Genomic DNA, 206031 nt, shown 5'->3' on the forward strand with positions numbered 1-206031 from the left:
GCCTCGGCGCAGGGCGTTTCGGAAGAACTCGTCCATCGGGCGCTTGCGGATGGGTTCGGCCTCGTCATGCTCTATGCCGGCATCAGTGTCTGGCTGCTCGCCGCTATCAGCTTCACGATCTTCGGCCCGGCGCGAAAGCCTGCCCAAGGTTAGGGCTACGGCCGCAAAGGGAAGGCTATTTCCTTCGCCCCAGCAGGACCATGAGCAGCGGCGCGCCGACGAGAGCGGAAACCAGGCCGGCGGGCAATTGGTAGGGAAAGGCTGCCATTCGCCCCACCCAGTCGGCAAGCACCATCAGGCAGCCGGCGGCGAGTGCCGCGGCGATGAGATGCGGGCCGGCGCGCCGAAATCCGATTTCACGGGCAAGGTGCGGCCCCATCAGCCCGGCAAAACTCAAGGGGCCGATGATGAGCGTCGCCGCCGCCGTCATGGCGGCCGCGAGAATGAACAGCGCGGCCCGTGCCGACGGAACATGGACGCCGAGTTCCCGCGCCGCGCCCGCGCCGAGTGGCAGCAGGGTAAGCCACCGATGCGCCAGAATGGCCATGGTTGCGAAAACCACCGCGCAGACGGCCGCGATCCGGGCGGTGAAACCATCGACGAGATAGGTCGAGCCTCCCATCCAGCGAATGATCATCATGGCGCGCGGGTCGCCGCCGGCCGCCAGCACGCCGATCACCGCGTCGAGCATGGCCGTCAGCACCACGCCGGTCAGAAGAACACGCTCGGGCGTGAAGCCTGACCTGAGGCCGAGCGACAGGATGGCGAAAAGAACCGCGGCAGCGCCGGCGCTCGCAAAACCCAGTTGCAGCATCGGCCCGGAAGCGGTGAAGGCGAAAAGCGCGACGGCCATGCCAAGCGTTGCACCGGCTGAAACGCCAAGCACTTCCGGACTTGCTATCTCGTTGCCGGTCAGGCGCTGGAGAATGGCGCCGGCTGCACCAAGCAGGCTCCCGGCTGCGAAGGCCGCGACGACCCGCGGCCAGCGATAGGGCAGAATTTCGCTCCATTCACCGACAGGCAGCAAACCCCAGCTTCCATCCGGCGCGCGGCCGAAAAGAATGGCGGCCGTTACGCCCGCAACCAGCAGGCCAACGAAAGACAGGACCATGATGGGGGAAAGGCGACGCTGTTTAACGATGCCCGGCAGCGGAGCGGGCAATTCCCTCTGCATGGCTTTCAGGCGGGGCAGCAGAAACAGCACCAGCGGCGCGCCGAACAGGGCCGTCATGGCGCCGGTCGGTATCAGCCCGCCGGTGATATCCGAAAGGCGTTTGACGATTTCATCCGTCAGAAGCAGCAGCCCTGCGCCGATGAGCGGAGACCAGAGGATTTGCTGGGCGATGCGGCGGGCACCCGCAAGCCGCGCTATGGCGGGTGCGACAAGGCCGACGAAACCGATGACGCCGACGGCGCTGGTAACAAGCGCGGCCAAGGAGACCGCGATCGATACCGCAAGAACCCGCAGCCGCACGACGGAAAGCCCGAGCGCTCCGGCGCTGACATCCCCCAGTTCCATCAGCGATAAAGGCCGCATGATCAGCCCGGCAAGCGCGGTCAGGACCAGAATTTTCGGAAAGAGGGTGACGGGAACGGCCCAGCTTTGCAGAGACAGCGACCCCGCACCCCAAATGAACAGGCCGCTCAGATACCGTTCGTTGAGAAGGACGAGAATGGCCGAGGCGGCGGCGCACCAGATGCCGATCATCAGACCGGCGAGGACGAGCGACAGCGGTGAAAATCCGCGTCTTGCGCCGATGGAAAACACCGCAAGGGCGGCCAATGCGCTGCCTGCCATCGCCACCACATCGCGGCTGATGCCTTCCAGAGTGGGAAAGGCGAACATGGTTGCGGCAACGGCAAGATTGGCGCCCGCTGAAATGCCAAGCGTCGAGGGTGAGGCGAGGGGGTTGCGCAAGGCCTGCTGCAACAATGCGCCGGCCAGAGCCAGCGCAGCACCCGCCAGAAGCGCCGTCGCCATGCGCGGCAGGGTGGAATAGAGCAGCATGAGCCGCTCAACATCATATTGCGCACCGTCGCCGCTCAATCGATGCAGATCCGGCCAGATATCGCTGACGGCAAAGATGGCGCCGAGGAGGAAGAGGCTGGCGGCAACACCGGCGGGGGTGAGGAGGCGCAAGAGGACCGGCGGCATCAGGCGTGGCTTTCCAGATGCTCGGTCACCAGGCGGGCAAACCGCATGGCTTCCTGCACCATGCCGAACATCAGCACGCCGGGAAGGGTGGAGACCCGGCCTGCCCGGACGAAGGGCAGATTGCTCCAGAGCGGGCTTTGATCGAGCCGCGAGAGAATGTCGGGCGGTGTCAGCGGTTCGAAGGCGATGAGCCGGGCATCCGCCGAAAGGACGGCCAGCGCCTCCAGCGCAATGGTTTCGAACCCCCAATAATTGGTCTTTCCCGGCCAGGCATTGGCAAGACCGATCTTTTCCATGGCGCCCTGATAAAGACCGGGGCCGCCATAGACCCGCGCATGACGCTCATCCATGAAATTGATGACGGCGACCGGCGGTGGCCGCAATTTTTCAAGCCGGTGGCGGCAATCGGCAAAGCAGGCTTCGGCCCGTGAGAGGAAATCCTCTCCCCGCTGTTCCCTGTTGAGGGCCGCGGCAAGCTTGCGGGTCGCGGCGTAGGACGCCGTCAGGGCGTCGCTCTCCGGTGTATAGATGGGAAATTCCATCACCGGAGCGATCGACTGTAATTTCGGGGTAAGCGAGGCAAGGAAAGGCGTTGACAGGATGATGTCGGGCTTCAGCCTCGCCAGCACTTCGAAATTGATTTCGGCGGTCAAGCCGAGGTCGGCCACGCCTTCCGGCATGGCAGGTTCCACCATCCATGTGTCCCAGTCCGCGCGTGCGGCGATGGCCGCCGGCGCGGTGCCGAGCGCGAGCAGGGTGGAGGCAAGCCCGTAATCGAGCGAGACGATGCCGCCCTTCGGCATCGCCGCTTTCGCCGCGCTCTGCCATGGCAGGGTCAGCGCTGCGGCCATCAGCAGCCGGCGAGTGGGCGAATGGTCAGGCATCATGCGTGTCCCGATTTTGTCCGCAGGGCAGAGGACAGCTTGCGCCGCATCCGCCAATGGTGGGGATCATGTATCGCAGGCAGCAAACGCGTCTGTTGCCCTTAACCACCATGCCGGACATGGGATTGCGGCTGCCATCCGGCCACAGGGCATCGTCGATCACCGCCCGGCAGGCGCGTGCGAGCGCCGGATCGGCCTGCGCCTCGATTTCCCCGATGATCCACGACAGATAGACGGCGGCATTGTTCCACAGCAATTTGGGGGCAAGTTTCGCAGCCCTGGCGATGGAGGGGATGAGTGCCGCGAGATGATCGCGCAAAAGCCCATGCAGATCTTCGGGCGCGGATGCCTTGCCGGCCTGATCGCCGGCATGGGGGATCAGGAATGCGACGGGAAGGGCGTTTTCCGGATCGATAATAACGCTCAGATCGCCGAGGGCCAGAGGCAGGCGGCGGCCGTGAACGAGACGGCAGACGGTGGGCGTGATGGTCAGCAGGCTGAAATAATAAAGTGTCCAGAGCGATGCCGCGGCTCTCGGGTCGGCGTCCGGATGGGCAGCTTTGTGGCGGGTCATCAAGCCGCAAAAAACATCTTCGCAGGCAAGCTGCCGGCAAGGCAGAACCTCCGCACCGCAGGGCGGTGCAAGCAGGAACTTGTCCGTGCAATAGCCGAAAGAGCCGACGGACGCGAAGTCCGGAAGCCCTTCATGCGCCGATTGCCGGCAGGGCGCCATGGTCTTCGCCATGCGCCCCGCCACCGGGTTGCCGCCTGCGGTCGCCACGGCTACCAGCGATATTTCAGGGACGCCGTGATGTTCCTGCCCTGTCCGAGATAGCAATAACCGTCCGTGCAGGCGACATTGCGGTCGTCGGCGATGTTGCGGACGTTGAAGGACGCGACGAGGCCGTCATAATCCTTGTCGAGCGCGCCGAAATCATAGGAAAGAGCGGCGTCGAGATAGATGGCGGCATCGTTCTTCGCGATGTTTTTGGTGCTGGTATAGCTTTCGCCGACATAGCGCAGGCCCGCTCCGGCCGAGAGGCCATGGAGAGGCGTATCTTCCTGGAAGGTATAGTTCGCCCAGAGAGAGGCCACATGGGTCGGCACCGAGGAAGGTGTATTGCCGGCGTCGTCGCCCGCCGTGATTCTGGAATGGGTGTAGCTATAGGCGGCGATCACATCCCAGCCGGCGGCGATATTGGCCTTCGCCTCCAGTTCGAAGCCCTTGTTGGTCACCTCGCCGAGCGAGCGGAATATCAGGCCGGCGGGATCGATCGCCACGGGCTTGTTCTTTTCCGCCAGATGATAGGCGACCGCCGAAAGCATGATGTCTGTTCCGGGCGGCTGATATTTCACGCCCAGTTCGAACTGTTCGCCTTCGGTGGGCTTCAGCGTTTCGCCGGTGGCGGAAAGCTTGGTAACCGGATCGAAGGAGGTGGCATAGCTGAAGAAGGGCGAAACGCCGTTGTCAAAGGCATAGAGTGCGCCTGCCTGAACGGTGAAGGCGTCCTTCTGCACGTCTTCTGTCACAGGCCCCTGCCGGGTCTGGTCCACCCAGGTCTGCCGGCCGCCGAGGGTGAAACGCCATTTGTCCAGCTCCATCTGGTCGAGCGCATAAAGGCCGACCTGCCGCAGATCGGCTTCCGACTGATAGGCGCTGTAGGCGGGTGTGGGTCCGGAGAAACCGTAGCGCGGATTGGCGATATCGAAATCGAAGGCGGAGCCGCCGGATGCATAACCATAGGCGAATGAAGACTTCACATTGCTGTAGTCGAGGCCGGTCAGCAGCGTATGGGAAACGGGGCCGGTGTCGAAGCTCCATTCAAGCTGGTTGTCGGCCTGGAAGGCCTTCATGTCGTCGCGGATCGCCCAGGGATCGCGATGGGCGACGGTGCCGGTCCAGCTCGATACGCTGAGATAACGGCTGCGTAGATCCATATGGGAATAACGCAGATTCTGCCTGAAGGTCAGTGTATCGTTGAATTCGTGCTCGAAATTATAGCCCACCTGCTGCTGGCGGATTTTCTGGTAGTCGTAGTCGGGATCGCTTCCACGCAGTCGCAGGACATTGCCGGCGGGATCGGTCAGCGCTGCGACCGAAGCGTCGGTTTCGGTGGACTGGATGAGCCCGTAAACGGTGAGGCTGGTCTGGTCGGACGGCTTCCAGGTAAAGGACGGCTGAAGGAAATAACGGTCGTCGGCAATATCGAAATTGGTGTCGCCGGCGCGCGCCAGTCCGACCACGCGGTATGACAATGTGCCGTCAGCGTCTATCGTGTCGCCGATATCGAAGGCGGCCTGCTTGCGGGTTTCCGTGCCGTAAAGCGCTTCGACCTCGCGAATGCGCGTGCCGTTTGCGAGCTTCGACGTCTTGTTGACGATGCCGGCGGGCGTGCCTGCGCCATAAAGCACCGAGATCGGGCCACGGACGATTTCCACACGCTCCAGCGAATAGGGATCGGTGCGGAACATGCCGTAGTTCAAATAGGGCTGACGCAGCCCGTCCTTGTAGTCGCCCATGGTGGTGGCGTCGTAACCGCGAATATAGATCTGGTCGAAGCGCGGGTCGAAGCCGGCGGCGGTGCCGGTGGTGACGCCGGCGGAATAGCGCACGGCCTCAATGATGTCCTGCACGCCGCGCTGCTGCATTTCCTTTTTGGTGACGACCGCGACCGAGCGGGGCGTCTCGATGAGCGGGGTATCGAGCTTGGTGGCGCCGGAGCTGTTCTTGGCCGCCACGGTGGCGTTGTCACCGCCGCCCCTGTTGCCCGTCAGTTCGATGGGCTGGAGCAGGGTGGAGCCCGCAACCGGCGCTGCGGCGGCGCCAGGGTTGCTGAGCCGCACGGTGTTGGCGCTGGTGAAAGTGTAGGAAAGGCCGGTTCCGGCAAGCAGGCGCGTGAGGGCATCCTTGCGGCTGAATGCGCCTGTGACACCCGCCGTCCTCACCGTGGCCGGAATTTCGCCGTTGAACACGACATCGACGCCGGTGATGGAGGAATAACGCACCAGCGCGCTCGAGAGCGGCTGCGGCGCGATTGAAAATTGCAGCGCGCTTGCCTGCGCCGCCGTCTGTGCGGCCGCCGGCAGCGGGCCGGTCAGGGTAAGGCCGGCGACGGTGGCGAGAAGCAGGATACGAAATGATCCGATTGCTGAATGACGGTTGCTGAAATGATTTTTACGCTTAGACACGGTAATATACCTTCCCCTGCTCCTGTTGCCGCAATGACGGCCTCAAAACACGAGTACGATTCCGTTTGCGCAAAACCTCGGTCCCCGGACAAAATTTTTTTAATCGCGTGTGCAGGCAATGCCCCTGAAGTGTTTTCGCATTTCCGGACGGAGAACCGCGCGCCGCTTTTCCTTGAAATGCTCTAGCGCTGGCGGATGACCGACAGCCAGGGGGAATAATCGGTGACCGTGACGGGCAGGCCCTCTTCGAGGATTTGCCCGATCTTTTCCCGGCGTCTGACATCGACGATCATCGTGACCGGCTGTTTGCCGAGCGCATCGCCCAGAACGATCATGCGGCCGCGACGCCATTGCTCCAGTCGCGCGACCACCTCTTTGAGGGGCGTCGAGATGAAGACCAGCTTGCCCTGCCGCCACGCAAGCCGCGTTTCGATATCGGTTGCTTCGGGTCGCGAGAGAACACCGTCGCGGTAGGAGATGCTGTAACCGGCCTCGACCGCCTGCCGCGACTGTCTGGCGGCGACCTCGACGGCATGTTCGGCCACCGAAACCGAGACGGAGGAACCCGCGCGACAGACGGAAAAGGCGGTGCCGAGCGCCGTGGTCACCAGTTCTTCCGTAATGACGGAAAATGGCCGGTTCCGATCCGGGGCGACCCGGAAGAACGCCTCACCCGACAGCAGCGTGATTTGCCGCCGCTGTGGGGTGAAATTCACGGAAATGGCGCTCGATGTGGAAAGCTCGACGGTCGAACCGTCGGAAAGTGCGATGCTGCGGGTCTCGCCAATCGCGGTTTCATAGTCACCGGCCGGGCGTGTCGCCTGCCAGGCTGCGGCTCCGACGCCGCCGATCAGCAGAAGTCCCGCTGCGCCGTTTTTCAGCAACCGACGGCGGCCAAGCGGCTGCGCCTGTGCAAGCTGCGGCGCCATGCCGGCGCCGAGCCATATGCGCTCGATATCGGCATAGGCGCGTGCGTGCCGCTCGTCGGCCTCGATCCAGCGACGGAATTCGCTTTCGTCGGCTGCGGTTGCGCCGGGTTCCAGAAAATGCGCAAACCAGCTTGCCGCCGCATGCGCTATTGCCGCTTCGTCACCTTGGGCTGCGGTTTCGCGGCTGGTCGGCGTCTCCGCGGTCGTATCCTTGCCTCCGGTCACCTTCATCTCTCGCCCGGCGGCGTCATGCCGGTCTTCAGCTTTTCAAGAGCGGTGACCATATGGCCGAAAGCGGTTTTCGGCGAAATATGCAGCCGCTGGCCGATTTCCACGAAGGTCAGGCCTTCGATGCGCGAAAGCAGAAACACGTCCCGGCATCGCGGCGGCAGGGCATCGACGAGCATTTGCAGGCGTTCCAGCTCCTGCCGCCCGATCATGCAGGTTTCCTGCGTGGGCGAGGGATCGGCGACGAAAGCAAGATGTTCGATGCCGGTAAAGACCGGGGCGATGCGCTTGCGCCGCTCATGGTCTATGGCAAGGTTTCTGCCGGTGATGATGACATAACCGCAAAGATCGCCCGTGAGGCCAAGCAGTTTCCGCCGCTCCCACAATCGCAGGAACGTGTCCTGCACGAGATCGAAGGTGGTCGCGTGGCAACGCACGCGGTGATAGATCGCCGCGGCAAGCTTGCTCTTCACATTCAAAAACGCGTCCAGAAGATCCGGGCTGTCAATTTGCTGCATGGTCTCTGGATAACACCGGCCATCCGCGCGCAGCAAGACGGCCGAGCTAATAAAGATGATTTTTTTTATCATATTTATTAGCTGTAACTTTCGCACCACGATGCGGCGCGAAAATATGGGCATGGGCGGAGCCTCCCGACCCTTCCCCGCAAGAGTTTCTCCACGATATCCCTAGGCGCTTTCGGTTGCCTTGCTCTCGCGGAAGCGTTTGCCGAGGTCGAAAAAAGACAATTTTATGTGGCTGCGCTTGTCTCTCCCCTCAAGGCTGGAGAAAGGCACTTCGAAACCGAATGTCTTGTCCGGTTCGCCGGAGCGTTCCCGCCAGAAGGCATCGATGTCTGAAACCAACAATTTTTGCCGCCGGGCGCGACGGTAGCGGATGGGGTGTCTGGAATGGGCGACAGCGAAGTAGCTGAGCGCACCCTCGCAGGCGAGACCTTGCAGAACCATCAGCGTTGCTTCCTTGGGGCGAAGTCCCGAGAGATCGCGCGTCACCGACACCATTTGCTCTTTTGCGGCGCGCGGACCCTGCATGCCTCCAACGACAATCGTGTGGCGCTGCGTTTCGCATCCTTCCAGAAAAGTAAATGTCGCCGTCCACAAAACGGCGTTGTCACGGTCGCGCACGAGCCTGACAGCCAAAGCGCCCTCGTGCCGGCCGCCGCAACGATCCGCCAACGCCAGGATGCATCGATATTCATCGTTCCGGCCGCGAACGGTGCCCATGTCCATGGTTTTTCCCGCCCACAGCCCGGCCATGGTGCTCCTGGGAAAATGCCGGTCCGCAATTGCGAAATTGTCCATGAGAAAAGCCAGCCGCCTCTTCCGGGAAACCTTATTGATCAGGAATTTAGAAAGCGGTTTTTGGAGAAGGTCGTCATGCGGAAGCGGTAATTCTCGCTCCGCTGAAAACTCGGCCAGAAACCACCACCACCGAAAGGTGACCAATGGATTGGCTGCAAAACGCATCCAGAAAAGGACTGCCCGCTTCCAGTGGGCACGTCCGGCAAAAGTCGTAATTCTCCGGAGCAGCAAAAAATGAGGTGTTTCCGAAACCGTCTGGACCACCTCATCGGTGACCGGGCGTTTCTCTGCCAGAACGGCAGCATCTTGAATGCGCGACATACATGGGCTTCCGGCAGAACATGAGCGTTCAGCCGGGGCATGCGCCGGAATTGTCGAGATTCTGTCGAGAAACAGCCTGTCTTCCATGAAGACCGGTTTGTTGCCGCAGCGGATTGCCCGCTGAAATCTTTCAGGGCGTTTGCGCGAAGAGAACCGTCACGATGGTTCCGCCGTCCGGTCGTGTCTTTATCTGCAGGTCGCTGTCATGCGCCCGTGCGATTGCGCGGGCAATCGACAGGCCGAGCCCGGTGCCACCGGTTTTGCGCGCGCGTGACGGTTCCGTTCGCCAGAAGAGTTCGATGCCGTGCGCCTCGACGCCAGGGGGAAAGCCCGGCCCCTTATCCTCGATCGTGACGAAGGGCCGCCCATCCTGAAGCCCGGTCGAACAGCGCAGAAACTTGCCGCTCGCCGCATAGCGGCGCACATTGTCCATCAGGATCAGCAGCAGCTGCCGAAGGCGTTGGCGGTCGCCGCAAATGGGTGCGGGTTCCAGCGACATATCGATATCGATGCCGGCCTCATCCATCAGCGGCCGCGCTGCTTCAGCCACGGCCGCGCATTCGGCGGCAAGATCAAGCGGCTGTGTGTCTTTGACGAGGCTGTTGGTTTCCGCCAGGGAAAGTGTGCGCAAATCATCGACAAGACGCGCCAGCCCTTCCACATGGACGATGAGGTGGCGAATGGCTTGCTTGTCGAGGGGAAAGACATCATCCGCGATGCCGTGCAAACGGCCCTGCAGGATCGTAAGCGGGGTGCGCAATTCGTGGGCCACCGCCATCGTGTTGAACTTCAGCCGGCGCTCCATCATCTGAAGCTCCCGCGTCAGGCTCTCGAAACTGTCGACCAGAAATGCGACTTCGGCGATGGGGTTCGCCTTGATCTTTGCGCCTCCGCTGAAGTCGCCGGTCGCCATGCGCCGCGCAGCGTCTGCAAGTTTGCCGAGAGGTGCCGCAATGCGCCGCGAGATGAAGTAACCGAGCAGGCTGCACAGAAGGACACCGAGCAATCCGAAGAGGAATACCGATTTGATAAGCTCGTTATCCGCCTCGTCTTCCAGGCCCGGCAAAACCTCGATAAGGGCCTCAAGCTGGCGCTGATCCGGCATCACACCCCGGTCGATATCCGAGAAGGCCTTGGAGGCATCGGGCGAAAGCTGGGCGATGATGCGCTCTTCAATATTGTCCGCATACCAGGAAACGCCGAAATAAACCAACGCGACGGCAAAGATGAGCATCGTGGTGATCGTGATCGCCGTCATCGTGCGCAGGCGCAGTCGCCAGAGTTTCATGGTTTCTGCTCCCCGGCCAGCCGATAACCGACGCTGCGCACCGAGACCAGATAACCGCAGGCGCCATGATCCGCCAGTTTCTTGCGCAGATTGGCGATGTGCGTGTCGATGGTGCGCGCCAGCGCATCGCTTTCCGGCAGGCAGGCATCCAGAATATCGGCGCGCTGAAAGGCGTGGGTGGGGCGGCGCGTCATATGGGCGAGTATCCTGAACTCGCTCAGCGTCAGGGGCAGAACGGTCCGTCCCCCATCGCCGCAAACGGCCGCGACATAGGCTTCGGTGTCCACTTCGATGGCCCCGAAGCGCAAGACCCCGCCGGCGGCCGGCTGTCGCGTGCGTTTCAGCACGGCATTCACCCGCGCGATCAATTCGTGGGGATTGAAAGGTTTGACGATGTAATCGTCAGCGCCGAGGCGAAGGCCGGTCAGCTTGTCCATATCCTCCGCAAGAGAGGTCACCATGATGACAGGCGTATCCCGTTCCCGCCGGATGCGGTTCAACACCTCGATGCCATCGAACTTCGGCAGGCGAATGTCGAGCAGAACCAGATCCGGTCTCAACATGGAGAAATGCGTCAGCGCTATTTCTCCGTCGCTCGCCCTGACGGTTCTGTATCCTTCGCGAATGAGATAGGCGTCCAGAATCTGAATAATATCGGGGTCGTCTTCGACGATCAGAATAAGCCCTTTGTCCATACTCGATCCGCAAATCTGCTTCTGTAAGCCGTGGTAACACCGGGACGCTAAGCGGATGCGAAACATCGGGCAAGAGCCTCCATCCCCGAATAAACACTATCGGTGCCGCTTTCCTTGCAGTCTTGTCTCTTTCTCCGCAAAGCCTTGACATTTCTGCGGAAGAGAACTGGCCATGCACCAGCCTCTCGCCAGTAAAACCGACCGGAAAAAGCGGAATTGGACCCAGAGGTCGAAATTTCGCGCAGGCGCCATCCATGTCGCCCGTCAGGCTTTTTTACGTGCCTCCGGCAGTTCCTCCCTGCTGGCTCTTCTGGTCGCTCTTGCGATGATGATCGTCTTCACGATCAGGTCGGATATCGATCTTGAGGTGAGCCGGCAATTCTGGACGGACCGTTTCCACCTTGGCGAGGACGAGTTCCTCGTTTCCGTCCGAGATCTGAACCGCATGCTTCCGCCGGTTTTATTGTCCGGGTTGGTGTGCATGCTTGTCCTCATGCCATTTTCGGGCGGCCTGCTCCGGGTTTTTCCACCGCACAAGCTGCTGTTTATCGGCGTCTTTTTTGCTCTGGGACCGGGCGCCTCGGTTCATATATTGAAAAACGCGTTTGGCAGGGCAAGACCGCGCCATCTTGGCGAGTTCGGGGGAGACCTGTTGTTTACACCGGTTCTTTCCCTTGACGGTGGCTGCGCCCGAAATTGCTCTTTTCCTTCCGGTGAAAGCGCTTCCGCAGCCGCTCTTCTCGCCTTCACCATTCTCCTGCCAGAGAAATTTCGCCTGATCGGCATCGCGATACTGGCGCCATTTATCGTGATTGTCTCCCTGAACAGGGTGGCAATGGGCGCTCACTTCCTCTCCGATGTCCTGATTGCTTGGCCCTTGATGCTCGCGGTGTTCCTTCTGCTCCAACGACCGTTCATGAACAACCGACAGGCGATAGACGCCGCCTTCTCTCGCAGGGTCGACGGGACGCGGCCCGCCGCGGAAACAAGGCCATTTGCGGAACAATAAGGCGGAGGGGAATCCCCTCCGCCCAATATCAAAAGGGCAGCGGAAAACCGCTGCCCTTGCTGTTTCTTGCCGAGTGACCGGAGGCCTTATTTCACCTGTGCGACGACCAGCTTGCCGTCGGCGCGTTCGGCGACGAACTCGATATTGGCGCCTTCCTTGAGTTTGGCGAGGATCGCATCGTCCTTGACGCGGAACACCATCGTCATGGCCGGCATGTCGAGGTTCTTCAGTTCTTCATGGATGATGGTGACCTTCTTGGCCGTGGCATCGACCTTCTTTACCGTTCCCTTGGTGAATTCCTCTGCGAATGCGCTGAGGGGAGCGGTGAGCAGGAGTGCTGCTGCAACGGTGATTTTAACGATGGTCTTCATGGTCAGATTCCTTTGTTGCGGGGTTACTTTGCAGAAACTTTGAGATCGCCGCGCATGCCGGCCTCGTAATGCCCGGGTTTCAGGCAGGCGAATTCGAACATGCCGTCATTGGTGAATTTCCAGATGATTTCGCCGCTTTCGCCGGGCGCGAGGCTGATCGCGTTCGGATTGTCGTGCTCCATCTCCGGAGCCTTCTCCATGGCGGCCTTGTGCTCCAGATTGGCCTTCTGTTCGTCGAGAATGAATTCATGGTCCAGTTCGCCGACATTCTTCACGACAAAGCGAACCGTCTTGCCTTTCTTGAAGTCGAACTTGGCGGGGGTGAACAGCATCTTGCCGTCAGGCGTTTCTTTCATCGTCACCTGAATGGTCTGGGTCACCTTGGCCTTGTCGCCCGGTTCGCCGATCGCCATCGCCTCATGGCCGCCGCCGTGGGTGCCCGACGCAAGGGCGGGCGTGGCGAGAGCGGCAAGAAGCAGTGCAATTTTCAGTTTGGTCATTCCATATTTCCTTGATTTTGGTGGGGGTTCTTGTGGGGTTGGGGTCTGCGGGATCAGCCGTGTTTCATCGGTTTCGGCGTGATCTGCGTTTTGGGGTCATTGGTCTTGGTCGTATCCGGCAACTCGCCGGTCCATTCCCAAGCCTGGGTTCCGGGCGGGTTTTCGTACCAGCCGGGATCTGAGTAATCGCCCGCGGAGATGCCTTCGCGGACCTTCACCACGGAGAACATGCCGCCCATCTCGATGGGGCCGTGCGGACCCCAACCCGTCATCATGGGGACGGTATTCTCGGGGATTTCCATTTCCATCGCGCCCATATCGGCCATGCCGGCAGTACCCATCGGCATATATTCCGGCCGCACCTTGCGGATTTTCTCTGCGACGGTCTTCTTGTCGACGCCGATGAAGGTCGGGACGTCATGTCCCATCGCATTCATCGTATGGTGCGACTTGTGGCAATGGATCGCCCAGTCGCCGACATATTTGGCGTCGAATTCATAGGCCCGCATCGCACCCACGGGGATATCGATGCTCACCTCCGGCCAGCGCGCCTCGGGCCGCACCCAGCCACCGTCCGTGCAGGTCACTTCGAAATCGTAACCGTGCATGTGGATCGGATGGTTGGTCATGGTCAGGTTGCCGACGCGCACGCGCACCCGGTCGTCCTTGGAAACCACCAGCGGATCGATGCCCGGAAACACCCGGCTGTTCCATGACCACAGATTGAAGTCGGTCATGGTCATGATCTTCGGCACATAGGAGCCGGGATCGATGTCGAAGGCATTGATGAGGAACACGAAATCGCGGTCCACCGGCATGAAGGCCGGGTCCTTCGGATGGATTACGAAGAAGCCCATCATGCCCATCGCCATCTGCACCATCTCGTCCGAATGCGGGTGGTACATGAAGGTGCCGGATTTCACGAGATCGAACTCGTAGACGAAGGTTTTGCCAACCGGGATATGCGGCTGCGACAACCCGCCGACGCCGTCCATGCCGGACGGCAGGATCATGCCGTGCCAGTGGATCGTCGTATGTTCCGGCAGCATGTTGGTGACGAAAATACGCACCCGGTCGCCTTCGACGGCCTCAATGGTCGGGCCGGGCGACTGGCCGTTATAACCCCAGAGGCGGGCGGTCATGCCCTCCGCCATTTCGCGCTCCACCGGCTCGGCGACAAGGTGGAATTCCTTGACGCCGTTGTTCATCCGGAAGGGCAGGGTCCAGCCGTTGAGGGTGACGACGGGGTTGTAATCCGGGCCGGTGGTGGGCTTGACCGGGGCCTGGGTCGCAGCCGTTTCCATCACTGCCGCTTCCGGCAGGCTGGTGTTGGATGTTTTCGCCCAGGCCGCCGAGGAGACCATTGCGGCGCCGACACCCAGAAAGTTTCTTCTGTTAAACATGGTCGTTTCCTTTCTCAGTGTCCGCCACCGCCGCCGCCAGCGGCGGCAACCTCGGTCTCCGCGCCTGCCGCAGCACCCGTGCCGCCGCCGTAAATGGCGGGAGCGAGGCTGGCCTCGGCGAGCCAGAAGTCACGTTTCGCATTGATGGCGAGCAGGCTTGAGTTGACCTTTTCCCGGCTGTCGGCCAGAAGTTCGAAGGTGTTGGTGATCATGCCGTTATAGGTCAGCAGCGACTGCTCCTCGATTTTGGTGCGCAGCGGCACCACGCTGTTGCGGTAATGCCGGGCGATGTCATAGTTCGAGCGATAGGCCTGATAGGCGGAGCGGGCTTCCGAGCGGACATTGACCGCCTTTTCCGCCAGCAGGTTCGCCGCGCGCATATAGGCGAGTTCGGATTCCCGCATGCGTGCCTGACCGGAATCGAAGATCGGAATGACGAATTCCAGCTCGGCATTGCCGGTGGTCTGCTTGTGGATTTCGCCGTCTTCCAGCTCGCGTTCGGTCTCGAAGCCGGAACGGATTTCGAGATCGGTCACGTATCGGGTGGCTTCGGTGAGCTTGAACGACCGAGCGGTCGCCTCCAGATCGAGCTTTGCCATCTGCAGATCCACGCGGCGCTGCAGCGCTTCGGCCTCGATCATGTCCCGTTTGGTAAGCGCCTTCGGAAGCGGGGGCAGACGGTTGGGAATGGTGTATTCGATATCCGCTCCCCACAGCCCCATCAGCCGGGTCAGTTCCTCCTTGGCAAGACGGGCCTCAAGCCGCGCTCGGGCAATCTGGCCCGTCAACTCGGCGTAAAAGACCTGCTCGCGGGCCTGGCCCTCCTTGTTGAGCGAACCCGCCTCGCCAAGCTTCACGGCAAGTTCCGAGGCGGCATCCGCCGCGGTCTGTGCCTGCGCCAGCTGGCCGACATTTTCCCATGCGGCAACGGCCGTGATCCAGGCGCGACGGGTATCCGCCGCTAATTGCAACGTCTTCAGCGCGGCTGCGAGCTGCGCCTTGCGGAAGCCGGTATCGGCGATCTCGACATTTTTTTTGAGGGTAGCCAGCGCCAGAATATTGGTGACGACGACACCCTCTATCGCCTGATAGGCCCTGAGCCCCGGGGTGCCGATCCCCGTCAGCCCGATGCCGACCCGCGGATTGACCAGCATGGTCGATTGCCATGCGGTGGCGGCGGATTCGCCGAGATCGGCATAGGCTGCCTGAAGGCCCTTGTTGTTCAGGAGCGCAACCTGCACCGCCGTCTCGACATCAAGACTTTTGCCGGCGGCCATCAGCGATTTGACGCGGGCCTGCGTCGCCTGCGCCTCGGCCCGGTTCTGCACCCAGACCGCCTGCTTGCCTGTCGCCTCGGATGTCCTGGCCGAAACATTGGCGAAACCGGCGTCACGCGACGCATATTGGGCGGCCGTGACACAGCCGCCGAGAAGAAACGGCAGGCAAAGGGCGGTCGCGATTTTCGCTCCGAGTTTGAAGGTAAGTATCGTCATGATGCGTCTCCTTTCGGAGCCTGCGCATCGTTCTGGTTACGCCAGGGCTTCGGGTCCACCGGCGCGCGGTGCGTGTAACCTGCGACCGGGGTCTGATAGCGGATGGGGGCCGCGCCGAGCGAAGGGTTTGCCGCGTCGTCATAGGAGGCGGCGTCGTTCATCAGGGATGTGGCTGTGCAGCCGCCCAGAAGCAGGGGCGCCGCAACCACAATGTAAATTGGGTTCATGGGTATTTTCCGAACAGGAGATGCAACGGCGCGACGGCGCTAAAGCCACTCACGCACGGTCATTGCCCAAAGGCGGGCTTTGCCTGTTCAGATATTCGGGGGGCGGTGAAGGAGCGGGGTCTGGCCCAGCGCCTTGCTGTCGTCGAGGAAGGAACGGATGCTGTTGACGACAGGTCTGCCAATGGTGTCGTGGCCGATCAGAACCGCCATACCGAGACAGAAATCGCCGCAGCATTGCGGCTTGACGGGCTTTTTGACGCCGCCGTCCTGTTCGGCCATATCGTTGTGATCGTGACTGTCGGACATCATGGCCGAGCCGCCATGGTCCATCGTCGCGCCGTGATCCATCATGGCGGACTGATCGTGCTGCATTCCACCGGCTTCGGCAGGATGCATTGCGGCATTGACGGTGGAAACACTATAGCCAGCCAGTGATAGTATCATCACCAGTCTAAACAACAGGGCCAGCAATTTCGATGTTCGCAACATCTCACGCATGTTGCGTAGAAAAGCTGTAGTCCTGTGATTTGTCAATGGATATCCCTCATAACCATCGACGAAAGCCGTTATGTCGCATTCACGCGGAGCGAGGCCGGCACGCGCAACGGCAGGGCCTGCAGCCTGCCCGCACCTCACACGAAGTCGATGAAGGCTTCATCGAGAATAAGCAGCTTGCGGGCCTGCATGCGGGCATATTCCTCGTAAAAACCCTGCGAAATCCAGAGTGCGGAACGGCCGCGTCGTCCGCTCCAGCCGATGCCGCCGATCAGTTCGGCCGCCGCTAGCTTGCGGCCGATGTGGATACGCGACAGGGAGAGGGATGTCGCCAGTTGCGTCACGGTTTCCACATCGGTCAGGCGCCTGCCCTGTTCGGCCGGCCTTTCCCAGTCGATGCCGGCGATGAGGCGGTCCATCAGCAGTCCGCCCGCATCGAACCAGTTGAAGATGATGGAAAGCGGGCCGGGGCAGCGCACCTCCGGATGCGACAGAAACGCCTGCGATACGCGGGGGTGGATATGGGGAAGCATGGCCTCCGACCGTTTGATGAAACGTGATGCCCTGAAGCCCTCGTCGAGCAGATCCAGCGCCTGAAAATGCACGTCGTACCATTGGGCGAGCATCGCCAGCGCCGGGGCTGACGGCACGATCCCTTTGCCGGGTCCATTGCCAGGCCGATTGTCGGGCCCATCGCTGGACCGGTCTGCCGGGCGCGTCATTCCGCGTTTCAGCGCCTCCTTGAAGAAGGCATAAGCGACACTATGGCTGGCGAGGCCATGCTGGAGCGCCAGATGGCCGAAATCTTCCCGCGTCAGGGCGGCTTCTCCCCCTCCTGTTTCACGGGCGCTGCATTTCTGAAAATAGAGCGCCAGAAGCGCGTGACACAGAAGCCGGCTCTGGCGCGTCGCAAAAAGCGCGGTCATCTCGGGCGAGCCTTCGTAGAGGGCGATGAAACTTCCCGCCAGCAGACGCAGCGCCGCCGGGAAGGACTCTTTTTGCAGCATCGCCTCTATTTCGCCGGGCGCTGGCCTGCGGCAATCGGCTGTCGCGGCTGGCAACCGGGAGATCGCAAAGTCGAAAAAATTGGTCATGGGCCGCGCTCCGGGATGGGATGATCCAATCGGCCTTACAGGAGCTGAAATGGCGCGTCTTCTCATTGCGCGCAGAGGTGAAATTTTAAGCCGGCGGCATATCCGCAGCGCGGGCGTCGCCGGGCGTCATGCCATAGGTGCCGGCAAATACCCTGTAGAAAGTAGCGAGGCTGTCGAAGCCGCAGCCATAGGCGATCTGCGTGACCGGCAAGGCGGGGAATGCCAGCAGCAACCGTTTCGCCTCCCCGATCCGCATGGAGGAGAGCGTGCGGGAAAACGACAGTTCGGCACCCTCGAAAACCACGTGCAATTGTCGAAGCGAAATGCCCAGTTCCCTCGCGACGGCGGCAGGGGTGAGGTTCTGCCGGGATTTTTTCCGTATCATGATGTCCTGTGCCGCATAACAGAGCCCTGTCCTGAGCGCAGCGCGCACCTCCGGCATGGCGGGCGAAAGCCGCCCGCGCGCCGTCATGGCAAGCCGGGCGATATGGGTGACATCGCGGGCGGGATCGATGAGCCTGCCGGGGTCGGCGTTCAGCGCGTTGAAAAGGGCCCGGAAGGGCAGGGAGAAACTGTTGTTTTCCGCATAACGCGTCGCAAACAGGTCATCGGTGGCCTGACCGAGCATGACCTCGTAATCCACGGGGATTTTCAGCATCCTGTAGTGAAAATCCGCCTCGTTTCCCGGTATCGCATCATAGGGCAAGTCGGAATAGTTGATGGTGATATCGCCGCCGCCAACCGCGTGAACCTGATCTTTGCCGGCATGCAGAAAGCCGGAGCCCTTGACCTGTAGGCCGATGCAGAGGCTGTCGCCGGCAATGCGGGCAATATCGGCTTCGGTGCGGTTCACCCGGTAAGAGGAAGCGCGCATCTCGGTCACCACGGCGCCGGCGACGGCGCGCGCCTGAAACGAACCCTTGAAGCTGTGGCGAAGGTCCCGCGCAAGCTCGATCGTCACACCAAACAGGCTTTTGCCGCGCACTTCGCGCCATTGGTCGAAGCGGTGTTCGGGCAGAAAATCGTCGGTTGCGAAGCGGACTATGGTGTTCGTGGCTTGATCCTCCCCGACGATCCCGGCGGCCTATTTTTCCGTTGCGCGAAATCGAAGATGAACGAGCGGATAGGGTCGCCCCTGTCCGTCGAGGTCGGAGTGTCCCGTCTGTTCGAATCCCAGCCGGCGGTAAAAACCCATGGCCCCGGCGTTCTGTTCGTTGACGTCCGTGGTCAATGCGGGGTGGAGCGCAAGCGCCCGCTGGACCAGAACCTTGCCGATGCCCTGGCCGTGATGGTCCGGATCGATGAAAAGCGCCTCCATATGCCCTTCATGCAGAAACATGAAACCGAGAGGGCGATCAGAAACATCGACCGCCAGCGTGAGCGGCGCCTGCGGCAGAAAAGCTTCGACTTCCTGCCCGATCGCGACGCGATCCGCCGGCAGAAGGAACCCGTGGGTGGCGTCGACTGCTTTGCTCCATATGTCGAGGATGCGGGAAGCGTCGCGGCTCTCGGAGGGACGAAGTGTGATCATGCCTCACCCTTAGCAAGGGCGGACTTTTCACGCCATGGGCCGGCCCGATCTTTTCCGTGAGCACGTGCGTATTCAATGAATTTCAGCGTTTAAAGCCGGCGGTTCCGATCCCCGCATATGCCGCCATCTCTCCTGCCGACAAAATTTTCTCGAAAAAAGTGCTTGCAAAAAGCAGTTCGAAAAAAATAGATAAAAAGAACTTCTATCTATTTATTTTGAGGGAAAGATCGACAGATGGACCAGATCGTCACGCAAATCGACAGAAATCCAGCTCCGATTGCGGGTTTCAGCAACGGCTTGTCGCTCGAAGAAGCCAAAATTATCTATAATTTACCTTTTAACGATTTCCTGTTCCGCGCCCAGCAGGTGCATCGCTGTCATTTCGATCCCAATGCCATCCAGATGAGCCGGCTTTTATCCATCAAGACCGGCGGCTGCCCGGAGGATTGCGGTTATTGCAGCCAGTCCGCCCGCAACCCCACCGGCCTTAAGGCCTCCAAACTCATGGAAGTGGAGCGGGTGCTGGCTGAGGCGCGCAAGGCGAAGGAAGGCGGCGCGACGCGTTATTGCATGGGGGCTGCCTGGCGCAATCCCAAGGAGCGCGACATGGAGGCCGTTGTGGCCATGGTCGAGGGCGTGAAGGCGCTCGGCATGGAAACCTGCATGACGCTCGGCATGTTGACGCCGGAGCAATCCGAACGGCTGGCCGATGCCGGTCTCGACTACTACAACCACAACGTCGACACATCCGAGCGGTTCTATTCGCAGATCATCACCACCCGCACCTTCGAGGACCGGCTGGAAACGCTCGCCAATGTCCGCGATGCCGGCATCAAGGTCTGCGCCGGCGGCATTCTCGGCATGGGGGAAACGGTGGAAGACCGGATCTCGATGCTGGTAACGCTCGCCAACCTGCCGGTGCCGCCGGAAAGCGTGCCGATCAACATGCTGATCCCGATCCCCGGCTCGAAGCTGGCCAAGGCCGATCCCGTCGATCCGATCGATTTCGTCCGCACCATCGCGCTGGCGCGCATCCTCATGCCGCGTTCGCATGTGCGGCTTTCGGCCGGGCGCACGGAGATGAGCGATGAGACGCAGGCGCTCTGTTTCCTGGCCGGCGCCAACTCCATCTTCATCGGCGAGACGCTGCTGACGGCGGATAATCCGGGTGAGGACCACGACACGGCGCTTTTCCGTCGTCTTGGCCTGAAGCCGATGGAACTGCAGTCCACGGAATTGCAGTCTGGGGAGGCGGGAGGGTGCCGGTGAACCGCGCGGCGTTCTCCCCCTATGAGGCGAAGCTTGCCGGCCTGCAGCGCAAATCGCGGCTGCGCGCGCTCGCTCCTCAACAGGGGATCGATTTCACCTCCAATGACTATCTTGGCCTTGCCGATTCACCCCGGCTGAAGGCGGCATTTGCTGACGCCATCGGAAGGGGTGTGCCGGTGGGGGCCGGCGGCTCGCGGCTGCTGCGTGGCAACCACCGCGAACATGAGGCGCTGGAAGCGGAAGCGGCGGCGCTTTTCGGGGCGGAAAAAGCGATCTATTTCGGCAGCGGTTTTGCCGCCAATGTCGCGCTGTTCTCCACATTGCCACTGCGGGAAGACCTTGTCCTTTACGACGCCCTGATCCATGCCAGCGTCCATGACGGCATTGCAGCCGGCAAGGCGAAGGCGATCGCCGTGCCGCATAATCAGGTCGAGGCATTCGAACGGGAAATAATCCGCTGGCGGCAGGAGGGTGGCCGGGGCCGACCATGGATCGCCGTCGAAAGCCTTTATTCTATGGATGGCGACCGTGCCCCCCTTTCGGCCCTGGCTGATCTTGCCGGGCAACACGGAGGCTTCCTTGTCGTCGATGAAGCCCATGCCACCGGTGTTTTCGGCCCCGGTGGGCGCGGTCTTGCCGCGGAGCTGGAAGGCCGGGGCAATGTGGTGGCATTGCACACCTGCGGCAAGGCGCTCGGTCTTTCAGGCGCGCTTTTGAGCCTGCCGGCGGTGCTCGCCGACTACCTCGTCAACCGCGCCCGTGGTTTCATCTATTCGACTGCGCCTTCGCCGCTGATGGCGGCGGCGGTGCGGGAGGCCCTGCGCATCGTCGCCGATGAACCATGGCGACGCCTGCGGCTGGCGGAGCTGGTAAACTTTGCCGGGGAAGAGCTTCGCTCCCGGCTCGGCGTTGCGCCCAGCGGTTCGCAGATCCTGCCGGTGATGATCGGTGACAACGCCCGTTCGCTTCGTATCGCCGCGCATCTGCGGGAGGGCGGTTTCGATGTGCGCGCGATCCGCCCGCCGACGGTGCCGGAGGGCACGGCGCGCCTGCGCATCGCCATCACGCTCAATGTGGATGAGAGCCAGATCGCCGATATGATCGGGCTGCTTGCCCTTTCGCTGGCGGAGGAGCGAAGATGAGCCCTCGTTTTGTCATCTCCGGCACCGATACGGGCATCGGCAAGACGGTTTTTTCCGCAGCGCTGACCCATGCCCTGCAGGCTTGTTACTGGAAACCCGTGCAATCCGGGCTGGAGGAAGAAACAGACAGCGAGACGGTGGAACGGCTGGGTGGCGTGCCGCGCGCGCGCATCCTGCCGGAGGCCTATCGCCTGAAAATGCCGGCTTCGCCGCATCTATCGGCCCGCCTCGAGGATGTAACGATCGACCCCACGCTGCTGCTGCCGCCGCAAACGGATGGACCTCTGGTGATCGAGGGGGCGGGCGGGCTTCTGGTGCCGCTGACGGACACGGTGCTCTTCGCCGATATCTTCGCCCGCTGGCAAATTCCGCTTGTGCTGTGCGCAAGAACGTCTCTCGGCACCATCAACCACACGCTGCTCTCGCTCGAGGCGTTGCGGCATCGCGCCATTCCCGTGCAGGGCGTGGTCTTCATCGGAGACGAGAACCGGGAAAATGAGCGCGTCATCGCCAATATCGGCGCCGTTCGCCCGCTCGGCCGTTTGCCGCGCCTGCCGGAGATGACGGCTGCGGCGTTGCATCGGGCATTTGCCCGACACTTCAATCTCGCTGATTTTCTGGAGGCGCCGGCATGAGCCGTTCCCCTGTCTGGCATCCCTTCACCCAGCATGGGCTGGAACCGCCGATGAGACGCGTCGTATCGGCGGAAGGCGCATTTCTCGTCGATGAGGACGGCAATCGCCTGTTCGACGCCATTTCCTCCTGGTGGGTCATCACCCACGGGCACCGGCATCCCGCGATCATGGCAGCCATCCGCGCCGCGACAGAGGCCTTCGATCAGGTCATTTTCGCCGAGTTCTCCCATGAACCCGCCGAAACGCTGGCGCGCGGGCTGATCGAGCTTGCGCCCGCCGGGCTAAGCCATGTGTTTTATTCCGATAGCGGCTCGACGGCGGTTGAGGTGGCGCTGAAAATGGCGCTGGGATATTTCCACAATTGCGGAGAAAAGCGCGACCGTATCGTGGTGATGGAGCATGGCTATCACGGCGACACTATCGGCACCATGTCGACCGGAGAGCGCGGTGTCTTCAATGCCGCTTACGAACCGCTGCTCTTCGGCGTCGACCGGCTGGCTTTTCCGGAAGCGGGCAGCGAACAGCACACGCTGGACATGTTCGAAAACGTCTGCCGTTCAGGCCGTATCGCCGCCCTGTTGGTCGAGCCGCTGGTGCTCGGGGCGGGCGGCATGAGGACTTACCGCGCGGATGTTCTGGCCGGGATGAAACAGATCGCCGAACGCCATGGCTGCCTCGTCATTGCAGACGAGGTGATGACGGGCTGGGGCAGAACCGGAACCATGTTCGCCTGCGAACAGGCCGGTATTGCCCCGGATATTCTCTGCACCTCCAAGGGCCTGACCGGCGGCTCCTTGCCGCTGGCGGCAACGCTGTGCAGCGCGGAGATTTTCGACGCGCATTTTTCGACGGATCGTCGCAAGACCTTTTTCCATTCCAGTTCCTATACGGCCAATCCGATTGCCTGTGCTGCCGCTGTCGCCAATCTTCAGGTCTGGCGGGATGAGCCCGTGCTTCAACGCATCGGGCAATTGCAACGGGTGCTGCGCGACAATCTCCGGCGATTTGCGGAGGACCGGCGTTTCACCGGCATTCGGCAGGTGGGGACCATCGCGGCGCTCGATCTCGTGGTGCCCGCCGGCGGGTATCTCGCCGAGGTGGGGCCGCGCATGCGGCAATTGTTCCGCGAGCGCGGGTTCGTCATCCGCCCGCTCGGCAATGTGCTTTACCTGATGCCGCCCTATTGTTCGACGGCGGAAGATCTGGCCAGTGCCTTTGACGCCATCGATGAGGTGGCCGGGATCGTCACCGAAACCGCTTCACTAAAATCGCGCGCGCTCGGCATCGCGTGAAAACGGGGTGCGGCCATGTTCAGCCTGTTCCATAACCGTCTCCGAAAGTCCTGACAATGCAGACCCGTTCTTCCCGCATGGCCGGTTTTGGTCACGCCGTTCCGTCACGATGCGTCGACAGTGCCGAGATAGAGACCAGTCTCGGGCTGGAAGCCGGCTGGATCGAGCGGCGCACCGGCATCCGCACGCGCTATTGGGCGCAAGAGGGTGACACTCTGAGCGGCCTTGCGGCGAGAGCCGGCCGCATTGCGCTGGAAGATGCCGAAATCGGCTCCGACGAGATCGCGCTGACGCTGCTTGCGACTTCCACGCCGGATCACCTTCTGCCGCCCTCGGCGCCGCTGCTCGCCCACAGGCTGGGCCTTGCCAGATCCGGCGCGATCGATCTCGCCGGGGCCTGTTCCGGCTTTCTTTATGCGCTCACCCTTGCGGATGGCTTTGTCCGCACTCACGGCCGCGCCGTCCTCGTCGTTGCCGCCAATATATTGAGCCGTCGTATCAATCCGGCGGAAAGGGCAAGCGCGGTCCTGTTCGCCGATGCCGCCGGCGCCGTCGTACTCAAGCCTTCCGGCGAGGCGCAGCGCGGGCTTTTGTCGGCCGATCTCGTTGCGGATGGCGGCGGTTACGATCTGATCCAGATAGCGGCGGGAGGCAGCAGCCAGCCCTTCTCAGCCGATACATCCACTGAGGAGGCGCTGATGACGATGCGTGACGGCCGCGAAGTCTTTTCCCGTGCCGTGACGCTGATGACCGAGACCTCGCAAAGGGTGCTGCATCAAGCCGGAATGACGGCAGCCGATATCGACCGTTTCGTGCCCCATCAGGCCAATGCCCGCATGTTCGACGCCGTCTGCGGCAATCTCGGCATTGACAGGCAAAAGACGGTCCGCACCATAGAAAGCTTCGGCAATTCCTCCGCCGCAACCATTCCGCTTTCGCTCTCCGTCACCAATGCCGAAAGGCCTTTTGCGGAAGGCGAAACCCTGCTTTTGACGGCCGCCGGCGCCGGTATGACGGGTGGAGCGGTGGTTTATCGCGGGTGAACGATGCCGGGCACGGGACGTCGCGATGCCGTGCAATATTCAAAACTCAAGAAGCTGATTTCATTTGGAGAAATTTGGCTGGGGAACCTGGATTCGAACCAAGATCGACGGAGTCAGAGTCCGCTGTTCTACCATTGAACTATTCCCCAAAAGCTTTGAAGCGCGTGGCGCGTTCGCTTTGGTGGGTCGTCATATAGATGATTTATTCCGGGGCGCAAGTCGAAAAAATCGAAAAATGCGTTTTATTCCTGTTTTGCGTTTTGCTCCCCGGCTCAGAGCCGTGCCCGGGTGGAGCGCGGGGTGGAAAGCAAAAGGCTGGTCTCGCTGCCGGTGATGCCGGGCACCAGGCGGATGCGGCGCAGTACCGCGTCGAAATCGCTGAGCGTGGCGGCGTTGAGTTCCACGATCAGGTCCCAGCGGCCGTTGGTGCTGTGGATTTCCGATATTTCCGGAAAACCGCCAAGGGTGCGGATGACGCGGTCCGTCACATGGCCTTCAATCTCGATCATCATGATGCCGCGGATCGCGGCCTCCACCGCATCGGCGCGCAGGATGACGGTGTAACCGATGATGGTGCCGTCGTTCTCCATTCTTTCGATGCGTGAGCGCACCGTGGCGCGCGAGGTTTCCGTCTCGATTGCGAGATCGGAAATGCTGCGCCTGCCATTGTGTCGCAAAAGGGTGATGAGCCGTTCGTCGAGATTATCCATGATGACCAATTCGATAAATAAATTTTACCAGATCGATAGCTTATTTCGATAATATTGCCAATATTTGATGTTCATTTCGCCATATCACTGTGGTGAACTGGGCTTGTTGGCAGGAAAGCGAGGACGGGAATGGAAATCAGGTTGATCGGTGCGCCGCTGCAGATCGGGGCCGGGCAATTGGGATGCGAAATGGGGCCGAGCGCCTATCGCGTCGCGGGGCTTGCTCATGCCCTCGAAGAACTGGGGCATCGCGTTGTCGATACCGGCAATGTGACGCCGGCGACCTTCCGCGAATTTAACCATCCCAATCCCGCCGTGCATCATCTGTCTGAAACCGTGGCCTGGACCGAGGCGCTGACGGAGGCTGCCTATCGTGAAAGCGCGGATGCCGTGCCGATCTTTCTCGGCGGCGACCATGCGATTTCCGCGGGGACGGTCGCCGGCATGGCGCGCCGGGTGGCTGAGACCGGCCGGCCGTTTTTCGTGCTCTGGCTCGATGCCCATACCGATTATCATACGCTTGAGACGACGCGCAGCGGCAATCTGCACGGCACGCCGGTCGCCTATTTCAGTGGGCGAGAGGGATTTGCCGGTTATTTCCCGCCGCTTTCCCATGCGGTTCCGGAAGACAATATCGGCATGATCGGCATCCGCAGTGTGGATCCGGCCGAAAGGGCCGCACTGGAAAAGAGCGGCATCACCGTGCACGACATGCGCTCTATAGACGAGCATGGCGTCGCCGTTCTGCTGCGGGCGTTTCTGGCGCGGGTTCAGGCGGCAAACGGGCTTTTGCATGTCAGTCTCGATGTCGATTTTCTCGAACCGTCCATCGCGCCGGCGGTCGGCACCACGGTTCCGGGCGGTGCGACGTTCCGCGAGGCGCATCTGGTCATGGAAATGCTGCATGATAGCGGGCTGGTCTGCAGCCTCGATCTGGTGGAGCTCAACCCGTTTCTCGACGAGCGCGGCAGAACCGCGACGCTGATGGTGGATCTCGCCGCCAGCCTGATGGGCAAGCGGGTTATGGACCGCCCGACACGGGCCGGCTGAAAGGTGTGATGCGATGACCGTGATACCGAACCTCAATATCGTGCCCTTCGTCAGCGTCGATCACATGATGAAACTCGTGCTGCGCGTGGGTATCGATACGTTCCTGCGCGAGCTTGCCGATGCGGTGGAAGAGGATTTCCGCCGCTGGGAAAGCTTCGACAAGACGCCGCGCATCGCCTCGCATTCGAAGGAAGGCGTGATTGAACTGATGCCGACCAGCGATGGTACGCTTTACGGCTTCAAATATGTCAACGGCCATCCGAAGAACATGAAGGAAGGCCGCCAGACGGTGACGGCTTTCGGCGTGCTTTCCGATGTCGGCAATGGTTATCCGCTGCTTCTGACCGAGATGACCATCCTGACGGCGCTGCGCACCGCGGCCACCTCCGCTGTCGCCGCAAAATATCTCGCCCGCAAGAATTCCCGCTCCATGGCCATCATCGGCAATGGCGCCCAGAGCGAATTCCAGGCGCGCGCCTTCAAGGCGATTCTTGGTATAGACACGCTGCGGCTATTCGATATCGACCCGTCCGCCAGCGAAAAATGCGCCCGCAATCTCGCCGGGCAGGGTTTTGCCATCAAGATCTGTGAGAGCGCACAGGAAGCGGTCGAAGGGGCGGATATCATCACCACCGTCACCGCCGACAAGCAATATGCGACGATCCTGACCGACAACATGGTCGGGCCCGGTATTCACATCAACGCCGTTGGCGGCGATTGCCCCGGCAAGACGGAGTTGCACCGGGACATCCTGTTGCGGTCGGATATTTTCGTCGAATATCCGCCGCAGACGCGCATTGAAGGTGAAATCCAGCAATTGCCGGCGGATTATCCCGTCACCGAGCTTTGGCAGGTCATAACCGGTGAAAAGCAGGGGCGGGCAAGTGAGCGACAGATCACGCTGTTCGACAGCGTCGGCTTCGCGACGGAAGATTTTTCGGCGCTGCGTTACGTGCGCTCGAAGCTGCCATCCACCGGGCTTTATACGGAGCTCGATCTGCTGGCCGATCCGGATGAGCCGCGTGACTTGTTTGGAATGCTGCTGCGGTGTGAGGCGGCTCTCGTCTAGGGTTTTCTGCCTATTTCGTCTCCCGGCGGCTCTTGCGGGCAACCACATGTTCGCGCCAGATGGTGAAGAGGCCGGCGGCAATGACGATCGCCGCACCGATGACCATATTGGACGTCACCACTTCGCCATAGACGGTGACGCCAATGATGGAGACGAGCACCAGCTGATAATAGGAAAAGGGCTGCACGGAGGCCGCATCCGCCAGTTCGAACGCCTTTATCAGGCAATAATGGCCGCTCATGCCGGTGATGCACAGCGCCAGCATCCAGCCCCAATCCTGCGGCTCAATGCTGACCCAATAAAACGGACCGACCAGCGTCAGGGCCGCCGCACCGGCCACGCCGGTGTAGAAGAAGCTTGTCATCGCCGAATCGCTTTTGCTGCCGAGGCGGGTCAGGACGCTGTAGAGCGCCAGCATGAAGGTCGCCACGAAGGTGATCATCAGCCGGTTGTCGAAACCGTCGCCCTCCGGTTTGAGGATGACGAGAACGCCGATGAAGCCGACAAAAATGGCGCTCCAGCGCCGCCAGCCCACATGTTCTCCCAGCAAAGGCATGGACAGCGCCGCAACGATCAGCGGTGCGGAGGCAAGGATGGAATGGCTGTGCGCCAGCCCGACGACGGCGAAGGAGAAGATCGAAATGACGATCTGTACGGCCAGAAGCACACCGCGGCCGATCTGCAGCCAGGGACGGTTGGCCATGACGGCGCCCCGAATGCCGCCCGCCGACCTTGCGGCCATCAAAAGAACGAAGACGGCAAAGGCCCAGTATCGCAGCATGGCGATAAAAACCGGCGGATAGGCGCTGCCCAGATGTTTCGATATGCCATCCTGCGCCGCAAAGATCGTGAAAGCGACAAGCGCATAAAGAAAGCCGGTCCTGGGTGATGGCATGAAAAAACCGCTATCCGACTGCCGCCGGCAAAAGAGTATTCGGGGTGAATGAGGTGGGTAACAGCCATATGTTACGGCCGTACCTTGTCAGACAACCTTATTTTCCGAATAGCTGCCATGCAAGTGTGGAAGCTGCGTTTTCGGCAGGCGGATTGCCGGCTTAGCCTGCGCTACTGTCTGGTTTAGATTTCTCGAAAAGGCGCAAGTCTTTAATTCATGCCAATTGCACCGACGTCATCCTCGGGCCTGTCCCGAGGATCTGCGACTTGCTGGTTGTATTCGACGTGTTTAGATCCTCGGCACAAGGCCGAGGATGACGGCAACATATCTGGTGGGGTTCGTGCCCACATGCGGCGTCGCGCTTAAGGCCTTCAGCCGATCTTCACGGCCGTCTTCGAGGTCGCGGATTTCAGCGCGGCGTCGGCCAGTTTCAGCGCGATCAGACCGTCCTTGATGGAAGGCGACGGCGCGACATTGTTTTCGATGCTGTCGATGAAGGCGGTGATTTCCGCGGCATAGGCCGCCGTGTAACGCGTCATGAAGAAATCATGCAGCGGCGGGCGGGTGTAGCCATCCGCATTGGCGATTTCGATGGAAACCGGACGCTGGTTTTCGGCCGCTGCCGAACCGAGCGAACCGTGCACTTCGATGCGCTGGTCGTAACCATAGGTCGCGCGGCGGGAATTCGAAATGATCGCCTGCCTGCCGCTTTTCGTCGTCAGGATGATGCTGGCGCTGTCGAAATCACCCAGCGCGCCGATTTCCGGATTGACGAGGACGGAACCGGTGGCGAATACGCTTTCCACTTCCTCGCCGAGCAGGAAACGGGCCATATCGAAATCATGAATGGTCATGTCGCGGAAAATGCCGCCGGAGACCTTGATATATTCGGCCGGCGGCGGGCCGGGGTCGCGGCTGGTGATGGTCACCATTTCCACCTTGCCGATGCGGCCATCGTCGATTGCCTTGTGAACGGCCTGGAAATGCGGGTCGAAACGGCGGTTGAAACCGAGCATCACCTTCGCGCCGGTTTCCTCGACCACCTTGGCGCAGGCTTCCGCGCGGGCGACATCGAGATCGACGGGCTTTTCGCAGAAGATCGCCTTGCCGGCGCGGGCGAAACGCTCGATCAGGTCGGCATGGGTGTTGGTCGGGGTGCAGATGATGACGGCGTCGATCGTCTTGTCGGCCAGAACCTCATCGATCGTGCTGACCTTGCACTGCGCCTCGCGGGCGATTGCTTCCGCAGCACCGGCCATGGCGTCCACAACGGCCACCAGCTGCGCACGGCTGTCGGTGGTGATCGCCTTGGCGTGGACCTTGCCGATCCGTCCAGCGCCGAGCAGTGCCAATTTCGTAACCATCTTTCCTCCGGTTTCTCACACCCGTCTCTCACTCCCGGAAAGACAGAATATGAATGCAAGCAATATTTCGATATGGAATATATGTTCCATTTTGCTAGATCGACATCGCAGACGTGTCAAGCGTTTTGACGATGATCCAGACGGCCGAAATCACTCCTTCAGGAAGGTCATGCGGCGCGGATGGCCGGTGTCGTTAAAAGCTCCTAGCGATAATCAATCGGCCGAAGCTGTCAGGGCCGCATTGTGGGGCAGGGCATATACCTCGACCGGGGTTTCGAGGCCGCGCAGCAGCCATGGACCGAGATTTTCCAGCTTTCCCTGATATCCGGCCATGCGCACGAATTCCTCGGAGAAAAGCACATTGCGCCCGGTCTCCTTGGTCAGCGTTTCCAGCCGCGAGGCGATATTGACGGCCGGGCCGATGACGGTGAAATCGAGGCGGGTCTTCGAGCCGATATTGCCATACATGACATCGCCGACATGCACGCCGATGCCGTAACCCAGGGGATCGTGGCCCTTGCGGCAATTGATTTCATTCAGCGCAACGAGGCTCTTCTGCGCGCTGGCGATGGCCTTCAGCAGGTTTTCGCAAGCCTGCGGGTCGCTGAGCGGGAAAATCGCCAGCAGCCCGTCACCCATGAATTTCAGGATTTCGCCGCCGAATTCCTCGATGGGATCGCACATGGCGTCGAAATAACCGTTCAGAAGCTCGATGACATCGTCACGCGGCCAAAGGTCGGAAATATGGGTGAAATTGCGCAGGTCGCAGATCAGGATCGCCGCACCCACCGTCATGCCGCTGCCGCGCGTAGTAGCGCCATTGAGGATTTTTTCGCCGGCATGCGGCCCCACATAGGTCTCCAGAAGGGTGCGCGTCATGCGGTTTTTCAGGCGTATTTCGCTGACGAGCGCGAGCGCCGGAAGCAGGTTTTTCAAGGCGAGGATTTCGCTGTCGGAAAAACCGCCGGGCCGGTCGCTGGAGAAGGTGGCGACATGGCGCTTGCCGAAAGTGTGCTCGATCGGCCAGGCGCAATAATCCGTCAGCCCCTCGGCCCGCAGGTCTTCGTAGATCGTATAGCCGGGCTCATCGATGTCCTCTCCGTTCAGCCGGTGGCGGACTTCGGTGGCGCCCTGATGAATGTCGTTGATGGGGCTGTTCAGATATTCGGGCGTATTTTCAGACCCATAGCCGTAGGTGGCGATCTCGGCGGTGGACAGGCCGGCTTTCCACAGAATGCGCGCGCCAAGCCATTGCGGATGGCGAATGCGGAAAGCGAGCACGCCCCGGGCGACGGAAATTCCGCTCGCCCGCAGCCTGTTGCAGAGCTCGACGAATATCTCGTCGATAAAGCGTTCGTCCTTGGTGCCGGTGATCAGCCAGTCGAGAATTTCCGTCTTTTCCGCTGGCCACAATTCATCCAATGCTGAAGAAACCCGTTCTTCGGTGTCGAGACTTAGTGTCATGGCAGGATTCCGGAGGTTGTTGCTGCTCTCGCACAAGCGGGGCACATGTTGCACTCGGCCGAACATGGTCGCTCGTGAACCCCATGTGGTGCCGGATAACGAAAATGTTAAGAGAGGGGCGCGGAAAATGTTCCGGAAGGGACTGGCGGCATCGGGTCACGCGCGCCGCCCGGATGTTCCCTGGAACATCGTCCCCGGCGGCGCTGAGATTTTTGATGATCGCTAAGGTGGATCAGATAACGGTTTCGACAGGAATATGAAGGGCTGCGGCAACGCGTCTGATGCGCAGCGGATCGCTGTCCGTGCCGTCTTCGAGCGCGCGTATTTCGCTGGTGGTCAGGCCGCAGGTCACGGCAAGCTGTTCGACCGTATATCCGGCGAGATTGCGCGCGGTGAGAACCTTTTTGGCAAAAGGAGCATCGGTTTCGTGATCGGAATCGGGTTGTGAGATTGAAATTGTCATTATTGCATCTCCCTCAGAATGGACACTTAAATGCGGGCGGCAAAAAAAAGTTGCCGGGGCCGAATGCGACCGCGTTGCCGGAGAAGAAAATCGGTGCTGCAACGCAGCGAGGAACATAGCGGCTTCATCGACCTACGCAATAGTTAAATTTTGTTAAGATTCGTGATCGCTGCATTTCTGCGGCACGTCTTTGCCGGAAAAAGGCCGAGATACCGCCGTTTTTTCGGGACTCTTGCGAGGGGCGGGGGCGGCTTTCGCTACAGCATGCCCCAGGCGCGAAACCGGCCGCGACCCGTCACTTCCCGCAATTCCAGCTGGTTGGCGAGCCCGATCGCGCCCTGCGGCGTGGTGCCAAGTTCCTTGACGATCATCGCCGCCGAAACCACCGGTCGGGAGACGACAAGCTCCACGAGTTCCGGCAGGCGCGAGGAGGAACGCCGGCCGGCCAGCTTGCGCATCATGCGTTCTCGCGCATGGGTCAGCCGGTCATGTTCCTTCATGCCGGCTTGCGCCGCTTCGTAAAAGCTGTCGAGAAGTGCGAGAACGCGCTGCGTCTGGTTTCGGGCGTGCCGGCGCTCCCGCGGGACCGCGCGGAGACCGGCGCTGAGGGCCGGCAGGTGATCGGGCGTGACGGCGCCGTCGCGCAGAAAGGCGGAGGCCAGAAGTCGACCGAGCCAGGGGCTGCGTTGCAGCACCTCGATCATGTTCCAGGCGTCGAGCAGGATGGCGGTGCGAAGAATCGCCGGCAGTTCCTCCGTCCGCGCATGGACGTCCCACCATTCTTTCAGCCGCTCATCCTCGTCCCAGTCGGGTTCGTTGATGATCGCATGGCTTTCCTCCCTGTGCATTGGCGGAAGCGCGCTGCCGGTGGTGATCGCATCGAGCGTTGCGGCGCTTCGCGCCAGAAGCGCGTCCAGCTCGAAAAAAGCGCCATCCAGCGATGTTTCCTCCTCCTCAGCGTCGGTGTCTTCATCGCGGGAGTGATCGAGCGCTTGTCTGGGAGGCGCTGGCTCTTCGGCAAGTGCCGCCCTGCCGCGTAGCCTTGAAAGGCCCGGCGCGGTAAAGGCCCAGCCGGGAGCATTGGAAAAGATCAGCCGTCTCGAGCGGAGAATCCGGTGCGCCGCCGTCATTTCATGGGTTGGTGCGCGCACATCCATATGCGCGTCATGCAGCACCAGATCTTCCATGTGAACGAGTTCGCCATCCACCCACATGGAGGAAATCGCATCGGTGAAATCCTGTCTTTCGATGAAGCCGTGTTTCATCGGTGATCGGTCGATCCGCTCGTCCAGCCGCGCCAGCGCCTCGCCGGCACGGGCGGCGGCAATGAGGAGCTTTTCGATCTGGATGTCCGATATATCGTAAATCATTGATATTTTTTAGTTTGAGCGCGGGCGGCTTACAAGGCGGATCACAGTCGGGCGGTTTTACTTTTGAGGTTTCCACCCGAAAATCTGCTGAAAAAAGGGTGGCGGAAGGCCGGGAATCGGGAGGGCTTAAGCCGCCATGGCTGGTTTTTCGGCAATATCGCGGTGCGGTATAAACTTGCGCACTGCAACATGACGGGTATATACCCCCACCGAGAGCGACAAATTATCACACCTTCCGTTCGCCCTTCCATCTCCAGACGAAGATGAATTGGAGTTTACCCGTGAATATTATGGCAAATGGTCCCGCCACCGCGCCGGACCAGAAAACCCGTTTGAAATCCATTATCGGCGGATCGGCGGGCAACCTCGTCGAATGGTACGATTGGTATGTCTATTCGGCCTTCACCCTTTATTTCGCGCCGGTGTTTTTCCCTTCCGGAAACCAGACCGCCGAACTTTTGAGCGCGGCCGCCGTTTTCGCCGTCGGATTTCTGATGCGGCCCATCGGGGCCTGGTTCATGGGCACCTATGCCGACCGCAAGGGCCGCAAGGCCGGTCTCACCTTGTCCGTCACGCTGATGTGTCTCGGTTCGCTGCTGATCGCGATTACGCCCGGCCATGAGGCGATCGGCATCGCCGCGCCGGCCATTCTGGTTTTCGCAAGGCTTCTGCAGGGCATCAGCGTCGGCGGTGAATATGGTGCCAGCGCAACCTATCTCAGCGAAATGGCCGGCAAGAACCGCCGTGGTTTCTTCTCCAGCTTCCAGTATGTGACGCTCATTTCCGGTCAGCTTCTGGCGCTGGCGGTGCTTCTGGTGCTGCAGCGGGTTCTGACGCCGGAACAGCTCGGCTCCTGGGGCTGGCGCATTCCCTTCTTCATTGGCGGCCTTCTGGCGATTGCGGTGTTTTATATCCGCCGCGGCCTTGTCGAGACGCAGTCCTTCGAAAACGCCAAGACCGGCGCTGCCGACAAGCCGAAGTCCAGCGGATGGGCGCTGTTCAAGCACTATCCAAGGGAAGCGCTGATGGTTATGGCGCTCACCTCCGGCGGCACGCTCGCCTTTTATGCCTATACGACCTATCTGCAGAAATTCCTCGTCAACACCTCCGGCTTCAGCAAGGAAAGCGCCACGGAAATCACCACGGCGGCGCTCTTCGTCTTCATGCTGTGCCAGCCGATTGCGGGTGCGCTGTCCGACAGGATCGGCCGCAAGCCGCTGATGGTCGGCTTCGGCATTCTCGGAACGCTGTTCACCTATGCGATCTTCAGCACGCTTGCGACGACGACCGATCCCATCATGGCTTTCGCCCTCGTGCTAGTCGGCCTGTTGATCGTTACCGGCTATACTTCCATCAATGCGGTGGTGAAGGCGGAAATGTTCCCCGCCCATATCCGCGCGCTTGGCGTGGCTCTGCCCTATGCGCTGGCGAACACCATATTCGGCGGAACGGCGGAATTCGTGGCTCTGAAATTCAAGCAGATCGGCCACGAAAATTGGTTCTTCTGGTATGTGACGATCATGATCGCCCTGTCGCTGGTGGTTTATGTGAAGATGCGCGATACGCGCGATCACAGCCATATCCACGAGGATTGAGCGACCCCCATCCATACCGGAAAAAGCCCCGTCCTTCCGACGGGGCTTTTTCTTTTCGGCATTCAGGCGGTTTCGGCGGGAAGGACGATGCGGGCCTCAAAACCGTCCTGCCGGCCCGGTGCCGGAGAGGAAAGCACCAGCTCTCCGCCGGCCTGCTCCACCAGGCTCTTGACGATGGCAAGGCCAAGCCCGGTTCCGTCCGCCGTGGTCTGGCCCCTGGTAAAACGCGTCGTCAGCTTGGGTAGAAGCGCCGCGTCGATTGTCGCCCCGGAATTGACGATGCGGATCGTGCCGTCCGCTTCGGCGACGACCTGCACCGGGCTTTCCGCCGGGCTGTGGATCAGCGCGTTTTCGAGGAGGTTACGGACGACGATGCCGAAGGCATCCGCGCCGATCCTGCAGGAGAGGCCGCCTTCACAGCGATTGGTGAAGCGGATGCGGGATGAACCGATGGCCGTTCTCATCATGTCATCGATAACCAGTTCGAGAACGGGGATGAGATCGTTTGCCGTGTCGGTGACCCCGATCCTCGCTTCCGCGCGCGACATCTGAAGCAGTTTTTCGGCCAGGTGGGCGAGATGCTGCAGGGATTTTTCGATGTTTTCCACGCGCGGTGCAAGTTCCGGCGGAATGTCGGCATGCAGCCGCTGCGCCTGCGCCAGCGCGCCGGCAATCGGCGTGCGCAATTCATGGGCGCTGTTGGCGGTGAATTCCCGTTCCGCCTCGATTGCCGATCGCAATCGTCCGAGCAGCAGATTGACCGAACGGGCAATGGGATGGAGTTCGCCCGGAAAGGGTTGCGTCGGCAGCGGCGCGAGATTGCCGCCGTCCTTTTTGCCGATGTCGTCGCGCAGGGTCTGTATCGGTCGCAGCGTTCTGCGCACCACGACAATGACGGCGAAAATGCTGGCGGGAATGAGGATGAGAACGGGAAGCAGCAGCGCGGTGCCCGCCTCTTCGATCGCCTCGCGGCGATTGGCGAAGGCATCGGCGACCTGCAGGAAATAATTGCCGTCCGGTGTCGCAACCGTAAAGATGCGCTGGGTCGCGGTTTCGGAAAAGCCGGGTTCGAGCGAGACCTCGAAAGGCTCCGTCGAACTGTCATGCGAATGCAGCACCACCTGTCCTTCCCGGTCGCGCACCTGATAAGTCAGATATTCCGCCCGTTCCGACGTCTGGTTGAGCTTTTGCGCGGCAGGCGCGGTATTGTTTTCCCTGAGGTCGTCCACCAGCAGCGGCAGCAGTCTTTCGGCGGTTTCCTCAACGCCGGCGTCGAAAATTTCGGCGAATTCGTCCTGCATCACCATGACGCCCAGCCCGCAGGCGAGAAGCCAGGATATGGCGACAACGCTGGTCAGCGCCGTCACGAGCTTGCGGGTCATGCTGGTCGGTCTGGCCATTTCTGCCTGCTTGTAATTCTGCCTATCGGATGGTGTAGCCGACGCCGCGCACGGTTTCGACGCGGTCATGGCCGATTTTCTTGCGCAGCCGGCTGATATAGACCTCGACCGTGTTGCTTTCTATTTCCGCGCCGAATTCATAAAGCGTGTCGTGCAATTGCGCTTTCGAGACGACCGCGCCGGGATGTTCGACGAGTTTTTCTAGCACGGCCCATTCCCGGGCGCTCAGCGTCTGCGCCGTTCCATCGACCGTGATATTGCGCGCCACCTGGTTGATCTCGATGCCGGGCAGGCGGATGACGGGAGCGGAACGCCCCTCGTAACGGCGCGAGACCGCCAGCATACGGGCCGAAAGCTCGTTGAGATCGAAGGGTTTGACGAGATAATCGTCTGCACCGGCGTTCAGCCCGGCAATCCGGTCGGAGACCTGGTCATGAGCCGTCAGAATGATCACCGGCGTTGCATCGTCGCGCTGGCGCAGGCTTTGCAGAAGGGTGATGCCCTCGCCATCCGGCAGGCGCATGTCGAGCAGGATGAGGCCGTAACCCATCGTCAGCGTCGCCGCCATGGCGTCGCCGAGCGTCTTGAACCAGTCGACAGCATGACCCGCCGCTGCGACATGGTCCCGCAGCGCTTCGCCCAGCACATGATCGTCTTCAACAAGCAGAACCCGCAAGACAGCTCCCTCTATCGCTTCGTCCTGCGTATCTCTTTCTCCGGATAAGCGTCAAGCACGGTGTTTCAGCTGTTCTGGCGCTGGGTGCAGCCGCCGAACACATCGAGCGAGGGATCGTAGACCGAAGTGGAGACATTCATCATGCCAAGGATGCTGTGGAAATAATTGTCGTGCGAGCGCCCGCCCTCTGCCGCGGTTTTTGCGAGGCAGGCTTTGTTGAGCCCCATGGATTTCGCAAAGTCGTCGTCGAACCAGACGAGAAACGGCACATGGGTCTGCTGGTCGGGCGCCAGCAGATAGGGCGCGCCATGCAGGTAGACGCCGTTCTCGCCAAGCGACTCACCGTGGTCCGACGCATAGATCATGCCCGTCGCCAGCCTGTCGGAACGGGCCTTCAGCTTGTCGATCACGGTGGAGAGGAAATGGTCGGTATAAAGAAGCGTGTTGTCGTAGGAGTTGACGATCTCCGCGTCGGAGCAGTTGCCAAGCTCGGCCGTGCGGCAATCCGGGGTGAATTTACGGAATTCGTCGGTATAGCGCAGATAATAAGTCGGCCCGTGGCTGCCCATCTGGTGCAGCACGATGACACTGTCCCTGGTGACGTTGTTGAGCCAGGAGTCGAGCTTGTCGAAGAAGATATCGTCGCGGCATTCCCCGCCGGTGCAGAAGCGGCTGTCATTGGTGGAGGGCAGGTCGAAATAGGGGATGCGGTCGGCCACGTTCTTGCTGCCGGTATTGTTGTCCAGCCATGTCGCACTGACCCCGGCATGGACAAGAACATCCATGACGTTTTCATTGGCGAGCGCCTTTTTGTGGCTATATTGCGAACGCGGGAACTTCGAGAACATGCAGGGAATGGAAATCGCCGTCGCGGTGCCGCAGCTGGTCGTGTTCGGAAAATAGATCACGCCGCGTTTTGTAAGTTCGGGATTGGTATCGCGCCCATAGCCGTTCAGGGAAAAGTTCGCGGCCCGCGCCGTCTCGCCCGCCACGATGACGGTGATGCGGGGTTTGCGGACGCCGCCCAATGAAGGCAGAATTTTCGCATCCCCGCCGACCGGGCTGACCTGAATATCGACTTCCTTCCCCGCCAGCGTGAAATAATGAATGGCCGACATGATCGGCGACAATGGATTGACGCTTTTGACGATATCCTTGTGCTGGCGCACGGCGGTGGTGAAGGTCTTGGAATTGGCGAAGCTGATGATGCCGGCGATGGAAAGACAGATCACGATGCTGATCGTGTTCCACAAAAGCTTGTCGAGGATCGGGCGGTGGCGCACACGTACGGCGACGATGAGGAGGGACGGCACCAGTCCGTAAATCGCCATGTGCCAGAGAAAGCCAGGCGTGATCAGATTGCCGGCTTCCGCCTGTGTCGTCTCCATGGCGTTGCGGATCATGTCGCTGTCGATGACAATGCCGTAGCGATCCATGAACCAGGAAGCGGCCGCCGCCGCGAAGACCAGGAAGATCAAAAACGGCTTGATGAGATATTTGGCGGAAAAAATGATGATGAGGGCGCCGAGAAAGGCGGCCATGGCGGCATAAAGCGCGACGATGGCGACCGGATAGGCGGAAAGATAGGTGTGAACCTTCGACCAGAATGTCCGGTTCGTGAAAAACAGCAGATAGGCCGCCGTCAGCAGGCTGAGCGGCACGCTGCCGATTTCCGGACGATATGTTACTGTTCCCGTCGCTTTCGCGGTAAAAAGAGCCACTGTCAGATCCACCAGATTTCCAATAGGCCGGCGGCAACGGAGACGGGGCGAAAACGCCGCCGTCCAGGTTGCCGCATGGGCCGATCAATGGCGGATGCGTCATTTTGCTGACATCAACCTGAAAGCTTGTCATGAAAGTGTCACACTCCGTCGTGGCCGCTCGGTGGTGGTGTTTGAGATTGTCGAGACAATAGAGCCCTTAGTTGAGGCCCACGATGCCTGTGGCGGTGGTGCGCGTTGCCAATATGCGCGTGGCCCTGACCGGCAGCAGGCTGCCTGCGGGCAGGTTCTGGAAGGTCACCGTCGCCCCGGAAAGCAGGGTCAGGCAGAGATGGCCGCCATTGCCCACATAGATGGCGCGGGTGGGGGAAGGAAGCGGGCTCGTATCGTCCGGAACGACATCGAAAGCGTGGGATGCCGGGGATTCGAGGCCGGCGGCGTGGTGTTCGTAAGTCTCAGCCATTGCTGTCTCCCGTAAATTAAAATCTGCCGCGATTATGGGGTGCGCTGCGGCCACGGGGAAAAGCGGGGACAGGAAATATCCGGACAGAATTTCGGCCTCGTGTTCGGCCGGCCCGCAAGAGCGTCATTCTTTTCGCAATCCCATACGGTTACGCCGCCCCCCGCCTGTTGCCGCCGATGCGGCGTAAACGGGTGATGACGGATTTTTCGTCCACGGGATCGACAGGCGGGCGGGTGCTGCCGCTTCAATTGCGCATATGGAGAATGAAGGCCCTGACGGCGGGAGAGGCTTCCGTTTTCCGGTGGGCGATGGCGAGGTCCGAGGTCGTGGAACTGGCGGCAAGCGGCACGTAGCGCACGCCGGGCAGCCTCAGGCAATTAAGCGAGCGCGGCACCAGCGCGACGCCAAGGCCGATGGCCACCATGCTGGCAATCGTGGTGTAGTCCCTGCCTTCCGGGGTGATCGCCGGCTGGAACCCGGCTTCATTACAGGCCTCTATCGTATTGTAGTGAAAGCCGACATCCGGCGGCTGTCGCGGGGTAATGAAGGTCTCACCGGCAAGGTTTTTCAGATCGACCTGCAGCGCAAAGGCCAGGGGATGGTTTTCAGGAAGTGCGGCCATCAGCGGTTCGCGCAGTACCACATGGGTTGTCACACCTTCCGGAACAGGCGCGGGCGGGCGGATGAAGGCGAAGTCCAGATTGCCGTCGGCAATCTTGGCCAGTTGCAGCCGCATCTCCATTTCGATCAATTGCAGCTCCACATCGGGATGGGAAGCGCGGAAACTGGCGATGGACCGGATCATCAGGCCGGAATAGGCGGCCGAGGCGACATAACCGATGGAAATGCGCCCGGTTTCGCCGCGGTCGACGCGTTTGAGCGCCGCAAGCGTCGCCTCGGCATTGGCGAGGATTTTCCGGGCATCCTCGTAGAGAAGCTGGCCGGGCGTGGTCAGCTTCACCGAGCGGCGCGTGCGGTCGAGAAGCGGCATGCCGACAATCTGTTCGAGCGCCATGATCTGCTGGCTCAAGCCCGGCTGGGCAATGCCGAGGCGGGCGGCGGCGCGCTCGAAATTGCGCTCATCCACCAGCGTGGTGAAATAGCGCAGGTGGCGCAATTCGAATGTTTCTGCCCGGCTTGCCGGTTTCCTGCCCATCGTCACGGCCTTTCCGGCAGATTTGAATAATTCCAAGCTATTATCGCTGTGAGTTTTCATAATCAATAGTTCTGAAAAAAACCGGCTGCGCTTATTGGATCGCAATCCGTCCCTTGCGTAATAAGATGACTTAAATTCTCCAGAAAAATGCCGCCTTATGGTGGCGCGGGTGATGAAGGGTCTTGGGGTGCAGGGAAAAACCAAACACATTTCCATTCTGGCTGGCGGTTGCGCCGTCGTCGCTTATGTGGCCTTTTTGGCCCCGGCTTCCGCCTTTGCGCAGGAGGCCGGTACGACGGTGCTGCAGACCATCACCGTGGAGGGCGCCAAAAATCAGGATCCCAAGGCGCCCGTGAAGGGCTATGTGGCGAAAACCAGCGCCAGCGCCACCAAGACGGGGCGATCCCTGATCGAGACGCCGCAATCCGTATCCGTCATCACCAAGGACCAGATGGATGCTCAGAACGTTCGCAATCTCAGCGAGGCGCTGAATTATGTTCCGGGTGTCGTCGCGCAGCCGTTTGGGGCGGATCCGCGTTTCGATGCGCCGCGCATTCGCGGGTTCCAGGGAAACCAGTTGCAGTTCCTGAACGGCCTGCGGCTGATGCGTACCGCCGGTGCGCCCTCCTATGAGGTTTACGGTCTGGAGCGCGTGGAAGTCATTCGCGGGCCTGCTTCCGTTCTTTTCGGCCAGGGCAATCCCGGCGGCCTCATCAATCTCATCAGCAAGCGGCCGACCTTCGAACGGTTCGGCGAAGTCGGTGTGCAGATCGGCAGCTTCGACTATTACCAGTCGATGTTCGATATTGGCGGCCCGGTGGCGGATAGCGACAGTTTCGCCTATCGCCTGACAGGCCTTGCGCGCAACGCCCATGCCCAGACGGACAACTTGCAGAACGACCGTTATTTCATCGCACCGGCGCTGACCTGGCAACCGGACGAGGATACGAAGCTGACGGTTCTTGCCTCCTATCAGCACGACAATCCGAGTTCGCCCTCCGGCTTGCCACCGGCGCTGACCTATCTCAGACCCGGCAATATGCTGGACCGCAGCTTTTATGTCGGCGATCCGTCCTTCGATACGTCGAGCCGCAAATTCACCAATATTGGTTATGAATTCGAGCACCGTTTCGACGAGACCTTCACCTTCCGGCAGAATGCGCGTTATTCCAATTTCGACTGGTCCTACCGCGCGCTCGGCATGTCTTCGACCAATAGTGGCATGATCGGCAATCTCATCCGCCGCAATGCGACGTTTCAGGACGAGCTGCTGAACACTTTCAACATCGACAACAGCCTGCAGGCGGAGTTCTCCACGGGGCCGATCGACCACACCCTGCTTGTCGGGCTGGACTACCGTTATTTCGACAATAACGTCAAAACCGAATTCTGGGCCGCGACGCCGCTCAATCCCGTCAATCCGGTCTATGGCGGGCCGATCAGCCTCACCTCGCGCACACTTTATGCCGATGTGAAGACGGATATTTCCCAGATCGGCCTTTATGCGCAGGACGAGATGGCTTTCGAGAACTGGCGCGTCACCGCCGGCCTGCGGCAGGACTGGGCAAGCACCAGCGGCACGACCTTCAACGGCACCACCTACCGCTCGCTCGACAAGGACGATCACAAGCTGACCGGCCGCGTCGGCGTCAGCTATCTGTTCGATGGCGGCATCGCGCCCTATGTCAGCTACGCGACCTCCTTCGAGCCGGTGCCGCAGCCGGCTGTCGGCGATGCACCGAAACCGACCACCGGCGAACAATGGGAAGCGGGCGTCAAATACCAGCCCGAGGGTTTCGACGGTTTCTTCTCCGCCGCGGTCTACGATCTGACACAGAAAAACGTCACGACGACGGTGGGCGGCGTGACGCAGCAGATTGACGAGGCGCATGTGAAAGGCCTCGAGCTTGAAGGCGTCGCAAGCCTTGCCGACGGGCTCGACCTGCGCGCGGCCTATACCTACATGGACAGCGAGGTCTCCGGCCGTGTGAACAACGGCGAGGAGCTGGACAGCACGCCCCGGCACGCCGCAAGCCTCTGGCTGGATTACACTTTCCCGGAAGATACCGCCCTTGAGGGTTTCGGCATCGGCGGCGGTGTGCGTTATGTCGGAAAACGCTATGGCGATGCCGCCAATACCTTCGAGATGAAGGGCCTCGCCCTGCTCGATCTCGGCGTGCATTACGAGAAAAACGGCTACCGCGCCTCGCTTCTGGTGCAAAACTTGACTGATAAAGAATATATTTCTAGTTGCTCCACTTTCGGATGCTATTACGGTGACGGAAGAACGGTTATGGGCAAGCTGACCTATCGTTGGTGACGCCATATCAAAGTGAAGCAGCAGGGGCATGACGCGCAAGGATCGATGGATGTCCCCCCTTTGGGGGCGGCGGGAATTTTTAGGCCTGCTCGCTGCTTCGGCTCTTGCTGGCAAGGCGCGCGCGGCGGTCACGCCACGCCTTGCCGCCATCGACTGGGCCATGCTGGAAACCGCCGTTGCGCTCGGCGTCATGCCGGTGGCGGCGACCGAGCTCATCCAGTTCCGGGTGGATGCGGTCGAGCCGGAAATCCCTGCAACCGTCGCCGATCTCGGCCTGCGCGGTGCGCCGAATTTCGAGCTTCTGCAACTGACCCGGCCCGATCTCATTCTGATTTCGCCCTTCTACACCCGCTATACCGGCAGGCTGGAAGCGATCGCCCCGGTCTTCTCGCTGCCCTTTTACGTGAAGGGCGAACCGCCTTTCGCAAAGGCGCTGGCGGCGGTCTCCGCCCTTGGTGACAAGCTCGGCAGGGCAGACGAGGCGCGCAGGGTGCTGGGCGAAACGGAAGCGGCGCTGCAAGCCATGCGGACCCGCCTTGCCGGTTTTGCGGCGCGGCCGACCTATGTGATCAATATCGGCGACGCCCGGCATTTTCGCGCTTTCGGTGCGGACAGCATGTTCGGGGATGTTCTTGCCCGGCTGGGGCTCGCCAATGCCTGGGTGGATCGTTCGCAATTCACCTTCGCGGCCCCGGTGCCGCTTGAAAACCTCGCCGCTTCGCCCGATGCGCGCATCGTCATCGTCTCCGATATTCCGGTCGAGGCGCGGGAAACCTTGCGCAGCAGCGCCATATGGCGCGCGCTGCCTGCCGTGCGGGAAAACCGGGTGGTCACGCTCGGCAATGTCGGTCCCTATGGCGGCATCACCGCCGGCATGCGCTTTGCGCGGCTTCTGGCCGAAGCGCTCTCGGCGCAGGGAGAAGCCCTGTGACGGCGCGGCCTCTCCAGCTTTTCTTCGGGCTGCTGTTCGTTCTGGCCTGCGGGCTTTCCCTGCATGCCGGGCTGTTGCCGCTGCCTTTCGGTGCATGGCCCGGCCTGCCGTTCGATGCCGCCACCATGTCGATGGATCAGGTGATTTTCGCCTTCAGCCTGATGCCGCGCGTGGCGGTCGCCATTCTGGCGGGGGCGATGCTCGGCCTGTCGGGCGCGTTGTTCCAGCAATTGCTGCGCAATTCGATTGCCGACCCTTCGACGCTCGGCATCTCGGCCGGCGCGCAACTGGCCATTGTCATCGCCACGCTGTTCTTTCCCTCGGTGCTGGATGGCAACCGCGCTTTTGTTGCGCTCGTTGGCGCTGCCGGTGCGGCCGGCATCGTGTTTCTTCTCGGCTGGCGACGCTCCTTCGAGCCGGTGACCATGGTGGTGTCGGGGCTGTTGGTGGGCATCACCGCCGCGTCCGTTTCCGCCGCGCTGACCTTGGCGCAGGGCGAATATCTGATGTCGCTGGTCGTCTGGAACGGCGGCTCACTCAGCCAGCAGGACTGGTCGAACGCCTTGTCTCTCGCGTTTCAGCTTGTTGCCGGGCTCGTTCTGACCGGCCTGCTGATTAAGCCGCTGACGGTCCTCGGTCTCGGCGATGCCGGTGCGCGATCGCTCGGCGTCTCGCTGTTTTCGATCAGGCTGGCGGTCGCCGCCGTCGCGGTCATGCTGGCCGCCTTCGTTGCTTCGGCGGTCGGCCTCGTCAGCTTCATCGGCCTTGCAGCACCTGCGCTCACCCGGGCGCTCGGTGTGCGGCGTTCGTCTTCGGTGCTCCTGGTTTCCCCGCTTCTGGGCGGTCTGCTGCTGTGGTTCTGCGACGGTCTCGTGCAGCTTCTGGCAAGCACGACCGCCGAAGTTTTTCCGACCGGCGCGGTAACGGCCCTGATCGGCGGCCCGTTGCTTTTGTGGCTGCTGCCGAAAATCCGGCCGACCGATGTGCATCGCGGTGAAGGCGTCGAGCTGGCGACAAGACGCCGGCTTACGGCCCTGCTGCCGGTACTGGCCGTCATGGCGGGGCTGGTTTTTGCAGCGCTCGCCATCGGCAAGGGGCCCGATGGCTGGACGGTGCTGAAGGCTGACGATCTGCAAAGCCTGCTGCCGTTCCGCTGGCCGCGGCTGGTGGCGGCCGTGGCCGCAGGCGGTCTTCTGGCCATGGCGGGAGCGCTTCTCCAGCGGCTTACCGGCAATCCCATGGCAAGCCCGGAAGTGATCGGCGTCAGCGGCGGTGCAGGCCTCGGTTTTGCCGCCGCCATCACGATTTTTCCGGCCGCCGGTCTTTTCGAACTGTTTTGCGGCGCCGGCATCGGCTCTGCGGCCGTCATGATCCTCGTCCTGCTGTTTTCCATGCGCCGGCACCTCGCGCCGGAAAAAATCCTGCTCGCGGGCATTGCCATCAGTTCGCTCTGCTCGGCCGTTCTCTCGGCGCTGCTTGCCATTGGCGACCAGCGGGCATGGCAGATCCTCGCCTGGCTCAGCGGCTCGGGTTCGACGGCGACGCCGGCTTCGGCGATCTTTCTCGCCATTCTTTCCATCGTGCTGCTGGCGGGCGCGCTATCGGTCACGCGCTGGCTGACGATCCTGCCGCTCGGGCGGGATGTGCCGCTCTCCCTCGGCCTGCCGCTCGGCGCGGCGCGCATCGCCGTCATCGCGGTGGCGGGCATTGCCACCGGGGCCGCCTCGCTTCTCGTCGGTCCGTTGAGTTTCGTCGGATTGATGGCGCCGCATATTGCGCTTCGCGCCGGTTTCACCACGCCGCGCGACCATCTCTTCGCCTCCTTCCTGTTCGGCGCGGTGTTGATGGCGCTTTCCGATCTTGGCGCACGGACAGTCACCTTTCCTTATGAACTGCCGCTCGGGCTTTTTGCGGCGCTTGCCGGCGCGCCCTATCTGATCTGGCTTTCAGGCAGGCGATGATGAATTTTTTGAACGATGTACGGAGATGAGAACCATGGGTCAGGCAGCACTTGCCGTCGATTATGACGATATTCCGCTTTTTTCTCTCGGCGGCGTGACCATGGAGGTGCCGGGCAGGACATTGCTGCAGCCGCTGACGGCCAATTTTGCGACCGGCAAGACCATCGGCCTGATCGGCCATAACGGTTCGGGAAAATCCACGCTGCTCAAGATTCTCGCACGGATTCAGGAGCCGACGGCGGGCAGGGTCTCATTCGAAGGTAAGGCGCTCGGCGCATGGGGCAATCGTGAATTTGCGCGAAAGCTCGCCTATCTGCCGCAATATACGCCGGCCGCCTCCGGCATGCTGGCCAAGGAACTGGTGGCGCTCGGCCGTTATCCCTGGCACGGCGCGCTTGGGCAGTTCACCAAAGCCGATCAGGAGAAAGTGGACGAAGCCATCGAACTCACCGACACTGTCGTCTTCCGCGACCGGCTGGTGGATACGCTTTCGGGCGGCGAGCGCCAGCGCGTGTGGCTTGCCATGCTGGTGGCCCAGAATGCCGAAAGCCTGCTTCTCGACGAACCCATCTCCGCACTCGACATGGCGCACCAGATCGAGGTGCTTTCGCTGGTGCAGAGATTGTCGCGCGAAAAGGGTCTCGGCGTCATCGTCGTGCTGCACGACGTCAACATGGCGGCACGGTTCTGCGATGAGATCGTTGCGCTTCATTCCGGTCAGCTGATTGCACGGGGAACGCCGCAGGAGATCATGACGCCGGAGACGCTGCAGCGCATCTATGGCGTTCGCATGGATGTCATGACCCATGCCGCCACCGGCTTTCCCGTCGCCCTGCCGCTTTGAGGTTGTTGCAGCAAAACAACGGCCGGCAACGCTGGCTGTTGATGGCGATTCCGCACGCATTTCCCGCCCTAACAATGTCTTAATGGCATCCTACCGCCATCAGACATTGTTAACCGTTCCGCTTTCATCGCCTCCAATTAAGTTGTTTTGGATCGATTTCAGGGAACAAACGTTAACAGTGCGGAATTCAATATCCGGAGAGGGCAAGAAGGGCTGCTGCGGGTAGGAATAAAACAGGAGAAAATCAGATGAAAAAGGCTGTTGCCGTAACTTTTGCCGCATTGACGATGGGCCTCGGCGGAACCGCATCCGCCCTCGCTGCCGACCTTGCAAGATATGAGCCGGCTCCGCAGGAGCAGGACGATCGCAACGGCGTCAAGATCGGTTACCTCACCTGCGATATCGGCGGCGGCGTCGGTTACGTTCTCGGCTCGGCCAAGGAACTGGATTGCACCTTCCAGTCTACCATGGGCGCCCGTCGCACCGACCATTACACCGGCGCCATCCGCAAGATGGGTGTCGACCTCGGTTTCACCACGCAGGGCCGTCTGGTCTGGGCCGTTTTCGCCCCGACCGCCGGTTACCACCGCGGTTCGCTCGGTGGCCTTTATCAGGGCGCAACGGCTGAAGTCACCGTCGGTCTCGGCGTCGGCACCAACGTTCTCGTTGGCGGTACGTCCGGCTCCATCCAGCTGCAGACGGTCAGCGTGACGGGTCAGGTTGGTCTCAACCTCGCCGCCACCGGCACCTCCGTGACGCTCACGGCCATGAACTGATCGGCAAAGTGCCCGGCCCCGGCCGGGCATTCTGTCGCATCTCAAAACACGCCCTCTTCGTTGTCAGACGGAGAGGGCGTTGTATTATCCGGGCCATGATTTCCACATTCAGAAGTGTCGCGGCGGTTACCGCCTGTTCTTTCCTTTTGGCGACAGCCGCTTTTGCCGAGGGCGATGCGGCCCATGGGGAGAAGGTCTTCAGCCGCTGTTCCACCTGTCACAGCGTCGACACGCCACGCACCCGCATGGGGCCGCATCTGATGGGTGTCGTCGGCAGGCCGATGGCTTCCGTGACCGATTACGGCCACTATTCGCAGGCGCTGAAGGATGCCGGCGCGGCTGGCCGGGTGTGGTCGGAGGAGGAACTGCAAAAATTCATCGCCAGCCCGAAAAAGGCGATACCGGGAAATGCGATGCGCTTTTTCGGGCTGTGGAGCGAAACCGATATAGCGGATCTGATCGCCTATCTGAAAACGCATCCCATGCCGCAATAGCGGTCAGAGCGGCGCTTCAGCGATAATCTCTTCGGCTTCTTCGAAGGTCATCGCCATGACTTTCGCGCCGATATCGAAGCTGAAGCCGTTGCGGGCGAAGGCGGAAAATTCCCTGGCATTGCGCTTCTCGTCCAGTTCGACACGGCGAAACGGCCCGAAGGCACGCTTGCGCGCGAAGATGACGGCCGCGACGAGATCGTTTGTTTCCTGCAACGCGACCGCAGCCGTTTCCCGGGCGATACCCTTGACCTGAAGTTTTTGCGCGAGCCCGCGTTTCGATTTGCCGCTGCGCTGGCCGCTCCGCACGGTAATTTCCGCGAAAGCCGTGTCGTCGAGCGCCTTGATGCCATAAGCGAAGGTTACGGCAAATTCCCCGAGCGCCCTGATCTGCGCCGGGCTGATATCCTCGAATTTTTCCCGCGCCTTGCGCATGATGGCGTCGCGCAGCTGCTTTTCCGTCATCATCCGCTGTTCCAGCCGGTAAAGAGCGGAATTGCGCGCCCAGGAAAGCATGCGGCTGGTGGGCTCGATGGCCGGTGCGTCGCCGTCTTCGGCCATGTCGTCGGTCAGGAAGGGGCTGGAATCGTCATTCATTCCGCTTTTATAGCGCGGTGAAGCCGTCTTGCCAGTTCCTTCCCGTCCCGTTTCCTCCGGTTTTTCAGTAGCTCACGGTGTTTGCGCGCCGGTTGCGGCGACATAGACCGAATAAAGCGATTTCGTCGCGGTGATGAACAGGCGGTTCTTTTTCGGGCCGCCGAAGGTGAGGTTCGCGACCGTCTGCGGCACCTTGATCTTGCCGAGGAGCGTACCTTCGGGGGAAAAGCAGTGAACGCCATCGCCGGCGCTGGTCCACAGGTTGCCGGCCGTATCCAGGCGGAAACCGTCCGGCAGGCCATTGTCGAGATTGCAGAATTCCCGGCCGTTGGTGAGCTTCGCGCCGTCCACCACGTCGAAGACGCGGATATGGCGCGGGCGGGAGACATCGTGGCTGTAAGAACTGTCCGCGACGTAGAGCTTCGTCTCATCAGGCGAAAACGCAAGCCCGTTCGGCTGCACGAAGTCGTCAATGACGATGTCGATCTTTCCGGTTGCGGAATCGAGCCGGTAGACATTGCGCGTCTTCTGTTCGGGTTCCGCCTTGTAGCCCTCGTAATCGGACAGAATGCCGTAGGTCGGGTCGGTGAACCAGACGCTGCCATCGGATTTCACCACCACGTCATTGGGTGAGTTCAGCCGCTTGCCGCCGTAGCTGTCGGCAAGAACCGTAATCGAGCCGTCCACTTCGGTACGGGTGACGCGGCGCCCGCCATGTTCGCAGGAAACGAGCCGTCCCTGCCGGTCGCGGGTATTGCCGTTGGTGAAGTTGGAGGGCTGGCGGAATACCGAGATCCCGCCGTCCGGCACCCAGCGTAACATGCGCTCATTCGGAATATCGCTGAACAGCAGGCAATTCAGATCGGCAAACCACACCGGGCCTTCGGCCCAGCGGCAGCCGGAATAGAGCTCTTCCAGCTCGGCATTGCCGACGATCAGATGGCGGAAGCGGTCGTCGTGGATTTCGTAAGGGGAGGTCTTGTCTGTGGTCATGAGCGTGGTCCGCTTGGGGGCTTGTCGTTATGGGTTCAGCGCGTGGCCTTGGGGCCGCTTGCCAGAAGAATGACGGAGATGATGATGAGGCCGGTGAGGATGAGGCGGATGCCGGCGCCGAAACCGTAGGTATTCAGCATCGAAACCACCAGGAACATGAAGAGCGAAGCGCCCCAGATGCCGGGCACATTGGAATCGCCGCCCGCCACCGCCGTTCCGCCGATGACGACGACGGCAATGGACATCAGCAGATATTCCGAGCCCATATTGAGCGCAGCACCTCCGGAAAAGCTGGCGAGCAGATAACCGGCAATCGCCGCCAGCACCGCGCAGAGCACATAGGTGACGAAGCGTGCACCGTCCACCGGAATGCCGGTCATGCGGGCGGCGAAGGTGCTCTGACCGATGGCGGAAATCCAGCGTCCGTAAAACGAGCGGTCGAGCAGCAGCCAGGCGATGACCGAGAGCAGCAGGGCCACGAGGGCGACATTCGGAATGCCGAAGAAACTTGACGTGGCGAATGTGGCCAATGTTTCCGGCGGCTTGATGCGCAGGCCGCGGTTCGACCAGATGGCGATGGATTGCACGATGAAGCTCATGGAGAGCGTCGCGATGATCGGCGGGATGCGCAGGAGCTTGATCAGCGCATAATTGCCGATGCCGATGGCGATGCCGATCAGGATGGCGATCAGCAGTCCGGGCAGGATAAGTCCGTCGGACACATCCATGAATTTGAGCGCCAGCGTCCCCGACAGCGTCATCGTGGCGGGAACGCAGAGGTCGATATTGCCCGGTCCGAGCGTGATGACGAACATCTGGCCGATGCCGACGATGACCGAAAAGGCTGCGAAGGTGAGTGCGGCATGCGACAGGCCGAAGGAGCTTGCGCCGCCGGTGAAGAGCACGGTGACAATCCAGACGACCGCCGTTGCGGCAAAGGACCATATCCATGGTTTTCTGGTGAGGGAAGAGAGCCCGTTCATTGGTTTTTCTCCCGTTTTTCAAGACGGTTGAGCAGAATGCGCAGCGCCAGCACGATGATGAGGATCGCCCCCTGCGCGCCGATCTGCCAGTCCGGCGAAATGCGCATGAAGGAGAGGAACGAACCGGCGAGCGTCAGCGTCAGCGCGCCGATGACGGCGCCGATGGGCGATACCCTTCCGCCGACGAATTCACCGCCGCCGAGAATGACGCCGGCAATCGAGAGCAGCGTGTAACGCAGCGCGATGTTGGCGTCGGCCGATGTCGTCAGCCCGACAAGGGCGATACCGGACAGCACCGCGAAGAAACCGGCCAGCGCAAAGGTGGCGGCGCGGATGCCGACGACCGACCAGCCGGAGCGCTCGACCGAGCGGAAATTGCCGCCGACGCCGCGCATAAGCACGCCGAAGGAAGAGCGCATGACGATATAATGGGCGACGACAGCGATCAGGATGCTGGCGACGATGGCGATCGGCACGAAAGGCGGTTTTGCCGTCATCAGCTCCCGGATGAAGGCGGGGGCCTGGCCGCCGGGCGAGGGAAGAATAAGGACGGCGAGGCCGCCCCAGACGAAACTCATGCCGAGCGTGACCACGATGGAGGGCAGGGCGCGGATATGGATGATGGCGCCAAGCAGTGCATAAACCGCAATCGCACCGGCAAAAATCGCAGTGCCGAGGATGGGCGTGGTCTGCAGGAAAGTGGCGGTCACGCAGGCGCAGAAACTGACGAAGGTGCCCATCGACAGATCGAGATCGTTGACCGACATGATCAGCATCTGCGCAATGGTGGCGAGCGCAATCGGCACGGCCAGATTGAACAGCAGGTTCATGCCCGTATAGCTCATGGCGCGCGGCTGCATGTAGAAGACGGCGGCGAGCAGGAAGGCGAGCGAGGCGGCGGGAATGATGAGGCGGAGCGCGTTTGCCGAGAGTTTCATGCGTGGTCTTCTCCGGCAAAGGAGGCCGCCAGCACATTCTGCTCGGTAATATCGTCGCCGACGAGTTCCGCCTGGATGGTGCCGTCGCGGAACACATAGACCCGGTCGCAGAGGCGGATTTCGTCCATTTCGGTGGAGTACCAGATGAAGGTGCGGCCGTGGGAGGCTTCGGTTCTCAAGATGTCATAGACCTCCTGTTTGGTGCCGATATCGACGCCGCGCATCGGGTCGTCCATCAAAACCGTGCTGGCGGTGGTGGCAAGCGCACGGGCGAAAAGCACCTTCTGCTGGTTGCCGCCGGAGAGCGAAAGGATCTTGTTGCCCATGTCGGGCGTGCGGATTTCGATGCGCTTTTTCCATTGCGCCCCAAGCTCGGTTTCCTTGGCTCTGTCCACCATGCCTGCGGCTGAAATATCCCTGAGCGAGGCGATGGACAGGTTTTTGAGGATGCTCCACAGCGGGAAGGTGCCGTTCAGGCTGCGGTCGCCCGCCACGAAGGCGATATCGGTCTTGCGCGCGGGCAGCCAGCTATTGTTGCGGGCAAGATAAAGATCGAGAAGCGCTTCGGTCTGGCCATGGCCGCCGAGACCGGCAAGGCCGACGATTTCGCCGCGAAAGGCTTCGAAGGCAAGGCCTTCGCCCCGGCGTGCCGGCATGGAAAGCACCTTCTCGCCTGCCTTGCGGCTTTCACCCCGCCGCCTGTCCTGTTCCTTGACGACGCTGCCCATGGCCTCAACCAGCGAGCGGGTGGTGAAGTCGGCGGCCTTCCGGTCGGCCACCACCCGGCCATCCTTCATCACCACGATACGGGTGGCCGTCGAAAGAATTTCGCCGAGAATATGCGAGATCAGCAGAACCGAGCCGCCCTCACGCACGAAACGGCGGACATAATCCATCAGCTGCTCGGCAAGACCGGCATCGAGCGAGGACGTTGGCTCATCGAGGATCACCAGTCTCGGCGCGTGCGGTATGCGGCAGAAATTGATGGCGATTTCCACCATTTGCCGTTCGGCGATGGAAAGTTCAGCGATGGTCAGTTCGCAATCGATGCCGTGGCCGGGGAAAATTTCATCCAGTGTCTGGCGGATCGTCGTCAGCGCACGGCCGCGCCAGTTTCGCCCGCCCGTGGCGGCATGCATGATGCGGACATTTTCGCTGATCGTCAGGTTCGGGCAGAGCGACAGTTCCTGAAACACGCAGCGAACGCCGTTCGCGCGCGCGGCGGCAATGCCGTGGCGGTTTTCGTTGCCGCCATAGGAAACGGAACCCTCATGCGGCGTCAGCCCGCCATTGATGACGTTGACAATGGTGGACTTTCCCGCGCCGTTATGGCCGACGAGCCCGAGGCATTCCCCAGCGCGGATGACGAGATCGGCCCCATCCAGCGCCCTTACCGCGCCGAACACGACCTTTACGCCGCGCGCAGCGACGACTTCTTCCGCCTCGATGATGTCATTCATGAGCAACTACGCCAGTGATGTGAAAAGTGATGTGAAAATCGGATAATATGGTGGCTATTGCGGCGCCCGTTCCGGGAGCGCCGCAATAGCCAGGCTCTGGGCCGATCCGGCCTATTTGGCCGATGCGATGGCCTTCTGGGCGTCTTCCTGTGAATATTCCACATTCGCCACGCCGCCCTTCTGGGTCGTCTTCAGGTTTTCCTCGAGATTGGCCTGGTCGATGCGCAGGAAGGGTACGGTCAGGTCCTTCTTCACATCCTTGCCGTCGAGGATTTGCTGCGCCACCCAGAAAGCCAGCGTCGAGACGCCGGGCGCGATGGAGACGGACATGGTCTCGTAACCGCTTGCATCCTTCTGCTGCTTCCACCATTGCAGCTCGTCTTCACGGTTGCCCATGACGATGGTGGGTGTCGGGCGCTTGGCGGCGGCGAAAGCCTGTGCCGCGCCATAACCGTCGCCGCCCTGCGTCACGACAGCCGCGACTTCGGGAAGGCTCGGCAGAATGCCGGCGACGGCGCGCTGCGCGACGTCCTGTGCCCAGTCGCCATTGACGGAACCGACGATCTTGAACTGCGGGTTCTTGGCGACGCCGGCGGCGATGCCGGCGTGGATTTCATCATCCACTGAAACGCCCGCAAGGCCACGGATTTCAAGCAGGTTTCCACCCTTCGGCATGGCCTTGGCGAGATAGTCGATCTGGCTTTCGCCCATCGCCTTGAAATCGACCGCGATGCGCCATGCGCAGGGCTCGGTGACGATGCCGTCGAATGATACGACGGTGATGCCGGCATCGCAGGCTTCCTTCACCGCGCCGTTAAGCGCGGTCGGCGAAGCGGCGTTGATGACGATGGCGTCGTAACCCTGAAGAATGAGGTTCTGGATCTGTGCGGCCTGTTCGGTTGCCTGGTTTTCGGCAGTCGTGAAGGCGTCAGCGGCGGCGACCTGTTTGTCGGCAACCGCCTGCTTGGTGATCTTGTCCCAGCTCGTCAGCATTGCCTGACGCCAGGAATTACCGGCATAATTGTTTGAAAGCGCGATTTTTTTGGCCGACGTATCGGCATGAGCGGTGATCGGCAAAGCTGCGCATGCGACAGCGGCCGATGCCAGAAGCATCTTCCTGAAAGCCATTTGATTTCCTCCCTCGTGGCTTGCCCTTTTCGAGCCCGGAATTCTCGCAGGCCGCAAATCTCCTCGGCGGCAGGTGGAATTCCTTTGCACTGGAGCTCCTTTCCCCAGTAGAAGCGAGAATGACCAAGAAGATTTGGCTTGTATAGGCGGATCGCGGCAATCTTCCTGCGGGTTCCCGCAGAAAGCATGCGGGAACCCGCAGGACGAAACGCCGCTGCCGGGCGCAGAATGAATGATGCGGCGCCCTAGGGGTTGAAGCTTCGCCGCGATGGTCGAAGGCAGGCGCTTGGGAGGGCGTCCGCACATGCTGGATACGCCGAAAAGCGCTCTTTTTCATCATTATATGGGCATTTCGCGGCTGCTTGCCGGGCAGCTCGAATTTAATGCCATCATCCAGGCGGTCGCCACCGAGATCAGCCACATCATCCCGCATGACCATATGGATGTCTGCATCAAGCAGCTGGATGACAAATATCACATTGCCTATGAGAGCGGCCTCGTCAGCGCCTGGAGCCGGCAGCCGCCCGCCCTTTTGACCGGTAGTCCGATCCGGACACTGCTGTCAGGCGAGGTGGAATACCTCTTGAGCGGCGACGCCTGTTCCGATCCGCGCTTTCATTTCGAAGGGTCGTTTTCAAGCCCGATCATCGAACTTAACCTGCATAGCCGCCTGCATGTGCCGATGAAGGTGCATGGCGACATTATCGGCGCGCTGAGTTGCTCCTCCCACCGGTCGGACGCCTATACGATGGAGGATGTGGCGAATGCCCGCGCGGTCGCAGATTTGCTGGCGCCCTATTTCTACGCCATCCGCGCCGCCGAGCAGGCCAAACGCTCCGCCATCGAGGAGGCGCGCGCCAATGCCCGCGAGGAGGGCCTGCGTTTAGGCGCGCTGCAATTGACCGAGGCGCTGGAGGCCGAACGGCAGCGCATCGGCATGGATTTGCACGACCAGACGCTGGCGGACCTGACGCGGTTGGCGCGGCGCATCGAGCGCATGAGCCATACCCCCGACCTGTCAGGCGAGATGCTGGAGCCGGTGGTGCGCAGCCTGCAGCATTGCATGCAGGATCTGCGCGAGATCATCGAGGAGGCGAAACCTTCGATCCTGCAATTGTTCGGTGTCGTTGAAGCCATCGAGACCTATGTGGACCGCTCCGTGCGCGACAGCGGGTCGGCAATCGACTGGTCGGTGACGGATGAGACGGACGGGCTGGTGGAAAGGCTGGACAAGACGGTGGCCATCTCGCTGTTCCGCATCGTGCAGGAGGCGGTGAACAATGCCATTCGCCATGCCCAGCCCGAAGCGATTGCCGTGAAACTGACCGCAATCGACGGCGGGTTGCGGGTGACGGTCAGCGACGATGGCAGCGGCGGCGGCGAAGGCGGGGCCTCCGGCGGCCTCGGCATCGGCAATATGAAGACGCGGGCGCGGCTGATCTCGGCGAGATTCGATATTGGCCGCAATGGCACGGGAGCGGGAACCCGCATCACGGTGACGTTGCCGGCAGGCGCTTGCGACCGGCGGGAGGAGTTGTGACATGGACGTGCTGATCGTCGAGGACGATGCGCTGCACCGCGCCTATCTGAACGAGGCGGTGCGTGCCGCGCTGCCGGAATGCGACAAGGTGCTGGAGGCGGCAAACGGCAGAACCGGCGAAAAGCTCGCGCGGGAAAACCGGGCCGCCCATATCGTCATGGATTTGCAGATGAACGAGCGCAACGGCATCGAGGCGGCGCGCACCATCTGGAAGGAAAGGCCGGATACCCGCATCCTGTTCTGGTCCAACTATTCCGACGAGGCCTATGTGCGCGGTGTTTCCCGCATCGTGCCGGAAGGGGCCGCCTATGGCTACGTGCTGAAATCCGCCTCCGATGACCGCCTGCGGCTGGCGCTGCGCAGCATCTTCATCGAGGCGCAATGCGTGATCGACCGGGAAGTGCGCGGCCTGCAGGAAAAGAGCCTCGGCAAGGCGCATGGCTTTACCGATTCCGAATATGAAATCCTTGTCGATGTCGCGCTAGGGCTTACCGACAAGGCGATTGCCCGCCGCCGTAACCTGTCGCTGCGCAGCGTGCAGAACCGGCTGCAAAGCCTCTATGAGAAGCTGAATGTGCATCAGGCCGCCGGCGATGACGAGGCGGAAGGCCGGTATAATCTCAGAACCCGCGCTGTTACCGTCGCTTTCCTGCGCAAGCTGCTGAATTACAGCGCGCTGGAAAGAGCCGAGCGGGAGCTGGCGGAATGGGCGGGCAGCCGCTGATCCTCAGGGCAGGAAGGCAAGCAGCCGTCTTTCATCCGCCCTGAGGCCGGAGACGGGCTTTGCCCCGACTTTCAAGATGCGGCCAAGCTTTTTCTGCGCTTTCTCTTCCGTCGCGATATCGAGGACGGCCGGGTGCACATAGCTCTTGCGGCAGATGGCGGGCGTGTTGGAAAGCTCCGCCGCCGCTGCCTCGCACATGCCCTTCATGCTCGGCTTGTCGCCCGCCGCCACATGTTCCATGGCGTTGCAGAAGGCGGCGAGCGTTCCGCCCCAGGTACGAAAGGTCTTGGCGGAAATGCCTTGCCCGCCGATGCGGGAGAGGTAAGCGTTAAGGTCGCTGGAATCGACCGAATGCACGCGGTTTTCACTATCCTGCCAGACGAAGAGTTCCTTGCCGGGCAGATCGGCGATCTCCTCGAGGATTTTCTGAAGGCGGGGGTGGCGCAATTGTCGTTTCACCTTCTGCCCGCCCTTGGCGGCAAACCGCAGCTCGATGGTTTCACCGAAGGAGACGTGCCGCTTGAGCAATGTCGTTGCACCATAGGTGCCGTTGGTTTCGAGATAGGAGCGGTTGCCGACGCGCAGATAGGCGGCATCGAGCAGCAGTGTGAGCGCCGCGAGCGTCATTTCCGGCCCATGATCCTGTTTTTCTATATCGGCGATGGCGCGGCGGCGGATGGCGGGCAGCGCCCTGCCGAAGCTTTTCAGCTGGAAGAATTTCGTCTCGCCCCGGAGCGCGTGCCAGTCGGGATGATAACGATATTGTTTTCGCCCGCGGGCATCGAAACCCGTAGCCTGCAGATGGCCGGCGGGGTCGATGCAGATCCACACGTCCTTATAGGCGGGCGGCACGCCGAGCGCTTTGATGCGCTTCAGTTCGACGCTGTCGGACAGAAGTTCGCCGCCCGGCAGACGGTAACAGAAACCGCGTCCGCGTTTCTCGCGGGCAATACCCGGCTCCTGATCGTTGACATAGGCAAGTCCGATTTTGGCAAGAAGGCGGGTGGGCGGCTGTGGCATGGTTTTTTCCGGCAGGTTTCACGCTGCGGCAAACGAAAAACAGGCCGCCTTCGTTCCGGCGGCCTGTCGTTCCAATCGTGAGTTTTCTCAGCCGGCCTTTTTAATCAGCCGGCCTTGGCGATCCGCAGAATCTGCGATTCACCGCCGCCGCGCTCTTCGGTCACGGCATAGATCGCGCCGTCCGGACCGACCTTCACGTCGCGAATGCGCGCTTCCAGCGGTAGCCGGCTTTCGATGGCGACCCTGTCGCCATCGATATGCAGGATGACGAGACCCTGACTTACCAGACCGCCGACAATGAAAGCGCCCTTCCATTCGGGAATCTGGTCGCCGTCATAATAGGCCATGCCGGAGGGGCCGATGACCGGATCCCAATAATAAACCGGCTGTTCCATGCCTTCCTTTGCGGTAACGCCTTCGCCAACCGACCTTCCGCTATATTCGACGCCATAGGTGATGACCGGCCAGCCGTAGTTCAGGCCGGCTTTCGGCATGTTCAGCTCATCGCCGCCGCGCGGGCCGTGTTCCACGGTCCAGAGCCTGCCTTCTCCGTCCAGCGCTGCCGCCTGCAGGTTGCGGTGGCCATAGCTCCAGATTTCGGGGAGGGCGTTTTGTTGGTTGGCGAAAGGATTGCGTTCAAAGGCCTTGCCCTGTGTATCGATGCGGAAGACCTTGCCGAGCCCGCTCGACAGGTCCTGCGCCTGCACGCGCGGCTTTGAGTCGGAACGCTCGCCGACGGTGACGTAAAGCTCTTTGTTCGGTCCGAAGACGAGGCGGGAGCCGAAATGCTTGTCGCCGTCATAGGTCGGCATCTGGCGGAAAATCACCGCGACATTGTCCAGCTTTGCCGCGCCTCCCTCCTCGGTCAGTTTCGCCGAGGCTACCGACGTGCCGTTGCCGCCATCGCGCGGTTCGGAGAAGGAGAAGAAGATGGTGCGCGATGTTTCGAAATCAGGAGCCAGCGCGATGTCGAGAAGTCCGCCCTGTCCGTCGGATGCCACCTCCGGCACGCCCGCGATCGCCGGGCCGGCCTTGCCGTCGGCGACGATATGGATGGCGCCTTCCTTGGCTGCGACGATCATGCGGCCATCGGGCAGAAACTCCATCGACCACAGATGCGGCAGGCCATCCGCGATCACGGTTTTTTCGACGCTTGGCTGGGTGGCGGCCTGTGGCGCGCGGGTCTGACCCTCAAAAGCCGGTTTCTGATCCGGCGCATTCGGCCGTTTCGTTTCGGCGGCCGGGGCCTGGGCCTGCGCAACGCCGGCAAGCGGCACGGCGAGCAACGCACACAGGATCGTCGAACTCAGAAATCGGTTGTTATGGAACATGGGTCTCCCTTCCTTCGTTTACGTCAGGCAGAGAACCATTTGGGGAGGATTTCGTTTCCTGCGATAGTTTCAAGAAAACTTGATCACTCCGTGTGCAGGCGGCACGCTCTTTTCTCATCCATGCGAATTCATAAGGAACCGACGGCCTGCGGTCACGTTTTCCCCTTTGTTACAAGGAGGGCGCCATGCAGATCATCGACAACAAGACCATAGACGGGAACAGAACCAAGCCGATCCTCAACGTTGCGGAATTCTGCAGGCGTTACCGGCTGGACAAGGCCGAGGAAACCCGGCTCCGAAAGCTGTTCGGCGAGTTCGCCTCGCGGCACGAGCTTCTGATGAATGCGCAGCGCAAGCCGAGTTTCCGTTGATCATTCCTCCGGGTCGATAGATTTTCCGAATATCATGAAGACATCATAACGGGTGTTCTTGCCCATTATCTGATGCGAAGGCTTGCGAATGCCCGGCATCGGCTCGGCGCGCAGGGGCCATTTCAGAACCACCCGCTTCGTCGCATTCTCCAGCGCAGCCTCCATTAGCTCCACCTGATCCGGGTCGGAGCCAACCAGTTCCCTCAGCACCCGCATCTCCTTTTTCACCAGCGCCGTGTTGTGGCGCGGCGGATGCATGGGGTCGACAATCACCACCTCCGGTGAAAGCTCTTTCAGCAACTGGCGTGAATCTCCGTGAAGAAGCGTCATGCGTGCTGCCGCCTCGGCATAGGCGCCCCCAGCCTCCAATGCGCGGCGAATGCCGTCCGCAAGATGGGCATGCATTCCCGGCGAGCGTTCGATGAGGGTCACTTCCGCTCCCAGTGAGGCCAGCAGAAAAGCGTCGCGCCCGAGGCCTGCGGTCGCATCCACGATCTTTGGCGTGCGGCCCTTTGTGAAACCCGCGGCTTTCGGCAGGGCCTGTCCGCGCCCCTCGCCGGAGCGGAAACGGTGGCCAACTGCACCGCCGACAAAATCTACTACGAAGCTTTCGTCTTTTTCTTTCATCGCAGGCCTCAGAAGGGGCAGGGCACGGTATAGGTGACGTCCCGGCCATCCGGATGGCGGAACCCGACCTCCTGCGCATGCAGCATCAGGCGCGGCGCGGCGGCAAGCGCTTCGCCCTCGGCATAAAATTCATCGCCGAGAATGGGGTGGCCGAGCGCCTTCATATGCACACGCAATTGGTGGGTGCGGCCGGTGAGGGGGGTCAGCGCCAGCCGCGTTGCCGGAAGCGGCAATCGCTCCAGCACCCGCCAAAGGCTCTGCGCCGGCTTGCCGTTTTCGTGGTCGACCCGGTGGCGTGGCTTGTTTTCGGGATCAATGGCGAGCGGCAGGTCCACTTCTCCCGCTTCTCCGGCGACCTCTCCCCAGACAATGGCGATATAGGATTTGCGTGTCTGACGGTTTTCAAACTGCGACGCAATCGCCGCATGCGCCTTGCGGTTCAGGGACATCAGCACAATGCCTGACGTGTCCTTGTCCAGACGGTTGATCATCAGCGCTTTCGGGAACTGTTTCTGCACCCGCGTCATCAGGCTGTCCGAAAGCGCCGGATCGCGCCCCGGCACCGATAAAAGCCCGCTTGGCTTGTCGAGCACCAGCAGATCGTCGTCGCGGTGCACGATGGTGAGCCAGGGGTCGAGTGGCGGATGATAGACGGGGTTGGAAAGCTCGGATGACATGTCGCTTCCTTAGCACGAATTACGCATTCGGACAGGCGCTGGAGCATTTCCAGGAAAAGTGGACCCGGTTTTCCGTCCGGAAATGCGCCAAAACAAAGAGTTAGAGTGTTTTCACGCTTCGAAGAAAAGCGAAAACACTCTAGTCGGGAATGTGGAGATTGACGCGTCCGCTGGTCAGGTCACTTAAAAGCCGGGTGAGCCGTTCGGCTTCCTCTGCCGGAACCGAAAGCAGCATATCCGCGCCGGTTCCGGTGAAATCTTCCTTTTCCACCCGCAGGTTTTGTGTGGCGGAAAGGCGCGATTTCACCAGCGCCAGATCGGAAAATGGACAGCTCAAAGTCGCGCTGACATAGGCGATGACCGGCGAGGTTTCTCCAAGCCGAAGACACGCCGCCGCCGTGCCGCCATAGGCGCGCATGAGACCACCGCTGCCGAGCAGGATGCCGCCAAACCAGCGGATGACGAGAACGGCGACATTGTCCAGCGCCTGGCCGTCTATCGCTTGAAGGATCGGTTTTCCCGCCGTGCCGGAAGGTTCGCCGTCATCGCTGAAACGATAGGTCTGGCTGCTTCGCCAGGCCCAGCAATTATGGTTCGCATCCGGATCGGAATGCGCCGCTAGAAAGTTTTTCGCGTCCTCTTCGCCCGTCACCGGTGCAGCAAAGGCGATGAAGCGGCTTTTCTTGATATCCTGCGAAAAGGTGACGGGGCGGTCGAGCGTGAACATGGGCGTTTCAATATCGCATATATTCGCATGCGGAAATCGGTATAAGGCTCGGAATGGCGAAGATGGCGATGGAGAGGGTTTTGGCAAAGGCGAGGCAGGTCGCGATTATCGGCGGCGGACCGGCGGGGCTGATGGCGGCCGAGATGCTCTCGGCCGCAGGCCATGCCGTGACGGTGTTCGAGGCGATGCCGACCGTGGCGCGTAAATTGCTGATGGCCGGAAAATCCGGCCTCAACATCACCCATGCCGAAGATTACGACAGCTTCCGTCACCGGTTCGGCGATGCGGAACCGAGACTGCGCGCCGCTCTCGATGATTTTACGCCGGACATGCTGCGCGACTGGGCGCAGGGGCTGGGGCAGGAAACTTTCGTCGGCACTTCGGGCCGGGTGTTTCCCACCGTCATGAAAGCCTCGCCGTTGCTGCGGGCATGGCTTGCTCGGCTGGAGGTGCAGGGAGTGACCATCAGGACGCGGCATCGCTGGACGGGTTTTTCCGGTGAGCACCTGGTTTTCGCGACACCGGAGGGCGAGATCACCATCAAGGCCGATGCCGTTCTTCTGGCGCTGGGCGGCGCAAGCTGGCCGCGTCTCGGCTCCGATGCCGCGTGGGTTCCGGCGCTGGCGGAGAAAGGCGTGGCGCTTTCCCCGTTCCGCCCCGCCAATTGCGGTTTCGACGTCGACTGGAGCGATGTCTTCCGCGCGCGTTTTGCGGGTGAAGCGGTGAAATCCACCATCACCATTTCGCCGGCAGGGGCTTTTCAGGGCGAATTCGTCATTACCAAGCATGGTATTGAGGGCAGCGTGATCTATGCCCATTCCGCCGCGCTGCGCGACCGGCTGGAAGAGGTGGGCAAAGTGTCGCTCGCAATCGATCTTGCGCCGGGACGTACGGTGGAACGTCTCAGCCGCGATCTGGCGAAACTCGGGCGGAAGGAGAGTTTTGCAAACCGCATGCGCAAGGCGGCCGGCTTATCGGCTGTGAAGGTCGGGCTTCTGCGGGAAATCTTTCCCGATATCGCGGCCATGCCGGATGAGTTCGTCGCCGCGAGAATAAAACATGCCGAGATACCGCTTTTGCGGACGAGACCGATTGCCGAGGCAATTTCGTCCGCCGGCGGTATCGCGTGGAGCGGCCTTGATGAAAACTACATGCTGGAAAAGCTCCCCGGCATATTTGCTGCCGGGGAAATGCTGGATTGGGAAGCGCCGACCGGCGGTTATCTCTTGACCGCCTGTTTCGCCACCGGCAGGGCCGCCGCAAAGGGCATGGCCGCGTGGCTTGAAAGCTCAGCCTGACAAGCGTTCAGCCGTGCCTGCTTCTTCACCATGTGCGGTTCTGACGAGGCAGCGCATGATGGCATCGGTGGTGACGGCGCCAAGCGGTTTGCCGTTTTCACCGACGACTGTGGCGCTGCTGACATTTTCCCGGACGAGGGCGCGCAAGCCCTCTTCGACCGTCATATCCGCATCGAGCTGAAGCCGCGACTGGCCGGAAAATTCCGGCTGGACGATGGCGCCGAGGCGAATGACCCTGCCACGATTGACCTCCTCCACGAAGGCTTCGATATAGCTGTCAGCCGGCGACATGACGATTTCGGCGGCAGTGCCCTGCTGGATGATTTCGCCGTCGCGCAGAATGGCGATCTTGTCGCCCAGCCGCAGCGCCTCATCGAGATCATGGGTGATGAAGACCACGGTTTTTTTCAGTTCTTTCTGCAGTTCCAGCAGCACCGTCTGCATATCGACGCGAATGAGCGGATCGAGCGCCGAATAGGCCTCGTCCATCAAAAGGATTTCGGCATTGTTGGTGAGCGCCCGCGCCAGACCCACACGCTGCTGCATGCCGCCCGAAAGCTGGTTCGGATAATGGCTGGAGAAGCCTTCCAGCCCCACGCGCCTGATCCAGACTTCCGCCCTTTCCTCCCGCTCGCGCTTGTCGACACCCTGTACCTCGAGACCGTAGACGACATTCTGCAGTACGTTGCGGTGTGGCAGCAGCCCGAATTTCTGGAACACCATCGCCGTCTTGTGGCGGCGAAACTCCAGAAGCTCGGCTTCGTTGAGGCGACACACGTCCGTGCCGCCATAGAGGATTTCGCCGGCGGTCGGGTCGATCAGCCGGTTGACGTGGCGGATCAGTGTCGACTTGCCGGAGCCGGAAAGGCCCATGATGACGGTGATCTGTCCGCCCGGCATGGTGATGTTGATATCGCGCAAGCCGAGCACATGACCATGTTTGGCGTTGAGATTCGCCTTGGACATGCCGGCCTTGACGGGTTCGACATAGTCGGCCGCTTTGGGGCCGAAAATCTTGTAGAGGCTGCGAATTTCGATCGATTGACTAGCCATGCGCCACTTCCCGGTGTTTTTGCAGGCGAAGGCCATAGGCCTGGCTGATGCGGTCGAAGATGATGGCGATGCCGACGATGGCAAGCCCGTTGAACACGCCGAGCGTGAAATACTGGTTGGCGATGGCCTTCAGCACCGGCTGACCGAGGCCCTGCACGCCAATCATGGAAGCGATGACGACCATGGCGAGCGCCATCATGATGGTCTGGTTGATGCCGGCCATGATGGTGGGCAGTGCGAGCGGCAGCTGCACCTTGAAAAGCTTCTGGCGCTTCGAAGAGCCGAAGGCATCGGCAGCCTCCAGCACGTCGCGGTCGACCATGCGAATGCCGAGATTGGTAAGCCGGATCATCGGCGGAATGGCGTAGATGACGACGGCGATGACGCCGGGCACGCGGCCGATGCCGAGCAGCATGACGACGGGAATGAGATAGACGAAACTCGGCATCGTCTGCATCACGTCGAGAACGGGATTGACCACGCTCTGCAGGCGGTTGGAGCGCGCCATGGCGATGCCGATGGGCAGGCCGACGACGATGGACAACACGGCGCAGACGAAGATCATCGAGACCGTCTTCATCGTGTCTTCCCACATGCCGAACCAGCCGATGGCGAAGAGAATGCCGCAACAGAGCGAAACAATGGTGGCGCTGCGGCTGCCGAACCAGGCAAGCGCGCCGACAATAAGAATAACGACCGGCCAGGGTGCGCCGATCAAAAGCCTTTCCGCCCAGATGAGGAAGCTCTGAAGGGGAGTAAACAACCCCTCGATCGCGCCGCCATAGGTTCGGGTGAAAGCCCGGAACCCCTCGTCGATGACTTTTTTCAGCGCGCGCAGAGCATCGTCATTCATGGTCGGAAATTTGAAAAGCCATTCCATATCCTGTTCTCCATGACGAACCGGAGGCGGGGATCGATATCCTCCGCGCTCCGGGAGTAAAATCGTCAGAGCGCCGCGCGTCCGTCAGGACGCAGGGCGGAACGCTCTGTTGAACCGGCGCATCGTCACCGGAAAGCCGGGAGGCATTCCAGGGCCGATGCGGGCGCGGCGTCGCCGCTGGCGGACGCCGTTTGCCGGGCAGATATGCAGGGACCGGCTATTAAAGGGCGGCCTTGACCTTTTCCGCGACGTCAGGAGATACCCAGCCCGTCCACAGCGCCTCGTTTTCCTTCAGGAAGTGCTTGGCGCCGTCTTCACCGGTCGCCTGGTTGTCCGTCATCCAGGCAATCAGCTTGTTGACGGTGTCGTTGGTCCAGGCGCGCTTGTTCAGATAGTCCATGGCCGGGCCGGCACGATCGGCGAAGGTCTTGCTCACCAGCGTCTGCACGTCATCCACTTGCCATGCGTTCGGCTTCGGGTCCGCGCAGTCGGCGACGGATGTGCAGCGCTTCCATTCAGCCGCATCGTAGTCGGCGCCGAAACCGAGCTTCACCATCTCATATTTGCCGAGCAGCGACGTGGGCGCCCAATAATAACCGACCCAAGGCTGCTTGGCTTCGTAAGCCTTGGCGATGGAGCCGTCGAGACCTGCCGCGGAGCCGGTGTCGACAAGGGTGAAGCCGGCCTTTTCACCGCCGAAAGCTTTGAAAAGCTGCGCGGTGACGACAGTGCCGCCCCAGCCCTGCGGGCCGTTGAACACGGCGCCCTTAGACTTGTCTTCGGGCGAGGGGAAGAGTTCGGGATGTTTGAAGAGATCCGGAATGGTCTTGAGATCGGGATTGGCGTCGGCGACATATTTCGGAATCCACCAGCCCTGGACCGCGCCGTCCGAGAGGATCTTGGCGGCCGCAACGACCTTGCCGCCTTCCAGCCCCTGCTTGACGATTTCCGGCTGCAGGCTGACCCATGCCTCAGGCGCGATATCCGGTTGGCCTTTTTCGGCCATGGAGGTCAAAGTCGGCACGGTGTCGCCGGTGACGATTTCGGCGGAGCATCCGTAGCCCTTTTCGAGAATGAGCTTGTCCAGATTGGCGGCGACTTCGGCGGATTGCCAGTTCATGCTGGCGATCGTCACGTTTCCACAGTCGGCGGCATAGGCCGCGCCGCCTGAAAAGGCGAAGCCGGCGGAAAGAATTGTGGCACCCAAAAGTATTTTCATTGTTGTTCCCTCTGGTCGCGGTGTGGCGAAGACCCGGGCGCTGACGGCACCGCGACCGCCAGCACCCTTATTGAGGCTTAATAATTCCTTTGTCGCCATCCCGTTTGCGGCAATTTCTGGCGTATTGAGGATGCCAATTGTCAAACGAAGGCGGGGTCGTAAGGATATATTGGAGAAATTTCTCGCACGAAGGTCCTGAAATGTCTGATGGTTTAGCACTCGCCTTGCGACATTTACGCCGCGATGGAACTTTTTCAATTTTCTGAAAAGCTTGGGAACAATAAGCGGAAGTTTCTGTTTTCTTGGACTTTTATCCTGTTCTGTATTACGGGAGATTTTCTCTCGGTTTTTGTGGTGATGTTGAATGACCAATCTTGGTGCTGCGCCGGTATGGCCGATCGGTGGCGGTGAAACGGGTGAGCTTGTGCGCCGCTTCGACTGGTCGAAGACATCGCTCGGTCCTATTTGCGACTGGCCGCAAAATCTGAGGCAGAAAGCCAATTCCGTCGTCAATTCCCCCATTCCGCAGGTGCTGATGTGGGGCAGGGATCATGTGATGATCTACAATGACGGCTATGCGGAGATCGCCGGCAATTATCACCCGCAGGCGCTGGGCGGAACCGTGCCCGGCATCTGGCCGGAAATATGGGACTGGAACAGCCGCATTCTCGAAGCCGGTTTTCGCGGTGAGGTCATGGCCTATCGCGACCAGCCGATGACGCTGATGCGGCATGGCCTGCCGGAAGAGGTGATCTTCGATCTGTTCTACACGCCGATCTATAATGAGGGCGGCACGGTAGACGGCGTTTTATGCACCGTGCTTGAAAATACCGACAAGGTGAAGGCCGTGGAGGCGCTGGAACAGAGCCGCAAGGAACTGAGCCGGCTTACCAATGCCCTGCCCATTCTGGTCGGATATGTCGACCGTGACTACGTTTATAAATTCGCCAATGACGGCTATCTGGAATGGTTCGGTCGCCGCGCCGAGGAAGTGATCGGCCGCAGCGTTCCCGAAATCGTCGGCGAGGCGTTTTTCGAGGCCCGCAGGGCCTATCTCGACCGCGCACTCAGCGGTGAGAAGATCGTTTCGGATACTGTGATCAGCAGACCGGACGGCAGCACGCGCGCCGCCGAAATCCGCTATGTTCCGCGTTACATTGCCGATGGCTCCATCGACGGCATCTATGTGCTGATCATCGATATCGAGGAGCGGAAACGCTCGGAGCGGGAAATCCTCATCAGCAACAATCGTTTCCGTGCTGCGGTGGATGCCGTGCACGGCGTGCTGTGGACCAACAGCGCCGAAGGAATGATGCTGGGCGAGCAACCCGCCTGGAGCGCTTTGACGGGTCAGACTCCGGAAGACTATCAGGGTTTTGGCTGGGCGGATGCGGTTCATCCCGAGGACAGGCAGGGGTCTGTCGACAGCTGGAACAAAGCGGTTGCGGAAAAGTCGACCTATATCTGGGAACATCGGGTGCGCCGCCATGACGGCGTCTACCGCACTTTTGCGATCCGTGGTGTGCCGATTTTCGACAAGGCCGGCGCCATTGCCGAATGGGTCGGTGTCCATACGGATGTCACCGAACAGCGGCGGGCCGAAAACACCCTCAAGGAACATGCGAGCAATCTAGAGCGCGAAATTCGTCACCGCATCCGGGCGGAAGAGCAGCTTCGGCAATTGAACGAGAGCCTCGAGGCGCGTGTCGAGGCGGAAATGGCCGAGCGCCGCCAGACTGAAAAGGCGCTACAGCAGGCGCAGAAAATGGAATCCATCGGCCAGCTCACCGGCGGCGTGGCGCATGATTTCAACAATCTGCTGCAAGTTATCGCCGGCAATCTGCAATTGCTGTCGAAGGATGTGATCGGCAATGAACGTGCGGAGCGGCGGCTGGAAAACGCGCTTGCCGGCGTTCATCGCGGCGCAAAGCTGGCCAGCCAGCTTCTGGCCTTCGGCCGCCGCCAGGCGCTGGAGCCGCGCGTCATCAATATCGCCCGTTTCGTAACCGGCATGGACGATCTGCTTCGCCGCTCGCTCGGCGAGGCGATCGAGGTGGAGGTCATCACCTCGGGTGGTCTCTGGAACACCTATGCCGACCCCAACCAGGTGGAGAACGCTCTTCTCAATCTGGCCATCAATGCGCGCGACGCCATGGAAGGGCAGGGCAAGCTGACCATCGAGGTCGGAAATGCGGTACTCGACCGCGATTATGCTCGCAAGCACTCGGAAGTTTCAGCGGGGCAATATGTGATGCTCGCCGTCACCGATACGGGTTCGGGCATGTCGCCGGAAATTCTCGAAAAGGTCTTCGAGCCGTTCTTCTCGACAAAGCCGGAAGGCAAGGGCACCGGCCTCGGGCTTTCGATGGTCTATGGTTTTGCGAAACAGTCTAGCGGCCACGTCAACATCTATAGCGAGGTGGGGCAGGGCACGACGGTAAAGATGTATCTGCCGCGCTCCGCCGCCGATGAGGACAGGGAAGTGGTGATGCCGACCGGCCCCGTGGAGGGCGGCACGGAAACCATTCTTGTGGTGGAAGATGACGAGGAAGTGCGCAACACCGTCGTCGAGACCTTGAGCGATCTCGGTTACCGCGTGCTCACCGCCCGCGATGCGCAGGCCGGTTTGACGGTGGTGGAAAGCGGCATTCCGATCGATGTCATCTTTACCGACGTGGTGATGCCCGGACCGTTGAAAAGCCGGGAAATGGCGCGCCGCGCGCAGGAACGGCTGCCCAACCTCGCCGTTCTCTTCACCTCGGGTTACACCGAAAACTCCATCGTGCATGGCGGCAAGCTGGATGCCGGGGTGGAACTGCTTTCCAAACCCTATACCCGCGAAGCGCTGGCGCGGCGCATTCGCCATGTGATCGCCAACCGCAAACAGGTGTCGCTGTCGAGAGCGCGGCCGACATCGGCGCCGGGTTCTTCGAAACCTTCCGAACCGGTCAGGGCGGTCGAAAATCAAAACCGGTCCATACGCGTTCTTCTGGTCGAGGATGACGAGTTGATCCGGATGAATTCGACGGAGATGCTCTCGGAGAGCGGCTTTGCCGTCGTCGAGGCCGGAAATGCGGCGCAGGCGCTGAAGGCTATCGAAGCGGATCAGATCGACGTTCTCGTCACCGACATCGGCCTGCCGGACATGAAGGGTGGCGAACTGGCGGTGGAGGCCCTGCGCCGCAAGCCGGGACTTGCCATTGTGTTTGCGACGGGCGACAGCCATTTGCCGGAAGGAGCGCCGGCAAGCGCGGTTCTCTTGACCAAACCTTATGACGAACAGCAGATCGTCTCCGCCGTTGAACAGGCCCATACGGGCAAGTCGGTGGCGGCCGAATAGGCCGCCTTGCCGCCGTTCAGTAACCGCGGGCCATGTCGACCGTCTCCGGCAGCCCGCCCGTTTCCCGCCATGTGCGGACATTGCCGGCCACGATCCGGGCAGAACTTTCCCGGCTTGTCGGCGCGGAAATATGCGGCAGGACCGTAACTTTGGGATGTTGCCAGAAGGCGGAAGCGGCGGGCAGCGGCTCCTGCTCGAAGACATCGAGAACAGCGTGCGAAAGCCTGCCGGAATCAAGTGCCGCAATCAGGTCATCGGCGACGATGACCGCGCCGCGGGCGAAATTGATGAGTGCCGCGCCCTGTTTCATTGCGGCGAGACGGGTGGCATCAAGAAGACCGCGCGTCGCATCGGTAAGCGGCACGAGGCAGACGAGAATGTCGCTCTTTTCCAGCAATGCCTGCAGCCCGTCATCGCCGGTCAGTGTTTCCACGCCCTTTATCGCCTTGGCCGAACGGCTCCAGCCAGCGACGTTGAACCCGGCATGGATGAGGCGCTCCGCCGCAGCCGTGCCGAGCGCTCCGAGGCCGAGGAGACCGACGGTCATCTCGCCGGGGTGGCGATAGTCCAGCTCCTGCCAGAGCGCCTTTTTTTGGTTTTCGCGATAGGCGGGCATGTCGCGCTGCAAATAATAGGTCCATGCCAGCACGGCTTCGGCCATCACGCGGGAAAGCTCCGGGTCCTTCAGCCGAACGATGGGAGGTGCCTTATCGCCCAGTTCCAGCACCAGCCGCTCGACACCCGCCCACAGGCTGTGGATCCATTTGAGGCCCGGAAGTGCCGCGATATCGGCCGGATCGGGATTGGCGACGATGGCGAAATCCACTGCCCGGCGCTGTTCGCCCGTCAATTCGGAAAAGGAGAGGATTTCCTCCTGGGGCATGGCGGCGCGCAGCGCCTGTTTCCAGACGGCTTCCGTTTCCGCATTCATCCGTGAAACAAAGGCGATGGGTGATGGCATGGGACTGATCCTGCTTGCGATTTTAGCTTCATGCCATAAATGCGCAATTTCAGGGGGCAATGCCATGGGTGGAATGGGGGAATTTGTGATTCTTCCGTCATGCCGGACTAGATCAAGCATCCAGCCGCCGCGCGTCTGCGCGGCGCCAAGACTTCTTTTCAGCCCAACGACTTGGGCTGGCTGGACCCCGGCTCGGGGGCCGGGGTGACGGAGTGTGGATGCAACCGGCCTGTTAAATCTCCACCATTACGCATCTTCCTTTACCGGCGGCTTCGCATCGCCGTAATAGGCCGAGAATTTCTCGTGATAATGCTCCGAACCGCCGGGACCGGCATAACGCTGCAATTCCGTCATGTCGGTCTTGTTCAGCACGATGCCGAGCGTCTTGTTGGCGATCTGCGGTTCGTTGGCCATCAGGTTCTGCACCATCTGGATCGGCGTCTTGCCCCATTCGGTGACGAAGACGAAACCGTCCACCTGCGGCGCAAAGGCCTTGGCGTCTATGACGGGAACCACGGGTGCAAGGTCGACGATGATGTAATCGCAGGCCTCTCGCGCCGAGTCGATGAATTTGCGCATGCCGGAGGAAGACAGAAGCTCGCTCGAATGGGCGAACTGGTTGCTGGTGGAAACCGGCAGGATGCCCATTTTCGTGCGCGTATCCACTTTCACAGCCTGCGTCCATGGAACTTCATCGAGCACCACTTCGACGAGGCCGGCGGATTGCCGTGTCGTCAGCATGCGGCTGAGGCCGGGATTGCGGATATCCGCATCCACCACCAGCGTGCGCTTGCCGGTGGAGGCGATCAGCCCGGCGAGATTGAGCGCCACGACCGACTTGCCTTCGTTCGGCAGGCAGGAAATGACGCCGATGACCCGGCACTGGCGCTCCTGAATGACGACATCCGCCGTGAGTTTCACGTTGCGGAGCGTTTCCGCAAAGCTGGAGCGCGGGCTGTCGACGGCAAGGCGCAGCATTTTCTGGAACGAGACCTGTCCGCTTTCGTCAAGCGTCGCATTCTCGCCGCCCGGGGTGGCGGCGCTGTTGCCCGGCTTGGCGTTTTCCACGCCCCTTTCACCGATGAAGGGCAGGTAACCGAGAAAACGCATGCGCAGATTGTCACGCACATCATTGCCGGTGTGGAAGAAGCGATCCCGGAATTCGAGAAGCGCTGCGATACCGCCGCCCAGCATCAGGCCGAGAACGACCGAAAGCGCCATGGTCATGGTCTTTTTCGGGCTGGAAGGCGATGTCGGCAGGCCGGCTTCGGAGATGATGCGGGCCTTGGCGATTGGCAGCGACTGCTTCTGGGAAGCCTCCTCGAAGCGGCCGAGATAGGACTGGTAGAGGGTGCGCAGCGCGGTTGCCCGCTGCTCGAGTTCGCGCAGCTGGACCATGGTGATGTTGGCTTCGGAATTACGGCCAGCCACCCGGTCGATATTGTCGCGCAGCGACTGTACGCGGGAATTGGTGACGTCGTATTCGTTCTTCAGGCTGCCGGTAAGCTGCTGCAGTTCCTGATAGATCTGCCGCGAAACCTCTTTCTTCTCGGCGTCCAGCGCGACCGCCTGCGGGTGGTCGGCGCCGAATTGCTGGACGATGCCCTGCTGCCGGTCGGAAATGGTGATGTAGCGTTTGCGCAGATCCTGAATGACCGAATTATCGGTGTCGCGGGCCGAAACGACGGCATTGTCGACGGCCGCATCCGGCCCCCTGTCGATGATCGATTTATACTGGTTGTAACGGGCCGAGGCCGTCGCAGCATCGGCCTGCGCGGCAATCAGCTGGCCGTTCAGGTCGGCAAGCTGGCCTTCGGACATCAGCTCGCCGCGCGAGGAGACGATATTGTTGTCCGACTTGAATTTCTGCACCGCCAGTTCAGCCGCCTGGGCGCGCTGGTTCAGGTCCGTCATGCGTTCCTGCAACCAGACGGAGGCGCGTTCGCTGGCGTCGAAATTGGCGTTCAGCTGTTCGGTAAGATAAGCCTGCGCATAGGTCTTGGCGATCTGCGCAGCGAGCTGGCGGTCGGTCGAGCGGGTGGAGATGGCGATGACCGAGCTGCGGCCGACACGTTCCACCGTCAGCGACTGCTGCAGCACGGCGGCGGCCTTTTCGCGGCGTCCGGCGCGGATTGCGGCTTCGGAGACCGGCGGATCGCCCGGCAGGACGAGATCGAGGATGCCGCGCACGGAGGATTTGACGAGCTCGACCGGCGACATCGGCGGATTGACGATGGTGTCGTTCTCATCGAGCTTGGCCTTGTCGACCACCGTCAGCGCCATTTCCTTGGATTTCAAGATTTCCACGGCGCTGGCGATGCGGTTGTCGACGATCTGCGCGGCGGGCACCGGCGATTCCTCTTCCGCATAACGGGAAAGGCTTTCATCCAGGAGCACCTGCGTCATCGCGGTGTAAACGGGGGTCGCAAGCACCAGATAAAGGCCGGCCAGAACCACGGCGGCGATGACCGAAGCGGCAATGACATTGGCGCGACGCACCACGGCGGCCCACAGGCGGTCGAGGTCGATGAACGTATCGGAATCCTTGCCGGACTCCGGAAAACCGATGTTGGATTTAAAGGTCTTGTGGTGCATGGACCTACCTTGTGAATTAAAATGGTACGCGGGAAGCCGAACACATGCTCGCCTTCCCGCCTCCCGTTATTGGTGCGCCGGCCGCCTCCCCCGGCGGCGCGATTAAAGTCAGGCCGCCTGGACGCGGCTTTCGTGGTTCGCCACCAGTTCCTTCACCGAAGCGAGAACCTGAGCTTCCATGTCCGCGCGCAGCAGCGAGAAGGCGACGTTGGCGGCGATGAAGCCCTGCTTGCTGCCGCAGTCGAAAGTGCGGCCGCTATATTTCTGCGCATGGAAAGACTGCTTTTCGGCAAGGCGCTTCATACCGTCGGTCAGCTGGATTTCATTGCCCGCGCCGCGTTCCTGCCTGGCGAGAATATCGAAAATTTCCGGCTGCAGGATGTAACGGCCATTCAGGTAATAATTCGAAGGCGCCCTCGAAGGTTGCGGCTTTTCGACCATTTCGGTGACGGCGAAGCCATGATTGACCTTCTGGCCGACGCCGACGACGCCATAGGACGACACTTCTTCCGGCAGGCATTCCTCGACGCCGAGAATATTGCCGCCGACTTCATCGTAAAGTTCCATCAGCCCGGCAATGCAGCCGCGTGCGCCATAGGAAACCATGTCAGGCAGAAGCAGGGCGAAAGGCTCCTTGCCCACCAGTTCGCGTGCACACCAGACGGCGTGGCCGAGACCGAGCGGCACCTGCTGGCGCGTATAGCTGACGGTGCCGGCAACGGGCAGCATCTTTTCCAGCTGCAATACCTGCACGGTCTTGCCGGAGCGGGTGAGCGTGTTGATGAGTTCCGGCGCGCTGTCGAAATAGTCTTCGATGGCGGTCTTGTTGCGGCTCGTCACGAAAATAATGTGCTCGATGCCGGCCTGCATGGCCTCGTCAACGGCATATTGCACGACCGGACGATCCACGATCGTCAGCATTTCCTTCGGCATCGCCTTGGTGGCGGGCAAAAACCGTGTGCCGTTGCCAGCTACGGGAATGACGGCTTTTCTGACAGTTTTGTTCAGGTCCATCGCGTTCTCCTTCATCAAGGTTTGATCTGTCCCCAGTCCCCGCGCAGACATGGTCCGCGCGCAAATTTTATGAAATCTGCCTTTTCACCCCTGTATTCGCCGCGGGCGCAAACATGGCATCCCGCAGCCTCCTCAGCCGCACTGCAATCGGCATTCTTAAGTGCCCCAGCACGGCAGGATCTCTTATCGTGGTCTTCAAGGCGCCGAGTACCGAGCGGCTCTTGATGTTTTCCACCAATGTCAAAAAATTATGCGCCAGCCGCAGGCTGCGGGCTCTCGCCTGCTGCGCATCCATGGCGGCGGGCAGCAAAGTGTAATGGCTCAGGAATTCCTGATCCGCCCGCATCATCGCTTCGACGTGATGAAGTTCGAGCACGCGCGAAATCGAGCCTTCGCGAATATTGTAGACATAACCCGGCCTCGGTTCGATGACGCAGAGGCCGCCGGCGGCGAGCGCCGAGGCGAGCAGGATATAATCCTCGCCAATGCGGATATCCTCGCGGAAGCGCAGTCCCTCGACATTGAGGAAATCGCGCCGGAACATCGGTTTCATGTAGCCGAAATTGAAGGTGGCGCGGAAAAGAATGTTGGAGGAAATGAAGTCCTCAAGCGTGAGAACCGGCCGTTCCTCCAGAAATTCTTCCGGAAACATCGTCTCCATGGGCCTGCCGTCGGTATAGACGACATCGAGATTATCGACCGCAATCGCCGCATTGGCGGCTTCCGCCCGGCACATCATGCAGGCGGAGCGCTCCGGCCGAATGACATCGTCGGAATCGAGCACGGCGATCCAGCGTCCGGTCGCGGCTTCGATGCCGGCATTGCGTGCGCCGCCCGGACCGAGGTTTTCGGCAAGAGCAAGCAGGCGGACGCGCGGATCGATGATGGCGATAGCTTCCACGAGCGCAATGGTGCCATCGGCGGAGCGGTCGTCGACGACGATCACTTCCAGCGTTACACCCTGCTGGTCGAGTGCGCTTTGAATGGCGGCTTCAATCGTATCGGCGGCATTATAGGCGGCGATGACGAAGCTGATATCGGGCGGCGAGGCAAGGTTCTCCATCAGGTCGCCTCCACCGCGCCATACTGGCGGATTTCACGCACGCCGAAAGCGCCGCTCATCGAGCCCATATGCAGTGCGCCACGCAGCGCATAACGGTTGCGGCGCACGGCGTTGAAACCGTTCAAGGCGGCGAAGACGGCGCAATACAGCACTTTCGAACCTGCCTTCAGCACCTGCACCACGCGGCGTATACCGGGTTTCCTGTCCGCCAGCACGCGGCCATGGGTCTGGCCGGAGCGGAAGCGGCGTTTGGCAAGCCACATGAAGCTTGTGCGATTTTCCGGCACCGGTTCGGACAGCATGGCATCTTCTGCAAAGACGATACGCCCGCCGGCGGCGTGAAGATGCGAGAAGAAATGGGTGTCTTCGCCGCCGCTCTGGCCGAGCGCCAGCGCGAAGCGCCGGCCCTTCACCGAGGGGGCATCCATCTTGAGCAATGTGTTGCAGGTATAGCCGGTGATGATCTCGTCGTTCACCCAGACCGGAACGGTCGAGTGGAAATCGCCGCGTTTCATCCAGCCCGGCGCATTGTCCCGGTAAACCGCCGTTACCGGGCCGAGAATGGCTTCCGCACCGGTCTCGTCGGCCTTCTCCAGAAGGGCGGAGAGCCAGTGCGGCGGGGCGGTTTCGTCATCGTCGATAAAGGCCAGATAATCCGCCTTGCATTCCGACAGGCAGGCATTTCGGGCAATCGAAATATTCGATTTCGGGCAATGGGCATAGGTGATCTCGAAGGGGGCGGTTTCGCGCAGGCGATCGACGCTCGCCCTGGCGCTTGGCTCCTCGTCATTATCGGCAACAATCAGCCGAACTTTCACGCCTTCCGGCACATCCAGCTCGAAGAGTGACAGAAGTGTGGCGACGAGTGCGGGGCGTCTGTAGGTGCAGATGCCGATATCGACGGTTTTCGAATCATCTGTGCGGGTGACGGTGTTGTCGGTCATGAGACAGCCTTTCTTCCCCGGAATTTCAGGAGTTCCAGCCAGAAGCCGGTGGACCAGGCCAGATGCATCACCATTGCCGAAAAGGCGGCGAGCGGGCCGTATGGGTTTTTCTGACCTATTGCCATCCACAAGCCATAACCCACACATGCGGCGATCCAGAGGCCGAGCGGAATAAGTGCCGCCCAATGCACAAGCGACAGCAGTGCGAGGATGAAAACCGGCAGCACGGCGAGCGGGATCATCTGGCGGATTTTCGGGATCGAGCGATGTTTCAGGAGGTTCTTCGCCCGGCCGCGGCCATAGGCGAGATATTGCCTGAAGAGCGGCATGACGCTCGCGCGCGGATAATAGGTCATGCGGGTCTTGTCGGTCATCCAGATGCGGAAACCGGATTTGCGCAGGCGGAAATCCAGTTCGGCATCCTCATTATGGCTGAAGCTTTCATCATAACCGCCGACCGCGTCGAAAGCGGCGATCCGCATCAGCGCGTGGTGGCCATGGTCGATCCAGTGACCTTTCGCGCCTTCGCGGTGCTTGGAGCCGCCATTGCCGAGCTTGGAATTCTGGGCGATGGCCGTCGCCTTCTGAAACAGGCCGTGGCCAACGGTATCCATGGCGACGACGACGGAATCCGCGCCGGTGCGCTCGGCATCCTCGATCAGCCGCTGGCAATAATCGTCGGGATAATCGCCATGGGCGTCGATGCGGATGAGGTAATCGAAATCCTCGCCGAAGGTGGCGACGGCAAGGTTGATGCCGGCGCTCTGGATGCGCTTCGGATTGGCGAGAAGCGTCACGCGGTCATCCGCCGCCGCAAAGGCGGTAACGATATCGCGGGTTCCATCCGTGCTGCCGCCATCGGCAACCACGATGCGGAAAAGACGCCCCTGCATCGCGCCGGTGAATTTGACAAGCAGCCCCTCGATCGTCTTCGCCTCATTGAGGCAGGGAATGACGATCAGCGTTCTGATGCCGGAATGACCAAGACCTTCCATGATTTGCCCCCTACGCACTACACGGGTGAAAACTGCGCTTCGCGGGCATGGCCGGAAGCGGATTTGGCGAGAGAGGACAATTGCTGCACCAGCAGACGGCAATCGTCGCGGTCGGTCAGCCATTGTTTCCTGTCGAGTGCCGAGAGGGTGTTGAAGGCGTCCGCATAGGTTTGCGGGTTCATCCGGTTAAACAGCGCGGTGAGATCGTCAGCGCCCGCATGTTGCAGGACGAAGCCGATATCGCGCTTTTCGATGAAGCGGGCGGTTTCCGTGCCGGCAAGCGCAATCGGCAGGGTGCCATAAAGGCAGCCCTCGTAAAGCCGGTTGGGCAGCAGCCAGCTGGAATTCTGGCCTTCCTCGAAAAAGTCTATCGCCCAGGTGAACTGCACCTCGTTATAGATGGCGGCAAGGTCCTCGGGGTTCTTGTAAGGCCCATGGAAATGCACATGCGGGGCGGCGGCCACGAAGCCGTCGAAATCGGTAAATTCCGAATAGGCCGGCCGGCCGCGCAGGATGATTTCGACCTTGCCTTCCATTCGACGGGCGAATTCGGCGAGGATTTCCAGCGATTTGCGGCAGCGAAGCGCGCCGAACCAGCCGATTTTCCATGGTTCGCCGGAGGCGGGGGCGCGTGGCTGCGGCGTGGCGGCAACGGTGGCGTCGAGCGCTAGAACCTTGTTTTCCTGCAACAGGACGGGAAGGTTGAGGCCCGACATGGGCTTGAAATAGTGCTCCACGAATGCCGGAGAGCTGGTGATCAGCAGCTTGGCGTCGCGTGCGAAATAACGCTGCGCGGCATTCAGCATCTGTCCGGGCTTGCCCGTGTTGAGAAGCAGGCGGTGAATGTCGAGACACTCGTAAACCAGCGCCGGCTGCCCGGCATAGATCGACATGGCTCGCTTTGCCAGAGCGAGCATTTCCAGATTTCTGGCAAGAATGACATCAGGGGCGGGAATGCCGTTCAGGGTCTTGCCCAGCGAGAGACTGGCTTTCGCCACCGCCGCCATGCGCTGCAGAAACTGCCCGTCGGCGGTTTCCCCGAGCACGACGGGTAAGACGCCTTCGATCTCCGCCAGTCGGTTCTGTCCGCGCCGGAAGCCCGCCAGCGTCACCCGCGCCCCACCCGCAAGCAGGGTCAGCACCCGCCGACGAATGGCGGGGTCCGACAGATCATGCGCGAGATATAGAACATGGGTCATGCAAGGGTCCGGTTGGTTCATGCGTCAGAGACGCCGCGGATGACGGTTTGGTTCAAAAAAATCAGTTGAGGGCGCAGGCAATGGATTCCGGGTACTGGCATTTGTCGCCGAGCGCCGTGAAGGCAAACCGGTCGACGATCATTTGCGTTGCGCCGGAATAGGAGAAGGCGCCCATCCAGTCCTTCAGCGTATCGGTGCCCCACAGACTGAAGAAAATCTTCTGGGCATTTTGGGGAATTTTCGACTCATCCGTCACTTCATGGACGAGCTTGCCGTTGACGTAATAACGCAGGCGCTGGGGCTCCCAGACGAAGGCATAATCGTTGAAGCCGGCATCGGCGCCGCCTTCCACCGGCACCAGCTTCTCATTGCCGCCCTTGGCGGAAATATACTGGTTGAGCTGCACCTTGCCCGTGTTCTTGCCCAGAACCTCGAAGTCGATTTCATCGTGCGGCTTCTTGTCGGTCGGGCCGATATAGGTGAAGAAGGCGGAGTTGAGGCCCGAGCCGGTGGCGGCCTTCATGCGTGCCTCATAGGTGCCGTAGCGATAACGCCCCTTGGTCTGGATTTCACCGCAGGCGAATTTGCGGTCTCCAGCCTTGGCTTCTTCAAAACCGAGCGTCAGCTGGCCGTTTTCCACTGTCGCCAGTTTCTTCGACCAGGTGCAGTTCTGATGCGCGCCGTTGTTCCAGCCGTCGGACACGTACCAGAAGCTTCTGTCCATGGAATCGAAGTTCTCGATGAAGGATGCGCCATTGCCTTCCTGTGCGTGGCCCGGCGTCGCAAAGGGAGCGGCCAGAAGGGCTGCGGCGAGAAGAATGCGTGTCTGAACGCGGGTGACAAATGTTGTCATTGGTTCACCTCTGTCGTTGCGAATAAAGCGTTTCGGATGTCGGCGGGCCGATCATGGCGGCCCGTTTTGCCGCAAAATCGGCCTTCGTCTTGCCTTTGCCGCTGCGGCTTCCGGTCAGCACGGCATAGACGGCCGGCAGGTATTTGCGGGTCTGGGCATTGCTGACCACCAGAATGACGAAGGCGGAAAGCGTCGCGCTGATATAGAAGGCGGGGTAGAAATCCGGCCCGCCCTTGTTCCACACCATCCACATGATGACGAGGAGCGGATAATGGGCGCAGAAAATCCAGAAGCTCAGGCTGCCGGTTTCGGCAAGTCGCTGACCAAGCCGGCTGCGGATCAACAGGGCGGAAGACGCCCAGAAACCGAGCGCGCCGAAAACGGCAAGCAGATTGCGCGACATGTTGAGCCAGAAGGTGAATTCCGGGCCGGTGAAATAAAGTCCCGTCGCCAATATGGCCGAGGCGGCAAAGGTCAGCGCCATGATCGGCACGGCATAGGGGTCGAGCGCCTTGACGTCGATACGATGAAGCGCGAGCGCAATGCCGAGCGAGAAGCTGAAAAGAATGGATTTCTTCTGGACGATGAAAATCGTCAGGTCTGGCATGGCGGTGATGAAGAGCAGGATGGCGAGCGTCGGCAGGGCGAAACGGCGCATCAGAAAGGCGAGCACCGGCGACAGCAGGATGCAGACGAAAAGGTCGCGCAGGAAATAAAGCGGCACATTCACCGGCAGCTCCTCAAGCGCCGTACCATGGCTGATGATTTCACGCGGGCTGGCATTCCACAGATCGGGGAAATACCCCACACCGACATCGAAGAGCTGGATCAGCAATACGGCCGCAAACAGCGCGCCGTTCCACAGAAGGAAGGGCAGCAGCACGGTTTTCGACTTGGAGCGGATCGTCGCCGGATAATCGAAACCGCTCATGCCGCGGCGAAACAGCAGATAGCCGGAAATGGCGCTGAGACAGGGCACGCCGATGCGAAACAGTGCATCGCCCAGGAAAACCCGCAGCCAGTCGAAGAAGCCGTAAAGGCCGAGAAAAGGGCTGGTTTCGGCGTCGTGCGGCACATGGACGAACACGATCCCGGAGATCAGCAATATGCGCATCAAATTGATACGGGAGGATAGGTTCTGATCGACAGTCACATCAGTCACCCCTATTGGGCGGCGTCCACCCACGCCGCGTTGCAACCAGAGCGAACTTAAGCCCGCACTGGAAAGTCTGGTTTCGACTTTGGGATAAAATGTGGCGACGCGGGAAAAACACAAGCTTAGATTTTGCGGGTGAATGTCTGGCGTTCCGGTCATTCTTGTCGCCGTAAAAATTCAAATATATGAAATTACTGGTATTTTTCTAAATCTGGCCATCGTTAAAAATCGCCCAACCGTGTGAAATTGTCATTTGTCGTGATGTTGCGCTGCAAAAAGAACCGCCATCCGGCCCTGCCGCGGCGAGGAAAATCACCGCGGAAAAGGCCGGTTAACGGCGGAAATGAGGCGCGTTTTTCTACGGTTGAACTAACCTTGGGTTGCAGTATCCCGCATGCGCCGCGATTTGACCATTCCGAGAATTTTCCCGAGCAGCGCCCGCTCGGTCAGCAGGATAAGCACTGCATAGATGAGGCCGCCGACGGCAGCGCCGATGAGAACCTGAAGCGTGGCATTGGGAACGCGTTCAGCCAGAAGGTGAAGCAGATAACGCACCGCAACGGCCATCACCAGCGCCGCGATCATCGGCCGGCTGCTGACATAAAGGCCGCGGAAGAAGGGCGTATCGCTCGCCTTGAAGACGGCCCAGGAATAGGCGACCAGCGTTACCGCATTGACGATGCAGAGCCACACCATCGCGTCGATCAGGGTGCCATAAAGCGCGGCAAGCCAGACCGCGACGGTGGTGACGATGGCGCGGATGGTCGCCGACCAGAACAGCACGCGGCCGTAACCTGCTCCCTTCAAATACGGGATGAAGGTACTGCACGGCGTCAAAATGGCCTTGGACAGGGCGAGCAGACCGAGAACAGGCCAGGCATAGGCCCAGTTCTGCCCGAAGATGACAAGCATGGCCGGCTCCGCCACGGCCCAGAGGCCAAACATCATCGGTGCCAGGAGCACGGTCAGCACCTGCGTACTGAACATCAGCGCATCGCGCCGGCGCTGCGGGTCGTCCATCATGCGGCTGAAGGCGGGAAACAGGACACCCATAACGGCCGACAGAACCACCTGATTGGGAATGCTGGCAAAGCGGTTGGAGGCGGAATAGGCGCCGGCATCCGCCAGCCCAAGATGCCGGGCAATGACCACCATCGGCGACTGAAAGGTAACGAAATTGGCGATTTCCGAGCCCATCAGCCCCGAACTGAAGCCGAGAAGCGGCACCAGCCGGCGCGGTTTCATGACGAAGCGCGGGCAATAGCGGGAAACGGCATAAAGGCCGACAAGCCGGATGAGGGCTGCGGCAAAAAGCTGGATGATCAGCGCCCAGACGCCGAAGCCCATGAAGGCGAGCGCGACCGCGACGATGGCCGCAATGCTTTCCGACGCCATGCTCCAAAGCGCGTCCTTGCTGAAATTCATGCGCCGGGCGAGCAGCGAATAGGCGACATCGCCGGCAAGCTGCAGCGGAATGAGGAAGGCCATGATGCGCAGCAGGTAAGCGCTTTCCACCGCCCCCAGCAGCCCGCCGAAAAATTCCGCGAAGATGTAGAGGACGGCGGCCATGGTGCAGGAGATGGCGAGATTGGCCCAGAAGACGGTATGGATCGTATCCATATCCTCTTCCTTTTCGACGATGAGGGCAGAGGTCAGCCCCGCGCCGGCGATCATCGTCAGGAACTGTACAACCGTTAGTCCTACCGCAACCACCCCGAATTCCTCCGGGGAAAGCAGTCTTGCGAGAATTGGGACCGTGACAAATTTAAGCCCGAATGTCCCTGTTTTTGATAAAACGCTCCAGCCGACATTCGTGGTGATGGTCTTTACATTTGGCGCTGGGGGCATACAAGCATCCTGTTTCTGGAGGCCGGCGGGAGGAAAGCCGGTTGGGAGTTGCCGATACCATCGGGGCCGCTTTTAGGATCGGGCCCGACACTTCTTGATCAACGCAAGGGGCGAAACAATGGCAAGATTTACTGTCGTCATTCCCTACTACCAAAAGCAGCACGGTGTCTTGGGACGTGCACTCGCATCGGTTTTTGCGCAGACTTACCAGGATTTCGATCTTGTCATCGTCGATGACGAATCGCCATACCCGATCGATCAGGAACTTGCGGAACTTTCGCAGGGTGAGAAAGACCGGATTCTCGTCATTAAGCAGGCCAATGCCGGCCCGGGCGGCGCCCGCAACACCGGTCTGGACAATGTGCCTGACGGTACCGACTATGTCGCCTTTCTTGATTCCGACGATATCTGGACACCCGATCATCTGCAGAATGCGGCCTTCGCGCTTCAGACCTATGGCGGCGAGTGCTACTGGGCATCCATGCAGGCAAGTGACGAATTTTATTATCATTTTGCCATTTCCGAACTGGAGAAGAATGAGGGCGCGGCAAGGCTTTCCGAGAAGCCGCTGGTGATCGAACTGCCGGATCTGGCAAGTGTGATGCTGCGCAACTGGAGCTTCCTGCATCTCTCCTGCATGGTGATCGGCCGTCCTCTTTTTGAGAAAATCCGCTTTGACCCGGCGCTTCGTCTGGCGGCGGAAGACGTGCTGTTTTTCTGCGATTCCATCCTGGCATCGAAGCGCACGCTTCTCTGTGACGACGCCGGCGCGATGCGCGGCATGGGCGTCAATATCTTCCACAGCATCGACAATACCTCGCCGGAATTCCTGCGCCAGCAGTTCAATACCTGGGTGGCGCTCGATACGCTGGAGGGACGTTTTTCACGCCGGCCGGACGATGTCGCCTCCATCGCTTCCTATAAAAACACGGCGCGTAAACAGGCGCTGTGGAGCCAGGCGGGCAATCTGAAACGGCGCAAGGCGCCCGAATTCGGGCTGCTCCTGAAATGGGCGATGCGCGATCCGGCACTGCTGCGCGCCGCTTTCGAGCTCGGTGCTGGAAAAATCGTCCGCTCCAGATGAGCGAATTCTCGCCCGCAAGAATTTATATGTTTTTTCACCCAGGAGTGACCTCATGAAACCTTACCACTGGGAATCTCATCACGGAAATTTCGGTGACGATCTCAACCTGTGGCTGTGGGATTTTCTGCTTCCGGGCCTGCGCGATGTGCATGATGACGTCATGCTCGTCGGCGTCGGCACCGTGCTGAACGATGTTCTTTTGCCCGCAAAGCAGCGCAAGCTGGTGATCGGCAGCGGTTATGGTTATGGCGCGGTGCCGGATACCAGCACCGAGTTCTGGGATATTCGTTGCGTGCGCGGCGAAAAAACCGCCGCCAAGCTGGGGCTCGCGCCCGAAAAGGGCATTGTCGATCCGGCCGTCATGGTCACCGAGATGCCCGATTTCAAAGGCCTGCCGAAGCTCTACAAGAAGACCTTCGTTCCGCACTGGGAATCGGCGGAATTCGGCATGTGGGAAACCGTCTGCGAACCGGCGGGACTGACCTATCTCGACCCGCGCGGCGAGGCGAAAGCGGTGATCCGCGCCATCGCCCAGTCGGAATTCATCGTTGCCGAATCCATGCATGGCGCAATTCTTGCCGATGCCTTCCGCGTGCCATGGGTCGCGGTCAGCACCTCGCCGTCGATCAACAGCTTCAAATGGAGCGACTGGGCCGGCAGCGTGGGTGTCGAATATCAGCCGCGCTATGTGCCGGTTTCGACCCGCGCCGAGGCGGCAAAAAAGGGCTCGCGCTTCTGGGGCATGAGCTTCCCGCCGCCGCCCGGCCCCGTCATTGCCGAGGCCGGTTCCGTTCCGACACATGAAGGCCCGGCGCATGAGGGTGACGTGCTGGTGCGGCCGCAGGAAACGCAGCCCCGGTCATTGCGCAAATTGGCCAAGCAGGTGCTGGCCGCGCCTTCCACGTTGGCGCTCTGGCAGGCAAGCCGCGCGGAGCCGCGTCTCAGCCCGGATGGTCGGCTGGAAGAGCGCAAGGAGCGTTTCGCCGCCGTTCTGGAAACGGTGAAGCGGGATTATCTCTGAGGGTCTACATAGTCTGCAGCGGTGCTTTTTTTCGCGCCACGGATAAGGTGCAGCGGCACCTATGCGTTTGGCAAGAGCGGAGAATCCGCAGGCCGTCACCCCGGACTTGATCCGGGGTCCAGCGCGATCAAGTCATTGATCGCGAAAGACTCTTTTCACGGCGCAGACGCGCCATGGCTGGATGCCGGATCATCCTCGGGCTAGTTCCGGGGACCGGCATGACGGAAGAGGGAAACGCGGACTTGTCGCGGTTCTTGCGGCAGTGGATCTGCCCCTACGAAACCGGCGTACCGTCCAGCAGATAACGCACATCCCGCACCGGTGGCGATTTACGGAACCGGGCGGTCTTGTCGCTCCAGATGCCGCGCGTGATGGCGGGCAGGGCGGGGAGCCGCGCAAGGGCGTGGCTCAGCGCGCCGCCCATGCCCTTCTGCTTTTTCGCATCGAGAAAATGGCGAAGCTCGAATTTGGCGCGGATGTGTTTTTCATGTTCGCGCAGGATCGCCGTTTCCTCTGCCGAGAGCCGGCAGCCGGCGAGAATGGCCTTGTCCGCCTCGTATAAGCGGCGAAGATCTTCGGTGCGATGGCGGCCGCTCAGCGAGTTACCGCGCACGATCGCGCCGTAGCCGCAATGGCGGATGACCTTGTAACGCGCACCGGCGGCCAGCGCCCGCACGTAAAGCTCGTAATCTTCACCGAGCCGCAGGCCGTCATCGTAACGCAGTGCATGTTTGTCGAGAAAAGCGCGGCGTATGACCGGCTTCAGAAACCCGGTTTCCCCGCGTTCGACGCCGGGCCTGGAAATATTGCCTTCCACGAATTCCGTCAGCGACAGAAACCGCGCCTGCGGTTCGAAACGGACCGGCTGCATGGAGGATGCGCCGGGGACCGATTGCTGGATGAAGGCGATATTGTCGGCCACCAGATCCCAGTCGTCGTCGGCCAGCATGGCCGCGAAACGGCCTCTGAAAAAGAAGTCGTCCGCATCGAGAATGCTGATGAGCGGCGCCGATGAAATCGAGATGGCGTGGTTGCGCGCAGCCGAAGGGCCTCGATTGACCTCGAATCGCACGACCCGCAGACGGCCCGTGCCGTCGTCCGCCGCATGCGCCACATCGCTCGTCGTGTCGGTGGAACCATCGTCGATCACCACGACTTCGCCGACCTCCGGCTCCACAAGGGCGGAACGTATGGCGATATCGATTGTTTCGGATGCATTTTTCGCAGCGATGATGACGCAAATGGGCTGTGAACCGCTCACCATGTATTGTCCTTCTGCTTTGACCAACCGTCAGGATTTGGCCAGCAGAAAGTGTCACGGGTATGGATGCAAGCGATTTTTTTGCGACGCAATAAATGAAGCTGCGTGAAAGCTCACATATCGGTCAGTTTTGCACCGTGCGGCGGCGGGCTTTTTACGGCGTCCGCCTGCATTGCCTCGGCGCCACGGTCCCGCGCGAAGGTTTCGCGCATGCGCCGTTTTTCCCGGGCGACCAGAACGAGAATCCCAACAAAATAACCGACTTGCAGAATGACCGCGCAGATGAGGGTCTGGATGAATGCCGTATAGAACGAGCCGTGGATGAAATATGTCGCAACCGCAAAGGTAAGCAATGCACCGATCATGCTGAAAAAAACACGAGGTGCATACATGGTGCTCTCCTCCCGAGAACGATTTCTCCATTTTTGACTGCGCTGCGGCATTTTTCTTCTTTGCAAGAAATATACGATGAGACCGGTGCTGTTTCAACACACATATACTTCTTCTAACGGTTGCGGCATGAAATTTCGGTAATCTTGATTGGTAAATTCCTCGGTAATCGATGACTTCCCCCAATCGGGGCTGCCTTACCAGGCGATTTCCTGCTTTTGAGAGGCGTAAAATCGTTCTCTTGCGGCCATTGTCGGCTGTCTTACGCCCTCTGCAGACTTCGTTAACCATCTCGCCTTTAAAAAGTCGGTATTGATTCCTCAGCAAGAGCAAGGTGCCCGCGTGACAACGAGTTCAGAAGTAATCGCCTTTCCGGCAAAGAACCGTATTGCCGACGTAAAAAGATGTGCAACCACGCTTGACCGGCTGCATGGTGTGGAGGCGAATGATTTCTGGCGCAGGGAGTGCCGTGAGCTGGCCGCCCGTCTGACGGCACTTGGCTATGAGGACGCCGCCATGCGGCGCGAGGTCATGGAATTTCAAAACGCCGTGCAGGCTGAATTGTGGGCGGGCGACGCCACGCCAGAGGCGCGCCGCGACAGCCATTGAGGCCTCAGCGTTTTCCATAAAAAAGCCGGCAGGTGTCAAACCTGCCGGCTTTTTTGTTCATGCCCGTTTGATCAGGAAGCGCTAGCGCCGCGTGTGCGGGCAACGCCGTCAAGTGCGGGCTTGTATTTCGGGTCGAGCCGGGCCGCATGGCCATAGGACTTGGCGGCCTTGGCCATCTCGCCGCGACGCTCATAGACCAGCGCCTGGTTGGCCCAGGATTCCGCCACATTGCCATCCAGCGAAATGGCGTGGTTGAAATCGGCGAAGGCGTTTTCATCGTCGTTCAAGGCGACATAGGAAAGGCCGCGGCCGTTATAGGGCTCCGGCGAGGTCGACGACAGCGAGATTGCCTTGGAGAAGTCCTCGATGGCCTGGGCATGCTGGTTGCGCAGCTGGTAGATCAGCCCGCGATTGTGCCAGGCGCGTCCGTCGGTGGTTTCAAGCTCGATGGCGCGGGAGAAATCGTTGAAGGCTTCGTTCACACGCCCGGACTGGCGGTAAAGATTGCCACGGCCGATCAGCGCCACATCGTAGCTCGGATTGATTTGCAGGGCGGCGTTGTAGTCCTGCAGGGCCTGCTGCTGCTGCCCGGAGTTGCGATAGACCAGCGCGCGGTTGGCATAGGCCTGATAAAAGCGCGGGTTGAGCTGCAGCGCCTTGTTGAAATCCTCGATGGCGCGGCGCGAATCGCCGGCGCGGCCGTAAGCCGAGCCACGGACGTTATAGCCTTCGGGATCCTGCGGATTGGCGTTGATGACCGAGGTGAGCGAGGCGATGTTTTCCTGCGAACCCTGGGCACGGTCGATCCTGAACACATCTTCCGTCTGGTTGGATGTCGCGCAGCCGGAAAGACCGGCAAGGACGGTACAGACGACCAGAGAAGCGCGGAACCCTCTGTTGTTTTTCAATGGCACCCGGCGCGTGGAGGCATCGGAGTTTTTCACAACACAGGCGTCGACAGCGATCATTCGGTGTGGGTTCCCTCGCAGGCCGGTCTCACGGTCGTTTTCAAGAGCGTTCTCCGGCCACAAACACAAAGAGCGGCGGCGAATTGATCGCCCCCGCCCAACAAGCATTCAAAAACGTCCAAAAGACGGCCTATTAACGGCCTGCGCGGGGGCCTGCAACCAGACCTTCGCGCTGTGCACGCTTGCGTGCCAGCTTGCGAACGCGGCGAACGGCTTCAGCCTTTTCGCGAGCGCGCTTCTGGGAGGGCTTTTCGTAGTAATCGCGCATTTTCATTTCACGGAAAATGCCTTCGCGCTGCATCTTTTTCTTCAGGGCGCGGAGCGCCTGATCAACGTTATTGTCGCGGACTAGTACCTGCACGTGAATCCCGTTCCTTTGGTTTGGTTAATTTGCTATGTGAATAAGGCATTCGCACGCAAATAAAAAATCGTTCGTTCGGCTGTCGAGCCGGGCGATTGGTGACGTGCAATAACAGATCATTTGCAGCAAGTCCAGCCGGTAGCGCATAATCACCCAGCAAAATGCGGCTTGCCCGGATTTCTGCCTGCGATGTCGAAACAAAATCATTGCGGCGTCGCAAAATGGATATTGCCTCCCATCCCGATTTGCCATGTGTATGATAAGGGCCGGAGCCATGTTTCCGGCTTCTGGCCGGTTCTTGAGGAGCAGATTGCGAATGCGCAAATATTCCGTTTTTGCCGTGGCGCGTGAGGCGCTCAGGGGTCATAAGGGGTGGGATGCGCAATGGGCCTCGCCCGAGCCGCGCAAGGACTACGATGTCATCATCATCGGCGGCGGCGGCCACGGGCTGGGGGCTGCCTATTATCTTGCCAAGGAACACGGCATTACCAATGTCGCAGTTCTGGAAAAAGGCTGGCTTGGCGGCGGCAATACCGGCCGCAACACCACCATCATCCGCTCCAACTATCTCTATGAAGAGAGCATGGATATTTACGAGCATTCCCTGAAACTGTGGGAAGGCCTGAGCCAGGATCTCAATTATAACGTCATGTATTCGGCGCGCGGCGTGATGATGCTGTCGCACAATATCCATGACCGGCAGTCCTTCAGCCGCCATATCAATGCCAACCGTCTTTACGGCATCGACAATGAGTGGCTGACGCCGGAGCAGGCGAAAGCCTATTGCCCGCCGCTCGATATTTCCGGCAATGCGCGGTATCCGATCAATGGCGCAGCACTCCAGCGCCGCGGCGGCACGGCGCGCCACGATGCGGTGGCCTGGGGTTATGCCCGCGCGGCCTCCGACCGCGGCGTGCACATCATTCAGAACTGCGAGGTTACGGGCATTCGCCGTGGGCCGGACGGGGCGGTGACGGGTGTGGAGACCAATCGCGGTTTCATCGGTGCGAAGAAGATCGGCGTTTCCGCCGCCGGTCATTCCTCCGTCATCATGAAGATGGCGGATGTGCGCGTTCCGCTGCATTCCAACCCGCTGCAGGCGCTGGTGTCGGAGCCGCTGAAGCCGATCTTCCCCTGCGTGGTGATGTCCAACACGGTCCACGCCTATATTTCGCAATCCGACAAGGGCGAGCTGGTCATCGGCGCGGGCACCGATCAATATAACTCCTATTCCCAGACCGGCGGCCTGCAGATCATCACCCACACGCTCGACGCCATCTGCGAGCTGTTCCCGATCTTCCGCCGCGTCAAGATGATGCGGCAATGGGGCGGCATTACCGACAACACGCCTGACCGCTCGGCGATCCAGAGCGTGACGCCGGTGCCGAACCTCTTCGTCAATTGCGGCTGGGGCACGGGCGGCTTCAAGGCGACGCCGGGTTCGGCGAACCTCTTCGCGCATCTCATCGCGCGCGGTGAACCGCATCGTCTGGCGGCGGGGCTGACGCTCGACCGGTTCCGCACCGGTCGCCTGATCGATGAGGCTGCCGCTGCCGCGGTGGCGCATTGATGCTGGCGGCGGCCATGCTTGCGATCAACATATCAGGCGCGGCCGTGGCCGTGCCCGTCGGCAGCGTCATTCCCGAGGCTAAGGATTTTCGCAGCCAGAAGATTGCGAAGATGCACGGTGAGAAAGACTGGCCTTTCGTGGCGGAAAAAGGCCTGCTTCTCTGTGCTCCGAGTCTCGCGAACAAGATGGTTTATTTTGTCGGCGAGAACGAAGATGGCGAGCAGGATTACCCCTTCGCGATCGACACCGACATGATGGCGGTTGCCATCGTCAATATGGGCCGGGCCTCGGCGCTACGCCCTTTCGATAATTTCGAGCAGCTTTTAAAGCGGCTTTCCCCTTTCGTAGCCATGGGAAAGCGGCTGTGTGACCAACCCGCCGGAACAGCGCTTCCGGAAAATTCTCTCTAGGTGGAGCGACGATGCTTCTGATCCATTGCCCCTATTGCGGGGAAGACCGTTCCGAACTGGAATTCCGCTGGGCGGGCGAAGCCCATATTGCCCGGCCGGAAAACATCGCCGATATTTCCGACGAGGCCTTCGCCGAATATTTCTTCATTCGCGACAATGACAAGGGCCTCGTTTTCGAGCGCTGGCGTCACATTCACGGCTGCGGCCGCTTCTTCAACGCCGCCCGCGATTCGGTCAGCGACAAATTCCTGATGACCTACAAGGCGGGTGAGCCGAAACCCGATACTGAGACGGTCCTTTCCGCAGAAAAGGGAGCCGGGCAATGAGCGGCGATTATCGTATCAAGGGGGCCGGTCGTCTCACCCCGGCCAGAACCGCGCGCTTCACCTTCGATGGCAAGATTTATCAGGCGCTGGAGGGGGACACGGTCGCCTCCGCGCTTCTGGCCAATGGCGTGCATCTGATCGGCCGCTCGTTCAAATATCACCGGCCGCGCGGCTTCCTTTCCGCCGGGCCGGAAGAGCCGAATGCGCTGATCGACGTTTCCCGCGACAGCCTGCGCAAGCAGCCCAATGTGCGCGCCACAGTGCAGGAAGTGTTCGACGGCGCCATCATCGCCTCGCAGAACCGTTTCCCGTCGCTATCCTTCGATCTGAGTGCGATCAACGACCTCCTGTCGCCGATGTTCGCGGCCGGGTTTTATTATAAGACCTTCATGTGGCCGAAGGCCGCCTGGCACAGGGTTTACGAACCGCTGATCCGCCGCGCCGCCGGTCTCGGCAAGGCGCCGAGCGAGCCGGATGCGGATCATTATTCCGGCCGTTATGCCCATTGCGACGTGCTGGTGGCCGGCGCCGGTGTCGCTGGTCTGACGGCGGCGCTTGCTGCCGCGAAAACCGGCGCCAGCGTCATTCTGGTCGATGAAAATGCCGAAGTCGGCGGCGCGCTGCGTTTCGACACCGGTACTGTCATCGACGGTCTGCCCGGTTACGAATGGGCGCAGAAGGTTTTTGCCGAACTGAAGTCCCTGCCCAATGTGCGGGTTCTGACCCGTACCACCGCTTTTGGTTATTACAACCACAATTTCGTGGCGCTGGCCGAGCGGGTGACCGATCATCTCGCCACGCCCGCCAGACACCAGCCGCGCGAGCGACTGTGGCAGGTGCGCGCCAAAAAGGTCGTGCTGGCGGCGGGTGCGATCGAACGCCACATGGTCTTTGCCAATAATGACCGCCCCGGCATCATGCTGGCCTCGGCCGCACGCATCTATCTCAACCATTACGGCGTCGCCGTGGGCCAAAATGTCGGGGTCTACACCGCCCATGATTCGGCCTATGAGACGGCCTTCGATCTCAAAAAGGCCGGGGTGAAGATCGCCGCCATCGTCGATTGCCGCGAGAACCCGGATCAGCGCCTGCTGGATGAGGCACGGGCGCTCGGCATCGAAGTGCTGGCGGGCCATAGCGTTTACAATACCGCCGGCCGCCTGCGCGTCTCCTCGATGACCGTCGGCCGCAATGGCGGCTCCAACAAGCGCAAGATCGCCATCGATGCGCTTGTCGTTTCCGCCGGCTGGACGCCTTCGGTGCATCTCTTCTCGCAATCGCGCGGCAAGCTGAAGTTTGACGCGGCTAACCAGCGTTTCCTGCCGGATATCCATGTGCAGAACGGTGTCTCCATCGGCGCCTGCAACGGCACGGACGATCTCGCAGCGCTGATCGCCGAGGCTGCGGCTGCCGGCGACGGCGGCGTGGAATTTTCCGGCGAGAATGCGCGGACCTGGACAGGCGGCATGATCGGTGCGGCAGAAGGCGCGGGTGAGGGAACCGGCGTCAAGGCCTTCATCGATTTCCAGCACGATGTCTGCGCCAAGGATATCCGCCTTGCCGTGCGCGAAGGCATGCATTCCGTCGAGCATATCAAGCGCTTCACCACCAATGGCATGGCGTCCGATCAGGGCAAGATGTCCAACATGCATGGCCTTGCCATCGCATCGGAGGCGCTCGGCCGGGATTTGCCCAAGGTCGGTCTCACCACCTTCCGCCAGCCCTATACGCCGGTCACCTTCGGTACGCTCATCAACCATTCGCGCGGCGCGCTGTTCGACCCGGCCCGCAAGACGCCGATGCACGAGGAAGAGCTGGCTGCCGGTGCGGTGTTCGAGGATGTCGGCAACTGGAAGCGCGCCTGGTTCTTCCCGCGGGCGGGTGAGGACATGCATGAGGCGATCAACCGCGAATGCAAGACGGTTCGGACAAGCGTCGGCGTGTTCGATGCCTCCACGCTCGGCAAGATCGAAGTGGTCGGCCCGGATGCGGCGAAGTTTCTGAACCTCATCTACACCAATGCCTGGGACACGCTGAAACCCGGCCGCTGCCGTTACGGCATCATGACCCGCGAAGACGGCTTCGTTTACGACGACGGCGTCGTCGGGCGTCTTGCCGAAGACCGTTTCCATGTGACGACGACCACGGGCGGCGCGCCGCGCGTTCTCCAGCACATGGAAGATTATCTCCAGACCGAATTCCCCGATCTCAATGTCTGGCTCACCTCGGCCACCGAACAATGGGCTGTGATTGCAGTGCAGGGGCCAAAGGCGCGCGAGGTTATCGCGCCCTTCGTCGAGGGCATTGATTTGTCTCCGGAAGCCTTCCCGCATATGGCGGTGGCCGAAGGTACCTTCTGCGGCGTACCGACACGGCTCTTCCGCGTGTCATTCACCGGCGAACTCGGTTTCGAAATCAACGTTCCGGCCGATTACGGCGCAGCCGTCTGGACCGCGATCCGCGAAAGGGCGGAAGCCGTCGGCGGCTGCCTTTACGGCACCGAGACCATGCATATTCTGCGTGCGGAAAAGGGCTATATCATCGTCGGGCAGGATACGGACGGTACGGTGACGCCTGACGATGCGGGGCTTGCCTGGGCCGTTTCCAAAAAGAAGACGGATTTCGTTGGCATTCGCGGGCTGAAACGTCCCGATCTCACGCGCTCCGGCCGCAAACAGCTTGTCGGCCTGAAGACGAAAGACCGGCTGATCGTTCCGGACGAGGGCGGCCAGATCGTTGTCGATCCAAACCAGCCGAAGCCCATGACCATGCTCGGCCATGTCACCTCCGCCTACTGGTCGGAAAATCTCGGCCATTCCATCGCTTTTGCGCTGGTGGCGGATGGCAGGGCGCGCATGGGCGAAACGCTCTATATTCCGCTCGCCGATAAAACCATTGCCGTCGAAGTGACCGACATGGTCTTCCTCGACAAGGAAGGAGCCCGTCTCAATGGCTGACAAACTTCACGCAAAACGCAAATCCGTGCTCGAGGATTTTCACGGGGGCTCTCCCTTCGTTTCGCTGAAACCCGCTGCTTCCGCATCGCGGCTGTCGCTGCGCGCCCGGGAAAGCGCCCTGCCGGCACTTTCGCAAGCGCTCGGTCTTGCCCTGCCTGCCCGCCCGAAAAGCTCCGTCACCTCGGGCCTGCGGTCCGCTCTGTGGCTCGGCCCGGATGAATGGCTGGTGATCGATCAGGGCGAAAGCGACCTGGTGGCGGCTCTCGCCGGCGTTTCCGGCCTGTTTTCGGCAACCGATGTTTCCCATCGAAATACGGCCGTCATCGTCTCCGGCGCCGGTGCGGAAGCGGCACTCAATGCCGGCTGCCCGCAGGATCTTTCTCTCGCAAAGTTCCCGGTCGGCGCGTGCTCACGCACCGTTTTCGGCAAGGCGGAAGTGGTGCTGCTGCGCACGGCGGACGATACGTTCCGGGTGGAATGCTGGCGTTCCTTTGCGGAATATGTCGGCGGGCTGTTGCAGGAAGCGGCTGAGGACGTGGCGGTTTAACCCGCCATCCAGCCCCGCCATTCCACCCATCGTCCATGGAAATCGGCTCGGCCGATTTCCTGTTTCTCGCCGGTTGGCCAGATCTGCAGGGTAGTGGCGGCGCTGCCCGGCGTCGCGTCCGCCTCCATTTGCAGCCGGGCAAGCGGGGCATCCGGCGTGGCGCGGGTTCCAGCTTCGGCAATCACAGCCTCGCCTGCCTGTTTCAGTCCATCGGGCAGATATTGCCAGGCGACGGAATGATAGACGACGTGGACAGCACCCGCATATTGCGTGGCAAGGCGGCGTTTCAGCCAGTCGACCGCGTCCGCCTTCTCGACATGCAGGCCATGCTCCACCGCTATCCGCAGGGCGGCGGCGGTTCGCTCCAGCCGGTCTGTCTGATCGGCCCAGACATAGGACATCAGCCGCAGGCGATCTTCGGCGGATGACGGGTCGAGCGGATTGAGATCGCAGCCGGCGCGCTCGATAACCTCGATCTGCTCATGGGCCGGGGTGTCGCCGCGCCATTCCGGTGACAGGAAAACATCGGATTGCTCACCCCAGGCGAGGTCGCCGAGGCGATATCGGTAACGGTCGAATTGCAGGTTGAGGCCAGCGCTGGCTCCGACTTCGGAAAGCACCAGCGGCTTGCCGGTTAATTTCGCAATCGAAAGAAAGCCCGGCAGCAGAACGGCGGAACGGCGAACCTCGTTGGTCTGCGGCGGTGATTTCAACCGGTCGATGATGAAGGCGGAATGAAAACGCAGGGCGCTGGCGCAGGCCTGCCAGAGCGCTTCTTCGTCTTCCGGCGGGATTTCGGCAAGCGGCGCGATCTTTTCCTCTATGGCGAGCGCATGCAGGGCGCCCGCCAGCCGCAGGGGAACGGAATCGCCCGAGGGGCCGACATCGCCTGGCCAGGATAAAATGCGCTCGCCCACCTCGGTATGGCGGTCGAGCCTTGCTGCCATGGCGCGGCAAAGCCGTGCGGTAAAGGGCGAGCCGAGGCTGTCGCAGGCTCTTGCCTGCACGAGAAACGCATTCCTTACGGCTTCGTCATGCATGCGGTCTCTCCCTTGCGGCAGTTTCAGGCGTCTTCCGGCCTGTCCTCCGGGTTGAACTGGCTAATGGTGGTCCAGCGGGCGGTAAGTGCTGGCTTTTTCTCGTTTTCGATTTCCACCGTCACGTCATAGGTCGTCATCAACATGGCAGCGCCGCGAAAACGCGCCTCCGCCAGCGTGAAGCGGCCGCGCACCCGCGCACCGCTTTTGACCGGCGTAACGAAACGAACAGCATCGAAGCCGTAATTGATGCCCATGGTCTGTTCGCGAATGCGGGGCAGGGCATCGTAATTCAGCGCCGAAAGCAGAGACAGCGTCAGGAACCCATGCGCGATGGTGCCCCCAAAGGGGCTTTCCGCTTTGGCGCGCTCCGGGTCGGTGTGGATGAACTGTTCGTCCAGTGTCGCCTTTCCGAAGGCGTCAATCATCGTCTGGTCGACGGTGATCCAGTCGGAAACGCCCATTTCCGTGCCGACCAGATTTTTCATCTCCGCCAGCGCAATTTCTTTTGTCATGTTACCTCGTCCGCATTGTTTCCAGGGACTTATACGGCTGGCGACGCGAAGGGATCAACTGCGCAGATAAAACACCACGGAACGGGCGGGCAGGAAGGCGGGATTGCCGAAATCCGTGCCGATCGCATGCCAGCCATTGCCGGGCAGCGTGAAAGGAACGACGTCGCGACCGCGATTGATGAGAATCGCAAGCTCGACCTCGTCGCCCGTTTCCCGGTCCGCCGTTGAAAGCACCATGGCGAAGGCCGGTCCATTCGGGCTTTCCCAGTCCGCAATCGTCATGGGCTCCCCGCCCGGCGCAAGCCATGTCACATCGCCGCTGCCGGAAAAGAAGCCGGTCTCGGAAAAGATGCCGAAGCGTTTGCGAAGCGCTGCGAGAAATGCGGTGTGATCGATCAGTTCGGGGACAAGCGAAGACCAGTCGACCCAGGTAATGTCATTGTCCTGACAATAGGCATTGTTGTTGCCATGCTGGCTGCGGCCGCCCTCATCGCCGGCGGTCAGCATCAAGACGCCGCGACTGACGAACAGGGTGGAAAGCAGCGCCTTTACATCCGCAATGCGGGCGGCGACAATGGCAGGATCATCCGTCAGGCCTTCGAAACCATTGTTCCAGGAGTGGTTTTCATTGTGGCCGTCGCGATTGTTCTCGCCGTTTTTCTCATTGTGCTTGTGTTCGTGGCTGACAAGATCGAACAGGGTGAAACCGTCATGGGCGGCGAGAAAATTGACGCTGCGGCTGTTTAGGCGGCCATGGCGGGAAAAGATCGGCGAAGACCCGGAAAGCGCATCTGCCAGCGCCCCGGTGGTGCCGGCGTCGCCGCGCCAGAAGCGGCGCATATCGTCGCGGGCGCGGTCGTTCCACTCCAGAAAGCTCTCGGGGAAATTACCGAGCTGATATCCGCCGGGGCCGATATCCCATGGTTCAGCGATCAGCAGGCGGTCGTAAAGTACCGGGTCCGAATGCATGGCCGCGAGCGTTTCGCTTGCCATGTCGAAGCCATTGGCCGTTCGCCCGAGCACGGGCGCGAGATCGAAACGGAAGCCGTCGACGCCGGCATTCAGAACGAAATGTCTGAGGGAATCGACGATGAGTTGGCGAATATAGGGATGGTCGCAGGCGACCGTGTTGCCGGTACCGGTATCGTTGACCAGCACACCCGGCTTTCCCGGCGGGTGGCGGAAGGCGGTGAGATTATCGAGCCCGCGCAACGACAGGATCGAACCTTCTATATCGCTTTCGCCGGTATGGTTGAAGACCAGATCGAGAATGACGCCGATGCCTTGCGTATGCAGCGCCGCAATCGTGTCGCGCAATTCCCGCACGCCGCCGGGGCAGAGGCGCGGATCGAGCGCCATGAAGCCGACGGGATTATAACCCCAGGCATTGGAAAGGCCGAGCGGCGGCAGGTGGCGCTCGTCGATCCAGGCGGTGATCGGCATCAACTCCACCGCATCGACGCCGATTTTTTTCAGGTGCGCGACAATGGCGGGATGGGCAAGTGCGGCAACGGTGCCCCTGATCTCTTCCGGCACTTCAGGATGCAGCCGGGTGAAGGATTTGACGGCGAGTTCGTAAATCAGCCCGCCTTCGGCAAAAAGCGGCGGTTGACGCCGGACTGGCTCATGCTGCGAAAGAATCGCTTTCGGCATGATCCCGCCGGTATCCGCACCAAAGGCGTAAAGTGCGGGATCGTGCCGGAAGGGGCGGTCGATCTCCGTGGCATAGGGGTCGAGCAGCAGTTTCGCAGGATCGAACCAGAGGCCGTGTTCGGGGGCGTAAATGCCGTGAGCGCGAAAGCCGTATCGTGTGCCGGGGCCGGCATCGGAGACGGTCAACCGGTGAACGTCATCTTCGCCGCGCGTCATCGGCAAACGCGCCGTTTCTTTTTCGCCCTTCGCATCGAAAAGGCAGAGATCGATCTGCGAGGCGTGCCGGGAATAGACCGTGAATTCCGTTCCGTTTTCCGTGTGGATTGCACCTTTGGGGAAAACGGAAGGTGTCTGCATGGTCTGTCTCTCCGGGGAACGGTGTTTCTCTTCCAGAATGGAAAAGGGAGGCAAGGCCGAGTGAGGGACGCTTTCAGTGCGTCCCTCATGAGCGGGCGGCAAGCCCTTACGTAATAACGCTCGGTGCGTTGCGGCCGGTATGGGCCTTGATGCCGGCGATGGTATCGGCAACGGAAATCAGGTCGGCGAGCGCCTCCTGCGTTTCGATGCCGTGACGGGCTGCATCCGGCTCGTAACGCTCGACATAGAGGCGAAGCGTGGCGCCCGCAGTACCCGTGCCGGAAAGGCGCAGCACGATGCGCGAACCACCTTCGAACAGGATGCGGATGCCCTGATTTTTGCTGACCGACTGATCGACCGGATCGTGATAGGCAAAATCATCCGCCGCCGCGACCTTCAGATTGCCGTAGCTGGTGCCGGGAAGTGTGGCGAGTTTTTCGCGCAGGGTTGCGACCAGCGTGTTGGCGGCGTCCGAATCCACTTCCTCATAGTCATGGCGGGAATAATAGTTGCGGCCATATTCGGCCCAGTGCTTTGTGACGATGTCCTTCACGCTTTCCTTGCGCGCGGCGACGATGTTCAGCCAGTAGAGCACGGCCCACAGGCCGTCCTTTTCGCGCACATGGTTGGAGCCGGTGCCGAAGCTTTCTTCGCCACAGATCGTTACCTTGCCGGCATCCATGAGATTGCCGAAGAATTTCCAGCCGGTCGGCGTTTCATACATGCCAAGGCCGAGCTTTTCGGCCACACGGTCCGCCGCCGCACTGGTCGGCATCGAGCGGGCGATGCCGGAAATGCCGGCGGCGTAACCGGGGGCCAGTTTGGCATTGGCCGCGATGATGGCGAGGCTGTCGGACGGGGTGACGAACATGCCCTTGCCGACCACCATGTTGCGGTCGCCATCGCCATCGGAGGCGGCGCCGAAATCGGGGCCTTCCGGGCTCATGACGTCGTCATAAAGCTCCTTGGCGTGGACAAGGTTCGGGTCTGGATGGTGGCCGCCGAAATCCGGCAGCGGCGTGGCATTGCGGACCGAGCCCTTCGGCGCGCCGAGACGCTTTTCGATGATCTCCACGGCGTAGGGGCCGGTGACGGCGCTCATGGAATCGACCACGACCCTGAAGCCGCCGGCGATCAGGGCGCGAATGGCGGCGAAATCGAACAGTTCTTCCATCAAAGCGGCGTAATCGGCGACCGGGTCGATAACCTCGACCGTCAGCTCATCCACCTTGAAGCTGCCCACCTTGTCGAGATCGATATCGGCGGCGTCGGAGATTTTATAGCTGTCGATGACCTTCGAGCGGTCATAGATCGCATCGGTGATCTTTTCCGGTGCGGGGCCGCCATTGCCGATATTGTATTTGATGCCGAAATCTTCGTTCGGGCCGCCGGGATTATGGCTGGCGGAAAGCACGATGCCGCCGAAGGCCTTGTATTTGCGGATGACGTTGGAGGCGGCAGGCGTCGAGAGAATGCCGCCCTGACCGACCAGCACCTTGCCGAAACCGGCGGCGGCGGCCATCTTGATCGCCTTCTGGATGACTTCGCGGTTGTAATAACGGCCATCGCCGCCGATCACCAGCGTTTGGCCCTGAAAGCCCTCAAGCGCGTCGAAGATCGACTGGATGAAATTCTCGGCGTAATTTTCCTGGGCGAAGACTGGCACCTTCTTGCGCAGGCCGGATGTGCCCGGCTTCTGGTCCTGATAGGGCTTCGTCTGAACGGTCTTGATCATTGTTTCAATGGCCTTTCGAAATAAGCTGGCTGTAAAGCGCGGCGTAAAGACCGGCGCTTTTTTCCCAGGAAACATCGGATTTCATTCCGAGTTTCTGCATTTGTGTCCATAGTTTCGGGTCGTGGTAATAACGGACGGTCCGGCGGATCGCCTGTTTCAGACCATCGAGCGTGACGGGTGAAAATTGCACGCCGGTCGCCGATTTATTGGCGATGGCGGCATGGTTGGCGTCGATCACCGTGTCGGCAAGGCCGCCGGTGCGGGCGACGACCGGAATGCAGCCGTAGCGCAGCGCATAAAGCTGGGTGAGGCCGCAGGGTTCGAAACGCGAGGGAATGATGATCGCATCGCAGCCCGCCTGCATCAGATGCGACAGCGGCTCGTTATAACCGACGGCAACGCCGACGCGGCCATGGTGGCGGGACGCCGCCGCCAGAAGCGCGCCTTCCAGCGCCACATCGCCGGCTCCCAACACTACCAGACGGCCGCCGAGGGAAACGATCTCGTCCACGGCTTCCGCCATGAGGTCGATGCCCTTCTGCCAGGTGAGGCGGGAGATGATGCAGAAAAGCGGGCTGTCATCATCGTCGATGCGGAAATGTTCGGCGACCGCCTTCTTGTTCAGCGCGCGGTTCTTGAGATTGGCGGCTGAATAATTGTCGTGGATCAGATGGTCCGTCGCCGGGTTCCAGACATCGGCATCAATGCCGTTGACGATGCCGTGCAGCACATGGGCGCGGCTGCCGATCACTCCTTCCAGCCCCATGCCGAATTGCGGGGTGAGGATTTCCTCGGCATAGGACGGGCTGACGGTGCTGAGCGCCGTTGCCGTCTGCAGGCCACCCTTCAGGAAGCTCACATCGTTGTAATATTCGATGCCTTCCATGCCGAAGGCATGGGCGGGCAATGCAAGCTTGCTGAAGATATTCGCGCCGAACTGGCCCTGAAAAGCGATGTTGTGGATGGTGAGAAGGCTCGGAATCTCCGGCGTTTCGGCATAACGCATATAGACCGGCGCCATCGCGGCCTGCCAGTCATGGGCATGCACCATATCCGGTCGCCAGCCGGGAAGCGCGCCGGCGGCAATGCGGGCCGCAGCCAGCGACAGCGCCGCGAAACGCTTCCAGTTGTCAGGGTAATCCTTGCCGGTCTGGTCGAGATAGGGGCCGCCGGAGCGCTCGTAATAAGCGGGCGCATCGAGAATGAGGAGGTTAAGCCCCTCATGCCGCACTTCGAGCACATCGGCTTTTTCGCCGAGCAGATCGGTAAATTCGAAACATTTGACGGGGTCCGTCACGGCGGCTTTCACCGCCGGATATCCGGGTATCAATGTGCGCGTCGTGACGCCATGGGCTTCCAGCGCGATGGGGAGCGCGCCGGCAACGTCGGCGAGCCCTCCGGTCTTGATCAGGGGATAGATTTCGGATGAAACCGAAAGGACATTCATGGGCTCTACAGGTCCAGCTTGTCGATCATCGATTGGGTGATAAGGCAAATGCCGTTTTCGGTGCGGCGGAAACGTTTGGCATCCAGTTCTGGGTCTTCTCCTACAATCAGTCCTTCCGGAATGACCACGCCATGGTCGATGACGACATTGCTGAGCTGGGCATGACGCCCGATCTTCACACTCGGCAGTACTACGGCATTCTCAAGGCGGGAGTATGAATTAGCGCGCACCCCGGTAAACAGCAGGCTGCGCTGCAGGGAAGCGCCGGAAATGATGCAATCGCCGGAGACGACCGAAGACACGGCCGAGCCGCGGCGGTTCTCGTCATCGTGCACGAATTTCGCCGGCGGCGTGATTTCCGCATAGGTCCAGATCGGCCAGGACTTGTCGTAGATATCGAGGTCCGGCACCACATCCGTCAGGTCGATATTGGCCTGCCAATAGGCATCGATGGTGCCGACGTCGCGCCAGTAAGGGCCATGCTCGAAATCCGAACGCACACAACTATCGGCGAAGCGATGGGCGACGGCTTTGCCGTGTTCGACGATATAGGGAATGATGTCCTTGCCGAAGTCGCGGCTGGAGGTCGGGTCAGCGGCGTCGCGGCGCAGGGCTTCCATCAGGAATTTCGTGTGGAAGACGTAGATGCCCATCGAGGCGAGAGCGAAGCCTTCATTGCCGGGAATGCCCGGCGGATCGGCCGGCTTTTCGATGAAATCGATGATCTCGTCTTTTTCATTCACATGCATCACGCCGAAGCCGGTCGCTTCCATGCGCGGCACTTCAAGGCAGCCGATCGTCACGTCGGCGCCGGAATCGACATGCTGCTGCAGCATGTATTCGTAATCCATCTTGTAAATATGGTCGCCGGCGAGGATGACCATATATTCCGGCGCATAGGGCTCGATGATGTCGATGTTCTGGTAGACGGCGTCGGCCGTGCCTTCATACCATTGCGTTTCGGAAACGCGCTGGGAGGCCGGCAGAATATCGAAGCTTTCGTTACGCTCGGGACGGAAGAAATCCCAGCCGCGCTGCAGGTGGCGGATGAGCGAGTGCGCCTTGTATTGCGTGGCGACGCCGATGCGGCGAATGCCGGAATTGAGCGCGTTGGAGAGCGCAAAATCGATGATGCGCGCCTTGCCGCCGAAATAGACGGCGGGTTTTGCCCGGCGGTCCGTCAATTCCTTCAGGCGGCTTCCTCTGCCGCCTGCGAGGACATAGGCCATTGCATCGCGTGCCAAAGGCTGAACTCTTTTTTCCGACATGGTGTCCTCCCTCTCTGTCTGTCAGTTTTCCGGCTCGAGCATGATCGTTGCGAGTGGCGGCAGGACGAGCATTGTCCCGATGTCTCCCCCGGCATCGACCGCCTGAACGCGTCCGCCATTTCCCTTGCCGCTGCCGCCATAAATTTCGGCGTCGGTGTTGAGAATCTCCCTCCACCGCCCCGCAAGCGGAAGCGGCACATAGTAATTTTCCCGATAGACCGGCGTGAGATTGCAGATGACCGCCACCGGCTTTTCGCCCGGCGCCATGCGCAGCCAGGCAAAGACGGAATTGTCGTGGTCATCCACCACAAGCCAGCGGAAACCTTCCGGTTCGCAGTCACGGGCGTGCAAAGCGGGTTTTGAACGGTAGGTGAGGTTGAGATCGCGCACGAGGCGGCGCATGCCCTCATGCATCGGATATTGGCGCAGGTTCCAGTCGAGCGAGCCCTTTTCGCTCCATTCGCTCCATTGTGCGAATTCCTGCCCCATGAACAGCAGCTTCTTGCCGGGATAACCCCACATGAAGGCGTAATAGGACCGCAGATTGGCGAATTTCTGCCAGTCGTCGCCGGACATCTTGGCGATCAGCGATCCCTTGCCGTGCACCACCTCGTCATGGGAAAGCGGCAGCACGAAATTTTCGCTGAAGGCGTAAAGCAGGCCGAAGGTCAGCTCCTGATGGTGGAACTTGCGATGCACCGGCTCACGCGAGAAATAACTCAGCGTATCGTGCATGAAGCCCATGTTCCATTTGAAGCCGAAGCCGAGGCCGCCCTCGTGGACCGGCTGCGACACTTTCGGCCAGGAGGTGGATTCCTCGGCAATGGTCATGACGCCCGGATGGGTGCCGTAGACGAGGGAATTCATCTTCTGCAGGAAGCGGACGGATTCGAGATTTTCCCGTCCGCCATATTCATTGGGGATCCACTCGCCTTCCTTGCGGGAATAATCGAGATAGAGCATCGAGGCGACCGCATCGACGCGCAGGCCGTCGAGATGGAATTTTTCGGCCCAATAAAGCGCATTGTTGATGAGGTAGGACATCACCTCGATGCGGCCGAAATTATAGATGGCCGTATTCCAGTCGGGGTGAAAACCCTGACGCGGATCGGCATGTTCGTAAAGCGCCGTGCCGTCGAACCAGCGCAAGCCGTGCTCGTCGGTTGGAAAATGCGCCGGAACCCAGTCAAGCAGGATGCCGATGCCGACCTTGTGGGCGCCATTGACGAAACGCGCAAAGCCCTCCGGATCGCCGAAACGGGCGGACGGCGCATAAAGCCCGGTCGTCTGGTAACCCCATGAAGGGTCATAGGGATGTTCGGTGATGGGCAGGAACTCGATATGGGTGAAGCCCATATCCGTGCAATAGGGAATGAGCTGGGCGGCCAGTTCATCCCAGCTCAGGAACGTGCCGTCCTCGCGCCGCCGCCAGGAGCCGGCATGCACCTCGTAAATGCTGATCGGCTGGCGGCGCTGGTCCACCTGCGCCCAATGTTCCCGGTGGGCCTGGTCTTCCCATTTCTGGGTGAGTTCCGGCGCGGTAACGGAGGCGTTTTTCGGCCGCAACTCGGCGCGCCGCGCATAGGGGTCTGCCTTTAACGGTAGAAGCTCGCCGTTTGCGCCGAGGATTTCGAACTTGTAGGCACAGCCGGCATAGACGTCAGGCGCGAAGATTTCCCAGATGCCGGTATCCTTGCGGAACCGCATGACATGCCGACGACCATCCCAATTGTTGAAATCGCCGACGACGGAAACGCGCCGCGCATTGGGAGCCCAGACGGCGAAGTGGAAGCCCTCGACGCCCTCGAGCTTCAGCGGATGCGCGCCCATCCTGTCGAAGAGTCTGAGATGCGATCCTTCGCGGACGAAATAATCGTCCATGGGGCCGAGAACCGGGCCGAAGCTGTAGGGGTCGGTCACCGCCCATTCGGCATCGTCGCGGCTGGCGCGATACCGCACCGGCTGTCGCTTCGAAAGATCGATCCGGCCTTCGAAAAAGCCGTCCGGATCGAGCCGCTTCAATTCGCCCACGAAATTTCCGTCCAGTGTCAGGACGGAAACCTCCTCGGCGCCGGGAATGAAACAGCGGGCGGAAAACCCTTCCGGCGTTTCGTGCACGCCGAGAAGGGCAAAGGGATTGGAATGCAAACCGCTCTTGATCGCCTCGATTTCAGCCTTCGTGATGTCGCCAGTCTTTTTCTCTTCGGCCGAATTGAGCGGTTTTTTCATCAGGCTCTCCAGATCTCGGTGGCATATTGGCGGATTGTCCGGTCGGACGAGAACCAGCCCATGCGCGCCGTGTTGCGCACTGTCTTGGCATACCAGCTGTCCGGATCGCTCCAGATCGCGTCCACTTCCCGCTGCGCATTGGCATAGGCGTCGAAATCGGCGGCGACCATGAACCAGTCGCTGTTGTAAATACCGTCGATCAGGCCGGCGAAACGCGAGCGGTCATCCGGCGAAAAGACGCCGGAGGCGATGGAAGACAGCGCCTGCGACAGCTCGGCCGATCCTTCGATGATCGCGCGGGGATTGTGGCCTTCGGCGCGCGCCTTGGCCACTTCGTCCGCCGTCATTCCGAAGATGACGATATTCTCCGCGCCGACATGATCGCGCATTTCGACGTTGGCGCCATCGAGCGTACCGATGGTGAGCGCGCCGTTGAGTGCGAATTTCATGTTGCCGGTGCCGGAAGCTTCCATGCCGGCCGTCGATATCTGTTCGGAAAGATCGGCGGCGGGAACCATGATTTCCGCAAGCGAGACGTTATAGTTCGGAACAAACACCACTTTCAGAAGCCCGCGCACGGCCGGATCGTTGTTGATGACCCGGGCAATATCGTTGGCAAGCTTTATGATCAGCTTCGCGTTGTGATAACTCGGCGCCGCCTTGCCTGCGAAGAACTTAACGCGCGGCACCCAATCCAGTTCCGGGTGAGAACGGATCTGATCGTAAAGCGCGACCGTCTCCACGAGGTTCAGAAGCTGGCGCTTATATTCATGGATACGCTTGATCTGGATGTCGAACATGGCCGAGGGATCGACGCGGATGCCCATGCGCTGCGCCACCGTATTGGCAAGCCGCACCTTGTTCAGACGCTTCACCTCGGCGAATTTTTCGCGGAAACCGGCATCGTCGGCAAAACGGTCGAGCGCGGTGAGTTTTTCTGCATCGTCGAGGAAATCGTCGCCAATCGCTTCGCGCAGCAGGCTGGTGAGGCCCGGATTGCACTGCATCAACCAGCGGCGCGGTGTGATGCCATTGGTCTTGTTGTTGATACGGTCAGGATAAAGGCTGTGCAGGTCGGCAAAGACCGTTTCCTTCATCAGGTCGGTATGAAGGGCGGAAACGCCGTTGATGGAATGCGAGCCGATAAAGGCGAGGTTGCCCATGCGCACGCGGCGTTCGCCGCCTTCATCGATCAGCGAGATCGAACGGATCTGCTGATCCGCCATCTTCTTTTCCTTGCGGGCGTAGACCAGCGTGTTGGCGTTGATCGCATAGACGATCTGCATATGTCTTGGCAGAAGACGCTCGAGCAGCGGCACCGGCCAGCTCTCCAGCGCCTCCGGCAGAAGCGTGTGGTTGGTATAGGAGAACGTGCCCTGCGTGATCTTCCACGCTTCCTCGAATTCCAGCCCGTGCACATCGCACAGAAGACGCATCATTTCGGCGATGGAAATGGCCGGATGCGTATCGTTGAGCTGGATCGAGACCTTCTCAGGCAGCGAGGTGAAATCGGGATATTGCTGCAAATGGCGGCGCAGAATGTCCTGCAGCGAGGCGGAGGAGAAGAAGAACTCCTGCCGCAGGCGCAGTTCCTGACCGGCCGGCGTCGCATCGGCAGGGTAGAGAACCCGTGTCAGGCTTTCCGCCTTGTTGCTTTCGCGCAAGGCGCCGATATGGTCGCCGGCGTTGAAGGCGGCCAGCAGAATGGGGTCGATAGGCTGCGCCGACCACAGGCGCAGCGTATTGACGCGGGTGCCGCGCCAGCCGACGACCGGCGTATCGTAAGCCATGGCGATGACGCGTTCAGCCGGTTTCCAGACGAAACGCTGCGGATCTTCATAACCGCCGATGGTTTCCACCGAGCCGCCGAAGCCGACCTCATAGGAGCTTTCGCGGCGCTCGAATTCCCAGGGGTTGCCGTGCGCCAGCCAGGTTTCCGGCAGTTCCACCTGCCATCCATCCGCCATCTGCTGGCGGAAGAGGCCGTGCACGTAACGGATGCCGTAGCCATAGGCGGGAATGTCGACGGTCGCCATGGATTCCATGAAACAGGCCGCAAGCCGGCCGAGACCGCCATTGCCGAGCGCCGCATCCGGCTCCAGCCCGGCGATGACATCCAGATCGACGCCGAGCGAGGACAGGGCATCGCGGATTTCGTGCATCAGGCCGATATTGGAGATGGCGTCGCGCATCAGGCGGCCGATCAGGAATTCGAGCGACAGGTAATAAACGCGCTTGGAATTGTTGGCATAGGCCTTGCGGGTGGATTCCATCCACTTGTCGATGATGCGGTCGCGGACGACGAGGATGGTTGCGGTCAGCCAGTCATGGGGCTTGGCAACCTTGACATCCTTGCCGATACGGTAGGTGAGGCGTTCGATGATTTCCGACGCCATGATTTCCGGGTTGGAACTGCGCGGGGCGGGACGGGGAAGATCGGCGGCGTTAAGATTATTGATCATTGGTCGGTCAGCACCTTGGTGGGAGGAGAGGGTCTGATGAGGTCGATCCGGTTTGCCTTTGCTGATGCCAGTTTATGCATCGATATGGAGGCGTGGCAACAGCAATTTTTTCGGAAAATTGAACAGCTTAGCGCAATGAAAAATAAGTGTTTTTCTCGGCGCCCAAAGGATCGCCGAAGGCATTGATCGCCCTGTCTGCGCCGTTCTTCAGCGGATTTTCTTGGTCCTTGCGATGCCGGGCATCGCTCGGAAAAGGGGAAGAGGCTGCAATACTTCTGAAATGGTTCACCGGTCCTGAAATCTGTTTCGAACTATCGGATCACACACTAGCCTTCGCGGTTGTGAAAATTCAATGAAAATAAACAGGGCAGTGCTGCCGCCGCGCCGACCTGTGGTGGCGCGGGTGTAAAAACCGGCTGCGATCATCGCCAATGGCGCTGTTTACGGCAGGAGAAAAGGCTCCATCGCCATCTCCCCGGCGCGGATCGTCACTCTGGTATTCGGGGGAACGGCGCACCAGGGCGCGCAATCGAAGGAAAAGGGTTCGGAACTCAATGCGATGCCGTCATCGAGCCCGCGCCAGTAGAGTGTCGGCGGCTTGTCGTCGCTCGACCAGCGGAAGGCATGCAGGCAATCGCCATCCATCAGGACGGCACTGAATCGCAGCGCGGAAGACACGCCTGCCGCCATCATCTTGTCCTGGCAGAGCCGCAGCGCGGTGGAAATGGCGCGAACCGGCTCGGTGTCGAGGCCATGCCCGGCGGCAATCAGGAAAATGGCTTCGCTATCGCCGGTGCCGCGCCGGGATGCATAGATATCGTCGGGGATGAGGGAATCGATATCGCGCCTGATCTGCTCGTAACCGCCGATCTGGCCGTTATGCATGAACAGGTATCGCCCATGCGCAAAGGGATGGCAATTGGCGCGGGACACTTCGCCTGATGTGGCGGAGCGGACATGGGCCATGAACATGCCCGAGCGGAGCTGGTGGCAAAGCGCCGCCAGATTGGCGTCTGACCATGCGGGCCTTGTATCGCGAAAAACGCCGGGTGTTCCACGTTCGCCATACCAGCCAAGGCCGCAGCCATCGCCATTGACGACGGTTTTCGCTTCCCTTGCGGCCATGGACTGGCTGACCAGCGATGCTTCCGGCTCGATCAGAAGACTGTCGAGCCAGACCGGTTTACCGGAATAGGCAAAGAGGCGGCACATTCATGCGGCTCTGTTCAGGGCCTTGTTTCCGAGCGCGAAGCCGACGGCGGCCTTCGCGTGAATGGCGGTCGAATCGTAACCCGGCAGCGGCAGGGCATCGGGATCGATCAGCAGCGAAATCTCGGTGCAGCCGAGAATGACGGAATCGACGCCGAGTGCGCGGGCCTTCTCGATGACCGCGAGATAGCGCTCGCGCGAGCAGGACTTGATTTCGCCCTGGCAAAGTTCACCGAAGATGATGTCGTGGATTGCAGCCCGGTCTTCCGCATCCGGCGCGACCACCTCGACGCCGTGGCGGCGCATGCGGTCGGTGTAGAAACCATGTTCCATCGTGTAACGGGTGGCGAGAAGCAGCGGCTTGCGGCGTCCGTCCGCCTTCAGGGCTGCGGCGGTTTCATCGATGATATCGATCAACGCCACGCCGGACATCTTCTCCACGGTGTCCGCGACCAGATGCATGGTGTTGGTGCAGATCAGCACGCAATCGGCGCCCGCATTGGCAAGGCGCGCGCCGGCCGCACCCAGAAGCGCACCGGCCTCATCCCAGCGATCGGCCTTCTGAAGGGCGACGACCTCGGAAAAATCGAGCGAATGCATGACGATGTCGGCCGAAACCAGTCCGCCGCGGCTGTCGCGCACGGCCTCGTTGATCATGCGGTAATAGGTTGCGGTGGATTCCCAGCTCATGCCGCCGATCAGGCCGATCCGTTTCATAAGAGTTCCCTTATCAAGTTTGATTGAAAATAAGAATGCCATCGTCGGGGCGAAAACGGCATGCGTTTTTGCAGCGATTTCACGGCGTAGATGCAAAATTAGGGCGCTCTTTCTCTATAGGTCGCAAATTTCTTGCGCTATTGTGTTAACCTGTGCATTCTTTGCCGATGATTGATGACCGTGACCGCCGAATCCTTGCGATTCTCCAGGAAAATGCAGAAACGCCGCTCGCCGACATTGCGGAGGAAGTGTCGCTGTCGCTATCCGCCTGTTCGCGCCGCATTACGCGGCTGCGGGCGGAAGGTTATGTGACGGGTACGATGGCGCTGCTCGACCGGCGCAAGATCAACCTGCCGACCACGGTTTTCCTGCTGGTGAGAACCGGCCTGCATGCGGAGGACTGGCTGGACCGGTTCCATGCCGCCGTCAGCACCATACCGGAAATTGTCGAGGTTCACCGGCTGACCGGCAATTTCGACTATATTCTGAAACTCGTGCTGCCGAATGTCGAATATTACGACACGATCTACAAACAGATCCTGCGCCGCGTCGAGCTTTACGACATGTCCGCCTATATCTCCATGGAGACCGTGAAGCTCTCGTCTTCCCTGCCGACGACACATATCTGAGCGATCATCGAGCCTTGATCAGCGCGCCGTCTCGAAACGAACGCCGAAGCGGAAGCTTCGCGTCTCGCCCGGTTGCAGCGCAATCGCATCCGCGAGTTCCGGCTGGTTGAAGGCGTTGGTCGGCGTTTCCACCGGTTCGAGCGCGATGGATTGCCGCCTGTCGCGGGCGAGCGTATCGCCGGTGAAGACATGCATGTGCCCGCGCTCCTGCCATACCGTCAGGCTCGAACCGTCGTGCCGGTTTTCCAGCCTCGTCTTGTAAAGCCCGTTTTCGGATGCGATGAGGTCGGTGAAGCAGACATCGAGCACATGGCCGGCCAGCGGCGCATGGAGAAAGCGGGTGTCGTCCCGTTTGACCACCCCGCCCTGTGGGTTGCGCAGGGGGATCAGGTCTTCGTCTGTTTCAATCGCCGTTCGCGAGGGCAGTGTGAGAAGAAGGTCGTCGATAGACGTCGTGCCGGGCAGGCGAAAATAGGGATGCCAGCCGGCGGCGAAAGGCAGGGGCCGGTCATCCCGATTGATGCCGCGTATGTCGATGGTGACCTCGTGGCCGGCGAAACGATATTCCACCTCGATGGCGAGACGGTAGGGATAACCCTTGAAATCCTCAGGCGCTATTTCGGCGCGGAAGACGAGAATGTGAGCACCCTTTTCCTCGAAAGACTGCGCAAGCGCGAAGGGCAGGGCTCTGGCAAATCCGTGGAAGACGAGGGCCTCGTGAGCAAGCACCGGCTCAATGCGGTGCATCTGCCCGCCAAAACTGAACCGACCATCCGGGATGCGATTGGTGAAGGGTGCGAGAATGCCGTTTCTCACGCCGTTTTGCGACTGCATTTCGGCAGGCGTCGAATATCCGTCGACAAGATTTTCGCCTTCGCCGCCATCGGCAGAGACCGGCCGCCAGCTTAAAAGCGTCGCGCCCTCGCAAGCGATTTCGGCAATGAAACCGTTTCCAGAAACGGTCAGACCGGCAATCCCCGTGCCTGTGGTGGAGGGTGTCATCGGGAAATTGTCCTTTGCATGCATGCGTCTGCGGTCATCGGGGCAGCTGCCGTGCCGATTCGCCCGATCATCTTCGCTGAAGGACAATTTCGCAATGGCCGTTAAGGGCCCGCAAGGGCTGTATCAACAGGCTCCTGCCATTCCATGTCTGCCGGGCAAATCAGTCCGGAAAGGTTCGTTTCGCGCCGCTGAAATATTCCATCAGCGCGGCCTGATCCTCCCCACCCAGCCCGGCCGCCGTCAGCATGCGGTGCACCTCGGCGCAAACCGCCGTCAGCGGCATGGCCGTGTTGGTGCGCCGGGCGAGATCCTGCGCGCCGTTGAGATCTTTCACCATATTGTCGATGCGGCCGGTGCGGCGATAATCCTTCGCCACATAACGCGGCATATATTCCTGCAGGATGGCGCTGTCGGCGCGGCCGCCCTTCAGCGCCTGCGGGATTTTGGCGGCATCGACGCCGGCATCCAGCGCAAGCTGGGTTGCTTCCGCCACCGCAAGGAAGTTCAACCCGCACAGAACCTGGTTGATGAGTTTCGTCGTCTGCCCCGCGCCGCAGGGACCCATGTGGGTATAATTGCTGGCCACATGCCGCAGCACGCGATGCGCATCGGCCACATCCGTTTCGCTGCCGCCGGCCATCAGCGTCAATTGCCCGATGAGCGCCTTGGGCGCGCCGCCCGAAAGCGGGCTGTCCACCCAGCGCAGGCCTTTTTCCGCGGCATCTGCCGCCAGTTCTTTCGTCGCTTCCGGATCGATGGAGGACATGTCGATGATGAGCGTGCCGGGCTTCGCCCCCGCCGCGACGCCATCCTTGCCGAAGACGGCGATGCGAACGATTTTCGGCGAATTGAGGCTGAGGATGACCACATCGGAAACCGAAGCCGCTTCCGCCGCCGTACCCGCGCTCTGCGCGCCAAGGCTCGTCAGCGCCGCCACCTTTTCCGCATCCAGATCGAAAACCGTCAGCTGGTTTCCGGTCTCGATGAGCCGTGTACCGATTGCCCCGCCCATGGCGCCGGCGCCGATCAGGGCGACTTTGTTCTTCTCGGTCATGGTGTTCACGGCCTCCTCCCAAAGTGTCGTGGTGTCGTCGGTTCAAAACCGGATGGCGGCCGCACCCGGCCATCCGGTTTCGGTGTTTTTAAAGCGAAGCGGTGATGCCGCCGTCGACATAGAGAATATGTCCGTTCACGAAGGATGAGGCATCGGACGACAGGAAGATGCAGGCGCCGACAAGCTCTTCGACCTTGCCCCAGCGACCGGCGGGCGTGCGCTTTTCAAGCCATGCCGAGAAGGTTTCGTCCGCCACCAGGGCCGCGTTGAGCGGCGTGTCGAAATAGCCGGGTGCGATGGCGTTGCACTGCAGGCCGTATTTGGCCCAGTCCGTCGCCATGCCTTTCGTCAGGTTGCCGACGGCGCCCTTGGTGGCGGTGTAGGGCGCGATGCCGGGGCGGGCAAGGGCGGTCTGAACGCTGGCGATGTTGATGATCTTGCCACGGCCGCGGCTGATCATGTGGCGCGCGGCCGCCTGTCCGGCGTGGAACACCGAGGCGATGTTGGTCTGCAGCAGGCGCTCGAAGGCATCCGCCGGAAAATCCTCAAGCGGCGTGCGGTGCTGCATGCCGGCATTGTTGACCAGAATATCGATGGGACCGACTTCCGCCTCGAAACCGTCGATGGCCTTGCGCACCGCTTCATGATCGGTGGCGTCGAAGGCAAGCGTTTTCGCACCCTTGATGCCGGCGGCGGCGGCTTTCAGCTTCGCCTCGTCGCGCCCGTTCAGCACCACTTCCGCTCCCGCTTCCGCCAGCCCTTGCGCCAGCGCGAAGCCGATGCCCTGGGATGAACCCGTGATCAGGGCGCGGCGGCCGGAAAGATCGAACAATTTAAGGCCCACTGTTTCCTCCAGTCTCTCGACATTGCATTCATACAGGTTTATGTTATCGATAACATTCATCCCTTTCAGACGTGGATGTCAAGGCTTAAACGCCCGGTTTCGGTACGGATCGGGTGGGCGGGGAGGCGGCACGACGTGCAAATGCGCGGCAGGCGGCGGTGACAGGGATGCGGATTATTTTGTCGCGCCGCTCAAGCGCGATGTCGAACGGGAGATATTTATGAGAGCGATTGTTGCCCATGGGGCAAAGGATGTGCGCATCGAGGAGCGGCCCGAGGAAGCGCCGGGGCCGGGAGAAGTGCGGCTTCGTCTGGTCCGGGGCGGAATTTGCGGCAGCGATCTGCATTATTACAACCATGGCGGTTTCGGCGCGGTGCGGCTTCGTGAACCCATGGTGCTCGGCCATGAGGTCTCCGCCGTCATCGAAGAACTGGGCGAGGGGGTGGAAGGGCTGAAGGTCGGCGGTCTGGTTGCCGTTTCGCCGTCCCGCCCATGCCGAACCTGCCGCTTCTGCCAGGAAGGCTTGCACAACCAGTGCCTCAACATGCGCTTTTATGGCAGCGCCATGCCTTTCCCGCATATTCAGGGCGCTTTCCGTGAGGTTCTGGTGGCGGACGCCCTGCAATGCGTGCCGGCCGATGGCCTGAGCGCCGGTGAGGCGGCCATGGCGGAACCGCTGGCGGTAACGCTGCATGCCACGCGCCGCGCTGGCGATTTGCTGGGGAAACGCGTGCTCGTCACCGGCTGCGGCCCGATCGGCATCTTGTCCATTCTGGCGGCCCGCCGCGCCGGCGCGGCCGAGATCGTCGCCACCGATCTTTCCGATTTCACGCTTGCCAAGGCGCGTGAGGCGGGTGCGGATCGTGTCATCAACAGCAAGGATGAGCCCGACGCACTTGCCGCCTATGGCGCGAACAAGGGAACCTTCGATGTTCTCTATGAATGCTCTGGCGCCGCCGTGGCGCTTGCCGGCGGTATTACGGCGCTTCGTCCGCGCGGCATCATCGTCCAGCTCGGCCTTGGCGGCGATATGAGCCTGCCGATGATGGCGATCACCGCCAAGGAACTGGATCTGCGCGGCTCTTTCCGCTTCCACGAGGAGTTCGCCACCGGGGTCGAATTGATGCGCAAGGGCCTGATCGACGTCAAACCGTTCATCACGCAGACCGTCGATCTCGCCGACGCCATCTCGGCCTTCGAATTCGCCTCGGACCGCAGCCGTGCGATGAAGGTGCAGATCGCTTTTTCGTAAGCAACGTTTCTGCGCGCGAATGTGCCGACGTTTTGATCGGCGGCGGGTCATCCCGCCGCCGATTTTTTTCGGCGGGTTCTTGCCCGTGGAGACTCGTGAAGATGTTATCGATATCATCAACTGCTTTAGGTACGTCATTCCGGCCTTGAGCCGGAATCCAGCCGACGCGCGTCTGCGCGGCGAGACAGTCCTTTCAGCCCAAGGGCTTGGGCTGGCTGGATTCCGGCTCAAGGCCGGAATGACGGAGGGAAAGTGACGGACGCCAGCAAACGCCCCAGCCTGTCATACCCCCTAACACGACCGCCGCATATTTGGCTCCGGGCTGCACCCACGACCGTCTTTACCGGCGTCGCCTCTGCCCGTTTGCACATTTTGACGCAGGTCAAAAAGGTGATTTGCCGCCTGCCGTTTTTTGCGTTATCGAAATTTCAGAAATTACTGAAAATTCAGGAAACGTAAAAATGCCAACCAGCCTGTCCCCGCTCGTTCAGTCCTTCGTGCTGCATTTCGGTGAGATGGGCAGCCGCTGGGGCATCAACCGCACCGTCGGCCAAGTCTATGCTTTGCTTTATATTTCGCCGCAGCCGCTGTGTGCGGACGAGATTGTGGAGGCGCTCGGCATTTCCCGTTCCAACGTGTCGATGAGCCTCAAGGAGTTGCAGGCGTGGAACCTTGCAATTCTCAAGCATTTTCCCGGCGACCGGCGCGATTTTTTCACGACGCCTGACGATGTCTGGCAAATTCTCCGCACCCTTGCCGAAGAGCGCAAGAAGCGCGAGATCGATCCCACGCTCAGCGTGCTGCGCGAAATTCTGATGGAGACGCCGGAAAACGAAGATGAGCGGCATGCGCAAAAGCGCATCGACGAGATGAAGACGCTGATCGAGCAGCTGACCGGCTGGTATGACGATGTGAAGCGGCTGGAGACGGAAAGGCTGGCTTCGCTTCTGGCGCTCGGTTCGAAGGTTACGAAGCTTCTGGAGGCTAAGGACAAGATCGTCTCCCTCGCCAGACCCCGTGGCGCAAAGAAGGACGGGTGAGGAGATCGGCCGTGAGCATGTCCGTGGAAATCCGCCAGGGGGCCAATGGTGACGGGGCAATCTGTCCTGCGCCGGTTACAGTCTTGCCCGGTGCAACGCGGCGGCGCTTCTTCAGCAACCGCAAAACCTCTCGCGACAGAGCCGCCGGGCGGGCGAAAATGACACGCTCGCCGGCGGTTGGGAGAACCGTGGCCCTGCTCCATGTGCTGGCGGCCTTGCTCTGGCTGCCGCAGGCAGGTTTGCTTGCCTTTTCAGTCGGAAGAATTGCCGATGGCGCGCCGATGATGGCGATCGTGCCGGCTGCGGCTACGGTTCTCATCCTCGGCCTCATCAAGGCATGGCTGGAAAAGATCGCGGCGCGGCTGTCGTTTCGTGCCGCTCGTGCGGCGCTGTCGCAGCGGCGGCTGGAGGCGTTGCAGGCTGTGGCGAAGGTTTCCCCGCTCGATCTGTCGCGCACTGCCTCCGGTGAGGCGGCAGGCGTCGTGGCCGAGGCGGCGGAAGCGCTGGTGCCTTATCTTTCCCGTTTCCAGCCGGCGAGGATGAAGGCGACCATCGTGCCGCTGGTTTTCGTGCTGGCGATCCTGCCCTTTACCTGGATTGCGGCGCTGGTGCTGCTGCTCGCCATGCCAACCATCCCGCTTTTCATGGCGCTCATCGGCTGGCAGGCCAAGGCCGCCAGCGAAAAGCAGCTTGCCGAGACGGGCAATATGAATGCCTTCCTGCTCGATCGCCTGCGCGGGCTGGAAACGATCCGCACGCTTGAAGCCGTCGATCTGACGGCGGAGCGTCTCAGCGCCGATGCGCAAAACCTGAAGAAACGGACGATGGCGGTGCTCAGGATCGCCTTTCTCTCCTCGGCGGTGCTGGAGCTTTTCGCGGCGCTCGGCGTTGCCATGACCGCCGTCTATATCGGTTTTCATCTGCTCGGTTTTCTCGATTTTGGCGCCTGGGGTCACAAGCTGACGCTTGCCGAAGGCCTTTTCATCCTGCTGCTGGCGCCGGCCTTTTTCGAGCCGCTGCGGGAACTCTCCGCCGTCTGGCACGACCGCGCGGCCGGTGAAGCAGCACTTGATGCGCTCGGCAGATTGACGGCCGGCGGTGCGGCCATCGCGGGCGAGGGTGCGGATGTGGCGTCTGTCCCATCCCCGACGCCCGGGCTGCTGGAGATGGATAATCTCTCCTTCGCTTATCCGAGCGCCCCACCTGTCATCCAAAATCTCAACCTGACGGTTCAGCAGGGTGAGCGGGTAGCAATTCTTGGGCCTTCCGGTTGTGGCAAATCCACTGTACTCTCCTTGATTGCCGGGCTGGCCGAGGCTGGAGAGGGCTCGATCAGGATCGGCGGCGTCAAGCTCGATAATGCGACGGCGGATGGGCTGCGCAGGACGATCGGCTGGGTCAGCCAGAAGCCGTTCTTTTTTGCCGGTTCGCTGAAGGCGAATATTCGCTTCGGCCGTTCGGTTGTCAGTGACGGTATGGTGGAAGAGACGCTGCGCCGCACCGGGCTCGATGGCTTGTCGCAGGCGCGCCGGAATCTGCAGATCGGCGATGGCGGATATGGAATTTCGGGCGGGGAGGCGGTGCGGCTTGCCATTGCGCGTGCTTTCGCAGACCCCGCAACGCAGCTTGTTCTGGCCGATGAGCCGACAGCCCATCTCGACCGGGAAACGGCTGCTCTCGTCACGGAAAACCTGCTGCAACTGGCAAATGGCAGGACATTGATCGTCGCGACCCATGATCCGGTGCTTGCGGCGCGCATGGACAGGATCGTGGATATGACGGCGATCCATTCGAGGGGGCAGCCATGATCGCGCGTTTTGCGATATTGAGACCCATTATCGGCCTGTTCTGGTCGGCGCGGCGCGGCATGTTGATGGCGGGCGCGGCTCTTGCGGTAACGACGGTGCTGGCGGGCATCGGCCTTCTCGGCGTTTCCGGCTGGTTCATCACCGCAACGGCGATTGCCGGTCTTCTGCCCGCAACGGCCTATGCCTTCGATGTCTTTGCGCCTTCGGCCGCCATTCGTCTTCTGGCGCTGGCGCGCACCGCCGCCCGTTACGGCGAACGCATGACGACCCATGACGCCACGCTTTCCGTGCTTGCAGCACTTCGGGAAAAGCTGTTTCGCGGGTTTGCCGCGCCGCAGGCCGCGAAATCCCTGGAGGCGAGGCCCGCGCGCCTGCTGAACCGGCTGACGGCGGATATCGATGCGCTGGATTCGCTTTATCTGCGCGTGCTGGTTCCCGCTGCCGTGGCGATCCTTGCCGCAATCGCGACAGGTCTCGGGCTCGCTTTTCTCCATCCTCTGGCGGGCATTCTGGCGGCGGTTTTCCTCGTCGCGGCGGGGCTTGGAATTTCGCTGCGCGCCGCCTTGCGGGCGGAAACATTCTCGCGCCGCCGGGCAATCGGGCTGGAAGCCCTTCGCGCCCGCACGGCCGATCTCGTGAGCGGGCAGACGGAGCTCTTGACCACCGGCCGCCTTTCCGCGCAGGTCGCGGCGGTGAAACGGGCGGATGATTACCTCTCTGCCTGCGATGATACCCTGAACCTTATCGAAACCAGTGCCGGTTTTTCCTTCGGGTTTTCAGCGGCCGTTCTTTTGAGCGCCGCCCTTCTCGGCATGGCCTGGCTTGCGGAACAGGGGGCGGTGAGCGCGCCGGCCGCAGCACTCGGGCTGCTCGTCTGTTTTGCCGCGCTGGAGCCTTTCACGGCGCTGCGCCGTGGAGCGATGGAACTTGGGCGCACATTGTTTTCCGCAAGGCGCATCGCGCCGCGTCTTTCGGCAACGTCTGAAGGCCGCTGTCCCGTCTCGCCGGTCGACGGCATGGCGGCAGAGCTCAAAAATGTGCGTCTGGAGCGGGACGGGAACGACAATCCGATCCTGACGAATATCAACCTTGCAATCGCCTCCGGGGAACGGGTTGCCATCATCGGCCAGAGCGGTGCGGGCAAGACAAGCCTCATCCAGCTTCTGGCGGGTGAATTGCGGCCGGCTGCGGGCACGGTCAACGCCCTGCCGTCTACCCTGATGACGCAGCGAAGCCAGCTTTTCCGCGACAGCATCGCCGACAATCTGCGGCTGGCGAAACCCGCCGCAACCGGGGCCGAGTTATGGGACGCGCTCGAGGCGGCGGGCCTTGCCGAACACGTCAAATCTTTGCCGACCGGGCTGGAGACAAGGCTTGGCGAGGCGGGCCAGGGGCTTTCCGGCGGCCAGTCGCGCCGGCTGGCGCTCGCCCGTTTCCTGCTCGCCGACCGGCCGCTCTGGCTTCTCGACGAGGTGACGGAAGGGCTGGATGGCGAGACCGCCCGCGACGTGCTCACCCGGCTGTTTGCGAGGGCGCAGGAAAAGACTGTCGTGATGATCACCCATAATCGCCGCGAGGCGGAATTTGCCGATCGCATCATCGTGCTGAAAGAGGGGCATCAATTTGATGAATGTCAAAGCGGCACCCCGGAATACGGCGTAGTGCTGGAGACACTGCGCCCGGACTGAGATTTTTTGAGAGCCGGCGTCGTCTTGAAAATGGAAGGCCGGCCTTCCGGAAAAGGTGGATAGGACTATGGAACTCGACATAGTGGCGCTGTCGCGCCTGCAATTTGCAGTGACGGCTTTATATCACTTTCTGTTCGTTCCCCTGACGATCGGACTATCGGTGGTGATCGCCATCATGGAAACGGTCTATGTCATGACCGGCCGCACGGTCTGGCGGCAGATGACGAAATTCTGGGGCACGTTGTTCGGTATCAACTTCGTGCTCGGCGTTTCCACCGGCATCGTCATGGAATTCCAGTTCGGCATGAACTGGAGTTATTACAGCCATTATGTCGGCGATATTTTCGGTGCGCCGCTGGCGATCGAAGGCATGATGGCCTTCTTCCTGGAAGCCACCTTCGTCGGGCTGTTCTTTTTCGGCTGGGACAAGCTGTCGAAACTCGGCCATCTCGTTGCGACATGGTGCGTGGCGCTCGGTTCGAATTTTTCGGCGCTGTGGATATTGATTGCCAATGGCTGGATGCAGAACCCGACGGGCTCCGCTTTCAATCCCCAGACCATGCGCATGGAAGTGACCGACTTCTTCGAGGTCCTGTTCAACCCTGTGGCGCAGGCGAAGTTCGTCCACACGGTGTCTGCGGGTTACGTGACGGCCTCCATCTTCGTGCTCGGCGTTTCGGCCTGGTATGTGCTGAAAGGCCGTCATGTCGATCTCGCCAAGCGTTCGATGACGGTTGCCGCCTCCTTCGGTCTGGCGTCCGCGCTGTCGGTCGTCGTGCTGGGTGATGAAAGCGGCTATCTATCCACCGAACACCAGAAGATGAAACTCGCCTCCATCGAGGCCATGTGGGAAACCGAGCCGGCCCCGGCCCCCTTCACGGCCATCGGTTTTCCCGATCAGGAAGCACGCGAAACGCATTTCGCCGTGAAGATCCCGTGGGTGATGGGCCTCATCGGCACCCGCTCGCTCGACACGCAAATTCCGGGCATCAACGATCTGGTGGAGCAGGCCAAGACCCGCATCCGCGACGGTATCAAGGCCTATGACGCGTTGATGCAGATACGCGCCACCGGCAAGGGCGCGGAGTTGCCGGAAGAGGTGCGCGGCACCTTTGCCGAACTCGGCCATGAGCTCGGTTATGCCCTGCTGCTGAAACGATATGTCGACGATCCGCGCCAGGCGAATGAAGAGCAGATCGCCAAGGCGGCGGCGGATACCATTCCGCATGTGCCGACCCTGTTCTGGGCTTTCCGCATCATGGTCGGTCTTGGCATCTTCTTCATCCTGCTGACGGCGACGTTCTTTTATCTTTCGGCCCGCCGCCGGCTGGATCATTATCCGTTGCTGCTGAAAGTGGCGGTCTTCGCCATTCCCCTGCCGTGGATCGCGGCGGAAATGGGCTGGGTGGTGGCCGAATTCGGCCGTCAGCCATGGATCATCGAAGGCGTGCTGCCCACGGCCGCGGCCGTCTCCAGCCTCAGCGCCTCCACCGTCCTCATCACGCTCCTGTGTTTCATTGCCATCTACACGGTGCTGTTCATCGTCGAAATGGGGCTGATGCTGAAGGCGATCCGCAAGGGGCCCGAGCCGGACCATGAGCCGGAAGCGCCGCTCGTTCCTGAAAAACTCGTCGCTGCGGAGTAAACGATCATGATATTGCACCAACTCATCGACTACGAAATCCTCCGCGTTATCTGGTGGCTGCTGCTTGGCGTGGTGCTGATCGGTTTTGCCGTGACCGGCGGTTTCGATCTCGGCACCGGCGCGCTTCTGCCCTTCGTGGCGAAAACGGATATCGAGCGGCGTGTCGTCATCAATTCCATCGGCCCGGTCTGGGAGGGCAATCAGGTCTGGCTCATCCTTGGCGGCGGCGCGATCTTCGCCGCCTGGCCGCCGCTTTATGCGGTGTCGTTTTCAGGTTTTTACCTGGCGATGTTCGCCACCCTGTTTGCGCTGATCCTGCGGCCGGTCGGTTTCAAATATCGCTCCAAGCGTGAAAGTACCGCCTGGCGCACCGGCTGGGATTGGGCGCTTTTCATCGGCGGCTTCGTTCCCGCGCTGATCTTCGGCGTGGCCATCGGCAATGTGCTGCAGGGCGTTCCCTTCCACCTCAATGACGATCTCAGGATTTTCTACGATGGCACGACGCTGTTCGAGCTTCTGAACCCCTACGCCATCCTCTGCGGTCTCGTATCTGTCGCCATGCTCATCATGCACGGTGCCGCATGGCTGGTACTGAAAACGGATGGTCCGGTCGCGGCCCGCGCGCGCAGTTTCGGCAGCATCGCGGCGCTTGCCACCACCGTTCTTTTTGCGCTCGGCGGCGTCTTTCTGTGGCTCGGTATCGATGGCTATCGCTTCACCTCGGAGGTCGTGACCGACGGTCCGTCCAATCCGCTGTCGAAGACGGTCGAGGTTGCGGGCGGTGTCTGGTTTGCCAACTACGCGGCGCATCCCTGGATGATGCTGGCGCCGGCGCTCGGTCTTGCCTTCCCGCTCGTCGCTTTCGTCTTGTTCCAGGCCCGCAGGGAAGTGCTGGCGCTGCTTTCCAGCTCGCTTGCCATTTTCGGCATCATCTCAACGGTGGGGCTGACGATGTTTCCCTTCATCCTGCCATCTTCGGTCGATCCAAAATCGAGCCTGACGGTGTGGGATGCGTCGTCCAGCCATATGACGCTGTTCATCATGCTGGTCGTCGCCCTCATCTTCATCCCGATCATCGTCGCCTATACGTCATGGGTCTATCGTGTGCTGTGGGGCAAGGTGGATGGAAAGGCGATCCGCGACGACAGCGGTCATGCTTATTGATTAAGAAAGAAGGAGATCGAACATGTGGTATTTCGCCTGGCTGCTCGGCCTGCCTCTCGCCGCCATCTTCGCCGTCATGAACGCCATGTGGTATGAGTTGATGGAAGAAAACGCGAAAAAGGCCGAAGCGAAGCTGGATAAATAAAGCTTCGAGGTACGCGGCACAAAAAGGGCGGCATCCGGTTGGGATGCCGCCCTTTTGGGTACAACAGCCGTGCGTGCGACGCGCGGCGTCAGTGTATCGCGATGCCGCGCTTGTCCGCTTCTTCCTTGATGATGTCTTCGACGATGGCCCTCTTGAGATTTGGATTTCCCAGAAGATAATCGTCGGCGATCTCGAAGATCGATTTCGGATTCTCGGTCCTGTGCAGGGTGTCGAGGTCCTGGCCGATCTGCTCTCGAAGGCTGGAATAGTCGTCCATCGCGGCGCTCCCGTTTATCGGTTCAATCCAGAAGGTCGGCCGGAACCTTGCCGCCATTTTCGGACAGTTTCTTGATGACGGCCTTATGCAGCCAGATGTTCATGGTCGCCGAATCCGAAGTGTCGCCGGTATAGCCGAGTTCGCCGGCCAGTTCCTTTCGGGCGCTGAGGCTGCTGTCCAGATTGAGCGCTTTCAGAAGGTCGACGATCGAATGTTTCCAGTCGAGTTTCTGGCCATTCTGCTTGACCGCCGCATCCAGGATCGAAGCGACGTCGACATTGTCGGCGGGGGCCGGAGCCGCGGCTGTCGGAGCGGGTGCTGCCGGTGCGGCCGGGCTTGCCGGCGTGCCGGCCGGAGCCGAAGTCTGCGGCGCGGCCTCGGCCTTGCCGAAAATAGCGTTCTTGATCTTGTCGAAAAAGCTCATGGTGTCCTCCCCTTAGCGGCGAAATGCCCGCCCGACGGCGATGAGAATGCAGGCGCCGATGAAACCGGCGATGAGATAGCCAATCCAGCCTCCGAGCGAAATGCCCACGAGCCCCAGAAGGAAATTGGCGACGATGGCGCCGACAATGCCGAGGATAATGTTCATGAAAAGACCCATATTGCTTTTCATGAACTGTTCGGCGAGCCAACCGGCTACGCCGCCGATGATGATTGCTGCAATCCAGCCAACTTGTGCGTCTTCCATAACAAGCCTTTCCTTTGTGAGAGAGGTCCGCAGGCATATGGACAGGCTTTTGCGCGCACTGATCCCCCCGCCTTGAATAGACCTCAGGCGGAGCAATAACGGCGATATCGACGATTGGTTCCGTGCGGCGAACTATGCGCCGCAAATTCTTTAGCTCTGGCTTTGAAAATCGAGGCCGATATCGAGAACCGGCGCGCTGTGGGTCAGCCAGCCGACGGAGATGAGATCGATGCCGGTTGCGGCGATGGCTGCGGCCGTCTGCGGATTGATGCGGCCGGACGCTTCGGTAATGGCGCGACCGGCGACGATCCCCACCGCCTCGTGCAGCTGTTCGGGTGTCATATTGTCGAGAAGGACCGCATCGACGCCCTCATCCATGACCTCGCGCAATTGCGCAAGCGTATCGACCTCCACCTCGATCTTGACGAGATGCCCCACGCCCTGCCGGGCGCGGCGGATGGCGTCGCGCACGCCGCCGGCCACGGCGATATGGTTGTCCTTGATGAGAACGGCGTCATAAAGCGCAAAGCGGTGGTTCGTGCCGCCGCCGGCGCGCACGGCATATTTTTCCAGCGCTCTCAGCCCCGGCGTCGTCTTGCGGGTGCAGGCGACCGAGGCCTTGGTGCCGGCAATGGCGGCAACGATTTTTGCGGTGACGGAAGCGATGCCCGACAGGTGGCCGAGGAAATTCAGCGCCGTGCGCTCCGCCGTCAGAAGGCCGCGCGAGGGGCCTTCGATTGTTGCGATGATATCGCCGGGCGCCACGGCGGCCCCATCCTGCACATGCCGTTTCATCACGATGGCCGGATCCACGAGCTGGAAAGCGAGTTCCGCCGCGTCGAGACCGGCAATAACGCCCGGTTCGCGCGCGGCCATGACGACGACCGAGCGATGATCGGCGGGAATGACGGCGGCGGACGTGATGTCGCCCGCCAGTCCGAGGTCTTCCAGAAGAGCGTTGCGCACGAGCGGTTCGATGATGAGGCGTGGCAGGGGTGAAAGGGTCATGTCAGGCGCTCCGCGCAAGGCTGGCCGAAGAATGGCTGGAAGAGGAGAATTCATGGGCGATGGTGAGGACGTCGCTGAGGTTCAGCCTGCTCCTCGTCGCCGCAGCATGTTTTTCAGGGAAATCGTCGCGGAAATGCGCGCCGCGCGATTCCGTGCGCAGCGCCGCAAAGACGGCGATGGCCAGCGCGACAAGGGCAGGATCGGATGCCGGGCCGTTCCGCTCAGCCAGTGGCAGAAGATCGCGGATCGCGCCGGTCAATCCTTCGACATGTCTTACGATGCCGAGATGGCGGGAAACGATGGGCCGGACCGGGGATAGGTCGGCTGCCGGGAAATCGGGCACGGGGAGTGCCGCGATATCCGCTGCCTGTTTTCCCGCATCTGCCTGCCTGCCGGCAATGTCTTCCGCCGCGCGCATTCCCATGGCCGCCGCTTCCAGCAGGGAATTGCTGGCAAGCCGGTTCGCGCCATGCAGCCCCGTGCAGGCGGTTTCGCCGGCAACCCAGAGACCCGGCACCGAGCTTCGGCCTTTACCATCGGTGACGACGCCGCCCATATGGTAATGCACCGCCGGGCGCACCGGCACGAGCTCACGGGCCGGGTCTATCCCGGCCTCGCGGCAGAGCAGGTCGATTGAGGGGAAGCGGGTGGAAAAGCCGGAGCCGAGCGCCTTGCGGGCATCGAGAAAGACCTTGCCGCCACGCAGTATTTCGCGGTCGATGGCGCGGGCGACAATATCGCGCGAGGCGAGTTCCGCACCCGGAACGGCAGCCATGAAACGTTCGCCGTTTTCATTGAGAAGCAGTGCGCCTTCGCCACGCACCGCTTCGCTCACCAGCGCCAGCGGCCGTCTGGGTGAGGAAAGCGCCGTCGGGTGGAATTGCACGAATTCCATATCGGCGAGGATGGCGCCGGCGCGGGCGGCGAGCATGATGCCCTGCCCGAAATTGCCGGAGGGATTGGTCGTCGCCTCATAAAGTCCGCCGAGGCCGCCGGTGGCGAGAACGATCTGACCTGCCGGCAAAGTGAAGCAGCCTTTTGGCCCGATGCAGGCGAGGCCGGCGATGACACCGTCTTCCGTCAGCAGGCGGCGAACCTCCGTGCCTTCCAGAACGGTTATGGAGGGCGTGCGAAGAACGGCGGCGGCGAGAGCCCTGACGATGGCCGCGCCCGACCCGTCGCCTTCGGCATGCAGGATGCGCCTTCTGCCATGGGCGGCCTCCAGCCCGAAAACGAGCCTGCCCTCGGCATCCCGGTCGAAGCGCACCCCGGCTCGCTCCAGCGCCTCGATGACGGCGGGAGCGGCGGAAACGATCTCTGCGGCCATTTCCGCGTCGCAGAGGCCGTCGCCAGCGGCGAGCGTATCGGCAAGATGCAGCGCGGCGCTATCGTCCGGCCCGAGGCTGGCGGCAATGCCGCCCTGGGCCCAGGCGCTGGACGTCTCGCCGCCGAGAACGCCGCGTGTCAGAAGCAGCACGGGCTGCGGCGCGAGCGTCAGCGCCGCCATCAGGCCCGCAATGCCGCTGCCGACAATGACCGTCCAGCCCGTATGCGACGGGAGGCGTTCGCTCATACTTCCAGCATCCTTTCCACGGCGCGACGGGCGGCGACAGCGATGGCCGGGTCGACCGTCACTTCGTGGCGGTTTTCCTCAAGGGCCGTGCGGATATTGCCAAGCGTGATGCGTTTCATATGCGGGCAGAGATTGCAGGGGCGGATGAATTCGACATCCGGGTGATGCACGGCGACATTGTCGCTCATCGAGCATTCCGTCAAAAGCACCACGCGGGCAGGTCGTTCCCGGCCGACATAATCCGACATGACGGCGGTGGAGCCGGAAAAATCCGCAGCTTCGACGACATCGGGCGGACATTCCGGATGCGCCAGCACGGTGACACCCGGATGGCTTTCGCGCAATTCGCGAATATCATCGGCGGTGAAAAGCTCGTGTACCTCGCAATGGCCGCGCCAGGCGATCAGTTCGACATTGGTTTCCCGCGCCACGTTCTTCGCCAGATATTCATCCGGCAACATCAGTACGCGCGGCACGCCGAGCGATTCCACCACCTGGCGGGCATTGCCTGAGGTGCAGCAGATATCAGACGCCGCCTTCACAGCGGCGGAGGTGTTCACGTAGGTCACGACCGGAACGCCGGGATAGGCCTTGCGCAAAAGCGCGATGTCCTCGGTCGTGATGGAATCGGCCAGCGAGCAGCCGGCAGCCATATCCGGAATGAGCACGGTTTTTTCCGGATTGAGCAGCTTTGCCGTCTCGGCCATGAAATGCACGCCGGCCAGAACGATGACATCCGCTTCCACCTCCATCGCCTTGCGGGCAAGGGCGAGGCTGTCGCCAACGATATCGGCGACGCCGTGGAAGATTTCCGGTGTCTGGTAATTATGGGCGAGGATGACGGCATTGCGCTTGCGCTTCAGCTCGAGGATCGCCTCCACATCGTCCTGAAAGCCCATCCATTCGGCCTTGGGAATGACGCGGGCAACGCGGTCGTAAAGGCTTGCGGCGGAAATCTGCTCGTTCACGGTGCTCTCCCATTTATACTCTTTTTGAGTATATCTAGGACAAAGACATATTCTCATTGTGAGCATATGTCAATTGCGGGAGAGCGGCAGTTTCGTTCCGGAAAGGGCGCGTTCATCGAGAACGGTCTGGCGGAAGCGGAAGAGCTTTGCCGGGCGTCCGCCGGTTTCGGTCGCCATCTCGCCGGTCTCTTCCACCAGCTGCTGCTGTTCGATAAGCCGGCGGAAATTCTGCTTGTGCAGCGTCAGACCGGCCAGCGCCTCGATGGCGCGCTGTAGCTGCAGGAGCGTGAAGGCGTCGGCCATCAGTTCGAACACCACGGGGCGATATTTGATCTTGGCCCGCAGACGCGCGATGCCGGTGGCGAGAATGCGGCGATGATCGGCAAACATCGGCCTGCCGAAATTGATCCGCGGTTCGCCCTGCGCCTCTTCGACCAGCCCGGCTTCATACAGCAACTCGTAACGCTGCAGGGTCAATTCCTCGTTCCAGCCGCCGCCATCGAGGCCGAAGGTGAAATCGGCGCGCAAATGGCGCTGGCTTTTGGAAGCAGGATCGGAATCCGCCCAGGCGCGCAGCCTGTCGATGATGCTGTCCAGAACTTCCGGACGTCCCTGACGGTGATCCTCCCAGGGGAAATATTCGTACCAGCCGTGCCAGAGCGGGCGTTTGCCGCCGGAGGCTTCCTGTTCGCGAACCAGCCCGAGATAACCGATGGAGATGGTTCTGCCGCCTAAAATGTCGTTGTTGCGGTCGCGATCGGCGAAAGTATAGAGCTGTTCGAGATAACCGACGGGGTGATGGGTCTGTTCGTGAATCCATTCCCGCAAGCCGCTCTGGAGGGTTCTGTGCCCGAATTCGAACGGTCCCGACGGAAGTGCCGCACCTTCCCGAACGGTCATGACCCGCGGCTCATCCGTGGTGATGGCGGTGACGACGGCGATGAGTTCGGCATGGGCAAGCCCGATGGTCACGGCGGCTCCTCTGGTCGTTGGCGTAAGATCAATCTTCTTTGGCACAGGAAGGTTGCTTCGCCAACATGGCGGCCGAAAAGGGCTGTCGATAAGTAGTCTGACTGAAAACGGGACGCCATCAGACAAAAGGATGAATTCTTGTGGTTAGTCGTCCGTCATCTGATATGTTACAGACCCGCACGAGCATTTCAGACTGTAGAAGGCCGATGTTGGAAAACATATCTCTCGAAGAGACACTTGTGGGTTACTACACTTGGAACGTCGGGCAAAATCTGGTTTATCTGGATGCCGTGGCCGCCCGCCTGCGCGAATTTTCGCCGGAAGAAGCCGCCTGCGGCATTCCGGTCGAAGATTTCATCGCGCAGATCGAAAGCGGCTCGCGGGCGCGTGTCGCCAAGGCGGTCTATAATTCGCTGACAAATGGTGTGTTTTACGATCAGGAATACCGCATTGAGCTCAAAGTTGGTGGTTTCCGCTGGCTGCGGACAACGGGGAGAGTGATCCTGGATGGCGACCGGATCCCGATCATGGCCATGGGCACGGTGCGTGATGTCAGTGCCGGCAAGATTTTATTGATGTGATAAGCGGCGGACCTCTTCGCGAGGCGGCGGCCGATCGATTTTAATTCGTTCATTGTTTTGATGTTGCGGTGACATGGTCCGGCAGATCGCAATTTTGCTGTTTCAGATCGTTCTGGCCATTGGCCTCGGCATAGCCGGCATCCGCATCGCCTCGCTCGTCAATGGTGAGGCGACATCGGCGCCAGCAGGCCTTGCGGCCAATACGGAACTGCTGTGGACGACCTCGCCGGTGCGGGTCGATCCGCGTAGCCAAAATTACGAGCGCATTCCGACACCTCCCGATCTTTATCCGCTGAAAATGCATGCGGACCAACGCCTGCGCGTGATTTCTAGCAGCCGCTTCACTTTCAAGGGCAAGGAATTCCGCCTCGCCGGCGTGGAGGATGTCGAGCGCAACCGCGTCTGCACCGGCCCCGACGGCCGCCGTTACGCCTGCGGCCTCAACGCTTTCAAGGCGCTGGAGAACCGGCTGCGCGGCAGATATCTGGAATGTCGGACGGTGGAGGAGGGTGGTGCCGGCGGTTCCGTGGAGTGCCGGATCAACGGGCAGGATGTGCGGGCGCTGCTGCAATAGGCGATCGGGTCGAACGGCTTGCGAGATGCGCAAGAGCGACTGGCCGAAGGGAAGGTATTTTTTGTCTGGGAAGGTTTGGTGGAGCTAAGCGGGATCGAACCGCTGACCTCTTGCATGCCATGCAAGCGCTCTCCCAGCTGAGCTATAGCCCCATAAGGGTTCCGGCATTTCTTCCGGTTCCGGGAACCGAAGCGGTTGTTGTTCCGTTCGGTGGCGGCTTACTACTGCGGCTTTCCGACGAGTGCAAGCATAAAAAACGGCCCGGCGTCATTTTTTTGTCGTCGGGCCGAATTATCAAGTAAAATCAAGCTTCTTCGTCGTCGCCCGATACGCCGATGATGCCGGACATGTCGTCGTCGTCATCTTCGTCGTCGGTTTCGAGGAAGGTGTCGTCGTCGTCATCGATTTCGACGTCATCGTCGTCGCCGAGATCGGGGATATCGTCGCCGTTGTTGTCGCCATCGGCATCTTCCAGCGAGACGAGTTCGACTTCCGTGTTTTCGGTATCGACTTCCGCCACTTCCTCTTCTTCAGCCTGCTCCATCTTGGCCTGGGCGGTGCTTTCCTCGAAGAAGGAGAGCGGCCAGGACTTGCCGGTGTAGGGAGAAACGACCGGATCGCGGTTCAGATCGTAGAACTTCTTGCCGGTATCGGGGTCTGTGCGCTTGGTACCAAGTTCCGCTTTTGCCACTGTCTAAGCCTCAAATTGTCGAATGAGTTTCGGTGTGTACGCCGTAAAACCGGCATAGACGGTAAAATTTATAGCCGGTCCCCTTAATCGTTGCGCTCTTTCGTGTCAAAGACAAACTTCGGGTGCCGCCTGCCTCGGCGCAACCCCTATGCGGGGATGCCGATATAAATAGGAAGGTGTTGCGCACTCTATTATATGAATGACGAATGCACAGGCGGAAAGCTTCATGACCTTCACGATCGCCATAGACGGGCCGGCTGCGGCGGGCAAAGGAACCCTGTCGCGCAGGATTGCCGAGACCTATGGTTTCCACCATCTCGATACCGGGCTGACCTACAGGGCGACCGCCAAGGCGCTTCTGGATGCCGGCCTGCCGCTCGATGATGAGGCCGTGGCTGAGAAGATCGCGCTGGAAGTCAATCTTGCGGGGCTCGATCGCGCCGTTCTTTCCCGGCACGATATCGGCGAGGCCGCATCCAAAATCGCGGTGATGACGCCGGTGAGGCGCGCGCTCGTGAAGGCGCAGCAGCGTTTTGCCTTGAAGGAACCGGGCACGGTGCTTGACGGGCGCGACATCGGCACGGTTGTGTGCCCTGAGGCACCGGTGAAGCTTTACGTCACGGCCTCTGCGGACGTGCGGGCGCGACGCCGTTACGATGAAATTCTGGCCAATGGCGGCAGCGGCGATTATGATGCCATTTTCGCTGAAGTGAAAAAACGCGACGAGCGCGACATGGGCCGCGCCGACAGCCCGTTGAAGCCGGCTGAAGACGCGCACTTGCTAGATACGTCGGAAATGAGTATAGAGGCGGCGTTTCAGGCCGCGCGGACGATCATCGACGCCGCCCTGGAGAAACAGGTTTCTCGCGGAACCGCTTGAATTCGGTCCGCGTTTAGTCCGGAATTGCCCGAAGACATGTCCTTGCGCCGGAAAGCCTTTTGAAAAGGCGGGCATGGGGTCGGGTATCAACAACACTAGCCCACCGGCGCTTTTGTATTCGCCATTGCGCGGATGCAATCAGGAGATTTCATGTCAGTATCTACCCCCACGCGCGAAGATTTCGCAGCGCTTCTCGAAGAATCCTTTGCCTCCAACGATCTTGCCGAAGGCTATGTTGCCAAGGGTATCGTAACGGCAATCGAGAAGGACGTTGCCATCGTCGACGTCGGCCTCAAGGTTGAAGGCCGCGTACCGTTGAAGGAATTCGGCGCGAAGTCCAAGGACGGCACGCTGAAGGTCGGCGACGAAGTCGAAGTTTACGTCGAGCGCATCGAAAACGCCCTCGGCGAAGCCGTTCTGTCGCGCGAGAAGGCTCGCCGCGAAGAAAGCTGGGTCAAGCTCGAAGCCAAGTTCGAAGCTGGCGAGCGCGTCGAAGGCGTTATCTTCAACCAGGTCAAGGGTGGTTTCACCGTCGATCTGGACGGCGCTGTTGCCTTCCTTCCGCGTTCGCAGGTCGACATCCGTCCGATCCGCGACGTTACCCCGCTGATGCACAACCCGCAGCCCTTCGAAATCCTCAAGATGGACAAGCGTCGCGGCAACATCGTTGTTTCGCGTCGTACGGTTCTCGAAGAGTCGCGTGCCGAGCAGCGTTCTGAAATCGTTCAGAACCTCGAAGAAGGCCAGGTTGTTGACGGCGTCGTCAAGAACATCACCGATTACGGTGCGTTCGTTGACCTCGGCGGCATCGACGGCCTGCTGCACGTTACCGACATGGCATGGCGCCGCGTCAACCATCCTTCGGAAATCCTCAATATTGGCCAGCAGGTCAAGGTTCAGATCATCCGCATCAACCAGGAAACCCACCGTATCTCGCTCGGCATGAAGCAGCTCGAGTCCGATCCGTGGGATGGCATCTCCGCCAAGTACCCGGTTGGCAAGAAGATCTCCGGTACGGTCACGAACATCACCGACTACGGTGCATTCGTTGAGCTGGAGCCGGGCATCGAAGGCCTGATCCACATTTCCGAAATGTCCTGGACCAAGAAGAACGTACATCCCGGCAAGATCCTGTCCACGAGCCAGGAAGTCGACGTTGTCGTTCTCGAAGTCGATCCGTCCAAGCGCCGTATCTCGCTCGGCCTCAAGCAGACGCTGGAAAACCCGTGGCAGGCATTTGCCTACAGCCATCCGGCCGGCACTGAAGTTGAAGGCGAAGTCAAGAACAAGACCGAATTCGGTCTGTTCATCGGCCTCGAAGGCGATGTCGACGGCATGGTTCACCTGTCGGATCTCGACTGGAACCGTCCGGGCGAGCAGGTCATCGAAGAGTACAACAAGGGTGACGTCGTCAAGGCTGTCGTTCTCGACGTTGACGTCGAGAAGGAACGCATCTCGCTCGGCATCAAGCAGCTCGGCAAGGATGCTGTCGGCGAAGCCGCTTCTTCCGGCGACCTGCGCAAGAACGCAGTCGTTTCCGCTGAAGTCATCGGCGTCAACGATGGCGGCATCGAAGTGAAGCTCGTCAACCACGAAGACCTCACCTCGTTCATCCGTCGCGCTGACCTTTCCCGTGACCGCGACGAGCAGCGCCCCGAGCGCTTCTCGGTTGGCCAGGTTGTGGACGCCCGTGTCGTCAACTTCTCGAAGAAGGACCGCAAGGTCATGCTTTCGATCAAGGCTCTGGAAATCGCTGAAGAGAAGGAAGCCGTCGCACAGTTCGGTTCGTCCGACTCGGGCGCTTCGCTCGGCGACATCCTCGGCGCGGCTCTGAAGAACCGCGGCGAATAATCGCTCCGATCTTTGAAATGAAGAACCCGCCGGAATTTCCGGCGGGTTTTTTGTTGGGTTCAACGGGCCTTGCCCGCTTGAGCGCGAAGGGTAAGGCTTCTCTCGACGTCATTGGCGCGACTTACATTCCAATCTGACCACGCCGAATTCAGAGCATGCCGCTCATCTTCAGATAATAATTTTCCGCGCTGTCGTCGGAAGCCACCGCTGTCGGGCTTTCCTGCGTGTCGATCCCGTCATTGGCGGCGATACGTTCTTCTTTTTCGTCCTGACCGTCGGAATTATCAGCGCCGGCTTCGGCCTCGTCATTTGCCTCATCCTCGGAAAACGGACCGCCTCCGCGCGGCGGCGTTTCCGATTCATAGTCCTCATCCGCCGGCGGATAGGCGACGAGCGGCAGCGGTGTGCCGTCTTTTACCAGAGCCGCGGCGATCAACGATTGCGAAGCCGATTGCTCCAGCATCGCCATCCTCGCTTCCGGGTCCAGCATGGCCCGAGGCAGCGGCTGGGTTTCGGGGCGATGGGTCGCCGTTTCCGTTTCCTCACCCGAGGGGCGGGTAGCGGCTGTTGCGAGGGCCGATTTTTCGGCGGGCTGATCGTCGGACGGTTGCTGCGCAACACCCTGCGGAGCTGGCGGAGGCTCTTGCGTGCCGGTCGGCTTGAGCGGAAGTTTGCCGGCGGTGGCGGCAAGCAGCAGGCTGTTCACGGTCTCGGCGTCGTCTGCGAACAAACCGGATGGCGGGGTAATGCCCGTGCGGATTTCTTTCTGCTCCGGCTTCATCGTCTCCCGATGCGCAAGGGCAGGGCGGGCTTCGCCGGTCTCAGCCCGGGGCGGACTTGCCGGGCGGATCTCGGTCGATACTTCCTTCATCACGCTGCCGGTTTGTGGCGGAAGCGGACGTGCCGCGTTTTCGGCTCTTCCATCCGGCCTTGCGGCAACGGTCGGCGTATCATGTGTGTCGGAAGGTGGGGTGGAAAGCGTGGGCCGGTGGTCCAGCTGCGCCGTTAGCGCCGCCACCGTTGCTTTCATCGCTGCGCTACTGAGGGCGAGCGGCCCGATGAGCAGCGGCAGGAGCCGGCTGACGGTGGCGGAATTTGCGGCCTGCGCTGTCGCGGCCGGAGACGGGCGCGCTTCCGCATTCTGGCTCTGCGCGTTCTGCTGTTTCGGTTGGGCCGATTGCGCGGGGGCGGGATTGGAGGAATTGTTCTGCTGATAGGAGGAAACCACCGCCTTTGCCGCAAGGTCGGTTCCCTTGTAACGGGAAAGCTCGATCAGCAGTGCAAGGCGGGCTGCATCCGGTCCGGTCGGCTGTTTCAGGATTTCGGCAAGCATCGAAAGGGTCAGGCCCTGCAGGGCCTTGCCGACCTGCTGTTCCAGCGCCAGGCGTTGTGGCGCGGGCAGGGTGCGGAGCGCCTCCGTCAGCCGCGTCACGTAGGTCTCTATGGCTTCGCCATCCCGCCGGGGCAGGTTCATCAGCTTGCCGAGCGCTTCCGCGAGAACGGCGGTGCTGCGCGAGAGCTGAAATTCGCTGGTGAGGGAGGCGATTGCCGCGCGGGCAAAAAGGCTGCTGTTTTCAGGGGCGGGAGTGTTCGGTTGCGGCGGTGCAGTCTGTTTCACCTGCTCGCGCGGTGTCAGTGAAACCGTGGTTCCATAGGCGGCATCGGTTGCCGCAATTTTCGGTACAGGCGGTAACATGCTGCGCTCCGTTTCTATCGGTGACCGCCGCTGGCTGCGAAAGGGCCAATCCCCATTGGCTCTGTGATCCGCATCTGGCTTGAATGTTGAAAAATCGCCGCGCCGGTGATGGACAGGTGTCATCTCGCCCGCTCATGCGGGAGCGCCGTATACGCCTCTGGCCGCAATGCCGGTTGCAGCGCATACAGAATCATCAAGCTCAATCTTGGCTTGCAGATATTAAGATTTGGCTAACCAAGGAATTGCGCGTCCGGTCAGGGCGAAACGCCGATGAACATGCGGTAAAGGCCGTTATCGTCGGAATTGACCGAGGAAATATGGTCGGGATCGCTGGGAGCCGTCTCAAAAGCTTCCGGCGGCATGGCATCGAGCCAGCTTGCCTTGGGAAGATTTCGTTCCGGTTGAATGTTCACCGGGTCGATGAGGCTGTCTTCCTCAGCGGGCGTGGTGAAGGCCGCATCATCCGGAATGAGCGACGGGGCGGCCATGGATAGCAGCGCCTGCGCGGCATTGGGTTCTGTGTCGTAAACGGCGCTGCCGGATAGGCCGGAAATATCGGTCATGTCTGAACTCACATCATGTTTCGCTCAAGTGACGATCGGAAGCGGCAATCATGCCGCCTTTTTCTTCAGCAGTTCATAAAGGCCGTTGTCGTCGATCGAGATCGGCAAAATGGCGTTGAGGGTGTCTTCGACAAGCGCCTGCGCATCGAGCAGTTTTTCGCCGTCGTCTTCCGCATCGGCCGGATCGGTGCCCGCGTCTGTATCCGCAGGCTCATTTTCGTTTTCCGTTGGGGCGGCTTGCTCAGCCGGCGCAGCCGCAAGCACGGCGATCAGGGCCGTTTCCGACGATGTGTCGGCCGGCGCCTGCGGATCGACGCTTTCCGTTTTTTCGTCGCCGGAAGCATCGATATGCTCCTTCACGACGTCCTGAAGCTCCTGCACGTCTTCAAGCTTGCCCTGCGCATCGCGCGTCTGGATATCCTGTTCCCGCTCGGCCTTCACCTCGGCATCGTTGATTTCGCCGATACGATCTTTACCGCGTTCGGCTTGCAGCTCTTCCCTGGTTTTGGGATCGGCGACATCTTCGAGACGCTGAATGACCTTCAGGGTTTCACGCGTCATGAAGCGGGTGCCCTGCGCCTGTTCGTCCAAGGCCTCCTTCACGGCGCGCGCCTTATCGCCATAGGGGTTGGCGATGGCGGAGATCATCTGCCGGGCGGAGACGCCGAGTTGTTTGAGGCCGGTCGATTCTTCCAGATCGTCGACGCTTTTCGGCAGGGTCGCGCGCGCCGCCATGATGGCTTTCGACATCTGCTCGCCGAAATCCTCTTCCGTGCCTGTGAGGCCTGCACCCTTTGCGATGCGGGCGGCAAGGGCGGCCATCGGATCGGTCTTGCTGTTGACGCCATTGTTCAGCACGTCCACGACCTCAGCCTCGGAAACGCCGAAGGATTTCAGGGAAATCTTCGTGGCTTTCCCCTGCGCATCGGTTTTTTCGAAGCTGTCGGTCAGGGTCAGCGCATCCTGAAGTCTTCGCGCGAAGGAAAAGCTCGATTCGTCCTTTTCCTGTGTGATGCCCAGCGCGGAGGAAAAACGGGAGACAAGCGAGGCGAAAGCATCGGCATCCGGCTTCATGGCGCCGAAGAGATAGGCGCTTATCTTCTCATTGGCGGCGCGCTGGCTTTCGTCCGGCTGCGGGTTTGTCTTGACCGCATCGTCCTTTTTGGTGCCGTTGGCTTTTTCCTGTTCTTCGCGCTGGCGTTCCTCGATGGTTTGGACCATCGAGCGCATGAGGTCGCTGACTGCAATGCCCGCCGTCTGCTGTAGCGGAGTAATCATCCCTCAAAGTCCCCGGCCGCCCAAAGTTGCGGCCGAGAATAGGCAATTCTGGTAAATCAGTGCTTAAACCAGATGCGGGTTCGCTCAGCTATGGGCGAAAATATCGGTTTCCTCCCAGCCGAGGAGGTCGAGCTTCGCGCGGGTCGGCAGAAAGGCGAAACAGGCGTCGGCATGGTCGAGGCGGCCGTCACGCACGAGACGACCTGTCAGCTTGTCGCGCAGCGCGTGCAGGTGCAGCACGTCGGAGGCGGCATATTCGAGCTGCGCCGGCGACAGGGTCTCTGCCGCCCAGTCGGAAGATTGCTGGGCCTTGGAAATATCGACTTCCAGCATTTCCTTGAGGTTATCCTTCAGCCCGTGCCGGTCCGTATAGGTTCGGGTCAGCCGCGAGGCGATCTTGGTGCAGAAGACCGGCGTGGTCGTCACGCCGAAGGTGTGGAACAGGACGGCGATATCGAAACGGCCATAGTGAAAAATCTTCTGGCGGGCGGGGTCGGCAAGCATCCGCACGAGGTTGGGCGCTTGCCTCTGGCCGGCGGCGATGCGAATGACGTCCGCCGTGCCGTCGCCCGGCGAAAGCTGAACGACGCAGAGGCGGTCGCGGCGCGGCACCAGTCCCAGCGTTTCCGTATCGATTGCGATGGCGCCGGTGTAACGCGCGGCATCTTCGGCGGAAATATCGCCTTCGTGGTAACGGATGGGTGCTGCCATGTCCTGCTCCAGAAATTCCAGTTTCTTGCTCCGGCTATAACGGAAAGAGCGGCGGGACGATACCGTTTTATCGGCTCGTCCGGTGCGCCACGCCGCATGGCCTTGGCACTTGCCTTTGCGAAAGCCCCCGGGTTAGGGTCGGGAAATCCTTTCCTGACAAATCGCATGAATTCCCGATGACAAAGAAAATCTATCTCGCCGGACCGGAAGTCTTCCTCCCGAACGCGCGCGAAATGCTCGATCTCAAGGCCTCGCTGGCGCGGGAAGCCGGTTTCACGCCGCTTTCGCCGGGCGATCTGCAAATTCCGCCGGCGGATACCAGGGTCGGTCACGGCTGCAACATCAATGCCGTCGATGAGCGGATGATGCTGGAAGCGGATGCGGTGATTGCCAATCTCACGCCGTTTCGCGGCATCGCCGCCGATACGGGAACCAGCTATGAGCTGGGCTTCATGTGTGCGCTGGGCAAGCCGGTTTTCGCTTATACCAATGTCGCGGCCAATCACTTCACCCGCATCAAGGCGCATTATGGTGGCGTCGCCACCCTGGATGAAACGGGCCGTTATCGCGGGCCGGACGGGCTGTCGATCGAGAATTTCGACATGGTCGACAATCTCATGCTGCATGGCGGGATTTTGCGGCGCGGCGGCGTCATCATCGTTGGCGATGCTCCCGAAGAGGCTTTGTATACGGATCTCGAGGCCTACAGGCGCTGTCTCGCGGCGGCGGCCGAAAAATTACTGACACCGATTGACCCTGAAAAAACCAATAGAGTGGAGGCATCATCATGAGCGGAACCATCCTCATCACCGGCGCGACATCCGGCTTCGGACAGGCCACGGCGCGGCGCTTCGTCAAGGAGGGCTGGAAGGTCATCGGCACGGGCCGGCGGGCGGAACGGCTGGAGGCGCTTTCCGCCGAGCTCGGTTCCGCCTTTCATGGCCTCGCCTTCGACATCACCGACGAGGAAGCGACAGGAGAGGCGCTGTCCGGACTGCCGGAAGGCTTCCGGGATATCGACGTTCTCGTCAATAATGCCGGTCTCGCACTTGGCACCGCGCCCGCACCGCAGGTGCCCTTGAAAGACTGGCAGATCATGGTGGACACCAACATCACCGGTCTCCTGAACATCACCCACCATCTGCTGCCGACGCTGATCGGGCGCAAGGGTATTGTCGTCAACCTCTCGTCTGTGGCTGCGCATTACCCCTATACGGGCGGCAATGTGTATGGCGGTACCAAAGCGTTCCTGCGGCAGTTTTCGCTCGGCCTGCGTTCCGACCTGCATGGCAAGGGCGTGCGGGTGACGTCCATCGAGCCCGGCATGTGCGAAACGGAATTTACGCTGGTGCGCACCGGCGGCAATCAGGAAGCCTCGGACAATCTCTACAAGGGCGTCAATCCGATCACGGCTGACGATATTGCCAACACCATCCACTGGGTCGCCTCGCAGCCCAAACATATCAACATCAACAGCCTCGAACTCATGCCGGTCAACCAGTCCTTCGCCGGTTTCCAGGTCTATCGGGACAGCTGATTTTCCCGCGATTTTGGGGAGTGCTGAAAAACCGGGCAGGAATTTTCGAGCTATGCAGAAATGCAATGCTGCATTGCGAGACTTGCTCTGTTAAAAATCACGGATACCACTATATTCAAATCATCGAAGCGACGCACTCCTCCTCCCAGCGTCGCTCGATGTGGATCGGTGGTACTCCTCCTCCCAATCACCGATCAAGTTTGAAGCCTGCCGCACCTCCTCCCGCGGCAGGCTTTTTCCTTTTCTGGGCGTCTTTTCCTTAAATGTTTTTGGCTGTCGACTTTCAGCGCGCCGGCTCGGTGCTGAAGGCGGTCCGCAGTCTCCCCTTGGATTTCCGGGGGATTTTGAATTTCTGCGTCAAGGCAACGAGCGTTGAAATCAGGCGTGCGTCGATCACATTTTCGTTATGTCTAGATAAATTTGCACAGTTTTGTGGTGGCGCGCCCTGCCGGGCCATTGCTTACCCCCCGCCCTGTGTTTAAGCATGGGCAAAAGAACGCTTGGGAGGTTGTCGGCACGCCTGTGTCTGCGGCCCGAAAGCGGCGGGGAGAGAATGGCAGACTTTCAAGAGGCGCTGAAGCGGTTTCAGCCGATCGCGGTTTCATCGATCGCTGAAGACGAGCTCAGGTTGCGACTCCGCGGCCTGCAGGCGCGAATGATCCAGCAAAATATCAAGGCGGTCTGGCTCGATGCATCATCGTCGCTGACCTATTATACCGGCCTGTCGCTTGGTCTTTCCGAGCGCATTCACGGCGCCCTGGTGCCGGCGGAAGGTGTGCCGGTCTATGTCAGCCCGACCTTCGAGGAGCCGAAGCTTCAGACGCTCATCCGCATTGCGGGTGAGGTTGCCGTCTGGGAAGAGGATGAAAGCCCCTTCGACCTGATGGCAAGGCGCATTGAGGCGCCGGCCTGTCCCGGTCATCTTGTCGCCATCGATCCCGCTACCCCCTTTGTCTTCGCATCGGCCCTCATGCAGCGTCTTGAAGGGCGCATCATTTCCGCCCAGCCGATGATCGTCGCCCAGCGGCAGGTCAAATCCGCAGCCGAGATCGCCATCATCCAGACGGCGATGGACGCGAGTTACGGCGTGCAGAAGGCCGTGTTCGAAGGGCTGCGTCTTGGGGTTTCCACCACGGAAGTCGCTGATTTCGTTAACGCGGCTCATATTGCGCTTGGCCTGAAGCCGCTTTTCGTGGCGGTGCAGTTCGGCGAGGCGACGGCCTATCCGCATGGCGTGCCCCATGCGCAGACGCTCAGCGAAGGCGATATGGTGCTGGTCGATCTCGGCGGCATTCTTCACGGCTATCGTTCCGATATCACCCGCACCTATGTCTTCGGCAAACCGACGGAACGGCAGCGTTTCCTCTGGAACGCCGAGCGTGACGCGCAGGCGGCGGCCTTTGCCGCAGCCAAAGTCGGCGCTGCCTGCTCGGATGTGGACAAGGCCGCGCGCGACAGCCTGAAAGCGGCCGGTTTCGGCCCGGATTATCAGCTTCCCGGCCTGCCGCACCGCACCGGCCACGGGCTTGGGCTGGATATTCACGAAGAACCCTATATCGTTGCAGGAAATGCCACGGCGCTGGAGCCGGGCATGTGTTTTTCCATCGAGCCGATGCTGTGCGTTTATGGCGAATGCGGCGTCCGTCTCGAGGATATAGCCTATATGACGGAGGCGGGACCGCGCTGGTTCTGCCCACCGGAGAAGAACCTCGACCGGTTGTTTCAGCCGGTCGCCGGGTAATTGGTCGGGAGGCAAAGGACCGAACGGCGACACGGGGCTCCCGCGTCGCTGCTGACCAGAAGAGGTAGGCCCCCGGACGGGGCCGCAGGAACTCAGAAAAAGAGGGAAAGGACCACCAGATGAAAACGCTGACCCGCAGTTTGCTTATCGCCTCTGCGATTGCGATCACTTCCGCCATGCCCGCCATGGCGAAGACCTTCGTTTATTGCTCCGAGGCATCGCCGGAAGGCTTCGATCCGTCGCCCTACACCGCTGGCGGCACCTTCGACGCTTCCGCGCATCCGGTCTACAACCGCCTGACCGAGTTCAAGAAGGGCACGACCGAAGTTGAGCCCGGCCTTGCCGAAAAATGGGAAGTTTCGAGCGACGGTCTGGAATATACCTTCCACCTGCGCAAGGGCGTGAAGTGGCACTCCAACGACAAGTTCACGCCGAGCCGCGAATTCAACGCCGATGACGTGATCTTCAGCTACGACCGCCAGCGCGATGCGAAGAACCCGTGGAACCAGTATATCGCAGGTATCACCTACGAATATTTCAACTCCATGGAAATGCCGTCGCTGATCAAGGAAATCGTCAAGGTCGACGATTACACCGTCAAGTTCGTGCTGACGCGTCCGGAAGCGCCGTTCCTCGCCAACATCGCCATGCCTTTCGCCTCCATCGTATCGAAGGAATATGCCGATACGCTGGAAAAGGCCGGCACCAAGGAAGACTTCAACAACCTGCCGATCGGCACGGGCCCGTTCAAGTTCGTCGCCTATCAGAAGGACGCGGTCATCCGCTATCAGAAGAATGCCGACTACTGGGGCGAAGCACCGAAGATCGACGACCTGATCTTCGCGATCACGCCGGACGCCGCCGTTCGTCTGCAGAAGCTGAAGGCTGGCGAATGCCACCTGATGCCTTACCCGGCACCGGCTGACCTTGCCGCCATCCGCGCCGATTCCAACCTCAAGCTCGATGAACAGTCGGGTCTGAACGTCGCCTACTTCGCCTACAACACCACCGTTGCGCCTTTCGATAAGCCGGAAGTCCGCAAGGCGCTGAACATGGCGATGAACAAGCAGGCGATCATCGACGCCGTGTTCCAGGGCGCCGGTCAGGTTGCCAAGAACCCGATCCCGCCGACCATGTGGTCCTATAACGACAGCATCAAGGACGATGCGTACGATCCGGAAGCGGCCAAGAAGGCTCTCGAAGCCGCTGGCGTCAAGGATTTGTCGATGAAGATCTGGGCAATGCCGGTTCAGCGTCCTTACATGCCGAACGCACGCCGCACCGCCGAACTCATCCAGGCGGATTTCGCCAAGGTTGGCGTCAAGGCCGAGATCGTCTCCTATGAATGGGGTGAATACCTCAAGAAGTCGACCGAAGTGAACCGCGACGGCGCCGTCATCCTCGGCTGGACCGGTGACAACGGTGACCCGGACAACTTCATGGGCGTTCTGCTCTCCTGCGCTTCGGCAGGCGAAGGCGGCACGAACCGTGCGCAGTGGTGCAACAAGGAGTTCTCCGAGCTGATTTCCAAGGCGAAGCAGGCGACTGACGTTGCCGAGCGCACCAAGCTTTACGAGCAGGCGCAGGTGATCTTCAAGGAACAGGCTCCGTGGGCGACGCTTGCGCATTCCACGCAGTTCGTTCCGATGTCCGCCAAGGTTTCCGGCTTCACCATGAGCCCGCTTGGCGACTTCACCTTCGAAAACGTCGACATCGCGGAATAATCCCAAACAACGGACGCGCGGAAGAACCCTGTTCTTCCGCGCGTCTTTTCAGGAAAAAGCCATGATCCGGTTCATTCTCGGCAAACTTCTCTATCTCGTTCCGACATTTCTCGGGATCACCTTTGTCGCCTTCTCCTTCGTGCGCGTCCTGCCGGGAGATCCCGTGCTGCTGATGGCGGGCGAACGCGGCATTTCACCCGAACGGCATGCGCAGCTTGCCGAACAGCTCGGCTTCAGCCAGCCCATCTGGCAGCAATATCTTCATTTCCTCGGACGGCTGCTTCAGGGCGATCTCGGCAATTCGCTGGTCACCAAGAAGCCGGTTCTCACCGAGTTCCTGTCGCTCTTCCCCGCGACGGTCGAGCTTGGTCTCGTCGCCATCATCATCGCAACCCTGATCGGCGTGCCGGTCGGCGTCATCGCCGCCATCCGTCGCGGTTCCTGGTTCGATCAGATTTCCATGACGACCGCGCTCGTCGGCTTCTCCATGCCGATCTTCTGGTGGGGGCTGCTGCTCATCATCATGTTCTCCGGCATCCTGCAATGGACGCCGGTGTCGGGCCGCATCTCGCTGATGTATTTCTTCCCCTCCGTCACCGGTTTCATGCTGATCGACAGCCTGATTTCGGGCCAGAAGGGCGCCTTCGCGTCGGCCTTTTCGCATCTCATCCTGCCCTCCGTCGTGCTCGCCACCATTCCGCTGGCGGTGATTGCGCGCCAGACGCGCTCGGCCATGCTGGAAGTCATGGGTGAGGATTATGTGCGCACCGCCCGCGCCAAGGGCATGTCGTCCGCCCGCGTCGTCGGCATTCATGCGCTGCGCAACGCCATGATCCCGGTCATCACCACCATCGGCCTGCAGATCGGCGTGCTGATGGCGGGCGCCATCCTGACCGAAACCATCTTTTCCTGGCCGGGCATCGGCAAGTGGATGATCGATTCCATCTCGCGCCGTGATTATCCGGTCGTGCAGAGCGGCCTGCTCCTGATCGCGGGTCTGGTGATGATCGTTAACCTGCTCGTCGATCTGACCTATGGCCTCATCAATCCGAGGATCCGTCACAAATGACCGATGTGACCACCACCCCCGGCGTCCGCCTTTCGGACGCCGCCATCCGCCGCCGGATGCTTGCCGATTTCTGGTTCTATTTCCGCCAGAACCGCGGCGCCGTCATCGGGCTTGCCGTCTTCATCCTGCTTGTGCTGGTGGCGATCTTCGCGCCCATCCTTGCCCCGCATGATCCGACACAACAATATCGCGATGCGCTGCTCGTCCCGCCGGTCTGGCAGGAAGGCGGCCGCGCCGGCTTCTTCTTCGGCACCGATGCGGTGGGCCGCGACATGCTGTCCCGGCTGATCTACGGCGCGCAATATTCGCTGTTCATCGGCGTCGTCGTCGTCTCCATCGCCCTTGTCGGCGGTATCGTCATCGGTCTCGTCGCCGGCTTCTTCGGCGGCTGGGTGGATACCGTCATCATGCGCGTAATGGACGTCATTCTGGCGTTTCCGTCGCTGCTTCTGGCGCTGGTGCTGGTTGCGGTCCTCGGGCCGGGTCTCACCAATGCCATGATCGCGATTGCCATCGTCTACCAGCCGCATTTCGCGCGTCTGACGCGTGCGGCCGTCATGAGCGAACTCAGGCGCGAATATGTCACCGCCGCCCGCGTGGCCGGCGCCGGCAATATCCGGCTGATGTTCAAGACCATCCTGCCGAACTGCCTTGCGCCGCTGATCGTTCAGGCGACGCTTTCCTTCTCGTCCGCGGTTCTCGATGCCGCCGCTCTCGGCTTCCTCGGCATGGGCGCGCAGCCGCCCGCTTCCGAATGGGGCACGATGCTGGCGGAAGCGCGTGAATTCATCCTGCGCGCCTGGTGGGTCGTTACCCTTCCGGGCCTGACGATCCTGATCTCGGTGCTCGCCATCAACCTCATGGGTGACGGCCTGCGCGATGCGCTCGATCCCAAACTGAAGCGGAGCTGAGCGATGAGCCTGCTGAAAATCAAGAACCTCACCGTCAAATTCGCCACCGCCACCGGCGCTTTCACGGCCGTCAACGGCATCGATGTCTCCGTGGACAAGCACGAGGTGCTGGCCATCGTCGGCGAGTCCGGTTCCGGCAAGTCGGTATCGATGCTCGCCGTCATGGGGCTTCTGCCCGATACGGCGACGATTACCGCCGACGAGATGACCTTCGATGGCAAGAACCTTTTGGCCATGTCGCCGCAGGAGCGCCGCCGGGTGATCGGTCGCGAGATCACCATGATCTTCCAGGAGCCGGTCGCCTCGCTCAACCCGTCCTTCACGGTCGGTTTCCAGATCGAGGAGGTTCTGCGCCTCAATCTCGGCATGAGCGGCGCTGCCGCGCGTGCCCGCGCCCTGGAACTGTTCCGGGCTGTCGGCATTCCCGAGCCGGAAACCAAGCTCAAGGCCTATCCGCACCAGATGTCGGGCGGCCAGTGCCAGCGCGTGATGATCGCCATCGCTATCGCCTCCAAGCCGCGCCTGCTGATCGCCGACGAGCCGACCACTGCGCTCGATGTGACGATCCAGAAGCAGATCCTCGATCTGCTGATGAACCTGCAGGCGGAATATGGCATGGCGCTGATCCTCATCACCCATGACATGGGCGTGGTGGCGGAAACCGCCGACCGCGTCGTCGTGCAATATAAGGGCCGCAAGATGGAGGAGGCGGATGTCTTGAGCCTGTTCGAGGCTCCGCAGCATCCCTATACCAAGGCACTGCTTTCGGCCCTGCCGGAAAATGCCACCGGCGACCGTTTGCCCACGGTTTCCGATTTCTTCGGCAAGGAGGGCGTTCAATGAGTATCGTTGTCGAAGGCAAGGGCATTACCCGCGACTATCACGTTCCCGGCGGCCTGTTCGGCGGCGCCAAGACGGTGCAGGCCCTGAAGGGCATCGACTTTACCGTCGAGCGCGGCAAGACGCTCGCCATCGTCGGTGAATCCGGCTCCGGTAAATCGACGCTGGCCCGCATCATCGCGCTGATCGATCCGGCATCCGGCGGCGAACTGAAGATCGAAGGCAAGCCGGTCGATATCGCCAGACGCCGTCCCGATACGGAGATGCGCTCCAAGGTGCAGATGGTGTTCCAGAACCCCTATGGCAGCCTCAATCCGCGCCAGAAGGTGGGCGACGTGCTGATGGAACCGCTGGTCATCAACACCAAGATACCGGCTTCCGAGCGGCGCGAGCGGGCCGAAGCCATGCTGGTGAAGGTCGGTCTCGGTCCTGAACATTTCAACCGTTATCCGCACATGTTCTCCGGCGGCCAGCGCCAGCGCATCGCCATTGCGCGCGCACTGATGCTGAACCCGGCGCTGCTGGTGCTGGACGAGCCGGTCTCCGCGCTCGATCTTTCGGTGCAGGCGCAGGTGCTGAACCTTCTCGCCGACCTTCAGGAAGAATTCGAGCTGACCTATGTTTTCGTCAGCCACGATCTTTCGGTGGTGCGTTACATCGCCGATGATGTGATGGTCATTTCGAAGGGTGTGGCGGTGGAGCAGGGCACGCGCGAGGAACTCTTCGCCGATCCGAAGCATCCCTATACCCGCCAGCTTTTCGCCGCGACACCGATCACGGATGTCGATGCCATCCGCGCCCGCGTGGAACGCCGCAAGGCGGCACGGCTGGCAGCGACAGCCTGAAGGCTGACGACCGAGGTTAAGAACAGGCCGGATTTCCGGCCTGTTCTTTTTTCAGCACTTCAGGAAACGCTCGATTGCCGCAAGCGCGCCCTGTTCCCGAATGTCGCGATAGGCGGCTTTCAGGGTAGAGACGAAGGTTTCGTTTATGGGCAGGTCGCTGCCAAATGTGCGTTCGAAAGTCAGAAAACGGTCGACGATCGCATCCGGCGCCATTGCCAGTTGATCCGGCGCATCCCACTCCTTGAAAGCGGGATCGAGAATGGTGATCGGCTGCCCCTTTTCATTCTTGTCCGCGCAGGACCTGATCCAGAGCGCGACGGCGAAAATGACCGTCCGGCTTTCAGCCTTCTCCGCAAGCAATTCGCGCAAGGGGCCAAGAATGCGCAGCGGCACTTTCTGCGACGCATCGGAGGCGATCTGCATGGTCTTGTGCTGCAATGAGGGATTGGCGAAACGCTCCCGCAGGCCGGCTGCGAATTCCGCCCCGTCAACGGCGGGATCGAGCGTCCGTTCGATCTCGCGCCAATAGGCGTCGATGAAATCGCGCACGGGCGTTTCACCCCAGGCATCCGCCACCGTCGCAAGGCCGGCAATCTGGCCGATGGCGGCGATGGCGCTGTGGGAGCCGTTCAGCATTCTGAGCTTCATATGCTCGTAGGGCTCGACATTGCCGACGAATTCCACGCCCGATTTCTCGAGCGCCGGCCTTCCATGCGGAAAACGGTCCTCAATGACGAAACGGAAATAGGGTTCGGCCACCACCGGCCAGGCATCACTGAGGCCGAGTGCGGTCGAAATCGCCTCGCGATCGGCATCCGTGGTGGCGGGAACGATCCGGTCCACCATCGAGCAGGGGCAGGTAATATTGGTTTCGATGAAGGAAGCCAGTTCCGGATCGGCCAGTTCCGCAAATTCCAGCAGCAGCTTTTGCAGCACATGGCCGTTGGCGGGCAGGTTGTCGCAGGAAAGGAGCGTCAGGGGCTGAGAACCTTGCCTGCGCCTGCGCCGTGTGGCGGCAAGGATGAAGCCGAAGATGGAGCGCGGCCGCTCCGGGTTTTCGAGATCATGGACGATATCGGGATGATCGCGCAGCAGGCTGCGGGAGGCGAGATTGGTCAGGTAGCCTTTTTCCGTCACGGTCAGGGTAACGATGAAGACGCGCGGATCGGCCACCCGCTCCACCAACCGTTCGGGCTCTTCCGGCGCGACGATGGTTTCGAGAATCGAGCCGATGATGCGCAGGCGCTCGCTTTCCCCGTCTCGCAGGCAAAAGGTATAGAGATTATCCTGCGGCTCGATGGCGTCGCGCGTGTCCGGGCTGCGCAGCGATGCCGCGACGACGCCCCATCGGGTTTCGCCGCGATTAAGGCAATCGTCGATGAAAACCGCCTGATGCGCCCGATGAAAGGCCCCGACGCCGAGGTGGACGATGCCGGGCGTGACGCTTTGACGGTCATAGGTGGGTGTCGTGACGGATTGCGGCAGGCGGGGCAGGGTTGCAGCGGAAAGCCGGTCTGTCATCGATGCGAAATCCCCATGCGGAACGGGACGGTTGTGGCTCGCGCCGCTCTCATTGCGGCGTCCGGCTTGTGGCGCATCATGTCGGTTCCTCCCCTTATATGCGGAATGATCAGGCGCCGGCCTCTTTGAGCAGCCGGACCTGGCGCAGCGTATTCTGGCGGCTGCGCTCGAGATGCCGCCACAGGGCATCGACGATCTGGGCCTTGCTGCCGGCGGCGATGGCATCGGCGATATTCTGGTGCTCTTCGACCGAGCGGGCGTAGTCGCCGAGGATCGAGACGAAAACCGTGTGGGTCTGGTCGAGAATGCGCTCATGCGAGCCGGAAATGACCGGAATGCGCGCCGCCGACACAAGGGTCGTATGGAAGCTGCGGTCGTAAAAAAGCGCTTTCGACAATTCGTCGAGCGTCGAGCCTTTGGCGAATTCACGATGTTTCGCCAGGCTTTCCAGCAGTTCCGCGTGCAGCGCTTCATCCAGTTGCCCGGCGTCGAAGGCCACTTCCACCGCGCCTTTTTCGAGCAGCATTCTGGCGGCGTAAAGTTCCTCCACATCTTCCACGGTGAAATCGCGCACCACCATGCCGCGCCGGGAGGAATTGACCACCAGCCCATCGGCCTCGAGTTTCAGGCAGGCTTCCTTCACCGGCGTGGGGCTGATGCCGAGATCGGCGGCAAGCTCATTGGGCAGCAGGCGTTCGCCGCCGCGCAATCTGCCGCTGACGATGCGCGCGCGCAGTTCCTGATGCGCCTGTTCGGCGAGCGTGACTTTGACCAGAGAGTTCATGGCGGCATCATTGCCCAGCTTGAAAGGGCTGGCAATGGCTGAATATTAAAAATAAAAAATTTTTTATTTTACAAAGGCTATTTTTCCTTTAGCTCTATCCCTCATCGGAAGCCGGCTGCTGGAGGAGGGCGGTCTGGCAATTTCCCTAAAGCCATCTGCGCGGCCCATGGTCGCGGGACGCGGCGTCTATTCCTCCCCGCAAGCAATCAGCAATCGAGGAATGACCGATCATGAAAATTACCGCCGTCGAACCTTTCATCCTGCACCTGCCGCTGACATCGGAGTCCATTTCCGATTCCACCCACAGCATCACCCATTGGGGCGTCGTCGGCGCAAAGATCACCACCAGCGATGGCCTTGAGGGCTATGGTTTTACCGGCACCCACGCGCATCTGCCGTCGGACAGGCTGATCACATCCTGCATTAGCGATTGTTACGCGCCCTTGCTGGTGGGGGAGGATGCGTCTGAGCATTCGAGGCTGTGGACGAAACTGGCCCGTTATCCGGCGCTGCAATGGGTCGGCAGGGCGGGCATCACCCATCTGGCGCTGGCCGCAATTGACGTTGCGCTCTGGGACCTGAAGGCGAAAAAGGCGGGCGTGCCGCTCTGGCACTATCTCGGCGGCGCGCGCATGGCGGCGGTGGAGGCCTATAATACCGATATAGGCTGGCTTTCCTTCACGCTGGAGGATTTGCTGACGGGCAGCGCAAGGGCGGTGGAGGAAGACGGTTTCACCCGGCTGAAGATCAAGGTCGGGCATGACGATCCGAATATCGATATTGCCCGCCTTGCGGCAGTGCGCAAGCGTGTCGGTTCGTCCATCCGCATCGCCATCGACGGCAACGGCAAGTGGGATTTGCCCACATGCCAGCGTTTCTGCGCGGCGGCGAAAGATCTGGACATTTACTGGTTCGAGGAGCCGCTCTGGTATGACGATGTGACGAGCCATGCGCGGCTGGCGCGCAATACGTCGATTCCGATTGCGCTCGGGGAGCAGCTTTACACGGTGGATGCGTTCCGCTCATTCATCGATGCCGGCGCGGTTGCCTATGTCCAGCCGGATGTGACCCGGCTTGGCGGCATCAGCGAATATATACAGGTCGCCGATCTGGCGCTCGCCCATCGCCTGCCCGTGGTGCCGCATGCCGGCGAGATGAGCCAGGTGCATGTGCATCTGAGCTACTGGCACCCGGCTTCGACCATTCTCGAATATATTCCGTGGATCAAGGATCATTTCGAAGAGCCGATCCATGTGCGGGACGGTGTCTACAAACGTCCGGAGCACCCCGGCGCCAGCACCACGCCGCTGGCGGAAAGCTTCGCCCGTTATGGCAAGGCGGTGAAATGAGCAGCGGTATACAGCCCGGATTTTAAGGGAGGGAAAGCACGTTCTCCGTCATGCCGGACTAGATCCGGCATGACGGAGTGTGGATGATGCAATTTTTCCAAATTTAGCGCCAGCCGAGAGCCGGCGCTACCTGCTTGAGGATCGTCTCGATCACATGGGCGTTGTAATCGACGCCCAGCTGGTTCGGCACGGTCAGCAGCAGCGTGTCAGCCTCGGCGATGGCCTCGTCGGCTTTGAGCTGTTCGATCAGTTTTTCCGGCTCGGCGGCATAGCTGCGCCCGAAGATCGCGCGCGTCTTGTCGTCGATATAACCGATCTTGTCGTCGCCTTCGTTGCCGTAACCGAAATAGGACCGGTCGCGGTCGTTGACGAGGGCGAAGATGCTGCGGCTGACCGACACACGCGGTTCGCGGGTGTGGCCTGCTTCCTTCCAGGCTTCCCGGAAGGTGCGGATTTGCTGCGCCTGCTGAACATGGAAAGGCTCGCCCGTTTCGTCCGTCTTCAGGGTGGAGCTTTGCAGGTTCATGCCGAGCTTTGCCGCCCACACCGCCGTTGCATTGGAACTCGAACCCCACCAGATGCGCTCGCGCAGCCCTTCGGAATGCGGCTCCAGCCGCAAAAGGCCGGGCGGGTTGGGGAACATCGGGCGCGGATTCGGTTCAGCGAAACCTTCGCCCTTCAAAAGTTCGAGAAAGACTTCGGTGTGCTGACGCGCCATGTCTTCTTCGCTCTGGCCCTCGGCCGGGCGGTAACCGAAATAACGCCAGCCATCGATCACCTGCTCCGGCGAGCCGCGGCTGATGCCGAGCTGCAGGCGTCCGCCGGCGATAAGGTCGGCCGAACCGGCGTCCTCCGCCATGTAGAACGGGTTTTCATAACGCATGTCGATGACGCCGGTGCCGATCTCGATCTTTTTCGTGCGCGCGCCGACGGCAGCGAGCAGCGGAAAGGGCGAGGCAAGCTGGCGGGCGAAATGGTGCACGCGGAAATAGGCGCCGTCGGCGCCCAGCTCTTCCGCCGCGACGGCGAGGTCTATCGATTGCAGCAGCGTGTCCGCAGCCGAGCGGGTCTGCGACTGGGGCGAGGGCGTCCAGTGGCCGAAGGACAGGAATCCGATTTTTTTCATGATGACCTTCCAGATGTCGGAGGATGCCGGTCTTCACAAACCGACTTCGTTGTTGTCAGTCATATAGGCTGGGGCGCGCATCCTCCAACCGGCCACGCGTAGACACGGTGTCGCCGAAATGTGAACGATGGCTGTTCAGACCATCGTCCTGCGGTCGAGGATGAAGAGTTTTTCATGCGCGCGCGCCGTGGTGAGAATGAAGTCCATCAGCGAGCGCACACGCGGCACATTGGCAAGGTCTTGATGGCTCGTCAGCCAGTAGCCGCGCCGAAGTTCCACCTCACCGGCAAGCACCATCTGCAGGTCCGGGAAACGCGCGGCGATGAAATTCGGCAGGATGCACAGGCCCCGGCCGCTCAGCGTGGCCGTCAGCTGCGCGAAAATACTCGATGACTGAAAGCCCGGACGCAGGCCGGGAAGCACATCGCGCATATAGTCGAGACCCGGCGAGAAGATCAGGTCCTGCACGTAACCGATGAAGAAGTGATCGAGCAGATCCTCGCGCTTGGTGATTTTCGGCCGCCCGGCGAGATAGGAACGCGAGGCATAGATATGCAGCGTATAATCGATGATCTGTTCGTTGATATAGGGACCGGCCTTCGGCGGATCGAGCGTGACGGCCACATCCGCCTCCTTTCGGGAAAGCGCCATGATCTGCTGGATCGTCACCATTTCCACCATGATGTGCGGATGGGTGACGGCGAAGTCTTTCAGCCTTTCCACGAAGAAAAAATTGGAAAAACCTTCAGGCGCGCTGAGCCGCACCACGCCGCGCAGCAGGCTGCCGCTTTCGGAAATATCCGATTGCAGCCTTTCGGCTTCCGCCTCGATACGCTCGACCGTATCCACCAGCCGCCGCCCGACGGTCGTGAGTTCATAACCGCGCGGGTTTCGCTCGAACAGCTTGGTTTTAAGCGAGAATTCCAGCCGGTCGATATGGCGGGAGACGGTGGCGTGGCTGGTGCGCAGGCTTCGGGCTGCCGATGAGAGCTGCCCGGTGCGGGCCACGGCCAGAAAATATTGCAGGTCGTCCCAAGTGAAAGGGGTGGCCATATTTGTCTCCCATCAAGAGTTCTGTTCAAAAATGAACAGTTCCTGTTCACAATTTGATGATGCCCCGCTCTTGTGTCAACGGCCGAATTCGAGAAGTCTAGGCTCAGGATGCATCGCTTTGAGGAGAGCGGTGTGACCGTTCAGGTGCAATGGCATGCAGGTCCCCCACGCGGTTCGTTCACCGTTGCACAGACAATCTGAGGCTCGCAATCATCTCTGGGAGGAGAAGTCATGCGCAAGAGTATCGTTTTATCCACGGCCATGGCGCTGGCCGCTGGCACCGCCGCTTATGCCGCCGAGATTTCGGACGGCAAGGTCAAGATCGGCATTTTGAACGACCAGTCTGGCGTCTACGCCAATTTCGGCGGCAAATACTCTTATGAAGCCGCGAAGATGGCGGTCGAGGATTTCGGCGGCAAGGTGCTCGATGCGCCGGTGGAAGTGGTGACCGCCGACCACCAGAACAAGGCGGATGTCGCCTCCAATATCGCCCGCCAATGGTACGATACCGAACAGGTCGATTCGATCATGGAACTGACCTCGTCGTCGGTCGGTCTGGCCGTGCAGGCGCTGTCGAAGGACAAGAAGAAGATCACCATTAATACGGGTGCGGCAACCACCGAGCTGACCGGCAAGCAGTGCAGCCCCTATGGTTTCCACTGGGCCTATGACACCTATTCGCTGGCGGTCGGCACCGGCGGCGCGCTCGTCAAGCAGGGCGGCGACAGCTGGTTCTTCCTGACCGCCGACTATGCCTTCGGTTATTCGCTGGAAGAAAATACCGCCAATTTCGTCAAGTCCAATGGCGGTAAGGTTCTGGGTTCCGTGCGCCATCCGCTCGCCACGACGGATTATTCCTCCTTCCTGCTGCAGGCGCAGTCCTCGGGCGCGAAGGTCATCGGCCTTGCCAATGCCGGTCTCGATACCTCCAACGCCATCAAGCAGGCGGCCGAATTCGGCATCGTGGCCGGTGGCCAGCGGCTTGCGGCGCTTCTCTTCACGCTTGCCGAAGTCCACGGCCTCGGTCTCGAAGCGGCTCAAGGGTTGACGCTGACGGAAGGCTTTTATTGGGACCGCGACGATGAATCACGCAAGTTCGGCGAACGCTTCAAGGAACGCACCGGCGCCATGCCGAACATGGTTCATGCAGGCACCTATTCCGCCGTGCTGCATTACCTGAAAGCCATCGAAAAGGCCGGCACCGACGATGCCGATGCCGTCGCCAAGGCCATGAAGGAAATGCCGGTCAACGACGTCTTCTCGAAGGACGGCCATGTGGCCGCCAACGGCCGTATGATCCACGACATGTATCTCATGGAAGTGAAGAAGCCGGACGAAAGCAAGCAGCCGTGGGATTATTATAAGGTACTTGCCACCATCCCCGGCAAGGAAGCCTTCATGGACCCCGCAAAAAGCGGTTGCCCGCTGGTAACGCAGTAAAGAAGAATAAAAAGGGGAAAGCTTGATGACGATCGCTCCCGCCCTTGCCGGGCAGGCCGAACCTCGCGTCGTTCTTTCGGCGCGCGGTCTCTCCAAGACCTTCGGCGCATTCGCGGCCGTGAAAAACGTCGATCTCGACGTCCACCATGCCCGCGTGCATGCGCTTATCGGTCCGAACGGCGCCGGCAAAACCACGGTCTTCAACCTGTTGACCAAGTTTCTCCAGCCGACAGGCGGGGCGATCACCTTCATGGGAACGGACATAACAAGGACGCCACCGGACAAGGTGGCGCGTCTCGGCCTCGTCAGGTCTTTCCAGATATCGGCGGTGTTTCCGCATCTGACGGTTCTGGAAAATGTGCGGGTGGCGTTGCAGCGGCCGAACAGCCTTGCAACGCAGTTCTGGCTGCCGCTCTCCTCGCTCGACAGGCTGAACGCCCGCGCCGAGGAGCTGATCGCCATGGTCGGCCTGACACGAGAAAAACATGCGCTTGCGGCCGATCTTTCTTACGGCCGCAAGCGTGTGCTTGAAATCGCCACCACGCTGGCGCTCGATCCGAAGGTTCTGCTGCTCGATGAACCGATGGCCGGCATGGGCGGCGAGGATGTCTCCCATGTGGCCGAACTCATCCGCGAGGTAGCCAAAACCCGCGCGGTGCTGATGGTCGAACACAATCTGAAAGTCGTGGCCGATATCTGCCACCACGTCACGGTCTTGCAACGCGGTGAAATTCTGGCGGAGGGCGACTATGCCGCCGTTGCCGCCGATCCGCGTGTGCGCACGGCCTATATGGGCACGGAGGAGGCTTGATATGGCGGCAATGCTCGAAGTCTCCAATCTGAAATCCTGGTATGGCGAAAGCCAGGCGCTGCACGGTGTCGATCTGACGGTCGGCGAGGGCGAAACCATCACCATTCTCGGCCGCAACGGTGTGGGCAAGACCACGACGCTGCGCACCATCATGGGCATCATCCGCAACCGCAAGGGCGTCATCAAGCTCGGCGGCAAGGATCTGATGCCGGTGCCGCTGCATCGTACGGCGAAATACGGTCTTGGTTTCGTGCCGGAAGAGCGCGGCATCTTCGCGACGCTGAGCGTCGAGGAGAACCTGAAGCTGCCGCCCGTCGTCGCATCCGGCGGCATGACGCTCGATGAAATATACGAGTTGTTTCCCAATCTCTACGAACGCCGCACCAGCCCCGGCACCAAGCTTTCCGGCGGCGAGCAGCAGATGCTGGCCATGGCGCGCATCCTGCGCACCGGGGTCAAGGTGCTGCTGCTTGACGAACCGACCGAGGGGCTTGCCCCGGTGATCGTGCAGCGCATCGGCGAGGTGCTGCAAAAGCTGAAGAGCCGCGGCATGACCGTGGTTCTGGTCGAACAGAATTTCCGTTTTGCCAGCCGTATCGCCGACCGTTTCTACCTGATGGATCACGGCCAGATGGTCAGCAATTTTCCGGTCAGCGAGCTTTCCGGCCGCATGGGCGAGCTTAACAAGGTGCTGGGGGTTTAACGATGACGATGATCTTCGGCGTTCCAATTCAGGCACTGCTCGGGCAATTGCTGGTGGGCCTCATCAACGGGTCGTTTTATGCGCTGCTGTCGCTTGGCCTTGCCGTCATTTTCGGCCTGCTGCGCGTCATCAATTTTGCCCATGGCGCGCAATATATGCTCGGCGCTTTCGTCGCCTTCCTCAGCCTACAATATTTCGGCATCAATTTCTGGGTGGCGCTCATCGTCACACCTTTCGTCGTGGCGCTGTTCGGTGCGATCGTCGAACGCTTCCTGCTGTCGCGGCTTTACGATCTCGATCCGCTTTACGGGCTGCTATTCACCTTCGGTCTGGCTCTGGTGGTGGAAGGCACGTTCCGTTGGCTTTATGGCGCGGCGGGCCAACCCTATTCGGTGCCGCGCGAGCTTGCCGGCGGCACCAATCTCGGCTTCATGTTCCTGCCGAATTACCGCGCTTTTGTTGTCGTCATTTCGCTCATCGTCTGCATCGCCACCTGGGCGTTGATCGAAAAGACGCGGCTTGGCTCCTATCTGCGCGCTGCGACGGAAAACCCGACGCTGGTGCAGGCCTTCGGCATCAATGTGCCCGTTCTCCTGACGCTGACTTACGCGCTGGGCGCCGGCCTTGCCGGGTTCACCGGGGTTCTCGCCGCGCCGATCTATCAGGTCTCGCCGCTGATGGGCACGAACCTCATCATCGTCGTCTTTGCGGTGGTCGTGGTCGGCGGCATGGGGTCGATCATGGGCGCCATCGTCACCGGTTATATGCTGGGCGTCGCAGAGGGCCTCACCAAGGTGTTCTACCCGGAAGCCTCCAACATCGTCATCTTCGTCATCATGGCCTTTGTGCTGCTCATCCGCCCCGCCGGACTTTTCGGAAAGGACGCCTGATATGTCCAAAGCCACCCATAGCCCCATTGCCGGTACGATACCGCAGACGGAAGTGTCCGCGACTGCTGGAACCATCAAGACCGTGCTAATTCTCACGGGGCTTGCCGTCCTCATCGCCGCGCCGATGTTCGTTTATCCTATCTTTCTGATGAAGCTCCTGTGCTTTGCGCTGTTTGCCTGTGCCTTCAACCTCCTGATCGGTTATACCGGGCTGCTGTCCTTCGGCCACGCGGCGTTTTTCGGCGGTGCCGCCTATTTCACCGCCTATTCGGTGAAGGAATGGGGCGTGACGCCCGAGATCGGTCTTGTCATTGGCATGGCGGGTGCGGCGCTGCTCGGCCTCGTCATCGGCTTCTTCGCCATCCGCCGCCAGGGTATCTATTTCGCCATGATCACGCTGGCGCTGTCGCAGATGTTTTATTTCTTCTGCCTTCAGGCGCCCTTCACCCATGGTGAGGATGGTTTGCAGGGCGTGCCGCGCGGCCATCTCTTCGGCCTTCTCGACCTCAATGCGCCGCTCAACATCTATTACACCGTGCTGGCCGCCTTTGTGTTGGCGCTTCTTGTCATCTGGCGTTTCGTCAATTCGCCCTTCGGCATGATCCTGAAATCCATCCGCGAAAACGAGCAGCGCGCCATTTCGCTGGGCTACAGCGTGCAGCGCTACAAGCTCGGTGCTTTCGTGATGTCGGCGACGCTGGCCGGTCTTGCGGGTGGCCTCAAAGCGCTGGTCTTCCAGTTCGCGACGCTGACGGATGTGACCTGGCAGATGTCGGGCGAAGTAATCTTGATGACGCTGCTCGGTGGCATCGGCACCATGATTGGCCCGATTTTTGGCGCGGGTCTCGTCGTCACGCTACAGAATTATCTCGCGACATCGGATTTCCCGGTCACCATCATCACCGGCCTCGTTTTCATGGCCTGCGTTCTGGTGTTCCGGCGCGGTCTGATCGGCGAATTTTACGCGTCGCGGCTCGGGAGAAAACTCGGCTTTCAGCACCGCAGCTAAACATTTTTGAAAACACAGACAAGGCCTCCTCCGCGCCCGGGACGGTGCGGTAAGGGTGGCGTATGGAGAAGAGCATGGGCGAATATGACTATATCGTCATCGGAGCGGGGAGTGCCGGATGCGTTCTCGCCAACCGCCTTTCGAAAGATCCGAACCACCGCGTGCTGCTGCTGGAAGCGGGCGGCAACGACAATTACCACTGGATCCACATTCCGGTTGGTTATCTCTATTGCATCAACAATCCGCGCACCGACTGGTGTTTCAAGACGGCGGAAGAGCCGGGGCTTAACGGCCGCTCGCTGATCTATCCGCGCGGCAAGGTGCTTGGCGGCTGCTCCTCCATCAATGGCATGATCTATATGCGCGGCCAGGCGCGCGATTACGATATGTGGCGGCAACTCGGTTGCGAGGGCTGGGGGTGGAACGATATCCTGCCCTATTTCCTGAAGTCGGAAGACTTTTATCGCGGCAAGAACGAGATGCATTCCGCCGGCGGCGAATGGCGCGTGGAAAAGGCCCGCGTGCGCTGGGATGTGCTGGATGCTTTTCAGAAGGCGGCAGGCGAGGCCGGCATTCCCGCGACCGATGATTTCAACCGGGGCGACAATGAAGGCGCCGGTTATTTCGACGTCAACCAGCGGGCGGGCTGGCGCTGGAACACGGCAAAAGCCTTCCTGAAACCGGCGCTCGGCCGCAAGAACCTGACGGTTCTGACCAAGGCCCATGTCAAGCGCCTCATCATCGAGGAAGGCCGCGTTACGGGTGTCGAATTCCACCATGACGGCGTCTTGAAAAAGATGCGGGCGCGGCGCGAGACGGTGCTGTCCGCCGGTGCCATCGGCTCGCCGCATATTCTGGAGCTTTCCGGCGTCGGCCGTGGCGATGTGCTGCAGGCGGCCGGTATCGACACGGTGGCGGAGGTTCAGGGTGTGGGCGAGAACCTGCAGGACCATCTGCAGCTGCGCATGGTCTACAAGGTCTCCGGCGTCCTGACGCTGAATGAAAGGGCCTCCACCCTGTTCGGCAAGGCGAGGATCGGCCTCGAATATGCGTTGACGCGCTCCGGGCCGATGTCGATGGCGCCGAGCCAGCTTGGTGTCTTCACCCGTTCTTCACCCGAGAAGGAAACCGCCGATCTGGAATATCATGTCCAGCCGGTTTCGCTCGACAAGTTCGGCGATCCGGTTCACACTTTTCCTGCCATTACCGCAAGTGTCTGCAATTTGCGGCCGGAAAGCCGGGGCTCAGTGCATGTGAAAGGACCGGATTTCGCCATGCAGCCGGAAATCCGCCCGAACTATCTTTCCACCGAAGGCGACCGCCAGGTGGCCATCGACGCCATGCGCCTGACACGCCGCATCGTCGCCCAGCCGGCCTTCGCGCGCTTCAAGCCGCAGGAATACAAGCCGGGTCCTTCCTTTGAAAACGACAATGATCTTGCCAAGGCGGCGGGCGATATCGGCACCACCATCTTCCACCCTGTCGGCACGCTGCGCATGGGGTCGGATATGGAAAGCGTGGTCGATGCGCGTCTGAAATTCCGCCGGCTCGCCGGGCTTCGCGTCGCCGACGCATCGGTGATGCCGCGCATCACATCCGGAAATACCAATTCCCCAACGATCATGATTGCCGAAAAGGCCGCCGACATGATCCTTGCGGATAATCGCTGAAAGGAGCGCTCCGATGAAGACCGTCGCTTTTATCGGGCTGGGACATATGGGCCTGCCCATGGCCGTCAATCTCGTCAAGGCTGGATATGCCGTCAGGGGTCACGATCTTTCCGAAGCCTGCCGCGCGGCGGCGAGAGAGGCGGGCGTTCCCGTTGCTGTGGATTCCGCCGAGGCTATCGAAGCGGCTGACGTGATCATCACCATGCTGCCGAAGGGCGAACATGTCGTTTCGGTCTATGGCGATCTGGTTAAAAAGATTTCTGCCGGCACGCTGCTCATCGATTGCTCGACGGTGGACATGGAAAGCGCGCTTAAGGCGCACGAGCTGGCCGCTTCCGCCGGTTGCCCCTCGGTGGATGCGCCCGTTTCCGGCGGAACGGGCGGGGCTGCGGCAGGCACCCTGACCTTCATGTGCGGCGGCGAGGCTGCGGCCTTCTCTGCGGCAAAGCCGGTGCTGGAGGCGATGGGCAAGAAGATCGTGCATTGCGGCAAGGGCGGCAACGGCCAGGCGGCCAAGATTTGCAACAACATGATCCTCGGCATTTCCATGATCGCCGTTTCCGAAGCCTTCGTGCTGGGCGAAAAACTCGGGCTTTCGCATCAGGCGCTATTCGATGTCGCCTCCACCTCTTCCGGGCAATGCTGGTCGCTTACCACCTATTGCCCGGTGCCGGGACCGGTGCCGACATCGCCCGCCAACAAGGATTACCAGCCCGGATTTGCGGCGGCTCTGATGCTGAAGGATCTGAAGCTTTCGCAGGAGGCCGCGAATGGAGCCGGGGCTTCCACTCCGCTCGGTGCGGCAGCGGCGGCGCTTTATGAAAACTTCGTCGGCGAAGGAAGCGGCGGGCGTGATTTTTCCGCCATCGTCGAAATGCTGCGCGGGGGCGAAGCATGACGGACGCCGCGCCATCCGACATCTTATGGATGCCGCCGGAGAAGAGGGTGGAGCGCTCGGCGCTTTTCGCCTTCGCGACGAAAACGGCAAATCTGCACGGGCAGGCCGCCGATGACTATGCGGGCCTGCTGCGCTGGTCCATCGACGCGCCGGATGAATTTTACGATACGCTGTGGGATGAACTCGGCATTGTCGGCACACGTGGCGACACGGCGTTCAAACCGGGCGCGACGATCCGGGAGGCCGAGTTCTATCCGGGCGCAAGGCTCAATTATGCGGAGAACCTTCTGCGCAATGCCGACGCGCGGCTGGCCATCATCGCCCATCGCGACGACGGCACAAGGCGCGAGATTACCCGCAGAGAGCTTTACGACGAAGTGTCCCGCATGGTGCAGGCGCTTGCCCATGCCGGTGTGAGGGAAGGCGACCGCGTCGGGGCCATCGTCACCCATGATATAGAGGCGATTGTCAGCTATCTGGCTGTCAGCGCCATCGGGGCGATCTGGTCCTCCTGCTCGCCGGATTTCGGGCCGGCGGGAGCATCCGACCGTCTGTCGCAGATCGGCCCGAAAATCCTCATCGCCGTGCCCGAATATGGTTATGCCGGCAAACGCATCGATGTCGGCCCGACCATCCGCGCCGTGGCGGAAAGTGCGGCGCCTGAAAAGATCGTGCTGATCGGCGATGCCGTGCCCGCAAGCCTTGCCGATCTCGGCTGCGTGACGCTTACGGATTTCGTCGCGCCTTATGCGGCGGGCGAGATCGCTTTCAACCGTCTGCCCGTCAAGGCGCCGCTGGCGATCCTTTATTCCTCGGGCACAACCGGCAAGCCGAAATGCATCACCCATTCCGGCGGCGGCTTGCTTCTTCAGCACATGAAGGAACTGAAGCTGCAATGCGATATTCAGGAAGGGGAGCGCTTTTTCTATTTCACCACCTGCGGCTGGATGATGTGGAACTGGCAGGTCTCCGGTCTGGCGCTTGGCGCTACGCTCGTCACCTATGACGGCAATCCCGGTTATCCCAACCCTGCGCGGCTGATCGACCTCATCGACGCCGAACGGATCGCCACTTTCGGCACGTCGGCGAAGTTCATCGACGCCTGCCTGAAGGCCGGGCTGAAGCCGCGCGAAAGCCACGATCTTTCATCGCTGCGGACAATTCTCTCCACCGGCTCGCCGCTCATCCCGCAATCCTTCGATTATATCTATCGCGACTGGAAGGCCGACGTGCACCTCGCCTCCATTTCCGGCGGCACGGATATCTGCGCCTGTTTCCTCGGCGGCAACCCTTTGCAGCCGGCGCATCGCGGCGAATTGCAGGGCGCGATGCTCGGCATGGATATCGACACGCTGGATGATGAGGGCCATTCCGTTCGCGGCGTTGCCGGCGAACTCGTCTGCCGCAATGCGCATCTGTCCATGCCGGTGAAGTTCTGGGGCGATGAGGATGGCTCGCGCTATCAGGCCGCCTATTTCGACCGGTTCCCCGGCATATGGGCGCATGGCGATTTTGCCGAAATGCGCCCCTCCGGTGGATATGTCATCCATGGACGTTCGGACACGACGCTCAATCCCGGCGGGGTTCGCATCGGGACTGCGGAAATCTACCGGCAGGTGGAAACCGTGCCTGAGGTCGAAGAGGCGATTGCCGTGGGGCAGGATATCGAGGGCGACCAGCGGGTCATCCTCTTCCTGCGCATGAAGGGCGGCGCGGTTTTGACGGAAGAGCTGGAAAAGATCATCCGCAGCCGCATCCGTTCGGGCGCGACGCCGCGGCATGTGCCGGCAAGGATCATTGCCGTCAGCGCCATTCCCCGCACCCGTTCTGGCAAGATTTCCGAAATCGCGGTGCGTGACACCATCCATGGCCGGCCGGTGAAGAATGCCGATGCGCTCGCCAATCCCGAAGCGCTCGAACTTTTCCGCAACCTGCCGCAGCTGAAGGACTAGGCCGATGGAGGATCAACCGAAGACCGTGCTTGTCACGGGTTCCACCAGCGGCATCGGGCTTGCCATCGCCAAGCGTTTCGCCGAGGCGGGGTATCTGGTCGCGGTGCATGGCATAGAAACGGCGGAGGAGGCGACGCAGGCGCTGGAGGCGGTCGCGAAGGTGGCGCGGCACAGGCCGGTCTATTTTGCCGCCAACCTCGCCAATTATGATGAAAGCGCCCATCTGCCGGAAACCGTTATCGCCGAATTCGGTCATATCGACGTCCTCGTCAACAATGCCGGCATTCAGAAGGTCGCGGCGATCGACGAGTTCGATTTCGCCGATTTTTCCCGCATCGTCGCCATCTCGCTCGACAGCGCGTTTCACACCATCCATGCGGCCTTGCCGGGCATGAAGGAAAGAGGCTGGGGCCGCATCGTCAACATCGCTTCCGCGCATGGCCTGCGCGCTTCGCCCTTCAAGGGGCCTTATGTGGCGACCAAACATGCGGTGGTGGGCCTGACGAAAAGCGTGGCGCTGGAAGTGGCCGAACTCGGCATCACCTGCAACGCCATCTGCCCCGGCTATGTCTGGACGCCGCTCGTCGCCGCCCAGGTTGCCGATCAGGCGCGCGTGCATGGCATGAGCGAGGAGGAGGTGGTGAAGAAGGTGATGCTTGCGCCGCAGCCGACAAGGCGGTTCGTGCAACCGGAAGAAGTGGCGGAAATGGCGCTTTATCTCGCGGGCGATATGGCGCGCTCCATCACCGGCACCACCATTTCGATCGATGGCGGCTGGACCGCGAAATAATTTTCGCGCACGCGCTTGCAGCGAACCGTCTCATCGGCGTCCGGCATTGTTGGGTGGTTTCAATCCTGTATAGTTTTCGTGGACGGCGGGGGTTCAGCGCCGTGTTCACGGAAAAGCGTCATGATGAACACAGGGTCTTTTGAAGCGCCGCTGGCGCGCTCGCGCTTCGATACGCGCCAGGTGCCGAAACGCGACGCCATGGGGCTTTGGCGGGATTCGATCAACGTGCTGTTCGATGCCCGCCTGCGTCGCCCGCAGGATGACGGTTTCTTCGCCAGCGTCGATGCGGCTTTCATCGGCAATGTCGCGCTCGGCCGCACTCAGTCCTCTGCGCAGGATTTCGACCGTTCGCGCCACAAGCTTGCCCGCGACGGCATGGACGGTTTTCTCCTGCAATTCTACGCCAGCGGACAGAGCATGTCGCGGCGTGGATCGGGCGAGACCGCAGGCCCCGGCGACCTCTATCTTATCGACATGGCGCAGCCGCTGGCCACCGCGACGACAGACCACGACCATCTCAGCCTCGTCGTGCCGCGCCGGCTGCTGGAAGGCAGGCTTGTCGGTTCCGGCAATCATCATGAACGTGTGCTGCCGGCCGGTCTGCCGCTGGTATCGCTGCTGCGCGAAACGATGACGAGCATCTATCGTCATTTTGACGTGATGAACGCCAGTGAAGGCGCAGCGACGGTCTCGCCGCTTCTGGAGCTTGCTGCGGCTGCCATCATTTGGCGTGTCGCGACGTACCGTCTACCGGCTGTTTGAGCCGCTGGGAGGGTTTTCGGCCTGCATCACCCATCGGCGTCTTGAACGCGCGATGGATTTTCTGCGGGCACCGCAATCGGCGCATATGACGATTGCCGAGGTGGCGGCGTCCTATGGTTTCACCAATCCGGAAAATTTCAGCCGCGTCTTCAAGAAGACCTTCGGCCTTTCGCCGCGTCAGATGCGGCATTTCGCTTCGGAAAACCGCGACCTCACGTCGGATATTGTGAAGCCGGATAGCGCGGAATGGACCCGCTGGATCGTGCAGCTCGGCCGCTGACCACGCTTTTTCGGATGCCCTTCTGACACTTTATGCGGGTTTGTTGGCACAATCCGACCATTCGCTGAGGCTGCGGCGCGATGGGGATGCGCATATCTTCCAGACGTGCCAAACAGGGCAGGTTATTTTTATCAATATATTGCCTGACAATCATGATGCTGAGAATCCTCGCTTTTCTGGACCTGTGTCGCCAATGGCGCCATGCGTTGAAACAACACCTCTCCTTTTCCGGAACCCGATTTCGCAGGCGGCCATCACCCTTGCCGTTGGCGAATTCAGACAGCCCCGCAGACGATCCATCGGAAACGGATGATGGAGCGCGGCGGCCGGTTTCCTGGCTCGGCCTTGGGCAAAGCTTTAGTGCGGTGGATATGGCGGACTGTGACAGGGCGCGTTTGCCGGCCGAGTGAGGCTAACGTCGTTTTTCTGCGATCTGGAACAAAACCCTGACCCCAATGATTAGATCAACAGGGTTACAGGGAGTGAAAGACATGGCCAGAGAAAATGCCAGCTATCTCGACGGTCGGGATGCGCCGAAAAGCGAAACGGCAACGCGCGCGCGGCAGGGGTCGCGCGGACGTCCCGTCCTCGTCATTCTGATCGTCAGCGTGCTTCTTGCATTGGTGGTGTGGGCCGTTGTCGAATATTCGGTTTTCGAACCCGACGAGAACCTGCCGCAGAACCCGCAGACCGAGACTGCGCCCGCGCCGCAGCAGCCGTCCGGATCCGGAAGCTTCGACAACAATCCGGCGAATGGCCGCGCCCAGCCGCCGTCATCGACAGAGACAAATCCCGCGCCGCAGGATTCGACCGGAGCACCGCAAAACCCGTGACCACCATGGCGTGAAGTTTTTTCGCGCCGATGATAATTTTCATGGAACCAGATCGCGCCCGATTTCATTTCACGCAAAGTGACAGGAATCGGGGGTTTCATTCATGGCAGTCACCGTCACTGCAGTTGTTCTCACGCTGATCGGTCTTGCGCTGTTCGGTTTCGGCTCTCAGCTCGTCATGCTGGGCGGGAGCTTTTATTACGTGCTTTCCGGACTGGCCTTTCTGTTGACGGCCGTTCTGCTGTTCAAGCGCAATCGCGCAGCCCTTCACGTTTATGCCGTCTTCATTGTCGCGACGCTTGCCTGGGCCATCTGGGAAGTCGGCTTCGACTGGTGGCAACTCGGCCCGCGCGGCGGCGTCATCATTCTCATCGGCCTCTGGCTTCTGGTTCCATGGGTCAGAAAGCCGCTCGGTTTTTCGAGCCCGACCGGGCTTAGCTATGGGCCGAATGCCTGGCCGCTTGCGCTCTCCGTCCTCGCCTCCATCGTCGTGGCCGGATATTCCATGGCGCAGGATCCGCACGATACCGCAGGTTCCCTGCCTCAGGAAACGGCCTCGGCCACGCCAGCCTATGGCGGCAATGTGCCTGACGGTGACTGGCATCAATATGGCCGCACACCCTATGGCCAGCGTTATTCGCCGCTCACCCAGGTCAATGTCGACAATGTATCGCAGCTGAAGGAAGCCTGGCGTTACCAGACGGGCGATGTGAAGCTGCCCGATGATGTGGGTGAAACCACCTATCAGGTGACGCCGCTGAAGATCGGGAACACGCTTTATATCTGCACGCCGCATAATTGGGCGATTGCCATCGACGCCGCTACCGGCAAGGAGAAGTGGAAATACGACCCGAATGTCGGTCTCAATCCGGATCGCCAGCACCAGACATGCCGCGGCGTTTCCTATTATGCCGAGCCGAATGCCGCTCAAGGCACGGCCTGCGCCGAGCGCGTCTACCTGCCGACCTCGGATGCGCGGCTGATCGCGCTCGATGCCGCCACCGGTCAGGTCTGCACGTCCTTTGCCGATCAGGGTGTGCTGCATCTCGAGCAGGGCATGAAATATAATCCCGCCGGTTATTATTATTCGACCTCGCCGCCCGTCATCGTGGCGGGCAAGATCATCATCGGCGGCGCGGTGAACGACAACTATTCCACGCAGGAACAGTCCGGCGTCATCCGCGCTTTCGATGTGAACAGCGGCGCGCTCGTCTGGAACTGGGATTCCGGCAACCCGGCGAAAACCGAACCGATTGCGGCGGGTGAAACCTACACCACCAATTCGCCCAACAGCTGGTCGGTCTTCAGTTACGATGAAGGCCTCGGCCTCGTTTATATCCCGCTCGGTAATCAGGTGCCGGATCAGCTCGGCATGGGCCGCAGCGAGAATGTGGAGAAATATTCCTCCTCCATCGTCGCGCTGGATATAAACACCGGCAAGGATCGGTGGGTGCGCCAGACGGTTCATCACGATCTCTGGGACATGGACGTGCCGGCCCAGCCGGTGCTGCTCGACATCACCAAGGATGGCCAGACCGTGCCGGCCCTCGTCGGCCCCACCAAGCAGGGCGATATCTACGTTCTCGACCGGCGCACCGGCGAGCCGCTTCTGCCGATCACCGAAGAGCCCGCGCCGGGCGGCGCCATCCCGGAGGACTTCACCTCTCCGACGCAGCCGACGACGGCCTTGTCCTTCAAGCCGGCGCCGTTGCAGGAAAAGGACATGTGGGGCGTCTCCATGTTCGACCAGCTCGCCTGCCGCATCCGCTTCCATCAGCTGAACTACAAGGGCCGCTACACGCCGCCCTCGCTGACCGGCTCGATCATCTATCCCGGCAATTTCGGTACGTTCAACTGGGGCAGCGTGGCGGTCGATCCCGAGCGTCAGGTGATGTTCGGCATGCCGACCTACCTCGCCTTCACCTCGCGGCTCGTGCCGCGCGCCGACATTCCGCCGAAGGGTCAGGACGAAAAGGGTAGCGAACAGGGCCTGAACCGCAACGACGGTGCCCCCTACGGCGTGTTCATGGGCCCGTTCCTCGGCCCGCTGAAAATCCCCTGCCAGGCCCCGCCATGGGGTTACGTCGCGGGTGCTGACCTGCGCACCGGCGATATCGCCTACAAGCACAAGAACGGTACGGTCCATGACATGACGCCGCTGCCGCTGCCCTTCAAACTGGGTGTGCCGGGCATTGGCGGGCCGATGATCACCAAGGGCGGCGTCGCCTTCCTCGGTGCTGCCGTCGACAACTATCTGCGCGCCTATGACCTGACGACCGGCAAGCAGCTTTGGGAAGCGCGCCTGCCGGCCGGCGGCCAGGCAACGCCGATGACCTATGCGCTGGATGGCGGCAAGCAATATGTGGTGATGGTTGCGGGTGGTCACGGCTCCGTCGGAACCAAGCCGGGCGACTATGTGATCGCCTATACCCTGCCGTAATTTCCGCAGGTTTCAACACGCATAAAAAACCGGAATGGTCGCCCATTCCGGTTTTTTGTTGGTGTCGCAGACAGCGTCATGCCGCCTTTTTCTGAGCTGCCGCATTGATCGAGGTCTTGGCGAGCGAAGTCAGCGCGTCATCGGTCTTGGACTCTTCCTTCAGCGTAGCGTCCAGCAGGGAAACGACATTGCCGTGTCCAAGCTTTTCCGCCCAGGCTTTCAACGTGCCGTAGCGGGCGATCTCGTAATGCTCGACCGCCTGCGCCGACGAGATGAGGCCGGCATCGAGAGCGGCGGTGCCCTTGAAATCGTCGATGATCTCCTCACCTTCGGCAATGATGCCCTGGATCGCCTCGCAGGTCTTGCCCTGCGCCCGCCTGCCGATGATCTCGAACACTTCCTGCAGGCGTTCGATGTGTCCCTGCGTTTCTTCCTTGTGTTTTTCAAAGGCCTGTTTCAGCTTCGGATCGGTCGCCGCCCGCGCCATTTTCGGCAGGGCTTTCAGGATCTGCCTCTCGGCGTAGTAGATATCCTTCAGCGTATCGTAAAACAGGTCGTCGAGTTTCTTCTCGGCCATCGTTCCTTCTCCCATGTGTGAAAATGCATGACGTGCGCCCATGCGCACGGGAGACAAACCCTTTGCTGCGCCCATGGTTCCGGCTCGGTTGCGCGCAACGTTTATATTGCGGTCGTCGCGACCGGCGGGCGGAGAAGGGAACAAACGGGCATGTCCCGCTGTTTTATCCCCGATGCAGGGGAGGCAGCATGGCAGCCAGACAGAGTGACGGCGAATACCACGGTGACAACGAAAACAAGGGTTTCTGGTCGATCGATTTCGGCAATTCACCGGTTATCGGCACAGCCATTCACGACGGTCATCGCATTAGACCGGACGTATCCGGGCTCATCGCCCTTTCCCCGGAACAGCGGCTGCGGGAGGAAGACCCTTTCACCGGTGAGATGGTTGCGGGACTGACGAACCGTCTCGTCGTTCACCATTCGCGATTCGAAATCGATCTCAACCGTGCGGCCGATCAGGCGATCTATCTGAAGCCGGAACAATCCTGGGGGCTTGAGGTCTGGAAAGAGGAACCGGCGCGGGAAGCCATCCGGCAGTCGCTCGATTTTCACGCCGACTATTATGCGATGCTGGAGACCGTGCTCTCTGCAATCGAAAGGCGGCACGGCGCTTTCGTGGTGTTGGATGTGCACAGCTATAATCATCGCCGGCAGGGCGCCGCCGCGCCGCCGACGGCGCAGGCGGAGGCGCCCGATATCAATATCGGCACCTTTTCCATGGATCGCAGCCGCTGGGGCGATATCGTGAGCGCGGTCGGGCATCATTTCGCGTTAGCGACCATCGGTGGACGCCGCCTCGATGTTCGCGAGAACGTGGCGTTTCAGGGCAAGGGGGAGCAGACCCGTTTCATCCATGAAAGGTTCGCCGAAAATGGCTGTGCCATCGCAATCGAGTTCAAGAAATTCTTCATGGACGAGTGGACGGGAAAGCCGGATGCGCGTGTGGTGGCGGATATTCGCCAAGCGATCGCAGCACTCCAGCCGGTACTCGAAGAGTGCCTGAGGTCGCGGCGATGAACCTCTCTCCCGCCCGCAGCGCGCCGTCTCCCATCGCCGATCTGGTCGATGACGTCGTGTCCTGCCTCGAGGCCGGCAAGGCCATCCGCCGCGATGTCGGTAAAGACGGTCGTCTGCATATCGACCGGCCGCTACCGTTCCTCTGCCTGCATTTGACGGGCGGCACGAAAAATCTCGCCGCCCGCGATATCGCCGCCGCCCATGCCTCCTATCTGATCGCGTCGACTATTCAGGAGGCTGCGCCGCTGATCGAGGCCATTGGCACGATCATGCGGCAACGTTTCGGCGCTTTCATGGTCCTCGATATCGGCGAGCTGGAGCATGACATCCTGCTGGCCGACGATTCGCCTTTCCTGCCGCATTATGAGGTTTCCGTCTCGGCGACGGCTGAACCCGAAACGCAGACTGCCCGCCGGGTCTTCATCAAGGCGGTTTGCGATGCCGAAGTGCGTTTTCGCACGCCGCGCATCACCCGGCCGGAACCGGATGCCGATCCGGTTCTGCGCTTCAAGAAAGCGGGCCTCGATTTTCCCTGTATCGGCGTGCGTTTTGCGCCGATCTACCGCCAGCCGGAATCCGGTGCGGATTATCCGGGCCTGCGGGTGACTATGATCGCCGATCTTTTCGATGCCGGCCTGCAGGCTTTTTCATCCTTCGCTTCGGGCAAGGACGCGCTCAAGGTTACCAGCCATCGGGCGCTGGGGCGCAAGGCTTTCGTCGATGCCGTCAGGCGTGCCGACCGGTCCGTCGACGATATTGTTTCATCCTTTGATTTTCTTCTGTCCGTCACGCCCATCAATGCTCGCCGGGCCTTCGAAGAGTTTCGCGATGGCGGCTTTCAGTTCGCGCCGCGCCTGCTCTACCGGCCGCTCGGCGTCGATGTCGAGGAGCAGAAACGCAAGCTTTATTCCGTTGTTTTCGATCATCTGGAAGACCCGGTGCTTTATAATCTCTACCGGGAGAAACAGCAGGAGATCGATCTGCAGCTGACGATGCTCGCCAATCTTCACCATCGCACCTTCACCGATTTTTCACGCGCCCTATATGGCGCTGTCGAACCGGCTCTTCTTCAGCTGGCGCTGCGGGTGCTTGCGGATTGCCCGCGCGGGGAGGAAGGCAGCGAAATCGCCATGGTCGATTGTTACGCGGTCGCGAAGAAGTCGCGGGAGATGGTCGAGACCTATCTTGCGGAAGACCCGGAATTCAAGGCGCGCGTCGAGATCCGCGACGACCTGCCGCCGGGCCTGATGGTGACGGGCGAGAAGCTTCTGATTTCCCGCCACACCGTCATGGAGCAGCGCCGTGTCGAGGCGCTGCTGTCGCATGAGATCGGCGTGCATCTTCTGACCTATTTCAACGGTTCGTTTCAGGGGTTGCGGCTCTTCCGCACCGGCCTTTCCGGTTATGAGGGCGTGCAGGAGGGGCTGGCGGTGCTGGCGGAACATCTGGCCGGCGGCATGACGCGCGAGCGCCTGCGGCTGATCGCCGGCCGCGTTATCGGCTGTGCCGCCATGCTGGATGGGGCGAGCTTCGTGGAGACCTTCCGCACCATGACCCGCGATCACGGTTTCGATGAAGCCGGGGCCTTCAACATGGTGCTGCGCATCTATCGCGGCGGCGGCCTTTCCAAGGACGCGATCTATCTGCGCGGGCTGGCGGAGGTGCTGGACCATCTGCGCAGGGGCGGGGCGCTCGATCCGTTCTGGATGGGCAAGATCGCCGCCGCCCATTTTCCGGTAATGCAGGAGCTTGCCCTGCGCGGCCTGTTGCGGCCGCCGGGCGTCAGGCCCGCATTCCTGCTACCCGCCAAGGCCAATGAACGGCTGGAAAAAATACGGGCGGGATTATCCATTGCCGAACTGGCGACATTATAGGAGGGGCTTCATGCGTATCGCATTTTTCGTCAATTCCATCGAAACCGAGGGACCGAACTACGCGACCGGCCTGCTTGCCATGGCGGCGCTCAATCGCGGCCATGAGGTGGTTTATCTGACGCCCGGCGATTTCACATTACGCTCGGACGACAGCCTGACCATCCATGCCACCGTGCTGCCGAAAGGTAAAATCAAGAAAGGCGAGACGTTCCATTCCACGCTTCAGGACAAGGCGCTGGAGCGGCGGACCATGGATGTCGAGGAAATCGATGCGCTGATGCTGCGCAACGATCCCTCGCTCGACCAGACGACACGGCCATGGGCGGTGCATGCCGGCATCCTGTTCGGACGGCTTGCCGAACAGCGCGGCGTCTTGGTGTTGAACGATCCCGAAGGTCTGGCGCTCGCGCAGAACAAGCTCTATTTCCAGAGCTTTCCCGAAATCGTCCGCCCGACCACGATCATTTCGCGCAATGTCGAGGAAATCCGCGCCTTTGCCGATGCGCACCCCAAGGGTGTCATCGTCAAGCCGCTGCAGGGCTCCGGCGGCAAGAACGTCTTCAAGATCGGCTCCAGCAAAGAGACCAATCTCAACCAGATTTTCGAGGCGGTGAGCCTCGAAGGTTATCTGATCGCGCAGGCCTATCTGCCGGCCGCCAAGGATGGCGATATCCGTTTCTTCATGATGAATGGCCGCCCGTTGATGCGTGAAGGCAAATATGCCGCCCTTCGCCGCGTGCCGGCCAAGGGCGACCTGCGCTCCAATATCCATGCCCATGGCACGGCGGAGGCGGCGACGGTGACCGATGAAATCGTGGCGCTTGCCGAAATGGTGCGGCCGAAGCTGGTGGAGGACGGCATGTTCCTCGTCGGGCTCGATATCGTCGGTGACAAGATACTGGAAGTGAACGTGTTTTCGCCGGGTGGCCTTTCCAATATCCGCGATCTGACGGAGATGGATTTCAGCGACACGATCATCGAGGCCGTCGAAACCAAGATCGCCATGCAGAGCGCTTCCGGTGGCACCATCTCCAACCGCTTGCTCGCGACGTTGTGAGGTTATTCCCGTAATTCGGCCGGATGCATCTCGCGATACCAGGCGACGAGGGCCTTGATGCCCTCTTCGACCGGCGTTTGCGGCACGTAGCCGGTCAAGGCTCTCAAAAGATCGGGAGAGGCGAAGGTGCGGGGAACATCGCCCTGCTGCATCGGCAGCATGTTGCGGATCGCGGGTTTCCCGACCGCCTTTTCGACCGTCTCGACGAAATGCATCAGTTCCACCGGCTGGCCGCCGCCGATATTGACCACGCGGAAGGGCGCGTGGTGCGAGAGCGTGTCGGTGACACCTTCCTGCGTGACGCGGTTTTCCTCGGAAGGGATGACCGTGCTCAGCCGGACGATGCCCTCCACCAGATCGTCTATATAGGTGAAGTCGCGGCTCATATTGCCTTGCCCGTAAATATCGATCGGCCGGCCGTTGGAAACGGCGTCGACGAATTTGATCGGCGCCATGTCCGGCCGTCCCCATGGACCGTAGACCGTGAAGAAACGGAAGGCGGTGGTGGGCAGCTTGTGCAGATGGGCATAGCTATGCGCCATCAGCTCCATCGATTTTTTGGTGGCGGCGTAAAGCGTCATCGGCTCGTCGGCCTTGTCGCTCTCAGCGAAGGGTATTTTTTCGTTGGCGCCATAGATGGAGGAGGTCGATGCCAGCATCAGGTGCTTGACCTGCAAGCTTCTCGCGAGCTCCAGCATGTTGAACGAGCCGATGAGATTGGAATCGACATAGGCGCGCGGATTTTCAAGGCTGTAACGGACGCCTGCCTGTGCGGCGAGGTGGATGATGATCTCGGGTTCGGCGGCCTCAGCCGCGCGCTTTAGCGCATCCGTATCCTCCAGCATGCCGATTTCGGCCCGGAAGCCGTTGGAGCGGGAAAGAATGGCGTGGCGTTTTTCCTTGAGGCTGACATCGTAATATTTCGTCATGCCGTCGAAACCGGTCACGAAGTGGCCGGCGTCCAACAGCCGCTTGGCAACATAAAAGCCGATGAAGCCAGCCGTGCCGGTAACCAGATAACGCATGATGATTATATCCCGAATTCGTTGGTGCGTTTGCGGTCTGACCGAAGCGCAGAAAACCTTTTAATGAAATGGCGAAAACGAAACCTCTATGCGCCCTTGTCGGAGCCGCCTTCGTGCGGGCGACCGACTGCGGCATAGATGAAACCATGCGCGGCGACCTCATCCGTGCGGTAGATATTGCGCAGATCCACCAGCACCGGATGTTTCATGATCGCCTTCAACCGCGGCAGGTCGAGCGCACGGAACTGGTTCCATTCCGTCACGATCACCACGGCGTCGGCATCTTCCGCCGCCTCGTAGGGGCCGGCCGCGTATTCGATGTCTTCCATCAGGTGGCGGGCATTCGCCATGCCTTCCGGGTCGTAACCGACCACTTTCGCACCGCCGTCCTGCAGGGTCTGGATGATGGCGATTGCCGGGCTGTCGCGCATGTCGTCGGTATTCGGCTTGAAGGTCAGCCCAAGCACGGCGATCTTCTTGCCGCGCACATCGCCGCCCACCGCATTGATGACCTTGCGGCCCATGGCGCGCTTGCGATTGTCGTTGATGGCGATGGTGGTCTCGATCAGCCGCACCGGCGCGTCATAATCCTGCGCGGTCTTGGCGAGCGCCAGCGTGTCCTTCGGGAAACAGGAGCCGCCATAACCGGGGCCGGCATGCAGGAATTTCGGGCCGATACGGCCATCGAGACCGATGCCGCGCGACACGTCCTGCACATTGGCGCCGACCTTTTCGCAGAGGTCAGCCATCTCGTTGATGAAGGTGATCTTCATCGCCAGAAAGGCATTGGCGGCATATTTGATGAGTTCGGAAGCGCGCCTTGTGGTGAAGAGCAACGGCGACTGATTGAGATAGAGCGGGCGATAAACCTCGGTCATGACGGGGCGGGCGCGCTCATCCGAAAGGCCGACGACGATGCGGTCCGGCCGCTTGAAATCCTCGATGGCGGCCCCTTCGCGCAGGAATTCCGGGTTGGAGACAACCGCAAAATCGGCCGAGGGGTTTTCCTCGTGGATGATGCGCTCCACCTCATCGCCGGTGCCGACGGGAACGGTGGATTTGGTAACGATGACGGTGAAGCCGTCAAGCGCATGGGCGATCTCTTTCGCCGCCGCATAGACATAACCGAGATCGGCATGGCCATCGCCGCGCCGCGACGGCGTGCCGACCGCGATGAAGACGACATCGGCATTGGCGACGGCTGCGGAAAGATCGGTGGTGAAGCTCAACCGCCCGGCCTTGGCATTGTTGGCGACGATGACATCGAGACCCGGTTCGAAGATCGGGATATGGCCGTTTTTCAGGGCTTCGATCTTCTCCGGCATCTTGTCGACGCAGACCACGTCATGGCCGAAATCCGCAAAACACGCGCCGGACACGAGGCCGACATAACCCGAACCGATCATCACAATCCGCATTCTTTTTCCTTTCGGTTAGCGAGGCCATGTTAACGCGGCAATACCAGCCGGGGAAATCGGCGGGTGAAAATCGCATGATAATATTTAGCCGCCTTCATGCCCGTCGCCAAGCGCCACGATGAATACCGGCTAACCTCTTTCCATGACGGTGATGTGATGGCCATGGCGGGACAAATTTGCCGCACCTTGCAGCCATTTTCATCGGTTGGGTTCAATCGATCAATTTTGCCGTTTTTCCGGCTTGCACTCATAGGTAGCCGGGTCTAGCCATAGGACTGAGGATCAAATCTGCCAGACTGTCTGTCCCTTGAAAGGGGCGTCCGGGTCGCGTTCCACGCGGCCGGGGGATGCTTTGCGTTGCGGTCGGTGTTTGGGGACGTTCAAATGCAAAAGGGTTTTCTGCTCGGTCTGTTCGCTTATGCGACCTTTTCCATGGGCGATGCCACCATCAAGTCGCTTGGATCGCAGATCAGCGTTTTCGAAATCGGCTTCTTCAGCATTCTGTTTTCCGGCATCTTCATCTTCTTCAGCAAGCCGCGTGAGGAAAGGTGGCGTGAATTCTGGCGCATGAGCCGGCCCTTCGCCGTGCACGGGCGCGCCATCTCCGGCCTTTTCGCGGGTATTTTCGGCATCTATGCCTTCACCACCATTCCGCTGGCGGAAGCCTATGCGCTGATCTTCCTGTCGCCGCTTTTTGTGACCGTGCTTTCCGCCGTCGTGCTGAAGGAGAATATCGGTCCATGGCGCTGGGCGGCGGTTCTGGCGGGTATCGTCGGTGTCATTCTGGTCGTGCGGCCGGGCTTCAAGACGCTGGAACTTGGGCATTTCGCCGCCATCGGGGTCGCCTTTCTTGCGGCGATGACCATCGTTTTGCTGCGCTCGCTTGCGGGCAAGGAAAAGCGCACCTCGATCATGGGTGTGCTGCTCATCTACGGCCTCACCTTCAACGGTATTGCCTCCATCCCCGAATTCGTCATGCCCAATCTGCACCAGCTATTGGCCTTCGCCTTCATCGGCCTTTGCACGGCAACGGGGCAGATCACCCTTCTGGTCGCCACCCGCATCGCGCCGGCGAGCCAGATCGCGCCATCGCATTATTCGCAAATCCTCTGGGCCGTGGCGATCGGCATGGCCTTCTTCCATGAATATCCGGATGCGGTCGCGGTGCTTGGTCTGGCCGTCATCGCCGCATCGGGACTGCTGACGATGATCCGCGAAAAGGTGAGGCTGGGCACCGTGCGCTGGAACCCGTTTTTCCGCAATCGGCTTTGAACTCACTCTTGATCGGAAACAGTGCGTCAACCGAAGCGCGGCTTGTGAAGCGGCGGCAACCCGGCCCATAAGGCTTTCATCTTTAGATGAACGGAGAGCCGCAAATGCTCGTGGATGGAAAATGGACCGCCGAATGGCATCCGGTGCAGGCAACCGACAGGAAAGGCGGCTTCGTTCGCCAGACCTCCGGTTTCCGCAACTGGGTGACGCCTGACGGTTCGGCGGGGCCGACGGGCGAGGGCGGTTTTGCGGCCGAAAGCGGCCGTTATCATCTTTACGTCGCGCTGATCTGCCCATGGGCATCGCGCACGCTGATCGGCCGAAAGCTGAAGAAGCTGGAAGAGGTGATTTCCGTTTCCGTTGTCGAGCCCGCCCTTTCCGACGAGGGCTGGAAATTCGGTGACTATCCGGGCGCGGATCGCGATGCGCTCAACGGCTTCACCTATATGCACGAGGTCTATACCAGCGCGGATCCGCATTATACCGGTCGCGCCACCGTGCCCGTGCTTTGGGACAAAAAGACGAAAACCATCGTCAACAACGAATCCGCCGATATTCTGCGCATGCTGAATTCCGGTTTCGGCGCTCTGGCCGACAATAGCGTGGACCTCTATCCGGAAGCTTTGCGCGATGAGATCGACGCTCTCAATGACCGCATCTATCCGCGCCTCAACAACGGCGTTTACAGAACCGGTTTCGCCACCACGCAGATCGCCTATGAAGAGGCTTTCGCCGATGTATTCGCGACGCTTCAGGAGCTCGAAAGCCGCCTCGTCTCAGGCGGGCCTTTCCTGTTCGGCGATCTGCTGACCGAAACGGATGTCCGGCTTTTCGTGACGCTGGTGCGGTTCGATGCCGCTTATTACGGCCTGTTCAAATGCAATCTTCGCCGTATCGCCGATTACCCCGCCCTTCAGGCCTATATGATGCGGGTGCTGACCATTCCGGGCGTGCGAGATACGGTCAATATCGACCATATCAAGCGCGGTTATTATTCCATCAAGGCGCTCAACCCGACCCGCATCGTGCCCGTCGGTCCCGATCTTCCGGGGCTGTATGACGTTTCCCCCAGCCCTTCGAACTGAGCGGATGGCGGACTAGACCGGCTTGCCGACCTGATCGAGCAGCCATGCCTGAAAGGCGCGGGCCAGCGCATTGTCCTGCCGTCCTTCCGGCAGGGCCACGTAATAGCTCTTGTCAGTCTGCAGGGGAATGTCGAAGACGATTTCGAGGCGGCCGGAGGCAAGTTCCGCCTCGATGAGATATTTCGGCAGAAGGGCAAAGCCGATGCCGCTTGCGGCGGCCTCGATGATCATCGAGAACTGGTCGAAACGGCTGCCCTGATAAGCATTCTCCGCCGTCACACCGTTCATCTCCAGCCATTCCGTCCATAGTTTCGGCCGTGTCGTCACATGCAGCAGCGGCTGCCCGGTCAGATCCTGCGGCTGTCTCACGCCGGCGCGGCGCACAAGGGCGGGGCTCGCGACCGGCACGATCACCTCGTTGCATAAAAATGTGCAGGTGCCATGCGCCCAGACCGGCTGGCCATAGTGAATGGCGAGATCGAAACCTTCCTCGTCGAAATCGAAGGGATGCGAGCGCGAGCCGATGGTGATCGTTATTTCCGGATTAGCGTCGATGAAGCGGTGGAGGCGCGGCATAAGCCAGCGGCTGCCAAAGGTGGGCAATGTCGCGACGGAAAGCGATGCATGTGAAGTTCCCGCCGAGACCGCGCGCACCATCAACTGTTCGGATTGCTGCAATAGGCGCCGCACATCGGGCAGGAATTTGCGCCCCGCCTCCGAAAGCACGACCCGCCTGCGGATGCGCTCGAAGAGCTGCATTCCGGTCTGCGCTTCGAGTTCACCGATCTGCCGGCTCACCGCGCTCTGCGTAAGGTTGAGTTCTTCCGCTGCACGCGTAAAATTGCCATGCCGTGCCGCGCATTCGAACGCCTGCAGGGTAACGATGTCAGGGACCAGTCTTCTGCGCGGATCCATTCCATTCTCGCATCAACTTACCCGCTTTCCTCATTGGAAAAGGGTCATTATGGCCATATATGATTACGGGAAAGAATGGAACGGTGCAAAACGCCAGTTTCACATAACGAATGGCAAATTCGGGGAAAGAAGAGTGACGGGAGTTGAAAGCGCCGTATCGAAACGGCCTTTCCTCCCCTTTTAAGCCAAAAGGACGATGGACATGGATGCGACCACGAAGCTCGACGTGAAACAGGAAGCCGCGGCCCTGCTCGACAGGATGGGCGTTGCCCGCGATCTCTATACCGGCGGCGATATGGCCTCCTTCAGCCCGGTGACGGGTGAACAGGTCGCGAATCTCAAGACCGTTTCGGTCGAGGGTGTCGCAGCCGTGATCGACCGGGCCGATGCCGCCTTCAAGGCATGGCGCAATGTGCCGGCGCCCCGCCGTGGCGAACTGATTCGGCTGCTCGGCGAAGAGCTGCGCGCCTTCAAGGCCGATCTCGGCCGTCTCGTCTCGCTGGAAGCGGGTAAGGTTCCCTCCGAGGGCCTCGGCGAAGTGCAGGAGATGATCGATATCTGCGATTTCGCGGTCGGCCTTTCCCGCCAGCTTTATGGTCTCACCATCGCCACCGAACGCCCCGGTCACCGCATGATGGAAACCTGGCATCCGCTCGGCGTCGTCGGTGTCATCTCCGCCTTCAACTTCCCGGTCGCGGTGTGGTCGTGGAATGCGGCGCTCGCCATCGTCTGCGGCAATTCGGTCGTCTGGAAGCCTTCGGAAAAGACGCCGCTCACGGCGCTAGCCGTTCAGGGCATCTTCGAGCGCGCCGCCGCCCGTTTCGGCGATGCACCGGAAGGTCTTTCGCAGTTGCTGATCGGCGACCGTGCCGTGGGTGAAGCTCTGGTGGACAATCCCAAGGTGCCGCTCGTCTCCGCCACCGGCTCCACCCGCATGGGTCGCGACGTTGGCCCGCGTCTGGCGAAACGCTTCGCCCGAGCCATTCTGGAACTGGGCGGCAACAATGCCGGCATCGTCTGCCCTTCCGCCGATCTCGACATGGCGCTGCGCGCCATCGCCTTCGGCGCCATGGGCACGGCCGGCCAACGCTGCACCACGCTTCGCCGTCTCTTCGTGCATGACAGCGTTTATGACCAGCTCGTGCCGCGTCTGAAAAAGGCCTATGCCTCCGTTTCCGTCGGCAACCCGCTGGAAACATCGGCCCTCGTCGGCCCGCTGGTCGACAAGGCGGCTTTCGACGGCATGCAGAAGGCCCTCGAAGCGGCGAAAGCCCATGATGGCGTGGTGAATGGCGGCGGTCGTGTGGATACGGGTGCGCCGGATGCCTATTACGTCAAGCCGGCTCTGGTCGAAATGCCGAAGCAGGCGGGGCCTGTGCTGGAAGAGACTTTCGCGCCGATCCTTTACGTGATGAAGTATAGCGATCTCGATCACGCGATAGACGACCATAACGCTGTCGCTGCTGGTCTTTCCTCGTCGATCTTCACCCGCGACATGCAGGAATCGGAACGGTTCCTGTCGTCGGAAGGCTCCGATTGCGGCATTGCCAACGTCAATATCGGCACCTCGGGTGCGGAAATCGGTGGCGCCTTTGGCGGTGAGAAGGAAACCGGCGGCGGCCGTGAATCCGGTTCGGATGCGTGGAAGGCCTATATGCGCCGCGCCACCAACACCATCAACTACTCCAAGGCGCTGCCGCTGGCGCAGGGCGTTTCCTTCGACATCGAATAATCGCGTCCCTATAGACAAATTGATCCATCATGCCGGCGCGGCTCCATCCGCGCCGGCATTTCTATTCGATGGCTCAGACGGGAAGGTCCGCGACGATTTGCGGAAAAGAGCTATTTCCGCGGAATTTTATTCCCGCAATATTGCCGATATTGAATTATCGTCTCTCTATCGTTTTAATGGAAAACCCTAGCATTGCTCCATATCGTGAACCGGCCAGAGGGGCTGGTGACAAGGAGATGAAATGCCAGCCATCACCCGCCGCGCGCTTTCCGCTAGCCTTTTTGTTGCCGCCGCATTCTCCGTCCTGCCGCTGCAGGCGCAGGCGGCGGAAGAGCTGAAGATCGGTTATCAGAAAACCGGCCTGCCGGTGATCGCCAGACAACAGGGCGTCATCGAAAAGGCGCTTGAGGCCAAGGGCGTGAAGGTTTCGTGGGTCGAATTCACCGCTGGCCCGCCGCTGGTGGAAGCCCTGAATGTCGGCTCCATCAATGTCGGCTGGACGGGCGATGCGCCGCCGATCTTCGGGCAGGCGGCAGGTTCGGCCATCGTTTATGTCGCGGCCCTTCCTTCGAACGGCAAGGGTGAGGCGATCTTCACCAAGCCTGAAAGCGGCATCAAGTCGGTTGCCGATCTCAAGGGCAAGAAGGTCGGCGTCGGCAAGGGCACCAGCGCGCATAATCTGCTGGTGGCGGCAATTGAGAAGAATGGCCTGAAATTCAGCGATATCGAGGTGGTCTATCTCAGCCCCGCCGATGCCGCGGCAGCTTTCGCCAGCGACAAGATCGACGCCTGGGCCGTCTGGGATCCGTTCTATGCGATTGCCGAAACCCGCTACAAGCCGGTCACTCTGGCCCGCACCAGCGATGTGCTTGCCGTCAGCACCTATTTCCTCGCCAATCGCGATTACGCCAAATCCAATGCGGATACGATCAACATCACCATCGATGCTCTGGGCGAGGCGGCGAAATGGTCCGCCGCCAACCGCGACAAGGTCGCCGCAGCTTTGCATGAAGTGACGGGCGTGCCGCTGGAGGCGCAGACGCTCGCCGCGAACCGCTCGGAATTCGGCATTACCAAGATCAATGACAAGATCGTCGCCAGCCAGCAGGAAACCGCCGACCGCTTTTATCGCCTCGGCCTGATCCCGAAACAGATCAGCATCAAGGATGCCGTCTGGTCGGGCGCGACGAACTGATCCCCGATCCGGAGGCTTCGCCATGAGCATCAGAAGGCGCATCGAGGTTGGAAGCATCACGGGTTGGCTGCTTCCCGCCATCATTCTTGCAGGCTGGGAAGCAGCCTCCCGCATAGGGCTTATTTCAGGAAATGTCCTTCCAGCCCCTTCCGCCGTTGCGGAAGCCTTCTGGCGGCTTTTGCTTTCGGGGGAACTCATTGCCAATATCGGCGTGAGTTCCGCCCGTGCGCTTGTGGGTTTCGCCATTGGCGGCTCTATCGGCTTCATTTTCGGGCTGGCCAATGGCCTCTCGAAATTTTCCCGCAGCTTCACCGATACGACGCTGCAGATGATCCGCAACATTCCGCATCTGGCGCTCATTCCGCTGGTCATCCTGTGGTTCGGCATCGATGAGGAGGCGAAGCTGTTCCTCGTCGCGCTCGGTGTGTTTTTCCCGATTTACATCAACACGCTGCTCGGCATTCAGGGTGTCGATCCGCAACTGGTGGAAATGGGCCGCACCTACGGCATGTCGCCCTTCACGCTGTTCCGGCGGGTCATCCTGCCCGGTGCGCTGCCCGCCATTTTCACCGGGCTGCGTTATGCGCTCGGCATCATGTGGCTGACGCTTATCGTGGCCGAAACCATCTCTTCCTCGTCCGGCCTCGGCTATATGGCCATGCAGGCGCGCGAATTCCTGCTGATCGATGTCGTCGTGCTGTCGATCCTCATCTATGCGCTTCTCGGCAAGCTGGCCGACAGTTTCGCCCGCTTCCTCGAAAGCATCTTCCTGCAATGGCATCCAGCCTTCAAGAAAGTCTGAGGTAACCCATGTCGACCGGCAATGTGACGACGCTGAGACGCCCGGATGCCCCGCCATCCCTCCTGTCACAGGGAAAAATCGAACAACGCGAGAAGACGAGCGAAGGCAAGGTCGCCTTCAGCTTCCGCAATGTGGCGAAGAGCTTCGGCGACAAACCGGTTCTGCGCGGCATCGATCTCGATGTGCGGGAAGGCGAGTTTCTGGCCATCATCGGCAAGAGCGGCTGCGGCAAGAGCACGCTCCTGCGCATTCTGGCCGGCCTCGACACGCCGACCACCGGAACCGTCTCGAAAGATGCATCGAGCCGCACCCGCATGATGTTTCAGGAGCCGCGTCTTCTGCCGTGGGAACGTATCGCGAGCAACGTCTCCGTGGGGCTGACCGGCATCGCCAAGGGCGAGGCGGCGCAGGAACAGGCGCTTACAATTCTCGAAGAGGTCGGGCTGAAAGACCGGGCTGGCGAATGGCCTTATGTGCTTTCCGGCGGCCAGAAGCAGCGCGTTGCTCTGGCGCGTGCGCTGGTGGCCCATCCGCAAATCCTGGCGTTGGACGAACCACTTGGCGCGCTTGACGCGCTCACCCGCATTGAAATGCAGCTTCTGCTGGAGCGCATCTGGCGCAAGCAGAAATTCACCGCCGTGCTCGTCACCCATGATGTTTCCGAGGCCGTGGCGCTTGCGGATCGCATTGTCGTCATCGATGAAGGGCGCATCGCGCTCGATCTCGATGTGAAATTGCCCCGTCCGCGCCGTCATGGCACGGCGGAATTCGCAAGGCTGGAAGAGCAGGTTTTGAACCAGCTCTTCGGCCGCGGCGACACCAACGGATAAGGCATGAACCGGCAGGGCCGAGACCCCGCCGGACGATATCATCAGCCAATGCTCATCAGGCTGGCATTGCCGCCGGCGGCTGTGGTGTTGACGCTGACGGAAACCTCTTCGACCAGCCAGTCGAGATTATAGGGCTGGCTTTCCCCGGAAAGCGCTTCCGTTGTCGCCGCCTGAACGAGAACCAGCGGGCCGGGCAGGGCGGCGATCTTTTTATTGACGGCCACGATACGCTCCGCATCGCCCTCGACCAGCGCGCCGGCGAAGGGCGCTGATTTTTCCCAGTCATCCGCCCAGACGATGCGCGAGGTCACGGTTGCCGGCAGTCCGTAAATGGATTTCTCCAGTCCCGAAGCATTATCGATGACAACCGCGTTTCCGGTCGCAAGCGCTGCCGCAAGCTGGCGGTAAAGCCCCTGTTCGGTTGCCGGAACCAGCAGAACCTTTCCACGCGGATGCAGCGCATAGACATTGCGCTCGCCGACGGGACCCGCCAGCTCGGTTTCGAAGCCGAGGCCGGAAAGTGCCGCCGCCTGCCGTGCGGCTTCGGCCGCGACGGTCTCGCCGTTTTCATCCAGCCAGCGGGCGAGATCGACGGCGGCCTGATCCTGCTGGCTGGCGATGCGGTCGATCTTAGGTGCGGTCTGCGTCATACGGCCGAGATAGAGCGGGCCGCCCGCCTTGGGACCGGTGCCGGAGAGGCCGCGTCCGCCAAAGGGCTGCACGCCGACAACCGCGCCGATGATGTTGCGGTTCACATAAAGATTGCCGGCCGCGACGCGGGACAGAACGTGCTGGATCGTGTCGTCGAGACGGGTATGCAGGCCGAAGGTCAGGCCGTAACCGGTGGCGTTGATCTCGTCGATCAGCCGGTCGAGATTGTCACGCTTGAAGCGGATGACGTGTAGCACCGGCCCGAAGACTTCGCGCTTCAGATCGGCGAGCGATTTCATCTCGATGATTGTCGGCGGCACGAAGGTGCCCTTGCCGGTTTCGCCGGCAAGCGTGATTTGTTCGATGCCATGGCCAAGCCCGCGCATGCCCTCGATATGCTTTTCGATGATGCCCTTCGCCTCGGCGGTAATGACGGGGCCGACATCGACGGAAAGCTTGTCGGTGCGGCCGATCCGCAATTCGTGCAGCGCGCCTTTCAGCATGTTGAGCGTGCGGTCCGCCACATCTTCCTGCAGGCAGAGGATGCGCAGCGCCGAGCAGCGCTGGCCGGCGCTGTCGAAAGCGGATGCAATGACATCGGCGACGACCTGCTCGGCAAGCGCGGAGGAATCGACGATCATGGCGTTCTGGCCGCCGGTTTCGGCGATCAGCGGCACCGGCTGGCCATTGGTCAGAACCCGGCCGGCAAGCTGGCCCTGAATGAGCCGCGCCACTTCCGTCGAACCCGTGAACATCACGCCGGCCGTCAATGGTGAACCAACAAGGGCCGCCCCCGTCTTGCCGTCGCCCGGCAGAAGCTGCACGGCGTCCTGTGGAACGCCGGCCTCATGCAGCAGGCGCACGCCCTGCGCCGCGATCAGCGGCGTCTCTTCGGCGGGCTTCGCCAGCACCGGATTGCCGGCAACCAGCGCCGCCGTCACCTGACCGATGAAGATGGCGAGTGGGAAGTTCCACGGGCTGATGCAGACGACGGGGCCAAGCGGGGCCTCGCCGGATTTGAAGTTCCTGCGGGCTTCCGCTGCGTAATAACGCAGGAAGTCGATGGCCTCGCGCACCTCGGCAATGGCGTTGGGCATGGATTTTCCCGCCTCACGCATGATGAGGCCGAGCAGGGCAGGCATTTCGGCCTGCATGGCGTCGGCGGCGCGCTCGAGGCAGGCGGCGCGTTCGTCCACCGGGGTGGAGGGCCAGTTCGAGGCCGCCGCCCGCTGCATGGCCGCCTCGACATCGGATTCGGTGGGCTCCGTCACATGGCCGACGATATCATTGTGGTCGCCGGGATTGAGAACCGGGCGCGTGTTGCCGCCTGCCTGCGGTGCCGACGCTTTCCACTCCGTTGCAGCGCCTGCCTTCAGGGTCTTGTCCAGTGCGGCGAGCGTCGTTTCGCTGGAAAGATCGAGGCCGGAGGAATTTTTGCGTTCCGGGCCGAACAGGCCTTCAGGGGCGGCGATGCGGTCGTGGCGCGCGCCGGGAACGGCATAGGCCTTGACCACCGCGACCGGGTCTTCCAGCAGGGAATCCACCGGTACGGCGGGGTCGGCAATGCGGTTGACGAAGGATGAGTTTGCACCGTTTTCCAGCAGGCGGCGGACGAGATAGGCCAGCAGCGTCTCATGGGTGCCGACGGGGGCATAGAAACGGCAGGGCCGGTCGAGCTTCTTCTTGCCGACGACTTCGCTGTAAAGCGGTTCGCCCATGCCATGCAGGCACTGGAACTCATAGTCGCCGAGTTTGAAGCCGGGGCCGGCGAGATGGTAGATCGTCGCCATGGACTGCGCATTATGGGTCGCAAATTGCGGGAAGACCAGATCGCGTGCGGCGAGCAGCTTGCGGGCGCAGGCGATGTAGGAAACATCCGTATGCACCTTGCGGGTGAAGACCGGAAAGTCCTCCAGCCCCTCCACTTGCGCGCGTTTGATTTCCGCATCCCAATAGGCGCCCTTGACGAGACGCACCATGATGCGCCGGCCCGAGCGGCGGGCGAGATCGATAATGTAGTCCAGAACGAAGGGGCAGCGGCGGCCATAGGCCTGCACGACGAAACCGAGGCCGTTCCAGCCGGCGAGATCCCTGTCGAGCGCCAGCTCTTCCAGAAGATCGAGCGACAGTTCCAGCCGGTCGGCTTCCTCGGCATCGATGTTGAGGCCGATGTCGTATTTCTTGCTGAGCAGCATCAGCGATTTGACGCGCGGCAGCAGCTCCGCCATCACCCGCTCGGCCTGGGCGCGAGCGTAACGCGGATGCAGCGCCGAAAGCTTGATGGAAATGCCGGGACCGCCATAGATGCCGCGCCCGGCAGACGCCTTGCCGATGGCGTGGATGGCGTTTTCGTAGTCCTTGTAATAACGCTCCGCATCCTTCGCGGTTGTCGCGGCTTCGCCCAGCATGTCGTAGGAATATTGGAAGCCCTGTTCTTCCAGCGGCTTCGAACGCTTGATCGCTTCGCCGATGGTTTCGCCGGTGACGAATTGCTCACCCATCATGCGCATGGCCATGTCGACGCCGCGACGGATGACGGGTTCGCCGGCGCGGGCGATCAGTTTGGTCAGCGCCGCCGAGAGGCCGCTATCGTTTACGGTGGAGGTCAGCTTGCCGGTGATGACGAGACCCCAGGTGGCGGCGTTGACGAAAAGCGAGCGCCCGCCGCCAATATGGGACTTCCAGTCGCCGCGGGCGATCTTGTCGCGGATCAGCGCGTCGCGCGTGGCAGTGTCGGGAATACGCAGCAGCGCCTCGGCGAGGCACATCAGCGCCACGCCCTCATGGCTGGAGAGCGAATATTCCTGCACCAGCCCTTCGACGCCGGTGCCCTTGGTCTTGGCGCGCAATGCCTCGATCAGTTTGCGGGCCGTGTCGCGAATGGCTTTCGTCTCTTCAGCCGTTACCGATGCCGCCTCGATCAGCGGCGCCAGGCATTCTTCCTCCGGGCGGCGATAGGCGGCGGTGATCGCCTTGCGCAGCAGGCTTTGCTCGCGCACCGGCGGCGCAAAATTCTGGAAGATACCGTTCGCCACTACACCGGCGTTGCTTGCACCATCGGCCATTCTGAAAATCCTGAAAACGCTGTTGAAGACAGACCTTCGGCGGCAGCGTGTCCTCCGCCCGCCGCTTGTCATCCTGTGGCAGACAATATCATCACCGCAGAAATTGCTATGGCCCTATTTTCAGGATAAAACAGGCAATATGAACTTTTATTTTTTAAATATGGCGTAAAATCACATGGCTAATAGTCAAAAAACAGACGATCTGGATCACTTCGATCTCAAGATTCTCGAGGCGCTGAGCGAAGACGGGCGCATGTCCGTGCTGCAGCTCTCGAAACGGGTCGGTCTTTCCAAGACGCCCTGCCAGACGCGGCTGAAGCGGCTGGTGGATGAGGGCTATATTCTCGGCTTTCGCGCCATGCTCAATCCGCAGAAGCTCGGTGTCGATCACATCGCCTTCGCCGAGGTAAAGCTTTCCGATACGCGCGAAAAGGCGCTGGAGGAATTCAACGCGGCGGTGCGCAAGATCAAGGAAGTGGAGGAGTGCCACATGATAGCCGGTGCCTTCGATTATCTTCTGAAAGTGCGCACCAGCGATATCCGCAAGTATCGAAGGGTGCTCGGCGAGAAAATCTCGAGCCTGCCATCCGTCGCCAACACCTCGACCTTCGTGGTCATGCAATCGGTCAAGGAAACGGGTATCTGAAGGGGTAACACGCAGACAGTGGCAGGCGCGCGCTTGCCGTATCATCCGCACACCGTCACCCCGGACTAGATCCGGGGTCCAGTGCGATCAAGTCATTGATCGCGAGAGAGTCCTTTCGCGGCGCAGACGCGCCGTGGCTGGATGCCGGATCAAGTCCGGCATGACGGAGGAGAGGTTTGCGGCCTTTGTCATGGTTTTAACGGGCAGACGCAGGCCTGCCCGTTCGCCACTGTCGGAATTCAGCGCTCTCAGCGCGCCGTGGCCGCCGCCGTCACGGCGCTCATCTGCGCGTCCGGGCCGAACTCGTTTTCGTTTTCGATGCCGAGCAATTCCTGCAGGCGCAGCCTTGCGCGGCTGACACGGCTCTTGATGGTGCCGACGGGGCAACCGCAGATTTCAGCGGCTTCCTCGTAAGCAAAACCCGAGGCGCCGATAAGCAGGATCGCTTCACGCTGGTCGTCCGGCAGCTTTGCCAGCGCTGCGCGGAAATCCTGAAGGTCGACCGAACCATGCTGTTCCGGCGGCACCGACAGGCGCGAGGTATAGACGCCGTCCGTATCCTGCACCTCACGGCCTGATTTACGAATCTGGCTGTAGAACTCGTTGCGCAGGATCGTCACCAACCATGCCCGCATATTGGTGCCCGGCTGGTAGCTGTCCTGTTTCGCCCATGCCTTCATGATCGTGTCCTGCACGAGGTCGTCGGCACGGTCCCGCGAGCGGATGAGCGAGATCGCGAAGGCGCGCAGGTTCGGCAGCGCCGCCAGCATTTCCCGTTTGAAGTTGTATTCTGTCTGCTCCGGCTCTTTCGCCATCATTCCTCCGAAGCCTTCATTTTGGCTCTGCTTTCGGCTTCATCGAGTTTTTCGAGAAGGTCGAGGAATTTGTCAGGGATGCCTTCATCCTGAACGGCATCATAAAGCTCCCTGAGCTTACGGGAAATCACCGCCCGCCCGGAGTGTGGAACCTGGGGGGCGGCCGAATTGTCCGGCTGATCTTGGTCCGATTGAAATATGCTCATAACGTCCGGTATTCCTTTTGCGTCGTGGCAAAGAATGCGCCGTGAAAAAAATAGTTCCGGCGCTCCGGAACTTTTTTTGCAATGCGCACGTTGCTATCGTGGGTTTGCGTTGCAGACCGCATGAAAGGGGAGAATTCCATGTCAGTTTCTACACGCATCGCACCGCACCTGCCATATCTGCGCAGGTTCGCGCGTGCCGTTTGCGGCTCACAATCGACGGGCGATGCCTATGTTGCGGCAACACTCGAAGCTCTGATCGCCGATATCAGCATTTTTCCGCAGACAAGCAGCGATCGCGTTTCGCTTTATCAATTGTTCGTATCGATCTTTAGTTCCGTCACGATCAATATTAAGACCGACGAAAACCTGTCGGGATGGGAAAAACGCGCCTCGGCCAACCTCTCCGCCGTGCCGGCGCTGGCCCGTCAGGCATTCCTTTTGACCACGGTCGAAGAATTCACGCCTTCGGAAACCGCAGAGGTTCTGAAAGTCTCCGAGGATCAGGTCGGCAAGCTGATCGACGAGGCAGCGTCTGAAATCGCCCGGCAGGTGGCGACCGATATCATGATCATCGAGGACGAACCTCTGATCGCCATGGATATTGAGCAGATGGTCACCGATCTCGGCCACCGCGTCACGGGCATCGCCCGCACTCACACGGAAGCGCTCGATCTCTTCCATCGCACCCAGCCGAAGATGATCCTTGCCGATATTCAGCTCGCCGATGGCAGTTCCGGTCTCGATGCGATGAAGGACATCCTGCAGATGACCACACTGCCGGTAATCTTCATCACCGCCTTCCCCGAGCGTCTTCTGACGGGCGAGCGGCCGGAGCCGACCTTCCTTGTGACGAAGCCGTTTAATCCGGACATGGTGAAGGCGCTTATCAGCCAGGCCCTGTTTTTCAACGAAAGCTCACGCGTCGCGGCGTGAATTTTGCCGAAACCGCAGGCAGACCGGGAACCACTCTGGTGCCCGGGCGTTGGCGGTTACGGTCGTGGGGCTGCCCCGCGGCTTTCTGCAAGGAGACGAATTTGCATCGGCTGGCATGGCATAACGCGGAGAGGGACGAAAGCGAACTTCACGATTCGCTCGTCCTCGCCTTGCTCGATTCGGGTGAGACAGTCATGCTGCAGGACTGGAACCGCGACTATATATTCGTGGCCAATCTGCCGGATGTCTGGAAACTTCCGGCCGATTCCCATCCGACCGATGAAAATCTGTTCGGTAACGACCTTTCCGCCAGGCTTGCCGAACTTAAAAAGGACATGAATACGGCCGGCAGCCGCGGCATGCTGGAAGTCAACGCCGGCAAGGACCGGGTTTTTCAGTTTCAGGTCCATTCCACCTTCAATCAGTCGAACCAGACGGTGCTGAAAACCACCATCCGGGAGGTAACGGCGGAAAGGCGGCGCGAGCAGCTTCTGCGCTCCCTGCTGCGCGAGGTCAGCCACCGTTCCAAAAATCTCCTGGCGATCATCCAGAGCCTTGCCGGCCAGACGGCCCGTTTCAGCCTGACCAAAGATGATTTTCTGCGCAAGTTCCGCGGCCGACTACACGCCCTTGCCCAGAGTCAGGATCTCATCACGGATTCGGACTGGCGGGGCGCGCGCATATTCGAGCTGCTGCGCCAGCAATTCGATCTTTATGTGCCGGAATATCCGAACCTCATCCATATGGAAGGCGAAAACCTGCTGCTCAACCCGAATGGCGCGCTTTATATCGGGCTCGCCTTCCATGAGCTGGTCGTCAACACCGTCAGCCATAGCGGCAATCTTGCCTATCACCCGCCCATATCCCTGCAATGTCGTCAGGAGGGCGATTTTTATATCGTTGAATGGAATGAGCCGATGATGCCGTCGAAAGAGCCGGCGGAGACCCGGCGCGGCAGTTTCGGCAGCGTGGTGCTGGAAAAGGTGGTTCCGTCCGCATTGGGGGGAAGCGCCGAATACGAGTTGACGCCGGAGCGGATCGTCTACCGGCTGAAATTTCCGTCCGGCGACGGCGCGGATGCCTGAAATCTCAAGATCGCGCGCAGCGCCGGGTTCCTCTTTCATTTCATGAAAACCAAAACAAAAAGCACGGCTCATGAAAGAGCCGTGCTATTTTTATGACAGGTTTTCAGGGGCGAAACCTGTTTATTTTCAGCCAAGCTTCAGGCGGGGACGGGGGAATTGCTTGGCCTGCAGTAAAAACACGCTCGACCGGATTCGGTTCCCAAAAAATGCGTTTTTTTAACATTGTGCAAAATACCGGCCATTTTTGCCCGGTTTTTTGCCGTTAGCACGGCGGATAGGTACGCAAGTCTCGGCCTCAATGCGTGCCTGTCTGTTCCGATCGTTTGGGCGTGAAGTAACGCATCGGCGCTTCCAGCGACCACTCGAAGCCGGATTCACGATATTCCGTCAGCACCTGCCCGCCGAAGGCGCCTTCCGCATGCCTTTTGATGACAGTGGTGCCGAAGCCTTTGCGGCTCGGTTCTCTGGCCGGCGGTCCGCCCGTTTCGGTCCAGACGAGATGGATCATCTGCCGCCCGTCTTTTTCAAGCGACTGCCAGCGCAGGGTAATTTTTCCCGATGGAACCGACAATGAGCCATATTTGATGGAATTCGTCGTCAGCTCATGGATCACCAGACCGAAATTCTGTGCCGCTTCCGGGGAAAGCATGAAATCGTCTCCCACCAGCACGATGCGCTGCGCCACGGTTCCGAAAACATCGAGGTGGGTCTCGATCAGCTTGCGGATCGGCAGACCCTGCCATTGAACCTCCGCCAGGGCCCGGATCGACATTCCAAGGCCGCGCAGGCGGTGATCGACCTCCTTCTGGAATTCCGGAATGCTTTTATTTTCGCGTCCCAATTGCCGTATCATCGCCTGAACCAGCGTCAGAATGTTCTTGGAGCGATGAACCAGCTCGTGCAACAGCAGTTGCAGCCGCTCTTCCGACTGGCTTCTGTCGAAGGATGCGTTGGAGAGCGCGATGGCGACCTGGTTCGCCTCCTTTATCTTGGTATCGACGGGTGCGACGATCTCGCCTTCGCCGATGCGCTCGGCCATCAGGGTCAGGTCACGGATGGAACTGCGCAATTGCCGGCCGACCAGATAGGCGCCGCCAATGGCAATCAGCACCAGCAGCAGGCTGCCGATCATCATCTGCCGCCAGGTGTCTATCAGCGCCGCCTGGCTTGCGGCGAGCGGACCCCACATCACCGTCTTCCATTGCCAGCCCGGCAATTGAGCATAGGCATAGAGATTACCCTTGCCGTCGAAAAAATTGCCGCTGAAGGCCTGCATTTCCGAAAGGACGTCGGGGGTGACAAACGGCTTGCCCACTTCCGCCTCTTCGGGCGCGCTTGAGACGACAACGCGGTTGTTGCCGTCAATGATGGCGACCGCCCAGTTGCGCGGCAGGTTTTCCGTGGGGATCAGCCGGCTCAAGTCGCTGGTATTCTGCGTCAGGATCAGGGCGTCTCCGGCGGGGTCAAGGTCCGGGCCGAGCGGCATGGTGACGTTGAACACCCATTCCTTGCTGGTCGAGCCGAAAAACATGTCCGAGACGGTGATGCGGCGGGAGTCGATCGCTTTGGCGAGATTGGCTTCCGCCGGCACCTTGCCGAGCGGCTGGCCATAGGGCACGCGCGTATTGAGGCGCTGCTGGCCATCTTTGGTGGCGAGAATGGCGTAGAGACCCTCCCGCTTCAGACTGTCGGCGACGCGCCCCTGAAACGCGGCGAGGTTGCCGCTCTCAAGTTCCGGGAACTGCGACAGGAGATTGAGCGAGGTGGCGATTTCCTGCAGGCGGCGGTCGATGTTGCGGGAGACCACCCGTACATCCTCGATGGTTTCCCGTTGCAGGTCGTCGCGTTTTTCCGCCTCGAGGCGCAGCATCAGATAGCCGCCGAAAAGAATGAGCGGCAGGGTAATGACGGTAGCCATCACCACCAGATAGGTGCCGATGGAGGCGGTCGGGAAAAAATTCGCACTGCGCCGACGCAAAGCCGAGATCATGTCTTTCAGTCTGTCGCCGGGTCGAGGCATACAAAAAACTCCGGCAGTTATGGCATTGTTACGACACGGATAATACCGTGCCGTCCCCCTTTAGCAATGCCTGATTTTTACCTTCGGTTGTTGCGGCAGGTCACAATTGCACCGGCTCGGTTGAAAAAATCGGAACTATTTCAACGACCAACCCGTTTGCCAGACGAACCGGCCGAGGAGCGGACATGAAATTCATCACCGCCGGCCAGTTGAGAACGATGAAAGGAAGGTACGAAATGGCAAAGAAACTTACAATCCTCGTCACTGCCGCTCTGATGGGCACGACGGCTTTCGCGCCGCTGGCCATCGCTCAGGGCACCACCCAGCCTGCGCCGGCAAATCCGAGTGCGCAGACGGAGCCGGCAACCCCGCCCGCCACCCCGATGACGCCTACCGCTCCTGCGACCAATGACAGCGCGGCGACAACGACAGGCGGCGCTTATCTCACCGAACAGGGCGAAACGCAGGTCAGCGCCAACGATTATATCGGCAAGGCGGTCTATACTGCGGCCGATGAAAGCATCGGTAACGTCACCAACCTGATCATGGAAGAAGACGGCGGTCTGGTTGCGGCCGTGATCGGCGTCGGCGGCTTCCTGGGCATCGGCGCAAAGGACGTTGCTGTTCCGATGGACAAGGTAACGATGACGCGCAACGCGCAGGACGGCACCATCCGCCTGACAACAACCGAAACGGCGGAAACGTTGAAGGCCGCTCCCGAATTCAAGACGCTGGAACAGAAGGCCAGCGAAAAGAATGCGGCAATGCCGGCGGCTCCCGACAGCACGACGACGTCCGCCACCAAGCCCTAATTCCCGTCCCTGGGAGGCAGGAGCGGGACCGGCTTCAATCAGCTGTCCCCCAGGAGGCACCGGCCAACAGGCCGGTGTCTTTTTTATGTTTGTTCGCCGGCTGTTCAATCCCCGGCATTGCGGGAGGAATGCCACGCCCAGGCGGATTTGATGATGTCCGACAGGGAATAACGCGGTTCCCAGCCGAGAACCTCCTTCGCCTTGTCGTTATTGGCAACGAGCGTCGTGGAATCGCCGTCGCGCCGCCCGGTATATTCGACGGGGAAGGGGCGGCCGGAAACGTCCGAAATCGCTGCCAGCAATTCCTTCACCGTGGTGCCGGTGCCGGTGCCGAGGTTGAGTTCGACGGTTTCTCCGCCGGCCAGCAGATAATCCACGGCCCGCACATGCGCATCGGCGAGATCGAGAATGTGGATATAGTCGCGCACGCAGGTGCCGTCGCGCGTGTCGTAATCCGTGCCGAACACCTTGAAGCCCTGACGCCGGCCGAGGGCGGCTTCGATGGCCAGCGGGATCGCGTGGGTTTCCGGCTTGTGCCATTCGCCGATGCGGCCTTCGAAATCCGCGCCGGCGGCATTGAAGTAGCGCAGCATCACCGAGCGCAGCCCCTTATAGGTGCTGTAGTCCTTCAGCGCCTGCTCCACCACCCATTTGGTGCGGCCATAGGGGTTGATCGGCGCCTGCCGGTGCGTCTCGTCGATCGGCACCTGTTCCGGCAATCCGTAAGTTGCGCAGGTGGACGAAAAAACGAAGGCCGTGACGCCTGCATCGATGGCGGCGGAGAGCAGGTTGAGCGAGCCGATGACATTGTTGTCGTAGAAAGCCACGGGCTGCTTGACGGATTCGCCGACTTCGATCAGCGCGGCGAAATGCAGAACGGCTTCCGGCCGGTGTTTGGCGAAGACCTCATCCAGCCGCGCCCGGTCGCGAATATCGCCCTGTTCGAAGGGTCCCCAGCGGACGAATTCCTCATGCCCGTTGGACAGATTGTCGAAAACGACCGGTTCATATCCTCGCTCAGACAGGAGAAGGCAGGTGTGCGAACCGATATAGCCGGCACCGCCGACGACAAGGACTTTCTTCTTCATCAATTGCCTTTCAGAAAATTACGGACGCGCCGAGACTGCCCGAGACTGTATGTCACTTTGTTCAAATAAGGGCGGCGTGGCGGGTAACGCCATCAACCAGTCTATCCTTCGCGGGTAACATAAAAAAAAACGCGCATCCATCGTCTGGACGCGCGGTTTGCCTTGTCGTGTCGCCAAGAAATTACTTGGACTTTTTCGTATTGACCCTTGTGGCCAGGAAACCGGCCGCGACAGCCACGGCGAGCGTCGCATAGGGACGTGCCTGGATCGCCAGCGTCAGCAGCGATTGCAGGGCGAGCGGCGCTGCGGCAAGCGGCGCCGCCGTCAACGGCGCGACAGCGGGCCGTGCGGCATAGACCCTCGGACGTTTGACGATCGCCAGCGCCACCAGCATGATGACGCCGAGCAGGAACGCGGTCCCGGCGACGACGAGTGCCGCAGGACCTGCACCCACATGCCGGGCAAGATAGATTGACCCCGCCACCACGGCGGCGATGAAGGCGATAAGAAAAAATATCCCGGTCAGAACCGACAGGATTATGGTCGCGCGCAATCGCCGTGTAACGACGCGCCCCTCGCGCTGGGTCTCCCCCAGATAGACCAGCAATGCCTCAAGCATGAGCGCGGCCTTATCGACGCGTCAGAAGGGCGAGCACGAAACCGACGCCGACGGCGATGCCGAGGGACTGGAGCGGGTTCTTCTGGACGTGGTCGGTGAGGTTGTCGTTGAGCGTGGAGATTTCATTGCGAACGCTGTCGGCCATTTCTCCAGATGCGGTGAGGGCGTCATCGGCCACACGGGCGGCCTGCGCCTTCAGCTCATGCGAAGCGCCGACGCCGAGCGCCTTCACGCTCTTGGCAAGACTAGCCAGATCTTCGCGAAGCTGGGCGAGCTGCGCTGCCACATCGGCCGCATCGCCGTTTTCGAGGGATTGCTGGATCTTGTCGCTGACGCTGCTACGCACGCTTGCCATAGGGGAGGTCCTTCCTGAACATTATTGATGAGGACGATGATACGTCACCGCCGTCCGTGAAGCTTCGTTTCGGCGGCCGAAACACCCGCCTGTCCGTCAGTCAAACGCGCCGATGCCGGCTTGGTTCCGCAACGGGACGGGTTTTCTTGATGGCACTTCGGCTCGGGGGCGATTTTCGAGGAATTCGGTGCCGGACATTTGTTTTCCTGTCACAAGCATCCTATAAGGCCCATCATCGAGACGTACCTTGACTTCAATCAATATGTGAAACGACATGCTCCAGACGCCCTATTACCTCATCGACAAGACAAAACTTCTTCGCAACATGGAGAAGATTGCCTATGTGCGGGAAAAATCCGGCGCCAAGGCGCTCCTGGCGCTGAAGTGCTTCGCCACATGGTCGGTGTTCGATTTCATGTCGCAATATATGGACGGCACCACCTCGTCCTCGCTTTATGAAGTCCGTCTCGGCCGCGAGAAATTCGGCGGCGAGACCCATGCCTATTCCGTTGCCTATGCCGATTATGAAATCGACGAGGTGATCTCGAATGCGGACAAGATCATCTTCAATTCCATCGGTCAGCTCGAGCGTTTCGCCGACAAGGCCTCCGGCATTACGCGCGGTCTGCGTCTCAACCCGCAGGTCAGCTCTTCGAGCTTCGATCTTGCCGATCCTGCGCGCCCCTTCAGCCGGCTGGGTGAATGGGATGTCGCCAAGGTCGACAAGGTCATGGACCGTATTTCCGGCTTCATGATCCACAATAATTGCGAAAACAGCGATTTTTCCCTGTTCGACCGCATGTTGACGCAGATCGAGGAGAAATTCGGATCGCTTCTGTCGCGTGCGGAGTGGGTCAGCCTCGGCGGCGGCATTCATTTCACCGGCGACAATTATCCGCTCGACCAGTTCTGCGACCGCTTGGCGGCTTTCTCGGAAAAATACGGCGTGCAGGTCTATCTGGAGCCGGGCGAAGCCTCGATCACCAAAAGCACGACGCTTGAGGTGACGGTTCTCGACACGCTGTTCAACGGCAAGAACCTCGCCATCGTCGACAGCTCCATCGAAGCGCATATGCTCGATCTGCTGATCTATCGGGAAACCGCCAAGGTGTCGCCGAACGAGGGCGAGCATCCCTACATGGTCTGCGGCAAATCCTGCCTTGCGGGCGATATTTTCGGTGATTTCCGCTTCGACAAGGAGTTGAAGGTCGGCGACCGCATCTCCTTCCAGGACGCGGCCGGCTACACCATGGTCAAGAAGAACTGGTTCAACGGCGTGAAGATGCCGACCATCGCCATCAAGGAACTGGACGGCACCGTTCGCGCCGTTCGTGAATTCGACTTTGCCGATTTCGAGCAAAGCCTGTCTTAAACCCTGTTTTTAACATGAAACGAAGCTCATCCCTGCGGGGAAAAGGAGGCATCACCTGAAATGAAGAAGAACGTTCTGATCATCGGCGCCGGTGGCGTAGCACAGGTCGTGGCGCATAAATGCGCCCAGAACAGCGATGTATTGGGAGACATTCATATTGCGTCACGGACTTTGGGAAAGTGCCGCAAGATTGTCGAGTCCGTACGCGAAAAGAAGAGCCTCAAGACAGATGTGAAACTTGAGGCCCATGCGCTTGACGCGATGGATATCGAGGCGACGAAAGCCTTGATCAGGAAAACCGGCGTGGAAATCGTCATCAACGTCGGTTCGGCTTTCGTCAACATGTCCGTTCTTCGTGCCTGCATGGACACGGGTGTTGCCTATATGGATACGGCGATCCACGAGGATCCGACCAAGATTTGCGAGACGCCGCCGTGGTACGGAAACTACGAGTGGAAGCGCGCGGAAGAGTGCAAGGAAAAGGGCGTGACCGCCATTCTCGGCGTCGGCTTCGATCCGGGCGTGGTGAACGCCTATGCGCGTCTCGCCAAGGATGATTATTTCGACAAGGTCACCTCGGTCGATATCGTCGATATCAATGCTGGCAGCCACGGTCGCTGGTTCTCCACCAACTTCGACCCGGAAATCAACTTCCGCGAATTCACCGGCGTCGTCTACTCCTGGCAGAAGGGTGAGTGGCAGACGAACCAGATGTTCGAAGTCGGCCAGGAATTCGACCTGCCGGTCGTCGGCAAGCAGAAGGCCTACATGACCGGTCATGACGAAGTGCATTCGCTGTCCAAGAACATGGACGGCGCCGATGTGCGCTTCTGGATGGGCTTCGGCGATCACTATATCAACGTCTTCACCGTGCTGAAGAACCTTGGCCTCCTGTCCGAGAAGCCGGTCAAGACGGCCGAAGGCCTGGAAGTCGTGCCGCTCAAGGTGGTCAAGGCCGTGCTGCCCGATCCGTCTTCGCTGGCGCCCGATTATGTCGGCAAGACCTGCATCGGCGATATCGTCAAGGGCATCAAGGACGGCAAGGAGCGCGAAGTCTTCATCTACAACGTGGCCGACCACAAGGAAGCCTATGAAGAAGTCGGCTCGCAGGGCATTTCCTACACCGCCGGCGTTCCGCCGGTCGCCGCTGCCATGCTCATCGCCACTGGCGAATGGGACGTGAAGCAGATGGCCAATGTGGAAGAACTGCCGCCGAAGCCGTTCTTGAACCTTCTGAACAAGATCGGCTTGCCGAACCGCATCAAGGACGAAAACGGCGACCGCGCGCTGGAATTCTGATTGCCGGTGTTGTGATTGCGTTAAATAGAAAGCCCCGCGAAAGCGGGGCTTTTTTAATGGCGGCCTCAGCTTTTGGTGAGTTGCCCTATAAACAGATGCAGCGTTTTATGCATTGCCTCCGAAGGGGGCTCGGCAACATGCCATTCCGGAAAATGTCCATCGATTGCCATGCGGGCAAGGCCATAGACCAGCGCGCGGGCGCCCAGTACGAGCTGATCCAGATCGAGGCCGTGGGGGAGCTGGCCGTTTCCACGCGCCTGCATCAGCAGATTTATCATCAAGCGCCTTATGGCATCGTTCTGCGCGCGTAAAATATCGGACGAATTGAAGTCGATCAGCGTTCGCGAACTTATGACTTCAAAATGTGTCGGGTTGGCCAGCGCCCAGCGCAGATAGCCGTGGCCAATGGCTTCGAAGGCGACAAGCGGGTCCTCATCGCCGGCCTGCGCTCTCGCGGTTTCGACGGATTCGGTCAGCCGGTTCATCGCCTGCTCTGCGACAGCGGTCATCAGGGCCGTTTTTGAGCGGAAATGCCTGAACGGCGCTCCCGGCGAGACGCCGGCACGCTTGGCGGCCTCACGGACGGAAACATTTTCAGCACCCCGTTCCTCGATGATTGCGATTGTTGCCGCAACAAGTTCATCGACAAGGTTGCCGTGGTGGTAGGGCCTGTCGCGTCCCGTCTTCTTGTCCTGAGCTTTTTCCATAGGTCTTTGGGTAGCACCAAATTGGGATGTAATCACTGATTATTTTATTGCGTCGGAATGAAGCTTTATGTAATCATCGATTACATTGAGATATGGAGATTTCAATGTTGCACCCGGTTTTAAAAATCACTCTCGCATTTGCATTTTTCCCGATCGTCGCCGCTCATGCGCAGGACAGCCCGAAGCTGGAAATCGTGTGGCCAAAGGCCGGTGATGTGATCGAATTGGGCAATGATCCCGAGCGGGCTATCGGCGTCGTCGTCAAGAGCAACTTTAAGCTGCTTCCCGCCGGGCAGTGTGGAGGAGACGGCCAATGCGGCCATGTACATATGAAAATCGACCCTTCGGGCGATACATGCAACATTCCCGGCCGCGCCTATAACAGCATGAACAGCGATTTCGGCGGTGATCTCATCAAGGCACGGTTCGGGCATTGCCCAAGTCCGGCCGGCCGGCACGTCATCGGCATTCTGCTGGCAGATGACCACCATCGGCCTGTTCTGGTCGACGGCAAGCCGGTCACAGCGCTTGTCGAAGTGACGACCAAAGACTGACCGCAGGAGCGGCTGCAGCGGTCATGTCGTAGAATGGCGCAATAAAAAAGGTCCCGCGCAAACGGGACCTTTATCTCGATAAGCCTGAAAGCCGGGCGTCCTCAGCCCTTCGTCGGCTTCGGCCCGCGCTTTTCGAAGGGCTTGTCCTTCTTGCCCTCGTATTTCGGCTTGTCGCCGAAGGGCTTTTTCTTCTTCCAGGGCTTGTCGTCGCCCTTGCGGTCATCGCGGGGGCCGCTTGCATTGTCCGATTTGCTGAATTTCCGCTGCGCCTTGGCCGGGCGCGTGTCTTCGCGGAAACCGCCGGTCATTTCCGGCTTGCCTTCCAGCGCCTTCAGACGGATGCCCTTTTCGAGCGTCATGTCCTTGCCGATAGCGGAGGTGAAACGGTCGACGGCATCGGCCGCCAGTTCCACGAAGGTCTCCGTCTGCTGCATGCGGATCGCGCCGATATCCTGGCGGGTGATCTTGCCGAAACGGCAGAGCATGGGGATCAGCCAGCGCGGTTCGGCGCTCTGCTTGCGGCCGACGGACAGCGAAAACCAGGCGCTATCGGCGAAATCGGAACGCTCACGGCGCGGCGCATTGTTCTCGACCGTCTCGAAGCTGTCGCGGCGCGGCTTGCGATTGTTGTCGAGCGAGACTTCGGCGATGTCTTCGGGCGCGGAACGTCCGGCGTGGTAAAGGCGCACGAAAGCGGCGGCGACCTTTTCCGCGCCATGCTGTTCGAGCAGCCTGGTGACGAAATCGCGTTCGTCCTCGGCCACAGCCTCGGTCAGCGACGGGTCGGCCAGAAGCCGGGCGCCGTCGCGCTCGACGATCTCTTCGGCCGAAGGCGGGCGAACCCATGCCGGGCTGACCTTGGCGCCTTCCAGCAGGCGCTCTGCCTTGCGGCGCTGGTTGATCGGCACCACGATGGCGCTGACGCCCTTCTGACCGGCGCGGCCGGTGCGGCCGGAGCGGTGCAGAAGCGTTTCGGAATTGGTCGGCAGGTCGGCATGGATGACGAGTTCGAGACCCGGCAGGTCGATACCGCGGGCGGCAACGTCGGTCGCCACACAGACGCGGGCGCGGCCGTCGCGCATGGCCTGCAGCGCATGGGTGCGCTCGTTCTGGGTCAGTTCGCCGGAAAGGGCCACGACGGCAAAGCCGCGATTGTTGAGCCGCGCCGTCAGATGGTTCACCGCCGCACGGGTGGAGCAGAAGACGATGGCGTTGCGGGCTTCATAAAAGCGCAGCGCATTGATGATGGCGTTCTCGCGGTCGGCCGGCGTCACCAGCATGGCGCGGTATTCGATATCGACATGCTGCTTCTGTTCGGAAGCGGTGGCGATGCGCACGGCGTTCTTCTGGTAGCTTTCCGCAAGCTTGGCGATGCTGCGCGGAACGGTGGCCGAGAACATCAGCGTGCGGCGGGTTTCCGGCGATTCTTCCAGAATGAATTCCAGATCTTCACGGAAACCGAGATCGAGCATTTCGTCGGCTTCATCCAGCACCACGGCGCGGATGGACGACAGATCGAGCGCGCCGCGCTTGATGTGGTCGCAAAGACGCCCAGGCGTGCCGACGACGATGTGAGCGCCGCGTTCGAGCGCACGGCGCTCGTTGCGCACATCCATGCCGCCGACGCAGGAGGCAATCGAGACGCCGGCGAATTCATAGAGCCACTCCAGCTCGCGCTTGACCTGCATGGCCAGTTCGCGGGTCGGCGCGATGGCGAGCGCCAGCGGTGCGGAAGCCTGACCGAAGCGGCCATTTTCCGGTAGAAGCGTCGGCGCCAGTGCAATGCCGAAGGCAACGGTCTTGCCGGAACCGGTCTGTGCGGAAACCAGCGCATCCTTATCGGCCAGTTCGGGTGCAAGCATCGCCTGCTGCACGGGGGTCAAATCTTTATAGCCGCGTTTTTCCAACGCCTGCGCGATCGCCGGGGCGATACCCTGGGTGTCTGTCATCTACCGTCTTTCGGATATGAAGCCGCCCGCATCCGCCCGAAACCAATAGGTCCTAAAGTCTCCGGGGCAGCCGATACAGGCCATTTCGGCCATCTGGCCGGTTGCATTGCCGCGCTCATACTGCGAATGGGCCGGTTTGTACAGTGCACTGCGGTACGCTCTTTTGCGGGTGCTTTATCCCGTCGACGTTTTCATCCCGCCATTGTTCCGGAGCGATGCTGCGAAAAAGGCGTACCGCATGGTTCATAAACGGCATTGCGTGCCCCCCGCCTTTTCGCTAAGAGACCCGCAACTTGAGGCTCTTTGTCAGGAAGAGCCGACTGGGTTTGTTCTTGTCCGTCCGCTCTTCGAACGAGCCGGCGGGAAAATGGGATGGTACTGGTCAAGGCTATGGCTCGCATTGTCATGAAATTCGGCGGCACGTCCGTCGCGAACCTCGAACGCATTCACAATGTCGCACGGCATGTGAAACGCGAAGTGGATGCCGGCCATGAAGTGGCCGTGGTCGTTTCCGCCATGTCCGGCAAAACCAATGAGCTGGTGGACTGGGTGCAGAACGCCGCGAAGGTGGCCGGCGCCAACACCGCCTCTTTTTTCGATGCGCGCGAATATGACGCGGTTGTCGCATCCGGCGAACAGGTGACATCAGGACTTCTGGCGATCACGCTGCAATCCATGGGCATCAATGCGCGCTCCTGGCAGGGCTGGCAGATCCCGATCCGCACCGACAATGCGCATGGCGCCGCCCGCATTCTCGAAATCGACGGTTCGGATATCATCCATCGCATGGGTGAAGGGCAGGTTGCCGTTGTCGCCGGTTTCCAGGGCATCGGCCCGGACAACCGCATCGCGACGCTTGGCCGCGGCGGTTCGGATACGTCCGCCGTTGCGATTGCCGCCGCCGTCAAGGCGGATCGTTGCGACATCTACACCGATGTCGACGGCGTTTATACGACCGATCCGCGCATCGAGCCCAAGGCTCGCCGCATGAAGAAGATCGCCTTCGAGGAAATGCTCGAAATGGCGTCTCTCGGCGCGAAGGTTCTGCAGGTTCGCTCGGTCGAGCTTGCCATGGTACACAAGGTGCGCACCTTCGTTCGCTCCAGTTTCGAGGATCCCGATGCGCCGGGCATGGGCGACCTCATCAACCCGCCCGGTACTTTGATTTGTGACGAGGATGAAATCGTGGAACAGGAAGTCGTAACCGGCATCGCCTATGCCAAGGATGAAGCACAGATCTCGCTGCGCCGCGTGGCCGACCGTCCGGGCGTTTCCGCCGCGATCTTCGGGCCGCTCGCTGAAGCGCATATCAACGTCGACATGATCGTGCAGAACATCTCCGAAGACGGTTCGCGCACCGACATGACCTTCACCGTTCCTTCGGGCGACGTTGCCAAGGCGATCAAGCTTCTGGAAGACAACAAGGCCCAGATCGGCTTCGATGTTGCGCAGAACGAGACCGGTCTCGCCAAGGTTTCGGTCATCGGTATCGGCATGCGCAGCCACGCCGGCGTTGCCGCCAGCGCGTTTAAGGCGCTTGCCGAGAAGAACATCAACATCAAGGCGATCACCACCTCCGAGATCAAGATTTCGATCCTGATCGACGGCGCCTATGCCGAACTTGCGGTTCGCACTTTGCATTCCGCCTACGGTCTCGATAAGAGCTAAGCCGAGACATCGGTTCCCGATGCTCCGATTCTTCGGAGTTGCGTTCTTCCGATGTGGCGTTTCATGAAAGCGTGTCCCTTGCGGGACGCGCTTCTCGCGCTATAAATTTTTAAATGACCTTTTGATTCTCGAATATTATGACATTCGGATCGGAAGTGTCGGGGAGCAAACGCGATGAGAGACCTTTCCGCAGGTCCGCGCGTCCTGCTCAAGCGGCTGCGCGAAATGATGGCGGAGCACCTTGAACCGCAGGACCGTCTGGACCAGATCGTCCGTCAGATTGCCAGCAACATGGTGGCGGAGGTTTGCTCGGTCTATGTGCTGCGCTCCGACAGCGTGCTCGAGCTTTACGCGACCGAAGGTCTGAACAAGGATGCCGTGCATCTTGCCCAGCTGAAAATGGGGCAGGGTCTTGTCGGCACCATCGCCGCTTCCGCCCAACCTCTCAATCTTTCCGATGCGCAGGCGCATCCCGCTTTCCGCTATCTTCCTGAAACCGGTGAGGAAATTTATCATTCCTTCCTCGGCGTGCCGATTTTGCGTTCCGGTCGCACTCTTGGCGTTCTTGTGGTCCAGAACAAGGCCAGCCGAACATACCGGGAGGATGAAGTGGAAGCGCTTGAGACAACCGCGATGCTCATTGCCGAAATAGTGGCGAGCGGCGAGTTGAAGAAGATCACCCGCCCCGGGGTGGAGCTGGATCTGACGCGCGCCGTTTCCATCGATGGTGACGGCTATGGCGAAGGCATCGGTCTTGGCCACGTCGTGTTGCACGATCCGCGCATCGTCGTCACCAATCTGCTCAATGAAGATGCCGATACGGAAATCCGGCGTCTTGCTGATGCCATCGGCTCGCTGCGTCTCTCCATCGACGACATGTTGCAGCGTCGCGATGTGCCGACCGAGGGTGAGCACCGCGAGGTTCTGGAAACCTACCGCATGTTCGCCCATGACCAGGGCTGGGTGCGGCGCATGGAAGAGGCGATCCGCAACGGCCTGACGGCGGAAGCGGCGGTCGAGAAGGTGCAGAGCGACACCAAGGCGCGCATGATGCGCCTGACCGATCCCTATCTGCGCGAGCGCATGCATGATTTCGATGATCTCGCCAACCGACTGCTGCGGCAGTTGATCGGTTTCGGCGGTCGTGGGCCGGAGCAGGATTTCCCGCTCGACGCCATCGTTCTGGCGCGCGCCATGGGTGCTGCCGAATTGCTCGACTACCCGCGTGAAAAACTGCGTGGTCTGGTGCTTGAAGACGGCGCGGTGACGAGCCATGTCGTCATCGTCGCGCGTGCCATGGGCATTCCGATCATAGGGCAGGCGACCGGTATCGTCGCTCTGGCGGAAAACAACGATCCCATCATTATCGATGGCGATGACGGTCAGGTGCATTTGCGCCCGATGTCGGATTTGCAGCGTGCCTATGAAGAAAAGGTGCGCCTGCGCGCCAAGCGGCAGGAGCAGTTCCGAGCGCTGCGCAACGTCGAGCCGATCACCAAGGATGGCCAGAAGGTCAATCTGAAGATGAATGCGGGCCTTTTGGTGGACTTGCCGCAGCTTGACGAATCCGGCGCCGACGGCATTGGCCTGTTCCGCACCGAGCTGCAATTCATGATCGCCTCCAACATGCCGAAGGGCGAAGAGCAGGAGGCGTTCTACCGCTCCGTTCTGCGGCAGGCGAAGGGCAAGAGCGTCACCTTCCGCACGCTCGATATCGGCGGCGACAAGGTCGTTTCCTATATGCGCGGTCAGGAAGAGGAAAACCCGGCACTGGGCTGGCGGGCGATCCGCCTGTCGCTCGACCGGCCGGGCCTGATGCGCACGCAGATGCGCGCGCTGCTCCGTGCCGCCTCCGGGGCTGAACTGCGCATGATGCTGCCGATGGTGACGGAAGTGTCCGAAATCCGCGCCGCGCGCGATCTTCTGCAGAAGGAAGTGCAGCATCTTTCCAAATTCAGCCATGCGCTGCCGAAAAAGCTGCAATTCGGCGCCATGCTGGAAGTGCCCTCCCTGATGTGGCAGCTCGACGAGCTGATGCAGGAGGTGGATTTCGTGTCCGTCGGTTCGAACGACCTGTTCCAGTTCTCGATGGCGGTCGATCGCGGCAATGCGCGTGTTTCGGATCGTTTCGACAATCTGGGCAAGCCGTTCCTGCGCATTCTGCGCGATATCGTCCGCGCCGGCGAAAGGCACCACACCTCGGTCACGCTGTGCGGCGAAATGGCGGGCAAGCCGCTTTCGGCCATGGCTTTGATCGGTCTCGGCTTCCGTTCTGTTTCCATGTCGCCGACGGCCATCGGTCCGGTCAAGGCCATGCTGCTCGGGCTCGATGCCGCGCGCCTGGCCGAAGAGCTGAACGCGGCGCTGGACGACCATAATTCGCTGGAAAGCGCGCGCGAGGTGTTGTTACGCTTTGCCGCGACGCATTCCATTCCCATCTAGAGCATTTCCAGGAAAAGTGGACCCCGGTTTTCCGTCCGGAAATGCGTTAAAGCAAAAAGTTAGAGCGTTTTCGCGTTTCGAAGAAAAGCGAAAACGCTCTAAAAGACCTGTTTCATTATTGGAGTGACTGGTGGCGAAGCTTCCCGTCGAAAAAATGCGCGAGTTGGAAAGGCGTTTCGGTGAGATCGAAGCGCGTATGTCGGCTGGGCCTGCCGCGGATGTGTATGTGAAGCTGGCTTCGGAATATTCCGAACTCGAGCCGGTGGTGAAGAAAATCCGCGACTACGAGAAGGCGGTTTCCGAAGCCGCCGATCTCGAGGCGCTGCTGGCCGACAAGTCGACCGACAAGGATATGCGCGAGCTTGCGGAAATGGAGCTGCCGGAGGTAGAGGTCCGCATCGGCGAGCTTGAAAAGGACATGCAGGTTCTGCTGCTGCCGAAGGATGCGGCGGATGAAAAAAGCGCGATTCTCGAAATTCGCGCAGGCACCGGCGGCTCCGAGGCCGCGCTCTTCGCCGGCGATCTGTTCCGCATGTATGAACGTTTCGCCTCGACCAAGGGCTGGAAGGTGGAAGTGCTTTCCGCAAGCGAGGGCGAAGCGGGCGGTTACAAGGAAATCATCGCGACGATCAGCGGGCGCGGGGTATTTTCCAAGCTGAAATTCGAATCCGGCGTGCACCGGGTGCAGCGCGTGCCGGAAACGGAAGCGAGCGGCCGCATCCACACGTCTGCTGCCACCGTTGCGGTGCTGCCGGAAGCGGAAGATATCGATATCGAAATCCGCCCGGAAGACATTCGCATCGATACGATGCGTGCTTCGGGTGCGGGCGGCCAGCACGTCAACACCACCGACTCCGCCGTTCGCATCACCCATCTGCCGACGGGCCTGATCGTCACCAGCTCGGAGAAATCGCAGCACCAGAACCGTGCCAAGGCCATGCAGGTTCTGCGCTCGCGCCTTTACGACATCGAGCGACAAAAGGTGGAGAGCGAACGTTCGGCCGACCGTAAGAGCCAGGTTGGTTCCGGCGACCGTTCCGAGCGTATCCGCACCTATAATTTTCCGCAGGGCCGCGTTACCGATCACCGCATCAACCTCACGCTCTACAAGCTGGACCGGATGATCGAAGGCGAGATCGATGAACTTGTGGATGCGCTGATCGCCGATTATCAGGCCGGGCAGCTTGCACAGCTCGGCGAACAGCTTTGAGCACGTCGGCTGAAGCGAGTGTCGCGAGCGCGCTTGCCGCAGCCCGCAAAAGGCTGCAGGCGGCGGGGATCGCCGATCCGCTTCTCGATGCGCGGCTTTTGATTGCGGAGGTTGTCGGTTTTTCATTGACCGATTTCGTGATGAAGCCTGATCGTGTCGTTACGCCGGAAGAAAGCGCCCGTATCGCCACCATGATCGAAAGACGGGCGAATGGCGAACCCGTTTACCGCATTCTCGGCCACCGGGAATTTCATGGCCTCGACCTTCTTTTGTCGAAGGAGACGCTCGAACCCCGGCCGGATACGGAAGTTCTCGTCGATACCCTGTTGCCGACGCTGAAAAAAGTCGTTTCCGCCAAGGGCAGCGCCCGCATTCTGGATATGGGCACGGGCACGGGGGCGATCGTTCTCGCGCTTCTGAAGGAGTGCCCCGAAGCAACCGGCATCGGCAGCGATATTTCCGCCGATGCGCTGGAAACGGCGGCCCGGAATGCGGCCCGAAACGATCTCGGCGCGCGCTTCGAGGCCATCCGCAGCGACTGGTTTGAAAAAATCTCTGGCCGCTTTGACATAATTGTGTCGAATCCGCCTTATATAAGGACTGATATCGTCGCAACGCTTGACCAGGAGGTTCGTATCCACGACCCGATGGCGGCGCTGGATGGAGGTCAGGACGGCCTTGCACCGTACCGCCTCATCGCTGCCGATGCAGGCCGCTTTCTTGTGGAAAACGGGATTGTCGGTGTGGAGATCGGTTTCGATCAAAGGCTTGATGTTTCCGCTATATTTGCTTCCCACGGCTTCTCTCTTCTGGACGCCGTGAAGGATTATGGCGGTAACGACAGAGTTTTGACCTTCCGGAGATAGTTGTTCGCGATATGTCTGCGGATTTTTTGCAAGGATATTTTGCACAGCAAAAGAAAAGGCTTGGATTTCCGCGGGAAGCGGGATAGTTTGCGGCCACATGCCGGGTGGCTGAGGACGAACACAGATTCGTCAGGGTATGGGTCAGTCCCGAAGCGGGTTCTTTAAAGAGCCCTGAAAGGCTGGGCGTTTCCGGCATGTGAATCAGTAAACTTTGTTCGCAGGCGGCTCGGTGCAGCATTTGCGCAGCCGGTCGTCATACGCGAGGTCTTGCCCTGGGGTTATCTTCGGCAAGGCGCGTGATGGAGCAATTTCAGGAAAAATTTCCAGCGGTTTTCCGCCCGGAATTGCATGAAAACAACCAGATTGTCAGCAAAACAGAATTCAGGTGAGCAATTGATGAGGCCAGGACAGCAAAACAAGCGCGGCCGGGGGCGTGGAAGCAACAACAATAACAATGGTGGCGGTAACAACAACTTCAACCGCAAGGGCGGCAACCCGCTTACCAGGACTTATGACAGTTCCGGCCCCGATGTTAAAATCCGTGGCACAGCCCAGCACATAGCGGAAAAATACGCGGCTCTGGCGCGCGACGCGCAGAGTTCCGGCGACCGCGTGATCGCTGAGAACTATCTGCAGCACGCTGAACATTATAACCGCATCATCGCTTCGGCTCAGGCCCAGATGCAGGAACGCTTCCAGCGCGACGACCGCGGCGAGTACAATGCTGCCGATGGCGACGATATGGATGTGAACGACGGCGATGAAGGCGTCGTTGCTCCGCAGCAGCAGGCCGAACAGGCCGAGCGCGCGCAGCAGCCGGAACGTCAGGAGCGTACTGAGCGGAACGAACAGCGTCAGGAGCGTCGTGAGCGCCCGGACCGCCGCGAACGGCAGGAGCGTCAGCCGCGCCAGCCGCAGGTAGCCGCCGAACAGCAGCCGCCGGTTTACGACGCCAGCCAGGCGCCGCAGCCCGTCATCGAAGGCACGCCCATGGAAGTGGCCGTCGAGGAAGAGCAGCAGCAGGCGGAAGCTCCGGCTGGCGAACGCGCACCGAAGACGCGCCGTGCAACCGGACCGCGCCAGCGCCGCCCGCGCCGCACTGCCGCTGCGGAAGGCGCCGAAGGCGAAGATGCGCCGGCCGGTGAAGAGGCGGCACCTGCCACGCTTGAGAACGCTGCCGAATAAGCAGCTTCTGCAAACCACTCTGCGATCGAAAAACTCCGGCTTGCCGGAGTTTTTTGCTTTTGGTGCTTGGCGGTAAATATTCAGCCAGCAATCGGCGTGGTTTCATGTGGCGAATTGATGCCTGTCAAATCATATGAAAATTTCCCGGATGATGGGTTTTTCTCCCTTTAAACCGATGAAAATGCCTCCCATATTCGTGCAGAACGGACGGAAGCCGCATTCGCCGGCAACCGACCATCGAGAGGCGGCAATCGTGAAATCCTTTAAGCACGGCTGTCGCAGCGGGGCTTGCCTTTTGAGGGAGCCTCAACCCTAACATCCGGAGCCGTGCCGAAAGCGGGCGGGCCGGTCTATGGAGGTTCGACTATGAATATTGAAAAATACTCCGAGCGCGTTCGCGGTTTTCTGCAATCGGCGCAGACCTTTGCGTTGGCGGAGAACCATCAGCAGTTTTCGCCCGAACATGTTCTGAAGGTTCTGCTCGATGACGAGCAGGGCATGGCGGCATCGCTGATCGAGCGCGCCGGCGGCAACGCCAAGGAGGCGCGTCTTGCCAATGATGCGGCGCTTGCCAAATTGCCCAAGGTTTCCGGCGGCAATGGCGGCCTTTCGCTTACCGCGCCACTCGCCAAGGTGTTCTCGACCGCGGAAGATCTCGCAAAGAAGGCCGGCGACAGTTTCGTCACTGTCGAGCGTCTGCTGCAGGCGCTTGCAATTGAAAGCTCCGCCACCACCTCGGCTTCCCTGAAGAAGGCCGGCGCAACCGCGCAGGCGCTCAATCAGGTCATCAACGACATCCGCAAGGGCCGCACGGCCGACAGCGCCAATGCCGAACAGGGCTTCGATGCGTTGAAGAAGTTCGCGCGTGACCTGACGGAAGAGGCCCGCGAAGGCAAGCTCGACCCGGTGATCGGTCGTGACGATGAAATCCGCCGTACCATTCAGGTGCTCTCGCGCCGCACCAAGAACAATCCCGTCCTGATCGGTGAACCGGGCGTCGGTAAAACGGCGATTGCCGAAGGACTTGCGCTGCGCATCGTCAATGGCGACGTGCCGGAAAGTCTGAAGGACAAGAAGCTGATGGCGCTCGATATGGGCGCGCTGATCGCCGGTGCGAAATATCGCGGTGAGTTCGAAGAGCGTCTGAAGGCTGTGCTCAATGAGGTGCAGGCCGAAAATGGCGGCATCATCCTGTTCATCGATGAGATGCACACGCTGGTCGGCGCCGGGAAGGCGGATGGCGCGATGGATGCGTCCAACCTCCTGAAGCCCGCGCTTGCCCGCGGTGAGCTGCACTGCGTCGGCGCCACCACGCTCGATGAGTACCGCAAGCATGTGGAAAAGGATCCGGCCCTTGCCCGCCGTTTCCAGCCCGTGCTGGTGGATGAGCCGACCGTGGAAGACACGATCTCGATCCTGCGCGGCCTGAAGGAAAAATACGAACAGCATCACAAGGTCCGTATCTCGGATTCGGCCCTGGTTGCGGCTGCGACGCTTTCCAACCGTTATATTACCGACCGCTTCCTGCCCGACAAGGCAATCGACCTGATGGATGAGGCCGCTTCGCGTCTTCGCATGCAGGTGGATTCCAAGCCGGAGGAACTGGACGAACTGGATCGTCGCATCATTCAGCTCAAGATCGAGCGCGAAGCCCTGAAGCAGGAAACGGACCAGTCGTCCGCCGACCGCCTCAAGAAGCTCGAGGACGAGTTGGCCGATACGGAAGAAAAGGCGGATGCGCTGACGGCCCGCTGGCAGGCGGAAAAGCAGAAGCTCGGCCATGCCGCAGATCTCAAGAAGCGGCTGGACGAAGCCCGCAACGAATTGGCGATTGCCCAGCGCAACGGCCAGTTTCAGCGCGCCGGCGAGTTGACCTATGGCATCATTCCGGGTCTCGAAAAGGAACTGGCTGCGGCGGAAGCCCGCGATAGCAGCGGTGCCGGCTCGATGGTTCAGGAAGTGGTGACGGCGGACAATATCGCCCATGTCGTTTCCCGCTGGACCGGTATTCCGGTCGACAAGATGCTGGAAGGCCAGCGCGAAAAGCTGCTGCGCATGGAAGACGAGCTTGCCAAGTCCGTTGTCGGGCAGGGTGAGGCCGTTCAGGCGGTTTCCAAGGCAGTTCGCCGTTCGCGCGCCGGCCTTCAGGATCCCAACCGGCCGATCGGTTCGTTCATCTTCCTCGGCCCGACGGGCGTGGGCAAGACCGAGCTGACCAAGTCGCTCGCTCGCTTCCTGTTCGACGACGAAACCGCGATGGTTCGCCTCGATATGTCGGAATATATGGAGAAACACTCCGTTGCCCGGCTGATCGGTGCGCCTCCCGGCTATGTCGGTTACGAAGAGGGTGGGGCGCTCACGGAAGCGGTTCGCCGCCGGCCCTATCAGGTCGTTCTGTTCGACGAGATCGAGAAAGCGCATCCGGACGTGTTCAACGTCCTCTTGCAGGTGCTGGATGACGGCCGCCTCACGGATGGCCAGGGCCGCACCGTCGATTTCAAGAACACCATCATCATCATGACCTCGAACCTCGGTTCGGAATTCATGACGCAGATGGGCGACAATGACGATGTGGATTCGGTTCGTGACCTGGTTATGGAGCGGGTCCGGTCGCATTTCCGGCCGGAATTCCTCAACCGTATCGACGATATCATCCTCTTCCATCGCCTGCGGCGCGACGAAATGGGTGCAATTGTCGAAATCCAGCTGAAGCGCCTCATCTCGCTGCTCGGCGATCGCAAGATTTCGCTCGAACTGGATGAGGATGCCCGCAACTGGCTTGCCAATAAGGGTTACGATCCGGCTTACGGCGCGCGTCCGCTGAAGCGGGTGATCCAGAAGGCGGTTCAGGACAGGCTTGCCGAAATGATCCTCGGCGGCGAAGTCCCGGATGGATCGCGGGTCAAGGTGACCTCGGGCACGGACCGGCTGCTGTTCAAGGTCAAGCCCGCCAAGGGTGAGGCCGAAGCTGAAACGGCCGATGCGGCATAAAATGAAAGGGCTCCGGAAACGGAGCCCTTTTTATATGACCGGGCCCTTTTCACATGATCGGGATTGTCGTTCGGGTCTGCCCGCAGATCAGCGGCTCGCCACCTGATTGGGCTTTTCGTCAATATTCAGCAGATTGTCGATGCGCTTTCTCTCATCGGAGAAACGCGCCAGCGCCTCGCCGGAAAGCGACTTGCCGCCCGGCAGGCGCACTTTCATTGCGTCCACCTTGGT

General features: G+C 60.7%; 186 protein-coding genes and 2 tRNA genes (2 of these 188 running past the window's edge). 85 read left to right on the forward strand and 103 right to left on the reverse strand.

Annotated features, from left to right (window positions below; genetic code table 11):
- Window positions 1-153, forward strand: the 3' portion of a protein-coding gene (locus tag CFBP4996_RS21030) for an MFS transporter (RefSeq protein WP_080853922.1). It extends 1368 nt beyond the left edge of the window; the window shows 153 of its 1521 coding nt (coding positions 1369-1521); the start codon falls outside the window, past its left edge; its stop codon occupies window positions 151-153.
- 22 nt (window positions 154-175) lie between these two features.
- On the opposite strand, the gene fhuB (CFBP4996_RS21035) is transcribed toward CFBP4996_RS21030, so the two are convergent.
- The 9 genes from fhuB (CFBP4996_RS21035) to CFBP4996_RS21075 all read right to left on the reverse strand — a co-directional run bounded on the left by fhuB (CFBP4996_RS21035) (window position 176) and on the right by CFBP4996_RS21075 (window position 11011).
- Entirely contained in the window at window positions 176-2155 is a 1980-nt protein-coding gene (gene fhuB, locus CFBP4996_RS21035; RefSeq protein WP_080853921.1) for a Fe(3+)-hydroxamate ABC transporter permease FhuB, read from the reverse strand.
- Window positions 2155-3042, reverse strand: coding sequence for an iron-siderophore ABC transporter substrate-binding protein (locus CFBP4996_RS21040; protein WP_080853920.1), 888 nt, complete (start codon window positions 3040-3042; stop codon window positions 2155-2157). Before CFBP4996_RS21040 ends, fhuB (CFBP4996_RS21035) begins: the two co-directional genes overlap by 1 nt.
- Window positions 3032-3877 (reverse strand): siderophore-iron reductase FhuF, encoded by an 846-nt coding sequence (gene fhuF / locus CFBP4996_RS21045; protein WP_279511285.1) that lies wholly within the window; start codon window positions 3875-3877, stop codon window positions 3032-3034. The genes CFBP4996_RS21040 and fhuF overlap by 11 nt, the downstream gene beginning before the upstream one ends.
- Window positions 3823-6228, reverse strand: coding sequence for a TonB-dependent siderophore receptor (locus CFBP4996_RS21050; protein WP_080853918.1), 2406 nt, complete (start codon window positions 6226-6228; stop codon window positions 3823-3825). Before CFBP4996_RS21050 ends, fhuF begins: the two co-directional genes overlap by 55 nt.
- Before the next feature lie 182 nt (window positions 6229-6410).
- Entirely contained in the window at window positions 6411-7388 is a 978-nt protein-coding gene (locus CFBP4996_RS21055; RefSeq protein WP_080853917.1) for a FecR family protein, read from the reverse strand.
- The gene (locus CFBP4996_RS21060) at window positions 7385-7903 is read right to left on the reverse strand and encodes an RNA polymerase sigma factor (RefSeq protein WP_035264557.1); all 519 of its coding nucleotides are present in this window, start codon (window positions 7901-7903) and stop codon (window positions 7385-7387) included. Before CFBP4996_RS21060 ends, CFBP4996_RS21055 begins: the two co-directional genes overlap by 4 nt.
- Before the next feature lie 171 nt (window positions 7904-8074).
- Window positions 8075-9028: a DUF535 family protein gene (locus CFBP4996_RS21065; RefSeq protein WP_080853915.1), complete on the reverse strand. Its 954-nt coding sequence runs from the start codon at window positions 9026-9028 to the stop codon at window positions 8075-8077.
- Between the two features lie 130 nt (window positions 9029-9158).
- Complete coding sequence (locus CFBP4996_RS21070; protein WP_080853914.1) at window positions 9159-10316, reverse strand: ATP-binding protein; 1158 nt, start codon at window positions 10314-10316, stop codon at window positions 9159-9161.
- Window positions 10313-11011 carry a response regulator gene (locus tag CFBP4996_RS21075; RefSeq protein WP_003522071.1) on the reverse strand — a complete coding sequence of 233 codons (699 nt, stop codon included), beginning with the start codon at window positions 11009-11011 and terminating at the stop codon, window positions 10313-10315. Before CFBP4996_RS21075 ends, CFBP4996_RS21070 begins: the two co-directional genes overlap by 4 nt.
- A 172-nt stretch (window positions 11012-11183) precedes the next feature.
- On the opposite strand from CFBP4996_RS21075, the gene CFBP4996_RS21080 reads away from it, so the two are divergent.
- Window positions 11184-12020 carry a phosphatase PAP2 family protein gene (locus tag CFBP4996_RS21080; protein WP_080853913.1) on the forward strand — a complete coding sequence of 279 codons (837 nt, stop codon included), beginning with the start codon at window positions 11184-11186 and terminating at the stop codon, window positions 12018-12020.
- A gap of 86 nt (window positions 12021-12106) precedes the next feature.
- On the opposite strand, the gene CFBP4996_RS21085 is transcribed toward CFBP4996_RS21080, so the two are convergent.
- The 9 genes from CFBP4996_RS21085 to CFBP4996_RS21125 all read right to left on the reverse strand — a co-directional run bounded on the left by CFBP4996_RS21085 (window position 12107) and on the right by CFBP4996_RS21125 (window position 19134).
- Window positions 12107-12391 carry a copper-binding protein gene (locus CFBP4996_RS21085; RefSeq protein ID WP_080853912.1) on the reverse strand — a complete coding sequence of 95 codons (285 nt, stop codon included), beginning with the start codon at window positions 12389-12391 and terminating at the stop codon, window positions 12107-12109.
- 23 nt (window positions 12392-12414) lie between these two features.
- A complete protein-coding gene (locus CFBP4996_RS21090) occupies window positions 12415-12891 on the reverse strand; it encodes a cupredoxin domain-containing protein (protein WP_080819833.1) in 477 nt (158 codons plus the stop codon).
- 53 nt (window positions 12892-12944) lie between these two features.
- Window positions 12945-14294 carry a multicopper oxidase family protein gene (locus tag CFBP4996_RS21095; protein ID WP_080853911.1) on the reverse strand — a complete coding sequence of 450 codons (1350 nt, stop codon included), beginning with the start codon at window positions 14292-14294 and terminating at the stop codon, window positions 12945-12947.
- A gap of 14 nt (window positions 14295-14308) precedes the next feature.
- Window positions 14309-15787 carry a TolC family protein gene (locus CFBP4996_RS21100; protein WP_080853910.1) on the reverse strand — a complete coding sequence of 493 codons (1479 nt, stop codon included), beginning with the start codon at window positions 15785-15787 and terminating at the stop codon, window positions 14309-14311.
- Window positions 15784-16014, reverse strand: coding sequence for a hypothetical protein (locus tag CFBP4996_RS21105; RefSeq protein WP_080853909.1), 231 nt, complete (start codon window positions 16012-16014; stop codon window positions 15784-15786). The genes CFBP4996_RS21100 and CFBP4996_RS21105 overlap by 4 nt, the downstream gene beginning before the upstream one ends.
- Window positions 16015-16101: 87 nt before the next feature.
- Window positions 16102-16512: a hypothetical protein gene (locus tag CFBP4996_RS21110; protein ID WP_080853908.1), complete on the reverse strand. Its 411-nt coding sequence runs from the start codon at window positions 16510-16512 to the stop codon at window positions 16102-16104.
- Window positions 16513-16646: 134 nt separating this feature from the next.
- Window positions 16647-17603, reverse strand: a complete 957-nt coding sequence (locus CFBP4996_RS21115) for a hypothetical protein (protein WP_080853907.1) — start codon at window positions 17601-17603, stop codon at window positions 16647-16649.
- Window positions 17604-17688: 85 nt separating this feature from the next.
- On the reverse strand, window positions 17689-18588 hold the full coding sequence (locus CFBP4996_RS21120) for an AraC family transcriptional regulator (protein WP_162936050.1): 900 nt from the start codon (window positions 18586-18588) through the stop codon (window positions 17689-17691).
- A 99-nt stretch (window positions 18589-18687) separates the two neighbouring features.
- Complete coding sequence (locus CFBP4996_RS21125; RefSeq protein WP_080853906.1) at window positions 18688-19134, reverse strand: acetyltransferase; 447 nt, start codon at window positions 19132-19134, stop codon at window positions 18688-18690.
- A gap of 234 nt (window positions 19135-19368) precedes the next feature.
- Here CFBP4996_RS21125 and bioB point away from each other — a divergent pair, with 234 nt between their 5' ends.
- From bioB to CFBP4996_RS21150, 5 genes are read left to right on the forward strand one after another with little or no spacing between them, the layout of a single operon-like run.
- Window positions 19369-20403: a biotin synthase BioB gene (gene bioB / locus CFBP4996_RS21130; RefSeq protein WP_080853905.1), complete on the forward strand. Its 1035-nt coding sequence runs from the start codon at window positions 19369-19371 to the stop codon at window positions 20401-20403.
- Complete coding sequence (locus CFBP4996_RS21135) at window positions 20400-21545, forward strand: 8-amino-7-oxononanoate synthase (protein WP_080854827.1); 1146 nt, start codon at window positions 20400-20402, stop codon at window positions 21543-21545. The genes bioB and CFBP4996_RS21135 overlap by 4 nt, the downstream gene beginning before the upstream one ends.
- Window positions 21542-22180, forward strand: a complete 639-nt coding sequence (gene bioD / locus CFBP4996_RS21140; protein WP_080853904.1) for a dethiobiotin synthase — start codon at window positions 21542-21544, stop codon at window positions 22178-22180. The genes CFBP4996_RS21135 and bioD overlap by 4 nt, the downstream gene beginning before the upstream one ends.
- Window positions 22177-23472 (forward strand): adenosylmethionine--8-amino-7-oxononanoate transaminase, encoded by a 1296-nt coding sequence (locus CFBP4996_RS21145; protein ID WP_080853903.1) that lies wholly within the window; start codon window positions 22177-22179, stop codon window positions 23470-23472. Before bioD ends, CFBP4996_RS21145 begins: the two co-directional genes overlap by 4 nt.
- 56 nt (window positions 23473-23528) lie before the next feature.
- Window positions 23529-24515: a 3-oxopimeloyl-[acyl-carrier-protein] synthase BioZ gene (locus CFBP4996_RS21150; protein WP_080853902.1), complete on the forward strand. Its 987-nt coding sequence runs from the start codon at window positions 23529-23531 to the stop codon at window positions 24513-24515.
- 75 nt (window positions 24516-24590) lie between these two features.
- Here the strand turns inward: CFBP4996_RS21150 and CFBP4996_RS21155 are convergent.
- A tRNA-Gln gene (locus CFBP4996_RS21155) sits at window positions 24591-24664 on the reverse strand.
- Between the two features lie 123 nt (window positions 24665-24787).
- Window positions 24788-25225: an Lrp/AsnC family transcriptional regulator gene (locus CFBP4996_RS21160; RefSeq protein WP_003508428.1), complete on the reverse strand. Its 438-nt coding sequence runs from the start codon at window positions 25223-25225 to the stop codon at window positions 24788-24790.
- 129 nt (window positions 25226-25354) lie between these two features.
- Here CFBP4996_RS21160 and rocF point away from each other — a divergent pair, with 129 nt between their 5' ends.
- The gene (gene rocF, locus CFBP4996_RS21165) at window positions 25355-26275 is read left to right on the forward strand and encodes an arginase (RefSeq protein ID WP_035264543.1); all 921 of its coding nucleotides are present in this window, start codon (window positions 25355-25357) and stop codon (window positions 26273-26275) included.
- Between the two features lie 13 nt (window positions 26276-26288).
- Window positions 26289-27344 (forward strand): ornithine cyclodeaminase, encoded by a 1056-nt coding sequence (locus tag CFBP4996_RS21170; RefSeq protein ID WP_080853901.1) that lies wholly within the window; start codon window positions 26289-26291, stop codon window positions 27342-27344.
- Between the two features lie 10 nt (window positions 27345-27354).
- Here CFBP4996_RS21170 and CFBP4996_RS21175 read toward each other — a convergent pair whose 3' ends face one another.
- From CFBP4996_RS21175 to CFBP4996_RS21195, 5 genes are all read right to left on the reverse strand, one after another.
- Window positions 27355-28239 (reverse strand): DMT family transporter, encoded by an 885-nt coding sequence (locus CFBP4996_RS21175; protein ID WP_059755971.1) that lies wholly within the window; start codon window positions 28237-28239, stop codon window positions 27355-27357.
- Between the two features lie 371 nt (window positions 28240-28610).
- A complete protein-coding gene (iolG, locus tag CFBP4996_RS21180) occupies window positions 28611-29603 on the reverse strand; it encodes an inositol 2-dehydrogenase (RefSeq protein ID WP_003522091.1) in 993 nt (330 codons plus the stop codon).
- A gap of 213 nt (window positions 29604-29816) precedes the next feature.
- Entirely contained in the window at window positions 29817-31067 is a 1251-nt protein-coding gene (locus tag CFBP4996_RS21185; protein WP_059755966.1) for an adenylate/guanylate cyclase domain-containing protein, read from the reverse strand.
- A gap of 232 nt (window positions 31068-31299) precedes the next feature.
- On the reverse strand, window positions 31300-31530 hold the full coding sequence (locus CFBP4996_RS21190; RefSeq protein ID WP_003522093.1) for a helix-turn-helix domain-containing protein: 231 nt from the start codon (window positions 31528-31530) through the stop codon (window positions 31300-31302).
- Window positions 31531-31787: 257 nt separating this feature from the next.
- Complete coding sequence (locus CFBP4996_RS21195) at window positions 31788-32900, reverse strand: RHE_PE00001 family protein (protein WP_080853900.1); 1113 nt, start codon at window positions 32898-32900, stop codon at window positions 31788-31790.
- Between the two features lie 290 nt (window positions 32901-33190).
- Here CFBP4996_RS21195 and CFBP4996_RS21200 point away from each other — a divergent pair, with 290 nt between their 5' ends.
- Window positions 33191-34495, forward strand: coding sequence for an MFS transporter (locus tag CFBP4996_RS21200; protein WP_020809219.1), 1305 nt, complete (start codon window positions 33191-33193; stop codon window positions 34493-34495).
- 62 nt (window positions 34496-34557) lie between these two features.
- Here the strand turns inward: CFBP4996_RS21200 and CFBP4996_RS21205 are convergent, their stop codons facing one another.
- From CFBP4996_RS21205 to CFBP4996_RS21225, 5 genes are all read right to left on the reverse strand, one after another.
- Window positions 34558-35895, reverse strand: coding sequence for a sensor histidine kinase (locus tag CFBP4996_RS21205; RefSeq protein WP_080853899.1), 1338 nt, complete (start codon window positions 35893-35895; stop codon window positions 34558-34560).
- A 22-nt stretch (window positions 35896-35917) separates the two neighbouring features.
- Window positions 35918-36571, reverse strand: a complete 654-nt coding sequence (locus CFBP4996_RS21210; RefSeq protein WP_020010073.1) for a response regulator transcription factor — start codon at window positions 36569-36571, stop codon at window positions 35918-35920.
- Between the two features lie 65 nt (window positions 36572-36636).
- A complete protein-coding gene (locus tag CFBP4996_RS21215) occupies window positions 36637-38304 on the reverse strand; it encodes a phosphoethanolamine transferase (RefSeq protein WP_080853898.1) in 1668 nt (555 codons plus the stop codon).
- Between the two features lie 187 nt (window positions 38305-38491).
- Window positions 38492-38755 (reverse strand): spike base protein, RCAP_Rcc01079 family, encoded by a 264-nt coding sequence (locus CFBP4996_RS21220; protein WP_080853897.1) that lies wholly within the window; start codon window positions 38753-38755, stop codon window positions 38492-38494.
- Between the two features lie 244 nt (window positions 38756-38999).
- Window positions 39000-39911 (reverse strand): LysR family transcriptional regulator, encoded by a 912-nt coding sequence (locus CFBP4996_RS21225; RefSeq protein ID WP_059756184.1) that lies wholly within the window; start codon window positions 39909-39911, stop codon window positions 39000-39002.
- A gap of 157 nt (window positions 39912-40068) precedes the next feature.
- Between CFBP4996_RS21225 and CFBP4996_RS21230 the strand changes: the two genes are divergently transcribed.
- The 6 genes from CFBP4996_RS21230 (at window position 40069) to CFBP4996_RS21255 (ending at window position 47237) form a co-directional block, all read left to right on the forward strand.
- Complete coding sequence (locus tag CFBP4996_RS21230; RefSeq protein ID WP_162936049.1) at window positions 40069-42231, forward strand: TonB-dependent siderophore receptor; 2163 nt, start codon at window positions 40069-40071, stop codon at window positions 42229-42231.
- Between the two features lie 28 nt (window positions 42232-42259).
- The gene (locus CFBP4996_RS21235; RefSeq protein WP_162936048.1) at window positions 42260-43162 is read left to right on the forward strand and encodes an iron-siderophore ABC transporter substrate-binding protein; all 903 of its coding nucleotides are present in this window, start codon (window positions 42260-42262) and stop codon (window positions 43160-43162) included.
- Window positions 43159-45123, forward strand: a complete 1965-nt coding sequence (gene fhuB / locus CFBP4996_RS21240; protein ID WP_080853896.1) for a Fe(3+)-hydroxamate ABC transporter permease FhuB — start codon at window positions 43159-43161, stop codon at window positions 45121-45123. Before CFBP4996_RS21235 ends, fhuB (CFBP4996_RS21240) begins: the two co-directional genes overlap by 4 nt.
- 34 nt (window positions 45124-45157) lie before the next feature.
- Complete coding sequence (locus CFBP4996_RS21245; RefSeq protein ID WP_080853895.1) at window positions 45158-45967, forward strand: ATP-binding cassette domain-containing protein; 810 nt, start codon at window positions 45158-45160, stop codon at window positions 45965-45967.
- Between the two features lie 248 nt (window positions 45968-46215).
- Window positions 46216-46743 carry a DUF992 domain-containing protein gene (locus CFBP4996_RS21250; RefSeq protein ID WP_003522107.1) on the forward strand — a complete coding sequence of 176 codons (528 nt, stop codon included), beginning with the start codon at window positions 46216-46218 and terminating at the stop codon, window positions 46741-46743.
- 95 nt (window positions 46744-46838) lie between these two features.
- Window positions 46839-47237: a c-type cytochrome gene (locus CFBP4996_RS21255; RefSeq protein ID WP_162936047.1), complete on the forward strand. Its 399-nt coding sequence runs from the start codon at window positions 46839-46841 to the stop codon at window positions 47235-47237.
- Between the two features lie 3 nt (window positions 47238-47240).
- On the opposite strand, the gene recX is transcribed toward CFBP4996_RS21255, so the two are convergent.
- The 6 genes from recX to CFBP4996_RS21285 all read right to left on the reverse strand — a co-directional run bounded on the left by recX (window position 47241) and on the right by CFBP4996_RS21285 (window position 53333).
- Entirely contained in the window at window positions 47241-47831 is a 591-nt protein-coding gene (recX, locus tag CFBP4996_RS21260; protein ID WP_121490318.1) for a recombination regulator RecX, read from the reverse strand.
- A 72-nt stretch (window positions 47832-47903) separates the two neighbouring features.
- Window positions 47904-48824, reverse strand: coding sequence for an SMP-30/gluconolactonase/LRE family protein (locus CFBP4996_RS21265; RefSeq protein WP_080853893.1), 921 nt, complete (start codon window positions 48822-48824; stop codon window positions 47904-47906).
- A 35-nt stretch (window positions 48825-48859) separates the two neighbouring features.
- Window positions 48860-49807, reverse strand: coding sequence for an ABC transporter permease (locus CFBP4996_RS21270; RefSeq protein ID WP_003522111.1), 948 nt, complete (start codon window positions 49805-49807; stop codon window positions 48860-48862).
- Window positions 49804-50745, reverse strand: coding sequence for an ABC transporter permease (locus tag CFBP4996_RS21275; RefSeq protein ID WP_080853892.1), 942 nt, complete (start codon window positions 50743-50745; stop codon window positions 49804-49806). The genes CFBP4996_RS21270 and CFBP4996_RS21275 overlap by 4 nt, the downstream gene beginning before the upstream one ends.
- Window positions 50742-52205: an ATP-binding cassette domain-containing protein gene (locus CFBP4996_RS21280; protein WP_080853891.1), complete on the reverse strand. Its 1464-nt coding sequence runs from the start codon at window positions 52203-52205 to the stop codon at window positions 50742-50744. Before CFBP4996_RS21280 ends, CFBP4996_RS21275 begins: the two co-directional genes overlap by 4 nt.
- Before the next feature lie 111 nt (window positions 52206-52316).
- The gene (locus CFBP4996_RS21285; protein WP_003522114.1) at window positions 52317-53333 is read right to left on the reverse strand and encodes an ABC transporter substrate-binding protein; all 1017 of its coding nucleotides are present in this window, start codon (window positions 53331-53333) and stop codon (window positions 52317-52319) included.
- A gap of 304 nt (window positions 53334-53637) precedes the next feature.
- Between CFBP4996_RS21285 and CFBP4996_RS21290 the strand changes: the two genes are divergently transcribed.
- Together CFBP4996_RS21290 and CFBP4996_RS21295 are read left to right on the forward strand one after the other, a co-directional pair.
- Window positions 53638-54873 carry a GAF domain-containing sensor histidine kinase gene (locus tag CFBP4996_RS21290; protein ID WP_080853890.1) on the forward strand — a complete coding sequence of 412 codons (1236 nt, stop codon included), beginning with the start codon at window positions 53638-53640 and terminating at the stop codon, window positions 54871-54873.
- Window position 54874: 1 nt separating this feature from the next.
- On the forward strand, window positions 54875-55597 hold the full coding sequence (locus CFBP4996_RS21295; RefSeq protein WP_003522116.1) for a response regulator transcription factor: 723 nt from the start codon (window positions 54875-54877) through the stop codon (window positions 55595-55597).
- A gap of 3 nt (window positions 55598-55600) precedes the next feature.
- Here CFBP4996_RS21295 and CFBP4996_RS21300 read toward each other — a convergent pair whose 3' ends face one another.
- Window positions 55601-56617, reverse strand: a complete 1017-nt coding sequence (locus CFBP4996_RS21300) for a DNA topoisomerase IB (RefSeq protein ID WP_080853889.1) — start codon at window positions 56615-56617, stop codon at window positions 55601-55603.
- A gap of 104 nt (window positions 56618-56721) precedes the next feature.
- Complete coding sequence (locus CFBP4996_RS21305) at window positions 56722-57948, reverse strand: PQQ-dependent sugar dehydrogenase (RefSeq protein ID WP_080853888.1); 1227 nt, start codon at window positions 57946-57948, stop codon at window positions 56722-56724.
- 185 nt (window positions 57949-58133) lie between these two features.
- On the opposite strand from CFBP4996_RS21305, the gene CFBP4996_RS21310 reads away from it, so the two are divergent.
- On the forward strand, window positions 58134-58319 hold the full coding sequence (locus CFBP4996_RS21310; RefSeq protein WP_003508485.1) for a hypothetical protein: 186 nt from the start codon (window positions 58134-58136) through the stop codon (window positions 58317-58319).
- On the opposite strand, the gene CFBP4996_RS21315 is transcribed toward CFBP4996_RS21310, so the two are convergent.
- From CFBP4996_RS21315 to CFBP4996_RS21325, 3 genes are all read right to left on the reverse strand, one after another.
- Window positions 58320-58946: a class I SAM-dependent methyltransferase gene (locus CFBP4996_RS21315; RefSeq protein WP_080853887.1), complete on the reverse strand. Its 627-nt coding sequence runs from the start codon at window positions 58944-58946 to the stop codon at window positions 58320-58322.
- 8 nt (window positions 58947-58954) lie between these two features.
- Window positions 58955-59623 (reverse strand): pseudouridine synthase, encoded by a 669-nt coding sequence (locus CFBP4996_RS21320; RefSeq protein WP_080853886.1) that lies wholly within the window; start codon window positions 59621-59623, stop codon window positions 58955-58957.
- A gap of 139 nt (window positions 59624-59762) precedes the next feature.
- Entirely contained in the window at window positions 59763-60350 is a 588-nt protein-coding gene (locus tag CFBP4996_RS21325; RefSeq protein WP_080853885.1) for an IMPACT family protein, read from the reverse strand.
- A gap of 53 nt (window positions 60351-60403) precedes the next feature.
- Here CFBP4996_RS21325 and CFBP4996_RS21330 point away from each other — a divergent pair, with 53 nt between their 5' ends.
- On the forward strand, window positions 60404-61648 hold the full coding sequence (locus tag CFBP4996_RS21330) for a TIGR03862 family flavoprotein (RefSeq protein WP_080853884.1): 1245 nt from the start codon (window positions 60404-60406) through the stop codon (window positions 61646-61648).
- Here CFBP4996_RS21330 and CFBP4996_RS21335 read toward each other — a convergent pair.
- The 3 genes from CFBP4996_RS21335 to CFBP4996_RS21345 all read right to left on the reverse strand — a co-directional run bounded on the left by CFBP4996_RS21335 (window position 61640) and on the right by CFBP4996_RS21345 (window position 64800).
- Entirely contained in the window at window positions 61640-62701 is a 1062-nt protein-coding gene (locus CFBP4996_RS21335; RefSeq protein WP_080853883.1) for a quaternary amine ABC transporter ATP-binding protein, read from the reverse strand. The genes CFBP4996_RS21330 and CFBP4996_RS21335 overlap by 9 nt on opposite strands.
- Window positions 62694-63581: an ABC transporter permease gene (locus tag CFBP4996_RS21340; protein WP_035263623.1), complete on the reverse strand. Its 888-nt coding sequence runs from the start codon at window positions 63579-63581 to the stop codon at window positions 62694-62696. The genes CFBP4996_RS21335 and CFBP4996_RS21340 overlap by 8 nt, the downstream gene beginning before the upstream one ends.
- Window positions 63582-63801: 220 nt before the next feature.
- On the reverse strand, window positions 63802-64800 hold the full coding sequence (locus CFBP4996_RS21345) for an ABC transporter substrate-binding protein (RefSeq protein ID WP_035263625.1): 999 nt from the start codon (window positions 64798-64800) through the stop codon (window positions 63802-63804).
- Between the two features lie 364 nt (window positions 64801-65164).
- Between CFBP4996_RS21345 and CFBP4996_RS21350 the strand changes: the two genes are divergently transcribed.
- Window positions 65165-68140, forward strand: coding sequence for a PAS domain-containing protein (locus tag CFBP4996_RS21350; protein WP_080853882.1), 2976 nt, complete (start codon window positions 65165-65167; stop codon window positions 68138-68140).
- Window positions 68141-68156: 16 nt separating this feature from the next.
- Here the strand turns inward: CFBP4996_RS21350 and CFBP4996_RS21355 are convergent, their stop codons facing one another.
- The 10 genes from CFBP4996_RS21355 to CFBP4996_RS21400 form a co-directional block, all read right to left on the reverse strand.
- Window positions 68157-69101: a 2-hydroxyacid dehydrogenase gene (locus CFBP4996_RS21355; RefSeq protein WP_080853881.1), complete on the reverse strand. Its 945-nt coding sequence runs from the start codon at window positions 69099-69101 to the stop codon at window positions 68157-68159.
- Between the two features lie 246 nt (window positions 69102-69347).
- Window positions 69348-71696, reverse strand: a complete 2349-nt coding sequence (locus tag CFBP4996_RS21360; RefSeq protein ID WP_065657393.1) for a polysaccharide biosynthesis tyrosine autokinase — start codon at window positions 71694-71696, stop codon at window positions 69348-69350.
- A 108-nt stretch (window positions 71697-71804) separates the two neighbouring features.
- On the reverse strand, window positions 71805-72710 hold the full coding sequence (locus CFBP4996_RS21365; protein WP_080853880.1) for a UTP--glucose-1-phosphate uridylyltransferase: 906 nt from the start codon (window positions 72708-72710) through the stop codon (window positions 71805-71807).
- 67 nt (window positions 72711-72777) lie between these two features.
- Entirely contained in the window at window positions 72778-73773 is a 996-nt protein-coding gene (locus CFBP4996_RS21370) for a glycosyltransferase family 2 protein (RefSeq protein ID WP_080853879.1), read from the reverse strand.
- Window positions 73773-74717: a glycosyltransferase family 2 protein gene (locus tag CFBP4996_RS21375; RefSeq protein WP_080853878.1), complete on the reverse strand. Its 945-nt coding sequence runs from the start codon at window positions 74715-74717 to the stop codon at window positions 73773-73775. Before CFBP4996_RS21375 ends, CFBP4996_RS21370 begins: the two co-directional genes overlap by 1 nt.
- Window positions 74714-75712 (reverse strand): glycosyltransferase family 2 protein, encoded by a 999-nt coding sequence (locus CFBP4996_RS21380; protein WP_035260301.1) that lies wholly within the window; start codon window positions 75710-75712, stop codon window positions 74714-74716. Before CFBP4996_RS21380 ends, CFBP4996_RS21375 begins: the two co-directional genes overlap by 4 nt.
- Window positions 75713-75729: 17 nt before the next feature.
- On the reverse strand, window positions 75730-76911 hold the full coding sequence (locus CFBP4996_RS21385) for a glycosyltransferase family protein (protein WP_080853877.1): 1182 nt from the start codon (window positions 76909-76911) through the stop codon (window positions 75730-75732).
- A 61-nt stretch (window positions 76912-76972) separates the two neighbouring features.
- Window positions 76973-77764: an endo-1,3-1,4-beta-glycanase ExoK gene (gene exoK, locus CFBP4996_RS21390; protein ID WP_080853876.1), complete on the reverse strand. Its 792-nt coding sequence runs from the start codon at window positions 77762-77764 to the stop codon at window positions 76973-76975.
- 4 nt (window positions 77765-77768) lie between these two features.
- Window positions 77769-78917, reverse strand: a complete 1149-nt coding sequence (locus tag CFBP4996_RS21395) for an acyltransferase family protein (RefSeq protein WP_003522134.1) — start codon at window positions 78915-78917, stop codon at window positions 77769-77771.
- A gap of 372 nt (window positions 78918-79289) precedes the next feature.
- Window positions 79290-80768: a lipopolysaccharide biosynthesis protein gene (locus CFBP4996_RS21400; protein WP_080853875.1), complete on the reverse strand. Its 1479-nt coding sequence runs from the start codon at window positions 80766-80768 to the stop codon at window positions 79290-79292.
- A 118-nt stretch (window positions 80769-80886) separates the two neighbouring features.
- Between CFBP4996_RS21400 and CFBP4996_RS21405 the strand changes: the two genes are divergently transcribed.
- Window positions 80887-81852 (forward strand): glycosyltransferase family A protein, encoded by a 966-nt coding sequence (locus CFBP4996_RS21405; protein ID WP_059755880.1) that lies wholly within the window; start codon window positions 80887-80889, stop codon window positions 81850-81852.
- 52 nt (window positions 81853-81904) lie between these two features.
- On the forward strand, window positions 81905-82873 hold the full coding sequence (locus CFBP4996_RS21410) for a polysaccharide pyruvyl transferase family protein (RefSeq protein WP_080853874.1): 969 nt from the start codon (window positions 81905-81907) through the stop codon (window positions 82871-82873).
- Between the two features lie 274 nt (window positions 82874-83147).
- Here the strand turns inward: CFBP4996_RS21410 and CFBP4996_RS21415 are convergent, their stop codons facing one another.
- Window positions 83148-84137, reverse strand: coding sequence for a glycosyltransferase family 2 protein (locus CFBP4996_RS21415; RefSeq protein WP_020811960.1), 990 nt, complete (start codon window positions 84135-84137; stop codon window positions 83148-83150).
- A gap of 110 nt (window positions 84138-84247) precedes the next feature.
- Window positions 84248-84526 (reverse strand): exopolysaccharide production repressor protein, encoded by a 279-nt coding sequence (locus CFBP4996_RS21420; RefSeq protein ID WP_059756990.1) that lies wholly within the window; start codon window positions 84524-84526, stop codon window positions 84248-84250.
- Window positions 84527-84866: 340 nt separating this feature from the next.
- On the opposite strand from CFBP4996_RS21420, the gene CFBP4996_RS21425 reads away from it, so the two are divergent.
- Window positions 84867-85133 (forward strand): DUF6074 family protein, encoded by a 267-nt coding sequence (locus CFBP4996_RS21425; RefSeq protein WP_080853873.1) that lies wholly within the window; start codon window positions 84867-84869, stop codon window positions 85131-85133.
- Between the two features lie 71 nt (window positions 85134-85204).
- On the opposite strand, the gene CFBP4996_RS21430 is transcribed toward CFBP4996_RS21425, so the two are convergent.
- The gene (locus CFBP4996_RS21430) at window positions 85205-86101 is read right to left on the reverse strand and encodes a tetratricopeptide repeat protein (protein ID WP_080819947.1); all 897 of its coding nucleotides are present in this window, start codon (window positions 86099-86101) and stop codon (window positions 85205-85207) included.
- Window positions 86102-86234: 133 nt separating this feature from the next.
- Window positions 86235-86462, reverse strand: coding sequence for a 30S ribosomal protein S21 (gene rpsU, locus CFBP4996_RS21435; protein WP_003508541.1), 228 nt, complete (start codon window positions 86460-86462; stop codon window positions 86235-86237).
- 316 nt (window positions 86463-86778) lie between these two features.
- Between rpsU and CFBP4996_RS21440 the strand changes: the two genes are divergently transcribed.
- From CFBP4996_RS21440 to CFBP4996_RS21460, 5 genes are read left to right on the forward strand one after another with little or no spacing between them, the layout of a single operon-like run.
- Entirely contained in the window at window positions 86779-88032 is a 1254-nt protein-coding gene (locus tag CFBP4996_RS21440) for a sarcosine oxidase subunit beta family protein (RefSeq protein WP_003522141.1), read from the forward strand.
- Window positions 88032-88442, forward strand: a complete 411-nt coding sequence (locus CFBP4996_RS21445) for a hypothetical protein (RefSeq protein ID WP_162936046.1) — start codon at window positions 88032-88034, stop codon at window positions 88440-88442. The genes CFBP4996_RS21440 and CFBP4996_RS21445 overlap by 1 nt, the downstream gene beginning before the upstream one ends.
- A gap of 11 nt (window positions 88443-88453) precedes the next feature.
- Window positions 88454-88768, forward strand: a complete 315-nt coding sequence (locus tag CFBP4996_RS21450; protein WP_003508553.1) for a sarcosine oxidase subunit delta — start codon at window positions 88454-88456, stop codon at window positions 88766-88768.
- Complete coding sequence (locus CFBP4996_RS21455; protein WP_080853872.1) at window positions 88765-91725, forward strand: sarcosine oxidase subunit alpha; 2961 nt, start codon at window positions 88765-88767, stop codon at window positions 91723-91725. The genes CFBP4996_RS21450 and CFBP4996_RS21455 overlap by 4 nt, the downstream gene beginning before the upstream one ends.
- Window positions 91718-92272, forward strand: a complete 555-nt coding sequence (locus CFBP4996_RS21460) for a sarcosine oxidase subunit gamma (protein WP_080853871.1) — start codon at window positions 91718-91720, stop codon at window positions 92270-92272. Before CFBP4996_RS21455 ends, CFBP4996_RS21460 begins: the two co-directional genes overlap by 8 nt.
- Here CFBP4996_RS21460 and CFBP4996_RS21465 read toward each other — a convergent pair.
- The 11 genes from CFBP4996_RS21465 to CFBP4996_RS21515 all read right to left on the reverse strand — a co-directional run bounded on the left by CFBP4996_RS21465 (window position 92269) and on the right by CFBP4996_RS21515 (window position 106901).
- Entirely contained in the window at window positions 92269-93312 is a 1044-nt protein-coding gene (locus CFBP4996_RS21465; protein WP_080853870.1) for a DUF2332 domain-containing protein, read from the reverse strand. The genes CFBP4996_RS21460 and CFBP4996_RS21465 overlap by 4 nt on opposite strands.
- Before the next feature lie 23 nt (window positions 93313-93335).
- Entirely contained in the window at window positions 93336-93824 is a 489-nt protein-coding gene (locus CFBP4996_RS21470; RefSeq protein WP_080853869.1) for a MaoC family dehydratase, read from the reverse strand.
- A gap of 54 nt (window positions 93825-93878) precedes the next feature.
- A complete protein-coding gene (gene glgX / locus CFBP4996_RS21475) occupies window positions 93879-95834 on the reverse strand; it encodes a glycogen debranching protein GlgX (RefSeq protein WP_080853868.1) in 1956 nt (651 codons plus the stop codon).
- Window positions 95835-95940: 106 nt separating this feature from the next.
- Window positions 95941-97569, reverse strand: coding sequence for an alpha-D-glucose phosphate-specific phosphoglucomutase (locus tag CFBP4996_RS21480; protein ID WP_080853867.1), 1629 nt, complete (start codon window positions 97567-97569; stop codon window positions 95941-95943).
- Window positions 97570-97573: 4 nt separating this feature from the next.
- Entirely contained in the window at window positions 97574-99016 is a 1443-nt protein-coding gene (gene glgA / locus CFBP4996_RS21485) for a glycogen synthase GlgA (RefSeq protein ID WP_080853866.1), read from the reverse strand.
- A 5-nt stretch (window positions 99017-99021) separates the two neighbouring features.
- Entirely contained in the window at window positions 99022-100284 is a 1263-nt protein-coding gene (glgC, locus tag CFBP4996_RS21490) for a glucose-1-phosphate adenylyltransferase (RefSeq protein ID WP_003522150.1), read from the reverse strand.
- 21 nt (window positions 100285-100305) lie between these two features.
- Complete coding sequence (glgB, locus tag CFBP4996_RS21495; protein WP_035263407.1) at window positions 100306-102513, reverse strand: 1,4-alpha-glucan branching protein GlgB; 2208 nt, start codon at window positions 102511-102513, stop codon at window positions 100306-100308.
- Complete coding sequence (locus CFBP4996_RS21500) at window positions 102513-104975, reverse strand: glycogen/starch/alpha-glucan phosphorylase (protein ID WP_003522152.1); 2463 nt, start codon at window positions 104973-104975, stop codon at window positions 102513-102515. Before CFBP4996_RS21500 ends, glgB begins: the two co-directional genes overlap by 1 nt.
- 127 nt (window positions 104976-105102) lie before the next feature.
- Complete coding sequence (locus CFBP4996_RS21505; protein WP_162936045.1) at window positions 105103-105264, reverse strand: hypothetical protein; 162 nt, start codon at window positions 105262-105264, stop codon at window positions 105103-105105.
- A 152-nt stretch (window positions 105265-105416) separates the two neighbouring features.
- On the reverse strand, window positions 105417-106187 hold the full coding sequence (locus CFBP4996_RS21510; RefSeq protein ID WP_080853865.1) for a class II glutamine amidotransferase: 771 nt from the start codon (window positions 106185-106187) through the stop codon (window positions 105417-105419).
- Window positions 106188-106901 (reverse strand): aspartate/glutamate racemase family protein, encoded by a 714-nt coding sequence (locus CFBP4996_RS21515; RefSeq protein WP_080853864.1) that lies wholly within the window; start codon window positions 106899-106901, stop codon window positions 106188-106190. It lies immediately after the preceding gene.
- A gap of 167 nt (window positions 106902-107068) precedes the next feature.
- Between CFBP4996_RS21515 and CFBP4996_RS21520 the strand changes: the two genes are divergently transcribed.
- Window positions 107069-107530, forward strand: a complete 462-nt coding sequence (locus CFBP4996_RS21520) for an Lrp/AsnC family transcriptional regulator (protein WP_003522155.1) — start codon at window positions 107069-107071, stop codon at window positions 107528-107530.
- Window positions 107531-107548: 18 nt separating this feature from the next.
- On the opposite strand, the gene CFBP4996_RS21525 is transcribed toward CFBP4996_RS21520, so the two are convergent.
- The 3 genes from CFBP4996_RS21525 to CFBP4996_RS21535 form a co-directional block, all read right to left on the reverse strand.
- Complete coding sequence (locus tag CFBP4996_RS21525) at window positions 107549-108532, reverse strand: aldose 1-epimerase (RefSeq protein ID WP_080854821.1); 984 nt, start codon at window positions 108530-108532, stop codon at window positions 107549-107551.
- A 160-nt stretch (window positions 108533-108692) separates the two neighbouring features.
- On the reverse strand, window positions 108693-109586 hold the full coding sequence (locus CFBP4996_RS21530) for an NAD(P)-dependent oxidoreductase (protein ID WP_035263414.1): 894 nt from the start codon (window positions 109584-109586) through the stop codon (window positions 108693-108695).
- Window positions 109587-109674: 88 nt separating this feature from the next.
- Complete coding sequence (locus CFBP4996_RS21535) at window positions 109675-110430, reverse strand: SDR family oxidoreductase (RefSeq protein WP_003522158.1); 756 nt, start codon at window positions 110428-110430, stop codon at window positions 109675-109677.
- A 220-nt stretch (window positions 110431-110650) separates the two neighbouring features.
- On the opposite strand from CFBP4996_RS21535, the gene CFBP4996_RS21540 reads away from it, so the two are divergent.
- The 7 genes from CFBP4996_RS21540 to cydX all read left to right on the forward strand — a co-directional run bounded on the left by CFBP4996_RS21540 (window position 110651) and on the right by cydX (window position 119172).
- Entirely contained in the window at window positions 110651-111682 is a 1032-nt protein-coding gene (locus CFBP4996_RS21540; protein ID WP_080853863.1) for an L-idonate 5-dehydrogenase, read from the forward strand.
- A gap of 461 nt (window positions 111683-112143) precedes the next feature.
- Window positions 112144-112722 (forward strand): GbsR/MarR family transcriptional regulator, encoded by a 579-nt coding sequence (locus tag CFBP4996_RS21545; RefSeq protein WP_003522458.1) that lies wholly within the window; start codon window positions 112144-112146, stop codon window positions 112720-112722.
- 17 nt (window positions 112723-112739) lie between these two features.
- Window positions 112740-114530, forward strand: coding sequence for a thiol reductant ABC exporter subunit CydD (cydD, locus tag CFBP4996_RS21550; RefSeq protein WP_121490316.1), 1791 nt, complete (start codon window positions 112740-112742; stop codon window positions 114528-114530).
- Complete coding sequence (gene cydC / locus CFBP4996_RS21555; protein WP_080853861.1) at window positions 114527-116218, forward strand: thiol reductant ABC exporter subunit CydC; 1692 nt, start codon at window positions 114527-114529, stop codon at window positions 116216-116218. Before cydD ends, cydC begins: the two co-directional genes overlap by 4 nt.
- 67 nt (window positions 116219-116285) lie before the next feature.
- The gene (locus tag CFBP4996_RS21560) at window positions 116286-117863 is read left to right on the forward strand and encodes a cytochrome ubiquinol oxidase subunit I (protein WP_080853860.1); all 1578 of its coding nucleotides are present in this window, start codon (window positions 116286-116288) and stop codon (window positions 117861-117863) included.
- Window positions 117864-117869: 6 nt separating this feature from the next.
- Entirely contained in the window at window positions 117870-119027 is a 1158-nt protein-coding gene (gene cydB / locus CFBP4996_RS21565) for a cytochrome d ubiquinol oxidase subunit II (RefSeq protein ID WP_080853859.1), read from the forward strand.
- A gap of 22 nt (window positions 119028-119049) precedes the next feature.
- Window positions 119050-119172: a cytochrome bd-I oxidase subunit CydX gene (gene cydX, locus CFBP4996_RS21570; RefSeq protein WP_003508602.1), complete on the forward strand. Its 123-nt coding sequence runs from the start codon at window positions 119050-119052 to the stop codon at window positions 119170-119172.
- Window positions 119173-119260: 88 nt separating this feature from the next.
- Here cydX and CFBP4996_RS21575 read toward each other — a convergent pair whose 3' ends face one another.
- The 7 genes from CFBP4996_RS21575 to CFBP4996_RS21605 all read right to left on the reverse strand — a co-directional run bounded on the left by CFBP4996_RS21575 (window position 119261) and on the right by CFBP4996_RS21605 (window position 124658).
- Window positions 119261-119449 (reverse strand): hypothetical protein, encoded by a 189-nt coding sequence (locus CFBP4996_RS21575; protein ID WP_003522463.1) that lies wholly within the window; start codon window positions 119447-119449, stop codon window positions 119261-119263.
- Window positions 119450-119471: 22 nt separating this feature from the next.
- Window positions 119472-119873 carry a DUF3597 domain-containing protein gene (locus tag CFBP4996_RS21580; protein ID WP_080853858.1) on the reverse strand — a complete coding sequence of 134 codons (402 nt, stop codon included), beginning with the start codon at window positions 119871-119873 and terminating at the stop codon, window positions 119472-119474.
- A 12-nt stretch (window positions 119874-119885) separates the two neighbouring features.
- A complete protein-coding gene (locus CFBP4996_RS21585) occupies window positions 119886-120137 on the reverse strand; it encodes a GlsB/YeaQ/YmgE family stress response membrane protein (RefSeq protein ID WP_003522465.1) in 252 nt (83 codons plus the stop codon).
- A 150-nt stretch (window positions 120138-120287) separates the two neighbouring features.
- Complete coding sequence (nadC, locus tag CFBP4996_RS21590) at window positions 120288-121145, reverse strand: carboxylating nicotinate-nucleotide diphosphorylase (RefSeq protein ID WP_080853857.1); 858 nt, start codon at window positions 121143-121145, stop codon at window positions 120288-120290.
- A 1-nt stretch (window position 121146) separates the two neighbouring features.
- Window positions 121147-122718 (reverse strand): L-aspartate oxidase, encoded by a 1572-nt coding sequence (locus CFBP4996_RS21595; protein WP_080853856.1) that lies wholly within the window; start codon window positions 122716-122718, stop codon window positions 121147-121149.
- Window positions 122715-123686, reverse strand: a complete 972-nt coding sequence (gene nadA / locus CFBP4996_RS21600; protein ID WP_162936044.1) for a quinolinate synthase NadA — start codon at window positions 123684-123686, stop codon at window positions 122715-122717. Before nadA ends, CFBP4996_RS21595 begins: the two co-directional genes overlap by 4 nt.
- A gap of 69 nt (window positions 123687-123755) precedes the next feature.
- Window positions 123756-124658, reverse strand: coding sequence for an NUDIX hydrolase (locus CFBP4996_RS21605; protein ID WP_003522469.1), 903 nt, complete (start codon window positions 124656-124658; stop codon window positions 123756-123758).
- Window positions 124659-124864: 206 nt separating this feature from the next.
- Between CFBP4996_RS21605 and CFBP4996_RS21610 the strand changes: the two genes are divergently transcribed.
- Both CFBP4996_RS21610 and CFBP4996_RS21615 read left to right on the forward strand, forming a co-directional pair.
- On the forward strand, window positions 124865-125239 hold the full coding sequence (locus CFBP4996_RS21610; protein ID WP_059756929.1) for a PAS domain-containing protein: 375 nt from the start codon (window positions 124865-124867) through the stop codon (window positions 125237-125239).
- A gap of 73 nt (window positions 125240-125312) precedes the next feature.
- Window positions 125313-125813 carry a hypothetical protein gene (locus CFBP4996_RS21615; protein WP_080853854.1) on the forward strand — a complete coding sequence of 167 codons (501 nt, stop codon included), beginning with the start codon at window positions 125313-125315 and terminating at the stop codon, window positions 125811-125813.
- 76 nt (window positions 125814-125889) lie between these two features.
- Here CFBP4996_RS21615 and CFBP4996_RS21620 read toward each other — a convergent pair.
- Together CFBP4996_RS21620 and CFBP4996_RS21625 are read right to left on the reverse strand one after the other, a co-directional pair.
- Window positions 125890-125965: transfer RNA gene (locus tag CFBP4996_RS21620), tRNA-Ala, on the reverse strand.
- A gap of 152 nt (window positions 125966-126117) precedes the next feature.
- A complete protein-coding gene (locus CFBP4996_RS21625) occupies window positions 126118-126504 on the reverse strand; it encodes a TIGR02300 family protein (protein WP_003522472.1) in 387 nt (128 codons plus the stop codon).
- A gap of 199 nt (window positions 126505-126703) precedes the next feature.
- Between CFBP4996_RS21625 and cmk the strand changes: the two genes are divergently transcribed.
- Together cmk and rpsA are read left to right on the forward strand one after the other, a co-directional pair.
- On the forward strand, window positions 126704-127384 hold the full coding sequence (gene cmk, locus CFBP4996_RS21630; RefSeq protein ID WP_162936043.1) for a (d)CMP kinase: 681 nt from the start codon (window positions 126704-126706) through the stop codon (window positions 127382-127384).
- A gap of 150 nt (window positions 127385-127534) precedes the next feature.
- Window positions 127535-129235 carry a 30S ribosomal protein S1 gene (rpsA, locus tag CFBP4996_RS21635; RefSeq protein WP_003522474.1) on the forward strand — a complete coding sequence of 567 codons (1701 nt, stop codon included), beginning with the start codon at window positions 127535-127537 and terminating at the stop codon, window positions 129233-129235.
- 148 nt (window positions 129236-129383) lie between these two features.
- Here the strand turns inward: rpsA and CFBP4996_RS21640 are convergent, their stop codons facing one another.
- From CFBP4996_RS21640 to CFBP4996_RS21655, 4 genes are all read right to left on the reverse strand, one after another.
- Window positions 129384-130931 (reverse strand): hypothetical protein, encoded by a 1548-nt coding sequence (locus CFBP4996_RS21640; RefSeq protein ID WP_080853853.1) that lies wholly within the window; start codon window positions 130929-130931, stop codon window positions 129384-129386.
- Between the two features lie 254 nt (window positions 130932-131185).
- Window positions 131186-131494 carry a hypothetical protein gene (locus tag CFBP4996_RS21645; protein ID WP_080853852.1) on the reverse strand — a complete coding sequence of 103 codons (309 nt, stop codon included), beginning with the start codon at window positions 131492-131494 and terminating at the stop codon, window positions 131186-131188.
- Between the two features lie 48 nt (window positions 131495-131542).
- Window positions 131543-132772, reverse strand: a complete 1230-nt coding sequence (locus tag CFBP4996_RS21650; protein ID WP_080853851.1) for a hypothetical protein — start codon at window positions 132770-132772, stop codon at window positions 131543-131545.
- Between the two features lie 84 nt (window positions 132773-132856).
- A complete protein-coding gene (locus tag CFBP4996_RS21655; protein ID WP_035263279.1) occupies window positions 132857-133483 on the reverse strand; it encodes a ribonuclease D in 627 nt (208 codons plus the stop codon).
- A gap of 176 nt (window positions 133484-133659) precedes the next feature.
- On the opposite strand from CFBP4996_RS21655, the gene CFBP4996_RS21660 reads away from it, so the two are divergent.
- From CFBP4996_RS21660 to CFBP4996_RS21695, 8 genes are all read left to right on the forward strand, one after another.
- Window positions 133660-134274, forward strand: a complete 615-nt coding sequence (locus tag CFBP4996_RS21660; RefSeq protein ID WP_059756911.1) for a nucleoside 2-deoxyribosyltransferase — start codon at window positions 133660-133662, stop codon at window positions 134272-134274.
- Window positions 134271-135020 (forward strand): SDR family oxidoreductase, encoded by a 750-nt coding sequence (locus tag CFBP4996_RS21665; RefSeq protein WP_080853850.1) that lies wholly within the window; start codon window positions 134271-134273, stop codon window positions 135018-135020. Before CFBP4996_RS21660 ends, CFBP4996_RS21665 begins: the two co-directional genes overlap by 4 nt.
- Window positions 135021-135573: 553 nt before the next feature.
- Window positions 135574-136761 carry a M24 family metallopeptidase gene (locus tag CFBP4996_RS21670; protein ID WP_080853849.1) on the forward strand — a complete coding sequence of 396 codons (1188 nt, stop codon included), beginning with the start codon at window positions 135574-135576 and terminating at the stop codon, window positions 136759-136761.
- 119 nt (window positions 136762-136880) lie between these two features.
- Window positions 136881-138485 (forward strand): ABC transporter substrate-binding protein, encoded by a 1605-nt coding sequence (locus CFBP4996_RS21675; RefSeq protein ID WP_020809098.1) that lies wholly within the window; start codon window positions 136881-136883, stop codon window positions 138483-138485.
- A 61-nt stretch (window positions 138486-138546) separates the two neighbouring features.
- Window positions 138547-139554, forward strand: coding sequence for an ABC transporter permease subunit (locus tag CFBP4996_RS21680; protein WP_003522483.1), 1008 nt, complete (start codon window positions 138547-138549; stop codon window positions 139552-139554).
- Window positions 139551-140465: an ABC transporter permease subunit gene (locus CFBP4996_RS21685; RefSeq protein ID WP_003522484.1), complete on the forward strand. Its 915-nt coding sequence runs from the start codon at window positions 139551-139553 to the stop codon at window positions 140463-140465. Before CFBP4996_RS21680 ends, CFBP4996_RS21685 begins: the two co-directional genes overlap by 4 nt.
- Before the next feature lie 3 nt (window positions 140466-140468).
- The gene (locus CFBP4996_RS21690) at window positions 140469-141308 is read left to right on the forward strand and encodes an ABC transporter ATP-binding protein (protein ID WP_003522485.1); all 840 of its coding nucleotides are present in this window, start codon (window positions 140469-140471) and stop codon (window positions 141306-141308) included.
- Window positions 141305-142150, forward strand: coding sequence for an ATP-binding cassette domain-containing protein (locus CFBP4996_RS21695; RefSeq protein ID WP_003522486.1), 846 nt, complete (start codon window positions 141305-141307; stop codon window positions 142148-142150). The genes CFBP4996_RS21690 and CFBP4996_RS21695 overlap by 4 nt, the downstream gene beginning before the upstream one ends.
- Before the next feature lie 51 nt (window positions 142151-142201).
- Here the strand turns inward: CFBP4996_RS21695 and CFBP4996_RS21700 are convergent, their stop codons facing one another.
- Both CFBP4996_RS21700 and CFBP4996_RS21705 read right to left on the reverse strand, forming a co-directional pair.
- A complete protein-coding gene (locus CFBP4996_RS21700; protein ID WP_080853848.1) occupies window positions 142202-143671 on the reverse strand; it encodes a mannitol dehydrogenase family protein in 1470 nt (489 codons plus the stop codon).
- Between the two features lie 109 nt (window positions 143672-143780).
- Complete coding sequence (locus CFBP4996_RS21705) at window positions 143781-144455, reverse strand: GntR family transcriptional regulator (RefSeq protein ID WP_059756898.1); 675 nt, start codon at window positions 144453-144455, stop codon at window positions 143781-143783.
- A 230-nt stretch (window positions 144456-144685) separates the two neighbouring features.
- Between CFBP4996_RS21705 and CFBP4996_RS21710 the strand changes: the two genes are divergently transcribed.
- Window positions 144686-145804 carry a mandelate racemase/muconate lactonizing enzyme family protein gene (locus CFBP4996_RS21710; RefSeq protein WP_080853847.1) on the forward strand — a complete coding sequence of 373 codons (1119 nt, stop codon included), beginning with the start codon at window positions 144686-144688 and terminating at the stop codon, window positions 145802-145804.
- A 103-nt stretch (window positions 145805-145907) separates the two neighbouring features.
- Here CFBP4996_RS21710 and CFBP4996_RS21715 read toward each other — a convergent pair whose 3' ends face one another.
- Window positions 145908-146930 carry an LLM class flavin-dependent oxidoreductase gene (locus tag CFBP4996_RS21715; protein ID WP_003522491.1) on the reverse strand — a complete coding sequence of 341 codons (1023 nt, stop codon included), beginning with the start codon at window positions 146928-146930 and terminating at the stop codon, window positions 145908-145910.
- Between the two features lie 135 nt (window positions 146931-147065).
- Window positions 147066-147983 (reverse strand): LysR family transcriptional regulator, encoded by a 918-nt coding sequence (locus CFBP4996_RS21720; RefSeq protein WP_059756893.1) that lies wholly within the window; start codon window positions 147981-147983, stop codon window positions 147066-147068.
- 231 nt (window positions 147984-148214) lie between these two features.
- Here CFBP4996_RS21720 and CFBP4996_RS21725 point away from each other — a divergent pair, with 231 nt between their 5' ends.
- The 13 genes from CFBP4996_RS21725 to CFBP4996_RS21785 all read left to right on the forward strand — a co-directional run bounded on the left by CFBP4996_RS21725 (window position 148215) and on the right by CFBP4996_RS21785 (window position 162461).
- Window positions 148215-149423 (forward strand): ABC transporter substrate-binding protein, encoded by a 1209-nt coding sequence (locus CFBP4996_RS21725; protein ID WP_059756891.1) that lies wholly within the window; start codon window positions 148215-148217, stop codon window positions 149421-149423.
- A 25-nt stretch (window positions 149424-149448) separates the two neighbouring features.
- Complete coding sequence (locus CFBP4996_RS21730; protein ID WP_059756888.1) at window positions 149449-150234, forward strand: ABC transporter ATP-binding protein; 786 nt, start codon at window positions 149449-149451, stop codon at window positions 150232-150234.
- A gap of 1 nt (window position 150235) precedes the next feature.
- On the forward strand, window positions 150236-150937 hold the full coding sequence (locus CFBP4996_RS21735) for an ABC transporter ATP-binding protein (protein WP_065657340.1): 702 nt from the start codon (window positions 150236-150238) through the stop codon (window positions 150935-150937).
- A gap of 2 nt (window positions 150938-150939) precedes the next feature.
- Window positions 150940-151827, forward strand: a complete 888-nt coding sequence (locus CFBP4996_RS21740) for a branched-chain amino acid ABC transporter permease (protein ID WP_080853846.1) — start codon at window positions 150940-150942, stop codon at window positions 151825-151827.
- Between the two features lies 1 nt (window position 151828).
- The gene (locus CFBP4996_RS21745; protein ID WP_080853845.1) at window positions 151829-152836 is read left to right on the forward strand and encodes a branched-chain amino acid ABC transporter permease; all 1008 of its coding nucleotides are present in this window, start codon (window positions 151829-151831) and stop codon (window positions 152834-152836) included.
- 74 nt (window positions 152837-152910) lie between these two features.
- A complete protein-coding gene (locus CFBP4996_RS21750; protein WP_080853844.1) occupies window positions 152911-154506 on the forward strand; it encodes a GMC family oxidoreductase in 1596 nt (531 codons plus the stop codon).
- A 13-nt stretch (window positions 154507-154519) separates the two neighbouring features.
- Window positions 154520-155404, forward strand: coding sequence for a 3-hydroxyisobutyrate dehydrogenase (mmsB, locus tag CFBP4996_RS21755; RefSeq protein WP_080853843.1), 885 nt, complete (start codon window positions 154520-154522; stop codon window positions 155402-155404).
- A complete protein-coding gene (locus CFBP4996_RS21760) occupies window positions 155401-157356 on the forward strand; it encodes an acetoacetate--CoA ligase (RefSeq protein ID WP_080853842.1) in 1956 nt (651 codons plus the stop codon). Before mmsB ends, CFBP4996_RS21760 begins: the two co-directional genes overlap by 4 nt.
- A 4-nt stretch (window positions 157357-157360) precedes the next feature.
- Window positions 157361-158146 (forward strand): 3-hydroxybutyrate dehydrogenase, encoded by a 786-nt coding sequence (locus CFBP4996_RS21765; RefSeq protein WP_080853841.1) that lies wholly within the window; start codon window positions 157361-157363, stop codon window positions 158144-158146.
- 120 nt (window positions 158147-158266) lie between these two features.
- Entirely contained in the window at window positions 158267-158908 is a 642-nt protein-coding gene (locus CFBP4996_RS21770; RefSeq protein ID WP_233283592.1) for a cupin domain-containing protein, read from the forward strand.
- Window positions 158877-159188 (forward strand): helix-turn-helix transcriptional regulator, encoded by a 312-nt coding sequence (locus CFBP4996_RS21775; protein ID WP_233283593.1) that lies wholly within the window; start codon window positions 158877-158879, stop codon window positions 159186-159188. The genes CFBP4996_RS21770 and CFBP4996_RS21775 overlap by 32 nt, the downstream gene beginning before the upstream one ends.
- Window positions 159189-159679: 491 nt before the next feature.
- A complete protein-coding gene (locus tag CFBP4996_RS21780; RefSeq protein WP_080853840.1) occupies window positions 159680-160021 on the forward strand; it encodes a flagellar basal body-associated FliL family protein in 342 nt (113 codons plus the stop codon).
- Between the two features lie 103 nt (window positions 160022-160124).
- Window positions 160125-162461, forward strand: coding sequence for a glucose/quinate/shikimate family membrane-bound PQQ-dependent dehydrogenase (locus CFBP4996_RS21785; protein ID WP_080853839.1), 2337 nt, complete (start codon window positions 160125-160127; stop codon window positions 162459-162461).
- A gap of 76 nt (window positions 162462-162537) precedes the next feature.
- On the opposite strand, the gene CFBP4996_RS21790 is transcribed toward CFBP4996_RS21785, so the two are convergent.
- A complete protein-coding gene (locus CFBP4996_RS21790) occupies window positions 162538-163038 on the reverse strand; it encodes a YciE/YciF ferroxidase family protein (protein WP_020811535.1) in 501 nt (166 codons plus the stop codon).
- Between the two features lie 188 nt (window positions 163039-163226).
- On the opposite strand from CFBP4996_RS21790, the gene CFBP4996_RS21795 reads away from it, so the two are divergent.
- The 3 genes from CFBP4996_RS21795 to CFBP4996_RS21805 are packed head-to-tail and all read left to right on the forward strand — an operon-like array spanning window position 163227 to window position 166988.
- On the forward strand, window positions 163227-164057 hold the full coding sequence (locus CFBP4996_RS21795; protein WP_080853838.1) for an N-formylglutamate amidohydrolase: 831 nt from the start codon (window positions 163227-163229) through the stop codon (window positions 164055-164057).
- Window positions 164054-165931, forward strand: a complete 1878-nt coding sequence (locus CFBP4996_RS21800) for a flavohemoglobin expression-modulating QEGLA motif protein (protein WP_080853837.1) — start codon at window positions 164054-164056, stop codon at window positions 165929-165931. Before CFBP4996_RS21795 ends, CFBP4996_RS21800 begins: the two co-directional genes overlap by 4 nt.
- A gap of 10 nt (window positions 165932-165941) precedes the next feature.
- The gene (locus tag CFBP4996_RS21805; protein ID WP_080853836.1) at window positions 165942-166988 is read left to right on the forward strand and encodes a glutathione synthase; all 1047 of its coding nucleotides are present in this window, start codon (window positions 165942-165944) and stop codon (window positions 166986-166988) included.
- A 2-nt stretch (window positions 166989-166990) separates the two neighbouring features.
- On the opposite strand, the gene CFBP4996_RS21810 is transcribed toward CFBP4996_RS21805, so the two are convergent.
- Complete coding sequence (locus CFBP4996_RS21810) at window positions 166991-168013, reverse strand: NAD-dependent epimerase (RefSeq protein ID WP_080853835.1); 1023 nt, start codon at window positions 168011-168013, stop codon at window positions 166991-166993.
- Window positions 168014-168099: 86 nt separating this feature from the next.
- Complete coding sequence (locus CFBP4996_RS21815; protein ID WP_080853834.1) at window positions 168100-169431, reverse strand: UDP-glucose dehydrogenase family protein; 1332 nt, start codon at window positions 169429-169431, stop codon at window positions 168100-168102.
- 384 nt (window positions 169432-169815) lie between these two features.
- Here CFBP4996_RS21815 and CFBP4996_RS21820 point away from each other — a divergent pair, with 384 nt between their 5' ends.
- Window positions 169816-170703 carry a DMT family transporter gene (locus CFBP4996_RS21820; RefSeq protein ID WP_003522518.1) on the forward strand — a complete coding sequence of 296 codons (888 nt, stop codon included), beginning with the start codon at window positions 169816-169818 and terminating at the stop codon, window positions 170701-170703.
- A gap of 104 nt (window positions 170704-170807) precedes the next feature.
- Window positions 170808-171788: a glutathione S-transferase family protein gene (locus CFBP4996_RS21825; RefSeq protein ID WP_080853833.1), complete on the forward strand. Its 981-nt coding sequence runs from the start codon at window positions 170808-170810 to the stop codon at window positions 171786-171788.
- A gap of 12 nt (window positions 171789-171800) precedes the next feature.
- Here CFBP4996_RS21825 and CFBP4996_RS21830 read toward each other — a convergent pair whose 3' ends face one another.
- Window positions 171801-172703 carry a LysR family transcriptional regulator gene (locus tag CFBP4996_RS21830; protein ID WP_080853832.1) on the reverse strand — a complete coding sequence of 301 codons (903 nt, stop codon included), beginning with the start codon at window positions 172701-172703 and terminating at the stop codon, window positions 171801-171803.
- A 202-nt stretch (window positions 172704-172905) separates the two neighbouring features.
- Between CFBP4996_RS21830 and amaB the strand changes: the two genes are divergently transcribed.
- From amaB to CFBP4996_RS21850, 4 genes are all read left to right on the forward strand, one after another.
- Window positions 172906-174435 carry an L-piperidine-6-carboxylate dehydrogenase gene (gene amaB / locus CFBP4996_RS21835; RefSeq protein WP_080854817.1) on the forward strand — a complete coding sequence of 510 codons (1530 nt, stop codon included), beginning with the start codon at window positions 172906-172908 and terminating at the stop codon, window positions 174433-174435.
- 241 nt (window positions 174436-174676) lie between these two features.
- Window positions 174677-175630, forward strand: a complete 954-nt coding sequence (locus tag CFBP4996_RS21840) for an aliphatic sulfonate ABC transporter substrate-binding protein (protein WP_080853831.1) — start codon at window positions 174677-174679, stop codon at window positions 175628-175630.
- A gap of 22 nt (window positions 175631-175652) precedes the next feature.
- The gene (locus CFBP4996_RS21845) at window positions 175653-176432 is read left to right on the forward strand and encodes an ABC transporter permease subunit (protein ID WP_080839070.1); all 780 of its coding nucleotides are present in this window, start codon (window positions 175653-175655) and stop codon (window positions 176430-176432) included.
- A gap of 8 nt (window positions 176433-176440) precedes the next feature.
- Window positions 176441-177262 carry an ABC transporter ATP-binding protein gene (locus CFBP4996_RS21850; protein ID WP_080853830.1) on the forward strand — a complete coding sequence of 274 codons (822 nt, stop codon included), beginning with the start codon at window positions 176441-176443 and terminating at the stop codon, window positions 177260-177262.
- Window positions 177263-177303: 41 nt separating this feature from the next.
- On the opposite strand, the gene putA is transcribed toward CFBP4996_RS21850, so the two are convergent.
- Entirely contained in the window at window positions 177304-180978 is a 3675-nt protein-coding gene (gene putA / locus CFBP4996_RS21855) for a trifunctional transcriptional regulator/proline dehydrogenase/L-glutamate gamma-semialdehyde dehydrogenase (protein WP_080853829.1), read from the reverse strand.
- Window positions 180979-181153: 175 nt separating this feature from the next.
- Between putA and CFBP4996_RS21860 the strand changes: the two genes are divergently transcribed.
- Complete coding sequence (locus CFBP4996_RS21860; protein ID WP_003522526.1) at window positions 181154-181624, forward strand: Lrp/AsnC ligand binding domain-containing protein; 471 nt, start codon at window positions 181154-181156, stop codon at window positions 181622-181624.
- Window positions 181625-181872: 248 nt separating this feature from the next.
- Here CFBP4996_RS21860 and CFBP4996_RS21865 read toward each other — a convergent pair whose 3' ends face one another.
- Window positions 181873-182439: an RNA polymerase sigma factor gene (locus CFBP4996_RS21865; RefSeq protein WP_003508744.1), complete on the reverse strand. Its 567-nt coding sequence runs from the start codon at window positions 182437-182439 to the stop codon at window positions 181873-181875.
- Window positions 182439-182645 (reverse strand): NepR family anti-sigma factor, encoded by a 207-nt coding sequence (locus CFBP4996_RS21870; RefSeq protein WP_003522527.1) that lies wholly within the window; start codon window positions 182643-182645, stop codon window positions 182439-182441. The genes CFBP4996_RS21865 and CFBP4996_RS21870 overlap by 1 nt, the downstream gene beginning before the upstream one ends.
- A gap of 138 nt (window positions 182646-182783) precedes the next feature.
- Between CFBP4996_RS21870 and CFBP4996_RS21875 the strand changes: the two genes are divergently transcribed.
- Window positions 182784-183578, forward strand: coding sequence for a response regulator (locus CFBP4996_RS21875; RefSeq protein ID WP_003522529.1), 795 nt, complete (start codon window positions 182784-182786; stop codon window positions 183576-183578).
- A 101-nt stretch (window positions 183579-183679) separates the two neighbouring features.
- The gene (locus tag CFBP4996_RS21880) at window positions 183680-184663 is read left to right on the forward strand and encodes a sensor histidine kinase (protein ID WP_020811597.1); all 984 of its coding nucleotides are present in this window, start codon (window positions 183680-183682) and stop codon (window positions 184661-184663) included.
- A gap of 295 nt (window positions 184664-184958) precedes the next feature.
- Here the strand turns inward: CFBP4996_RS21880 and CFBP4996_RS21885 are convergent, their stop codons facing one another.
- Window positions 184959-186683, reverse strand: coding sequence for a sensor histidine kinase (locus CFBP4996_RS21885; RefSeq protein WP_162936042.1), 1725 nt, complete (start codon window positions 186681-186683; stop codon window positions 184959-184961).
- A 236-nt stretch (window positions 186684-186919) separates the two neighbouring features.
- Between CFBP4996_RS21885 and CFBP4996_RS21890 the strand changes: the two genes are divergently transcribed.
- The gene (locus tag CFBP4996_RS21890; RefSeq protein WP_080854816.1) at window positions 186920-187495 is read left to right on the forward strand and encodes a PRC-barrel domain-containing protein; all 576 of its coding nucleotides are present in this window, start codon (window positions 186920-186922) and stop codon (window positions 187493-187495) included.
- A 104-nt stretch (window positions 187496-187599) separates the two neighbouring features.
- Here the strand turns inward: CFBP4996_RS21890 and galE are convergent, their stop codons facing one another.
- The 3 genes from galE to CFBP4996_RS21905 all read right to left on the reverse strand — a co-directional run bounded on the left by galE (window position 187600) and on the right by CFBP4996_RS21905 (window position 189557).
- Entirely contained in the window at window positions 187600-188583 is a 984-nt protein-coding gene (gene galE, locus CFBP4996_RS21895) for a UDP-glucose 4-epimerase GalE (protein WP_035239308.1), read from the reverse strand.
- Between the two features lie 181 nt (window positions 188584-188764).
- Window positions 188765-189202: a hypothetical protein gene (locus CFBP4996_RS21900; protein ID WP_003508754.1), complete on the reverse strand. Its 438-nt coding sequence runs from the start codon at window positions 189200-189202 to the stop codon at window positions 188765-188767.
- Between the two features lie 10 nt (window positions 189203-189212).
- Window positions 189213-189557 carry an ElaB/YgaM/YqjD family protein gene (locus tag CFBP4996_RS21905; RefSeq protein ID WP_003522534.1) on the reverse strand — a complete coding sequence of 115 codons (345 nt, stop codon included), beginning with the start codon at window positions 189555-189557 and terminating at the stop codon, window positions 189213-189215.
- 274 nt (window positions 189558-189831) lie between these two features.
- Between CFBP4996_RS21905 and nspC the strand changes: the two genes are divergently transcribed.
- Both nspC and CFBP4996_RS21915 read left to right on the forward strand, forming a co-directional pair.
- Window positions 189832-190929: a carboxynorspermidine decarboxylase gene (gene nspC / locus CFBP4996_RS21910; protein ID WP_080853826.1), complete on the forward strand. Its 1098-nt coding sequence runs from the start codon at window positions 189832-189834 to the stop codon at window positions 190927-190929.
- 60 nt (window positions 190930-190989) lie between these two features.
- Complete coding sequence (locus CFBP4996_RS21915) at window positions 190990-192228, forward strand: saccharopine dehydrogenase family protein (protein WP_080853825.1); 1239 nt, start codon at window positions 190990-190992, stop codon at window positions 192226-192228.
- Window positions 192229-192293: 65 nt separating this feature from the next.
- Here the strand turns inward: CFBP4996_RS21915 and CFBP4996_RS21920 are convergent, their stop codons facing one another.
- Entirely contained in the window at window positions 192294-192935 is a 642-nt protein-coding gene (locus CFBP4996_RS21920) for a TetR/AcrR family transcriptional regulator (protein ID WP_080853824.1), read from the reverse strand.
- A gap of 104 nt (window positions 192936-193039) precedes the next feature.
- Here CFBP4996_RS21920 and CFBP4996_RS21925 point away from each other — a divergent pair, with 104 nt between their 5' ends.
- A complete protein-coding gene (locus tag CFBP4996_RS21925) occupies window positions 193040-193489 on the forward strand; it encodes a hypothetical protein (protein WP_080853823.1) in 450 nt (149 codons plus the stop codon).
- Between the two features lie 101 nt (window positions 193490-193590).
- On the opposite strand, the gene CFBP4996_RS21930 is transcribed toward CFBP4996_RS21925, so the two are convergent.
- Window positions 193591-195438: a DEAD/DEAH box helicase gene (locus tag CFBP4996_RS21930; RefSeq protein ID WP_080820071.1), complete on the reverse strand. Its 1848-nt coding sequence runs from the start codon at window positions 195436-195438 to the stop codon at window positions 193591-193593.
- Between the two features lie 390 nt (window positions 195439-195828).
- Here CFBP4996_RS21930 and CFBP4996_RS21935 point away from each other — a divergent pair, with 390 nt between their 5' ends.
- The 6 genes from CFBP4996_RS21935 (at window position 195829) to clpB (ending at window position 205800) form a co-directional block, all read left to right on the forward strand.
- Complete coding sequence (locus tag CFBP4996_RS21935) at window positions 195829-197106, forward strand: aspartate kinase (protein WP_080854815.1); 1278 nt, start codon at window positions 195829-195831, stop codon at window positions 197104-197106.
- Window positions 197107-197280: 174 nt separating this feature from the next.
- Window positions 197281-199548 (forward strand): phosphoenolpyruvate--protein phosphotransferase, encoded by a 2268-nt coding sequence (ptsP, locus tag CFBP4996_RS21940; protein WP_059756808.1) that lies wholly within the window; start codon window positions 197281-197283, stop codon window positions 199546-199548.
- Window positions 199549-199678: 130 nt separating this feature from the next.
- On the forward strand, window positions 199679-200758 hold the full coding sequence (gene prfA, locus CFBP4996_RS21945; RefSeq protein ID WP_080853822.1) for a peptide chain release factor 1: 1080 nt from the start codon (window positions 199679-199681) through the stop codon (window positions 200756-200758).
- Window positions 200755-201624: a peptide chain release factor N(5)-glutamine methyltransferase gene (gene prmC / locus CFBP4996_RS21950; RefSeq protein WP_080853821.1), complete on the forward strand. Its 870-nt coding sequence runs from the start codon at window positions 200755-200757 to the stop codon at window positions 201622-201624. Before prfA ends, prmC begins: the two co-directional genes overlap by 4 nt.
- A gap of 396 nt (window positions 201625-202020) precedes the next feature.
- Complete coding sequence (locus CFBP4996_RS21955; protein ID WP_080853820.1) at window positions 202021-202809, forward strand: DUF4167 domain-containing protein; 789 nt, start codon at window positions 202021-202023, stop codon at window positions 202807-202809.
- Between the two features lie 366 nt (window positions 202810-203175).
- Window positions 203176-205800: an ATP-dependent chaperone ClpB gene (gene clpB / locus CFBP4996_RS21960; protein WP_003522543.1), complete on the forward strand. Its 2625-nt coding sequence runs from the start codon at window positions 203176-203178 to the stop codon at window positions 205798-205800.
- Window positions 205801-205887: 87 nt separating this feature from the next.
- Here the strand turns inward: clpB and CFBP4996_RS21965 are convergent, their stop codons facing one another.
- Window positions 205888-206031: the final stretch of a M23 family metallopeptidase gene (locus CFBP4996_RS21965; RefSeq protein ID WP_080853818.1), read on the reverse strand. The gene runs 1803 nt beyond the window's last position; only the last 144 of its 1947 coding nucleotides appear in the window; its start codon lies off the right edge, out of view; it ends in the stop codon at window positions 205888-205890.

It is taken from the genome of Agrobacterium leguminum (assembly GCF_005144435.2).
Classification (GTDB): Bacteria; Pseudomonadota; Alphaproteobacteria; order Rhizobiales; family Rhizobiaceae; genus Agrobacterium; species Agrobacterium leguminum.

Bases quoted from the DNA above. Each gene is read 5' to 3' on its own strand.
- fhuB (WP_080853921.1), bottom strand. From the start codon at position 2,155: ATGCCGCCGGTCCTCTTGCGCCTCCTCACCCCCGCCGGTGTTGCCGCC.
- CFBP4996_RS21040 (WP_080853920.1), bottom strand. From the start codon at position 3,042: ATGATGCCTGACCATTCGCCCACTCGCCGGCTGCTGATGGCCGCAGCG.
- CFBP4996_RS21055 (WP_080853917.1), bottom strand. From the start codon at position 7,388: ATGAAGGTGACCGGAGGCAAGGATACGACCGCGGAGACGCCGACCAGC.
- CFBP4996_RS21060 (WP_035264557.1), bottom strand. From the start codon at position 7,903: ATGCAGCAAATTGACAGCCCGGATCTTCTGGACGCGTTTTTGAATGTG.
- CFBP4996_RS21065 (WP_080853915.1), bottom strand. From the start codon at position 9,028: ATGTCGCGCATTCAAGATGCTGCCGTTCTGGCAGAGAAACGCCCGGTC.
- CFBP4996_RS21070 (WP_080853914.1), bottom strand. From the start codon at position 10,316: ATGAAACTCTGGCGACTGCGCCTGCGCACGATGACGGCGATCACGATC.
- CFBP4996_RS21075 (WP_003522071.1), bottom strand. From the start codon at position 11,011: ATGGACAAAGGGCTTATTCTGATCGTCGAAGACGACCCCGATATTATT.
- CFBP4996_RS21080 (WP_080853913.1), top strand. From the start codon at position 11,184: ATGCACCAGCCTCTCGCCAGTAAAACCGACCGGAAAAAGCGGAATTGG.
- CFBP4996_RS21085 (WP_080853912.1), bottom strand. From the start codon at position 12,391: ATGAAGACCATCGTTAAAATCACCGTTGCAGCAGCACTCCTGCTCACC.
- CFBP4996_RS21090 (WP_080819833.1), bottom strand. From the start codon at position 12,891: ATGACCAAACTGAAAATTGCACTGCTTCTTGCCGCTCTCGCCACGCCC.
- CFBP4996_RS21095 (WP_080853911.1), bottom strand. From the start codon at position 14,294: ATGTTTAACAGAAGAAACTTTCTGGGTGTCGGCGCCGCAATGGTCTCC.
- CFBP4996_RS21100 (WP_080853910.1), bottom strand. From the start codon at position 15,787: ATGACGATACTTACCTTCAAACTCGGAGCGAAAATCGCGACCGCCCTT.
- CFBP4996_RS21105 (WP_080853909.1), bottom strand. From the start codon at position 16,014: ATGAACCCAATTTACATTGTGGTTGCGGCGCCCCTGCTTCTGGGCGGC.
- CFBP4996_RS21110 (WP_080853908.1), bottom strand. From the start codon at position 16,512: ATGCGTGAGATGTTGCGAACATCGAAATTGCTGGCCCTGTTGTTTAGA.
- CFBP4996_RS21115 (WP_080853907.1), bottom strand. From the start codon at position 17,603: ATGACCAATTTTTTCGACTTTGCGATCTCCCGGTTGCCAGCCGCGACA.
- CFBP4996_RS21125 (WP_080853906.1), bottom strand. From the start codon at position 19,134: ATGATCACACTTCGTCCCTCCGAGAGCCGCGACGCTTCCCGCATCCTC.
- bioB (WP_080853905.1), top strand. From the start codon at position 19,369: ATGGACCAGATCGTCACGCAAATCGACAGAAATCCAGCTCCGATTGCG.
- bioD (WP_080853904.1), top strand. From the start codon at position 21,542: ATGAGCCCTCGTTTTGTCATCTCCGGCACCGATACGGGCATCGGCAAG.
- CFBP4996_RS21145 (WP_080853903.1), top strand. From the start codon at position 22,177: ATGAGCCGTTCCCCTGTCTGGCATCCCTTCACCCAGCATGGGCTGGAA.
- CFBP4996_RS21150 (WP_080853902.1), top strand. From the start codon at position 23,529: ATGCAGACCCGTTCTTCCCGCATGGCCGGTTTTGGTCACGCCGTTCCG.
- CFBP4996_RS21160 (WP_003508428.1), bottom strand. From the start codon at position 25,225: ATGGATAATCTCGACGAACGGCTCATCACCCTTTTGCGACACAATGGC.
- rocF (WP_035264543.1), top strand. From the start codon at position 25,355: ATGGAAATCAGGTTGATCGGTGCGCCGCTGCAGATCGGGGCCGGGCAA.
- CFBP4996_RS21170 (WP_080853901.1), top strand. From the start codon at position 26,289: ATGACCGTGATACCGAACCTCAATATCGTGCCCTTCGTCAGCGTCGAT.
- CFBP4996_RS21175 (WP_059755971.1), bottom strand. From the start codon at position 28,239: ATGCCATCACCCAGGACCGGCTTTCTTTATGCGCTTGTCGCTTTCACG.
- iolG (WP_003522091.1), bottom strand. From the start codon at position 29,603: ATGGTTACGAAATTGGCACTGCTCGGCGCTGGACGGATCGGCAAGGTC.
- CFBP4996_RS21185 (WP_059755966.1), bottom strand. From the start codon at position 31,067: ATGACACTAAGTCTCGACACCGAAGAACGGGTTTCTTCAGCATTGGAT.
- CFBP4996_RS21190 (WP_003522093.1), bottom strand. From the start codon at position 31,530: ATGACAATTTCAATCTCACAACCCGATTCCGATCACGAAACCGATGCT.
- CFBP4996_RS21195 (WP_080853900.1), bottom strand. From the start codon at position 32,900: ATGATTTACGATATATCGGACATCCAGATCGAAAAGCTCCTCATTGCC.
- CFBP4996_RS21200 (WP_020809219.1), top strand. From the start codon at position 33,191: ATGGCAAATGGTCCCGCCACCGCGCCGGACCAGAAAACCCGTTTGAAA.
- CFBP4996_RS21205 (WP_080853899.1), bottom strand. From the start codon at position 35,895: ATGGCCAGACCGACCAGCATGACCCGCAAGCTCGTGACGGCGCTGACC.
- CFBP4996_RS21220 (WP_080853897.1), bottom strand. From the start codon at position 38,755: ATGGCTGAGACTTACGAACACCACGCCGCCGGCCTCGAATCCCCGGCA.
- CFBP4996_RS21225 (WP_059756184.1), bottom strand. From the start codon at position 39,911: ATGGGCAGGAAACCGGCAAGCCGGGCAGAAACATTCGAATTGCGCCAC.
- CFBP4996_RS21230 (WP_162936049.1), top strand. From the start codon at position 40,069: ATGGTGGCGCGGGTGATGAAGGGTCTTGGGGTGCAGGGAAAAACCAAA.
- CFBP4996_RS21235 (WP_162936048.1), top strand. From the start codon at position 42,260: ATGACGCGCAAGGATCGATGGATGTCCCCCCTTTGGGGGCGGCGGGAA.
- CFBP4996_RS21245 (WP_080853895.1), top strand. From the start codon at position 45,158: ATGGGTCAGGCAGCACTTGCCGTCGATTATGACGATATTCCGCTTTTT.
- CFBP4996_RS21250 (WP_003522107.1), top strand. From the start codon at position 46,216: ATGAAAAAGGCTGTTGCCGTAACTTTTGCCGCATTGACGATGGGCCTC.
- CFBP4996_RS21255 (WP_162936047.1), top strand. From the start codon at position 46,839: ATGATTTCCACATTCAGAAGTGTCGCGGCGGTTACCGCCTGTTCTTTC.
- recX (WP_121490318.1), bottom strand. From the start codon at position 47,831: ATGAATGACGATTCCAGCCCCTTCCTGACCGACGACATGGCCGAAGAC.
- CFBP4996_RS21265 (WP_080853893.1), bottom strand. From the start codon at position 48,824: ATGACCACAGACAAGACCTCCCCTTACGAAATCCACGACGACCGCTTC.
- CFBP4996_RS21270 (WP_003522111.1), bottom strand. From the start codon at position 49,807: ATGAACGGGCTCTCTTCCCTCACCAGAAAACCATGGATATGGTCCTTT.
- CFBP4996_RS21275 (WP_080853892.1), bottom strand. From the start codon at position 50,745: ATGAAACTCTCGGCAAACGCGCTCCGCCTCATCATTCCCGCCGCCTCG.
- CFBP4996_RS21280 (WP_080853891.1), bottom strand. From the start codon at position 52,205: ATGAATGACATCATCGAGGCGGAAGAAGTCGTCGCTGCGCGCGGCGTA.
- CFBP4996_RS21285 (WP_003522114.1), bottom strand. From the start codon at position 53,333: ATGGCTTTCAGGAAGATGCTTCTGGCATCGGCCGCTGTCGCATGCGCA.
- CFBP4996_RS21290 (WP_080853890.1), top strand. From the start codon at position 53,638: ATGCTGGATACGCCGAAAAGCGCTCTTTTTCATCATTATATGGGCATT.
- CFBP4996_RS21295 (WP_003522116.1), top strand. From the start codon at position 54,875: ATGGACGTGCTGATCGTCGAGGACGATGCGCTGCACCGCGCCTATCTG.
- CFBP4996_RS21300 (WP_080853889.1), bottom strand. From the start codon at position 56,617: ATGCCACAGCCGCCCACCCGCCTTCTTGCCAAAATCGGACTTGCCTAT.
- CFBP4996_RS21305 (WP_080853888.1), bottom strand. From the start codon at position 57,948: ATGTTCCATAACAACCGATTTCTGAGTTCGACGATCCTGTGTGCGTTG.
- CFBP4996_RS21310 (WP_003508485.1), top strand. From the start codon at position 58,134: ATGCAGATCATCGACAACAAGACCATAGACGGGAACAGAACCAAGCCG.
- CFBP4996_RS21315 (WP_080853887.1), bottom strand. From the start codon at position 58,946: ATGAAAGAAAAAGACGAAAGCTTCGTAGTAGATTTTGTCGGCGGTGCA.
- CFBP4996_RS21320 (WP_080853886.1), bottom strand. From the start codon at position 59,623: ATGTCATCCGAGCTTTCCAACCCCGTCTATCATCCGCCACTCGACCCC.
- CFBP4996_RS21325 (WP_080853885.1), bottom strand. From the start codon at position 60,350: ATGTTCACGCTCGACCGCCCCGTCACCTTTTCGCAGGATATCAAGAAA.
- CFBP4996_RS21330 (WP_080853884.1), top strand. From the start codon at position 60,404: ATGGCGAAGATGGCGATGGAGAGGGTTTTGGCAAAGGCGAGGCAGGTC.
- CFBP4996_RS21335 (WP_080853883.1), bottom strand. From the start codon at position 62,701: ATGGCTAGTCAATCGATCGAAATTCGCAGCCTCTACAAGATTTTCGGC.
- CFBP4996_RS21340 (WP_035263623.1), bottom strand. From the start codon at position 63,581: ATGGAATGGCTTTTCAAATTTCCGACCATGAATGACGATGCTCTGCGC.
- CFBP4996_RS21345 (WP_035263625.1), bottom strand. From the start codon at position 64,800: ATGAAAATACTTTTGGGTGCCACAATTCTTTCCGCCGGCTTCGCCTTT.
- CFBP4996_RS21350 (WP_080853882.1), top strand. From the start codon at position 65,165: ATGACCAATCTTGGTGCTGCGCCGGTATGGCCGATCGGTGGCGGTGAA.
- CFBP4996_RS21355 (WP_080853881.1), bottom strand. From the start codon at position 69,101: ATGCCATCACCCATCGCCTTTGTTTCACGGATGAATGCGGAAACGGAA.
- CFBP4996_RS21360 (WP_065657393.1), bottom strand. From the start codon at position 71,696: ATGCACCACAAGACCTTTAAATCCAACATCGGTTTTCCGGAGTCCGGC.
- CFBP4996_RS21365 (WP_080853880.1), bottom strand. From the start codon at position 72,710: ATGGACCTGAACAAAACTGTCAGAAAAGCCGTCATTCCCGTAGCTGGC.
- CFBP4996_RS21370 (WP_080853879.1), bottom strand. From the start codon at position 73,773: ATGGAGAACCTTGCCTCGCCGCCCGATATCAGCTTCGTCATCGCCGCC.
- CFBP4996_RS21375 (WP_080853878.1), bottom strand. From the start codon at position 74,717: ATGACCGACAACACCGTCACCCGCACAGATGATTCGAAAACCGTCGAT.
- CFBP4996_RS21380 (WP_035260301.1), bottom strand. From the start codon at position 75,712: ATGGAAGGTCTTGGTCATTCCGGCATCAGAACGCTGATCGTCATTCCC.
- CFBP4996_RS21385 (WP_080853877.1), bottom strand. From the start codon at position 76,911: ATGACCCATGTTCTATATCTCGCGCATGATCTGTCGGACCCCGCCATT.
- exoK (WP_080853876.1), bottom strand. From the start codon at position 77,764: ATGACAACATTTGTCACCCGCGTTCAGACACGCATTCTTCTCGCCGCA.
- CFBP4996_RS21400 (WP_080853875.1), bottom strand. From the start codon at position 80,768: ATGCCCCCAGCGCCAAATGTAAAGACCATCACCACGAATGTCGGCTGG.
- CFBP4996_RS21405 (WP_059755880.1), top strand. From the start codon at position 80,887: ATGGCAAGATTTACTGTCGTCATTCCCTACTACCAAAAGCAGCACGGT.
- CFBP4996_RS21410 (WP_080853874.1), top strand. From the start codon at position 81,905: ATGAAACCTTACCACTGGGAATCTCATCACGGAAATTTCGGTGACGAT.
- CFBP4996_RS21415 (WP_020811960.1), bottom strand. From the start codon at position 84,137: ATGGTGAGCGGTTCACAGCCCATTTGCGTCATCATCGCTGCGAAAAAT.
- CFBP4996_RS21420 (WP_059756990.1), bottom strand. From the start codon at position 84,526: ATGTATGCACCTCGTGTTTTTTTCAGCATGATCGGTGCATTGCTTACC.
- CFBP4996_RS21430 (WP_080819947.1), bottom strand. From the start codon at position 86,101: ATGATCGCTGTCGACGCCTGTGTTGTGAAAAACTCCGATGCCTCCACG.
- CFBP4996_RS21440 (WP_003522141.1), top strand. From the start codon at position 86,779: ATGCGCAAATATTCCGTTTTTGCCGTGGCGCGTGAGGCGCTCAGGGGT.
- CFBP4996_RS21445 (WP_162936046.1), top strand. From the start codon at position 88,032: ATGCTGGCGGCGGCCATGCTTGCGATCAACATATCAGGCGCGGCCGTG.
- CFBP4996_RS21450 (WP_003508553.1), top strand. From the start codon at position 88,454: ATGCTTCTGATCCATTGCCCCTATTGCGGGGAAGACCGTTCCGAACTG.
- CFBP4996_RS21455 (WP_080853872.1), top strand. From the start codon at position 88,765: ATGAGCGGCGATTATCGTATCAAGGGGGCCGGTCGTCTCACCCCGGCC.
- CFBP4996_RS21460 (WP_080853871.1), top strand. From the start codon at position 91,718: ATGGCTGACAAACTTCACGCAAAACGCAAATCCGTGCTCGAGGATTTT.
- CFBP4996_RS21465 (WP_080853870.1), bottom strand. From the start codon at position 93,312: ATGCATGACGAAGCCGTAAGGAATGCGTTTCTCGTGCAGGCAAGAGCC.
- CFBP4996_RS21470 (WP_080853869.1), bottom strand. From the start codon at position 93,824: ATGACAAAAGAAATTGCGCTGGCGGAGATGAAAAATCTGGTCGGCACG.
- glgX (WP_080853868.1), bottom strand. From the start codon at position 95,834: ATGCAGACACCTTCCGTTTTCCCCAAAGGTGCAATCCACACGGAAAAC.
- CFBP4996_RS21480 (WP_080853867.1), bottom strand. From the start codon at position 97,569: ATGATCAAGACCGTTCAGACGAAGCCCTATCAGGACCAGAAGCCGGGC.
- glgA (WP_080853866.1), bottom strand. From the start codon at position 99,016: ATGAATGTCCTTTCGGTTTCATCCGAAATCTATCCCCTGATCAAGACC.
- glgC (WP_003522150.1), bottom strand. From the start codon at position 100,284: ATGTCGGAAAAAAGAGTTCAGCCTTTGGCACGCGATGCAATGGCCTAT.
- glgB (WP_035263407.1), bottom strand. From the start codon at position 102,513: ATGAAAAAACCGCTCAATTCGGCCGAAGAGAAAAAGACTGGCGACATC.
- CFBP4996_RS21500 (WP_003522152.1), bottom strand. From the start codon at position 104,975: ATGATCAATAATCTTAACGCCGCCGATCTTCCCCGTCCCGCCCCGCGC.
- CFBP4996_RS21510 (WP_080853865.1), bottom strand. From the start codon at position 106,187: ATGTGCCGCCTCTTTGCCTATTCCGGTAAACCGGTCTGGCTCGACAGT.
- CFBP4996_RS21515 (WP_080853864.1), bottom strand. From the start codon at position 106,901: ATGAAACGGATCGGCCTGATCGGCGGCATGAGCTGGGAATCCACCGCA.
- CFBP4996_RS21520 (WP_003522155.1), top strand. From the start codon at position 107,069: ATGATTGATGACCGTGACCGCCGAATCCTTGCGATTCTCCAGGAAAAT.
- CFBP4996_RS21525 (WP_080854821.1), bottom strand. From the start codon at position 108,532: ATGACACCCTCCACCACAGGCACGGGGATTGCCGGTCTGACCGTTTCT.
- CFBP4996_RS21530 (WP_035263414.1), bottom strand. From the start codon at position 109,586: ATGACCGAGAAGAACAAAGTCGCCCTGATCGGCGCCGGCGCCATGGGC.
- CFBP4996_RS21540 (WP_080853863.1), top strand. From the start codon at position 110,651: ATGAGAGCGATTGTTGCCCATGGGGCAAAGGATGTGCGCATCGAGGAG.
- CFBP4996_RS21545 (WP_003522458.1), top strand. From the start codon at position 112,144: ATGCCAACCAGCCTGTCCCCGCTCGTTCAGTCCTTCGTGCTGCATTTC.
- cydD (WP_121490316.1), top strand. From the start codon at position 112,740: ATGTCCGTGGAAATCCGCCAGGGGGCCAATGGTGACGGGGCAATCTGT.
- cydC (WP_080853861.1), top strand. From the start codon at position 114,527: ATGATCGCGCGTTTTGCGATATTGAGACCCATTATCGGCCTGTTCTGG.
- CFBP4996_RS21560 (WP_080853860.1), top strand. From the start codon at position 116,286: ATGGAACTCGACATAGTGGCGCTGTCGCGCCTGCAATTTGCAGTGACG.
- cydB (WP_080853859.1), top strand. From the start codon at position 117,870: ATGATATTGCACCAACTCATCGACTACGAAATCCTCCGCGTTATCTGG.
- cydX (WP_003508602.1), top strand. From the start codon at position 119,050: ATGTGGTATTTCGCCTGGCTGCTCGGCCTGCCTCTCGCCGCCATCTTC.
- CFBP4996_RS21575 (WP_003522463.1), bottom strand. From the start codon at position 119,449: ATGGACGACTATTCCAGCCTTCGAGAGCAGATCGGCCAGGACCTCGAC.
- CFBP4996_RS21580 (WP_080853858.1), bottom strand. From the start codon at position 119,873: ATGAGCTTTTTCGACAAGATCAAGAACGCTATTTTCGGCAAGGCCGAG.
- CFBP4996_RS21585 (WP_003522465.1), bottom strand. From the start codon at position 120,137: ATGGAAGACGCACAAGTTGGCTGGATTGCAGCAATCATCATCGGCGGC.
- nadC (WP_080853857.1), bottom strand. From the start codon at position 121,145: ATGACCCTTTCACCCCTGCCACGCCTCATCATCGAACCGCTCGTGCGC.
- CFBP4996_RS21595 (WP_080853856.1), bottom strand. From the start codon at position 122,718: ATGAGCGAACGCCTCCCGTCGCATACGGGCTGGACGGTCATTGTCGGC.
- CFBP4996_RS21610 (WP_059756929.1), top strand. From the start codon at position 124,865: ATGTTGGAAAACATATCTCTCGAAGAGACACTTGTGGGTTACTACACT.
- CFBP4996_RS21615 (WP_080853854.1), top strand. From the start codon at position 125,313: ATGGTCCGGCAGATCGCAATTTTGCTGTTTCAGATCGTTCTGGCCATT.
- cmk (WP_162936043.1), top strand. From the start codon at position 126,704: ATGACGAATGCACAGGCGGAAAGCTTCATGACCTTCACGATCGCCATA.
- rpsA (WP_003522474.1), top strand. From the start codon at position 127,535: ATGTCAGTATCTACCCCCACGCGCGAAGATTTCGCAGCGCTTCTCGAA.
- CFBP4996_RS21640 (WP_080853853.1), bottom strand. From the start codon at position 130,931: ATGTTACCGCCTGTACCGAAAATTGCGGCAACCGATGCCGCCTATGGA.
- CFBP4996_RS21645 (WP_080853852.1), bottom strand. From the start codon at position 131,494: ATGACCGATATTTCCGGCCTATCCGGCAGCGCCGTTTACGACACAGAA.
- CFBP4996_RS21650 (WP_080853851.1), bottom strand. From the start codon at position 132,772: ATGATTACTCCGCTACAGCAGACGGCGGGCATTGCAGTCAGCGACCTC.
- CFBP4996_RS21655 (WP_035263279.1), bottom strand. From the start codon at position 133,483: ATGGCAGCACCCATCCGTTACCACGAAGGCGATATTTCCGCCGAAGAT.
- CFBP4996_RS21660 (WP_059756911.1), top strand. From the start codon at position 133,660: ATGACAAAGAAAATCTATCTCGCCGGACCGGAAGTCTTCCTCCCGAAC.
- CFBP4996_RS21665 (WP_080853850.1), top strand. From the start codon at position 134,271: ATGAGCGGAACCATCCTCATCACCGGCGCGACATCCGGCTTCGGACAG.
- CFBP4996_RS21670 (WP_080853849.1), top strand. From the start codon at position 135,574: ATGGCAGACTTTCAAGAGGCGCTGAAGCGGTTTCAGCCGATCGCGGTT.
- CFBP4996_RS21675 (WP_020809098.1), top strand. From the start codon at position 136,881: ATGAAAACGCTGACCCGCAGTTTGCTTATCGCCTCTGCGATTGCGATC.
- CFBP4996_RS21680 (WP_003522483.1), top strand. From the start codon at position 138,547: ATGATCCGGTTCATTCTCGGCAAACTTCTCTATCTCGTTCCGACATTT.
- CFBP4996_RS21685 (WP_003522484.1), top strand. From the start codon at position 139,551: ATGACCGATGTGACCACCACCCCCGGCGTCCGCCTTTCGGACGCCGCC.
- CFBP4996_RS21690 (WP_003522485.1), top strand. From the start codon at position 140,469: ATGAGCCTGCTGAAAATCAAGAACCTCACCGTCAAATTCGCCACCGCC.
- CFBP4996_RS21695 (WP_003522486.1), top strand. From the start codon at position 141,305: ATGAGTATCGTTGTCGAAGGCAAGGGCATTACCCGCGACTATCACGTT.
- CFBP4996_RS21700 (WP_080853848.1), bottom strand. From the start codon at position 143,671: ATGACAGACCGGCTTTCCGCTGCAACCCTGCCCCGCCTGCCGCAATCC.
- CFBP4996_RS21705 (WP_059756898.1), bottom strand. From the start codon at position 144,455: ATGAACTCTCTGGTCAAAGTCACGCTCGCCGAACAGGCGCATCAGGAA.
- CFBP4996_RS21710 (WP_080853847.1), top strand. From the start codon at position 144,686: ATGAAAATTACCGCCGTCGAACCTTTCATCCTGCACCTGCCGCTGACA.
- CFBP4996_RS21715 (WP_003522491.1), bottom strand. From the start codon at position 146,930: ATGAAAAAAATCGGATTCCTGTCCTTCGGCCACTGGACGCCCTCGCCC.
- CFBP4996_RS21720 (WP_059756893.1), bottom strand. From the start codon at position 147,983: ATGGCCACCCCTTTCACTTGGGACGACCTGCAATATTTTCTGGCCGTG.
- CFBP4996_RS21725 (WP_059756891.1), top strand. From the start codon at position 148,215: ATGCGCAAGAGTATCGTTTTATCCACGGCCATGGCGCTGGCCGCTGGC.
- CFBP4996_RS21730 (WP_059756888.1), top strand. From the start codon at position 149,449: ATGACGATCGCTCCCGCCCTTGCCGGGCAGGCCGAACCTCGCGTCGTT.
- CFBP4996_RS21735 (WP_065657340.1), top strand. From the start codon at position 150,236: ATGGCGGCAATGCTCGAAGTCTCCAATCTGAAATCCTGGTATGGCGAA.
- CFBP4996_RS21740 (WP_080853846.1), top strand. From the start codon at position 150,940: ATGACGATGATCTTCGGCGTTCCAATTCAGGCACTGCTCGGGCAATTG.
- CFBP4996_RS21745 (WP_080853845.1), top strand. From the start codon at position 151,829: ATGTCCAAAGCCACCCATAGCCCCATTGCCGGTACGATACCGCAGACG.
- CFBP4996_RS21750 (WP_080853844.1), top strand. From the start codon at position 152,911: ATGGGCGAATATGACTATATCGTCATCGGAGCGGGGAGTGCCGGATGC.
- mmsB (WP_080853843.1), top strand. From the start codon at position 154,520: ATGAAGACCGTCGCTTTTATCGGGCTGGGACATATGGGCCTGCCCATG.
- CFBP4996_RS21760 (WP_080853842.1), top strand. From the start codon at position 155,401: ATGACGGACGCCGCGCCATCCGACATCTTATGGATGCCGCCGGAGAAG.
- CFBP4996_RS21765 (WP_080853841.1), top strand. From the start codon at position 157,361: ATGGAGGATCAACCGAAGACCGTGCTTGTCACGGGTTCCACCAGCGGC.
- CFBP4996_RS21770 (WP_233283592.1), top strand. From the start codon at position 158,267: ATGATGAACACAGGGTCTTTTGAAGCGCCGCTGGCGCGCTCGCGCTTC.
- CFBP4996_RS21780 (WP_080853840.1), top strand. From the start codon at position 159,680: ATGGCCAGAGAAAATGCCAGCTATCTCGACGGTCGGGATGCGCCGAAA.
- CFBP4996_RS21785 (WP_080853839.1), top strand. From the start codon at position 160,125: ATGGCAGTCACCGTCACTGCAGTTGTTCTCACGCTGATCGGTCTTGCG.
- CFBP4996_RS21790 (WP_020811535.1), bottom strand. From the start codon at position 163,038: ATGGCCGAGAAGAAACTCGACGACCTGTTTTACGATACGCTGAAGGAT.
- CFBP4996_RS21795 (WP_080853838.1), top strand. From the start codon at position 163,227: ATGGCAGCCAGACAGAGTGACGGCGAATACCACGGTGACAACGAAAAC.
- CFBP4996_RS21800 (WP_080853837.1), top strand. From the start codon at position 164,054: ATGAACCTCTCTCCCGCCCGCAGCGCGCCGTCTCCCATCGCCGATCTG.
- CFBP4996_RS21805 (WP_080853836.1), top strand. From the start codon at position 165,942: ATGCGTATCGCATTTTTCGTCAATTCCATCGAAACCGAGGGACCGAAC.
- CFBP4996_RS21810 (WP_080853835.1), bottom strand. From the start codon at position 168,013: ATGCGTTATCTGGTTACCGGCACGGCTGGCTTCATCGGCTTTTATGTT.
- CFBP4996_RS21815 (WP_080853834.1), bottom strand. From the start codon at position 169,431: ATGCGGATTGTGATGATCGGTTCGGGTTATGTCGGCCTCGTGTCCGGC.
- CFBP4996_RS21820 (WP_003522518.1), top strand. From the start codon at position 169,816: ATGCAAAAGGGTTTTCTGCTCGGTCTGTTCGCTTATGCGACCTTTTCC.
- CFBP4996_RS21825 (WP_080853833.1), top strand. From the start codon at position 170,808: ATGCTCGTGGATGGAAAATGGACCGCCGAATGGCATCCGGTGCAGGCA.
- CFBP4996_RS21830 (WP_080853832.1), bottom strand. From the start codon at position 172,703: ATGGATCCGCGCAGAAGACTGGTCCCTGACATCGTTACCCTGCAGGCG.
- amaB (WP_080854817.1), top strand. From the start codon at position 172,906: ATGGATGCGACCACGAAGCTCGACGTGAAACAGGAAGCCGCGGCCCTG.
- CFBP4996_RS21840 (WP_080853831.1), top strand. From the start codon at position 174,677: ATGCCAGCCATCACCCGCCGCGCGCTTTCCGCTAGCCTTTTTGTTGCC.
- CFBP4996_RS21845 (WP_080839070.1), top strand. From the start codon at position 175,653: ATGAGCATCAGAAGGCGCATCGAGGTTGGAAGCATCACGGGTTGGCTG.
- CFBP4996_RS21850 (WP_080853830.1), top strand. From the start codon at position 176,441: ATGTCGACCGGCAATGTGACGACGCTGAGACGCCCGGATGCCCCGCCA.
- putA (WP_080853829.1), bottom strand. From the start codon at position 180,978: ATGGCCGATGGTGCAAGCAACGCCGGTGTAGTGGCGAACGGTATCTTC.
- CFBP4996_RS21860 (WP_003522526.1), top strand. From the start codon at position 181,154: ATGGCTAATAGTCAAAAAACAGACGATCTGGATCACTTCGATCTCAAG.
- CFBP4996_RS21865 (WP_003508744.1), bottom strand. From the start codon at position 182,439: ATGGCGAAAGAGCCGGAGCAGACAGAATACAACTTCAAACGGGAAATG.
- CFBP4996_RS21870 (WP_003522527.1), bottom strand. From the start codon at position 182,645: ATGAGCATATTTCAATCGGACCAAGATCAGCCGGACAATTCGGCCGCC.
- CFBP4996_RS21875 (WP_003522529.1), top strand. From the start codon at position 182,784: ATGTCAGTTTCTACACGCATCGCACCGCACCTGCCATATCTGCGCAGG.
- CFBP4996_RS21885 (WP_162936042.1), bottom strand. From the start codon at position 186,683: ATGCCTCGACCCGGCGACAGACTGAAAGACATGATCTCGGCTTTGCGT.
- CFBP4996_RS21890 (WP_080854816.1), top strand. From the start codon at position 186,920: ATGGCAAAGAAACTTACAATCCTCGTCACTGCCGCTCTGATGGGCACG.
- galE (WP_035239308.1), bottom strand. From the start codon at position 188,583: ATGAAGAAGAAAGTCCTTGTCGTCGGCGGTGCCGGCTATATCGGTTCG.
- CFBP4996_RS21900 (WP_003508754.1), bottom strand. From the start codon at position 189,202: ATGCTTGAGGCATTGCTGGTCTATCTGGGGGAGACCCAGCGCGAGGGG.
- CFBP4996_RS21905 (WP_003522534.1), bottom strand. From the start codon at position 189,557: ATGGCAAGCGTGCGTAGCAGCGTCAGCGACAAGATCCAGCAATCCCTC.
- nspC (WP_080853826.1), top strand. From the start codon at position 189,832: ATGCTCCAGACGCCCTATTACCTCATCGACAAGACAAAACTTCTTCGC.
- CFBP4996_RS21915 (WP_080853825.1), top strand. From the start codon at position 190,990: ATGAAGAAGAACGTTCTGATCATCGGCGCCGGTGGCGTAGCACAGGTC.
- CFBP4996_RS21920 (WP_080853824.1), bottom strand. From the start codon at position 192,935: ATGGAAAAAGCTCAGGACAAGAAGACGGGACGCGACAGGCCCTACCAC.
- CFBP4996_RS21925 (WP_080853823.1), top strand. From the start codon at position 193,040: ATGTTGCACCCGGTTTTAAAAATCACTCTCGCATTTGCATTTTTCCCG.
- CFBP4996_RS21930 (WP_080820071.1), bottom strand. From the start codon at position 195,438: ATGACAGACACCCAGGGTATCGCCCCGGCGATCGCGCAGGCGTTGGAA.
- CFBP4996_RS21935 (WP_080854815.1), top strand. From the start codon at position 195,829: ATGGCTCGCATTGTCATGAAATTCGGCGGCACGTCCGTCGCGAACCTC.
- ptsP (WP_059756808.1), top strand. From the start codon at position 197,281: ATGAGAGACCTTTCCGCAGGTCCGCGCGTCCTGCTCAAGCGGCTGCGC.
- CFBP4996_RS21955 (WP_080853820.1), top strand. From the start codon at position 202,021: ATGAGGCCAGGACAGCAAAACAAGCGCGGCCGGGGGCGTGGAAGCAAC.
- clpB (WP_003522543.1), top strand. From the start codon at position 203,176: ATGAATATTGAAAAATACTCCGAGCGCGTTCGCGGTTTTCTGCAATCG.